The 229,781-nt window shown below is 65.3% G+C and carries 191 protein-coding genes, 3 tRNA genes, 1 pseudogene and 1 riboswitch (1 of these 196 running past the window's edge); of the genes and pseudogenes, 107 read left to right on the plus strand and 88 right to left on the minus strand.

Annotated elements, in window-relative coordinates:
* The first annotated feature begins 177 nt into the window (after positions 1 to 177).
* A complete protein-coding gene (locus tag AC3A6F_RS20435; protein ID WP_487684198.1) occupies positions 178 to 600 on the plus strand; it encodes a PaaI family thioesterase in 423 nt (140 codons plus the stop codon).
* 4 nt (positions 601 to 604) lie between these two features.
* On the opposite strand, the gene AC3A6F_RS20440 is transcribed toward AC3A6F_RS20435, so the two are convergent.
* From AC3A6F_RS20440 to AC3A6F_RS20460, 5 genes are all read right to left on the minus strand, one after another.
* On the minus strand, positions 605 to 1,132 hold the full coding sequence (locus AC3A6F_RS20440) for a TlpA disulfide reductase family protein (RefSeq protein ID WP_487684201.1): 528 nt from the start codon (positions 1,130 to 1,132) through the stop codon (positions 605 to 607).
* A 72-nt stretch (positions 1,133 to 1,204) separates the two neighbouring features.
* Positions 1,205 to 1,849, minus strand: a complete 645-nt coding sequence (locus AC3A6F_RS20445) for a BON domain-containing protein (RefSeq protein WP_123068421.1) — start codon at positions 1,847 to 1,849, stop codon at positions 1,205 to 1,207.
* The gene (locus AC3A6F_RS20450) at positions 1,842 to 2,438 is read right to left on the minus strand and encodes a phosphoheptose isomerase (protein WP_320474628.1); all 597 of its coding nucleotides are present in this window, start codon (positions 2,436 to 2,438) and stop codon (positions 1,842 to 1,844) included. The genes AC3A6F_RS20445 and AC3A6F_RS20450 overlap by 8 nt, the downstream gene beginning before the upstream one ends.
* A gap of 56 nt (positions 2,439 to 2,494) precedes the next feature.
* Entirely contained in the window at positions 2,495 to 2,854 is a 360-nt protein-coding gene (locus tag AC3A6F_RS20455) for a YraN family protein (protein WP_487684205.1), read from the minus strand.
* Position 2,855: 1 nt separating this feature from the next.
* Complete coding sequence (locus AC3A6F_RS20460) at positions 2,856 to 4,004, minus strand: penicillin-binding protein activator (RefSeq protein WP_487684208.1); 1,149 nt, start codon at positions 4,002 to 4,004, stop codon at positions 2,856 to 2,858.
* Positions 4,005 to 4,210: 206 nt separating this feature from the next.
* On the opposite strand from AC3A6F_RS20460, the gene rsmI reads away from it, so the two are divergent.
* Positions 4,211 to 5,116 (plus strand): 16S rRNA (cytidine(1402)-2'-O)-methyltransferase, encoded by a 906-nt coding sequence (gene rsmI / locus AC3A6F_RS20465; protein WP_487684211.1) that lies wholly within the window; start codon positions 4,211 to 4,213, stop codon positions 5,114 to 5,116.
* 4 nt (positions 5,117 to 5,120) lie between these two features.
* Here the strand turns inward: rsmI and AC3A6F_RS20470 are convergent, their stop codons facing one another.
* The gene (locus AC3A6F_RS20470; protein WP_487684214.1) at positions 5,121 to 5,723 is read right to left on the minus strand and encodes a hypothetical protein; all 603 of its coding nucleotides are present in this window, start codon (positions 5,721 to 5,723) and stop codon (positions 5,121 to 5,123) included.
* A 99-nt stretch (positions 5,724 to 5,822) separates the two neighbouring features.
* Between AC3A6F_RS20470 and AC3A6F_RS20475 the strand changes: the two genes are divergently transcribed.
* A tRNA-Pro gene (locus AC3A6F_RS20475) sits at positions 5,823 to 5,899 on the plus strand.
* A 71-nt stretch (positions 5,900 to 5,970) separates the two neighbouring features.
* On the opposite strand, the gene AC3A6F_RS20480 is transcribed toward AC3A6F_RS20475, so the two are convergent.
* From AC3A6F_RS20480 to AC3A6F_RS20535, 12 genes are all read right to left on the minus strand, one after another.
* Positions 5,971 to 6,891 carry a hydroxymethylglutaryl-CoA lyase gene (locus tag AC3A6F_RS20480; RefSeq protein ID WP_487684217.1) on the minus strand — a complete coding sequence of 307 codons (921 nt, stop codon included), beginning with the start codon at positions 6,889 to 6,891 and terminating at the stop codon, positions 5,971 to 5,973.
* 1 nt (position 6,892) lies between these two features.
* Positions 6,893 to 7,822 (minus strand): 2-hydroxyacid dehydrogenase, encoded by a 930-nt coding sequence (locus tag AC3A6F_RS20485; protein ID WP_487684220.1) that lies wholly within the window; start codon positions 7,820 to 7,822, stop codon positions 6,893 to 6,895.
* Positions 7,823 to 7,866: 44 nt separating this feature from the next.
* Positions 7,867 to 9,879: an acetyl/propionyl/methylcrotonyl-CoA carboxylase subunit alpha gene (locus AC3A6F_RS20490; RefSeq protein ID WP_487684223.1), complete on the minus strand. Its 2,013-nt coding sequence runs from the start codon at positions 9,877 to 9,879 to the stop codon at positions 7,867 to 7,869.
* Between the two features lie 199 nt (positions 9,880 to 10,078).
* Positions 10,079 to 11,104: a biotin synthase BioB gene (gene bioB, locus AC3A6F_RS20495; RefSeq protein ID WP_487684695.1), complete on the minus strand. Its 1,026-nt coding sequence runs from the start codon at positions 11,102 to 11,104 to the stop codon at positions 10,079 to 10,081.
* Positions 11,105 to 11,123: 19 nt separating this feature from the next.
* On the minus strand, positions 11,124 to 11,951 hold the full coding sequence (bioD, locus tag AC3A6F_RS20500; protein ID WP_487684226.1) for a dethiobiotin synthase: 828 nt from the start codon (positions 11,949 to 11,951) through the stop codon (positions 11,124 to 11,126).
* Positions 11,948 to 13,132: an 8-amino-7-oxononanoate synthase gene (bioF, locus tag AC3A6F_RS20505; protein WP_487684229.1), complete on the minus strand. Its 1,185-nt coding sequence runs from the start codon at positions 13,130 to 13,132 to the stop codon at positions 11,948 to 11,950. Before bioF ends, bioD begins: the two co-directional genes overlap by 4 nt.
* Entirely contained in the window at positions 13,129 to 14,469 is a 1,341-nt protein-coding gene (gene bioA / locus AC3A6F_RS20510) for an adenosylmethionine--8-amino-7-oxononanoate transaminase (protein WP_487684232.1), read from the minus strand. The genes bioF and bioA overlap by 4 nt, the downstream gene beginning before the upstream one ends.
* A gap of 18 nt (positions 14,470 to 14,487) precedes the next feature.
* Positions 14,488 to 15,276: an enoyl-CoA hydratase/isomerase family protein gene (locus AC3A6F_RS20515; protein WP_487684235.1), complete on the minus strand. Its 789-nt coding sequence runs from the start codon at positions 15,274 to 15,276 to the stop codon at positions 14,488 to 14,490.
* Between the two features lie 13 nt (positions 15,277 to 15,289).
* Positions 15,290 to 16,897, minus strand: coding sequence for a carboxyl transferase domain-containing protein (locus AC3A6F_RS20520; protein ID WP_487684238.1), 1,608 nt, complete (start codon positions 16,895 to 16,897; stop codon positions 15,290 to 15,292).
* Positions 16,898 to 16,942: 45 nt separating this feature from the next.
* Complete coding sequence (locus AC3A6F_RS20525; RefSeq protein WP_487684241.1) at positions 16,943 to 17,395, minus strand: YchJ family protein; 453 nt, start codon at positions 17,393 to 17,395, stop codon at positions 16,943 to 16,945.
* Positions 17,396 to 17,479: 84 nt separating this feature from the next.
* On the minus strand, positions 17,480 to 18,715 hold the full coding sequence (locus AC3A6F_RS20530; RefSeq protein ID WP_487684245.1) for a D-amino acid dehydrogenase: 1,236 nt from the start codon (positions 18,713 to 18,715) through the stop codon (positions 17,480 to 17,482).
* A gap of 116 nt (positions 18,716 to 18,831) precedes the next feature.
* Positions 18,832 to 20,130: a serine hydrolase domain-containing protein gene (locus AC3A6F_RS20535; protein ID WP_487684248.1), complete on the minus strand. Its 1,299-nt coding sequence runs from the start codon at positions 20,128 to 20,130 to the stop codon at positions 18,832 to 18,834.
* A 124-nt stretch (positions 20,131 to 20,254) separates the two neighbouring features.
* Between AC3A6F_RS20535 and AC3A6F_RS20540 the strand changes: the two genes are divergently transcribed.
* The 8 genes from AC3A6F_RS20540 (at position 20,255) to AC3A6F_RS20575 (ending at position 28,589) form a co-directional block, all read left to right on the plus strand.
* Complete coding sequence (locus tag AC3A6F_RS20540; protein ID WP_487684251.1) at positions 20,255 to 21,010, plus strand: GntR family transcriptional regulator; 756 nt, start codon at positions 20,255 to 20,257, stop codon at positions 21,008 to 21,010.
* A gap of 95 nt (positions 21,011 to 21,105) precedes the next feature.
* Positions 21,106 to 21,984 carry an N-acetylmuramic acid 6-phosphate etherase gene (gene murQ, locus AC3A6F_RS20545; protein WP_487684254.1) on the plus strand — a complete coding sequence of 293 codons (879 nt, stop codon included), beginning with the start codon at positions 21,106 to 21,108 and terminating at the stop codon, positions 21,982 to 21,984.
* Positions 21,985 to 22,026: 42 nt separating this feature from the next.
* Positions 22,027 to 23,292 (plus strand): MFS transporter, encoded by a 1,266-nt coding sequence (locus AC3A6F_RS20550; protein ID WP_487684257.1) that lies wholly within the window; start codon positions 22,027 to 22,029, stop codon positions 23,290 to 23,292.
* Between the two features lie 129 nt (positions 23,293 to 23,421).
* The gene (locus AC3A6F_RS20555) at positions 23,422 to 25,023 is read left to right on the plus strand and encodes a glycoside hydrolase family 10-like protein (RefSeq protein ID WP_487684260.1); all 1,602 of its coding nucleotides are present in this window, start codon (positions 23,422 to 23,424) and stop codon (positions 25,021 to 25,023) included.
* Positions 25,024 to 25,041: 18 nt separating this feature from the next.
* A complete protein-coding gene (locus AC3A6F_RS20560; RefSeq protein ID WP_487684263.1) occupies positions 25,042 to 25,959 on the plus strand; it encodes an N-acetylglucosamine kinase in 918 nt (305 codons plus the stop codon).
* Positions 25,960 to 25,988: 29 nt separating this feature from the next.
* Positions 25,989 to 26,987: an N-acetylmuramoyl-L-alanine amidase gene (locus tag AC3A6F_RS20565; protein WP_487684266.1), complete on the plus strand. Its 999-nt coding sequence runs from the start codon at positions 25,989 to 25,991 to the stop codon at positions 26,985 to 26,987.
* A gap of 87 nt (positions 26,988 to 27,074) precedes the next feature.
* The gene (locus tag AC3A6F_RS20570; protein WP_487684269.1) at positions 27,075 to 27,974 is read left to right on the plus strand and encodes a LysR family transcriptional regulator; all 900 of its coding nucleotides are present in this window, start codon (positions 27,075 to 27,077) and stop codon (positions 27,972 to 27,974) included.
* A 3-nt stretch (positions 27,975 to 27,977) separates the two neighbouring features.
* Positions 27,978 to 28,589: a M15 family metallopeptidase gene (locus AC3A6F_RS20575; RefSeq protein WP_487684272.1), complete on the plus strand. Its 612-nt coding sequence runs from the start codon at positions 27,978 to 27,980 to the stop codon at positions 28,587 to 28,589.
* Positions 28,590 to 28,592: 3 nt separating this feature from the next.
* On the opposite strand, the gene AC3A6F_RS20580 is transcribed toward AC3A6F_RS20575, so the two are convergent.
* From AC3A6F_RS20580 to AC3A6F_RS20590, 3 genes are all read right to left on the minus strand, one after another.
* A complete protein-coding gene (locus AC3A6F_RS20580) occupies positions 28,593 to 29,729 on the minus strand; it encodes a GGDEF domain-containing protein (protein WP_487684275.1) in 1,137 nt (378 codons plus the stop codon).
* A gap of 179 nt (positions 29,730 to 29,908) precedes the next feature.
* A complete protein-coding gene (gene dacB, locus AC3A6F_RS20585) occupies positions 29,909 to 31,381 on the minus strand; it encodes a D-alanyl-D-alanine carboxypeptidase/D-alanyl-D-alanine endopeptidase (protein WP_487684278.1) in 1,473 nt (490 codons plus the stop codon).
* Between the two features lie 8 nt (positions 31,382 to 31,389).
* The gene (locus AC3A6F_RS20590; RefSeq protein WP_487684281.1) at positions 31,390 to 32,628 is read right to left on the minus strand and encodes a nucleoside recognition domain-containing protein; all 1,239 of its coding nucleotides are present in this window, start codon (positions 32,626 to 32,628) and stop codon (positions 31,390 to 31,392) included.
* A 164-nt stretch (positions 32,629 to 32,792) separates the two neighbouring features.
* Between AC3A6F_RS20590 and AC3A6F_RS20595 the strand changes: the two genes are divergently transcribed.
* The 3 genes from AC3A6F_RS20595 (at position 32,793) to AC3A6F_RS20605 (ending at position 38,786) form a co-directional block, all read left to right on the plus strand.
* Complete coding sequence (locus AC3A6F_RS20595) at positions 32,793 to 34,532, plus strand: ABC transporter substrate-binding protein (RefSeq protein WP_487684284.1); 1,740 nt, start codon at positions 32,793 to 32,795, stop codon at positions 34,530 to 34,532.
* A gap of 217 nt (positions 34,533 to 34,749) precedes the next feature.
* Entirely contained in the window at positions 34,750 to 37,608 is a 2,859-nt protein-coding gene (locus AC3A6F_RS20600) for a TonB-dependent receptor domain-containing protein (RefSeq protein ID WP_487684287.1), read from the plus strand.
* Positions 37,609 to 37,733: 125 nt separating this feature from the next.
* Complete coding sequence (locus AC3A6F_RS20605) at positions 37,734 to 38,786, plus strand: S66 peptidase family protein (protein ID WP_487684290.1); 1,053 nt, start codon at positions 37,734 to 37,736, stop codon at positions 38,784 to 38,786.
* Here the strand turns inward: AC3A6F_RS20605 and AC3A6F_RS20610 are convergent.
* The 6 genes from AC3A6F_RS20610 to AC3A6F_RS20635 form a co-directional block, all read right to left on the minus strand.
* A complete protein-coding gene (locus AC3A6F_RS20610; RefSeq protein WP_487684293.1) occupies positions 38,779 to 39,330 on the minus strand; it encodes an N-acetyltransferase family protein in 552 nt (183 codons plus the stop codon). The two genes, AC3A6F_RS20605 and AC3A6F_RS20610, sit on opposite strands and share 8 nt — an antisense overlap.
* A complete protein-coding gene (locus tag AC3A6F_RS20615) occupies positions 39,327 to 40,454 on the minus strand; it encodes an acyl-CoA dehydrogenase family protein (protein WP_487684296.1) in 1,128 nt (375 codons plus the stop codon). Before AC3A6F_RS20615 ends, AC3A6F_RS20610 begins: the two co-directional genes overlap by 4 nt.
* Positions 40,455 to 40,488: 34 nt before the next feature.
* Positions 40,489 to 41,157: an SDR family oxidoreductase gene (locus AC3A6F_RS20620; protein ID WP_487684299.1), complete on the minus strand. Its 669-nt coding sequence runs from the start codon at positions 41,155 to 41,157 to the stop codon at positions 40,489 to 40,491.
* A 91-nt stretch (positions 41,158 to 41,248) separates the two neighbouring features.
* Entirely contained in the window at positions 41,249 to 42,448 is a 1,200-nt protein-coding gene (locus AC3A6F_RS20625) for an acetyl-CoA C-acyltransferase (RefSeq protein ID WP_487684302.1), read from the minus strand.
* A 176-nt stretch (positions 42,449 to 42,624) separates the two neighbouring features.
* Positions 42,625 to 43,809: an isovaleryl-CoA dehydrogenase gene (locus AC3A6F_RS20630; protein ID WP_487684305.1), complete on the minus strand. Its 1,185-nt coding sequence runs from the start codon at positions 43,807 to 43,809 to the stop codon at positions 42,625 to 42,627.
* Between the two features lie 921 nt (positions 43,810 to 44,730).
* On the minus strand, positions 44,731 to 45,135 hold the full coding sequence (locus tag AC3A6F_RS20635) for a MerR family transcriptional regulator (protein ID WP_123070192.1): 405 nt from the start codon (positions 45,133 to 45,135) through the stop codon (positions 44,731 to 44,733).
* A gap of 136 nt (positions 45,136 to 45,271) precedes the next feature.
* Between AC3A6F_RS20635 and AC3A6F_RS20640 the strand changes: the two genes are divergently transcribed.
* The 3 genes from AC3A6F_RS20640 to AC3A6F_RS20650 all read left to right on the plus strand — a co-directional run bounded on the left by AC3A6F_RS20640 (position 45,272) and on the right by AC3A6F_RS20650 (position 47,319).
* Positions 45,272 to 46,324, plus strand: coding sequence for an MBL fold metallo-hydrolase (locus AC3A6F_RS20640; protein ID WP_487684310.1), 1,053 nt, complete (start codon positions 45,272 to 45,274; stop codon positions 46,322 to 46,324).
* A gap of 277 nt (positions 46,325 to 46,601) precedes the next feature.
* Positions 46,602 to 47,021, plus strand: a complete 420-nt coding sequence (locus AC3A6F_RS20645; RefSeq protein WP_320474592.1) for a hypothetical protein — start codon at positions 46,602 to 46,604, stop codon at positions 47,019 to 47,021.
* Between the two features lie 127 nt (positions 47,022 to 47,148).
* On the plus strand, positions 47,149 to 47,319 hold the full coding sequence (locus tag AC3A6F_RS20650) for a hypothetical protein (RefSeq protein ID WP_320474591.1): 171 nt from the start codon (positions 47,149 to 47,151) through the stop codon (positions 47,317 to 47,319).
* 31 nt (positions 47,320 to 47,350) lie between these two features.
* Here AC3A6F_RS20650 and AC3A6F_RS20655 read toward each other — a convergent pair whose 3' ends face one another.
* Both AC3A6F_RS20655 and grxD read right to left on the minus strand, forming a co-directional pair.
* Positions 47,351 to 47,938 carry a UbiX family flavin prenyltransferase gene (locus tag AC3A6F_RS20655; RefSeq protein WP_487684315.1) on the minus strand — a complete coding sequence of 196 codons (588 nt, stop codon included), beginning with the start codon at positions 47,936 to 47,938 and terminating at the stop codon, positions 47,351 to 47,353.
* A gap of 4 nt (positions 47,939 to 47,942) precedes the next feature.
* A complete protein-coding gene (grxD, locus tag AC3A6F_RS20660) occupies positions 47,943 to 48,257 on the minus strand; it encodes a Grx4 family monothiol glutaredoxin (RefSeq protein WP_123070195.1) in 315 nt (104 codons plus the stop codon).
* A 131-nt stretch (positions 48,258 to 48,388) separates the two neighbouring features.
* Here grxD and AC3A6F_RS20665 point away from each other — a divergent pair, with 131 nt between their 5' ends.
* Positions 48,389 to 48,700: a hypothetical protein gene (locus AC3A6F_RS20665; protein WP_487684319.1), complete on the plus strand. Its 312-nt coding sequence runs from the start codon at positions 48,389 to 48,391 to the stop codon at positions 48,698 to 48,700.
* Positions 48,701 to 48,761: 61 nt separating this feature from the next.
* Positions 48,762 to 49,049 (plus strand): hypothetical protein, encoded by a 288-nt coding sequence (locus tag AC3A6F_RS20670; RefSeq protein WP_487684321.1) that lies wholly within the window; start codon positions 48,762 to 48,764, stop codon positions 49,047 to 49,049.
* Here the strand turns inward: AC3A6F_RS20670 and AC3A6F_RS20675 are convergent.
* Positions 49,030 to 49,491: a GNAT family N-acetyltransferase gene (locus AC3A6F_RS20675; RefSeq protein ID WP_487684324.1), complete on the minus strand. Its 462-nt coding sequence runs from the start codon at positions 49,489 to 49,491 to the stop codon at positions 49,030 to 49,032. The two genes, AC3A6F_RS20670 and AC3A6F_RS20675, sit on opposite strands and share 20 nt — an antisense overlap.
* A gap of 4 nt (positions 49,492 to 49,495) precedes the next feature.
* Positions 49,496 to 51,850, minus strand: coding sequence for a Tex family protein (locus AC3A6F_RS20680; protein WP_487684327.1), 2,355 nt, complete (start codon positions 51,848 to 51,850; stop codon positions 49,496 to 49,498).
* Between the two features lie 230 nt (positions 51,851 to 52,080).
* On the opposite strand from AC3A6F_RS20680, the gene AC3A6F_RS20685 reads away from it, so the two are divergent.
* Positions 52,081 to 55,194: a DEAD/DEAH box helicase gene (locus AC3A6F_RS20685; protein ID WP_487684330.1), complete on the plus strand. Its 3,114-nt coding sequence runs from the start codon at positions 52,081 to 52,083 to the stop codon at positions 55,192 to 55,194.
* Positions 55,195 to 55,300: 106 nt separating this feature from the next.
* On the opposite strand, the gene AC3A6F_RS20690 is transcribed toward AC3A6F_RS20685, so the two are convergent.
* Entirely contained in the window at positions 55,301 to 56,227 is a 927-nt protein-coding gene (locus AC3A6F_RS20690; RefSeq protein ID WP_487684333.1) for a LysR family transcriptional regulator, read from the minus strand.
* A gap of 100 nt (positions 56,228 to 56,327) precedes the next feature.
* Between AC3A6F_RS20690 and AC3A6F_RS20695 the strand changes: the two genes are divergently transcribed.
* Positions 56,328 to 57,074, plus strand: coding sequence for a sulfite exporter TauE/SafE family protein (locus tag AC3A6F_RS20695; RefSeq protein WP_487684336.1), 747 nt, complete (start codon positions 56,328 to 56,330; stop codon positions 57,072 to 57,074).
* Positions 57,075 to 57,137: 63 nt separating this feature from the next.
* On the opposite strand, the gene AC3A6F_RS20700 is transcribed toward AC3A6F_RS20695, so the two are convergent.
* Positions 57,138 to 57,386, minus strand: coding sequence for a DUF3297 family protein (locus AC3A6F_RS20700; RefSeq protein ID WP_123071180.1), 249 nt, complete (start codon positions 57,384 to 57,386; stop codon positions 57,138 to 57,140).
* 197 nt (positions 57,387 to 57,583) lie between these two features.
* On the opposite strand from AC3A6F_RS20700, the gene AC3A6F_RS20705 reads away from it, so the two are divergent.
* The 5 genes from AC3A6F_RS20705 (at position 57,584) to AC3A6F_RS20725 (ending at position 67,015) form a co-directional block, all read left to right on the plus strand.
* Complete coding sequence (locus tag AC3A6F_RS20705; RefSeq protein WP_487684340.1) at positions 57,584 to 58,678, plus strand: sensor histidine kinase; 1,095 nt, start codon at positions 57,584 to 57,586, stop codon at positions 58,676 to 58,678.
* A gap of 113 nt (positions 58,679 to 58,791) precedes the next feature.
* Complete coding sequence (locus AC3A6F_RS20710) at positions 58,792 to 59,472, plus strand: response regulator transcription factor (protein ID WP_123071179.1); 681 nt, start codon at positions 58,792 to 58,794, stop codon at positions 59,470 to 59,472.
* A gap of 255 nt (positions 59,473 to 59,727) precedes the next feature.
* Positions 59,728 to 60,438 (plus strand): transposase, encoded by a 711-nt coding sequence (locus tag AC3A6F_RS20715; RefSeq protein WP_487684342.1) that lies wholly within the window; start codon positions 59,728 to 59,730, stop codon positions 60,436 to 60,438.
* Positions 60,439 to 60,688: 250 nt separating this feature from the next.
* Positions 60,689 to 65,404 (plus strand): glutamate synthase-related protein, encoded by a 4,716-nt coding sequence (locus AC3A6F_RS20720; RefSeq protein ID WP_487684345.1) that lies wholly within the window; start codon positions 60,689 to 60,691, stop codon positions 65,402 to 65,404.
* A 147-nt stretch (positions 65,405 to 65,551) separates the two neighbouring features.
* Positions 65,552 to 67,015 carry a glutamate synthase subunit beta gene (locus tag AC3A6F_RS20725; RefSeq protein ID WP_487684348.1) on the plus strand — a complete coding sequence of 488 codons (1,464 nt, stop codon included), beginning with the start codon at positions 65,552 to 65,554 and terminating at the stop codon, positions 67,013 to 67,015.
* Between the two features lie 14 nt (positions 67,016 to 67,029).
* Here the strand turns inward: AC3A6F_RS20725 and pdxR are convergent, their stop codons facing one another.
* A complete protein-coding gene (gene pdxR / locus AC3A6F_RS20730) occupies positions 67,030 to 68,535 on the minus strand; it encodes a MocR-like pyridoxine biosynthesis transcription factor PdxR (RefSeq protein ID WP_487684351.1) in 1,506 nt (501 codons plus the stop codon).
* Between the two features lie 100 nt (positions 68,536 to 68,635).
* On the opposite strand from pdxR, the gene AC3A6F_RS20735 reads away from it, so the two are divergent.
* From AC3A6F_RS20735 to tatC, 27 genes are all read left to right on the plus strand, one after another.
* Positions 68,636 to 69,844: an NAD(P)/FAD-dependent oxidoreductase gene (locus tag AC3A6F_RS20735; RefSeq protein ID WP_487684354.1), complete on the plus strand. Its 1,209-nt coding sequence runs from the start codon at positions 68,636 to 68,638 to the stop codon at positions 69,842 to 69,844.
* Between the two features lie 11 nt (positions 69,845 to 69,855).
* Entirely contained in the window at positions 69,856 to 70,923 is a 1,068-nt protein-coding gene (locus tag AC3A6F_RS20740; RefSeq protein WP_487684357.1) for a hypothetical protein, read from the plus strand.
* 26 nt (positions 70,924 to 70,949) lie between these two features.
* Positions 70,950 to 71,576 carry an FMN-dependent NADH-azoreductase gene (locus AC3A6F_RS20745; RefSeq protein WP_487684360.1) on the plus strand — a complete coding sequence of 209 codons (627 nt, stop codon included), beginning with the start codon at positions 70,950 to 70,952 and terminating at the stop codon, positions 71,574 to 71,576.
* Between the two features lie 370 nt (positions 71,577 to 71,946).
* Positions 71,947 to 72,750: an ABC transporter ATP-binding protein gene (locus tag AC3A6F_RS20750; RefSeq protein WP_320474574.1), complete on the plus strand. Its 804-nt coding sequence runs from the start codon at positions 71,947 to 71,949 to the stop codon at positions 72,748 to 72,750.
* The gene (mlaE, locus tag AC3A6F_RS20755) at positions 72,747 to 73,529 is read left to right on the plus strand and encodes a lipid asymmetry maintenance ABC transporter permease subunit MlaE (protein WP_123070207.1); all 783 of its coding nucleotides are present in this window, start codon (positions 72,747 to 72,749) and stop codon (positions 73,527 to 73,529) included. The genes AC3A6F_RS20750 and mlaE overlap by 4 nt, the downstream gene beginning before the upstream one ends.
* Positions 73,530 to 73,570: 41 nt before the next feature.
* Entirely contained in the window at positions 73,571 to 74,044 is a 474-nt protein-coding gene (mlaD, locus tag AC3A6F_RS20760; RefSeq protein WP_005664375.1) for an outer membrane lipid asymmetry maintenance protein MlaD, read from the plus strand.
* Positions 74,041 to 74,763, plus strand: a complete 723-nt coding sequence (locus tag AC3A6F_RS20765; RefSeq protein ID WP_320474573.1) for an MlaA family lipoprotein — start codon at positions 74,041 to 74,043, stop codon at positions 74,761 to 74,763. The genes mlaD and AC3A6F_RS20765 overlap by 4 nt, the downstream gene beginning before the upstream one ends.
* Before the next feature lie 54 nt (positions 74,764 to 74,817).
* On the plus strand, positions 74,818 to 75,465 hold the full coding sequence (locus AC3A6F_RS20770) for an MlaC/ttg2D family ABC transporter substrate-binding protein (protein ID WP_123070210.1): 648 nt from the start codon (positions 74,818 to 74,820) through the stop codon (positions 75,463 to 75,465).
* A 9-nt stretch (positions 75,466 to 75,474) separates the two neighbouring features.
* A complete protein-coding gene (locus AC3A6F_RS20775; RefSeq protein WP_123070211.1) occupies positions 75,475 to 75,750 on the plus strand; it encodes an STAS domain-containing protein in 276 nt (91 codons plus the stop codon).
* A gap of 194 nt (positions 75,751 to 75,944) precedes the next feature.
* The gene (locus AC3A6F_RS20780; RefSeq protein WP_487684366.1) at positions 75,945 to 76,868 is read left to right on the plus strand and encodes an ABC transporter ATP-binding protein; all 924 of its coding nucleotides are present in this window, start codon (positions 75,945 to 75,947) and stop codon (positions 76,866 to 76,868) included.
* The gene (locus tag AC3A6F_RS20785; RefSeq protein ID WP_109345838.1) at positions 76,868 to 77,629 is read left to right on the plus strand and encodes an ABC transporter permease; all 762 of its coding nucleotides are present in this window, start codon (positions 76,868 to 76,870) and stop codon (positions 77,627 to 77,629) included. Before AC3A6F_RS20780 ends, AC3A6F_RS20785 begins: the two co-directional genes overlap by 1 nt.
* 26 nt (positions 77,630 to 77,655) lie before the next feature.
* The gene (locus AC3A6F_RS20790) at positions 77,656 to 77,892 is read left to right on the plus strand and encodes a BolA family protein (protein ID WP_109345839.1); all 237 of its coding nucleotides are present in this window, start codon (positions 77,656 to 77,658) and stop codon (positions 77,890 to 77,892) included.
* 2 nt (positions 77,893 to 77,894) lie between these two features.
* Positions 77,895 to 79,145 carry a UDP-N-acetylglucosamine 1-carboxyvinyltransferase gene (gene murA / locus AC3A6F_RS20795; RefSeq protein ID WP_487684370.1) on the plus strand — a complete coding sequence of 417 codons (1,251 nt, stop codon included), beginning with the start codon at positions 77,895 to 77,897 and terminating at the stop codon, positions 79,143 to 79,145.
* Between the two features lie 10 nt (positions 79,146 to 79,155).
* Positions 79,156 to 79,830, plus strand: a complete 675-nt coding sequence (hisG, locus tag AC3A6F_RS20800) for an ATP phosphoribosyltransferase (RefSeq protein WP_147933571.1) — start codon at positions 79,156 to 79,158, stop codon at positions 79,828 to 79,830.
* Between the two features lie 9 nt (positions 79,831 to 79,839).
* A complete protein-coding gene (hisD, locus tag AC3A6F_RS20805) occupies positions 79,840 to 81,177 on the plus strand; it encodes a histidinol dehydrogenase (RefSeq protein WP_487684374.1) in 1,338 nt (445 codons plus the stop codon).
* Positions 81,174 to 82,004, plus strand: a complete 831-nt coding sequence (locus tag AC3A6F_RS20810; protein ID WP_487684377.1) for a DNA-methyltransferase — start codon at positions 81,174 to 81,176, stop codon at positions 82,002 to 82,004. Before hisD ends, AC3A6F_RS20810 begins: the two co-directional genes overlap by 4 nt.
* On the plus strand, positions 82,001 to 83,104 hold the full coding sequence (gene hisC, locus AC3A6F_RS20815; RefSeq protein WP_487684379.1) for a histidinol-phosphate transaminase: 1,104 nt from the start codon (positions 82,001 to 82,003) through the stop codon (positions 83,102 to 83,104). The genes AC3A6F_RS20810 and hisC overlap by 4 nt, the downstream gene beginning before the upstream one ends.
* Before the next feature lie 77 nt (positions 83,105 to 83,181).
* Positions 83,182 to 83,772, plus strand: coding sequence for an imidazoleglycerol-phosphate dehydratase HisB (hisB, locus tag AC3A6F_RS20820; protein WP_109345845.1), 591 nt, complete (start codon positions 83,182 to 83,184; stop codon positions 83,770 to 83,772).
* A 2-nt stretch (positions 83,773 to 83,774) separates the two neighbouring features.
* Complete coding sequence (gene hisH, locus AC3A6F_RS20825) at positions 83,775 to 84,416, plus strand: imidazole glycerol phosphate synthase subunit HisH (protein WP_487684382.1); 642 nt, start codon at positions 83,775 to 83,777, stop codon at positions 84,414 to 84,416.
* Between the two features lie 43 nt (positions 84,417 to 84,459).
* Positions 84,460 to 85,236, plus strand: a complete 777-nt coding sequence (hisA, locus tag AC3A6F_RS20830; RefSeq protein ID WP_320474565.1) for a 1-(5-phosphoribosyl)-5-[(5-phosphoribosylamino)methylideneamino]imidazole-4-carboxamide isomerase — start codon at positions 84,460 to 84,462, stop codon at positions 85,234 to 85,236.
* 133 nt (positions 85,237 to 85,369) lie between these two features.
* Positions 85,370 to 86,131, plus strand: coding sequence for an imidazole glycerol phosphate synthase subunit HisF (gene hisF / locus AC3A6F_RS20835; protein ID WP_487684385.1), 762 nt, complete (start codon positions 85,370 to 85,372; stop codon positions 86,129 to 86,131).
* 9 nt (positions 86,132 to 86,140) lie between these two features.
* Complete coding sequence (hisI, locus tag AC3A6F_RS20840) at positions 86,141 to 86,554, plus strand: phosphoribosyl-AMP cyclohydrolase (RefSeq protein ID WP_314436239.1); 414 nt, start codon at positions 86,141 to 86,143, stop codon at positions 86,552 to 86,554.
* A complete protein-coding gene (locus AC3A6F_RS20845; protein ID WP_320474563.1) occupies positions 86,551 to 86,889 on the plus strand; it encodes a phosphoribosyl-ATP diphosphatase in 339 nt (112 codons plus the stop codon). The genes hisI and AC3A6F_RS20845 overlap by 4 nt, the downstream gene beginning before the upstream one ends.
* Positions 86,890 to 87,053: 164 nt before the next feature.
* Positions 87,054 to 87,428: a histidine triad nucleotide-binding protein gene (locus tag AC3A6F_RS20850; RefSeq protein WP_123068021.1), complete on the plus strand. Its 375-nt coding sequence runs from the start codon at positions 87,054 to 87,056 to the stop codon at positions 87,426 to 87,428.
* A gap of 117 nt (positions 87,429 to 87,545) precedes the next feature.
* On the plus strand, positions 87,546 to 87,791 hold the full coding sequence (gene tatA / locus AC3A6F_RS20855; RefSeq protein ID WP_320474561.1) for a Sec-independent protein translocase subunit TatA: 246 nt from the start codon (positions 87,546 to 87,548) through the stop codon (positions 87,789 to 87,791).
* Positions 87,792 to 87,803: 12 nt separating this feature from the next.
* Positions 87,804 to 88,325, plus strand: a complete 522-nt coding sequence (tatB, locus tag AC3A6F_RS20860) for a Sec-independent protein translocase protein TatB (protein WP_320474560.1) — start codon at positions 87,804 to 87,806, stop codon at positions 88,323 to 88,325.
* Positions 88,326 to 89,081, plus strand: a complete 756-nt coding sequence (gene tatC / locus AC3A6F_RS20865; protein ID WP_487684392.1) for a twin-arginine translocase subunit TatC — start codon at positions 88,326 to 88,328, stop codon at positions 89,079 to 89,081.
* Positions 89,082 to 89,108: 27 nt separating this feature from the next.
* Here tatC and AC3A6F_RS20870 read toward each other — a convergent pair whose 3' ends face one another.
* The 4 genes from AC3A6F_RS20870 to AC3A6F_RS20885 form a co-directional block, all read right to left on the minus strand.
* Complete coding sequence (locus tag AC3A6F_RS20870) at positions 89,109 to 90,605, minus strand: extracellular catalytic domain type 1 short-chain-length polyhydroxyalkanoate depolymerase (protein ID WP_487684395.1); 1,497 nt, start codon at positions 90,603 to 90,605, stop codon at positions 89,109 to 89,111.
* A gap of 154 nt (positions 90,606 to 90,759) precedes the next feature.
* The gene (locus AC3A6F_RS20875; RefSeq protein WP_487684397.1) at positions 90,760 to 92,646 is read right to left on the minus strand and encodes a DUF885 domain-containing protein; all 1,887 of its coding nucleotides are present in this window, start codon (positions 92,644 to 92,646) and stop codon (positions 90,760 to 90,762) included.
* 139 nt (positions 92,647 to 92,785) lie between these two features.
* Positions 92,786 to 96,925, minus strand: a complete 4,140-nt coding sequence (locus AC3A6F_RS20880) for a DEAD/DEAH box helicase (RefSeq protein WP_487684400.1) — start codon at positions 96,923 to 96,925, stop codon at positions 92,786 to 92,788.
* Positions 96,922 to 98,853 carry a dipeptidyl-peptidase 5 gene (locus tag AC3A6F_RS20885; protein ID WP_487684404.1) on the minus strand — a complete coding sequence of 644 codons (1,932 nt, stop codon included), beginning with the start codon at positions 98,851 to 98,853 and terminating at the stop codon, positions 96,922 to 96,924. Before AC3A6F_RS20885 ends, AC3A6F_RS20880 begins: the two co-directional genes overlap by 4 nt.
* A gap of 91 nt (positions 98,854 to 98,944) precedes the next feature.
* Here AC3A6F_RS20885 and hemE point away from each other — a divergent pair, with 91 nt between their 5' ends.
* From hemE to AC3A6F_RS20900, 3 genes are all read left to right on the plus strand, one after another.
* Positions 98,945 to 100,027, plus strand: coding sequence for a uroporphyrinogen decarboxylase (gene hemE, locus AC3A6F_RS20890; RefSeq protein WP_487684407.1), 1,083 nt, complete (start codon positions 98,945 to 98,947; stop codon positions 100,025 to 100,027).
* Positions 100,028 to 100,573: 546 nt separating this feature from the next.
* Complete coding sequence (locus AC3A6F_RS20895; RefSeq protein ID WP_487684410.1) at positions 100,574 to 102,598, plus strand: primosomal protein N'; 2,025 nt, start codon at positions 100,574 to 100,576, stop codon at positions 102,596 to 102,598.
* 20 nt (positions 102,599 to 102,618) lie between these two features.
* Complete coding sequence (locus AC3A6F_RS20900; protein WP_487684412.1) at positions 102,619 to 104,064, plus strand: dihydrolipoyl dehydrogenase; 1,446 nt, start codon at positions 102,619 to 102,621, stop codon at positions 104,062 to 104,064.
* Positions 104,065 to 104,067: 3 nt separating this feature from the next.
* On the opposite strand, the gene AC3A6F_RS20905 is transcribed toward AC3A6F_RS20900, so the two are convergent.
* Positions 104,068 to 104,553: an SRPBCC family protein gene (locus AC3A6F_RS20905; protein ID WP_147933553.1), complete on the minus strand. Its 486-nt coding sequence runs from the start codon at positions 104,551 to 104,553 to the stop codon at positions 104,068 to 104,070.
* Positions 104,554 to 104,771: 218 nt separating this feature from the next.
* Between AC3A6F_RS20905 and AC3A6F_RS20910 the strand changes: the two genes are divergently transcribed.
* The 10 genes from AC3A6F_RS20910 to AC3A6F_RS20955 all read left to right on the plus strand — a co-directional run bounded on the left by AC3A6F_RS20910 (position 104,772) and on the right by AC3A6F_RS20955 (position 120,270).
* The gene (locus AC3A6F_RS20910) at positions 104,772 to 106,841 is read left to right on the plus strand and encodes a UvrD-helicase domain-containing protein (RefSeq protein WP_487684415.1); all 2,070 of its coding nucleotides are present in this window, start codon (positions 104,772 to 104,774) and stop codon (positions 106,839 to 106,841) included.
* Positions 106,842 to 107,017: 176 nt separating this feature from the next.
* Positions 107,018 to 109,153, plus strand: coding sequence for a DUF4214 domain-containing protein (locus AC3A6F_RS20915; protein WP_487684418.1), 2,136 nt, complete (start codon positions 107,018 to 107,020; stop codon positions 109,151 to 109,153).
* Entirely contained in the window at positions 109,153 to 109,428 is a 276-nt protein-coding gene (locus AC3A6F_RS20920) for a SlyX family protein (RefSeq protein WP_487684421.1), read from the plus strand. Before AC3A6F_RS20915 ends, AC3A6F_RS20920 begins: the two co-directional genes overlap by 1 nt.
* A 175-nt stretch (positions 109,429 to 109,603) precedes the next feature.
* Entirely contained in the window at positions 109,604 to 111,739 is a 2,136-nt protein-coding gene (locus AC3A6F_RS20925; protein WP_487684424.1) for a M3 family metallopeptidase, read from the plus strand.
* A 91-nt stretch (positions 111,740 to 111,830) separates the two neighbouring features.
* A complete protein-coding gene (locus tag AC3A6F_RS20930; protein ID WP_487684427.1) occupies positions 111,831 to 113,954 on the plus strand; it encodes a M3 family metallopeptidase in 2,124 nt (707 codons plus the stop codon).
* Between the two features lie 29 nt (positions 113,955 to 113,983).
* On the plus strand, positions 113,984 to 116,143 hold the full coding sequence (locus AC3A6F_RS20935) for a M3 family metallopeptidase (RefSeq protein ID WP_487684430.1): 2,160 nt from the start codon (positions 113,984 to 113,986) through the stop codon (positions 116,141 to 116,143).
* Positions 116,144 to 116,350: 207 nt separating this feature from the next.
* Positions 116,351 to 116,635: a DUF4404 family protein gene (locus AC3A6F_RS20940; protein WP_109345866.1), complete on the plus strand. Its 285-nt coding sequence runs from the start codon at positions 116,351 to 116,353 to the stop codon at positions 116,633 to 116,635.
* 167 nt (positions 116,636 to 116,802) lie between these two features.
* The gene (locus tag AC3A6F_RS20945) at positions 116,803 to 119,013 is read left to right on the plus strand and encodes a YgiQ family radical SAM protein (RefSeq protein ID WP_487684434.1); all 2,211 of its coding nucleotides are present in this window, start codon (positions 116,803 to 116,805) and stop codon (positions 119,011 to 119,013) included.
* 214 nt (positions 119,014 to 119,227) lie between these two features.
* Positions 119,228 to 119,692: a helix-turn-helix domain-containing protein gene (locus AC3A6F_RS20950; protein WP_487684437.1), complete on the plus strand. Its 465-nt coding sequence runs from the start codon at positions 119,228 to 119,230 to the stop codon at positions 119,690 to 119,692.
* Entirely contained in the window at positions 119,692 to 120,270 is a 579-nt protein-coding gene (locus tag AC3A6F_RS20955) for a VapC50 family PIN domain-containing toxin (RefSeq protein ID WP_487684440.1), read from the plus strand. The genes AC3A6F_RS20950 and AC3A6F_RS20955 overlap by 1 nt, the downstream gene beginning before the upstream one ends.
* A 3-nt stretch (positions 120,271 to 120,273) precedes the next feature.
* On the opposite strand, the gene AC3A6F_RS20960 is transcribed toward AC3A6F_RS20955, so the two are convergent.
* Positions 120,274 to 121,458: an AI-2E family transporter gene (locus AC3A6F_RS20960; protein WP_487684443.1), complete on the minus strand. Its 1,185-nt coding sequence runs from the start codon at positions 121,456 to 121,458 to the stop codon at positions 120,274 to 120,276.
* Positions 121,455 to 121,940, minus strand: a complete 486-nt coding sequence (locus tag AC3A6F_RS20965) for a cyclic nucleotide-binding domain-containing protein (RefSeq protein WP_320474533.1) — start codon at positions 121,938 to 121,940, stop codon at positions 121,455 to 121,457. The genes AC3A6F_RS20960 and AC3A6F_RS20965 overlap by 4 nt, the downstream gene beginning before the upstream one ends.
* A 244-nt stretch (positions 121,941 to 122,184) precedes the next feature.
* On the opposite strand from AC3A6F_RS20965, the gene AC3A6F_RS20970 reads away from it, so the two are divergent.
* Positions 122,185 to 123,336, plus strand: a complete 1,152-nt coding sequence (locus tag AC3A6F_RS20970; RefSeq protein WP_487684446.1) for a GGDEF domain-containing protein — start codon at positions 122,185 to 122,187, stop codon at positions 123,334 to 123,336.
* A 78-nt stretch (positions 123,337 to 123,414) separates the two neighbouring features.
* Here AC3A6F_RS20970 and AC3A6F_RS20975 read toward each other — a convergent pair.
* Positions 123,415 to 123,491: transfer RNA gene (locus AC3A6F_RS20975), tRNA-Asp, on the minus strand.
* A gap of 40 nt (positions 123,492 to 123,531) precedes the next feature.
* Positions 123,532 to 123,607 (minus strand) — tRNA-Val (locus AC3A6F_RS20980).
* Positions 123,608 to 124,000: 393 nt separating this feature from the next.
* On the opposite strand from AC3A6F_RS20980, the gene AC3A6F_RS20985 reads away from it, so the two are divergent.
* Together AC3A6F_RS20985 and AC3A6F_RS20990 are read left to right on the plus strand one after the other, a co-directional pair.
* A complete protein-coding gene (locus tag AC3A6F_RS20985; protein ID WP_487684449.1) occupies positions 124,001 to 126,226 on the plus strand; it encodes a TonB-dependent receptor in 2,226 nt (741 codons plus the stop codon).
* Positions 126,227 to 126,614: 388 nt separating this feature from the next.
* Entirely contained in the window at positions 126,615 to 128,426 is a 1,812-nt protein-coding gene (locus AC3A6F_RS20990) for a S8 family peptidase (RefSeq protein ID WP_487684452.1), read from the plus strand.
* Between the two features lie 127 nt (positions 128,427 to 128,553).
* Here AC3A6F_RS20990 and AC3A6F_RS20995 read toward each other — a convergent pair whose 3' ends face one another.
* Positions 128,554 to 129,534 carry an AraC family transcriptional regulator gene (locus AC3A6F_RS20995; RefSeq protein WP_487684455.1) on the minus strand — a complete coding sequence of 327 codons (981 nt, stop codon included), beginning with the start codon at positions 129,532 to 129,534 and terminating at the stop codon, positions 128,554 to 128,556.
* 60 nt (positions 129,535 to 129,594) lie between these two features.
* On the opposite strand from AC3A6F_RS20995, the gene AC3A6F_RS21000 reads away from it, so the two are divergent.
* From AC3A6F_RS21000 to AC3A6F_RS21010, 3 genes are all read left to right on the plus strand, one after another.
* Positions 129,595 to 130,623 (plus strand): aldo/keto reductase, encoded by a 1,029-nt coding sequence (locus AC3A6F_RS21000; protein WP_487684458.1) that lies wholly within the window; start codon positions 129,595 to 129,597, stop codon positions 130,621 to 130,623.
* 77 nt (positions 130,624 to 130,700) lie between these two features.
* Entirely contained in the window at positions 130,701 to 131,789 is a 1,089-nt protein-coding gene (dinB, locus tag AC3A6F_RS21005) for a DNA polymerase IV (RefSeq protein ID WP_487684460.1), read from the plus strand.
* A 74-nt stretch (positions 131,790 to 131,863) separates the two neighbouring features.
* The gene (locus AC3A6F_RS21010) at positions 131,864 to 132,760 is read left to right on the plus strand and encodes a recombination-associated protein RdgC (RefSeq protein ID WP_123070554.1); all 897 of its coding nucleotides are present in this window, start codon (positions 131,864 to 131,866) and stop codon (positions 132,758 to 132,760) included.
* A 121-nt stretch (positions 132,761 to 132,881) separates the two neighbouring features.
* On the opposite strand, the gene AC3A6F_RS21015 is transcribed toward AC3A6F_RS21010, so the two are convergent.
* Positions 132,882 to 134,510 (minus strand): catalase, encoded by a 1,629-nt coding sequence (locus AC3A6F_RS21015; RefSeq protein WP_487684463.1) that lies wholly within the window; start codon positions 134,508 to 134,510, stop codon positions 132,882 to 132,884.
* A 115-nt stretch (positions 134,511 to 134,625) separates the two neighbouring features.
* Positions 134,626 to 135,111 carry an asparaginase domain-containing protein gene (locus AC3A6F_RS21020; RefSeq protein ID WP_147933538.1) on the minus strand — a complete coding sequence of 162 codons (486 nt, stop codon included), beginning with the start codon at positions 135,109 to 135,111 and terminating at the stop codon, positions 134,626 to 134,628.
* 136 nt (positions 135,112 to 135,247) lie between these two features.
* Between AC3A6F_RS21020 and AC3A6F_RS21025 the strand changes: the two genes are divergently transcribed.
* A complete protein-coding gene (locus tag AC3A6F_RS21025) occupies positions 135,248 to 136,003 on the plus strand; it encodes an L-asparaginase (RefSeq protein WP_487684466.1) in 756 nt (251 codons plus the stop codon).
* Here AC3A6F_RS21025 and AC3A6F_RS21030 read toward each other — a convergent pair whose 3' ends face one another.
* Positions 136,004 to 136,996, minus strand: coding sequence for a D-2-hydroxyacid dehydrogenase family protein (locus tag AC3A6F_RS21030; RefSeq protein ID WP_487684468.1), 993 nt, complete (start codon positions 136,994 to 136,996; stop codon positions 136,004 to 136,006).
* Between the two features lie 337 nt (positions 136,997 to 137,333).
* Between AC3A6F_RS21030 and AC3A6F_RS21035 the strand changes: the two genes are divergently transcribed.
* The gene (locus AC3A6F_RS21035) at positions 137,334 to 139,202 is read left to right on the plus strand and encodes a phosphoenolpyruvate carboxykinase (GTP) (RefSeq protein ID WP_487684470.1); all 1,869 of its coding nucleotides are present in this window, start codon (positions 137,334 to 137,336) and stop codon (positions 139,200 to 139,202) included.
* 104 nt (positions 139,203 to 139,306) lie between these two features.
* On the opposite strand, the gene uvrA is transcribed toward AC3A6F_RS21035, so the two are convergent.
* Entirely contained in the window at positions 139,307 to 142,156 is a 2,850-nt protein-coding gene (uvrA, locus tag AC3A6F_RS21040) for an excinuclease ABC subunit UvrA (protein WP_487684472.1), read from the minus strand.
* Between the two features lie 446 nt (positions 142,157 to 142,602).
* On the opposite strand from uvrA, the gene ssb reads away from it, so the two are divergent.
* The gene (gene ssb / locus AC3A6F_RS21045; protein ID WP_109345880.1) at positions 142,603 to 143,106 is read left to right on the plus strand and encodes a single-stranded DNA-binding protein; all 504 of its coding nucleotides are present in this window, start codon (positions 142,603 to 142,605) and stop codon (positions 143,104 to 143,106) included.
* A gap of 127 nt (positions 143,107 to 143,233) precedes the next feature.
* Here the strand turns inward: ssb and AC3A6F_RS21050 are convergent, their stop codons facing one another.
* Both AC3A6F_RS21050 and AC3A6F_RS21055 read right to left on the minus strand, forming a co-directional pair.
* Positions 143,234 to 143,617 carry a VOC family protein gene (locus AC3A6F_RS21050; RefSeq protein ID WP_487684475.1) on the minus strand — a complete coding sequence of 128 codons (384 nt, stop codon included), beginning with the start codon at positions 143,615 to 143,617 and terminating at the stop codon, positions 143,234 to 143,236.
* A 66-nt stretch (positions 143,618 to 143,683) separates the two neighbouring features.
* Positions 143,684 to 144,934 carry an ROK family transcriptional regulator gene (locus tag AC3A6F_RS21055; protein ID WP_487684478.1) on the minus strand — a complete coding sequence of 417 codons (1,251 nt, stop codon included), beginning with the start codon at positions 144,932 to 144,934 and terminating at the stop codon, positions 143,684 to 143,686.
* Positions 144,935 to 145,084: 150 nt separating this feature from the next.
* A riboswitch (cobalamin riboswitch) is annotated at positions 145,085 to 145,304 on the plus strand.
* A 184-nt stretch (positions 145,305 to 145,488) separates the two neighbouring features.
* Here AC3A6F_RS21055 and AC3A6F_RS21060 point away from each other — a divergent pair.
* From AC3A6F_RS21060 to AC3A6F_RS21085, 6 genes are all read left to right on the plus strand, one after another.
* On the plus strand, positions 145,489 to 149,838 hold the full coding sequence (locus AC3A6F_RS21060) for a cobaltochelatase subunit CobN (protein ID WP_487684481.1): 4,350 nt from the start codon (positions 145,489 to 145,491) through the stop codon (positions 149,836 to 149,838).
* Positions 149,835 to 150,278 (plus strand): MotA/TolQ/ExbB proton channel family protein, encoded by a 444-nt coding sequence (locus tag AC3A6F_RS21065; RefSeq protein ID WP_184240196.1) that lies wholly within the window; start codon positions 149,835 to 149,837, stop codon positions 150,276 to 150,278. Before AC3A6F_RS21060 ends, AC3A6F_RS21065 begins: the two co-directional genes overlap by 4 nt.
* Positions 150,275 to 150,592 (plus strand): DUF2149 domain-containing protein, encoded by a 318-nt coding sequence (locus tag AC3A6F_RS21070; RefSeq protein ID WP_320474501.1) that lies wholly within the window; start codon positions 150,275 to 150,277, stop codon positions 150,590 to 150,592. Before AC3A6F_RS21065 ends, AC3A6F_RS21070 begins: the two co-directional genes overlap by 4 nt.
* Positions 150,592 to 152,676, plus strand: a complete 2,085-nt coding sequence (locus AC3A6F_RS21075; protein WP_487684485.1) for a TonB-dependent receptor — start codon at positions 150,592 to 150,594, stop codon at positions 152,674 to 152,676. Before AC3A6F_RS21070 ends, AC3A6F_RS21075 begins: the two co-directional genes overlap by 1 nt.
* A complete protein-coding gene (locus AC3A6F_RS21080) occupies positions 152,677 to 154,113 on the plus strand; it encodes a PepSY domain-containing protein (RefSeq protein WP_487684488.1) in 1,437 nt (478 codons plus the stop codon). It begins immediately after the preceding gene.
* A 78-nt stretch (positions 154,114 to 154,191) separates the two neighbouring features.
* The gene (locus AC3A6F_RS21085) at positions 154,192 to 155,064 is read left to right on the plus strand and encodes an NYN domain-containing protein (RefSeq protein ID WP_487684491.1); all 873 of its coding nucleotides are present in this window, start codon (positions 154,192 to 154,194) and stop codon (positions 155,062 to 155,064) included.
* On the opposite strand, the gene AC3A6F_RS21090 is transcribed toward AC3A6F_RS21085, so the two are convergent.
* From AC3A6F_RS21090 to AC3A6F_RS21155, 14 genes are all read right to left on the minus strand, one after another.
* Positions 154,949 to 155,728 (minus strand): ThuA domain-containing protein, encoded by a 780-nt coding sequence (locus tag AC3A6F_RS21090; protein ID WP_487684494.1) that lies wholly within the window; start codon positions 155,726 to 155,728, stop codon positions 154,949 to 154,951. The two genes, AC3A6F_RS21085 and AC3A6F_RS21090, sit on opposite strands and share 116 nt — an antisense overlap.
* A 19-nt stretch (positions 155,729 to 155,747) precedes the next feature.
* A complete protein-coding gene (locus tag AC3A6F_RS21095) occupies positions 155,748 to 156,635 on the minus strand; it encodes an alpha/beta hydrolase (protein ID WP_487684497.1) in 888 nt (295 codons plus the stop codon).
* Entirely contained in the window at positions 156,635 to 159,670 is a 3,036-nt protein-coding gene (locus AC3A6F_RS21100; protein ID WP_487684500.1) for a glycosyl hydrolase family 28-related protein, read from the minus strand. Before AC3A6F_RS21100 ends, AC3A6F_RS21095 begins: the two co-directional genes overlap by 1 nt.
* 15 nt (positions 159,671 to 159,685) lie before the next feature.
* On the minus strand, positions 159,686 to 160,999 hold the full coding sequence (locus tag AC3A6F_RS21105) for a gluconate:H+ symporter (RefSeq protein ID WP_487684503.1): 1,314 nt from the start codon (positions 160,997 to 160,999) through the stop codon (positions 159,686 to 159,688).
* A 12-nt stretch (positions 161,000 to 161,011) separates the two neighbouring features.
* Positions 161,012 to 164,020, minus strand: coding sequence for a TonB-dependent receptor plug domain-containing protein (locus AC3A6F_RS21110; RefSeq protein WP_487684505.1), 3,009 nt, complete (start codon positions 164,018 to 164,020; stop codon positions 161,012 to 161,014).
* A gap of 145 nt (positions 164,021 to 164,165) precedes the next feature.
* On the minus strand, positions 164,166 to 164,699 hold the full coding sequence (locus AC3A6F_RS21115) for a gluconokinase (protein WP_487684508.1): 534 nt from the start codon (positions 164,697 to 164,699) through the stop codon (positions 164,166 to 164,168).
* A 319-nt stretch (positions 164,700 to 165,018) separates the two neighbouring features.
* Complete coding sequence (gene mnhG, locus AC3A6F_RS21120; protein WP_123068469.1) at positions 165,019 to 165,390, minus strand: monovalent cation/H(+) antiporter subunit G; 372 nt, start codon at positions 165,388 to 165,390, stop codon at positions 165,019 to 165,021.
* Positions 165,387 to 165,665: a K+/H+ antiporter subunit F gene (locus AC3A6F_RS21125; protein ID WP_123068470.1), complete on the minus strand. Its 279-nt coding sequence runs from the start codon at positions 165,663 to 165,665 to the stop codon at positions 165,387 to 165,389. Before AC3A6F_RS21125 ends, mnhG begins: the two co-directional genes overlap by 4 nt.
* Entirely contained in the window at positions 165,649 to 166,179 is a 531-nt protein-coding gene (locus tag AC3A6F_RS21130; protein ID WP_487684513.1) for a Na+/H+ antiporter subunit E, read from the minus strand. Before AC3A6F_RS21130 ends, AC3A6F_RS21125 begins: the two co-directional genes overlap by 17 nt.
* Positions 166,176 to 167,846, minus strand: a complete 1,671-nt coding sequence (locus AC3A6F_RS21135) for a monovalent cation/H+ antiporter subunit D (RefSeq protein WP_487684516.1) — start codon at positions 167,844 to 167,846, stop codon at positions 166,176 to 166,178. Before AC3A6F_RS21135 ends, AC3A6F_RS21130 begins: the two co-directional genes overlap by 4 nt.
* Complete coding sequence (locus AC3A6F_RS21140; protein WP_137171490.1) at positions 167,843 to 168,187, minus strand: Na+/H+ antiporter subunit C; 345 nt, start codon at positions 168,185 to 168,187, stop codon at positions 167,843 to 167,845. Before AC3A6F_RS21140 ends, AC3A6F_RS21135 begins: the two co-directional genes overlap by 4 nt.
* Positions 168,187 to 171,099 carry a monovalent cation/H+ antiporter subunit A gene (locus tag AC3A6F_RS21145; RefSeq protein WP_487684519.1) on the minus strand — a complete coding sequence of 971 codons (2,913 nt, stop codon included), beginning with the start codon at positions 171,097 to 171,099 and terminating at the stop codon, positions 168,187 to 168,189. The genes AC3A6F_RS21140 and AC3A6F_RS21145 overlap by 1 nt, the downstream gene beginning before the upstream one ends.
* A 60-nt stretch (positions 171,100 to 171,159) precedes the next feature.
* Positions 171,160 to 172,056: a universal stress protein gene (locus AC3A6F_RS21150; protein WP_487684522.1), complete on the minus strand. Its 897-nt coding sequence runs from the start codon at positions 172,054 to 172,056 to the stop codon at positions 171,160 to 171,162.
* A gap of 166 nt (positions 172,057 to 172,222) precedes the next feature.
* Positions 172,223 to 172,756: a hypothetical protein gene (locus tag AC3A6F_RS21155; RefSeq protein ID WP_487684525.1), complete on the minus strand. Its 534-nt coding sequence runs from the start codon at positions 172,754 to 172,756 to the stop codon at positions 172,223 to 172,225.
* 175 nt (positions 172,757 to 172,931) lie between these two features.
* Between AC3A6F_RS21155 and AC3A6F_RS21160 the strand changes: the two genes are divergently transcribed.
* The 3 genes from AC3A6F_RS21160 to AC3A6F_RS21170 all read left to right on the plus strand — a co-directional run bounded on the left by AC3A6F_RS21160 (position 172,932) and on the right by AC3A6F_RS21170 (position 177,356).
* Positions 172,932 to 174,035 (plus strand): porin, encoded by a 1,104-nt coding sequence (locus AC3A6F_RS21160; protein WP_487684528.1) that lies wholly within the window; start codon positions 172,932 to 172,934, stop codon positions 174,033 to 174,035.
* 91 nt (positions 174,036 to 174,126) lie between these two features.
* Positions 174,127 to 175,278, plus strand: a complete 1,152-nt coding sequence (locus AC3A6F_RS21165) for a serine hydrolase domain-containing protein (protein ID WP_487684531.1) — start codon at positions 174,127 to 174,129, stop codon at positions 175,276 to 175,278.
* Positions 175,279 to 175,343: 65 nt separating this feature from the next.
* A complete protein-coding gene (locus tag AC3A6F_RS21170) occupies positions 175,344 to 177,356 on the plus strand; it encodes a hybrid sensor histidine kinase/response regulator (RefSeq protein ID WP_487684534.1) in 2,013 nt (670 codons plus the stop codon).
* Here the strand turns inward: AC3A6F_RS21170 and AC3A6F_RS21175 are convergent.
* The 6 genes from AC3A6F_RS21175 to AC3A6F_RS21200 all read right to left on the minus strand — a co-directional run bounded on the left by AC3A6F_RS21175 (position 177,338) and on the right by AC3A6F_RS21200 (position 185,139).
* Positions 177,338 to 178,324: a Gfo/Idh/MocA family protein gene (locus AC3A6F_RS21175; RefSeq protein ID WP_487684537.1), complete on the minus strand. Its 987-nt coding sequence runs from the start codon at positions 178,322 to 178,324 to the stop codon at positions 177,338 to 177,340. The genes AC3A6F_RS21170 and AC3A6F_RS21175 overlap by 19 nt on opposite strands.
* Positions 178,321 to 178,890, minus strand: a complete 570-nt coding sequence (locus tag AC3A6F_RS21180; RefSeq protein WP_487684541.1) for a heme-degrading domain-containing protein — start codon at positions 178,888 to 178,890, stop codon at positions 178,321 to 178,323. The genes AC3A6F_RS21175 and AC3A6F_RS21180 overlap by 4 nt, the downstream gene beginning before the upstream one ends.
* Positions 178,887 to 180,227, minus strand: a complete 1,341-nt coding sequence (locus tag AC3A6F_RS21185; protein WP_487684544.1) for an MFS transporter — start codon at positions 180,225 to 180,227, stop codon at positions 178,887 to 178,889. Before AC3A6F_RS21185 ends, AC3A6F_RS21180 begins: the two co-directional genes overlap by 4 nt.
* The gene (locus AC3A6F_RS21190) at positions 180,220 to 181,248 is read right to left on the minus strand and encodes a glucokinase (RefSeq protein ID WP_487684547.1); all 1,029 of its coding nucleotides are present in this window, start codon (positions 181,246 to 181,248) and stop codon (positions 180,220 to 180,222) included. Before AC3A6F_RS21190 ends, AC3A6F_RS21185 begins: the two co-directional genes overlap by 8 nt.
* Before the next feature lie 31 nt (positions 181,249 to 181,279).
* A complete protein-coding gene (locus AC3A6F_RS21195) occupies positions 181,280 to 182,638 on the minus strand; it encodes a GH1 family beta-glucosidase (protein WP_487684550.1) in 1,359 nt (452 codons plus the stop codon).
* Between the two features lie 77 nt (positions 182,639 to 182,715).
* Positions 182,716 to 185,139 carry a TonB-dependent receptor gene (locus tag AC3A6F_RS21200; RefSeq protein ID WP_487684553.1) on the minus strand — a complete coding sequence of 808 codons (2,424 nt, stop codon included), beginning with the start codon at positions 185,137 to 185,139 and terminating at the stop codon, positions 182,716 to 182,718.
* Positions 185,140 to 185,426: 287 nt separating this feature from the next.
* On the opposite strand from AC3A6F_RS21200, the gene AC3A6F_RS21205 reads away from it, so the two are divergent.
* The 4 genes from AC3A6F_RS21205 (at position 185,427) to AC3A6F_RS21220 (ending at position 190,053) form a co-directional block, all read left to right on the plus strand.
* Complete coding sequence (locus AC3A6F_RS21205; RefSeq protein ID WP_487684556.1) at positions 185,427 to 186,443, plus strand: LacI family DNA-binding transcriptional regulator; 1,017 nt, start codon at positions 185,427 to 185,429, stop codon at positions 186,441 to 186,443.
* Between the two features lie 220 nt (positions 186,444 to 186,663).
* The gene (locus tag AC3A6F_RS21210) at positions 186,664 to 187,089 is read left to right on the plus strand and encodes an organic hydroperoxide resistance protein (protein WP_320474479.1); all 426 of its coding nucleotides are present in this window, start codon (positions 186,664 to 186,666) and stop codon (positions 187,087 to 187,089) included.
* 214 nt (positions 187,090 to 187,303) lie between these two features.
* Entirely contained in the window at positions 187,304 to 188,329 is a 1,026-nt protein-coding gene (locus AC3A6F_RS21215; RefSeq protein WP_487684560.1) for an alpha/beta hydrolase, read from the plus strand.
* A 563-nt stretch (positions 188,330 to 188,892) separates the two neighbouring features.
* On the plus strand, positions 188,893 to 190,053 hold the full coding sequence (locus AC3A6F_RS21220) for an MFS transporter (protein ID WP_487684563.1): 1,161 nt from the start codon (positions 188,893 to 188,895) through the stop codon (positions 190,051 to 190,053).
* 87 nt (positions 190,054 to 190,140) lie between these two features.
* On the opposite strand, the gene AC3A6F_RS21225 is transcribed toward AC3A6F_RS21220, so the two are convergent.
* The 3 genes from AC3A6F_RS21225 to AC3A6F_RS21235 all read right to left on the minus strand — a co-directional run bounded on the left by AC3A6F_RS21225 (position 190,141) and on the right by AC3A6F_RS21235 (position 194,134).
* Positions 190,141 to 190,965 carry an AraC family transcriptional regulator gene (locus AC3A6F_RS21225; RefSeq protein ID WP_487684566.1) on the minus strand — a complete coding sequence of 275 codons (825 nt, stop codon included), beginning with the start codon at positions 190,963 to 190,965 and terminating at the stop codon, positions 190,141 to 190,143.
* Between the two features lie 343 nt (positions 190,966 to 191,308).
* Entirely contained in the window at positions 191,309 to 192,361 is a 1,053-nt protein-coding gene (locus AC3A6F_RS21230) for a glycosyltransferase family 9 protein (RefSeq protein ID WP_487684569.1), read from the minus strand.
* Positions 192,362 to 192,523: 162 nt separating this feature from the next.
* Positions 192,524 to 194,134 carry a carbamoyltransferase C-terminal domain-containing protein gene (locus AC3A6F_RS21235; RefSeq protein WP_487684572.1) on the minus strand — a complete coding sequence of 537 codons (1,611 nt, stop codon included), beginning with the start codon at positions 194,132 to 194,134 and terminating at the stop codon, positions 192,524 to 192,526.
* Between the two features lie 315 nt (positions 194,135 to 194,449).
* Here AC3A6F_RS21235 and nudC point away from each other — a divergent pair, with 315 nt between their 5' ends.
* Positions 194,450 to 195,271 carry an NAD(+) diphosphatase gene (gene nudC, locus AC3A6F_RS21240; RefSeq protein ID WP_487684575.1) on the plus strand — a complete coding sequence of 274 codons (822 nt, stop codon included), beginning with the start codon at positions 194,450 to 194,452 and terminating at the stop codon, positions 195,269 to 195,271.
* Between the two features lie 34 nt (positions 195,272 to 195,305).
* On the opposite strand, the gene AC3A6F_RS21245 is transcribed toward nudC, so the two are convergent.
* Complete coding sequence (locus AC3A6F_RS21245) at positions 195,306 to 196,241, minus strand: hypothetical protein (protein WP_487684578.1); 936 nt, start codon at positions 196,239 to 196,241, stop codon at positions 195,306 to 195,308.
* A gap of 143 nt (positions 196,242 to 196,384) precedes the next feature.
* Here AC3A6F_RS21245 and folE point away from each other — a divergent pair, with 143 nt between their 5' ends.
* The 3 genes and pseudogenes from folE to AC3A6F_RS21260 all read left to right on the plus strand — a co-directional run bounded on the left by folE (position 196,385) and on the right by AC3A6F_RS21260 (position 198,083).
* Positions 196,385 to 196,951 (plus strand): GTP cyclohydrolase I FolE, encoded by a 567-nt coding sequence (gene folE / locus AC3A6F_RS21250; RefSeq protein WP_005664537.1) that lies wholly within the window; start codon positions 196,385 to 196,387, stop codon positions 196,949 to 196,951.
* Positions 196,952 to 197,031: 80 nt separating this feature from the next.
* A pseudogene (locus tag AC3A6F_RS21255) lies at positions 197,032 to 197,304 on the plus strand (transposase); the annotation flags it as partial.
* Positions 197,305 to 197,474: 170 nt separating this feature from the next.
* The gene (locus AC3A6F_RS21260; RefSeq protein ID WP_487684582.1) at positions 197,475 to 198,083 is read left to right on the plus strand and encodes a phosphatase PAP2 family protein; all 609 of its coding nucleotides are present in this window, start codon (positions 197,475 to 197,477) and stop codon (positions 198,081 to 198,083) included.
* 8 nt (positions 198,084 to 198,091) lie between these two features.
* Here AC3A6F_RS21260 and AC3A6F_RS21265 read toward each other — a convergent pair whose 3' ends face one another.
* A complete protein-coding gene (locus AC3A6F_RS21265; RefSeq protein WP_487684585.1) occupies positions 198,092 to 198,508 on the minus strand; it encodes a hypothetical protein in 417 nt (138 codons plus the stop codon).
* A 119-nt stretch (positions 198,509 to 198,627) separates the two neighbouring features.
* On the opposite strand from AC3A6F_RS21265, the gene AC3A6F_RS21270 reads away from it, so the two are divergent.
* On the plus strand, positions 198,628 to 199,866 hold the full coding sequence (locus AC3A6F_RS21270) for an RtcB family protein (protein WP_487684698.1): 1,239 nt from the start codon (positions 198,628 to 198,630) through the stop codon (positions 199,864 to 199,866).
* A 31-nt stretch (positions 199,867 to 199,897) separates the two neighbouring features.
* The gene (locus AC3A6F_RS21275) at positions 199,898 to 200,089 is read left to right on the plus strand and encodes a hypothetical protein (RefSeq protein ID WP_487684588.1); all 192 of its coding nucleotides are present in this window, start codon (positions 199,898 to 199,900) and stop codon (positions 200,087 to 200,089) included.
* A 9-nt stretch (positions 200,090 to 200,098) separates the two neighbouring features.
* On the opposite strand, the gene AC3A6F_RS21280 is transcribed toward AC3A6F_RS21275, so the two are convergent.
* Complete coding sequence (locus AC3A6F_RS21280; protein WP_487684591.1) at positions 200,099 to 200,734, minus strand: HAD hydrolase-like protein; 636 nt, start codon at positions 200,732 to 200,734, stop codon at positions 200,099 to 200,101.
* A 123-nt stretch (positions 200,735 to 200,857) separates the two neighbouring features.
* Here AC3A6F_RS21280 and AC3A6F_RS21285 point away from each other — a divergent pair, with 123 nt between their 5' ends.
* Positions 200,858 to 203,416, plus strand: coding sequence for a chemotaxis protein CheW (locus AC3A6F_RS21285; RefSeq protein ID WP_487684594.1), 2,559 nt, complete (start codon positions 200,858 to 200,860; stop codon positions 203,414 to 203,416).
* On the opposite strand, the gene AC3A6F_RS21290 is transcribed toward AC3A6F_RS21285, so the two are convergent.
* The 7 genes from AC3A6F_RS21290 to AC3A6F_RS21320 form a co-directional block, all read right to left on the minus strand.
* Positions 203,413 to 204,336, minus strand: a complete 924-nt coding sequence (locus tag AC3A6F_RS21290) for an AraC family transcriptional regulator (RefSeq protein WP_487684596.1) — start codon at positions 204,334 to 204,336, stop codon at positions 203,413 to 203,415. The genes AC3A6F_RS21285 and AC3A6F_RS21290 overlap by 4 nt on opposite strands.
* A 120-nt stretch (positions 204,337 to 204,456) precedes the next feature.
* Complete coding sequence (locus AC3A6F_RS21295) at positions 204,457 to 205,191, minus strand: SDR family oxidoreductase (protein WP_487684599.1); 735 nt, start codon at positions 205,189 to 205,191, stop codon at positions 204,457 to 204,459.
* A 101-nt stretch (positions 205,192 to 205,292) separates the two neighbouring features.
* Positions 205,293 to 205,781 (minus strand): MSHA biogenesis protein MshP, encoded by a 489-nt coding sequence (locus AC3A6F_RS21300; protein WP_487684601.1) that lies wholly within the window; start codon positions 205,779 to 205,781, stop codon positions 205,293 to 205,295.
* Positions 205,778 to 206,653 (minus strand): prepilin-type N-terminal cleavage/methylation domain-containing protein, encoded by an 876-nt coding sequence (locus AC3A6F_RS21305; RefSeq protein ID WP_487684604.1) that lies wholly within the window; start codon positions 206,651 to 206,653, stop codon positions 205,778 to 205,780. Before AC3A6F_RS21305 ends, AC3A6F_RS21300 begins: the two co-directional genes overlap by 4 nt.
* Positions 206,632 to 207,111: a type IV pilus modification PilV family protein gene (locus AC3A6F_RS21310; RefSeq protein ID WP_487684606.1), complete on the minus strand. Its 480-nt coding sequence runs from the start codon at positions 207,109 to 207,111 to the stop codon at positions 206,632 to 206,634. The genes AC3A6F_RS21305 and AC3A6F_RS21310 overlap by 22 nt, the downstream gene beginning before the upstream one ends.
* Positions 207,101 to 207,583, minus strand: a complete 483-nt coding sequence (locus tag AC3A6F_RS21315) for a GspH/FimT family pseudopilin (protein WP_487684609.1) — start codon at positions 207,581 to 207,583, stop codon at positions 207,101 to 207,103. The genes AC3A6F_RS21310 and AC3A6F_RS21315 overlap by 11 nt, the downstream gene beginning before the upstream one ends.
* Positions 207,580 to 210,699, minus strand: coding sequence for a DUF6701 domain-containing protein (locus AC3A6F_RS21320; protein ID WP_487684612.1), 3,120 nt, complete (start codon positions 210,697 to 210,699; stop codon positions 207,580 to 207,582). Before AC3A6F_RS21320 ends, AC3A6F_RS21315 begins: the two co-directional genes overlap by 4 nt.
* Positions 210,700 to 210,887: 188 nt before the next feature.
* Between AC3A6F_RS21320 and AC3A6F_RS21325 the strand changes: the two genes are divergently transcribed.
* The 3 genes from AC3A6F_RS21325 to infA all read left to right on the plus strand — a co-directional run bounded on the left by AC3A6F_RS21325 (position 210,888) and on the right by infA (position 213,512).
* Positions 210,888 to 212,537, plus strand: a complete 1,650-nt coding sequence (locus AC3A6F_RS21325; protein WP_487684615.1) for an ATP-binding domain-containing protein — start codon at positions 210,888 to 210,890, stop codon at positions 212,535 to 212,537.
* A gap of 73 nt (positions 212,538 to 212,610) precedes the next feature.
* A complete protein-coding gene (locus AC3A6F_RS21330) occupies positions 212,611 to 212,868 on the plus strand; it encodes a hypothetical protein (protein ID WP_487684618.1) in 258 nt (85 codons plus the stop codon).
* A gap of 377 nt (positions 212,869 to 213,245) precedes the next feature.
* Positions 213,246 to 213,512: a translation initiation factor IF-1 gene (gene infA / locus AC3A6F_RS21335; RefSeq protein ID WP_005664553.1), complete on the plus strand. Its 267-nt coding sequence runs from the start codon at positions 213,246 to 213,248 to the stop codon at positions 213,510 to 213,512.
* Between the two features lie 51 nt (positions 213,513 to 213,563).
* Here the strand turns inward: infA and leuA are convergent, their stop codons facing one another.
* Positions 213,564 to 215,246, minus strand: coding sequence for a 2-isopropylmalate synthase (gene leuA / locus AC3A6F_RS21340; RefSeq protein WP_487684701.1), 1,683 nt, complete (start codon positions 215,244 to 215,246; stop codon positions 213,564 to 213,566).
* 566 nt (positions 215,247 to 215,812) lie between these two features.
* Between leuA and AC3A6F_RS21345 the strand changes: the two genes are divergently transcribed.
* Together AC3A6F_RS21345 and AC3A6F_RS21350 are read left to right on the plus strand one after the other, a co-directional pair.
* Positions 215,813 to 216,931: an NHL repeat-containing protein gene (locus AC3A6F_RS21345; protein WP_487684621.1), complete on the plus strand. Its 1,119-nt coding sequence runs from the start codon at positions 215,813 to 215,815 to the stop codon at positions 216,929 to 216,931.
* Between the two features lie 140 nt (positions 216,932 to 217,071).
* Positions 217,072 to 217,596 carry a nuclear transport factor 2 family protein gene (locus AC3A6F_RS21350; RefSeq protein WP_487684624.1) on the plus strand — a complete coding sequence of 175 codons (525 nt, stop codon included), beginning with the start codon at positions 217,072 to 217,074 and terminating at the stop codon, positions 217,594 to 217,596.
* A 225-nt stretch (positions 217,597 to 217,821) separates the two neighbouring features.
* On the opposite strand, the gene AC3A6F_RS21355 is transcribed toward AC3A6F_RS21350, so the two are convergent.
* Positions 217,822 to 218,253, minus strand: coding sequence for a hypothetical protein (locus AC3A6F_RS21355; RefSeq protein ID WP_487684627.1), 432 nt, complete (start codon positions 218,251 to 218,253; stop codon positions 217,822 to 217,824).
* A gap of 248 nt (positions 218,254 to 218,501) precedes the next feature.
* Between AC3A6F_RS21355 and AC3A6F_RS21360 the strand changes: the two genes are divergently transcribed.
* Positions 218,502 to 219,788: an MFS transporter gene (locus AC3A6F_RS21360; protein WP_487684629.1), complete on the plus strand. Its 1,287-nt coding sequence runs from the start codon at positions 218,502 to 218,504 to the stop codon at positions 219,786 to 219,788.
* Between the two features lie 56 nt (positions 219,789 to 219,844).
* On the opposite strand, the gene gyrB is transcribed toward AC3A6F_RS21360, so the two are convergent.
* The 3 genes from gyrB to dnaA all read right to left on the minus strand — a co-directional run bounded on the left by gyrB (position 219,845) and on the right by dnaA (position 225,170).
* Positions 219,845 to 222,346, minus strand: a complete 2,502-nt coding sequence (gyrB, locus tag AC3A6F_RS21365) for a DNA topoisomerase (ATP-hydrolyzing) subunit B (protein ID WP_487684632.1) — start codon at positions 222,344 to 222,346, stop codon at positions 219,845 to 219,847.
* A gap of 199 nt (positions 222,347 to 222,545) precedes the next feature.
* Positions 222,546 to 223,652, minus strand: coding sequence for a DNA polymerase III subunit beta (dnaN, locus tag AC3A6F_RS21370; RefSeq protein WP_109345937.1), 1,107 nt, complete (start codon positions 223,650 to 223,652; stop codon positions 222,546 to 222,548).
* A 96-nt stretch (positions 223,653 to 223,748) separates the two neighbouring features.
* Positions 223,749 to 225,170, minus strand: coding sequence for a chromosomal replication initiator protein DnaA (dnaA, locus tag AC3A6F_RS21375; RefSeq protein ID WP_123067963.1), 1,422 nt, complete (start codon positions 225,168 to 225,170; stop codon positions 223,749 to 223,751).
* A 365-nt stretch (positions 225,171 to 225,535) separates the two neighbouring features.
* On the opposite strand from dnaA, the gene rpmH reads away from it, so the two are divergent.
* The 6 genes from rpmH to AC3A6F_RS21405 all read left to right on the plus strand — a co-directional run.
* Positions 225,536 to 225,670 carry a 50S ribosomal protein L34 gene (gene rpmH, locus AC3A6F_RS21380; RefSeq protein WP_040378179.1) on the plus strand — a complete coding sequence of 45 codons (135 nt, stop codon included), beginning with the start codon at positions 225,536 to 225,538 and terminating at the stop codon, positions 225,668 to 225,670.
* A gap of 31 nt (positions 225,671 to 225,701) precedes the next feature.
* Entirely contained in the window at positions 225,702 to 226,100 is a 399-nt protein-coding gene (gene rnpA / locus AC3A6F_RS21385) for a ribonuclease P protein component (protein WP_487684704.1), read from the plus strand.
* The gene (gene yidD, locus AC3A6F_RS21390; protein ID WP_123067961.1) at positions 226,097 to 226,360 is read left to right on the plus strand and encodes a membrane protein insertion efficiency factor YidD; all 264 of its coding nucleotides are present in this window, start codon (positions 226,097 to 226,099) and stop codon (positions 226,358 to 226,360) included. The genes rnpA and yidD overlap by 4 nt, the downstream gene beginning before the upstream one ends.
* 8 nt (positions 226,361 to 226,368) lie before the next feature.
* Entirely contained in the window at positions 226,369 to 228,051 is a 1,683-nt protein-coding gene (gene yidC / locus AC3A6F_RS21395) for a membrane protein insertase YidC (RefSeq protein WP_320474450.1), read from the plus strand.
* 233 nt (positions 228,052 to 228,284) lie between these two features.
* Positions 228,285 to 229,664 carry a tRNA uridine-5-carboxymethylaminomethyl(34) synthesis GTPase MnmE gene (gene mnmE, locus AC3A6F_RS21400; protein WP_487684641.1) on the plus strand — a complete coding sequence of 460 codons (1,380 nt, stop codon included), beginning with the start codon at positions 228,285 to 228,287 and terminating at the stop codon, positions 229,662 to 229,664.
* Positions 229,665 to 229,705: 41 nt separating this feature from the next.
* Positions 229,706 to 229,781, plus strand: partial view of a DUF1439 domain-containing protein gene (locus AC3A6F_RS21405; protein ID WP_487684644.1) — the start only. Its footprint extends 506 nt past the window's final position; only the first 76 of its 582 coding nucleotides appear in the window; it begins with the start codon at positions 229,706 to 229,708; its stop codon lies beyond the right edge, outside the window.

Genomic DNA, 229,781 nt, shown 5'->3' on the forward strand with positions numbered 1-229,781 from the left:
TTTGAACTGCTTCGTGCGTTTAACCATCTACCCCTCGAAAGTGGACAATAGCTGTCCGACTTTCTTGTGGCAGTTCAGCAGGCGGGAACCTAAGTTCGCAAGAATAGACGCTACACTCAAAACACACGCCCACTCCCGGTGTAGGATGCCGTTTTTTACAACAACATCGAGACACACGTGAATACCAAGTACACCCCGGAAGCCTTCAACGAGTTCGGCGCCAAGTTCTTCCCTGGCCACCTGGGCATCCGCATCACCGAAGTCAGCCCCGGCAAGCTGTCGGCCGAGATGAAGGTCGAGCCGCAGCTGCTGGCGCCCAATGGCTACCTGCACGCCGGCAGCGTGGTGACGCTGGCCGACACCTGCGCCGGCTATGGCTGCGTCAGCAACCTGCCGGAAGGCGCCCAGAACTTCACCACCATCGAACTGAAATCGAACCACCTGGGCACCGCACGCGAAGGCATGCTGGCCTGCACCGCCACCGCGGTGCACCTGGGCCGCACCACGCAGGTGTGGGATGCGACCGTCACCGACCAGGCCAGCGGCAAGACCATCGCCCTGTTCCGCTGCACCCAGATGATCCTCTACCCTAAAGCTTAAAGAATCAGCCCGCCAGTTCCTTCTCGATCAGCTTGTGGACGGCCGCGAAATCCGGCTCGCCCACATAGGTCTTGAGGATGCGACCCTCTTTGTCGATCAGGAAGGTGGTCGGGGTCAGGGTGACGTCGCCGAACTGGCGCGCGATGTCGCCGGCCGAATCCAGCGCCACCTTGAACGGCAGCTGGCGCTGCTCGGCGAAGTTCAGCACATAGTCGGGGCGGTCGTACTGCATCGCGACCGCGACGAATTCCAGGCCCTGGTCCTTGTACTTGTTATAGGTCGCGACCATCTCCGGCATCTCCTTGACGCAGGTGACGCAGGAAGTGGCCCAGAAGTTGACCATTACGACCTTGCCGCGCAAGGATTGGGTGCTGATCTTTTCACCGGCGATGCTGATGAAGGTGACGTCCGGCGCCTGTGTCGTGCTGCTGAACGAGGCGTAGCCGATGCCGGCCAGGGCGAGTACCACGGCGCCGATGGCGGCGGGCTTGAACCAGGAACGGGTAGCGGATGAATGCGTGGGAGCGGTCATGGTCGATCGATATAAAAAAACGGCAGGACCATTATAGTCCTGCCGCTTCTTGTGGGCTGATGACGGTCTTTTTTAGTCCAGCGAAGCCTGCGCGGGGCTGTTCTGACGCACGCGCGCATCTTCTTCGCTGATGTATTCAAAGATCTTCACCACGCGGGTCACGCCCGAGACACCCTTGGCGACATCCGCGGCGATATTGCCTTCGCGCGGAGTGACGAGGCCCATCAGGTAGACCACGCCGCGTTCGGTCGTGACCTTGAACGAGATCGCCGACACGGTCTTCATGTCGACCAGGCTGGTCTTGACCTTGGTGGTGATCAGGGCATCGTTGGAGCGCGAGGTATAGCTCGACGAACCAGAAACCTGCAGCTCGTTGATGACCGACACCACGTTGGCGATCGCGCGCACTTCGCGCTCGGCCGCCTGCTTCATCGCTTCGTCGCGCACCTCGCCGGTCAGCAGCACGCGGCGGTTGAAGCTGGTGACGTTGATGTTGCCGGCGCCGTTGGTGACCTTGCGCATTTCGAGCTCGGCCTTGACCGTGATCGACTTGTCCTCGGTCTGGGCGCCCAGGGTGCGGCGGTCGACCGTGGACACGGCGCCGGCCACGCCCGCGCCGACGATCAGGCCGAAGCAGCCCGACAGCGATGTCGCCAGGGCGGCGCCCATGACAACCTTGGTCAACAGCACGGCCATGGGCCGGCGGGTGTTACGCATTCTCGTCTCCTCCGAACAGCGCGACGTCGATGCCGTCGCAGATGCAGTGAATGGCGCACAGATGGACTTCCTGGATGCGCGCGGTGCGTGCATGCTGGACGTTGATGTGCACGTCGGCGTCGGTCAGCAGCTTAGCCAGAGCGCCGCCGTCCTTGCCGGTAAAGGCCACGATGCGCATCTCGCGCTCCAGGGCCGCCTCGACCGCGGCCAGCACATTGGCCGAGTTGCCCGAGGTCGAAATCGCCAGCAGGATGTCGCCCGCCTGGCCGAATGCCTGAACCTGCTTCGAGAAGATCTCCCTGAAGCTGTAGTCGTTGCCGACCGCGGTCAGGATCGAGGTGTCGGTGGTCAGGGCGATCGCCGGCAGCGGGAAGCGCTCGCGCTCGAAACGACCGACCAGCTCGGCCGCGAAGTGCTGGCAGTCGGCGGCCGAGCCGCCGTTGCCGCAGGCCAGGATCTTGTTGCCGTTGGAGAGGGCGCTGAACATGAGTTCTACCGCCGCAGAAATGGAAGGAGCCAGGGTGGCGGCCGACTTCATCTTCAGGTCGGCGCTCTCCTGGAAGTGAGCGAGGATGCGTTGAGTATTCATAGCCGAGGATTATAGTGCAGTGGCAACCCCGCCTGAGCAAGCGCAGTAAAAATTGCTTACACTTCAATGATGTTCCGCAACCATTCAATTTGCTCGCCATCGATGGCGACCAGGTCGAAACGGCAGGGCGGAGTGACGGGAAAACGCAACAGATAGACTTGTGCCGCACAGACCAGGCGGCGGATCTTGGCAGGGGTGATGCTGGCGGCGGCGCCGCCGTGGTCGCGGTCGGCGCGCTGGCGCACCTCGACGAACACCAGGGTTGCGCCATCGCGCATGATCAGGTCGATCTCGCCGCCTTTGCAGCGAAAATTCTCTTCGACCCGGGACAGTTTATGGCGTTTCAGGTAGTCGAGTGCGGCGCGTTCCCATTGCTGGCCCTGGGCCTGCCTTCTGGACAGGCGTAAGGGCCACATGTCATAAACCGGTCGCGACCGGTTCGAACACGCGGCGCGGTGGCGGGACGCTGTCGCCGCCGGCGTCGTCGGTGAGGATTTGTTCGGTCGGGCCGTTGTCGCGCACCACGACGCCGGTCTCGACGCGGCGGAAGGCCCTTTCTCCTTGGCCCATGTTCACCGCCAGGCGGCCGGTGGCGCCATCGAGCTCGAACGAGCCGGAGGGGCGCTGCGCCAGTTCGCGGGCGATGCGGTAGGCGTCGATGCCGAGCGCGTACAGGCGCTGCGGGTCGAGACCCTGGCTGCCGGCGCTCCAGCGCGGATAGCCGGCGACGGCCGGATGGTCGGGCTGCACGGTCCAGGGAAGGTCGAGGAAGCGCACGCCGACCAGCTCGGCCGGCACGCTGGACATGTCAAGGCCCGGGTTGACCGAGGCGGTGCCATAGGTCGGCAGCGAGGTGCCGATCGCCATGCGCACCTGGCGCAGGCCATTGGCGTCGAGCGCGGCGTAGACCAACTGCGGCGGTTCGCTCGACAAGCGGGCGCGCAGCTCGGCAAGCGCATTGCCGTCGACGTAGCCGCCTTCGGCCGGCAGTTCGACCGTGGCGTGCGTGCGGCCCAGTTCTGCCCAGCGCTGGCTGAAGGCGCCCGCCAGGCGTTGCTGCCAGGCGGCGCGGCCGGTGAGCACCAGGGCCTGGCCGCCTGCCTGTTCGCTGGCGGCCCAGTCGGCGACCTGGCGTGCCTCGTCTTCGAGCGACAGGCCGATGACCAGCATCTGGCGCGGCAGCGGGGAATTGACTTGCGGGTGGTTCAGGGCGATGGTCGGCTTGCTGACCGCGCCGCTGGTGGCCAGCGACGCCACGGCGGAACGCGCCAGCGGGCCGACCACGATATCGTTCTGTTCGGCCGCACTGCGGTAGGCGTCGAGCGCCGCCTGCGCCGAGTCGCCGGTGGGCACCAGGTTGACGGTGACGCCCTCGCGCTGCTGTTCATGGGCGGCCATGAAGCCGGCGCGTACCGCCTCGGCCGGCTGGGCCAGCGCCTGCGATTCGAGCGGCAGCAGCAGCGCCACGCGCACGGCCGGGCCGCTATAGGGCGCCGACGAAGGCGCGAGCGCCGCACGCGGGCTGCCGTCGGCGCTCGGTGGCAGTTCGACCGGATTGGTTTGCACACCACTTTCAGGACGCGGCGGCGGCGTGTAAGCTGGCGCCGGCGGCGGCGCATTTGTTACCGGTGTCCCGGCACTGCACACGCCGCCCGGCATGCCGCAACCGGTATCGGGAGGCAATGGCGTGCTGCCGCAGCCCGCTAATAGTGTAAGTACGGCGGCCGCGAGCAAGCCCGGTAGATTTTTTTTCTTCAGCATCGGAACCCTTTATGACAGATCAGCAGACCATCGACATCGCCCGACTTCCCGTCATGGGCGAGGCGGCCCAGCAGTCCTATCCTACCGCAACGCTGTACGTCGTGGCTACTCCGATCGGCAACGTCACTGACATCACCCTGCGTGCTTTACACCTGCTGGCGCTCGCCGACGTGGTCGCCTGCGAGGACACGCGCAAGACCGGCGCGCTGCTGCAGCGCTTCGGCCTCTCCCAGCCGACCATCGCCGCGCACCAGCACAACGAGCGCGAGGTGGCCGACAAGATCGTCGAGCGCCTGCGCGCCGGACAGCGCGTGGCGCTGGTGTCCGACGCCGGCACGCCGGGCGTGTCCGATCCCGGCGCGCGCATCGTCGACGCGGTGCGCACCGCCGGCCTGAACGTGGTGCCGTTGCCCGGCCCCTCGGCCGCGATCGCGGCGCTGTCGGCCAGCGGCCTGGTGAACGACCGCTTCCACTTCGTCGGCTTTTTGCCGGCCAAGGCCAAGGGCCGCGAGACGGCGCTGGCGCCGTTGGCGCGCGAGACCTCGACCCTCGTGTTCTATGAGGCGCCGCACCGCATCGTCGATTGCGTCGAGGCGCTGGCGGCGGCCTTCGAGCCGACCCGGCAGGTGGTGTTCGCCCGCGAGCTGAGCAAGATGTTCGAGGAAGTGCACCGCTGCGAATTGAAGGATGCGCTGGAGTGGGTCAAGGCCGACCAGCACCGGGAGCGCGGGGAGTTCGTGGTGCTGGTGGCGGGGGCGGTCGAGGCCAGCGATGCAGAGGATGCCGAGGCCGAGCGCATTTTGCAGATCCTGCTGAGCGAGTGCAGCGTCAAGCAGGCTGCGAATTTGACGGCGCAGATCACGGGGCGCAAGAAGAATGCCCTGTATGACCGGGCCTTGCAGATCAAAGGCGAATGACGGGTCACCACTTGCACCCCGAATCCTTTTTCTCCATCAATAAGTAAATCGGCGCCAGCAGTCCGCCAGGAATGCCGTCCTTGCAATCGGGCCGCTTGGCTTCGCGGATGCCGCGCGCCAGCTTCGATTCGGTCTGCAGCGCCGGCTCGGGGAATTGCGCCAGCGCCGTGCCTTCCTTCGACGGGTCGCGCAGGTGGGCATTCGCGCGCGCCGTCTCGCGCGCCGCGTTCATGTCGAACTTCGGCGCCGGATCAACGGTTTCTTCCTGTTGCACGACGAATGGATCGGGGGCGGCGTTTGCGCTTTCCGGGACTGCGATCACGGCTTGCGGTGGCGTTGGGCGGGTCGTGCGCGGCGCGGTCGGGGCGCTCGGGGCTGGCGCTGCGGGACGAGCGATTTCCTCGGGCGGTGGCGGCGCGGGAGGGGCGATCATGACGGAGAGCACCGTTGGCTCGGCCGGCCCGATCTCCATGGTCTTGAACGTCGTGTTCCGGTATGCCAGCAGGAATAATGCGTGCACCGCGATCGATACCGCAACACCGATGACGATGCGCCGGTTGCCTCGTTGCAGGCTGACCGGGTCGCCAAAGCTTAGAGCCATATGCATGACATACATACCTCAACTTAACTTTAGAAAACTACCCGATCGCTATTTTGCAACGGAAACTTGACGAGGTCACGCGAAACCGATATTATCTCGCTTCTTCGGAGTGTAGCGCAGCCCGGTAGCGCACCTGGTTTGGGACCAGGGGGTCCAAGGTTCGAATCCTTGTACTCCGACCAGCATTAAGAGAAAAGCCGACAACGTGAGTTGTCGGCTTTTTTCGTTGTGGGGTGTCGTCCACCCCGACGATTCATCCGGCGCGCTTGGCCGCGATCGCATTCCCGGCGCGACTGATGCTCTTGCGGCCCAGTTGCTGCGAAATGAACAGGCCGGCATCGACCACCTGGTCGAGATCGACGCCGGTCTCGATGCCCAGGCCCTGCATCAGGTACAGCACGTCCTCGGTCGCCACGTTGCCGGTTGCGCCCTTGGCATAGGGGCAGCCGCCCAGGCCGGCCACCGAGGAGTGGAAGATCGCCACGCCGACCTCCATCGCTGCATAGATGTTGGCCAGCGCCTGGCCGTAGGTGTCGTGGAAGTGGCCGGCCAGTTGCGCGATCGGGAACTCCCGCGCCGCGCGCAGCATTACGGCCTGCGTCTTGCGCGCGGTCGAGACGCCGATGGTGTCGGCGATGTCGATCTCGTCGCAGCCCAGGTCGCGCATGCGCGCCACCACGTCGCCGACGGCATCGAGCGGCACCTCGCCCTGGTAGGGGCAGCCGAAGGCCGTGCTGATCGAGCCGCGCAGGCGCAGGCCCTGTTCTTTCGCCGCGCGCGCCACCGGCTCGAAGCGGGCGATCGACTGGGCGATCGAGCAGTTGATGTTCTTTTGTGAGAAGGCTTCGGAGGCCGCGCCGAACACGACCACCTCGTCGGCCCCGCCGGCCAGCGCGGCCTCGAAGCCCTGCATATTCGGCACCAGCGCCGAATAGATGGTGCCGGGGCGGCGCTCGATGCGCGCCAGCACCTCGGCGCTGGTCGCCATCTGCGGCACCCATTTGGGCGAGACGAAGGCCGCCGCTTCCACGTTGACGAAGCCGGCGCGCGCCAGGCGCTCGACCAGGTCGACCTTCACGTCGGCGCTCAGCGCTTCCTTCTCGTTCTGCAGGCCGTCGCGCGGGCCGACTTCGACGATTTTTACTTTCGCAGGCAGGTCGGGCTGGTGGGTCATATCAATATCCAAGTTGGCGGTCGACCAGGTCGTCGACCCGTTGGCCGTCTTCCAGGGCGCCAATCTTGTCGGCGATCTGGCGCACGGCGTCGAGGCGCATGGTGAGCGCCGAGATGTGCGGGGTGAGGGCGATGCGCGGTTCGTTCCAGAACGGATGCGGGGCCGGCAGCGGCTCGTGGCGGAACACGTCGAGCGTGGCGCCGGCGATATGCCCCGAGCGGATCAGGGTCATCAGGTCGGGCTCGGCCAGGATGGCGCCGCGCGAGACGTTGATCAGGTAGGCGCCGGGCGCCAGCTTGCCCAGCCGGTGGCGGTCGAGCAGGTTGGTCGTGTCCGCAGTCAGCGGCAGCAGGCAGACCAGCACGCGCGTGCCATGCAAAAAGTCGTCGAGCTGCTCCATGCCGGCATAGGTCGGCACGCCGGGGATGTCCTTGGGGCTGCGGCTCCAGCCGCGCACCGGGAAGCCGAAATGGCGCATCGCCTCGACCACCGGCATGCCGAGCCTGCCCAGGCCCATGACGCCGATCGTGAACGTCTCTTTCGGATACTGGGGCAGCGGGTTCCAGGCGCCGTGGCGCGCCTGCTGTTCGTATTCGTCGAAGCGCCTGAAGTAGCGCAGCACGGCGTGCGCCACGTACTCGGCCATCTGCACGCCCATGCCGGCGTCGCCCAGGCGCACCAGCGGCACGCGCGGCAGCGTTTCGCCGAACTTGAGTACGGCGTCGACGCCGGCGCCCATCAGGAAGATCGCCTTGACCTCGTCCAGCTGCGCCAGCAGGCCGGGCGCAGGGTTCCACAATACCGCGTAATCGCAGGGGGCCAGCAACTGGCCCTCCTTCCAGGTGACCGTTTCGACGCCTGGCATCATGGCCGAGAACTCGCGCTCCCATGGCTCGATGACGCCATCGCCCCGGTACAGGACAATGCGCATATCTCCCCCTCGTTTTTGTCAGGGTGGTTCTTGTAGGTGTCTGTCTATGCCGCCTTGAAAGCCAGCAGCGGCGCGCCATCGGCCACCTGGTCGCCGACCTCGTACAGCACTTCTTCCACCAGGCCGTCGCTCGGCGCGGAAATCGTGTGTTCCATCTTCATCGCTTCCATGATCACCAGCGGCTCGCCCTTTTTCACGTCCTTGCCGGACTGGGCCAGCACCGCGACCACCTTGCCCGGCATGGGCGCCGTCAGGCGACCGCCGGCCGATTCAATCTCGCCGGCATGTGCCATCGGGTCATTGTACGTCAGGGTGTGATGGCGGCCACCTGTAAACACGTGGAACGCGTCGCCGTCGCGGCGCACACAGCCGTGCAGGGCGGTCTCGCCCAGGCGCAGGGCCAGCTCGGCATCGTTCTGCGATACTAATTCGATGCGTTGGCGCTGCTTATCAAGGTCAATTTCCCACCCACTATTGCGGTAAGTCAGACCGACACGGTACTCGCCGTACTCGTCGCTCAAGGAAAGCACGCGGCGGTAGTCGCCATTCATGCGCCAGCCGCGCGCCTGGCTCCATGGGTCGGCGTCGTTGGCGGCGCCGTGCACGGTTTCGGCCTCAAGGAGGGCGAGCGCGGCCAGCGCCAGCGCACCGAGCGGGGCCGGGGCCGCAGGCGGGAAAAGTGAGGATTGATTGCGTTCGATCAAACCAGTATCGAGATCGGCGCTCGAGAATGCCTCGCCTTCGACCAGGCGTTTCAGGAAGGCGATATTGGTGGCCAAGCCGACGATGCGGAACTCGGCAAGGGCCTGCGACATGCGCGCCAGCGCCTGGGTGCGATCAAAGCCCCAGACGATCAGCTTGGCGATCATCGGATCGTAGAATGGGGAGATCGCGTCCCCTTCGCGCACGCCGGAATCCACGCGCACGGCGGCAGGATTCATTCCATCCGCGCCGAGCTCGAACGCCACCGCCTGCGGCACGTCCATATGGCGCAAGGTGCCGATCGACGGCAGGAAACCCTTCTCTGGATTCTCGGCATATACGCGTGCCTCGATCGCGTGGCCGTGGATGGCCAGCTCATGCTGCTTCTTCGGCAGCGGCTCGCCAAAGGCGACGCGCAACTGCCATTCGACCAGGTCGGTCCCGGTGATCATCTCGGTCACCGGATGCTCGACCTGCAGGCGGGTGTTCATCTCCATGAAGTAGAACGAGCCGTCCTGGTTGGCGATGAATTCCACCGTGCCGGCGCCGACGTAGCCGACGGCGCGCGCGGCGTTCACCGCGGCTTCGCCCATCGCGGCTCGGCGGTCCGCCGGCATATTCGGCGCAGGCGCTTCTTCCAGCACTTTCTGGTGGCGGCGCTGCACCGAGCAGTCGCGCTCGTGCAGGTAGACGCAACCGCCCAGGCTGTCGGCGAAGACCTGGATCTCGATGTGGCGCGGGCGGATCAGGTACTTCTCGACCAGCACCTTGTCGTCGCCGAAGCTGGAGATCGCTTCGCGCTTGCACGAGGCCAGCGCGGCCTCGACATCTTCCGAGCGCTCGACCACGCGCATGCCCTTGCCGCCGCCGCCGGCGCTGGCCTTGAGCAGCACCGGGTAGCCGATGCGGTCGGCCTGCTGACGGAGAAAACCAGGATCCTGCTCGTCGCCATGGTAGCCCGGCACCAGCGGCACGTTGGCGCTCTCCATCAGCTGCTTGGCGGCCGACTTCGATCCCATCGCGCGCATCGAGGAGGCCGGCGGGCCGATGAACACGAGGCCGGCGGCCTGCACTGCATCCGCGAACTCGGCGTTCTCGGACAGGAAACCATAGCCCGGATGGATCGCCTGGGCGCCGGTGGCCTTGGCCACCTCGATGATCTTGCTGCCACGAAGATAGCTGTCCTTGGCGGCCGCGGGGCCGATCAGGACCGCCTCATCGCACACCGCGACGTGCTTGGCGCCGGCGTCGGCCTCGGAATACACGGCGACGGTACGAATACCCATGCGGCGCGCGGTGGCGGCGACACGGCAGGCGATTTCGCCACGGTTGGCGATGAGGATCTTGGTGAACATGCGCTTTATCTTTCGCTTATGGTTGTTCGGAGATTGCTGCGGCTGTGTCTCCCCAGCCGCTGTGCATCGTTACCGCTTGATCTCTCGTCGTTCCCGCGCGGGCGGGAACCCAAGTCAGTTGCGCGCCAGCCGTATCAAACGTAGCCGCTGCGCTGGCAAACTTGGGTTCCCGCCTGCGCGGGAACGACGTGGTGGTGCATCAGCACCCGCAAGCTTCCTTCTGCACCGAATCGAGCGTGGCGGCGCGGGTCTTGAGGCCCAGCTTTTCGAGCAGCACGCGGTCGTCGTCGGCTTCCGGGTTGTCGGTGGTGAGCAGCTTGTCGCCGTAGAAGATCGAGTTGGCGCCGGCCATGAAGCACATTGCCTGCACTGCCTCGCCCAGCTCGCGGCGGCCCGCCGACAGGCGCACGCGCGCTTGCGGCATGGTGATGCGCGCGACCGCAATGGTGCGCACGAATTCGATCGGGTCCAGCTTCTCCATGCCGTGCAGCGGCGTGCCCGCCACCTGCACCAGGTGGTTGACCGGCACCGATTCCGGATACGGATTCAGGTTGGCCAGCTGGGCGATCAGGCCGGCGCGCTGCTCGCGCGTCTCGCCCATGCCGACGATGCCGCCGCAGCAGACCTTCAGGCCCGCTTCGCGCACGCGGCCCAGCGTATCCAGGCGGTCCTGGTATTCGCGGGTCGAAATGACGTTGTTGTAGAAGTCCGGCGCGGTATCGATATTGTGGTTGTAGTAGTCCAGGCCCGCCTTCTTGAGCTGCTCGGCCTGGCCGGCTTCGAGCATGCCCAGCGTGGCGCAGGTCTCCATGCCCAGCGCCTTCACTTCGCGCACCATGGTCTCGACCTTTTCCATGTCGCGCTCTTTCGGGCTGCGCCATGCTGCACCCATGCAGAAGCGCGTCGCACCGCTGGCTTTCGCCGCGCGCGCCGCATCCAGCACGGTGTCGATGTCGAGGATCTTCTTGGCTTCGACGCCGGTGTCGTAGCGCGCCGCCTGCGGGCAGTAGCCGCAGTCTTCCTCGCAGCCGCCGGTCTTGATCGACAGCAGGGTCGCCAGTTCGACGTCGCCGTCCGGGAAGTATTCGCGATGCAGGGTCGAGGCCCGGTGCATCAGTTCGGGGAACGGCAGCTCGAACAGCGCCAGCACGTCGGCCAGCGGCCAGGTGGCATTTTCCGCAGGCTTGATGGCGGCCGTCGGGCGGTGCAGGGCGATGGTATTCATATCGGACATAGTGGTTCCTTCAGGACTTGCCCCGCGTGGACGGCCATCCTGGCAGTCCAGCGAGATCGATGAATTCGGCCGCCGCGGCGGCCGTCGGTGTTTGCAGGCGTGGCACGCGGCCCAGCAGCGGCGCCGGGATACGCTGTGCCAGCGCCTCGATGTTCTCTTGCTCGAAACTCATATCGGGATCGGCCGTGTTGGCGACCCAGCCGGCCAGCACCAGGCCGCGCGCCACGATCGCTTCGACCGTGAGCAGGGCGTGGCTGATGCAGCCCAGCCGCATGCCGACCACCAGGATCACCGGCAGGTTCAGTTGCGCAGCCAGGTCGGCGCTGTCGAAGTTGTCGTTGAACGGCACCCGGAAGCCGCCCACGCCCTCGACCACGACCGCGTCGGACGCGGCCTGGATCTCGGCGAAGGCGGCGATGATCGGCGCCGATTCGATGGTGACGTTCTCCAGCGCGGCGGCGATGTGCGGCGCCGCCGGTTCGCGCAGCATATACGGCGTGGTGATCGAGGCCGGCAGGTGCACGTTACCCGCTTTGAACAGCATGTCGGCGTCGTCGTTATGCAGTTCGCCATCGCGCAGTTCGGCGCCGGCCGCCACCGGCTTCATGCCGCAGGCGCGCACGCCGCTGGCGGTGAGCTTGTGCAGGATGGCGCTCGAGACCAGGGTCTTGCCGATCTCGGTGTCGGTGCCGGTGACGAAGCAGGCGAAGCGCGAAGGCAGGCCATCGATGGCGCGTGCCTCGAGCTCCGGCTCCAGCGTCGGTTCGTCGAGCTCGACCTCCGGCAGCACCGGCGGCGGTGCGGCGATCGGGTCGTCCGTCTCGTTCAGGTTTTTCATGAGGCCTTTTCCAGTCTGTTGAGCGCCTGCGCCAGTTGCGCGACGTCGTCGATGCCGTGGGCGGCCGACAGGGTCACACGCAGGCGCGCCGTGCCCGGCGCCACGGTTGGCGGGCGGATCGCCGGCACCCACAGGCCCTGTTCATGCAGGGCGGCGGAGGCGCGCAGCGCGTCGTCGTTGCTGCCGATGATGACGGGCTGGATCGCGGTGTGCGACTCGACCAGTTTCCAACGTTGGAAATCCAGCGATTCGCGCAATTGCTTGACCAGCCCTGCCAGGTGAGCGCGTCGTGTTTCGCCTTCGGCGCCGCCAATGATATCAAGGCTGGCGAGCAGGGCGTGCGCAAGAGCCGGCGGACAGGCCGTGGTGTAGATGTAGGGACGGGCGCGCTGCACCAGCAATTCGATCACGCTGGCGTGCGCGGCGACGAAGGCGCCGCCGACACCGGCCGCCTTGCCGAGCGTTCCCATATACACCAGGTTGGGCGAGCAGAGGCCAAAGTGTTCGAGCGCGCCGCGGCCGTTCGCCCCCAGCACGCCGAAGCCGTGGGCATCGTCGACCACCAGCCAGGCGCCGTGGCGTTCACAGGCGGCCAGCAAGCCAGGCAGCGGGGCCAGGTTGCCGTCCATGGAAAAGACGCTGTCGGTGACGACGATCTTGGTGGCGGCGCTGCTGGCCATCAGTTGCGCTTCGAGCGCCTCGACGTCGCCATGCGGATAGACCGTGACGCCGGCCTTGGCCAGGCGGGCGCCGTCGATCAGCGAGGCATGGTTCAGCTCTTCGGAAAAGATCGTCGCGTCGGCATCCAGGCCCAGCGCGGTCAGGATCGCCAGGTTGGCCATATAGCCGGTGCACAGCGTGAGCGCGCGCGCCTGTTCCAGGTGCGGCGCCATCCACTCGGCCAGGCGCTCTTCCAGCACGTGATGCGCGCGGCCGTGGCCCGACACCAGGTGCGAGGCGCCGCTACCCGCGCCATGCAGCGCCGCGCCCTCTTGCAGGGCCGCGATCACTTGCGGGTGCGCGGCCAGGCCGAGATAGTCGTTGCTGCAGAAGGCCAGCAGCTCGCGACCGTCGACGATCTGGCGCGGCGCGCAGGCGCCGTCGGTCACGCGGCGCTTGCGCACCAGGCTGTGGGCGGCGAGCGCGTCGAGCTTGCGGTCGATGGCGGCGATCAGGTTCATGGCCGAATCACCGACTCGAAGGTCTTGAGCGTGCGCGCGGCCAGGCCTGCGACGTCCTCGTCGTCCAGCACGTACGGCGGCATCAGGTAGACGGTGCGGCCGATCGGGCGCAGCAGCAGTTCGTGCTCGACCGCGGTGGAGAAGAAGCGGCGCGAGAAGGTCGAGGCGCGATCCTTGTCCGGTTCGATGGCGTCGAACGCGAAGATCATGCCGCGCTGGCGGAAATGGCGCGCGCGTTCATGTTCTGCCAGCGGCGCCAGCGCGATGGTCATTTTGGTCGCCAGTTCGCGGTTGCGGTTCAAGACATCGTCTTCCTCGAAGATATCGAGCGTGGCCAGCGCTGCGCGGCAGGCCAGCGGATTGCCGGTGTACGAGTGCGAGTGCAGGAAGCCGCGCGTGATGTCTTCGCTGTAGAAGGCCTGGTAGATGTCGTCGCGGGTGAGCACCAGCGACAGCGGCAGGTAGCCGCCGCTGATGCCTTTCGACAGGCACATGAAGTCGGGCCAGATCGACGCCTGTTCGCAGGCGAAGAAGGTGCCGGTGCGGCCGCAGCCGACCGCGATCTCGTCGGCGATCAGGTGCACATGGTGCTGGTCGCACAGGTCGCGCAGCAATTTGAGGTAGAGCGGGTCGTACATCGCCATGCCGGTCGCGCATTGCACCAGCGGTTCGACGATGATGGCGGCTATTCTTTCGCCGCGTTGCTCGAACAAGTCTTTTACTTCCAGGATCGCGCGGCGCGCCACGTCCTGGGCGGTTTCGCCTTCCGCCGCATTGCGCGCATCCGGTGCGCTCACCACGTGCGAAGCGCGCAGCAGCGGGCCATAGGCATCCTTGAACAGCGGGACGTCGGTGACCGACAGCGCGCCGATGGTCTCGCCGTGGTAGCTGCCCTGCAGGCAGACGAATTCCTGTTTGGCTTGCTTGCCGGCGTTGCGCCAGGCGTGGAAGCTCATCTTCATCGCGATCTCGACCGCGGAAGCGCCGTCCGAGGCGAAGGTGGCGTGGCCCAGCGCGTGGCCGGTCAGCTTCGACAGGCGCTCGGCCAGCTCGACGACCGGCGCATGCGTGAAACCTGCCAGCATCGCGTGTTCGAGCTTGTCCAGCTGGTCTTTCAGCGCGGCGTTGATGCGCGGGTTCGCATGGCCGAACATATTGACCCACCACGAGCTGATGCCATCCAGGTAGCGCTTGCCGTCATAGTCATACAGCCACGGACCCTTGCCATGGCTGACCGCGATCAGCGGCACCTCCTCGTGGTGCTGCATTTGCGTGCAGGGATGCCATACGCTGCGCAGGCTGCGCGCGATCCACTCGGAGGAGGTCGATTGAGTCACTTCAGGTTTCCAATATATCTACGATTGCAGCCATGTCGGCTTGCGTTTTTCAAGGAAGGAAGCCACGCCTTCCCGCCCTTCCAATGAGGCGCGGATGGCGGCGATGCGGCCGGCGGTGTCCGCCAGCAGCGCATCGTCGACCGGTTTGCCGACGATGTCGCGCACCAGCGCCTTGGCTTCCTTCACGGCGTTCGGGCTGTTGTTGACCAGGGCACGGGCGATGCCGGCGACGGTCGCGTCCAGCGCGTCGGCGGCCACGACTTCATGCGCGAAACCGATGCGGCGCGCTTCCGCCGCGTCGAAACGTTCGGCGGTCACGAAGTAGCGGCGCGAGGCTTGCTCGCCCATGGCCTTGATCACGTAAGGCGAGATGGTAGCCGGAATCAGGCCGAGCTTCACTTCGGACAGGCAAAAACCGGCGGTATCGACGGCGACGACGATGTCGCAGGCGGCCACCAGGCCCATGCCGCCGGCGTAGCAGTCGCCCTGCACCTTGGCGACCGTCGGCTTCGGACACAGGTAGATGGTACGCAGCATATCGGCCAGGCGCAGCGCGTCTTCCTGGTTTTCTTCATGCGAGTAGGCGGCCATCTTCTTCATCCAGTTCAGGTCCGCGCCGGCGCAGAAGGATGGGCCGTTCGCGGCCAGGACGATGGCGCGCACCGTGTCGCTCCCGCCCAGTTCATCGAAGGCCAGCGCCAGTTCGGCGATCGCGTGCTCGTTGAAGGCGTTGCGCAGCTCGGGGCGGTTCAGGGTGACGGTGGCGACCTTGTCGGCGATCGCGATGGTGAGGGTTTGATAGTCCATATTCATCGCTCCCTTACATGCGGAACACGCCGAACTTGGTGTCCTCGATCGGCTTGTTCATCGCTGCGGACAGGCCCAGGCCCAGCACCATGCGGGTGTCGCGCGGGTCGATCACGCCGTCGTCCCACAGGCGCGCGCTGGCGTAATACGGGTGGCCCTGGTGCTCGTACTGGTCCTTGATCGGCTGCTTGAACGCGGCTTCTTCTTCAGGCGACCACTGGCCGCCCTTGCCTTCAATGCCGTCGCGCTTGACGGTGGCCAGCACCGACGCCGCTTGATCTCCGCCCATCACCGAGATGCGCGCGTTCGGCCACATCCACAGGAAGCGCGGCGAGAAAGCGCGGCCGCACATGCCGTAGTTGCCGGCGCCGAAGGAGCCGCCGATGATGACGGTGAATTTCGGCACCGCGGCAGTGGCCACTGCGGTGACCATCTTGGCGCCGTTGCGGGCGATGCCCTCGTTTTCGTACTTGCGGCCGACCATGAAGCCGGTGATGTTTTGCAGGAAGACGAGCGGGATCTTGCGCTGGCAGCACAGTTCGATGAAGTGGGCGCCTTTCAAGGCGGACTCGGAGAACAGGATGCCGTTGTTGGCGATGATGCCGACCTTCATGCCGTAGATATGGGCGAAGCCGCACACCAGCGTGGTGCCATAACGGGCCTTGAACTCGTCGAACTCGCTGTTATCCACCACGCGCGCGATCACTTCGCGCACGTCGAACGGCTTGCGGGTATCGACCGGAATCACGCCATACAGCTCCTCGGGCGCATATTTCGGCTCGACGCTGTCACGCAGCGCGCCCTGCACCGGCTTGACCCGGTTCAGGTTCGAGACAATGGTGCGCGCCAGCGCCAGTGCGTGCGGATCGTTCTGGGCCAGGTGATCGGCCACGCCCGACAGGCGGGTGTGGACGTCGCCGCCGCCCAGGTCTTCGGCGCTGACCACTTCGCCGGTCGCGGCCTTCACCAGGGGAGGGCCGCCGAGGAAGATCGTGCCCTGTTCCTTGACGATGATCGACTCGTCGCTCATCGCCGGCACGTAGGCGCCGCCGGCGGTGCAGGAGCCCATCACCACGGCGATCTGGGGGATGCCCTTGGCCGACAGATTGGCCTGGTTATAGAAGATGCGGCCGAAGTGGTCGCGGTCGGGGAACACGTCGTCCTGGTTCGGCAGGTTGGCGCCGCCCGAGTCGACCAGATAGATGCAGGGCAGGTTGTTCTGCTCGGCGATCTCCTGCGCGCGCAGGTGCTTCTTGACCGTCATCGGGTAGTAGGTGCCGCCCTTGACGGTGGCATCGTTACAGACGATCACGCATTCCTGGCCGGCCACGCGGCCGATGCCGGTAATGATGCCGGCGCTGGGGGCGGCGCCGTCGTACATCTCATAGGCGGCCAGTTGCGAGAATTCGAGGAAGGGCGTGCCCGGATCGAGCAGGTGTTCGACGCGCTCGCGCGGCAGCAGCTTGCCGCGCGCAAGGTGCTTGGCGCAGGCGGCTTCACCACCGCCCTGGGCCAGTTGCGCAACGCGCGCGCGCAAGTCGTCCACCACTGCCTGCATCGCTGCGGCATTGGTCTTGAAGTCCTCGCCGCGCGGGTTCAGTTTGCTCTCGATCTGGGGCATGTGCCGTCCTCTGCTTTCGTCTCTTCTATCGTCCGCCTCGCGGCGCTACTTCTTGTCAGGGAAACTGCCGTCCAGGTAGAACCAGCGAAGCGCGCCATCCGGGCCGGGCTCGCGCACGAAGCGGCTGACTTCGTGCAGGCGGTGCGCACGGCCGCCGATCTTGAAGCGGGCGACGAATTCGACGGTGTCACGGTTCGGGTCTTGCTCTGGATCGTCCGGCAATTCTGCTTTACGTTGACGTAAACGTAAAGCAGTTTTTATCTCGAGTCCAAGCCAGCGCATGGGCTCGGACTCGTCGATGATCGCTTCCTGCGGGCGGGTGCTGGGATGCCAGGTGGCAACCAGATACGGCTCATCCTTGAGCGTGAATGCGGTATACCGCGAGCGCATCAGGGTTTCGGCGGTCGGCGGCAGGGCCGCGCCGGCCAGGTAAGGACTGCAGCATCGCTCGAACGCGGGGCCGCCGCAGGGGCAGGGAGAGGTGGGGCGGGTGGACATGGCGGCAATTATCCGCGATTTCTCTCACGCCGGTCATGCGGGGCGCATGAGGGTTCACCCCATTAGTGAAAAGGCAATCTGGCTTTATTGACGTAGCGTCAACCCATCCAACCCGAACGGCGGCGCCTTCCCCTGCACCAGGTCGGCCAGCACCGCCGCCGTCCCGCAGGCAAAGGTAAACCCCAGCGGGCCGTGCCCGACGTTCAGCCACAGATTGTCATACCGGGTCGCGCCGATGATCGGCGCGCTGCTCGGCGTCGCCGGCCGCAATCCCGCCCACACCGATACCTGCGAATAATCCGCCGCGCGCGGCATGGTCTCGCGCACCTGGCGCGTCAGGCCTTCGACCCGCTTCGGATCGTGGCGCAGGTCTTCGCCCACCATGTCGACCATGGCCGCCACCCGCAGCCGGTCGCCGATGCGCGCATACAGCACCTTGCGTTCGAAGTCGGTGACGCTGATCTCGGGCGCCACGTCGTCCTGGCGGATAGGGGCGGAGAGGCTGTAGCCCTTGAGCGGATACAGCGGCAGGTGGATGCCGATCGATTCGGCCAGGTCGCGGCTCTGGATCCCGGCCGCCAGCACGTAGGCGTCCGCCGTGAGCAGGCCGCCGTCCGTCTCGACGCCACGGATGCGTGCACGCTCGGCGTACAGTCCGGTCGCTTCGCCATGGACGAAGCCGCGAAAGCGCGGATGTGCGCGCAGGCGCTCGGCCAGGGCCAGGCAGAAGGCGTGGCAGTCGGCCACCGCCTCGCCGGCGTTGTAGATGCCGCCGGCCAGCAGGTGCTGGCTGGCCGCCAGCGCCGGTTCGCGCGCGCCGCATTCCTCGGGCGTCCAGACCTGGCCGGCGCCAGGTTTTTCTGTCGCCGCCGCGAACACCTCGCGCGAGCGGTAGACCACCAGCTTGCCGGCGTCGCGCCAGTGGAAGGATTCGGGCGGCACCGCCAGTTCGAGCTGCTGCATCGCGCGGCGCGAGCACTCTCCCAGCTCGAGCAGCTTGGCCGTGGTGCGGCGGTTGACGTCGGCGCGGCAGTGGGCCAGGAAGCTGGCCAGCCAGCGGTACTGGCGCAGGTCGGCCTCCGGCTTGAAGCGCAGCGGGCCGTCGGCCTGGAACAGCCATTTGACGGCCTTCTTCGGAATGCCTTCGTCGGCCAGCGGCGAGACGTAGCGGTAGCTGAGCTGGCCGCCATTGCCGTAGCTGGCGCCGCTGCCGACTTCCGGCGCGCGCTCGAGCAGGGTGACGCCGTAGCCAGCTTCCACCAGCCACCAGGCCGATGCCAGGCCGACGACGCCGCCGCCGATCACGATGATGTGCTGCATGCCAGACTCGTTTGTTCAAATAGGGTTGAAGAGCTTAGAGGCTGGTTGGACGGCCCGCCAATGAATGGTGGGCGAACAGTCATAACCGGCAGATATGCATGCATTTGCGGGGCCGTTCAGGCAGATTGGCCGAGGATGGCGCGCCGGTAGACAGCCGCCAGCACGCGCTCCTCGTAGCGCGCTAGCGACGAGTCGCGGCCAGGATCGGTCGCCGGATCGCGCGCGCTGCCGCCGGCCAGCAGCACGATGCCGTTGCTACTGGCGCGGTCCATGGCGAAGACCGAACGCAGGCCATAGGCGTCGCCCAGGTGGCCCACCGCGTCCAAGCCAGGCGTGAGCCACATCCCGGGACGGTCGGGATAATGGGCGTTGCCCAGGCCGCGCGGGCTGAGGATGCTGCCCAGCGGGTTGCCGTTGCCGCCGACGCCATCGTAGGCCCAGTGGCGCGCGAACATCCGCTCGATCGTCGCCGCGCGCAGCAGGCGCTTGCCATCATGGACGCCGCCCGCCATCAGCATGCGCATGATCACGCCAAGATCGCGCGCCGAGATGCGCAGGCCGCCGGTGGGGCTGAATGGCGTGGCGTTCGTGCCCGGCACGTAGCCGGCCAGGCCCGGCGGCGGCTGGATGCCGGGCGCGTCGACCTGCGCGACCCAGGGCCCGTCGGGATTCCAGGTGTCGCTGTCCACCGCGCGCTTGCGGTAGATGGTCGCCAGCCGGTCCTGCGCCGCCTGCGGCAGTTCGGACGGGTTGTAGCCGGCCTGCAGGCCGAGCGGCTGCAGCAGCAGGCGCGTCATCAGGCGGTCGAAGCGTTCGCCTGTCACGCGCTCCATGATTGTGCCGATCAGGCCGAAGCCCAGGTTGCAATAGGTGTAATAGGCGCCGTCGGGCCCGGCATGGCGCGACCAGGCGGGCCGCACGTCCTTCAGCGCCGTGGTGGCTGGCCAGAAGTAGCCGCTGTCGTCGCGCAGCGAGGAGGTATGCAGCAGCAGGTGGCGCAGGGTGATCGCCTGGGTGGCGAAATGCGGATTGCGCAAATCGAAACCGAGGTAGCCCGAGACGTCGGCATCGAGATCGAGCTTGCCGTCTTCCAGCAAGCGCATCAGGCCGAGCGTGGTGACCAGTTTCGAGATCGAGGCGATTCGGTACAAGGTGTCTGGCGTGGCCGGACGGTCGGGCAGGGCGCCGTTGCCGATGGTGCGGCGTCCGAACGCGCCTTCGTACACCGGCCGGCCCGCGCGCAGCGCCACCACCGACAGGCTGGCCAGCGGGAAGGAGGAGTCATTGACGATGGCGGCCAGCTCGGCGTCGAGCGAAGACGCTGCGCCGCCGGACGTCAGCGGCATCGCCGCGAATAGCGGTTCCATCGCGCCCAGCATGACCATGCCGAGCAGGGATCGCCTGCCGTGATTCATTTCATTCCCTTTTTATCGTGTTTGCCGGATCAGCATACGGACAGCCCGAAACCCTTGCCTAATGAATAGCCGTAGGGAAGTCATAACTCTTTTGTATTGGTCTCAAGTGGTATGCTTCCACGGTATGAACACCCCCGGTCCCGGATTCCAGGTCAACCTGGACGACAATTCCCCCCTTTACATGCAGCTGGCGCGCAAGCTGGCGCAGGACGTGCGCGACGGCCGCTACCAGGCCGACCAGGCGCTGCCCTCCGAACGCATGCTGTCCGAACAGCTCGATGTCTCGCGCGTCACCGCGCGCAAGGCGATCGACCAGCTGGTCGAGCAGGGCCTCGTGGTGCGCCGTCGCGGCTCGGGCAACTATATCGCCCCGCGCATCGAGCAGCCGCTGTCGAACCTGTCGAGCTTTTCGGAACAGCTGCAGCAGCGCGGCTATACCCCGCGCTCCGAGTGGTTGCGCCGCGAAGTGGTCCTGGCCGACGCCGACGAGCAGCTTTCGCTGGGCCTGTCGCCCGGCGCGCGGGTGGCGCGCCTGGAACGCCTGCGCCTGGCCGACGACATCGTGATGGCCTACGAAATCAGCGTGATTCCGGCCACGGTGCTGCCGCGTCCCGAGGGCGTGGCCGCTTCGCTCTACGCCCACCTGGGCAAGAGCGGCCACATGCCGGTGCGCGCGCTGCAGCACATCCGCGCCATGAACGCCGACGCCGAGCTGGCGGCGCGCCTGGACGTGCCGGAAGGCCGCGCGGTGCTGTTCATCACCCGCATCGGCTACCTGGAATCGGGCGAGCCGGTCGAGCTGACCCATTCCTATTGCCGCAGCGACCACTATGATTTCGTGGCCGAGCTAAGGCGCCCTACGCCGGGCGCCCCCGCATAACCTCGCGGCATGACGGCGTCCGATCCTTTCATGGGATGGCTTGCCGAATTGGTATTACACTGGTTTCATCACAATTCCATTCTCGAGACACGGCGATGCTTAATACCGAAACCCCTTCCCAGGCGCACGCCGCCCTCGACCAGTACCCGACCACCGAACTGGTGAACGTCTTCGTCGACGACCAGTTGCAGGCCGTCGAGGCGGTGCGCAAGGCCGCGCCGCGCATCGCCGCCGCCGTCACCGCCGCGCTGCCGCGCATGGAAGCAGGCGGCCGCCTGATCTACGTCGGCGCCGGCACCTCGGGCCGCCTGGGAGTGCTCGACAGCGTCGAGCTGTACCCGACCTTTTCGTGGCCACATGGACGCGTGGTGGCGCTGCTGGCCGGCGGCAGCGACGCCATGTTCGTCGCGGTCGAAGGGGCGGAAGACGATTTTGAGCAGGGCGCTGCCGACTTGCGCGGTGTGAACGTGGGACCGGACGACGTGGTGCTGGCGATCGCCGCATCGGGCGGCACGCCCTATGTGCTGGGCGCCATCCAGGCCGCGCGCGCGGTCGGCGCGCTGACGGTGGGCTTCGCCAACAACCCGGACGCGCCGGTCACGCAGGAAGCCGAGATCGGCGTCACGCTCGACACCGGCCCCGAAGTCGTCTCGGGCAGCACGCGCCTGAAGGCCGGCACCTCGCAAAAGATCGCGCTGAACACCTTTTCCAGCGCACTGATGGTGCGTTTGAACAAGGTCTACGGCAACCTGATGGTAGACTTGAAGGCTACCAATGCCAAACTGGTACGGCGCGCGATCCGCCTCACCAGCTTCGCCACCGGCGCCGACGAGGAAGCCGCGCGGGCGGTGCTGGAGCAATGCGGATTCCACGTCAAGACCGCCATCGTGGCCTTGTCCAAACAAACCAGTGTCGAGCAGGCGCAAGCGCTGCTGGAAGCGGCGCGCGGCAGCGTGCGCCAGGCGCTCGCGTAAGCGCGTTTCCGCAGCCTTGGCCTAGAGGCACAAGAAAGAGACATGCAGAAACCGCAAGCGAACCGCCCGTGGCTGTGGGTGCCATCCCTGTACTTCGCCCAGGCCATCCCCTATGTCGTGGTGATGAACCTGACCGTCATCATGTACAAGGACATGGGGATCTCGAATTCCGACATCGCCTTCTATACCAGCCTGCTGTACCTGCCATGGGTGATCAAGCCGCTGTGGTCGCCCATCGTCGACATGTTCGGCACCAAGCGCCGCTGGACCGTGCTGTTGCAGATTGTGGTCGGCGCTTCGCTGATCGCGGTCGGCACCGTATTGCACACACCCGCCTTCTTCGCCGTCAGCCTGGCCGTCATGTGGATCATGGCGTTCAGCTCGGCCACCCACGACATCTCGGCCGACGGCTTCTACATGCTGGGCCTGCGCCAGCAGCAGCAAGCCGCCTTCGTCGGCGTGCGCAGCACCTTCTATCGCCTCGCGACCCTGGTCGGACAAGGCCCGCTGGTGGTGCTGGCCGGCTACCTGGCGGTCAGCCTGGGCGACGTCAGGCAGGCGTGGGCAATCGTGTTCTACGTGCTGGCCGGGATCTTCTTCGCCGCCTTTGCCTGGCACCAGTTCGTGCTGCCGGTGCCCGAGGACGACCGTCCCGCCCCGACCACCAATCATCCGCTGCGCGACTTCTTCGGCACCTTCGCCGCCTTCTTCAGGAAGCGCGACATCTGGATGATCGTCGCCTTCATCCTCACCTTCCGCCTCGGCGAGGCCCAGCTGCTGAAACTCGTGGCGCCGTTTTTGAAGGACCCGGTCAGCGAAGGCGGCCTGGGCCTGACCACCGCCGAATACGGCATCGCCTACGGCACGGTCGGCATCATCGCACTCACCCTCGGCGGCCTGGCCGGCGGCTGGCTGATCTCGCGGCTGGGCCTCAAGCGCTGCCTGTGGCTGATGGTGTTCGCGATCCACCTGCCGGACCTGGTATTTGTGTACCTGTCGCAGACCCAGCCGACCGACCTGGCGACGGTGTCGGCTTTCCTGGCGCTCGAACAGTTCGGCTACGGCTTTGGCTTCACGGCGATGATGATGTACATGATCATGGTGGCCGACGGTCCCAATAAAACCGCGCACTACGCGATCTGCACCGGCCTGATGGCCCTCGGCATGATGGTGCCGGGCATGTGGAGCGGCGACCTGCAGGAATACCTGGGCTACAAGCACTTCTTCATCTGGACCTGCCTGGCGACCATCCCCGCATTCATCGTGGCGGCGCTGGTGAAGATCGATCCCGAATTCGGGAAAAAATAGCGGGGCCGGCGTCCTGCGACGCCTTGCGGCCGCGCCACAGCTTTCAATGACCGACTTTCACCATCGCCTGGCGCATGCAGCGCCGGCGCCGGTTCGTCAAAGTCTGAACCGAATCTACAAGGAGCCACTTTGCTTCCCAATCTGAACAAACGCGCTTTCACGCTCGGCATGGCCAGCGCCTTCGCCCTCGGCGGCCTGCTGGCCGGCTGCGGCACCAAGCCGCTTACCCACACCGGGCCGGTGGCCGAGACCAGCGGCGGCGACGATCCGCCCGCGGCGCCGCGCGAGCTGCGCGCCGCCTGGGTCTCGACCGTCGCCAATATCGACTGGCCCAGCAAACCCGGCCTGTCGTCCGCCGTGCAGCAGAAGGAAGCCATCGCCATCCTCGACCGCGCCAAGTCGCTGAACCTGAACGCGATCGTGCTGCAGGTGCGTCCGTCGGCCGATGCGATCTATCCGTCGCCGCTCGAGCCATGGACCGAGTACCTGAGCGGCGCGCAAGGCAAGGCGCCCATGCCGGCCTATGATCCGCTCAAATTCTGGATCGACCAGGCGCATGCGCGCGGTCTCGAGCTGCACGCCTGGTTCAACCCCTATCGCGCGCGCATGGACGCGGCGCGCTCGCAGTCGGCGCCGAACCACATCACCAACACCAATCCGGACATCGTCAAGCGTTACGGCAAGTTCATGTGGATGGACCCGGGCGAGCCGGCGGCCGTCAAGCAGACCATGGACGTGATCCTCGACGTCGTGCGCCGCTACGACATCGATGGCGTGCACATCGACGACTACTTCTATCCCTACCCGATCGAGGCCACGCCGGCCGTGGCCGGCAATGCCGCCGCGCTGGACGGCCGCGCGGCCAAGGGCGAACTGGACTTCCCCGACGATCCGGCCTGGCAGCGCTACCTGAAAAGCGGCGGCACCCTGGCGCGCGCCGACTGGCGCCGCGACAACGTCAACCGCCTGATCGAGGCCATGTACAAGGGCATCCATGCCGAAAAAAGCTGGGTGCGCTTCGGCATCAGCCCCTTCGGCCTGGGCCGCCCGGATCGCCGTCCGCCCGGCATCGTCGGCTTCTCGCAGTACGACAAGCTGTATGCCGACGCCGAACTGTGGCTGCAAGAAGGCTGGCTCGACTACTTCGTGCCGCAGCTGTACTGGCCGATCAAGCCGCCAAGCCAGGCCTACGACGTGCTGCTGGATTACTGGATCGGCCAGAACCCGCTGGGCCGCCATATCTGGCCGGGCCTGTTCACCAGCCGCATCGGCGCGCCGACCCGCGACTACGAGCCGGACGAAGTGCTGCAGCAGGTCAGCGTGACCCGTTCGCGTCCGCTGGCCACCGGCCACATTCACTTCAGCATGGTGGCCCTGATGCAGAACCGCAAGGGCGTCAGCGACCAGCTGCGCGCGAGCCGCTACACCGGCCAGGCGCTGGTGCCGGCCACGCCGTGGCTGGGCAGCACGCGTCCCGGTACGCCCGTGGTGAAGGCCGCGCGCGGCGCCCGCTCGGTCGACCTGAGCCTGAAGGCGGGCAAGGGCAATGCCCTGTATGCGATCTGGGCCCGCCACGGCAATGAATGGCGTTTCGCCGTGGCGCCGGCGGCGCGCGCGACCTGGACTGTTTCCGACGACGAACGCCTCGGCCCGGCCGAGATCGTGGTGGTGAGCGCGGTCGACCGCCTCGGCAACGAGGGCGAGCGCGTGCGTGTGTGGTCGAAACCATAATGCGGGTAGCATCACGGTATGCCGACTGATCAAGACAATCTGCGCGTAACAGGCCCCGGCCTGGGCATCGACGCCGGCGGCACCCAGACCCGCTGGGCGCTGGCCGCGCCCGGCGGCGCGATCCTGGCCGAGGGCACGGTCGCCGGTCTCTCGGCCCTGCAGATGGCCACGCCGCACGGCCGCGAGGCCGTGCGCGCCACCTTCGAACGGCTGGCTGCGGAGGTATTGCAGCATGCCCATCCGGTGCGGGTGCAGGCCGGCCTGACCGGCTTCGGCGGCGACGGCGAGTTGCTGCAGGGCTGGCTCGCTGCCCTGCTGGGCGTGGCCCCTGGCGCGGTCCTGCTTTGCAACGACATCGAGATCGCCTACCGCGCCAGCTTCGCGCCGGGCGAGGGCTACCTGGTCTATGCCGGCACCGGTTCGATCGGGGCCTTCATCGATGAAGGCGACGTGTTCCACCGCGCCGGCGGCCGGGGCGTGGTGCTGGACGATGGCGGCGGCGGCTTCTGGATCGCGCGCGAAGCGCTGCGCCATATCTGGCGCAATGAAGACGAACGTCCCGGCTGCTGGCAGGATTCGCCGATGGCGCATGCCGTGTTCGAACACGTCGGCGGATCGGACTGGGCCCAGTCGCGCCAGTTCATCTATCAAAGCGAGCGCGGGACGGTCGGCAAGCTGGCGCTGGCCGTCGCCGCCAGCGCGGAACACGATCCTGCCGCGCGCGCCATCCTGGTCGCAGCGGGCCATGAGCTGGCGCGTCTGGCATCTGCCTTGACCTCGCGCTTCGGCGCGCGCCCAGTGGCCTTGGCCGGGCGCGCCGCGGAACTGCATCCTGTCATTGCCGACACCATGCGCGCGACGCTGCCTTTGAATACCGTCTTCAGCCAGACTGCCCTGCGCGCCCACCACGCGGCGGCGCGCCTGGCGCTGGGCTGAACAACAAGAAAATCACCAAGGAGAACAATATGAAATCGATCGCCGCCTTGCTTGCCCTGACCGTACTGGCGGGCTGCTCCACCGTCCCGAGCTACGACACCACCTATAACGCCAAGGGCCAGTCGAGCCGGGCGCGCTTCCTGGTGCTGCATTACACGGTCGCCAACACGCCGAGCTCGATCAAGATCCTGACCGAGAAAGAAGTCAGCTCGCACTACCTGCTGACCGACGAGGCGACGCCGAAGATCTATCGCCTGGTCGACGAAAACCGCGCCGCCTGGCATGCCGGCAATTCGAGCTGGAAGAACTTCACCCAGCTGAACAACAGCTCGATCGGCATCGAGATCGTCAACGCCGGCTGGAAGGACACGCCGACCGGTCGCGTCTATGCGCCGTTCCCGCAAGCGCAGGTGGACGCCCTGATTCCGCTCGTGAAGGACATCGTCCAGCGCCACGGCATCGCGCCCGAGAACGTGCTGGGCCACAGCGACATCGCGCCGTTGCGCAAGCAGGATCCGGGTCCGCAATTCCCGTGGCAGCGCCTGGCGCAAGAGGGCCTGGTGCTGTGGCCGGACGCCGCCCGCGTGGCGGCCGTGCGCCCCGCCTTCGACGCCTTGCTGCCCGACGTCGGCTGGTACCAGCGAAAGCTGGCCATGCACGGTTTCGGTGTCAATCAGAGTGGCGTGTACGACGAAGCGACCCGCACCACGCTGGCGGCGTTCCAGATGAAATACCGTCCGCTCGATATCGCGGGCAATCCGGACGCCGAGACGGCGGCGCTGCTCGAAGTGCTGACCACGCCGGCCGGCACCCCGCCGCCGCCGATGCCGGTGATTCCGGCGCAGCCGCAGCCATGGCAGGCCGTGCCCGGCCAGCCGCTTCCAACGCCAACGCCGGCGCCGGCGCCAGTACCGCCATCGGCGCCTGCCCCGACCGCCGAGCCTCTCCCGGGCGCGCTCGAGAACGTGCCGCCGACCGCACCGGTGCCTGCGCCTGTGCCTGCAACGCCGCCAGTGAACACGCCGTGACCATCGCCGTACAGCAATTTTCGCTGTATCCTTCGCCCATCCACCCTGTGCGTATGCGGGGTGGGTTTTCTACTGAAGGGTGAAGCAATGCGTCTGCGTCATATCGAGGTGTTCCACGCCATCATGCAAGTCGGCACCATCAGCGGCGCCGCCCAGGTGCTGCATATCTCCCAGCCGGCGGTGACCAAGGTGCTGCAGCATGCCGAGCTGCAGCTGGGCATGCCGCTGTTCGAGCGCGTGCGCGGCAAGCTGTATCCCAAGCCCGAGGCGCACCGCCTGTTCGCCGAAACCGAGAAGCTGAACCGCGACCTGCAGGGCATCCGCCGCCTGGCCGCCAGCCTCAAGGGCCGCGCGGTCGAGACCGTGCGCCTGGTGTCGACGCCGACCATCGCGGTGAGCGTGCTGCCGGTCGGGATGACGGCCTGGCGCCGCGATTTCCCCGACACCCGTTGTGAACTTGCCACACATCACACGAGCGAGATCGTGAACGCGCTGCGCCTGGGCGAAGCCGACCTAGCCCTGTCGCTGCAGGATCCGCGCCATCCCGGCATCGTGGCCGAGCCGATCGCCCACGGCCTGCTGACGGTGGTGGCGCCCGCCGGCACCTGGACCGACGAAGAATGCAAGAAACCGGTCTCGGCCGAAGACCTGAGCGGCGAACTGATCGGCCTGGCCGACCGCGATCCGCTAGGTGAGATGGTCGTCGCCGCCTGCGAGGCGCAGGGCGTGCAGCCGGTATTCCGCACCGTGGTGCAGACCTACCAGATTGCGCGCTCGCTGGTCGAAGCCGGCGCCGGCACCGCGATCCTCGACCCGTTCACCGCCGCCTCGGCGGCGCCCAACAAGGTGCAGTGCCGCCAGTGGTCGCCGTCGATTCCGGTGCACCTGTACCTGCTCACCGCCAGCCATTCGCCCCTGTCGCACGGGGCGCGCGAGCTGGCCAACTGCATCGGCGCGACCGCGCGCGCCTGTCTTGAACAAAAATAGACCATGACGCTTACCCTCGCCAGCGAGGACATCGCCGGCAGCCCGGAATTTCGCCACCTGGACAGCATCGCCGGCATCGACGTCGACCTGCGCTACGCCACGAGCAATAACTTCGTCGGGCGCGACCTGTATTCGCCGTACGACTGCGCCTGGCTGCACGTCGAGGCGGCGGCCGCGCTGGAGCGGGCGGTGGCCTGGCTAGCCGTCCATGCGCCCGGCCTGCGTCCGCTAGTGCTGGACGCGCTGCGTCCGCAGCGCGTCCAGCAGCAGTTATGGGATGCGCTCGAGGGCACCGACCTGCGCCTGTACCTGGCCAACCCGGCGCGCGGCTCGATCCACTCGTATGGCATGGCGCTCGACATCACGCTGCTCGATGCCGATGGCGTCGAGCTGGACATGGGCACCAGCTTCGACGACATGACGGAGCTGTCGCATCCGGCGCTGGAAGAAGGCTTTCTACTCGCAGGCCAGCTCACCGAACATCAGCTGGCCAACCGCCGCCTGCTGCGCACCGCGATGCTGCAGGCCGGCTTCCTGGGCATCAATACCGAGTGGTGGCATTTCGATTGCGGCGACCGCGAGCTGGTGCGCGCCACCTTCCGCCGGGTGCTGTAAGGCTTATGCCGCCAGCTCGACCGACTCGACCCGGTTGCGGCCGTTGCGCTTGGCCGCGTACAGCTGCTTGTCGGCGGCCACGATCAGGTCGGGCAGGGTGACGCGCAAGTCCTTGCTCGAAAAATCGAAGGTGGCCACGCCGAAGCTGGCGCTGGTCGGCACCGGTTCGCCGTCGACCGTGAAGGTGCTGGCGGCGAAGGCGTCGCGCAGGCGATCGGCCAGGACGGCCGCTCCCGCCAGCCCGGTCACGGGCAGGATCAGCAGGAATTCCTCGCCGCCGTAACGCACCACCGCATCGACGCCCTGGCGCGTCATCCCCTGCAGCAGGGTGGCGAAGTTCTGGATCACGTTATCGCCCTGGTGGTGGCCGAAGGTGTCGTTGATGTGCTTGAAGTGATCGATATCGCACAGCACGACCGAGACCGCATGGCCGAAACGCCGCGCCCGCGCGAGCTCGGCGCCCAGCAGGTGGTCGTTCAGGTAGTGGCGGTTGTAGCAGCCGGTGAGCTGGTCGCGTTCGGCGAGCCGCTTCAATTGCGTCTGCAGGCGGAATTCCTCGCGTGCCACCCGGTTGAAGCGGCGCGCCGCCAGGATGCCGAAGGTATTGATCATCGCCAGCAGCATGCCCATCGTGAGCAGGTCGGCTACCGGCCGTGGCGGCAGCATGAAATGCACCAGCGCCAGGAAGACGATCACGCCCCCGCTCGCGATCGCGGTGGCGTAGGCCAGCCGGTTCGGGATGTACAGGTAGATCACGACCTGGATCACCACCATCGACAGCGCATGCCAGTGCACCTCGTTCGGACGCGCCAGCATGACCACCATGAAGCAGCCCAGCGACAGGATCTCGGCGCTCGACGCGGCCAGCCGCGTGGCGCGGATCGACAGGGGGCGGCGATAGGCCAGCCAGGCGCAGATGCCGGCATTGAGCGCGACGCCCAGGCGGGCAGGAAGGGTTTCCCGCAGCGCCGTCTCCAGGCCCAGTGCGGCAATGTCGGTCAGGAAGAACAACTGGAAAAACACGACGCAGAACAGCAGCGTGAAGCCGAGCAGGGAACGTGTGCGGGGCAGATGGCTCGTCAGGAATTCGGTCTCGTCCGCGGCGCGCGCGAATTCTCCGCTCAGGGGATGGAATTTCATGGATGATCAGGACAGCCCAACTTGACGGTCGGCAACGCGTCCTGCGGAGGCGGAAACCGGTAGCGCGAGACACGCGCCAGGCCGCTATTGTGTCAGCTTTTGCTATCGAAAACTAACGGATTATAGTAATTCGACAGTAACCTTGTGTCGAGAGCAATGTTTAGCTGTACATTCCCGGTTCAAGGCGTGCCGGAAAGCGGCGCACCCGAGCGCGCCACCCAGTCCGCAAGCAGGTCGAGCACGGCGCGTCCGCGGCCGTTGCTGCTTTGCTCGCTATTGATCATCGCCACGAACACGCACGGGATGCCGTTCGCGTCCGGCACGTAGCCGGCCAGCGCCGTGACGTTGCGCAGGGAGCCGGTCTTGAGGCGCGCGCGGCCGGCGGCGGGGCTATCCTGCAGGCGCCGGCGCATGGTGCCGTCGACCGCGCCGATCGGGATGCTGGCCTGGAATTCCGGCGCCCAGGGGCTATGCAGCCCGGCCTGCAGCAGCCGCGCCATCTGCTGCGCGCTGATGCGCTCGATGCGCGACAGGCCGGAGCCGTTGTCGATCACGAAGCCGGTGTCGTCGATCTGTTTTTCGCGCAGCCAGCCGCGCACGGCGGCGTCGGCGCGGGCGAAGGTCGATTCCTCGGCCAGCGGCAGCGCCAGGCTGCCCGCCACCGGGTCGGCCTGCAGGCTGCCCAGGCTCAGGAACAGGGTGCGCGCCAGTGCGTTGTCGGAAGGCTTGTTGATGTCGCGGACCAGTTCCGGCAGCTGGCGCGACACATGGGCGGCGAGCACACGGGCGTCGGGCGGCGTGGCGCCGGTGATGGTGCGGCCGCTCAGCACGCCCCCCTGGTCGCTCCAAATCTCCCGCACCAGGCGGCCGACGTAGTCGTCGCGGTCGAGCACGTTGACGCCGTAGCTACGGTTGCAGTTCTTCGGAAAAGTGCCGCGCAAGACCACCCTGATGCGGCCATCGGGCTGGCGCCGCGTCTCGGGCAGCTGCCAGCCGGCTTCCCACTTGGCGCAGTCGGCATCGACCAGGGTCATCTCGGACGTCACCGAGACCCGCTCCAGTTCCGGATGCATGCGCAGCTGCAGGGTTGACGCGGTCGAACGCATATCGAGCTGCAGCATGTTCTTGTTGACCAGCAGGGCGTCGGGGATCACGTTGTAATACGCTTCCGGCGACTCGTCGAAGGGCGGCAGGCCGACATCCGTGCGCGCCGGCTGGAACAAACCGCGGTCGAGCACCAGGTCGCCCTCGATGCGCTCGATGCCGTCGTAGCGCAGCGCGCGCAGCATGTCGGCAATGTGTTCGCCCGACAGGTCGGCATCGGCGCCGCCCTTGAGGTACAGGCTCCCGAGCAGCACGCCGTCCTCGACCTGGCCGGTGGTGCGCAGCTCGGTGCGGCCGCGGAAGGCGGGCCCCAGGCGTTCCAGGCCGACCAGGGTCGTCACCAGCTTCATGGTCGATGCCGGCTGCATCGGCAGGCCGGCCCGGTGTTCGAGCAAGGCGGCGTCGCCGCGCAGCACCAGCACCCCGATCTCGTCCTGCCCGATGCCGTTCTGCTGCAGCGCCTGGGCCACCGGTTGTGGCAGCTGGGCGTGGGCGAACGAGATGCTCGTGAAGAGCGCGGCGAGGGCGAAGACGGAGCGCTGGAGCATGCTGTTCCTTAACCAAAGAAGAGATAGGCGACGAAGATGGCCGCGATGATGCCGACCAGGTCGGCCAGCAGGCCGTAGCTGACCGCATAGCGGGTCTTGCGGATGCCGACCGAGCCGAAATACAGGGCGATGATGTAGAAGGTCGTGTCCGAGGCGCCCTGCAGCACGCTGGCCAGGCGGCCGACGAAGGAGTCGACGCCATAGGTGTTGATCGCATCGATCATCATGGCGCGCGCGCCGCTGCCCGACAGCGACTTCATGAGCGCGGTCGGCAGCGCGCCGACGAAATCGGTCTGCAGGCCGAGCGAGGCGAACACCCAGGCGAAGCCGTTCACGATCAGGCCCAGGATGCCGGAATTGCGCACCACGCTGATGGCGACGATCATGCCGACCAGGTAGGGGATGATCTTGATCGCGGTCTCGACGCCGCTCTTGGCGCCTTCGATGAAGGCCTCGAACACGTTCACCTTTTTCATCAGGGCCCCGGTCATGAAGGCGGCGATGACCGAGAACAGCACCAGGTTGGCGACCACGGTCGACACCAGCTGGATCTGCGATTTATCGAGGAAGTGGGTGAAGCTGAACACCATCGATGCGATCAGCGCGGCGGTGCCGCCAATCCAGGCGAACACCACCGGATCGAACATATTGATGCGCTGGCGGATGCCCACCGCGATGATGCTGAAGATGGTGGCGGTATAGGTCGCGATCAGGGTCGGGATGAAGATGTCGGCCGGATTGGCCGCGCCCAGCACCGCGCGCTGGGCCATGACGGCCAGCGGGATGATGGTCAGGCCCGAGGTCTGGATCACCAGGAACATCAGCTGGGCGTCGCTGGCCTCGTCCTTTTTTGGATTGATCGACTGCAGGCTCTCCATCGCCTTCAGGCCGAAGGGCGTGGCGGCGTTGTCCAGGCCCAGCATATTGGCCGAGAAGTTCATCACCATGTGGCCGTTGGCCGGATGGTCCCGTGGCACGCCGGGGAAGATGCGCGAGAAGAAGGGCGCGATCACGCGCGCGAACAGGTTGATGGCGCCGGCCTTTTCGCCGACGTTCATGATCCCGAGCCAGAAGGTCATCACGCCGGCCAGCGGCAGGGCGATGTCCATCACGGCCATCTTGGCCGAGTCGAAGGTGCCGTCGATGATGCGCTTGAAAATCTCTGTGTCGCCAAGGAACAGCCATTGGAACATCGCTGCGAGGAAGCCGACGAGGAAGAAGCCTGTCCAGATGTAATTGAGTGCCATGTAATGAGTCGCTGCTGGGTATCGCACGATTGTGCAGTGGACAGGGGCTGAGGGCAAGCCGCGTGGATGAAAGAATGCAGCCGCACCATGTTCAAAAGTTATGAGCGTTGCCTCGGGCAGGGCGCCGGCCTATGATACGCAACGCCCAACAGGACCTGCTTGTCATGACATTCCGCTACGCCGCTGCCCTTGTATTCACCCTGTCCTGCCTTGGTGCGCAGGCGGCGCAGGCCCAGTCACCGGCGCAGCCGGAGCAGAAAGTGCTGCGCATGTTCCTGTCCACCAGCGAAACAGGGCTCGACCCGGCGGCGGCGTCCGACAACGCCACCCTGTCGCTGCTGGAAAACCTGTTCGATCCGCTGCTGCGCTACGACTACCTGGCGCGGCCGGCGAAGCTGCGGCCGAACACGGCGACCGCGATGCCGCAAGTGAGCGCCGACGGCCTGACCTATACCTTCCGCATCCGTCCCGGAATCTATTTCACGCCCGACCCGGCCTTCAAGGGCGCCAAGCGCGAAGTCACCGCTGCCGACTATTTGTACAGCCTCGGGCGCCTGCGCGATCCGTCAATCAGGTCGCCCTGGTCGTATATGGTCGAAGGCAAGCAGGTGGAGGCGGTCGACCGCTACACCCTGCGCATCCGCCTCGCCGCGCCCGACAATAACTTCCTGTTCTATCTCGCCACCCCGGCCACCGGCGTCGTCGCGCGCGAAGTGATCGAGGCCTATCCGGGCCAGGCCGGCAACCATCCGGTCGGCACCGGTCCCTTCATGATCGGCGAGTGGAAGCGCAGCGACCGCATCGTCCTGCTGGCCAATCCGTATTCGACGGCCGTGTTCTCGGCCACGCCTGGCATTGAGCCGGAAGACCGGGCGATTGCCGCCGCCCTGGAGGGCAAGCGCTTGCCGCTGGTGGACCGGATCGACGTCAAGATCGCCGAGGAATTCCAGGGCCGCATGCTGGGCTTTTTGAATGGCGAATACGACTACCTGGAACAGATTCCCGAATCGATGACCGAGATGGTGGTGCGTGACGGCGAACTGAAACCCGAGCTGGCGGCGCGCGGCATCGTGTTGTCGCGCTTTCCGGTGCTGCAGACCTACTACATGTGGATGAACATGAACGACCCGGTGGTCGGCGGCTACGGCAAGGACAGGGTGGCGCTGCGGCGCGCGATCTCGATGTCGTACAACAGCCTTGAGGACATCGCGCTGCTCAAGAAGGGCTTCGCGATCAAGGCCGAATCGCCGCTGCCGCCGAACGTGCTCGGCTACGATCCGGATTACCGTAGCCCGGTGCCCTACAACCCGGCCCTGGCCAATGCGCTGCTGGACCGCCATGGCTATGACAAGCGCGATGCCGATGGCTTCAGGCGCGCGCCTGGCGGCAAGCCGCTAACGCTCACGATGCACAGCGAAGCCACCGTCGGAGGCCGCCTGCGCGACGAGTTGTGGAGAAAATGCCTGAACGCGATCGGCTTGCGCGTCGTGTTCAGGTCGGACAAGAAGACCGAGATCATCAAGGCTTCGCGCCTGGGCACGGTGCAGATGTTTGAGAGTAACTGGATCGCCGACTTCCCCGACGGCGACAATTTTTACCAGCTGCTGTACGGCCCGAATGCGGGCCGCGCCAACTACTCCCGCTTCGACCTGCCGGAGTACAACGTGCGCTACGAAAGAGCGCGCCTGCTCACCGATGGTGCGGAGCGCAACAAGCTGTATATCGAGATGAACCAGCTGCTGCACGCCTACAACCCATGGGTGCCATTGACCCATGTGCTGTCTGGCGACCTGCGCCATCCGTGGCTGAAAAACTACAAACGGCATCCGGTTGAATTCACGACCTGGCGTTACCTCGATGTCGATGTTGCGCGAAGAGCACGCGCCGCCAGAGCTAAGCGTTAGATTTCGTTAGTTTTTCCTAAATTAAATATTCCTGCTGGTTATACTGCCCTCCGGTTAATTCATTGGCACCTGCGAAATTTGTGGGCGTACTCTGAATTCACAACATAACGTAATGCTAAGAGCGAAATAGCCATTACGAACAGAGCAGGCCAGGCGTGTGCGATGCAGTGCACCAATCTGGCCCAAGACCGCCAAGGGAAACGTTAGGAGAAACACGGTGAAATTGAAAAAGCTGGCACAGTTGATGGCCCTCATGGGCATGGCCGCCCCGATCGTGGCACAGGCGCAGGCGCAAAGCGAGGCGTCGATGCAGCGGGTGGAAATCACCGGTTCGAGCATCAAGCGCATCGCCAAGGAAGGTGCGCTGCCGGTTGAAATCATTTCGCGCAAACAGCTGGAAGACCAGGGCATCGTGACGGCCGAGCAGCTGATCGCGACGCTGAACGTGAACGGCAACGGTTCCGACAACCTGGCGTCGAACGCCGACGTCACCTCGGGCGCCCAGCGCGGCAACAACGGCGCCTCGAGCGCCAACCTGCGCGGCCAGGGCGCCGACTCGACCCTGGTGCTGCTCAATGGCCGCCGCGTCGCGACCCACGGCATGAAGGGCTCGGCGGTCGACCTGAACTCGATCCCGATGGCGGCGGTCGAGCGCGTCGAAGTGCTGAAGGACGGCGCCTCGGCCGTCTACGGCACCGACGCGATCGGCGGCGTGATCAACTTCATCCTGCGCAAGAACTACAAGGGCCTGGAAGCCCAGGCCTTCACCGACGTCGCCGAAGAGAGCGGCGGCGAGATCGGCCGCGCCACCATCACCGGCGGCTGGGGCGACCTCGATACCCAGGGCTGGAACGTACTGGTGACGGCCGCGCACAGCGAGAACAAGGCGCTGCGCGGCAACCAGCGCGATTTCGTGAACACCTTCCAGCCGAACCGCGGCGTGTCGGTCGATACGCGCGGCACCCCGAGCGGCAACATCTTTGCCACGACCCTGGGTCCGTCCCTGCTGTCGCGCACCGGCACCGGCCCGACCACGCCGGGTGGCAATATCGCCTACAACGGCATCAGCCTGCTCGACCTGCCGGGCGGCCCGGGTTGCGACAGCATCGACGGCATGGGCGCCTACGACGAAAAACTGTGGGATTCGCCCGGCTCGGCCTATGGCTGCGCCTGGGATACCGGCCGCGCCGCCGTGCTGCAGCAGCCGGTCAAGAACACCAACGCGCTGGCGCGCGCCACCTTCCGCTCGGGCGAGCACGAGTTCTTCGCCGAAGCCGTCGCCTCGCGCGTCGAAGTGGCCAAGAGCTTCTCTCCGAACCAGGTCTCGCCATCGGCATCGACCTTTGGTACGTCCTCGTTCTATCCGAGCACCGGCGCCGCCTACGATGACGTCTACAACGCACTGGTCAAGGTCTTCCCGAGCATCTCGGCCAACTACGGCCTGCCGATCGCCTACCGCTGGCGCTGCATGGAGTGCGGCAACCGCGAAATCGAGACCGAGACCAAGGCCGGCCGCCTGCTGGTCGGTGCCGACGGCCCCTTGAACCTGTTCGGCAAGCGCTATGATTACCGCGTCGGCCTGTCGCAAGCGTACAGCGAGTCCGACTCGGTGCTTGGCAACGGCTACAACTACACGGCGGCGCTGTCCGATGTGCTCGGCTCGGGCATCGTGAACCCCTTCCTGTTGCCGGGGCAGAGCCAGAGCCAGGCAGCGATTGACGCGATCCGCGCCACTTCGGCGGCCGGCGTGGTGATGTACGGTGGTAAGACAACGCTGACCCAGTTCGACGCCGCGCTGTCCGGAGAGATATTCAAGCTGCCGGCCGGCCCGGTGATGATGGCGCTCGGCACCGACCTGCGCCGCGAGGAGTACAAGTTCAATGGCGACGCGCGCAATATCGCCGAGCGCCGCGCGATCCTGAACGCGCCATTCGATGACGTCAACGTCCTGCCCAAGGTCAGCCGCGACATCAAGGCGGTGTACGCCGAACTGCTGGTGCCGGTGACCGAGGCGCTGGAGCTGAACTTCGCCATCCGTCGCGACGATTACACCGGCTTTGGCGCGACCACCAATCCGAAGGTCTCGTTCCGCTACCAGCCGATCCCGCAACTGATGTTCCGCGGTTCGTACAACGAGGGCTTCCGCGCGCCGTCGTTCAACCAGCTGTTCAACGGCATCACCGAGTCGCCGTATGCCGGCAAGGACCTGGTCGATCCGGCCACCTGCCCGAGCGGCCGCGCCGACAGCACGGTCGCGGGCTGCCAGGCCCTCGACTCGAACACCGTCAACACCATCACCGGCGGAAAGGACACGCTGGGACCGGAAACGGCCAAGCAGGCCAGCCTGGGCGTGGTGTTCGAGCCGACCAACTACTTCTCGGCCAACGCCGACCTGTGGGAGATCCGCAAGGAAAACACGATCGACTCGTTCAACGTCGCTACCATGGTCCAGAACTACAACCTGTTCCAGGAGCAGTTCATCCGTGACGACGCGGGCAAGCTGGCGGTCATCGACCAGCGCTGGCTCAATGCCGGCGAGCGCATTACGCGCGGTGTCGAAGTCGGCGCCCGCCTGAACGGCAAGTTCAGCACCGGCGCCGTGTGGGGCGTCGGCATCGACGGTTCGCGCCTGCTCGAGAAGAAGTCGCGCGCCACCAGGAACGCCGAGTTCGGCGAGAGCGAAGTCGGCCGCTTCCTGTTCACCGGCGACCTGGGCCTGAAGTGGAAGCACAGCGCCTATGCGACCTACAAGTACGGCAACTGGAGCGGCATGCTGCAGAACATTTACCGTTCGGGCTATGACGACCAGGTGCTGCCGGGCGTGGCCAGCGGCCGTGTGACGCCATCGAACTACAGCAGCAAGGTCGACGAGTATTCGATCTTCAACCTGTCGGTGAACTACACGGGCTTCCAGAACCTGACCCTGACCGCGGGCGTCAAGAACATGTTCGATGAAGATCCGCCGTTCGCGATCACCTACGACAGCAACACCGGCGCCGGCAGCAGCTGGGAACCGCGCGTGGCCGATCCGCGCGGCCGCTCGTTCACCCTGATGGCCAACTACAAGTTCTTCTAATTGATCTACACTGAGGGCCCGCGCCATGGAGGTTTTCGGCCTCCCGGCGCGGGCTGTTTTTTTTCAGACCGTTCGCACGTAATCGGTAACCCGTAACCTTTGCACGACGTTGATTGAAGTAGCCTATGAAAATCAGCCGTCGCAGCTTCGGCGCCATCGCCGCCGCCTTGTCCCTGGCCTTGCCCGGCGTAGCCGCAGCGCGTACGCCTTCCTCACGTCCCATGAAAAAGCTTATCAAACCGCCCCGCCTGAAGCGCGGCGACACCGTCGGCCTGATCGCGCCCGGCGGCTACACCACCGACCGCGCCATCGAGAAGGCGGTGCGCAATATCGAGGCGCTGGGTTTCAAGGTCAAGACCGGCGCCTATCTGCGCGAGGTGTTCGGCAACTATGCGGGGTCAAGCCAGCAGCGCCTGGCCGACCTGCATGCGATGTTCCTCGACCCGGAAGTCAAAGCGATCTGGCCGATCCGCGGCGGCTCGGGCTGCATCTCGCTGGTATCAAGCCTCGACTACGACCTCATTCGCCGCAACCCCAAGGTCCTGGTCGGCTATTCCGACATCACGGCGCTGCACCTTGCGATCCTCAAGCAGACCGGCCTGGTGACCTTCCACGGCCCGGTGGCCTCGTCGACGATGACGCCGTACTCGCTTGACCACATGATGGCGGTGCTGACCGATCCGCAGGCCAGCTATACGATCCCGATGTCGCAGGAGAACGCGCAGCGCGCCGCGAGCGAGCCGCACTTCGGCGTTCACACCTTCACCCACGGCGTGGCGACCGGCCCGCTCATGGGCGGCAACCTGTCGCTGGTGGCGGCGCTGGCCGGCACGCCGTATGCGGCCGACATCAAGGACAGCATCCTGTTCCTGGAAGAGGTGAACGAAGCGCCATATCGGATCGACCGCTGGATGACCCAGCTCGACCTGGCCGGTGGATTCAAGAATGCGGCGGCGCTGGTGGTGGGCATCTGCGAGAACTGCGGGCCGGAGCACGAGGACATCTCGCTGACCCTGGAGCGCACGCTGGGGCTGCACCTGCATCCGCTGACGATTCCCGCGGTGTCGGGCTATTCGATCGGGCATATCCGCAACCAGTTCACGCTGCCGATGGGGATCCAGGCGCGCATCGATACGAAAGCGCAGACGATCACGCTGCTGGAGTCCGCCGTTACCTGACGCGCCGGCTCATCATGACCGAACCGTGCGACTGGCCATCGATGCGGTACAGGTCCGGCACGTCGCCGGTGACGGCGAAACCGGCGCGCTCGTACAGCCGGCGCGCCGCGTGATTCCCCGCCAGCACGTCGAGATCGACCCATTCCAGCGGTGGCGTGACGCCGGCCCAGGCCAGGGCTGTGTCGACCAGTTGCCGGCCCAGGCCAAAGCGCCGGTAGTCGCGGTGCACGCCCATGCCGAGCAGGGCCCGGTGAGCGGACTCCGGATCTGGCCGCGCCCGCAGGTCGACGTGGCCGGCGATCGCGCCGAGGCTGTCGAGCGCGATCCACATCTGGCGCCAGCCCGGCTGTCCGAATGGCACCGCAAAGCTGGCGGCGAACGAGGCCGCCTTCTCGGGCTTGAGCCGCGACTGCAGGCGCGATAGCGGCTGGAACAGCGGCATGCCATCGCGGCCGTTTTCCTGCAGCTGGTCGTCCAGGTAGATGAACAGCTGGGCCAGCCGTTCCGGCTCCAGCGGCGCAATGTGCAGGAGCGGCAGGCTCACAGCGCGCGCGCGATCAGGAGTTTCTGGATATCGCTGGTGCCTTCATAGATCTGGCACACGCGCACGTCGCGGTAGATGCGCTCGACCGGAAAGTCGGCCACGTAGCCGTAGCCGCCGAATACCTGCATCGCGCTCGACACCACGTTCTCGGCCATCTCGGAAGCGAACAGCTTGGCCATCGCCGCTTCCTTCAGGCAGGGCAGGCCCGCATCCTTCATCGCGGCGGCGTGCAGGATCAGCTGGCGCGCGGCCTCGATCTTCATCGCCATCTCGGCCAGGCGGAACTGCACCGCCTGGTGCTCGAAGATCGGCTTGCCGAAGCTCTCGCGCTCCTTCGCGTAGGCGAGGGCCGCCTCGTAGGCGGCGCGCGCCATGCCGACCGATTGCGAGGCGATGCCGATGCGGCCGCCCTCCAGCCCGGACAGGGCGATCTTGTAGCCCATGCCTTCCTCGCCGATCAGGTTCGCGGCCGGCACGCGGCAGTTATCGAACACGATCTGTGCGGTGTCCGACGAATGCTGGCCCATCTTGTGCTCGATGCCGGCCACGATGTAGCCCGGCGTATCGGTCGGCACCCAGAACGCGCTGATGCCCTTCTTGCCGGCAGCTTTATCGGTGACGGCCATGACGATGGCCACGTCGCCGTATTTGCCGCTGGTGATGAACTGCTTGGTGCCGTTGATGACGTAATGGTCGCCGTCGAGGGTAGCTGTGGTGCGCAGCGCCGCCGCATCGCTGCCGGTGTGCGGCTCGGTCAGGGCGAAGGCGCCCAGCAGCTCGCCCTGGGCCAGGGGACGCAGCCAGCGCTCCTTCTGTTCTTCGTTCGCATACATCATGGCGATGCTGCACACGGGGCAGTTGTTGACCGAGATGATGGTCGAGGTGCCGCCGTCGCCGGCCGCGATCTCCTCGAGCACCAGCGCCAGCGACACGTAGTCCAGGCCCGCGCCGCCATACTGCTCCGGCACTGCCACGCCGAAGGCGCCCAGGCCCGCCAGTTCCTTCAGTTCCTCTTTCGGGAAATGGTGTTCGCGGTCCCACCGCGCGGCGTTGGGGGCCAGGCGCTCCTGCGCAAAGCTGCGCAGGGCGTCGCGGATCATCTGGTGTTCTTCGCTCAGGATCATGGTGTCTCGTATGTTTTTTATGTGTGGGGATTGCCTACCAGGCGATGGCGGCGCCGTCGTGGTTCAGGAAGCTGCCGTTGGCGCTGGCGTCCACCCGGGCCAGGGTGGCGCGCATATCGCGCACGCTGTGCTCTGGCGTGAGGCTGGCGCCAGAGCCGCCCATATCGGTCTGGACCCAGCCCGGATGGAAGGCGACGCAGGTGACGCCTTGCGCGCCATAGGTGATCGACGCGTCCTTCAGCACCGAGTTGAGCGCTGCCTTGCTGGCGCGGTACAGCGTGCCTTCGGTGCCCGTGCGTTCGCCGATCGATCCCATGCGCGAGGAGACGACCGCCAGCTTGCCGCGCGTGTCGGCCAGCAGCGGTCCGATGACCGGGATCAGGCGCATCGCCGCGAGCACATTGGTGTGCATGACGGCGTCGAATTCGGGACCGGTCGGGAAGCTGCCGTGGGTCGGGCCGTAGACGCCGGCCACCAGCCAGGCGGCGTCGACCTGTTCATCGTCCAGGCGCCAGGCCAGCGCCGCGATCGAATCGGCCACCGTGACGTCGAGCTGGTGGGCCTCGGCGCCAAGATGGACCAGTTCATCGCAGTCTTCCTGCTTGCGCGCGGTGGCGATGACGCGCCAGCCCTCAAGCCGGTACTGGCGGACCATTTCGTGGCCGATGCCGCGCGAGGCGCCGATGATCAGTGCGGTTGGCATGATGAACTCCCTGTGAACGGTTGAATCCTCAATGTTCGCATGGTTTGTTCACCATGGTTGTTCAGCACTGCGGCGCACCGGTCGGACGGGATTACACCAGCTCGATCGCCATGGCGGTGGCTTCGCCGCCGCCGATGCACAGCGACGCCACGCCGCGCTTGCCGCCGTTGCGCTTCAACGCGCCGAGCAACGTGACGATGATGCGCGCGCCGGAAGCGCCGATCGGGTGGCCCAGCGCGCAGGCGCCGCCGTGGACGTTGACCTTGCTGTGCGGGATGTCGAGGTCGCGCATGGCGGCCATCGGCACCGCGGCGAAGGCTTCGTTGATCTCGAACAGGTCGACGTCGCCGGCCGTCCAGCCGGTCTTCTTGAACAGCTTGTGCATCGCGCCGATCGGGGCGGTGGTGAACAGGTTCGGCTCTTGCGCGTGGGTGGCGTGGCCCAGCACGCGCGCGATCGGGGTCAGGCCGAGTTCTTTCGCCTTCGATTCGCGCATCATCACCAATGCGGCGGCGCCGTCGTTGATCGACGACGACGAGGCGGCGGTCACGGTGCCATCCTTCTTGAATGCCGGCTTGAGCGTCGGGATCTTGTCGACCTTGGCCTTCTGCGGGCCTTCGTCCTTGTCGATCACGGTGTCGCCCGCGCGGCTGGCAACTAGGACCGGTGCGATTTCCCAGTCAAAGCCACCATCGGTGGCGGCGGCCTGGGCACGCTTGACCGAGGCGATCGCGAACGCGTCCTGTTCCTCGCGCGTGAACTGGTAGGTGGCCACGCACTCTTCGGCGAAAGTGCCCATCGAGCGGCCTTCGCCGGTTTTCTCGTTGCGCGAGTAGGCGTCTTCGAGGCCGTCGAGCATCATGTGGTCGAACATCGGCGCGTGGCCGATGCGATAGCCGCCGCGCGCCTTCGGGATCAGGTAGGGCGCACCCGTCATCGACTCCATGCCGCCGGCGACCACGATGTCGGCGCTGCCGGCCACCAGCTGGTCGTGGGCGAAGATGGCGGCCTGCATCGCCGAACCGCACATCTTGGACAGCGTGACGGCGCCGGTCGACATCGGCAGGCCGGCCTTGATCAGCGCCTGGCGCGCCGGGGCCTGGCCCTGGCCGGCCATCAGGCAGTTGCCGAAGTAGACGTGCTCGACCGCATCAGGGGCGACGCCGGCGCGCTCGACCGCCGCCTTGATCGCCACCGCGCCGAGGTCGCTCGCGGTCTTGGAAGAAAAATCGCCCTGGAAGGCGCCCATCGGGGTGCGCGCTGCGCCGACGATGACGACTGGATCGTTCATGATGTGTCTCCGAAAAGTGGTGGTGTTCGTTTAACCGGTAAACGATGCTCCGTCGTTCCCGCGGAGGCGGGAACCCAAGTTATTCGCGTCCTGGTAGCGTTTGATGTCGCTGGCCTGTTTGAGCACTTGGGTTCCCGCCTGCGCGGGAACGACGTACTGACGCTAACAAAAATAATTTACGCCGTCTCGCCAAACAGCTCGCGGCCGATCAGCATGCGGCGGATTTCGCTGGTGCCGGCGCCGATCTCGTACAGCTTGGCGTCGCGCCACAGGCGGCCGACCGGGTATTCATTGATGTAGCCGTTGCCGCCCAGGGTCTGGATCGCTTCGCCCGCCATCCAGGTGGCCTTTTCGGCGCTGTACAGGATGGCGCCGGCGGCGTCCTTGCGCAGGGCGCGCACCTGTTCTGGCATCGTGGCGCGGTCGCAGGCCTGGCCCACCGCATACACATACGCGCGGCAAGCCATCATGGTCGAATACATGTCGGCGATTTTGCCCTGCATCAGCTGGAACTCTCCGATCGCCTGGCCGAACTGCTTGCGGTCGTGGATATACGGCACCACGACGTCCATGCAGGCCGACATGATGCCCAGCGGGCCGCCGGACAGCACGGTGCGCTCGAAATCGAGGCCCGACATCAGAACGTTGACGCCCTTGCCGACGCCGCCCAGCACGTTTTCCACAGGCACTTCGCAATCCTGGAACACCAGTTCGCCGGTGTGCGAGCCGCGCATGCCCAGCTTGTCCAGTTTCTGGGCAACCGAGAATCCCTTGCATCCTTTTTCGATCAGGAAGGCGGTCATGCCGCGCGCACCTGCCTCGAGGTCGGTCTTGGCGTACACCACCAGGGTGTCGGCGTCCGGACCGTTGGTGATCCACATCTTGCTGCCGTTCAGCAAATAGCGGTCGCCCTTGAGGTCGGCGCGCAGCTTCATGCTGACCACGTCGGAACCGGCGTTCGGCTCGGACATCGCCAGCGCGCCGACGTGCTCGCCCGAGATCAGCTTGGGCAGGTATTTGCGCTTCTGTTCCTCGTTGCCGTTGCGCTTGATCTGGTTGACGCACAGGTTCGAGTGGGCGCCGTAGGACAGGCCGACCGAGGCCGAGGCGCGCGAGATTTCTTCCATCGCGACGATGTGGGCCAGGTAACCCATATTGGCGCCGCCGTATTCCTCGCTGACGGTGATGCCCAGCAGGCCCAGTTCGCCCATCTTCTTCCACAAGTCCATCGGGAACTGATCGCTGCGGTCGATTTCAGCCGCGCGCGGGGCGATTTCGCTCGCCGCGAACTGTTGGACTGCTTCGCGCAGCGCGGCGATGTCGTCGCCATGGTCAAAGGTCAAGCCTGGGAGATGCAGCATGTCGTCCTCACGGTGAACGGTGGTTGGGCAGGTGGAGCCAGTGAACGAATATCATACTCGCCTGTTACGTTAACGTAAACGTAAAGTGAGGTCGGCTACGACAGCCTCTTCAACCGGCGACAACGCTGCCGTATCAGGATAGACGTCATGCTGATGAGGATGACAATAAAAGCATGTCACCAAGCATAAACGTTTGATTATCGGCTGGTGAAGCAAATAGCGGTTCTACGATTCTTAAAAGGCATAAAAAGAATAGAATAGATTGATGTATGCTAAATGTTGTATTTGCACCATAAGCTAGCCACCAGCTGATCTTTGTTGTTATCCTCGGAAAACACACTTAGCCTCTGTCGTCGGGGATAAAAAAATAAAGATTTTCGCTGGAAATATTTAATTTGTTTTTCGGCGCTGGATTGGCGCCCAGGCGGATCGAAAGCAATGCGCGCAACAGGCCTTAGGCATGGTCCGAACCATGCCGCAGTCCGGGTGCCGAACAAGAGGAAATAACCGGAAGGAGGTCGAGGAAACTCTGTCGCATATAGATTCTGATAGTTGCCAACCATAGCTGGAGACAAACCATGAAAACGCTACTGCTTATACTATTGCTGTCAACGAGTGCCACCTTTGCGTTCGCCAGTACGGCACATTACGAATTAAAGGTTTGGCAGAGCAATAATCAGAATCTCAAGAGTATCGGGAAGTATGCGACATTGGGTCAATGCCGGACGGCGCTCGCCGAGTTCCGGAAGACCAATTCGGGATGGATGGGGGGATGCTTCAATATCTAGCCGGCGATATCGTTTCGGCCCCGCAATCGGGACCTGATCCAGGCATGCATTTAATCCGCATGGCGCCGATCGCCATTGCGGATTGAATGTCTTCGTGTCTGCAGGCCTTGCCACCGACATGGCAAGGCGAACTTCACGCCACGTCGCGCGCCGTCTCGTCCTCGCTCAGCAGGCGACGGCATTCTTCCTCATGGGCCGAAATCTCTTCCAGCGCCATCTCGATATCGGCGCGCTGCTGCTCCAGGGTCAGGCGCTGCTGGGCCAGCACGCCCAGGAAGCGGTTGATCTGGGCCACGGTATCCCGCGGCGACTCATACATGTCGACGATGCTCTTAATTTCGGACAGGGTCAGGCCGAGGCGCTTGCCGCGCAGGGTCAGTTTCAGGCGGGTGCGGTCGCGCGGGGTGTACACACGGTTGCGTCCGCCCACGCCCTCGCGCTTGGGGCTGAGCAGGCCCTGGTCTTCATAAAAACGGATCGCCCTTGCGGTGATATCGAATTCGCGAGCCAGTTCGGCGATGGTATAGGTAGTGGGCATGGGTGTCGAGGCGGTTGGGAAACGTTCGCGGGTATCGCTTGGAATCGAAAAATGATACTGTGATTGCCGTTTACGTTAACTGTCAGTTTCGCCACATTGTAGCGCGGTCCTCCGACCCGGAAAACGAAAGATTGCCATGAATGCCCTCGAAGCCCAGCTGGATTATCCATTTGGCGACACCATCCCCGCTCCCGGCGCCGTGCACGAGGTCGTGCCGGGCCTGCGCTGGGCGCGCATGCCGTTGCCGTTTGCGCTGGACCATATCAATGTGTGGCTGCTGGACGACGAACTCGAGGAACGGCGCGGCTGGAGCCTGGTCGATACCGGCGCCGGCACCGATGCCACCCGCGCCGCCTGGGAACAGGTCCTGGCGCAAGGCCTGGACGGTCAACCCCTGGTGCGCGTGATCGCGACCCATTGCCATCCCGACCACGTCGGCCTGGCCGGCTGGCTGAGCGCGCGCTCCGGGGCGCCGTTCTGGACTACCACCGGCGAGTTCGGCTTCATGCGCATGATGGCGGCGGCGCTGCCCGGCGTGGACGGGCCGTCGGCCATTCCCCATTTCGAGCGCCACGGCCTGGTCGATGCGGCGATGCTGGACCAGATGCGCAGCCGCCGCAATTACTATCCTTCGCTGGTGCCGTCGGTACCGGAAGCCTATACCCGGCTGCAGGACGGCCAGCTCGTCACGATCGGCGGCCAGGCGTGGCGCGTGATCACCGGCTTCGGCCACTCGCCGGAACACGCCTCGCTCTACTGCGCGGCGCTCAACGTACTGGTCTCGGGCGATATGGTGTTGCCGCGCATCTCGACCAATGTCTCGGTGTTCGCGGTCGAGCCCGAGGGCAATCCGCTCCAGCTGTATCTCGATTCGCTGTCGAAGTTCGCCGACCTGCCCGGGGACGTGCTGGTGCTGCCGTCGCACGGCAAGCCCTTCCGCGGCCTGCACACCCGTATCGCCCAGCTGCGCGAGCACCACGTGGCGCGCCTGGCCGAGGTGATCGAGGCCTGCGCCACGCCACGCTCGGCGACCGACATCGTGCCGATCATGTTCCGGCGGCCGCTCGACGCGCACCAGCTCAGTTTTGCGCTGGGCGAGGCTCTCGCCCACCTGCACAAGCTCTGGCGTGACGGTCATTTATGTCGGGTAATTACTAACGACGGCGTGGTGAGATTTCAACAAATCTAACACGCGATTTGTAACAATAGGATACAATTTTTTTGGCACGCTCATTCCAGTCATCCTGACTAAGTAATGGTGCGTACACTCATTCATTTCGAATAATAGAATATTTCGCGAGAATCCTACTTCGCTGGGTTGCTGTTGGGTATTAGTTGCAATGAGCGTAAAAACTCTTAAAAAACCACATCATTGTTACATTTTAGTTGTATGATTTGGACCCTATGGCTTCTCATCCACAAGGGAGAGGTAGCCGCCCGTCCAGTCTCAACAACCCAGTATCACGATGAATTCAACGAATGAACGGGAGAGCTTCAGTGAGCGACTGCAGCAGGCGCTGAAGAACGCACACTACTCTCCCGACAGCCCGACCCGCCTCGCCCGAGAATTTAATATCCGCTTCGAAGGCCGTCCGATCACGGTCCACGCCGCCCGCAAATGGCTGGTAGGCGAAGCCATCCCCACCCAGGAAAAGCTGCGCATGATCGCCCAATGGCTGGGCGTGCCGGCCGACTGGCTGCGCTTCGGCGGCGCCGAACAGGCCGCCAGCCTTGACGCCGCCAACGGTGGTGGCGCCCGCTTCGAATCGGCCGATGTCAAGCTGATCGCCGACCTGCAACGCCTGGATGAACATCACCGCCAGCTGGCGCGTGAGTTCATCCGCATGCTGGTGCGCATGAATCACCAGAAACCAGAAGCGAAGTAAGCCGGCTTCCCCCGGGCTTGCACTTTTCGTCATGCCGGGCCGCACAAACGGCCGCAGCTGGGTCATAATCTGTTCAGGTGGCAGCATGTTCGCCACCGCCCCAGGACCACCCAGGAGCAGCTGACGCATGCGAAACAACTACGCCAATACCGCCCAGCTCAAGGATTTGATGACGGCGCCGCCCATGACGGCAGCGCGTCATGCCGAGGTCATGCGAGAACGCAACGCCCGGCGACGAATGCTTGAAGAGGCGCGCGAGTTGAAGAAGTCCGAAGACAAATACGACGACAAACGCTGAACGCGTGCGCCGGCAGGACGCTGGCGCGCGTTCAGGCGTCTTGTTCGCCCTTCATGCCGCCCCAGCGGGCGGCTTGGGTATTCTCTATCCCTAATAAATCCACGACACGGTCCACCGTGTGCTCGACCATGTCCGCAATCGTCGCCGGCCGGTGATAGAAGCTTGGCAGGGGAGGGAAGATAATGCCGCCCATTTCGGTCACGGCCGTCATATTGCGCAAGTGGGCCAGGTTGAAGGGCGTTTCGCGCACCATCAGGACCAGGCGCCGGCGTTCCTTCAGGATCACGTCGGCCGCGCGTGTCACAAGGTTATCAGAAAAACCATGGGCCACCGCCGCCAGCGTCTTCATCGAACAGGGGGCGATCACCATGCCGTCGGTCTGGAACGAGCCGCTGGCGATCGAGGCGCCGACGTCGCGGTTGCGATGGACGACGTGGGCCAGCGCTTCGACGTCGCGCCGCTGCAGGCCGAGTTCCTGGTGCAGGGTGAGGGAAGCGGCGTCGGAAACGACCAGGTGGGTCTCGACGCCCGGGGTGGTGTGCAGCCGCCGCAGCAGCTGCACGCCATAGGCCGCGCCGGTCGCGCCGGTGATGGCGATGACGATCCGACGCGCGGCCATGCGATCAGCCGTTTTTCAGCAGGGCCTGCAGTTCGCCGGAGTCGTACATCTCGTTCATGATGTCGGTGCCGCCGATGAACTCGCCGTTCACGTACAGCTGTGGCACGGTTGGCCAGTTCGAGAAGTCCTTGATGCCCTGGCGCACTTCAGGGTCGTCCAGCACATTGACGGTGGCAACGTTGTCAACGCCGCAGGCCTTCAGGATCTGGATGGCGCGGCCCGAGAAGCCGCACTGCGGGAACTGGGCGGTGCCCTTCATGAACAGCACGACCGGGGTGGAGGTCACGGTTTCTTTGATCCAGGTTTGCACGTCGCTCATTTGATTCTGCCTTTGAAGAAAAGGAATAAGTAGATGGCGACATTCTATAAGAAATCGATGTGCGAAGCATGGCCGTCGGCAGCCGGTCGTCTGCGGTATCATCGACCAGTTCAAGATTACCAAGAAACACGATGAAGACGTTTGCTACCTTGCCCCCCGTGGCCATGTGGGCGTTCGCGGCCGTGCTCGGTCTGCCCGCCTTGTTCGATATCGCCACCGCCCTCTCTCGCGGCTGGTTCGCCGGTATCTTCTTCGCGCTAGGGCCCCTGATGATGGCGCTGTACCTGGCCTGGTGCGCGTTGCAGCGCCGGGCAGGCCGCGCGGCGCTGCTGGAGTCGCCGCGCGTCACCCTGATCGGCTACATCTGCTTCGGCGCCTTCGTCGGCAGCTTCCTGGTGAAGATCATGACCCAGGGCTCGACCCTGCGACTGCCCGGGATGTGACGGCATGCAGCCGGCATTGCGGTATGATCGTCCGGTTTGTCATTCGATAATTGGAGTAGAGATGCAGCAACCCCGCCCGCGCGTACCATCGCCGAACATGAACTTCGTGATCGCCGCCCTGCTGGGCATTCCCGGCCTGCTGAACATCTATAGTGGCATCACGCGCTCCAGCGTGGGTGACATCCTGTCCGGCCTGGCGGCCCTGGTGTATGCCGTGCTGCTGGTGCGCGACGCCCTGCACATCAAGAAGACCGGCCTGCCGGCCATCCCGCAGGCGCGCATGCTCCTGATCGGCTTCGGCTGCCTGACGGTCTACCTGATCGGCATGTTCATGAAGCACAGCGGATAAACGTTTTTCCCAGGCAGATCGAGACGGCGCGGCCGACGTAGCGGCCGTAGGGCGATACCTCGGCGTAGCCGTGCCGTTCGTAGAAGCCGACCGCGCGCAGGTTCACGCGCCGGGTCGACAGCCATAGCGCGCCATAACCGTAACTGGCGGCCAGCCGTTCCAGCTCAGCGAGGATAGCCGCGCCGGCCCCGCTGCCGGGGCGCGCATACATCCGCTTGATTTCACCCACCCCTTCTTCGAGCGGACGCAGCGCGCCGCAGCCGACCGCGGCGCCTTGCGTGTCATAGGCGATCACGAAGACCGCGCCGGCCCCCCGGCAATCCTGCGGATCGAACGACGAGGCGCCGCTGTCGCCCGTGATCGCTGCCAGCGTCGTATCGAGTTCCGCGACCAGTCGCCGTGCGTCAGGGTTGTCGGGATCGACGCTGGCCAGCCGCAGCATCCGCTTATTTTGCGCGCAGCTTGGCAAATGCGTCCGCCATCGCATTATTGGACTGCGGCGCCGAACGTTCCTGGCGCCCGTTCTGGGCCACGCGCTTGGCGTCCGTGCGGTCGGCGCGCTGTTCCGGCCGCGAACCGGCCTGCGGCGCGCTGTCCGACAGGCGCATGGTCAGCGCGATGCGCTTGCGCTTGGGATCCACTTCGAGCACCTTGACCTTGACCACCTGGCCGGCCTTGACCACCGTGTGCGGATCCTTCACGAAGGTGTTCGACAGCGCCGAGATGTGGACCAGCCCATCCTGGTGCACGCCGATGTCCACGAAGGCGCCGAAGGCCGCGACATTGGTCACGACGCCTTCCAGGATCATGTCCGGACGCAGGTCCGAGATCTCTTCCACGCCTTCCTTGAAGGTGGCGGTGGTGAATTCCGGACGCGGGTCGCGGCCCGGTTTTTCCAGTTCCTTCAGGATGTCGCTGACGGTCGGCACGCCGAATTTGTCGTCCGCGTACTTCGACGGATTCAAACCCTTGAGCAGCCCGGCGTCGCCGATCACGGCCTTCATGTCGCGCTTGACGTCGGCCAGGATTTTTTCGACCACCGGATACGATTCCGGGTGCACCGCCGATGCGTCCAGCGGATTGGCGCCGTTCACCACGCGCAAAAAGCCCGCCGCCTGCTCGAAGGTCTTGTCGCCCAACCGGGGAACCTTTTTCAGCGCCGCGCGCGAGGCGAAGGCGCCGTTGGCGTCGCGGTAGGCCACGATGCCCTGGGCCACCGTGTTCGACAGGCCCGAGACCCGCGCCAGCAGCGGCGCCGAGGCGGTGTTCACGTCCACGCCCACGGCATTCACGCAATCCTCGACCACCGCGTCGAGCGAGCGCGCGAGCTGGGTCTGCGACACGTCGTGCTGGTACTGGCCGACGCCGATCGACTTCGGATCGATCTTGACCAGTTCGGCCAGCGGATCCTGCAGGCGGCGCGCGATCGAGACCGCGCCGCGCAGCGACACGTCCATGTCGGGCAGTTCGCGCGAGGCGAACTCCGAGGCCGAATAGACCGAGGCGCCCGCCTCGGACACCACGATCTTGGTCAGCTTGAGTTCCTGGTTTTGCTTGATCAGGTCTTGCGCCAGCTTGTCGGTCTCGCGCGAGCCGGTGCCGTTGCCGATCGAGATCAGCGACACATTGTGCTTCGCTGCCAGCTGGCCCAGCGTGTGCAGCGCGCCATGCCAGTCGTTGCGCGGCTGGTGCGGATAGACGGTGGCGGTATCGACCACCTTGCCGGTGGCGTCGACCACGGCCACTTTCACGCCGGTGCGCAGGCCCGGATCGAGGCCCATGGTGGCGCGCTGGCCGGCCGGCGCCGCCAGCAGCAGTGCTTTCAGGTTGCGCGCGAAGACGCCGATCGCGTCCTGCTCCGCCTTGTCGCGCAGGGCGCCCATCAACTCGGTATCCAGGTGCATGAAGCTTTTTACGCGCCAGGTCCAGCGCGCGGTGTCCTGCAGCCACTTGTCGGCCGGGCGGCCTTGCGTCTTGATGCCGAAGCGCGCCGCGATGCGGCCCTCGCACGGGTTCAGCGGCGCATCCCACTTCGGCTTCTCGGGTTCCGAATCCAGGCGCAGGGAGACGTCCAGCACGCCCTCGCGGCGGCCGCGCAACAGGGCCAGCGCGCGGTGCGACGGCACGGCGGCGAGGGGCTCGTTGTAGTCGAAGTAGTCGGCGAATTTTTCGCCCTCGTCTTGTTTGCCGGCGACGACCTTCGATTCGACCACGCCGTGGTCCTGCACGTACTCGCGCAGCGATTGCAGCAGTTCGGCATCCTCGGCAAAACGCTCCATCAGGATCTGGCGCGCGCCGTCCAGGGCGGCCTTGGTGTCCGCCACGCCGGGATTGGCGCCGCCGTCGGCATTGGTGAATGCCTCGCGCAGGTATTCACCAGCGACTTGTTCCGGGTTCAGGGTTGGATCGGCCAGCAGGGCCTCGGCCAGCGGCGCCAGGCCGGCCTCGATCGCGATCTGGGCCTTGGTGCGGCGCTTCTGCTTGTAGGGCAGGTACAGGTCTTCGAGGCGGGTTTTGTCTTCCGCCATGGCGATGGCCTGCATCAGCTCGGGCGTCATCTTGTTCTGTTCCGTGATCGACGCGACGATTGCGGCGCGCCGGTCTTCGAGTTCGCGCAGGTAGCGCAGGCGTTCTTCGAGCAGGCGCAGCTGGATGTCGTCGAGGCCGCCCGTGGCCTCCTTGCGGTAGCGCGCGATGAAGGGCACGGTGGCGCCTTCGTCGAGCAAGGCGATGGCGGCGGCCACCTGGGCCGGGCGGGCGGCGAGTTCTTGGGCGAGGCGTTGTTCGATGGAGGGCAGCATGTCTGAATCGTTGTATCGGTGACCAAGCGGTCAATGATACGCCCTCATCGACGATGCGCCAGTCTTGACAGCGTGTCGCGGACATGAGAGAACAACCGGTTGACGTGTAAGCGTGCGCATTGCGCACGGATGAGATTTGTCCGCTACGTGCGATTCCGAACAAAACGGAAGTGTTCGTATGCGAGATAATGCCGTTTATTGCCTTTTTTGATACGCAGCCACGAGACCCAATGACCACAGTCGATTATCTTCGCGAGAAAGCCAGCGACGCACCTCCGGTCCGCGCCCCCGCACGTTCCCCGGCCCTTCCGGCGCCGGTGGTGAGCTGGCTGCAACGGGTCGAGGCCGCGGCCCACCCCCAGCCGAAGCTGACCGATGAAGTCGTCGACCCCAAGGCCGCGCAATACAAATTCGTCTACGTCATGGCGCCCACCAGCGGCGGCCGCCACGTCGCGCTATGCCTGTGCAAGGCGCGCCTGCGTCCGAACGGCGACGTGGCCGCGGCCAGCCCGGTCAGCGAAGTGTTCTCGCTGCTGTCGGCGCCCCCCAGCTACCTCGAAGGCGACGATGTCGACCTGGTGCGCTTCTTCATCGCCATGCGCAGCGGGTCGGCCCAGGGCACCAGCGCCACCGAACCCAAAGGCAAAGTGGGCGCGATCCTGCTGCAGATGCTGCTCGACCAGGGCAAGCTGCTGTGGGCGAACTCGTGGTCCGACATGGCCAGCGGCCTGGTCTACCCGCTGCAGGGCGGCCCGACCCGTCTGGCCAGCCTGGCCTGGCGCGACGAAGGCCGCGTGTCCAAGCTCGGATGGTCGGTGGAGCCGGTCGGTGGCGCCGCCACCCACAGCGCGGCCGACCAGATCGACTACATGCTGCCGACCGATCCGCCGTGGTACATCGACAACCTGTCCTGCGGGCCGCTCGAACTCAATCGCGGCGGCATCGACATCTCGCTGGCCGAACTGCAGGCCCTGGTGGCGCAAGCCCCGGCCCTGACCGGCACCGATAAAAAACGCGTCTCGCAGCTGCTGCTGGCCCACGGCCTGCAGGGGCTGATGCCATTGCCGCAGCCGCTCACCCAGCGCCTGCGCAATGATGTAAAACCGATTCCGCACCTGCTGCTCGATGCCGTGCAGCTGGCCGACGGCAACGTCACGCGCTGGCAAGACTTCGCCGTGCTGGCCTTCGACTACGACGGCCAGCGCGTCTCGTTCGACCCCTCGCAGCGCGTGGTGCGCCAGATCGGCGACCTTACCGAAATCATCGAACGCGACCCGAAGGCCGAGAGCGACGCCCTGGATAAGCTGGGCGAGATCGGCTTTCGCAAGCCGGCCACCGCCCCGTTCAACGCCATGGCCGGCGCGCTGCAGCTCGAAAGCCAGGCGCACTGGCTGCGCTTTGCCGAGAACGACGTCGACGCGCTGTCCGACGCTGGCTGGCACCTGCAGAAATCGAACAAGTACCGGTACGACGTCGTCCCGGTCGAAGACTGGTATGCCGATATCGACGAACCGGCCGAAGCAGGCAATGCCTGGTTCGAGCTGGAGCTGGGCATCGTGGTGGCGAAGAAGCGCGTGCCGCTGCTGCCGGTGCTGGTGCAGCTGATCCGCAGCGCGCCGCTCGAATTCGACCCGGCCGTGCTGGCCGCCCATGCCGAAGCCGACCAGATGCTGGCCGTCCTGCCTGACGGCGTGCGCGTGGCGTTGCCGTGGGGCCGCCTCAAGCCGATCCTCGCCACCCTGGGCGAGCTGTATTTCAACGACAAGATCAAGGGCAAGCTGCGCCTGTCCACGCTGGACGCGGCGCGCCTCGAAGAACTGGCGCGCGGCGTCGAGCTGCGCTGGACCGGCGGCGAACGCCTGCGCGAGACCGGCCGCAAGCTGAGCCAGTTCGGGGCCGTGAAGAAGGTCGAGGCGCCTGCCGGCTTGCAGGCCACCTTGCGCGACTACCAGCTCGACGGCCTGTCGTGGATGCAGTTCCTGCGCGAGTACGACCTGGGCGGCATCCTGGCCGACGACATGGGTCTCGGCAAGACGGTGCAGACGCTGGCCCACATCCTCACCGAGAAAGAAGCCGGCCGCCTCACCAGCCCGGCCCTGGTGATCGCCCCGACCAGCCTGATGGCCAACTGGTTCGACGAAGCCGCGCGCTTCGCGCCGAGCCTCAAGGTGCTGCTCCTGCAGGGCAAGGAGCGCATGGACCAGTTCGACCAGATCGACGGCGCCGACATCGTCCTGACCACCTATGCGCTGCTGCCGCGCGATGAAGAAGAACTGCGCAAGCACCACTACCACCTGGTGATCCTGGACGAATCGCACTACATCAAGAACACCCGCTCCAAGGCGGCGCAGACGGCCGGCTCGCTCGACGCCAGCCATCGCCTGTGCCTGTCGGGCACCCCGCTCGAGAACCACCTGGGCGAGCTGTGGTCGCAGTTCCACTTCCTGCTCCCGGGCCTCCTGGGCGACGAGAAGACCTTCAACACGCAGTTCCGCCATCCGATCGAGCGGCAAGATGACCCGGTGCGCCGCACGCTGCTGAACCGCCGCATCCGTCCCTTCCTGCTGCGCCGTACGAAAGACCACGTGGCCAAGGAACTGCCAGAGAAGACCGAGATGGTGCGCCGCATCGAGCTGTCCGGCCCGCAGCGCGACCTGTACGAGACCGTGCGCCTGGCGATGGACAAGAAGGTGCGCGACGAGATCGACCGCAAGGGCGTGGCGCGCAGCCAGATCGTCATCCTCGAGGCGCTGCTCAAGCTGCGCCAGGTCTGCTGCGATCCGCGCCTGGTCAAGTCGATGCCGTCCAAGAAGAACACGGCGGCGGTGTCGGCCAAGCTGACCGACTTGATGCAGATGGTCGAAGACCTGCTGGGCGAAGGCCGCAAGATCCTCGTGTTCTCGCAGTTCACCAGCATGCTCGGCCTGATCGAGGAAGAACTCGATGCGCGCAACATCCCGTACGCCATCCTCACCGGCGAGACGCGCGACCGCTCGGCCCAGGTGGCGGCCTTCCAGCAAGGTGCGGTGCCGATCTTCCTGATCAGCCTGAAAGCCGGCGGCGTGGGCCTCAATCTCACCGCGGCCGATACCGTGATCCACTACGACCCGTGGTGGAACCCGGCGGCCGAAAATCAAGCGACCGACCGCGCCTGGCGCATCGGGCAAGACAAGCCGGTATTCGTGTACAAGCTGATCGCGAAAGGCACGCTGGAAGAAAAAATCCAGCTGCTGCAGCAGAAGAAGTCCGAACTGGCGCAGTCGATCCTGTCCGAAGGCGAGTCGCAGAAGATGGCGCTGACGCAGGAAGACCTGCAAGCGATCTTCGCTCCGCTGGATGACTGATCCGCTACCCCTTCACCGTAACGCATGCACGTCGTTCCCGCGCAGGCGGGAACCCAAGTTTGCAGGCACTCCACTATATTCGAAGTAAGTGGCAATGCTAGGGAGCTTAGGTTCCCGCCTGCGCGGGAACGACGTGCTTATGCAGCAGGCGGCGTTCACCAAGGTGAGTGAACAGGCTGCGCATCGGCGACGACAAATCATCCCAGTCCTTCCAGCACAGGCATAGCTGGCGCCGCGCCCACGGTTCGTCGAGCGCGATCGTGCGCAAGCCGTGGCGGCGCCGGTTGCGGCTGGCCACGTTCTGCGGCACGATCCCGATGCCCACGCCATGCCCCACCATCTCGCATAATCCCGTGAACGTCGTCATTCGGATGCGCAGCGCCAGCGCGCGTCCGGCGTCCATGGCCTGGGCGTCGATATAGTCCTGCAAGGCGCTGCCATGCGTCAGCCCGACGAAGGCTTCATGCAGCACGTCCGCCAGGCGCAGCGCGTTCGCTGCCGCCAGCCGGTGAGTCGGCGCCATGATCAGCACCAGGTGGTCGCGTTCGACCGGCTGCAGGTGCAGGCCCGGCGCCTCGACCGCATCCGACACCACGCCCGCCTCGACCAGTCCGGCCGCGATCGCGCGCACGATGTCGGCACTGGTGCGCTCCTTCAGTTCGACGTGCAGGCGCGGCCGCTCGGCCAGCCAGGGCGCCAGCCGGCGCGGCAGGAATTCGGCCAGCGCGGCGGTATTGGCATGCAGGTGCAGCGTGCCCTGGGCGCCCAGCGCGAAGTCGCGCAGCTCGCCTTTGAGCAGCGCCTGCTGGCGCAGGATGAGGCGTGCGTGGTGGGCCAGCGCCTCGCCGGCCTGGGTGGCGACCACGCCACGCGGATGGCGTTCGAACAGCGTCACGCCGGCATCGAGTTCGATGCTGCGCAGCCGCTCGCTGGCCGACGCCAGCGCCAGGTTGGCGCGCGCGGCGCCGGCCGAGATGCTGCCGGCGTCGAGGATGCAAAGGAACAGCTGCAGGTCGGCCAGGTCGAGGCGCATGGGATGCCCTTCATAGTCTTTCGCTGCCTTCGGAGAGACCGAAGGCAACGACGTGAAAACCGCATTGTGCCGGGCCTGGCGCGCTGATTCAATACGCGTCATGAACGAATCTACCTTCCTGCTGGCCATCCTGGCCGCGACTTTCCTGGCCGCGGGCCTGGTCAAGGGCGTCACCGGCATGGGCCTGCCCACGGTCGCCATGGGCCTGCTGGGCATGGCCATGACGCCGGCCGCCGCCGCGGCGCTGCTGGTGCTGCCGTCCTTCGTGACCAACGTCCTGCAGATGAAGGCGGGACCGGGCGTTCTCCGGCTGGTGGCGCGCCTGTGGCCGATGCTGCTGGGGACCGTGGTCGGCACGGCCGGCGGCGTGGTGCTGCTGGCGCGGGTCGATCCGCAGACTGCGAGCCTGGCGCTGGGCCTGACCCTGATCCTGTACGCCGGCTATGCGCTGGCGGCGCCGAGCCCGGCGCTGCCGCCGCGGCATGAGACCTGGCTGGGGCCGGTGGTGGGCGTGGCGACGGGACTGGTCACCGGCGCCACCGGGGTGTTCGTGGTGCCGGCCGTGCCCTATCTGCAGGCGCTGCGGCTGGACAAGGATGAACTGGTGCAGGCGCTCGGCCTGTCGTTCACCGTATCGACCGTGGCGCTGGCCATCGGCCTGGCGACCCACGGCGCCTTCGCATTCGAGCAACTGGGCCTGTCGGCGCTGGCCATCGCGCCGGCGCTGCTGGGAATGTGGCTGGGGCAGGCGATCCGGGCGCGCATCAGCGCCAAACGCTTCAGGCAGTGCTTCCTGGCGTTCCTGATCGGACTGGGGCTGGAGCTGGCGTCGCGCTCGCTCGCCTGAGCGCTGGCGGGGAAGGGAAGCGGCGCGAGGCCGCGTGAAAAAGGGCCGCATGCGGCCCTTGAATCATTTGTAGAAAGCTTCGACCTTGCCCTTGAGCTTGATGAGCATCGGCTTGCCCTTGCGATCGAGGGTCTTGCCGGCGGCGACCTTGATCCAGCCTTCGCTGAGACAATATTCTTCGACGTCGTAACGATCCTTGTCGTTGAAGCGAATGCCGATCTCGTGCTGGAACACGTCGCGGTTATGGAAAGGGCTGCTCGGGTCGATCGACAGCCGGTCTGGGAGCGGGGGGAGGGTTGCGGTATCGTTCATGGTGCGCGAATTATCCCTCAACTACCATCTGCGTGGCGCATTTGTTTATAACCCGCTTAAGCTAACACCTGCTGTTCAATATCTATTCGCGCAGATCATGAAATGGATCTTGCCGATATAGTTCACAAATATTGTTGCACAGCTATATACTTGGCGGTAAACCTCGAACACTTGCCAGTTGGTTAAGAAAGATCCCGATGACGTCCAGTCCCGATACCGCCGCCCAGTCCTCCGTGCAGGGGCGCCAAGACGACGAGGCCTTGCCGGCGCGGCAGTACCGTGAGATCGCCGAACTGGGCGGCGACGTGGCCTTCGCCATTGCGCTGCCGGCGCGCCGCCTTGCGTACCTCAGTCCCGCCTTCGGCGCGCTGAGCGGCTTCGACCGCGCGGCGCTGCAGCGGGCGCTCGACGGCGACGGCGTCTCGCCCCTGGCGCCGCTCGCGGCCTGGCTGCGCGAGGCGGCCGGCGGCGAGCCCGGCGCGCGCAGCCAGCGCGAATTCGACCTGTTCGACGCCGAAGGCCGGCCGCTTGCGCTGGAAGGCCTGGCCACGGTGTCGGCCGATGCTGCACCGACCCTGGTCGGGCAGCTGCGCGACCTGTCGGCGCGGCGCGGCCATCAAAGCGAGCAGAAGCGCTTTGCCAGCATGCTCAACCACGAATTCCGCACCCCGCTGGCCACCATCGACGGCGCCATCCAGCGCCTCGAGGCGACGTCGAGCCACGCCGACGAGCCCACGCGCACGCGCTACCGCAAGATCGGCGCCGCGGTCGACCGCCTGATCGGGATGCTCGACGAATACCTGTCGCCGGACCGCATGACCGCGCTCGGCCGCGCGCGCCAGCCGAACACGATCACCGTGAGCGACCTGGTGGAAAGCGGCGCCACCCAGATCCGCGCGGCCGGCCGCGAAGCCGTGCTGCGGCTCGAGGAGCTTCCACTGACCCTGCGCGGGGAGCCGGAAGGCCTGCGGCTGGCGCTCAAGGTCTTGATCGACAATGCGCTGGCGTTTTCGCCGCCGTCGGCGCCCGTGATCCTGCGTGCGCGGCGCAGCGGCGGCGGGGTCGAACTGGCGGTGATCGACGGCGGCGCCGGCGTGCCGCCGGAAGACATGGCGCGGGTGTTCGACAAGGGCTACCGCGGCCGCAACGCCGCCGGCCTGCCCGGCAGCGGCCTCGGTTTGTACATGGCGCGCTCGATCGTCGAGGTGCATGGCGGCGTGCTGAGTCTGGCGCCGGGAGCGGAAGGCGCAGGCGCCGAATTCCGCCTGTGGATGCCTGCTTTGGCATTGTAGAGGAACAACTCCTTGCTTCAGGCAGCCTCAGCAACGATAATCGGACCGCGACCCGGCAAGGATAACGCTACCATTGGTATCATCATCGGGTTAAAGAATAATATGGCCAAGGCATGACGCAGATACTGATTGTTGAAGACAATGGCGAATACGCCGACGACATGGCCGAGTTCCTGAAGGAGCTCGACCACGACGTGACGATCGCCAGGACCGCCAGCGAAATGTGGGCGGCGCTGACGCGCACCCCGGCCGCGGTGGTCGTGCTCGACCTTGGCTTGCCGGACGAGGACGGTTTCAATGTGATTCCGCGCATGCGCCAGCTGTATCCCGAGATCGGCCTGCTGGTGCTGACGGGCCGGGTGGCGTTCGACCACCGCATCCTGGGTCTGCGCCTGGGCGCCGACCATTATTTGACCAAGCCGATCAAGTTCCCCGAACTGGCGGCCCACATCGAAGCCTTGGACCGCCGCGTGCGTCCACCCGATCCGGCCCCGACCCCGAGCAAGTGGACCCTGCGCGTGAGCGCGCGCCAGCTCGAGCTGATGGGCAAGGTGATTGACCTGACCGAAAAAGAGTGCAATTTCCTGCACCTGTTGACGATCAACACCCGCCCGGTGCCGCGCCACGTGATCGTGGCCGGGATGGGCGGCGAAGACCCGGACGCCAGCCGCCGGGTCGACATGCTGGTCTACCGCCTGCGCAAGAAAGCCCGTTCCGGCCTCGGCCAGGACCTCCCCCTGCGCAGCGCCTACGGCGAAGGCTATAGCCTCTCCGCCGGCTTCACCCTCTCATAATTAGGGTCAGTGTAGAATTGTTGGCCAATAGCCACTCAGACAATTAGGGTCAGAGTAGAATTATTGGCCAATTTCTTTGATGATCTTGCCATTTTTACTCAGATTTGCGCAAAATTGCTTGGCTTTTATTGCTCCGGACTTGTTTGTCCAATAAATGGGGACAGAGTCAGCATAGTTTTGCCGCGGCTTGCGATTAATTAGGGACAGAGTCGATTTCTATTGTAGAATCGCCTGCTCAACATTTGAGCAGACGCCATGGCACGCCAACCACGACTCATCGTCCCCGAGCAACCGCACCACGTCATCCAGCGCGGCAATAACCGTCAGGTGATCTTTCGCGAGGATGCCGACTACCAGCGCTTCCTGGTGTGGCTCAAGGAAGGCGCCAAGTTCTACGACGTGGCGATCCACTCCTACGTCCTGATGCCGAACCACCTGCATCTGCTGGCCACGCCCAGCGACGCCACCGGCCTGGCGCTGATGATGCAAAAGGTGGGCCGGCTCTACGTTCCCTGGTTCAATCACAAGTACGAGCGCAGCGGCGGCCTGTTCGAAGGGCGTTTTCGCACCTCGCTGATCGATTCGGACCGCTATTTCATGACCTGCAGCCGCTACATCGAGCTCAATCCGGTGCGCGCACAGCTCACGGTGGCGCCGGAGAACTATCCCTGGTCCAGCTACGCCCACCACGCCGGCATCCGCACCGACACCCTGGTCGCCGACCATCCGCTGTTCTGGGCACTGGGCAACACGCCGTTCCAGCGCGAGGCGGCCTATATCGACATGGTTCGGCAAGGCCTCAGCACGGAAGAGGTCGATTTCATCACGATCGCCATCCTCAAGAACCAGCCCCTCGGCTCGCTCACCTTCAAGACCGAGCTCGAACGTAAAACGCAACGGCAGATCTTGCCGGCCAAGCGCGGACGCCCCTTCAATCCACCACTTCCGCCGCTTTCAGCAGCCTGAATCGCACAATTGCTGACACAGCGGCACGGTTATTCGTGCCGTTTTTTTGCCAAAAAATCCCACAACATCAAGGACTTAAGGTCCAGCCAAGAGATATCGACCAGATCCAATTGACTCTGTCCCCAATTAATCGCCAAGACAAAAAGTTGTCAAACAATTCGACTCTGACCCTAATTATTCTGGTTGACGGGGCATTTTGCAGTGCACTATTCTCGACGTTCGACCCCCGAAAAGTTGTGGAGAATGCCTCATGATTGCCCAAGGTTTGTATGACCCAGCCAATGAACACGATGCCTGCGGGGTCGGTTTCATCGCCCATATCAAGGGCAACAAGAGTCATTCGATTATTGAACAGGGTCTGCAGATCCTGAAAAACCTCGACCACCGGGGCGCGGTGGGCGCCGATGCGCTGATGGGTGACGGGGCGGGTATCCTGATCCAGATCCCGGACCAGTACTTCCGCGACGAGATGGCCAAGCAGGGCGTCGAACTGCCGCCGCCCGGCGAATACGGCGTCGGCATGGTGTTCCTGCCGAAAGAGCACGCTTCGCGCATCGCCTGCGAACAGGAAATCGAGCGCGCCGTGCGCATCGAAGGCCAGGTCGTGCTGGGCTGGCGCAATGTGCCGGTCGACGAGACCATGCCGATGTCACCTTTTGTCCGCGCCAAGGAACCCGTCATCCGCCAGATCTTCATCGGCCGCGGCCCGGACATCATGGTCACCGATGCGCTGGAACGTAAGCTCTACGTCATCCGCAAATCGTCCGGCCACGCGATCCAGGCCCTCAAGCTCCTGCACGGCAAGGAGTTCTTCGTGCCTTCGATGTCGGCGCGCACCATCGTCTATAAAGGCCTGCTGCTGGCCGACCAGGTCGGCGTCTACTACAAGGACCTGCAAGACCCGCGCTGCATCTCGGCCCTGTCCCTGGTCCACCAGCGCTTCTCGACCAACACCTTCCCCGAGTGGCCGCTGGCCCACCCGTATCGCATGATCGCCCACAACGGCGAGATCAATACCGTCAAGGGCAACTTCAACTGGACCCGCGCGCGCGAAGGCATGCTCAAGTCGGCCGTGCTGGGCGAAGACCTGAACAAGCTGTTTCCGCTGATTTACGAAGGCCAGTCCGACACCGCCTGCTTCGACAATGCGCTCGAACTGCTGGTGATGGCCGGCTACCCGGTGGCCCAGGCGATGATGATGATGATCCCGGAAGCCTGGGAAAACCATACCGCGATGGACGACAACCGCCGCGCCTTCTACGAATACCACGCGGCGATGATGGAACCATGGGACGGCCCGGCCGCCATGGCCTTCACCGACGGCCGCCACATCGGCGGCACCCTGGACCGCAACGGCCTGCGTCCGGCGCGCTACGTCATCACCGAGGACGACCTGGTCGTGATGGCCTCCGAGTCGGGCGTGCTGCCGATCCCCGAGTCGCGCATCGTCAAGAAGTGGCGCCTCCAGCCGGGCAAGATGTTCCTGATCGACCTCGAAGCCGGCCGCATCATCGACGACAAGGAACTCAAGGACAGCTTCGCCAACGCCAAGCCCTACAAGGCCTGGATCAAGTCGGTGCGCATCAAGCTCAATGAAGTCAAGCTGTCCGAATCGCAGCTGGCCATCGGCCGCGCGAAGGATGCGCAAGGCGAAAAGCAGGCCCTGACCCTGCTCGACCGCCAGCAAGCCTTCGGCTACACGCAAGAAGACCTGAAATTCCTGATGGCGCCGATGGCCGTGCTGGGCGAGGAAGCCACCGGTTCGATGGGCAACGATTCGCCGCTGGCCGTCACCTCGAACAAGCTGAAACCGCTGTATAACTACTTCAAGCAGCTGTTCGCGCAAGTGACCAACCCGCCGATCGACCCGATCCGCGAAAGCATGGTGATGTCGCTGGTGTCCTTCATCGGCCCCAAGCCGAACATCCTCGACACCAATAACGTCAACCCGCCGATGCGCCTCGAAGTGGCGCAGCCGATCCTCGGCTTCGACGATATGGCGCGCCTGCGCGCCATCGGCCAGCACACCGGCAGCAAGTTCAAGGCCTATGAGCTGAACATCTGCTATCCGGTCGCCTGGGGCAAGGAAGGCATCGAAGCCTCGCTCGCCTCGCTGTGCGCTGAGGCAGTCGACGCCGTCAAGTCGGGCCACAACATCCTGATCGTGTCGGATCGCCGCCTGTCGCCCGACCTGGTTGCCATCCCCGCGCTGCTGGCCACCTCCAGCGTCCACCAGCACCTGGTGGCGAAAGGCCTGCGCGCCTCCACTGGCCTGGTGATCGAGACCGGCTCGGCGCGCGAGACTCATCACTTTGCCCTGCTGGCGGGCTACGGCGCCGAAGCGGTCCACCCCTACCTGGCGCTGGAAACCCTGGCCGAACTGGCACACAGCCTGCCGCACGAGATGTCGGCGGAGACCGCGAGCTACAACTACATCAAGGCGATCGGCAAGGGTCTGCTCAAGGTGATGTCGAAGATGGGCATCTCCACCTATATGTCCTATTGCGGCGCCCAGATCTTCGAGGCCGTGGGCCTGAACAAGTCGCTGGTCGACAAGTACTTCAAGGGCACCTCATCGAACGTGGAAGGCATTGGCCTGTTCGAAGTGGCCGAGGAAGCGCTGCGCCTGCACGCCCTGGCCTTCGGCAACGACCCGGTGCTGGCCAATGCGCTCGACGTCGGCGGCGAATACGCCTTCCGCGTGCGCGGCGAGGACCACCTGTGGACGCCGGACGCGATCGCCAAGCTTCAGCACTCGACCCGTTCCAACAACTTCTCGACCTATAAAGAGTACGCCCAGCTGATCAACGACCAGACGCGCCGTCACCTGACCCTGCGCGGCCTGTTCGAGTTCAGGATCGACCGCGACAAGGCGATCCCGATCGAGGAAGTCGAACCGGCGAAAGACATCGTCAAGCGCTTCGCCACCGGCGCGATGTCGCTCGGCTCGATCAGCACCGAAGCCCACGCCACGCTGGCGATCGCGATGAACCGCATCGGCGGCAAGAGCAATACCGGCGAAGGCGGCGAGGATCCGGCGCGCTACATGAACGAATTCAAGGGCATCGCCATCAAGAAGGGCGAGACCCTGGCCTCGCGCCTGGGCGCCGACCGCGTGATGGTCGACATCCCGCTGGAAGACGGCGATTCGCTGCGCTCGAAGATCAAGCAGGTGGCGTCGGGCCGCTTCGGCGTCACGGCCGAATACCTGAACGCTGCCGATCAAATCCAGATCAAGATGGCGCAGGGCGCCAAGCCGGGCGAGGGCGGCCAGCTGCCGGGCCATAAGGTGTCCGAGTACATCGCATCGCTGCGCTTTTCGGTGCCGGGTGTCGGCCTGATCTCGCCGCCGCCGCACCACGACATCTATTCGATCGAAGATCTGGCCCAGCTGATCCACGACCTGAAAAACGCCAACCCGCGTGCCTCGATCTCGGTCAAGCTGGTCTCGGAAGTCGGCATCGGCACCGTGGCCGCCGGCGTCTCGAAGGCCAAGGCCGACCACGTCGTGGTGGCGGGCCATGATGGCGGCACCGGCGCTTCGCCGCTGTCCTCGGTCAAGCACGCCGGCACGCCGTGGGAGCTCGGCCTGGCCGAGACCCAGCAGACGCTGGTGCTCAATGGCCTGCGCAGCCGCATCCGCGTGCAGGCGGATGGCCAGATGCGCACCGGCCGCGACGTCGTCATCGCCGCCATGCTGGGCGCCGACGAAGTGGGTTTTGCTACCGCGCCGCTGGTGGTCGAGGGTTGCATCATGATGCGCAAATGCCACCTGAATACCTGCCCGGTGGGCGTGGCCACGCAGGATCCGGTATTGCGCGCCAAGTTCCAGGGCAAACCCGAGCACGTCGTGAACTACTTCTTCTTCGTCGCCGAGGAAGCGCGCCAGATCATGGCCCAGCTGGGCATCCGCAGCTACGACGAGTTGATCGGCCGCGCCGACCTGCTCGACAAATCGAAGGCGATCGGGCACTGGAAGGCGCAGGGCCTGGACTTCTCGAACATCTTCTACCAGCCGCCGGTCGACTGCCGCACCTCGCTCTATCACACGGGCGAGCAGGACCACGGCCTCGATAAAGCACTGGACCACAAGCTGATCGCGCAAGCGAAAGCCGCGCTGGAGAAGGGCGAGCGCGTCTCGTTCATCTCGCCGGTGAAGAACCTGAACCGCACCGTCGGCGCCATGCTGTCGGGCGAAGTCGCCAAGCGCTATGGCCATGCCGGCCTGCCGGACGACACCATCCACATCCAGCTGCAGGGCACCGCGGGCCAGTCGGCGGCGGCCTTCCTGGCCGGCGGCATCACGATCGACCTGGTCGGCGAAGGCAACGACTACGTCGGCAAGGGCCTGTCGGGCGGCCGCATCATCGTGCGTCCGAACACCGAGTTCCGCGGCTGGGCAGTGGACAACATCATCGTCGGCAATACCGTGATGTATGGCGCGATCTCGGGCGAAGCCTTCTTCAACGGCGTGGCCGGCGAGCGCTTCGCGGTGCGTAACTCGGGCGCCATCGCGGTGGTCGAGGGCTGCGGCGACCACGGTTGCGAATACATGACCGGCGGGACCGTCGTGGTGCTGGGCGAGACCGGCCGCAACTTCGCGGCCGGCATGTCGGGCGGCGTGGCCTTCGTCTACGATCCGAAAGGCGAGTTCGCGGGCCGCTGCAATACCACGATGGTCAACCTGGAACCGGTGCTGTCGGCCAAGGAGCAGTGCGACCCGGCGGCCTGGCACAGCCAGACCCGCAATGGCGAGCGCGAATGCGACGAAGTCATCCTGCGCCGCCTGATCGAGCGTCACTTCAAGCACACCGGCAGCACGCGCGCGCGCAACCTGCTGGATGACTGGGCCAATAGCCGCGGCAAGTTCGTCAAGGTGTTCCCGACCGACTACAAGCGCGCCCTCGAGGAGATGCACAACTCGAGCATGGAAGAAGCGAACGACAAGATCGAACTGGCGGCGTAACAGCCAAACTATCCAACGTCGTCCCCGCGCAGGCGGGGACCCAAGTTTGCGTGTGTATCGACTACGAGAGAAAACTTAGGTCCCCGCCTTCGCGGGGATGACGTGTGGTGCTGATCGCGGCAGCGGAATCATTAAAAGGAAAACAACGTGGGCAAAATCACCGGCTTCATGGAATTCGCACGGCAGGAAGAGCAATACCTCGACCCGCCTGTCCGTCTCAAGAACTACAAGGAATTCGTCGTCACCCTGACCGATGGCCAGGCCAAGGTGCAGGGCGCGCGCTGCATGGATTGCGGCATCCCGTTCTGTAATACGGGCTGCCCGGTCAATAATATGATCCCGGACTGGAACGACCTGGTCTTCCATGGCAACTACCGCCATGCGCTGGACAATCTCCACTCCACCAATAACTTCCCCGAGTTCACCGGCCGCATCTGCCCGGCGCCGTGCGAATCGGCCTGTACCCTGGGCATCAACAATGACCCGGTCGGCATCAAGTCGATCGAGCGCAAGATCATCGACACCGGCTGGGAGCACGGCTGGGTGGTGCCGCAACCGCCGAGCGTCAAGACCGGCAAGAAGGTCGCCATCGTCGGCTCCGGTCCTGCCGGCCTGGCCGCGGCCCAGCAGCTGGCGCGCGCCGGCCACGACGTGACGGTGTTCGAAAAGAGCGACCGTATCGGCGGCCTGCTGCGCTACGGGATCCCCGACTTCAAGATGGAGAAGGGCCTGATCGACCGCCGGGTGGAACAGATGCAGGCCGAAGGCGTGATCTTCCGCACCAGTGTCCTGATCGGCAAGGACTTCCCGGCCACCGTTAGCAATATGGCGCGCGAGACCATCTTCCCGGAAGACCTGGAAAAAGACTTCGACGCCGTGATCCTGGCCGGCGGCGCCGAGCAGCCGCGCGACCTGCCGGTGCCGGGCCGCCAGCTGAAAGGCGTGCACTACGCGATGGACTTCCTGCCGCAGCAGAACCGGGTCAATGCCGGCGACAAGCTGAAGGACCAGATCAAGGCGACGGCTAAGCACGTGGTGGTGATCGGCGGCGGCGACACCGGTTCGGACTGCGTCGGCACCTCGAACCGCCACGGCGCCGCCTCCGTCACCCAGTTCGAACTGATGCCGCAGCCGCCGGAACAGGAAAACAAGCCGCTGGTCTGGCCATACTGGCCGACCCGCCTGCGCACCTCGTCGTCGCACGAGGAAGGCTGCGAGCGCGACTGGGCGGTGGCGACCAAGCGCCTGGAAGGCAAGGGCGGCAAGGTCGAGAAGCTGATCGCCTGCCGCGTCGAGTGGAAGGACGGCAAGATGGCGGAAGTGCCGGACAGCGAATTCGAACTCAAGGCCGACCTGGTGTTCCTGGCGATGGGCTTCGTCTCGCCGGTGCAGCAGGTGCTGGACGCCTTCGGCGTGCAGAAGGACCCGCGCGGCAACGCGCGCGCCAGCACCGAAGGCGAAGGCGCCTACCAGACCTCGAACCCGAAGCTGTTCGCGGCCGGCGACATGCGCCGTGGCCAGTCGCTGGTGGTGTGGGCGATCCGCGAAGGCCGCCAGTGCGCGCGCTCCGTCGACGAGTTCCTGATGGGCGTCTCGAGCCTGCCGCGCTAAGCGCTCGATACAACCTAAGTGCGGCCGCGCAATGCGGCCGCCACCGCTTTCGCTCCCGCATCGATCTGTGCCTCATCGAAGGCGGCAAAGCCCATCACCAGCGACGGCGCCAGCCGCGCCTGCGCGCAATAGCGCTCCAGTGGAAACGCCGTGAGGCCGGCCGCGTTCAGGCGCTGCCAGGCGTCGCGCTCCTCATGCGCCAGCAGCCGCGTCACCACGTCCAGCCCCGCCGTGACCGGCGGCACCGCGATCAATCCCTGCCAATGCGCGTGCGCCGCTGCTTCGAAGGCCGCGGCGCGGCCGGCGTACACGCGCCGCATGCGCCGCACGTGGCGGTCGAAGTGGCCATCGTCGATGAAATCGGCCAGCACCGCCTGCGAGAGGGCATTGGCATTGCGCGCGGCCAGCGAGGCGGCGCGGGTGAACGGGTCGACCAGTTGCCAGGGCAGGGCGACGAAGGCCAGCCGGATCGCCGGGAACAGCAGCTTGCTGAAGGTGCCGGCCAGGACCACGTGCGACTCCGCCCCTTCCATGCTGCGCAGCGCCGGGACGGGCTTGGCGGCGAAGCGGTATTCGCTGTCGTAGTCGTCCTCGAACACGATGGCGCCGCGCTCGCGCGCCCAGTGCAGCAGCGCCAGCCGGCGTTCCGGCGACAGCGCCATGCCCAGCGGCGCCTGGCGCGCCGGCGTCACATAGGCCAGGCGCGCCTCCGGCGCCGCCGCCAAAGCCTCGTGCACCCGCATGCCGTCCTCGTCGAGCGCGACGTCGACCACCCGCGCGCCGTGCGCATGCATGGCCTGGCGCGCGCCGGGATAGCCGGGATCTTCCATCCATACGGCGTCGCCCGGCGCCACCAGCAGCCGCAGGCAGATGTCGAGCGCCTGCTGCACGCTGCCCAGGATCACGATCTGGTCGGGCGAGACCGCCACCCCGCGCGCCAGGTCCAGGTGGCGCGCGATCGCGGCACGCAGCGGCGCCAGGCCGGCGGCCTCGTTCTCGGACAGGATCGCCAGTTTCGACGCGCGCAGGTGGCGTCCGTGCAGGCGCCGCCACAGGTCGATGGGAAAGCCGCGCACGTCGCAGCGGTGTGGATGGAAGGCGGGCGGCAGGCCGCTGCCGGGACGCAGTGGAAAGGCGGGGGCCTGGTCGCCGATGTTGCGCAGCCAGGGGCCGCCGGGCTGCAAGCGGTTCGGTTCTTCCAGCACGCGCACCGGGGCCGGGCCGGCCTGCAGGCTGGCGTCCGGCAGCACGCGGCTGACCCGGGTGCCGCTGCCGCGCAGCGCCTGCAGATAGCCCTCGGACAGCAGCTGGTCATAGGCCAGCTGCACGGTGCCGCGCGCCATCGCGTATTGCTGCGCCAGCGCGCGCGTGCCGGGCAGCAGGGCGCCTTCCCCGAGACGGCCATCGAGAATCGCCTGGCGCAGGCTGCGGTACAGCCAGCGCTGCAGCGTCTCTCCGGGCGCCGGTGCGCCGAGCGCCAGCGCGCGGCGGCCCGATCGTGTGGTGGGTGCCTCTGTCATGGGAAGTGGATCAATCGTTTGTGAGAGGACTGGTTCAATACATCAGTCCAGTCTACCCCCAGAATCCATGCATCGACAACCCACCTCCAAGGAGACCACCATGATCCAGAACGTCATCATCGCCGGCAACGGCTTCGCCGGCCTGTGGGCCGCCATCGCCGCCGCCCGCGCCGCCCACGTGGCCGGCAAGTCGGACGAGCTGGCCGTCACCGTGGTATCGCCAGTCGCCGAGCTGCACATCCGTCCGCGCCTGTACGAGGCCTCGCTGGACAATATGGCGCCCGAACTGGGCCCGCTGTTCACCGCCGTCGGCGTGCGCCACGTGGCCGGCCGCATCGAGAAAATCGATGCCCAGGCGCGCCAGGTCGCGGTGACGCTCAACGACGGCAGCCACACCACCTTGACCTACGACCGCTTCGTGCTGGCCACCGGCAGCCAGGTGGTCACGCCGAACGTGCCGGGCCTGGCCGAGTATGGCTTCAACGTCGACCAGCTGCAACAGGCCGAAAGGCTCGAACGGCACCTGCAAGGCCTGGCCGGCCAGCCGCAAAGCGAGGCGCGCGACACGGTGGTGGTGGTCGGCGCCGGCTTCACCGGCATCGAGACCGCGACCGAGATGCCGGAGCGTCTGCGCGCCATCCTGGGCCAGGACGCCAGGGTGCGGGTGCTGATGCTGGAACACGCGCCGGTGGTCGGCCCGGAACTGGGCGCCGGCCCGCGTCCGGTGATCGAGGAAGCGCTGCGCGAAGTCGGTGTCGAAACCATCACTTCGGCCGGCGTGGCCGCGATCGGCGCCGGCGGCGTGGTCACCTCGGACGGCCGCAGCTTCCCCGCCGCCACCGTAATCTGGACCGCCGGCATGCGCGCCAACCCGCTGGCCGAGCAACTGGGCGGAGAGGTCGACCGCTTCGGCCGCGTCCACGCCGATCCCTATCTGCGGGCGCCGGGCGCGGACGGCATCTACGTCACCGGCGACGTGGCGCGCGCCGCCACCGATGACGAAGGCAATGTGGCCGCGATGTCGTGCCAGCATGCGCTCAGCCTGGGCCGGGTGGCCGGCTACAACGCGGTGGCCGAACTGGTGGGATTGCCGCTGCACGCTTACAGCCAGCCGAAATACGTGACCTGCCTGGATCTGGGCCCGTGGGGCGCCTTGTATACGGAGGGCTGGGATCGCCAGGTGAAGCTGACGCGCGAGGAAGGCAAGGCGCTCAAGCGCGCCATCAACACCGAGTGGATCTATCCGCCGGCCCCGGACCGCGACGCCGCCTTTGCCCTGGCGCGTCCCGACCACGTGATCGTTCCCTGAAGGAGAGCACGATGACCGGCATCGACCTGCCCCGTCGCGGCGCCATCCCGACCTCAACCACCCTGCAGGCGCACTGGTTCGCGGCGCCGCTGGCAGCCAGCGTCTATCCCTGGCTGCTGGCCCTGTACCATGCCGCGGCGAAGGAGGTCGAGCGCGGCGCCGGCCCCGCGGCCCGGATCGGCGCCGGCCTGGCCCTGGCGGCGGCGCTGGCGATGCCGGCGATCGCCTTCGGCGTCGCGCTGCGCCTGGGCCGCATCCTCGAACCCAGCGCGGCCGAACTGGCGGCGCGCCGCACGGCGCTGCTGGCGGTGGCGGTGCCGCCGCTGTTCACGCTCACCGGAGTGGCGGCGCTGCTGCTTGGTCACCCAGGCTGGGACATCGGATTCCTGCTGCTGGTGTGGGCCGCGCTGGCGCTGCGCATCGCGACCGCAGACCGTACGCCGCGGCGCCGGGCGGCGTCCGACGCGGGTGGGGCCAGCGGCAGCTGGCGCAAGGCCCACGGCGTCGGCGCCGTGCTGGCCCTCCTGTTCCTGGCCTTCCACTTCAGTAACCACCTGGTCGGCCTGGTCGGGCCGGAAGCCCACATGGCGGTGATGAAGTTGCTGCGCGTCGTGTACCGCTCCCCCGTGATCGAGCCGCTCCTGATCGGCGTGTTCGCCTTCATGATCCTGACCGGCCTGCGCCTGGCCTGGCGCTGGAGCGCGCGGCCGATGGATGCGGCGCGCATCCTTCAGGTGGCCGGCGGCGTATTTCTGGTGTGGGCCGTGATCAGCCACGTGAACGCGGTGCTGTACCTGGCGCGCGTGCACTTCGGGATCGACACCGACTGGGGTTTTGCGGTCGGCGCCCCGGTCGGCATGCTGCTCGACCCGTGGAACATCCGCCTGCTGCCGTATTACCTGGGCGCGGTATTCTTCGTGGTGGCGCATGCCTTCTGCGGCCTGCGCATCGTGATGCTGGCGCACCACGCGCCGCGCGCCAGCGCCGACCGCGTGCTGGCGGGCGGCATCGTGTTCGCCGCGCTGCTGGCCACCACCATCATCCTTGCGATGTGCGGCCTGCGCCTGGACTTCGCCTGACGTTTTCAACCTTCTCTGGAGACCGCATGAACATCCTGCATATCAGCGCCAGCCCACGTGGCGCGCAAGCCGCCAGCCGCGAACTGTCCAACCACGTCGTCGAACGGCTGCTCGCGCGCCATCCCGGGGCCTCGGTCACGGTGCGCGAACTGGCCGGCGTGGAGGGCGCGGATGACGAACCGGCGCTGCCCCACATCGACGCCGGCTATGCGCTGGCCCTGTCGAGCGCCGCCAACGAGCCGGGCATCGACGGCGCGCAGCTGCGCTCCGACGGCCTGATCGAGGAACTGGTGCGCGCCGACATCGTGGTGATCGGCACCCCGATGCACAACCTCACCGTGCCCTCGACCCTGAAATCCTGGATCGACCACGTGGTGCGCATCAACCGCACCATGCGCCCGACGCCTGAAGGGAAGGTGGGCAACCTGTCCGACCGCCCGGTCTACCTGGCGCTGGCCAGCGGGGGCATCCGCAGCGGCGAGCGGGCGCGCCAGCCGGACTTCCTCGAACCCTACCTGCGCGCCATCCTGGCCATGATCGGCCTGAAGGACGTGACGGTGTTTTCGGCCGAAGGACTGGCGCTGGGCGCGGAGCGGGCGGCCGAGGGACGCGCGCGCGCCTGGGCCGAGATGGAGCGCCATTTCGGCGCCTGATCCGAGAGGACCTTGCGTTGACAAAATAGCGACAGAGTATTGCATATTCTGTCACTTGCTATTTCGTCACATCGGCCCCAGATTATGGTGCGGCGCAAAAAACGTGACTTACCGGGCCAGTAATTAGGAGGAGCTTAAACCGCCTCCTTCGGCCATTTTTGGATGCAGCTTATTGATACAATTCAATAATACCAATATTGTGAAACATACATATACCAACAAAAACAATGGCTTATGAGCGGAATTAGCTGACTCATTAGTTATTAGTGTTGTAATAGTACGTCGCCGCCTGGGGGTAAAATCGGGTCCCCCAAGCAGGTAAATAGCTTTCTGCACTACAATACCGGATTCCCCAAACATTAATTATGCTGTGTCGAACCTAGTCGAAATCCGCGATCTGCATTTTGCTTACGGTGAGCGTTCCATCCTATCGAATCTCCGTATGGACTTCCCACGCGGCAAGCTCATTGCCGTCATGGGCGGGTCGGGTTGCGGCAAGACCACGGTGCTGCGCCTGATCGGCGGCCAGATCCGTCCCCAGCGCGGCGAAGTCCGCATCGGCGGCGAGGTCGTGCACCAGCTCGATACCGAAGGCCTGTACCGCCTGCGCCGCCGCATGGGCATGTTGTTCCAGTTCGGCGCGCTGTTTACCGACCTGTCGGTATTCGACAACGTCGCCTTCCCGCTGCGCGAACACACCGACCTGCCCGAAGAGCTCATCCGCGACCTGGTCCTGATGAAGCTCAACGCCGTCGGCCTGCGCAACGCACACCGCCTGAAACCGGCCGAGATCTCGGGCGGCATGGCGCGCCGCGTGGCCGTGGCGCGCGCGGTGGCGCTGGACCCTGAACTGATCATGTACGACGAGCCGTTCGCCGGCCTCGATCCGATCTCGATGGGCGTGACCGCCAACCTGATCCGCAACCTGAACGACGCGCTGGGCTCGACTTCGATCCTCGTCTCGCACGACGTGCACGAGTGCTTCGCGATCGCCGACTACGTGTACTTCATGTCTGCCGGCAAGATCGTGGCCGAGGGCACGCCGGACGACCTGCGCGTTTCGGAAGACCCCTACGTGAAACAATTCGTCAATGCCGCCCCGGACGGTCCGGTGCCGTTCCACTATCCCGGCAAGTCGCTGGCCGACGACCTGGGCCTGGGAGTGCGCAAATGATCGCCCGCGTCCTCGGCCTGGTCGGCTGCACCGTGCGCGAAGGCTTCGCCGGCCTCGGCTTTGCAGTGCGCTCTTTCTTTAGTGTCTTGAAGGTATCGCCGGGCGCTTTCCGCCGCCCCGGGCTGATTTCCGAGCAGATCCATTTTATTGGCAACTACTCGCTCGTGATCATCGCCGTGTCCGGCCTGTTCGTCGGCATGGTGCTGGGCCTGCAGGGTTATTACACGCTGAACCAGTATGGCGCCGAGCAGATGCTGGGCCAGGTGGTGGCGCTGGCGCTGGTGCGCGAACTGGGCCCGGTCGTGACCGCGCTGCTGTTTGCCGGCCGCGCCGGCACCTCGCTGACCGCCCAGATTGGCCTCATGAAGGCCGGTGAACAGCTGTCGGCCATGGAAATGATGGCCATCAACCCGGTGCAGCGCGTGCTGGCGCCGCGCTTCTGGGCAGGCGTGATCGCCATGCCGGTCCTGGCCACCGTGTTTTCGGCGGTGGGCGTGCTCGGTGGCTACATCGTCGGCGTGAAACTGATCGGCGTGGATGAGGGTTCGTTCTGGGCGCAGATGCAGGCCGGCGTCGATGTGCGAGCTGACGTACTGAACGGCGTCATCAAAAGCTTTATATTTGGCATCGCAGTGACCTTTACCGCCCTGTTCCAGGGCTACCAGGCCCAGCCGACGCCAGAAGACGTGTCGCGCGCAACGACGCGCACGGTCGTGATTGCATCGCTGCTGGTCTGGGGGCTGAATTTCGTCATGACGGCCCTGATGTTCAATAAATAAGTTTGATAAACGGTTAAAACGGTTACTGTAGGGTATTCAAAATGCATCGCAAAACTATCGACGTCTGGGTCGGCCTGTTCGTCCTGCTGGGCTTGGCCGCGCTGCTGTTCCTGGCTTTCCAGGCAGGAAACATGAGGTCTCTGTCGTTCGGCCAGACGTATTCAATTACGGGCCGCTTCGACAATATCGGCGGGCTCAAGCCGCAGGCGCCCGTCAAGAGCGCCGGCGTGGTGGTCGGTCGCGTGGGTGAGATCACCTTCGACGACAAGAGCTTCCAGGCATCGGTGCGCCTCGATATGGAGTCTGAATATAAATTCCCTAAAGACAGCTCGCTGAAGATTTTGACTGCCGGCTTGTTGGGTGAACAATACATCGGCATCGAAGCCGGTGGCGATGAACAAAACCTGGCGGAGGGCGATCGCATCAATCGCACCCAGTCGGCGACGGTCCTGGAAGACTTGATTAATCAATTTATCTACAGCAAGGCTGCAGAAGGAAAGGAAGGTAGTGAATGAACTACGCCGTCACGCTCTCGCACTTGCGCCTCGGCGCCGCCGCAGCCGCCATCCTGGTCCTGACCGGATGTGCTTCCACCGCGAATAATCCCCAGGATCCGCTGGAAGGCTATAACCGCGCCATGTTCACCTTCAACGATGCGGTCGACCGCACCGTCCTGAAACCGGTGGCCACCGGCTACAAGAACGTCGTGCCGGGCTTTGCCCAGACCGGCGTCGGCAATTTCTTCGGCAATCTGTCGGATGCCTGGAGCTCGGTCAACAACCTGCTGCAGGGTAAACCCGAGCAGGCCGGCACCGATTTCGGCCGCGTCGCGCTGAACTCGACCTTCGGCATCTTCGGCCTGCTCGACATCGCTTCCGAAGCGGGCATGCAGAAGAGCGACGAAGATTTCGGCCAGACCCTGGGCAAATGGGGCGTGCCAAGCGGCCCCTACTTGATTTTGCCACTGCTGGGCCCATCTACCGTACGTGATACCGCGGCCTTGCCGGCCGATATCGGCGGTGACATCTGGAAGTACAAGGAGCCAGCCAACTGGCGCAATATCGGCGCCGGCATCCGCGTGATCGATACCCGCGCCAGCCTGCTCGACGCGTCCGGCCTGCTCGAAGACGCCGCCCTTGACCGTTACGAGTTTCTGCGCGACGGCTATCTGCAGCGCCGCCAGAGCCAGGTGTACGACGGCGACGTGCCGCGCCAGAGCGCCGACGAGCAGTAACAACAAGATCAACCGTGCGTGCGGCTGTCGCCGCCGCCAACCGAAAGGAAACCTATGAAGCCATTCATGCACCTGGTCGCCGCCGCCGCCACCGTGGCGTTCTCCACCGTCCTGGTCGCCGCCCCGGTGGCCGCCGCCGAGGCGCCGGACGCGCTCGTCAAGCGCATCAGCAATGAAGTGATCGACAGCGTCAAGGCCGACAAGGACATCCAGTCCGGCAACCGCAGCAAGATCATGGGCCTGGTCAACGAAAAAATCCTGCCCTACGTCGACGCCGAGAAGATGACCCAGCAGGCGGCCGGCCGCCACTGGCGCACGGCCACCCCGGAACAGAAGCAGAAGCTGACCAAGGAGTTCCGTGACCTGCTGGTGTACACCTACGCCGGCGCGCTGTCGACCATCAAGAACGAGACCGTCGAGTTCAAGCCGATGCGCGGCGCGCCGACCGACACCGACGTCGAAGTGCGTTCGCAGGTGAACGTCGCCCGCGGCGAACCGATTACCCTGAACTACCGCCTGAGCAATGAAAAAGGCAGCTGGAAGATCTATGACGTGAACGTGCTGGGCGCCTGGCTGGTCCAGACCTACACCAGCACCTTCAACAGCGAGATCAGCAAGAACGGCGTCGATGGCCTGATCAAGCGCCTGGCTGACCGCAACGCCCAGCTGGCCTCCAAGCCGCTGGCCGCGCCGGCGAAGTGATCCGTCAACATGGCTGAATCCAATCCGATGCTGTCGATCGACGCCCTGACCTTCCTGACCGCCCACCAGGCGCTGGAGCAGGGCGAGGCGGCGATCCGCGCCGGCGAGACCGTGTTCGATCTCGGCGGCGTGCAGGCGGCCGATTCGTCCGGCGTGGCCCTGCTGCTGGCCTGGCAGCGCCGCGCGCTGGATGCCGGCCACCGGCTCACCTTCGTGAACGTGCCGGACAATGTGCAAAAGCTGGCGGCCCTGTACGGGGTCGACACGCTGCTGCCGCAAGCCTGACGACATCGGCGGCCACTGGCCGCCGATTGTTTTTTTGCCTGCCTTTTTGCCTACTACCTGCGCACCCCGCGCAAATCCCCCCTCTGGCCGCTTGACGTGGCGATTTCACCTATAATGGACCGTTTCACCGCACGGTTCCCACGGTGCGCGTCGGGTCTCATCCCATTTTGCGCGCGCCGCGCCATCCAACAAGCATGACAGCAATCCAGATTGACAGCGTCGAGAAGAGCTACAAAGGCTTCAAGGCCCTGAAGGGCGTCTCCTTGGACATCGAGGAAGGCGAATTCTTTGGCCTCCTGGGCCCGAATGGCGCCGGCAAGACCACCCTGATTTCCACGATCGCGGGCCTGATCCGGCCCGATGCCGGCCACGTGCGCATCCACGGCCACGACGTCGTCTCGGACTTTCGCGAAGCGAGGAAGCGCCTGGGCGTGGTGCCGCAGGAGCTGGTGTTCGATCCCTTCTTCACGGTGCGCGAAACCTTGCGCCTGCAGTCGGGCTACTTCGGCATCCGCAACAACGACGCCTGGATCGACGAGGTGATGCACAACCTGGACCTGACCGACAAGGCCGACGTGAACATGCGCGCGCTGTCGGGCGGCATGAAGCGGCGCGTGCTGGTGGCGCAAGCCCTGGTGCACCGTCCGCCCGTGATCGTGCTCGACGAGCCGACCGCCGGCGTCGACGTCGAGCTGCGCCAGACCTTGTGGAAGTTCATCGCGCGCCTGAACCGCGAAGGCGGCCACACCGTGGTCCTCACTACGCACTACCTCGAAGAAGCGCAAGCCATGTGCCAGCGCGTGGCCATGCTCCGGCGCGGCAATGTGGTGGCGCTGGACACCATGAGCGCGCTGCTGCGCCGCGTGTCGGGCTCGCAGCTGGTGGTGCACCTGAAGTCGGGGGATTTGCCCGAGGGCCTGCGCCACCTGGTGTCGCACGATGAGCATACGAGCGGCAACGGCGGGGGCAACAAGTACACGCTGCGCGTGAATGACTACAGCGAGGTCGAGCCGATCCTGGCGCGGCTGCGCGAGAACGGCGCCGTCATCGACGAGATGCAGCTGGAGCAGGCCGATCTCGAGGATATCTTCATCCAGATCATGGAGGAAGGTAAGTAATGTTCTCGATCGGTTTCCGTACCCTGTTCTACAAGGAGTCGCTGCGCTTCTGGAAGGTCGCGACCCAGACCGTGGCCGCCCCGGTGGTCACCGCCATGCTCTACCTGCTGATCTTCGGCCACGTGCTCGACGGCCGGGTCGAGATGCTCGACGGCGTCGCCTACACCTCGTTCCTGATTCCCGGCCTGGTGATGATGAGCGTGCTGCAGAACGCCTTCGCCAATTCGTCCTCGTCGCTGATCCAGTCCAAGATCAGCGGCAACCTCGTCTTCATCCTGCTGCCGCCGCTGTCGCACGCCGAAATCCTGTCCGCCTACGTGCTGGCCTCGGTATTGCGCGGCCTCGTGGTCGGCGCCGGCGTGTTCATCGTCACCGCCTGGTTCGCCCACCTGGAGTTCGTGGCGCCGGTGTGGATCGTGGTGTTCGCCCTGCTGGGCGCGGCCATCCTCGGCACCATGGGCACGATCGCCGGCATCTGGGCCGAGAAGTTCGACCAGCTGGCGGCTTTCCAGAACTTTTTGATCATGCCGGCGACCTTCCTGGCCGGTGTGTTCTATTCCGTCCAAAAACTGCCGCCTTTCTGGCTGGCCGTCTCGCATTTCAACCCGTTCTTTTATATGATTGACGGGTTCCGCTATGGGTTCTTCGGCCAGTCCGACGTTTCGCCCTGGATCAGCCTGGCCGTCGTGACCGTGTTTTTCGCGGTGCTGACGGGCGTGGCGATCAATCTGCTCAAGCGCGGCTACAATCTGCGCCATTAATAGTACAAAGTTTAACTGGAGTTATCGTGGCGACCACACCCGAACTGATCCACGGCTATATCAGCGCCGGCCTCGAATGCACCCACCTCGACGTGAAGGGCGATGGCCATCACTTCGAGGCCGTGATCGTATCGCCTGCCTTCGCCGGCAAGCGTCCCATCCAGCGTCACCAGATCGTGTACGCGGCGCTGGGCGACCGCATGCGCGAGGAAATCCACGCGCTGTCGATGAAAACCCTGACCCCTGAAGAATTCAAAGGATAAGCATGGACAAGCTCCAGATCGTCGGCGGCAAACGCCTGCAAGGTGATATCTCGGTCTCTGGCGCCAAGAATGCGGCGCTGCCCATCCTGTGCGCGGGCCTCCTGACCGCCGGCGACCTGCATTTGTCGAACGTGCCGCGCCTGCACGACGTGCGCACCATGCTCAAGCTCCTGGAAAAGACCGGCCTGAAGGTCGTGCAGGACGATGAGAAGGTCACCATGAACGGCAGCGCCATCGACACGCTCGAGGCGCCGTACGAGCTGGTAAAGACCATGCGCGCCTCGATCCTGGTGCTGGGCCCCCTGCTGGCGCGTTTCGGCGAAGCCAAGGTCTCGCTGCCGGGCGGCTGCGCGATCGGCTCGCGTCCGGTCGACCAGCACATCAAAGGCCTGCGCGCGATGGGCGCCGAGATCACGATCGAGGGCGGCTACATCTACGCCAAGGCGAAAAAGCTCAAGGGCGCGCGCATCCACACCGACATGATCACCGTGACCGGCACCGAGAACCTGCTGATGGCCGCCACCCTGGCTGAAGGCGAAACGGTGCTCGAGAACGCCGCGCGCGAACCGGAAGTGACCGACCTGGCCAACCTGCTGGTGGCCATGGGCGCGAAGATCGAGGGCATCGGCACCGACCGCCTGGTGATCCAGGGCGTCGCTGAACTGCATGGCGCTACCCACGCCGTGATCTCGGACCGCATCGAGGCCGCTACTTTTCTCTGCGCAGTGGCGGCCACCGGCGGCGACATCGTGCTGACCAATACCCGCACCGACATCTTCGACGTCGCGCTCGAGAAGCTGCGCGAGATCGGCCTGCAGCTGACCGTGGGTGGCGACACCATCCGCGCGAAGATGGACGGCCGTCCGCGTCCGGTCTCGTTCCGCACCACCGAGTATCCGGGCTTCCCGACCGATATGCAGGCCCAGTTCATGGCCGTGAACACGATCGCCGACGGCCCGTCGAAAGTCACCGAGACGATCTTCGAGAACCGCTTCATGCACGTGCAGGAGATGAACCGCCTGGGCGCGCACATCTCGACCGAGGGCAATACCGCCTTCATCAAGGGCGTTGCGCGCCTGGTCGGCGCGCCGGTGATGGCGACCGACCTGCGCGCCTCGGCGTCGCTGGTGATCGCCGGCATGGCGGCCGAAGGCACGACCCTGATCGACCGCATCTACCACCTCGATCGCGGCTACGACCGGATGGAAGTGAAACTGTCTGCGGTTGGCGCCGATATCGTACGTATTAAATAAACTCAAGCAAATGACATTCAATGGCGTAAATGGAGAACCTCAGCTGATCCTGGCGCTCTCCAAGGGCCGCATCTTCGAAGACACCCTGCCGCTGCTGTCGGCGGCCGGGATCGAGGTGCTGGAAAACCCCGAGACTTCGCGTAAACTCATCCTCTCGACCAACGATCCGGGCGTGCGGGTGCTGATCGTGCGCGCCTCCGACGTGCCGACCTATGTCCAGCATGGCGCCGCCGATTTCGGCGTGGCCGGCAAGGACGTGCTGCTCGAGCATGGCGGCGAGGGGCTGTACCAGCCGATCGACCTGCGCATCGCCCAGTGCCGCATGTCGGTCGCGGTCAATGCCGGCTTCGACTACGACAAGGCCGTGCGCCAGGGCGCGCGCCTGCGGGTGGCGACCAAGTTCGTCAACACCGCGCGCGAGCACTTCGCCAGCAAGGGCGTGCACGTCGACCTGATCAAGCTGTATGGCTCGATGGAGCTGGCCCCGCTGGTCGGCCTGTCGGACGCCATCGTCGACGTGGTCTCTACCGGCGGCACGCTGCGCGCCAACAACCTGGTCGAAGTCGAAAAGATCATGGACATCTCCTCGCGCCTGGTAGTAAACCAGGCCGCGCTCAAGCTCAAGCGCGAGCGCCTGCAACCGATTCTCGAGGCGTTTGAACGCGCTTCGCAACAACAAGGCTGAAGCACAATCATGGCAGTACAGATCCGCAAGCTCGATTCCACCGCGCCCGACTTCAAGACGACCCTCGACGCCCTGCTGGCGTTCGAAGCGGAAACCGATGACGCCATCGAGACCGCGGTCGCGCATATCCTGCGCGACGTGAAGGCGCGCGGCGATGCGGCTGTGCTGGAATATACGAACAAGTTCGACCGCATTCCGAACGGCGGCGCGACCTCGATGGCGCAATTCGACATTGGCCAGGCCGAGCTGGAGCAAGCCCTGGCCGCGCTGCCGGAAGCCCAGCGCGCCGCATTGCAGGTGGCGGCGGATCGCGTGCGCGTGTTCCACGAGCGCCAGAAGGACGCCTCGACCGGCTTCACCTTCACCGAGCCCGATGGCACGGTGCTGGGCCAGCGCGTGACGCCGCTGGACCGGGTCGGCATCTATGTCCCGGGCGGCAAGGCGGCCTACCCGTCGTCGGTGCTGATGAACGCGATCCCGGCCCACGTCGCTGGCGTAAAAGAAATCATCATGGTCGTGCCGACCCCTGATGGCGTGAAGAACCAGATGGTCTTGGCCGCCGCCGCGATCGCCGGCGTGACGCGCGTGATCACCATCGGCGGCGCGCAAGCCGTCGGCGCGCTGGCCTACGGCACCGAGACCATCGACCCGGTCGACAAGATCGTCGGGCCCGGCAACGCCTATGTCGCCGCCGCCAAGCGCCGCGTGTTCGGCACGGTCGGCATTGACATGATCGCCGGTCCGTCCGAGATCCTGGTGCTGTGCGACGGCACCACCGATCCGGACTGGGTGGCGATGGACCTGTTCTCGCAGGCCGAGCACGACGAGCTGGCCCAGGCCATCCTGCTGTGCCCCGACGCCGATTACATCGCAAAAGTGGAGCAAAGCATCCACAGGCTGCTGCCGACGATGCCGCGTCAGGCCACCATCACGACGTCGATGACCGACCGCGGCGCCTTGATCCTCGTGCGCGACATGGATGAAGCCTGCGAGATCGCCAGTTCGATCGCCGCCGAGCACCTCGAAATCTCGGCCGTCGATCCGATGCAGTGGGCCGATAAGATCCGCCATGCCGGCGCCATGTTCCTCGGCCGTTTCTCGTCCGAATCGCTGGGCGACTACTGCTGCGGCCCGAACCACGTGCTGCCGACCTCGCGCACGGCGCGCTTCTCGTCGCCGCTGGGCGTCTACGACTTCCAGAAACGCTCGTCGATCATCCAGGTCAGCGAAGCGGGCGCCCAGACGCTGGGCAAGGTCGCCGCGACCCTCGCCTATGGCGAAGGCCTGCAGGCGCACGCGCGCAGCGCCGAGCTGCGTTTGAATCCAGTGCCGCCGCAGGCATCATGACGTCCTGGGTCAACCAGGTATTCTGCGAGGATGCGCTGGCCGGCCTGGCGCGCATCCCGGACGGGTCCATCGACCTGATCCTGACCGACCCGCCCTACAACCTGGGCAAGGACTACGGCAACGCGTCGGACCAGCAAAGCGTCGAAGCCTATCTCGCCTGGACCGAGCAGTGGATCGACGCGGTCGTCCCCAAGCTGAAAGCCAACGGCAGCCTGTACATCTTCCTCACCTGGCGCTTTGCGCCAGAGATCTTCGTGATGCTGAAAAAACGCATGACGATGATGAACGAGATCATCTGGGATCGCCGCGTGCCGTCGATGGGCGGCAGCGTGCGCAGCTTCTCGTCGGTGCACGACACCATCGGCTTCTTCGCCAACCGCAAGGATTACTATTTCGACCTGGACGCGGTGCGCATCCCGTATGACGCCGAGACCAAGAAGGCGCGTTCGCGCTCGATCTTCGTCGGCGCCAAATGGCTCGAAGTCGGCTACAACCCGAAGGACGTATGGAGCGTGTCGCGCCTGCACCGCGAGCATCCGGAGCGCGCCGACCATCCGACCCAGAAGCCGCTCGAGATCATCGAGCGCATGGTCAAGGCTTCCTGCCCGCCGGGCGGCGTCGTGCTCGACCCCTTCATGGGCAGCGGCACCACCGCCATCGCCGCCAAGCGCCTGGGCCGCCAGTACACCGGTTTCGAACTGAATCCCGACTACTGCGCCATCATCGCCGAACGGCTGGCCGCGCCCGAGGTGCCGGTCACCGGGGCGAAGGCAAAGAAACTGCGCAAGGCCGCCAAGGCCGTTATCACCACGGAAGAAACATCATGACCGACATCGCTAAACTGATCGAGAACACCATCCGCGCCGACGTGCGCGCCGTGGGCAGCTATCACGTGCCGGACTCGATCGGCTACGTCAAGCTCGACTCGATGGAAAACCCGTACCAGCTGCCGGACGCGTTGCGCGCCGAACTGGGCGCGCGCCTGGCCGAGGCGGCGCTGAACCGCTATCCGGTGCCGTCCTACCGCACGCTGAAAGACCGGATCTGCAGCAAGCTGGGCGTCCCGCAAGGCTATGACGTCCTGCTCGGCAACGGCTCGGACGAGCTGATCACGATCCTGGCGACCACGATCGCGCGCCAGGAGCGCGAGCCAGGCAGCCGCCGCGCCGTGGTGATGGCCCCGGTGCCCGCCTTCGTGATGTTCTCGCGCTCGGCCCAGTTCGCGGGCGCGGATTTCGTCGGCGTGCCGATCAAGTCCGACTTCTCGCTCGACCTGCCCGCCATGCTGGCGGCCATTGCCGAGCACAAGCCGTCGCTGGTGTTCCTGGCCTATCCGAACAACCCGACCGGCAACCTGTACGATGCCGGCGACATGGTCGCGATCATCGAGGCCGTGGGCGAGCACGGCATCGTGGTGGTCGACGAGGCCTATCAACCGTTCGCCCGGGTCAGCTTCATGGAGCGCCTGCCGCAATACCCGAACCTGGTCGTGATGCGCACCCTGTCCAAGCTGGGCCTGGCCGGCATCCGCCTCGGCTATATGTCGGCTGCGGCGCCGCTGCTGGCAGAGTTCGAGAAGGTGCGCCCGCCGTACAACGTCAATGTGCTCACGCAAGTGGCGGCCGAGTTCGCGCTGGACCACCTGGATGTGCTGGACCGCCAGGCGGGGCTGCTCAACGAGGAACGCACCCGCCTGGCGGCCGCATTGACGGCCTTGCCGGGCGTGGAAGTGTTCCCGTCGGCCGCCAATTTCATCTCGCTGCGCGTGCCCGATGCCGAGCGCGCCTGCGCGATTCTCCATGGCGAGAAGGTCTTGATCAAAAATTTGAGTAAAATGCATAAATTGCTGGCCAACTGCATCCGCGTCACGGTCAGCACCCCCGAAGAGAACGACCAGTTCCTGGCAGCCCTGAAGACGTCGCTGTAATCCAGCGCCCCTGACGGACACCATTTAATCCAGCCGGCCTCTCCCCAGCGAGAGACCGGCCACGAACGCCCTGAGCAATGACCCGCACCGCCGACATTACGCGCAATACCAACGAGACGCAGATCCGCGTCTCGATCAACCTCGACGGCACCGGCCGCCAGAAGCTCAATACCGGCGTCCCCTTCCTCGACCATATGCTCGACCAGATCGCGCGCCACGGCATGTTCGACCTCGAGGTCGAGGCCGTGGGCGACCTGCACATCGACGCCCACCACACGGTGGAAGACGTCGGCATCACGCTGGGCATGGCCGTGGCCAAGGCGATCGGCGACAAGAAGGGCATCGTGCGCTACGGCCACTCGTATGTGCCGCTGGACGAGGCGCTGTCGCGCGTGGTGATCGATTTCTCGGGCCGTCCTGGCCTGGAATTGCATGTGCCATGGACGCGCGCCATGATCGGCGCCTTCGACGTCGACCTGACGGGCGAATTCTTCCGCGGCTTCGTGAACCACGCGGCCGTCACCCTGCACATCGACAACCTGCGCGGTGTGAATGCCCACCACCAGTGCGAAACCGTGTTCAAGGCCTTCGGCCGCGCGCTGCGCATGGCCACCGAGCTGGACCCGCGTGCGGCCGGCATCATCCCGTCGACCAAGGGCAGCCTGTAATCATGGCCAACAAGATCGTCGTCGTCGATGGACTCGGTAACCTGCGCTCGGTGGCGCAGGCCCTGCGCGCCGCCGCGCCCGAGGCCGACGTCCTCATTTCCAGCTCGGCCGCGGATATCGACCGCGCCGACCGCATCGTGCTGCCGGGCCAGGGCGCCATGCGTGACTGCATGAACAGCCTGCGTGCATCCGGCCTCGAGGACGCGCTGCTGCGCGCCGCCAGGACCCGTCCGATCATGGGCGTGTGCGTGGGCGAGCAGATGCTGTTCGAGGAGAGCGAAGAAAACGAAGGCACGCCCGGCCTGGGCCTGTTGCCCGGCAAGGTGGTGCGGTTCCAGCTGGATGGAAAATTGCAGGCCGATGGCTCGCGCTTCAAGGTCCCGCAGATGGGCTGGAACCGAGTGCGCCAGGCGCGCCCCCACCCGCTGTGGGAAGGCGTCGAGGACGGCAGCTATTTCTACTTCGTGCATAGCTATTACGCAGCGCCGCAGAACCGTGACGACGTGATCGGCGAGACCGACTACGGCGCGCCGTTCTGCTGCGCCGTCGGCCGCGATAATATCGTCGCCACCCAGTTCCACCCCGAAAAGAGCGCCGCCGCCGGGCTGCGCCTGTACCGCAATTTCATCCACTGGAATCCTTGATTCCGCGTCTCCGATTTAACCCGTCAACCAACCGACAACGACCATGCTGCTGATCCCCGCCATCGACCTGAAAGACGGTCACTGCGTTCGCCTGAAACAAGGCGATATGGACCTCGCCACCGTGTTTTCCGAAGATCCCGCCGACATGGCGCTGCATTGGCTCAAGAAGGGCGCGCGGCGCCTGCACCTGGTCGACCTGAACGGCGCATTCGCGGGCAAACCGAAGAACGAGAGCGCCATCAAATCGATCCTGCAGGTAGTGCAGGAATACGCCGAAGACAACGGCCTGGACGAGATCCCGGTCCAGCTGGGCGGCGGCATCCGCGACCTCGACACCATCGAGCGCTACCTGGACGACGGCATCAGCTACATCATCGTCGGCACCGCCGCGGTCAAGAACCCGGGCTTCCTGCACGACGCCTGCGGCGCCTTCCCGGGCCACATCATCGTCGGCCTGGACGCCAAGGACGGCAAGGTCGCGACCGATGGCTGGAGCAAGATGTCGGGCCACGAAGTCATCGACCTGGCCAAGAAATTCGAAGGCTACGGCGTCGAATCGATCATCTACACCGACATCGGCCGCGACGGCATGATGGCCGGCGTGAACATCGAGGCGACCGTCAAGCTGGCGCGCGCGGTGAAGATTCCCGTGATCGCCTCGGGCGGCGTGCACGTGCTGGCCGACGTCGAAGCGCTGTGCGCGGTGCAGGACGAAGGCATCGAAGGCGTGATCTGCGGCCGTTCGATCTACGAAGGCACGCTCGACCTGGCCTCGGCCCAGGACCGCGCCGATGAACTGACGGAAGGGGCGCAGACCTGAACACGTCGTTCCCGCGCAGGCGGGAACCCAAGGTTGCATGCTGAGTGGTACTGAATGCATTTCCACTATGCGTAAAACTTGGGTCCCCGCCTTCGCGGGGATGACGGTTTTTGGGTCAACGCAGAGAACGACTATGCTAGCCAAACGCATCATCCCCTGCCTGGACGTCACCGGCGGCCGCGTGGTCAAGGGCGTCAATTTCACCGAGCTGCGCGATGCCGGCGACCCGGTCGAGATCGCGCGCCGCTACGACGGGCAGGGCGCCGACGAGATCACCTTCCTCGACATCACCGCCTCCAGCGACGGCCGCGACCTGATCCTGCCGATCATCGAAGCCGTCGCCTCGACCGTGTTCATCCCGCTCACCGTCGGTGGCGGCGTGCGCAAGGTCGAGGACGTGCGCCGCCTGCTCAATGCCGGCGCCGACAAGGTCAGCATGAACACCTCTGCCGTCACCAATCCGCAACTGGTGTTCGACGCCGCCAACAAGCATGGCTCGCAGTGCATCGTGGTGGCGATCGACGCCAAACAGACCAGTCCCGGCAAATGGCAGGTGTTCACCCATGGCGGCCGCAATGCCACCGGTCTCGACGCGGTGGAATGGGCGCGCAAGATGGAGAGCCTCGGCGCCGGTGAGTTGCTGCTCACTTCGATGGACCGCGACGGCACCAAGATCGGCTTCGACCTGGGCCTGACCCGCGCCGTCTCGGACGCCGTGGGCATCCCCGTCATCGCTTCCGGCGGCGTCGGCGGCCTGCAAGACCTGGCCGACGGCGTGCTCGAAGGGCATGCCGACGCGGTGCTGGCCGCCAGCATCTTCCACTACGGGCAGCACACGGTCGGCGAGGCCAAGCGCTTCATGGCTGACCGCGGCATCCCGATGCGCCTCGATTAAGGAAGCCACATGCCGACCAATGCCAAGTGGCTCAACAAGGTGCGCTGGGACGAGCACGGCCTGGTGCCGGTGATCGCCCAGGAAGCGGCGACCGGCGACATATTGATGTTCGCCTGGATGAACCGCGAAGCGCTCACGCGCACCGTCGAGACGGGCGAAGCCGTGTACTGGAGCCGCTCGCGCAAGAAGCTGTGGCACAAGGGCGAAGAGTCCGGCCACATCCAGAAGGTGAGCGAGATCCGCCTGGATTGCGACGAAGACGTGGTCTTGCTCAAGATCGAGCAGGTGGGCGGCATCGCCTGCCATACCGGCCGCCATTCCTGCTTCTTCCAGAAGTACGACAATGGCGACTGGCACAGCGTCGAACCGGTGCTGCAGGATCCCGACACCATTTATTCCCCGGACAAGAAGAAGACCCCATGAGCGTTACCCTGGCCCGTGTCGCGGCCGTGATCGAATCGCGCAAGCCCGAGCACGGCGGCGACCCTGCGACCTCGTATGTCGCCAAGCTGTTCGCCAAGGGCGACGATGCCATCCTCAAGAAGATCGGCGAGGAAGCCACCGAGCTGGTGATGGCGGCCAAGGACGCGCGCGTCGCGAACGATCCATCGAAGGTGCTGTATGAATGCGCCGACCTGTGGTTCCATTCGATGGTGTTGCTGGCCAAGTTCGACCTCACGCCGCAACAGGTGCTGGACGAGCTGGCGCGGCGCGAAGGCGTGTCCGGCATTGCCGAAAAAGCTGCACGCAAGGAATAATATGCCGGAGGCGTTGCAAGTGAGCACCTGCTCACTGTGCGTCACGCCCCTTCCGGTGTCATAATCGGTTTCTTGCCGTCATAGCGATGTCACGAGGCGCTGATACGATGCCTCGGCTTCATGGTCTGTAAGTCCTTGAAATGTTGTAATAATCTGGAGACAAGATGGATAACTGCATTTTTTGCAAGATCGTCGCCAAGCAGATTCCGGCCGCCGTCGTCTATGAAGACGAGGACGTGCTGGCATTCAAGGACATCAACCCGGCGGCGCCGGTGCACCTGCTGGTGATCCCGAAGCAGCACGTGTCCACCTTGTCCGATTGCACCGAGGAACACGCGTCGGTGCTGGGCAAGATGCTGGCGCTGGCGCCGAAGCTTGCAAAAGAAAATGGTATTGACGTCAAGACCGGCGCCGACGGCAAGCCGAACGGCGGCTTCAAGACGCTGATCAATACCGGTCCGGATGGCGGGCAGGAGGTGTATCACCTGCACCTGCATATGTACGGCGGCCCGCGTCCGTGGCGCGGTCTCGGACTGTGAAGCGGGCTCTAAGCCAGGACTAAGTTTCAAGGGGGCAGAGTGCCCCCGCATCGCGTATACTGAGGTAGACGCTTTCCCCGATTTTTTCAGGCGCATGCGCCTTGCTAGGAGAATAACATGGGTGGTTTGAGTATTTGGCACTGGGTCATCGTGCTGGTGGTCGTGATGCTGATCTTCGGCACCAAGAAGATCGGCAATATGGGTTCCGACCTCGGCAAGGCCGTCAAGGGCTTCAAGGACGGCGTGAAGGGCGACGAAGAGAAAGCTGCAGAAGCGAATCCGGCGGCGCCAGCCCAGCCGGCCCAGCAGGTGGCCGACAAGTCGACCATCGACGTGGAAGCCCGCGACAAGACCCGCCTGTAAGCCGCGAGTTCCATGATCGATCTTGGACTGTCGAAAATCGCGATCATCGGCGTGGTCGCCCTGATCGTGATCGGCCCTGAAAAGCTGCCCAAGGTGGCGCGCATGGCCGGGACGCTCTACGGCCGCGCCCAGCGTTACCTGCACGACGTGAAGTCCGAGGTCAGCCGCGAGATCGAGCTCGACGAGCTGCGCAACCTGCACAAGGAAGTGCAGGAGAAGGCGCAATCGTTCAAGAGCGAGGTCGAATCGGCCACCAGCGATTTTGAGTCGTCCGTCACCAGCCACGTCGACGAGGTCGAAGCCCTGTGGGATGGCCGCGCGTCCCACGACGCCGGCAACACGATCGCGCCGACCGTGGCCGACATCGACCGCAAGGCCAAGGACTTCCGCCGCAAGAAGCTGGTGCGCACCTCGAGCGTGCCGGCCTGGTACAAGAACCGCCATGGCACCAAGCGCCATGTGATGTCGGGCGCCGCCCGGGTGCGCAAGTTCCGCCCCGGCAGCGCCAGCAAATCCAATTCTTCTTTCTTCTAAATGACAGAGCAAGCCGCCGGCGAAGACACTTTCATCTCGCACCTGGTCGAGCTGCGTGACCGCCTGGTCAAGGCCTCGATCGGGATCGCGATCGTGTGCGCCGTGCTGATGGCGTGGCCGGGGCCGTCGCATATCTACGACCTGATCGCCGCGCCGATGATCGCCTCGATGCCGCCCGGCTCGACCATGATCGCCACCGGCGTCATCTCGCCGTTCCTGGTGCCGATGAAGGTCACCCTGCTGCTGTCCTTCATCCTGGCGCTGCCCTGGGTGTTCTACCAGGCCTGGGCCTTCATCGCGCCCGGCCTGTACGCCCACGAAAAGCGCCTGGTGCTGCCGCTGGTGATCTCGTCCTCGCTGCTGTTCATCGCCGGCGTGGCGTTCTGCTACTTCTTCGTGTTCGGCCGCGTGTTCCACTTCATCGGCGAATTCGCGCCGACCTCGATCGCGGTCATGCCCGATATCGAAAACTACCTCGATTTCGTGATGTCGATGTGCCTGGCCTTCGGCGCCTCGTTCGAGGTGCCGGTGGTGGTCGTGATCCTGGTGCGCATGGGCGTGGTCAGCCTCGAGAAGCTGCGCGCGGTCCGTTCCTACGTGATCGTCGGCGCCTTCGTCATCGCCGCCATCGTCACTCCACCGGACGTGGTCAGCCAGCTGGCCCTGGCCATCCCGATGTGCCTGCTCTATGAGCTGGGCCTGCTGGTAGCGCCGATGTTCGCGCGCGCCACCCGCGCGCCGGAAGAAACCGCATAACGATAGCGCCGGGCATCCGCCCCGGCGTTACGGACAATTCCCCACGACGTAATACCCCTGCGCCGTCTGCGCCAGCGTGCTGGTGAAGAAGGTGTTGTACAGGCCCATGTTCTGGTTCGAGCCGTTGGCGAGCGCATAGCCGCCGCTCGCGTGGGCTCGCCCCGCCTGCACGTGGGCGTAGTTGCTGGCCAGGCTGGTCGTGCAGGTGAACACCGGCGGCGGCGTGCCCGTGCCCACCTGGAAGGCGGGGATGGCGCAGGCATTCGACGTTTGTCCGTTATTGCCGATGGCCGTCACGCTGCCGCCGTAGCTGCCGTCGGCGCGGTTCGCATAGGCCTTGCTGAACGCCGCGCCGCTGCCGGCCGCAGCGTCGTCGACCGGCGACGGCCCATTGAGCAGCACCCGGTAGCCGGCGATCGACCCTTCGGCGAAACTGGCGGCGCCGTTCACCGTGACCGTCGACCCCGACACGCTGGCGCTGCACGAGGCCATCACGGGCGCCGGCGCCTGCGACACCCGCAGGTTCTTGTTGAACCAGAAATCCATGATGAAGGCCGGGTAGTTCACGCGGGTCGCATTCACGTAGTTGGCGTTCTGGCCGCCCGTGCCGGCCGGCCAGGCGTGGGCTAGCCCTGTTACCGTGATCTGCGACGTGCGCACCTTGCCGTTCGCGTCCGTGTATTCCACATTGCTGCCGCTGCCCGGCACGGTCACCGCCGGGCCCTGCGTCCAGGCGCCGCCATACACCTGGCGCATGGCGGCGGCGTCCAGTGGACCATAGGCTTGCGCCACCGTGTAGTCGCTCGTGCCCCAGATCACGCCGGTGACCTGGGTCGCGAAATGTCCGGATGCGCTGCCGGCCATGGCCGAACAGGCATTGGCGGCGGTGGTCGAGCTGTAGCCCGATGGGACCAGCGAGATCTGGCCGGTGGTCACTCCCGGCGGCGGCGCGGCAGAGAGGCCCAGGCCGGCGAACAGCTTGGGCGCGGTGCAGCCCAGCACCATGGCCTTGGCGCCGCCCGAGGACAGGCCGGCCACGTACACCTGTTTCGGATCGATCGCGTACTGCGGGTTGGAGAGGAAGCGGTTGATCAGGTCGAGCAGCACCGCGGTGTGACCATAGGAACGGCTGCGGTTGGTGGCGGCCCAGTCCCAGCAGTGGGTGCCGTAGACGTTGCCGGTGGCGTTCGGCGCCAGGATCACCGCGCCATATTGGTCCGCCACCGCCTTCCAGTTGTAGCCGGCGTCGCCGCTGCCGTTGATCACGTCGCCGCCGGCGGTCTGCGCGCAGCCGTGCAGCACCAGCACCAGCGCGCGCTTGTTGTCCAGGACCGGCGGCGTGGCCGGCCAGTAGTAGTAGCCGCTCAGGGCGCCGCCATGGGTGGTGTCGCTGGCCCAGACCTGGTTGGCGCTCCAGGCGCCGGGGCCGGCCTGGACCGGGGTTTGTGCGAGGGAAGAAGTGAACGGCGCGCAGAGCGCCAGGCAGATCGCGGCTTGCGCCGCTCGTTGGTGGAAGGGCTGCATGCGTGTCTCCGAATATGATTGTCGTGGGCTGGCCGGGGCCGGCCTGCCACATTCATCATAGTTCGGGAGACGGGGCGCACAAGCGGGCGCGCGAGCACGCCGCTTGTGCGTTTTTGCACGGCCATCATGGACAATGAGGGCCATGCAGAGAGGGTTACTGCATCAGTTCCGAGATCATCTTGACCGGCGCATTGCCGTAGCTGAGGAACTGGTCGTGGAATTGTTTCAGCTGGAAGCGCTCGCCCAGCTGCTGCTTGCGGCGCTCGCGCAATTCCATGATCTGGTGGTAGCCGCTGAAGTAGCTGGTCAGCTGCACCGAGGTCAGGGTCACGCGGCGCCATTTTTCGTCGGCTTCCTGGCGCGTCTGGAAGGCCTGGCGGGTAAGCAGGTCGATCGCCGCCTCTTGCCCCATGCCGTTCACGTGCACGCTGTAGTCGAGGATGGTGTTGGTCACGCTGCGCAGATTCCACTTCGAGTACATCAGCCACATCTCGGGCGCGTTGTCGCCGTAGCCCGATTCGAGCATCATGCGTTCGCCATACACGGCCCAGCCTTCGACCATGGCGCCATTGCCGAACAGCGACTTGATCAAGGAAGGCGAGCGGTTGGCGTGCACCAGTTGCGCGTAGTGGCCGGGGATCGCCTCGTGGATGTTCAGGATCTGCAGGATCCACTCGTTGTACTCGCGCAGGCTGCTCTCGGCCTGTTCCGGCGTGAGGTTGTCCATCGGCGTGACGTTGTAATACGTCTTGTCCTTGGAGCGGTAAGGGCCCGGTGCATCGATGCTGGCGCCGGCCACGCCGCGCTGGTACATCGGCGTTTCGCGCACCTCGAGCGGCTTGCTCGGGTCCAGGGTCAGCAGGTCGTGCTTGATCACCCAGTCCTGCAGCTGCGGGATCTGGCGCCGGATCTCGGCAAAGAAGTTCTCGCGCGCGACGTGGCGGGCCGAGAGCTTGTCGATCATCATGCCGATCTTCTGGAAGCGGTCCTGTGGCTTGTTGACGCCCGCCATATAGCGCGGCCACAGCTCGTCCGAGATGCGGTCCATATGCGACAGCAGTTCCTCGCGCGTGACCAGGGCCTTGCGGAAGGTCTCCTCGGCGCTGGAGGACGACTGGATGTCGAGCGCGAACTTCTGCTCGTACAGCGCCTTGCCGGCGCGGAAGGGACGCGCCTGGCCGCTGGCCGCCTGGCGCTTCTCGACACCGCTCAGGAAGTCGACGTAGCCCAGCACCGCGCTGCCGGCGTTGGCGATGCGCTGGGCGAAGATCGCCTTCTCTTGCGCCGTCAGGATCGATTCCTGGGCCGCACGGCCCAGGTCGGCCAACACGGCCATCGTGCCCGGCGCCTGGCCGATCGCGAGCTGGGTGTGCTCGCGCGTCGGGTTGGTGATGGAGGCCTGCGCCGCCGCGTAATAGGCCGGCACGTCGGCCAGGCGCTTGAGGATGGTGCGCAGGCGCTGCGGCTTGGCGGCGTAGTCGGTGTTCAGGATCAGGTCGAGCGGCGCGGCGACGTTGTACTGCGACGGATTCCACTCGTATTCGCGCCAGGTGGAGAGGCGCCAGCGGTCCTTCTCGAGCTTGTTGACCAGCAGGGCCAGGTCGGTGCGGTAGCGCGGCGACAGCTGTTTGGGATCGAGCTTGCCGAATTTTTCCAGCCACTCGTTGGCGAAGGCCAGCTGCTTGGCCCGCGTGTCGGCGTCCGGAATGGTGAGGTTGGCGGCGTTGTCGAACTTGCCGACATAGATGCCGCCCTCGGGATCCACACGCCACAGGGCGGTCAGGTATTGCATGCTCAGGGTCGACATGCGGCGGTCGAGGCGTGCTTCAGCGGCGTTCGCGCTGGCGGCACCAGCAGCGGCAGCGCCGGCGCCGACGGCAGCGGCGCCCACCAGGGCCTTCTTGCCCTTGCTGGAGGTCTTCTTCTTGACGACCTTCGAGGATTTGGCCTTGCCCTTGGCTGGCTTGGAGGTGGCGGCGATGGCCGGCGTCAGTGCGAAACACGCCAGCAAGGCCGCCAGCGCGATTTTCGTTTTCATCATCGTTATTCAGCCCTGTAACTAAGGAGATGTCTGGATGCGCGCAGGCGCGAAGGCGTGCAGATTAGCATCAAAACCATGCTTTGCGGACGGTTGAAACATTCCGACACGCATGAATGCCAACATTGACGAATCGACAAACTTAGCGTCCGAGCCCCGCCTTGAGCATCTCCAGCATATCCCCCGGCGACATGCGCGCCGCCATCTCGGTCCCTTCCAGCAGGCTGTCGGCCAGGTCGCGCTTGTGGCGGTGCAGGTCGACGATGCCTTCCTCGATCGTGCCGCGCGCCACCAGGCGGTAGATGGTCACCGGCCGCTGCTGGCCCATGCGGTGGGCGCGATCGGAGGCCTGGTCCTCGACCGCCGGGTTCCACCATGGGTCCATGTGGATCACGTAGTCGGCCGCCGTCAGGTTGATGCCGACGCCGCCCGCCTTCAGGCTGATGAGGAACAGGTCGCCCTCGCCGGCCTGGAAGGCATCCACGCGGCGCTTGCGTTCCTGGATCGGGGTCGATCCGTCCAGGTACTGGTAGGCGATGCCCTGCGCGTCGAGATACTGGCGGATCAGGGTCAGGTGGTCGACGAACTGGCTGAACACCAGCACCTTGTGCCGGTTCTCGAGCAGGTCGGTGGTCAGGCGCGCAAACGTCGCCAGCTTGCTGCTGGCGATGCCGGCGCCGGGCGCCACCAGCTCGGGATTGCAGCAGGCGCGGCGCAGCCGCATCATCTCGGCCAGGATCTCGATCGCCTTTTGCCCTTCCGGCGCTTCGAGCGCGGCCAGCTTGTCGAGCGCCTGGCGGCGCAGCGATTCATACAGCGCGTTCTCCTCTGCGCTCAGTTCCACCGGGACCACGATCTCGGTGCGCGGCGGCAGCTCGGACAGCACTTGCGCCTTGGTGCGGCGCAGGATGAAGGGCGCGGTCAGGCGCCGCAGGCGGGATCTAGCGCCGGCCTCAGCGCGTTTGTCTTGCGCCTTCTCGATCGGGCCGGCAAAGCGCAGCTGGAACTGGTCGGCGCTGCCCAGCAGGCCCGGATTGATGAAGCGGAACAGGTTCCACAATTCTCCCAGGTGGTTTTCCAGCGGCGTGCCGGTGGCCGCCATGCGGAAGTCCCCCTGCAGCGCCATCACCGCCTGCGAGCGCTTGGTGTGCATATTCTTGACCGCCTGCGCTTCGTCGAGCACGATGCTGCGCCAGCGCCGGCCCTTGAAGCGCGCCGCTTCCAGCTGCAGCAGGCCGTAGCTGACCACGACCACGTCGAATGGCCCCGCGTTGTCGATCGTCGCGGCGCGCTCGCCCGGACCGAACAGGTGCAGCTTCAAGGTCGGCGCGAAGCGGGCGGCCTCGTCGATCCAGTTCAGGCACACCGAGGTCGGCGCCACCACCAGCGCCGGGCCGTCCTTGGCGCGCGTCAGCAGCAGCGCCAGCGCCTGCAAGGTCTTGCCGAGACCCATATCGTCGGCCAGGCAGGCGCCCACGCCCCAGTGCGCCAGGCGCGCCAGCCACTGAAAGCCGTCGACCTGGTAATCGCGCAGCTCGGCCTGCAGGGTGGATGGCAGCTCGGGCAGGTACGCGGCATTGTCGGCCATGCGTTCCAGGTGCCCCTGCCAGGCCTTGTCGGCGTCGACGTGGCCGGCCTCACGCGCCAGCTCGTCCAGCGCGAAGCTGGCCAGCGCGTGGGTGCGGATGCCGTCGCCATGCAACTCTCCATAGGCGCCCAGCTCCGTCAGGCGCCGGTGCAGCTCGTCGGACAGGGCCAGGTATTCGTTCTCGCCCAGGGCCACGAAGCGGCTGCCGCTCTCCTGGATCTTTTCCAGCAGGGTGCGCAGGTTCATCACGCGGCCTTCGTCGATCACGACGTCGCCGCTGGCTGCGAACCAGTCGCGTTCGCGCCGGATCTGCACCCGCACCGATTTCGTCGTGGCCTTCCTGGTGACCCTGAATTTTTCGCCCTCGGGCCAGGCGACCACGATCGCTTCGCCATCCAGCGCGCGCAGCTGGTCGACCAGTTCCAATGCCAGGAGCGGCTGGCCGAGCAGCCATTCGCCGTGGTCCGGTTCCGCGTGTTCGAGCGCCTGGCATGTGCCGATCAGCTGGCGCTCGGCTTCGCGTTCGGCGTTCAGGTCGCGCTGCGCTTCGGTGCGGATGCCGTCGACGTCGGCGATCACATTGGCCGCGCCTTCGCCGGGGCCGTAATAAGCGCCGCCCGGCAGGGGACGCACCAGCAGCTGCATGCGCATGCCATGCTGGTAGGGACGCAACAGCACGTGCAGGCGCGGGTCGGCCGGCACGGTCTCGATATCGCTGCTGCTGGCGCCGATGTCCGACTGCACGGTGACGATCGACGACACCGCGCCGATCGCGCGCAGCACGCGGCGTTCGGCTTCCATCGGCACCGTCAAGCCTTCGCCGACGATGGCGGCGATGCGCCGGTGCTCGTCCCTGATGTGCACCAGGCGCAGGCGGGTCGGCGTCTCGCGCGTGACCACGACGTCGCCAACATTGTCTTCTACCGGCGGGTTCAGCACGATCGACACCTTGTCGCCCAGTTTCTTGACCAGCAATTCCGGCTCGCCCGGCAGCAGCTCGACCCGCGTGCCCGGCGCATCCATCCAGAACAGCAGCGGGTGGCCGACCAGGGCGGCCAGCGCCTTGTGCACCTCGAGCTCGAAACGGATGCCGCTGCCGGCGTAGTAGCGGCGGCCGGCGATCGCGTTCACGGCCTGCAGGTCTTGCGCGGTCAGGAAGTCGAGCCCGGCGCCTTCCTCGGCCAGGCGTTTCAGGCCCATGGCGCGGCCGCGGCTCCAGCCGCCTTGCGCATCGCGCTTCTGCTCGCGCGGCTCCAGCTCTTGCACGCCCAGGTGCGGGTCGTAGCGGATCAGCCAGACCAGCCTGGATTCGCGCACGTTCTCCACGTTCGCCGCCGGCTGCAGGTTGATCAGGGCATTGAGCTGGCGTTCCCACGGTTCCTCGCGCGCGAACCAGCCGGTCATGTCGGGCAGGCGGCGCTTGCGCCGCAGTTCGCTCGCACGTTGTTCATGCGCCAGGTGGCCGGCCTGGCCCATCTGCGCCAGCACACCGGCCAGCTGGGCCGACCACAGGTCGAAGCCGGCCGCCTCGGATTGCAGCAGCATGTCTTCCAGCCGCGCGCCTTGCGCGTTCAGTGAGGGCAGGGCCAGCCAGTGATGGATCAGGGCGCGGAACACGGTCGGTTCCAGCGACATCTCCCAGCTGCGCGTGCCGAACAGTGCCGCGTCGACGGTGCCGCGCTGGATCTCGTGCAGCATGCCGAGCTGGAACCACACCGCGTTGTCGGCCCGCTGTACCGCGCGCGTCTCGATCTCGAGCCAGGCGTCGGCCAGCTTGAGGTGGCCCGGGTCGCTGCTGCGCAGCAGGGCGGCCATCGCGATGTGCGCGCAGTGGCCGTCGAATACCGCCTTGCGCTTGCCGGTTTCGCGGCGCAGCTGCTTGATCGACGCATCGATGCCGGCCAGGCCCGCATCGCTATCGTCGCGCAGCACCTGCACCACGCTGCGCAGGAACAGGCCGGGCGAATCGCTCATCTCGTTCACCAGAGACAGGGCGTCGTCCAGGCGGCCGCACAGGATGTAATGTTCGCCGAGCGAACGGCGTAGCGGGCTTTCGGGGCTGCTGCGCGGTATCAGGCGTTCGGCGTACTCGCGCACGCCCGGCGCCAGCGCCGGTTCGCTGCGCGCATGCATGACCAGGATGTGCAGGATGCCTTCGCGCATGCGTGGATGGATGCGCTCCATCAGCGCCGGCGCGAACGGGCGCGCGCAGACGTCGACCAGCGGATGCAGGTAGCTCGACTCGTGGCAGCGCTGGCAGGCATCGAGCAGCGGGAATACGACGTCGTGCTCCTGCCCGGTGAGCAGGGCGATGCGCAGCAGGGCCAGGCCCTGGCGGTAGGTGCGCAGCATCAGGTTGCCCTGCCAGTCGCGGCGTACTGTCGACACCTGGGCATAGGCGCCGGCCACATTGTCGAACAGGCCATCGTCGAGGGCCGCATCCAGCACCGGCCAGGCCAGCTCGGGAGCGATGCCGACGCCGCGCTCGCTCATGTCGACCACCAGGCCGCGCTCGCGCAGGCGCGCCAGTTCTTCGGCCCATTGGGCGAGCGGCAGCGCTACGCCCAGCGCCCGCATATGTTCCAGGATGCGCTGGCGGCCCATCGGCTCGCCCGCGATCGCCAGCACGACCAGCAGCGCGCGTTCTTCCGCCGTGCAGGTGTCCAGGCGTGCAGTGACGTCTTCCACCATCATCCGAGGTTCTCGATCTCGATCGCAGGCAGGTCGGCCGGCACCGGGATGCCGAACACGCGCAGGTAGAAATACAACTCCGCTTCCAGCGTGCGCACCACGCTGGAAGCCTTGCGCAAGCCATGGCCTTCGCCTTCGAGCGTCAGGTAGGCCACCGGCAGCTTGCGCGCGCGCAGCGCCTCGACCATGCTCTCGGACTGCTGCGGCGGCACCACCTTGTCGTCCAGGCCCTGGAAGAAAATCATCGGCCGGCGCAGTTTATCGGTATGGTGGATCGGCGAGCGCTCACGGTACACCGCTGCGGCGGTTTCCGACGGCGCGATCAGGTACTGGTTGTAGTGCGACTCGAATTTGTGCGAATCGGCGTCCAGGCCGGCCAGGTCGGACACGCCGTAGTAGCTGGCGCCGGCCTTGAACACGTCGTGGAAGCTGAGTGCGGACAGCACGGTCAGGCCGCCGGCGCTGCTGCCGCGGATCAGCAGGCGTTCGGGATCGACGACGCCTTGCGCCGCCAGGTGGCGCGCGCCGGCCACGCAATCCTCGACGTCGACCACGCCCCACTGGTGCTTGAGCAGGTTGCGGTAGGCGCGGCCGAAGCCGGTGCTGCCTCCATAGTTCACGTCGAGCACGGCGAAGCCGCGGCTGGTCCAGTATTGGGTGGACAGCTTCAGGGTGCTGGCCGCCATGCCGGTCGGGCCGCCGTGGCCGATCACGATCAGCGGCGGCAGTTCGCCGGCCGGGGGCGCATGATCGACATTGGTCGGCGCATAGTAGAAAGCGTAGGCAGTGCGCCCGTTCTCACTTGGGTAGCCGATCGCCAGCGGCACTGACAGGTAGCCGGTGGCCGGCAGTTGCGGGATCGAGTGGGCCAGCACCTCGCTGGCGCCAGTCTCCAGGTCGATCCGCGCCAGCTCCGGCGCAATGGTCGGCGCGCCGCCCAGCAGGGCCACGACGTCGCCCTGCACCCGCAGCTCGCGGATCTCTTCATACGGCGACTCCAGCGGCAGCAGATTGCCGCCCGCCAGCCTTGCCAGATGGCTGACGCCTTGTTCGACGTAGGCGCACACGATCTCGTCCTCGGAGCGAAAGCCGTACAGCGCTCCGCCGAAGCTCCAGTGGGGGCCGGCGAATTCGGCATCAACCGGGCACAGCGCGTGCACGACGCCGTGGTCGTAGCGGTACAGGTTCCACCAGCCGCTGCGGTCCGACACGAAGTGCAGCACGCCGCCGGGCGACCATTCGGGCTGGCAGATCGATTCTTCAGGGCCGCCCGCGACCAGGCGGCCGTTCACCAGCGAACCGTCATCGGCCACGTCGGCCAGCCACAACTCCGTGCCTTCCCACGGCATGCGCGGATGGTCCCAGCACAGCCAGGCCAGCTGGCGGCCATCGGGCGACAGGCGCGGCGCCGCATAGAAGTCGTTGCCGTCCACGAGCACGGTCTCGGCGCCATCGAAGCCGATCGCGGCCAGCGTATTGACGGGATAGGTGGCGCCGGCCGAGTGATCCTCGCGCACCGAGATCAGGCGCCGGCGCGCGCCATCGAGCACGAAGTCGGCAAAGCGGTGGCCCGTACCCTCGGCGCTCACGGCGACCGGCTGGCCATCCGTGTCGACCCGGTACAGGCGGTTGTCCGCATGGTGCGAGAACCAGGCCGCGCCCCCGGCCAGCAGGCAGGCGCCGCCGCCGTATTCATGGACGCGGCTGCGCACATTGAAGGGCGCCGGGGTCAGCTCGCGCGTGCCGTTGGCGTCGTGGACCATGAGCGTCGTGCGTCCGCCCTCGCTGGCGCGGCCTTCGAGCCAGCCCATGCGCGGCCCGTCGAGCATCAGCTGGGCCAGCGGCACCGCGCCGGCGGCGACCACCGCGGCGCTGATCGGGGACGGCCAGGCGCCGCAGGGCAGGGGTTGTTTGCTGGTGGCAATCGTCATGATCTGGGCTCTTTCCTTGGTCGGACGAGCATTATAGTGTTTGCCCAAGAATGCGATAATAGCCGTTTCCTTACCAACGCCCTTGTCAGCCATGCCACAATTTGCCCCGCTCCAGAACGACACCTTCCTGCGTGCGCTGTTGCGCCAGCCGACCGACTACACCCCGGTGTGGCTGATGCGCCAGGCGGGCCGCTACCTGCCGGAATACCGCGCCACCCGCGCGCGCGCCGGTTCGTTCCTGGGGCTGGCGAAGAATCCCGATTACGCCACCGAAGTCACGCTGCAGCCGATCGACCGCTATCCGCTGGACGCGTCGATCCTGTTCTCGGACATCCTGACGGTGCCGGACGCGATGGGCCTGGGCCTGTATTTCGCCGATGGCGAAGGCCCGAAGTTCGAGCGTCCGCTGCGCCTTGAATCCGAAGTGAACGCGCTGGCGGTCCCGGACATGGATTCGCTCGACTATGTGTTCAAGGCCGTGACCTCGATCCGCACCGCGCTCAATGGCCGCGTGCCGCTGATCGGCTTCTCGGGCAGCCCGTGGACGCTGGCCTGCTATATGGTCGAAGGCGGCGGCTCGCGTGAATTCCACACGGTCAAGAAGATGCTGTACAGCCGTCCGGACCTGATGCACCGCATCCTGGACATCAATGCGCAGGCCGTGACCCAGTACCTGAACGCCCAGATCGACGCCGGCGCCCAGGCCGTGATGATCTTCGATTCCTGGGGCGGGGCGCTGGCCGACGGCGCCTACCAGGAATTCTCGCTGGATTACATGCGCAAGATCCTCGCCGGCTTGACCCGCGAACACGATGGCGTGCGCATCCCGGCCATCGTCTTCACCAAGGGCGGCGGCATCTGGCTGGACGAGATGGCCGACATCGGCGCGGACGCGCTGGGCCTGGACTGGACCGTCAACCTGGGCCGCGCGCGCGCGCTGGTGGGCGACCGCGTGGCGCTGCAGGGCAATCTCGATCCGGCCATCCTGTTCGCCGAGCCGGACCAGATCCGCGCCGAAGTCGAGCGCTCGCTGGCCGCCTATGGCGCGCCGTCGAGCGGCCATGGCCACGTGTTCAATCTGGGCCACGGCATCTCGCAATTCACGCCGCCGGAATCGGTCAGCGCCATGGTGGACGCCGTCCACAGCTTCAGCCGCAAGCAGCGCGCCGGCTGAATTTTCCCCTCTGAATGGCGGCCCTCTTGACAAGGCCGCCAGTCTTGCTCCTCACTTGTTCACAACTTCCTAAAAGCGGGTAAAAATTCCTGTGGACATCTCAGCATCTTCTTAGTCAGCGTAAATCGATGATTTATAAGCGTTTTTTGATTCGATCTAGTGCTGAGTGCGTCCTGCGCCACAAGGTTGTCCAGTAGAATTCAGCAAAATTCGGCTCTTGTTCACAAAGTTATCAACAGACGTTTTAATAATGGGGAAAAGTGCTTGGTTTACCGGCACTTAGCGCGCTTCTTCAAGTATTGCCTTAAGTTTGTGACGCAATGCAGCGAGTTTTCCACGCCGGATAGGCCAGTTATGCACAACGCGGAAAAAGCGCTCGAGCTTGTTAACAGGTCTGAGGACGAATATGCAAGCCATTGATTCATAAGCAAAAAATTGTCTTGAATTAGAGAATTATCGATTGCGACTTGATCTAACGTAAACCTTTGATGGGGTCAAGCCCCACGCTATTCACAAAGTTTTCCACAGATTTGCACAGGGCCCAGATTGTCAACCAGCACCGATAGCACGCATTGCTTCCTAGAAGTCGTGCTCGATACTCCGCTGAACAGCAGTTTCGACTACCGCTGGCCATGCCGGCCGGGCGAAGAACCGCTGCCCGGCCAGCTGGCGCTGGTGCCGTTTGCGCGCCGCGAAATCATGGCCCTGATCGTCGCGGTCAAGGACCGGACCGACGTCCCGTCCGAAAAACTGAAGGATGCGCTGGCCGTGCGCAGCCAGCTATCCCCGCTGCCGGAGCGCTGGATCGCCCTGGCGCGCTTCGCCGCCGACTACTACCAGCGTCCGCTGGGCGAGGTGGCGCTGCCCGGCCTGCCCAAGAACCTGCGGGTGCCCACCACGGTGGCGCTGGACCGCGCCCTGAAGAAACTGGCCAAGCTCGACCCCCAGCAGGATGCGACGGCGGTCGACATGCCGGTGCTGAACCCCGCCCAGCAGGAGGCGGCCGACGCGATCGGCGGCGCCGACGGCTTCACGCCGCTGCTGCTGTGGGGCGTGACGGGCAGCGGCAAGACCGAGGTCTACCTGCAGGCCTGCGCCCGGGTGCTGGCGCGCGACCCGCAGGCGCAGATCCTGATCATGGTCCCCGAGATCAACCTGACGCCCCAGCTGGAAGGGAATATCCGGGCCCGTTTCCCGGGCATGATGCTGGCCACCCTGCACAGCAGCCTGTCCGAGGGCGAGCGCATGCTGCACTGGCTGGCCGCGCACAGCGGCCAGGCGCGCATCGTGCTCGGCACCCGGCTGGCGATCCTGGCTTCGTTGCCGAACCTGCAACTGATCGTGATCGACGAAGAGCACGACCCTTCGTACAAGCAGCAGGAAGGCTTGCGCTATTCGGCGCGCGACCTGGCGGTGTGGCGCGCGCACCAGCTGGGGATCCCGATCGTGCTCGGTTCGGCCACGCCATCGCTCGAATCCTGGCATCACGCGCGCTCCGGCAGGTACAAGCGGCTGGACCTGCGCGAGCGCGCCGTGCGCGACGCCGTGCTGCCGAAAGTCAGGCTGGTGGACATGGAGCGCGACCGCGCGCGCGACGGGCTGACGAGCGAGGTGCTGGCGGCCCTGCGCGGGCGGCTGGAGCGCGGCGAGCAGTCGCTCCTGTTCCTGAACCGGCGCGGCTATGCCCCGGTGATCAGCTGCGACGCCTGCGGCTGGATCAGCAACTGCACCCGCTGCACCGCCTTCATGGTGCTGCACAAGCCCGAGCACCGGCTGCGCTGCCACCACTGCAGCCTCGAATTGCGCATCCCGCGCTCTTGCCCGACCTGCGGCAACGTGGACCTGCAGCCGCTGGGCCGCGGCACCCAGCGGGTAGAGGAGCATCTGCACGCCTTGTTCCCGGAGGCGCGCATCCTGCGCATCGACGCCGATTCCACGCGCCTGAAGGGCAGCGCGCAAGCCGCCTTCGACAGCGTGCACCGGGGCGAGGTGGACATCCTGATCGGCACGCAGATGGTCGCCAAGGGCCACGACTTCAAGAAGCTGACCCTGGTCGGCATCCTGAACCCCGACACCGCCCTGTTCTCGCAGGATTACCGCGCCAGCGAGCGCCTGTTCGCCCAGCTGATGCAGGTGGCGGGACGCGCCGGCCGCGGCGGCGCGCCGTCCGAGGTGCTGGTGCAGACGCGGTATGCGCAGCACCCGCTGTACGGCGCGGTGATGCGCCACGATTACGAACGCTTCGCCGGCCAGCTGCTCGAAGAGCGCAAGGAGGCCGGGCTGCCGCCCTATATGTACCAGGCCTTGCTGCGCGCCGAGGCGAAGGAGCTGCCGATCGCGATCGAATTCCTGGAAGCGGCGCGCGACTGCCTGCCGAGCGACGCCATCCTGATCAACGACCCGATCCCGATGACGATGACCCGGGTGCATAATGTGGATCGCGCCCAGCTGCTGGTAGAGTCCAGCTCGCGTCCCGCGCTGCAGGCCTTCCTGCGGCTCTGGGTAGAACAACTGCGGGCGATGAAATCCCGCGTAAAGTGGTCGCTGGAAGTCGATCCACTCGACATCTAGATGAGAAAGAGGGGAGCAGCATGAAACAATTGAACGTGGACGTCGCCATCATCGGCACCGGCACCGCCGGCATGACTGCCTATCGCGCCGCCAAGGCGCTGGGCGCCCGGACGGTGGCGATCGAGAGCGGGCAGTACGGCACCACCTGCGCCCGGGTCGGCTGCATGCCGAGCAAGCTCCTGATCGCGGCGGCCGAGGCGTCCCACGTGATCGACACCTGTGCGCCATTCGGCGTGCATGCCGGCGAAAAACGCATCGACGGACGCGCCGTGATGGAACGGGTCAAGCGCGAACGCGATCGCTTCGTCGGCTTCGTGCTCGAAGGCATCGAGGCGATGCCGGTGCAGGACCGCCTGCAGGGCCGCGCGCGCTTCACCGGCCCCTGCACGCTGGTGGTCGACGACCAGACCGAGATCCAGGCCGGCCGCATCGTGATCGCCACCGGCTCCACGCCGCTGCGCCTGCCGCAGCTCGAGAACGTCGGTCCCGGCATCGTCACCAGCGACGACGTGTTTTACTGGGACGACCTGCCGCGCTCGGTGGCCGTGATCGGCACCGGTGTGATCGGCCTCGAACTGGGCCAGGCCCTGGCCCGGCTGGGCGTGCGCGTGCGCTTCTATGCGCGCGGCGGCAGCATCGCCAACATCACCGATCCGGAAGTGCTGCGCTGCGCCGGACGGGTCTTGATGGAAGAACTCGACATCGCCTTCCAGACCGAGGTGGTCGGGGCGGTGCAAGAGAAGGAAGACGGCGACGTGGCGCTGACGGTGCGCGATGCGCTGGGCAAGGAAAGCACCGAGCACTTCCAGTATGTGCTGATGACGGCCGGCCGCACGCCGAATGTGCACGACCTGGGACTGGAGCACACGGGCCTGGAGCTGGGACCGGACGGCATTCCCCATTTCGACGCGCGCACCATGCAGTGCGGGACCAGCAATATCTTCATCGCGGGCGACGCCAACAACGAGCGGCCATTGCTGCACGACGCCGCCGACCACGGCAAGATCGCCGGCGACAACGCGGGCCGCTACCCGGACGTGCGTCCGGGCCTGCGCCGCGCGCCGATCGCGGTCGCCTTCACCGAGCCGAATATCGCCACCCTGGGCAAGAACTACAAAACCTTGTGCGCCGGCGGCCAGCGCAAGTTCGCGGTCGGCAGCGTGTCTTTCGCCAACCAGGGCCGCAGCCGGGTCATGTTGCAGAACAAGGGGATGTTGCGGGTGTATGCCGAGTATGGCACCCGGCTGTTCCTGGGCGCCGAGATGATCGCGCCGCGCGCCGAACACCTGGCGCATCTGCTGTCATGGGCATTCCAGATGCGGCTGACGGTCGACCAGATGCTCGAGATGCCGTTCTATCACCCGGTGATCGAAGAGGGCGTGCGCACCGCGCTGCGCGACCTGGCCACCAACCTGTCGAAGGGCGATAGCCAGACCGACCCGGCCGATACCGAGCCGGGGACTTGACGCTCAGTTCAGCAGCGTGGTGTTCAGCTTGCCTTCGCTGGCCAGCTTGCGCAGGATGCGTACCGTGTCGAGGTCGGCTTCTTCATAGGCCGACTTCTTGAACTCGTCATACATCGCGTTGGCCGGATCGGCGTGTTCGCCGGTGCCGTCGTCGTAGCAAAAACGCACCAGCAGCATGGCATTGGTCGGCGCCTCGATGATCATGCGCAGGCTCGAGGCCGCGATCTCGCCCTGGGCCGGCACCTCGTAGCGCACTTCCTGCAGCGGGGTCAGGAACACCTGGTCTTCGATCACCAGCTCGCCGAAGGTCAGGCGGCGGCGGAAAGCGCCCGCCTCGCGCTCGACGATCTCGCTGGCGTCCAGGTGTGGAATGAACATCTTCGGGTCTTCGGCGCGCAGGACCAGGCCATGCCATACCTGCTCGCGGGTGAGGGTATCGATCAGCGGGTTCATCGGGTCGTTGATTTCAACGAGATGTTCGAATTTCATAGGGCAAATGTCCAGAAAATTGGGGCCGCAGCGGCGCACGCCGCAAAGGACGCATGTTACTCGATTGCGCGCCGGCGCGCCCTGACTCTCCCGTTCGGCCGGCGCGGGCCGGTGTTGCAATCCGCAGTGTTGCAATCCAGTGCAGGCGGCGCGCGCCATCGCCCGCTGGGGCCGTCAGATTGTTACAATCGCTGCCTGTCCCTCCAGAAATAATTCCCATGTCCACTGCACCACGATTCGGCCTCAACGGGCCGCAGAGCGAAGCCGCGCTATATCTCGACGGCCCTTGCCTGGTGCTGGCCGGCGCCGGCTCGGGCAAGACCCGCGTGATCACGCAAAAGATCGCCTACATGATCGAGCATTGCGGCTACGATCCGCGCACCATCGCCGCCCTGACCTTCACCAACAAGGCGGCGCTCGAGATGCAGGAGCGTATCGGCAAGCTGCTCAAGCAGCCCAAGCAGGCCAAGCAATTGACCGTGTCTACTTTCCACTCGCTGGGCGTCAAGATCCTGCGCCAGGAAGCGGCCGGGGTGGGCCTGAAGGACAAGTTCTCGATCATGGATAGCGACGACTGCTACACCATCGTCTCCGACCTGGCGATGAGTACGGATAAACAGGAAATCCGCGGTATCCAGAACACGATTTCGCTGTGGAAGAACGGCCTGGTCGATCCGGAAGACGCGATCAAGGCGGCGCGCGACGAGGACGAGGTCATGGCCGGACGCGTCTACCGCAGCTATGTGGCGACCCTGCAGGCCTACCAGGCGGTCGACTTCGACGACCTGATCCGCCTGCCGGTGGAACTGTTCCGCAATAACGAACCGATCCGCGACCGCTGGCAGCGGCGCCTGCGCTATCTGCTGATGGACGAATACCAGGACACCAATACCTGCCAGTACGAGCTGGTCAAGCTGCTGGTGACGGGTGTGGGCAAGAAGCCGATGTTCACGGCCGTCGGCGACGACGACCAGGCGATCTATGCCTGGCGCGGCGCCTCGGTCGAGAACCTGAAAACGCTGGGCGACGACTTCCCTGACCTCAAGGTGATCAAGCTCGAGCAGAACTACCGCTCCACCACCCGCATCCTGCAGGCGGCCAACGCCGTCATCGGCAACAACCCGAAGCTGTTCGAGAAGTCGCTGTGGTCCGAGCACGGCCTGGGCGAGCCGATCAAGGTGCTGGGCATGCAGAACGACGATCAGGAAGCCGACCAGATCGCGATCATGATCTCGTCCGAACACTTCCAGCGCAAGAACAAATGGTCCGATTTCGCCATCCTGTACCGCGGCAACCACCAGGCGCGCGTGATGGAGCAGGCGCTGCGCAAGGAGCGCATCCCGTACACGATGTCGGGCGGCCAGAGCTTCTTCGACAAGGCCGAGATCAAGGACATCATCGCCTACCTGCGCCTGATCGCCAACCAGGACGACGACCCGGCCTTCATCCGTGCCGTCACGACCCCCAAGCGCGGGGTCGGCATGGCCACGCTGGAAGTGCTGGGCGAATTTTCCAAGCAGTGGAATTGCTCGCTGTACGAGGCGGCGCGCAAGGGCGGCATCGAAGCCAAGCTGGCCGACCGCCAGCTGGGTTCGCTGCGCGACTTTTGCCAGTTCATCGCCGAGCTGGAAGACCGCGCCACCCGCCCGGGACCGTCGGGCAGCGGCGACCATGCGGCGGAGGTGCTCGACGACATGATGAAGGAGATGAACTACGAGCATTATCTCTACGAGAATTTCGACGACCGCGCGGCCCAGGCCAAGTGGCAGAACGTGCTCGAGTTCAATAACTGGCTGAAGGAGCGCGGCCGTGGGGGACGCGACCGCGACGGCGAGGAAAAGAACCTGCTCGAGCTGACCCAGATGGTGGCCCTGATGTCGATGCTCGAAGGCCAGGACGAGGAAGAAGATGCGGTGCGCATGTCGACACTGCACGCTTCCAAGGGCCTGGAATATCCGCACGTCTACCTGGTCGGGGTGGAAGAGGGGATCTTGCCGCACAAGGGCGATCCGGACGCGTCGGTCGAGTCGATCGCGGCGCGCATCCAGGAAGAGCGGCGCCTGATGTATGTGGGCATCACGCGTGCCCAGCGCACCTTGCACGTGAGCTGGTGCAAGCGCAGGAAGCGCGCGGGCGAACTGGTGAACTGCGATCCTTCGCGCTTCATCAAGGAGATGGCGCTGGACGTCGGCGAAGCCGCGCCGATGGAGAGCGAAATCCTGAGCCCGAAAGAAAGATTGGCGAACCTGAAAGCCTTATTGGCAACACCACGGCCGGTTCCTGAGTAAATAGGAAACGGAACGTTGCGCGCAAGCCTTGGCGGATCGACAAGACCTGCGCACGATTGAAATCGCATTTGACTTCGACTGTCGAGCAAGAAATACTTGCCCGAATGCGAGTTTTTCGATAGCTAAAGTTTCACGGCAATTGCCGTGTGGCAAGCGCAACGTTTTCTTTCCGATCCATGGCCACCGTTTCCGACATCACCACCACCCCGCTCTCGGGCTTGAACCACATCGACGCCCTGCTGGACAAGGGGCCCGACTGGAATTACCTCAGCAATTCCAACGCCAACGTCCTGAACTACACCTTTTCGACGGAGTCGGGCAACGAGGCCGACAAAAGCGGCCAGGAAACGTTCAGCGTCTCCCAGCAGGCGGCGACCCGTACCGCCTTCACCTATCTGCAGCAGATCACCGGCATCGAATTCCGTGAAACGGGATCGGGGACGGCGGCCCAGATTCACCTGGCCAATATGGATCTCGAAGGACGGTACACGACCGGCTTGTGCAGCTGGCTGGCCGGCTACCGTTCGACCTCGAACGGCACGCTGACCGAGTACACGGCGAACGCCTATGTGTACCTCGACAATGCCGAGTGGGAGCACATTACCGGAAACCTGACATCGGGTACCCAGGGCTATGAAACCCTGCTGCACGAACTGGGGCACGCACTGGGCCTGAAGCACCCCTTCCTCGAGGGTTCGGAAGCGCAGATCGTCTTGCCCAGCAACGAAAACAATACCAGCAACACGCTGATGTCCTACGACTCGCTCGGCGGCTGGCACAGCACCTACCGTCCCTATGACATCGCCGCCTTCAATTGGCTGTACGGTGGCGACGGCCTGCGCGGAGCGCTCGGCATCAACGGCAGCGGCGGACGCTACATCACTGGCAGCCACAAGGACGACGTCCTGTTGGGCACCCAATTCAACGATACTTTGCAAGGTAATGGAGGCAACGATATGATCGACGGCGGAGCAGGAATCGATACGGTGGTCTATAACGGCAACCGCAATAGCTATACCTTCGGCACTGTGGGCGACGGCGCACTGGCGGTGTCGGGCGCGGAGGGGACGGATACCCTGAGCAATATCGACTGGCTGCAGTTCGCCGATATGACGGTCGAGCGCGCCAATGTACTGGCGGACACGGCGGCGCCAGCGGCGCCGGTGCTGGCCGTGACGCAAAACGGCAAGGGTTACGCGACCACCGGCAACATCCTGCTGTTGAACGGCAGCGCCGAGGCCAACTCGACGGTCAAGGTCTTTCTCGGCGACAAGCTGATCGCCACGGCCCAGGCCGATGGCAGCGGCCTGTGGAGCACCCGTTCGACAGATCCCTTTGTGGATAGCCGGGACTACCGGATCTTTGCCACCGCCACCGATGCAGCTGGCAATGTCTCACAGGCGAGTAACCAGGTGCTGTTCCACATCGATTCCACCGCGCCCGTGGTCCCGACGATGAACATCGCCCTGGCGGCAGGCAGCAACCGTCCGCTGTTCACGGGCACCGGCGAAGCCGGCACCACGATCGAACTGTACCGCGACGGCGACTTCGTCAAGATCGGTTCGACCACCGTCGCCGGTGACGGCAAGTGGGCGCTGGCCTCGCAGCCGCTGCCGAACGGCAGCTACAACGTTACCGTGGTCTCGCTCGACGATGCGGGCAATGCGCGCGCAGGCCAGCAGAGCATGCCGATGACGATCGGCCACAACGGCTTCCAGGGCGGCACCGCGGGCGCCGATACCATCACCGCCAATGCCGGCAGCAATGCCATCGATGGCGGCGCCGGTCTTGACGTCGCGGTCTACGGCGGCTCGCGCGACGCCTACGCGCTCAAGAAGGAAACCTGGGGCTATACGGTGACCGCGCCGAACGGCGAGGTCGACGGCCTGTTCAACGTCGAGCGCATCAAGTTCGACGACGGCTGGAAGGCGATCGACACTGTCTCGGCGCAGATCTTCCGCCTGTACGAGGCGGTGCTGGACCGTACTGCCGAGGAAACTGGGCTGGGTTACTGGAACTGGCGCATGGATAACGGCACCTCGCTGCACCAGGTGGCCACCGAGTTCATGATCCAGCCCGAGTTCAAGAAGCTGTATGGCGAGAACCCGACCGACCAGGAGTTCATCCACAAACTCTATCAAAACGTGCTGGACCGCGAACCGGACACCGGCGGCTTGCTGTACTGGTCGCAGATGATCGGCCAGAACGGTCGCGCCCAGATGCTGATCGACTTCGCCGAAAGCCCGGAAAACCAGGCCCTGGTGATCGACGTCGTCGGCAAGGGCCTCGATTTCGTGCCCTGGCAGGGCTGATGGCCGACATGCCGGGCCGCCCTGCGTGGCCCGGCTGGCATAATGCCGGTTTTACGCAGGATGCCGCCGCCATGACCCAGGAAGACCGTTTCATCAGTCTCGAAATCAAGCTCGCCCAGCAGGAAGACTTGCTGGATGAGCTGAACAAGACCATCTACCGCCAGGAACGCCGCATCGACGGGCTCGAGGCGATGGTCGCCAAGCTGGCCGACCATGTGCGCACCCTGCGCGACGCAGGCCAGTCTCCGCTCAACGAGCGTCCCCCGCATTATTGAGCCGTCGTTTCGACGTGCAGCGCTGTGTTTACGCCCGTAAACACAGGCGCTCTCCACTGATACATTGCAATACTTTTTAATTGTTACGGTGGCCTTGCAAGCCTGCTATGATCTTTAGCGCACTGCTGTCGAGCCAGCCCCGGCAGTACCTTCCCTAGTGTTCGCGAAAGACCTCATGATCCGTCCAAAACTGCTCATCGTGGCTGCCAGCGTCGCGCTGGCACATGCAGCCATTGCCGCTCCCGTCCTCGACGCCGCCAACCCCTTCGCCCAGCCCAGCAGCCTGCCGCTGAACTACCCCGCCTTCGACAAGATCAAGGACGCACACTTCCTGCCGGCCTTCAATGCCGGCATGCGCGAGGAACTGCGCGAAGTCGAGGCGATCGCGGGCGACAAGGCCGCGCCTACTTTCGAGAACACCATCGTGGCGCTGGAGCGCTCCGGCCAGCTGCTGGCGCGCGTGTATGCGACCTTCTCGAACCTGCAGGGCGCCAATACCAACGACACGCTGGACGCGGTCGACCGCGAGATGTCGCCCAAGCTGGCGGCGCATTCCGACGCGATCCACCTGAATCCAAAGTTGTTCGCGCGCGTAAAAGCGCTGCACGACAAGCGCGCGTCGCTGTCGCTGGACGCCGAGTCGGTCCACCTGCTCGAGCGCTACTACAAGGAATTCGTGCGCGCCGGCGCCAACCTGTCGAAGGCCGACCAGGCCAAGCTCAAGAAATTCAATGGCGAGATCGCCTCGCTGCAGTCGGACTTCCAGCAGCGCGTGCTGAAAGGCGCCAACGCCGCCGCCCTGATCGTGAACACCCGCGCCGAACTGGCCGGCATGAGCGATGCGCAGATCAGCGCCGCCGCCGACGAAGCCGCCAAGCGCGGCCAGAAGGGCAAGTTCGCGATCCCGATCGTGAACACCTCGAGCCAGCCGGCGCTGTCGTTCCTGACCGACCGCGCCACCCGCGAGCGCCTGATGAAGGCGTCGCTGGAGCGCGGCACCCATGGTGGCCAGTTCGACACCACCAAGCAGGTGCTGCGCCTGGCCAAGCTGCGCGCCGAGCGCGCCGTGCTGCTGGGTTACCCGAACTTCGCGGCCTATTCGCAGGAACTGGAAACCGCGCGCAACCCGGCCGCCGTCAACAAGCTGCTGGGCGACCTGGCCGCGCCGGCGGTCAACAACGCCAAGAAAGAAGCGGCCGAGATCCAGAAGGTCATCGACAAAGAGGGCGGCAAGTACCAGGTCGCCGCCTGGGACTGGCCGATGTACCAGGACAAGGTGCGCGCCGCGACCTTCAACTTCGACGAAAGCCAGCTGCGCCCTTACTTCGAATTGAACCGCGTGCTGGTCGACGGCGTGTTCTTCGCCGCCACCCGCGAATTCGGCATCACCTTCAAGCAGCGCAAGGACCTGCCAGTGTACAACCCGGACGTGACCGTGTACGACATCTTCGACGTCGACGGCAAGCCGCTGGCGATCTTCATCTTCGACCCCTATGCCCGCGGCAACAAGCAGGGCGGCGCCTGGATGAACGAATACGTCTCGCAGTCGCATCTGCTGGGTCACAAGCCGGTCATCGGCAACCACCTGAACATCCCCAAGCCAGCGGCCGGCGAGCCGACCCTGCTGACCTACGATGAAGTGGTCACCACCTTCCACGAGTTCGGCCACGCGCTGCACGGCATGTTCTCGAACGTGAAGTATCCGAAGTTCTCGGGCACCAACGTGCCGCGCGACTTCGTCGAGTATCCGTCGCAGGTCAACGAGATGTGGGTGACCTATCCCGAAGTGCTGGCCAATTACGCGAAGCACCACCAGACCGGCGCGCCGATGCCAAAAGAGCTGCTGGACAAGGTGGTCGCCTCGAAGAAGTTCGCCCAAGGCTACCGCACCACCGAGTACCTGGCCGCCGCGCTGCTCGACCAGCGCTGGCACCAGCTGACCCCGAGCCAGGTGCCGACCGACGTGCTGTCGTTCGAAGCCAAGGCGCTGCAGGATGCCGGCGTGGCCTATCCGCCAGTGCCGCCGCGCTACCGCACCGGCTACTTCTCGCACTCGATGGGCGGCGGCTATTCGGCCGGCTACTACGCCTATCTGTGGAGCGAGCGCCTCGACGCCGAAACCGTCAAGTGGTTCACCGAGAGCGGCGGCCTGACCCGCAAGAACGGCGACCACTTCCGCAAGACCCTGCTGTCGCGCGGCGGCACGGCCGAAGCGATGGACCTGTTCCGCGACTTCCGCGGCCGCGATCCGGAAATCGGACCGCTGCTCGAGCGCCGCGGCCTGGTCGAGACCAAGCCTGCCGCAAACTGATATCGCGCCGCCCTCATTCGCTGTCACGAGCAGCGGGTGAGGGCGGCGTGCTATTTGCAGTACTTCTTTCTCACAACGCACAAGAGACACTATGAACCGTCCCCAACTGCTGCTGATCGCAGCCAGCGTCGCCATGGCCACCTTCTCCTTCGCCCAACCGGCGGCTGCGGCCCTGGAGGCCTCGAATCCGTTCGCCAAGCCGAGCACCCTGCAATACGGCTACCCGGCCTTCGACAAGATCAAGAACGAGCACTTCGCGCCGGCCTTCGCCGAAGGCATGCGCCTGGAAGCGGCTGAAATCGTGAAGATCGCCAACAACAAGGCCGCGCCGACGTTCGACAATACGATCGTGGCGATGGAGCGTTCGGGCGCACTGCTGACGCGCGTGCGCGCGGCGTTCTACACGCTGACCGGTTCGTACACCAACGACACGCTGCAGGCGCTGCAAAAAGACCTGGCGCCGAAATTCGCGGCCCACGGCGATGCGATCCGTCTGAACCCGAAGCTGTTCGCGCGCATCAAGACCCTGCACGACAAGCGTGACACCTTGAAGCTGGACGCCGAATCGAAGTTCCTGCTCGAGCGCTACTACAAGGACTTCGTGCGTTCCGGCGCCAATTTGTCCGACGCCGACAAGGCCAAGCTGAAAGGCTATAACGCCCAGCTGGCGGCGCTGCAGACCCAATTCAGCCAGAACGTGCTCAAAGAAGTGAACGCGTCGGCGTTCGTGGTCGACACCCGCGAAGAGCTGGCCGGCCTGCCGGAGAAGGCGATCGAAGCGGCCGCCGCCGAGGCGAAGAAGCGCGGCCTGGACGGCAAGTTCGTGATCCCGGTGGTGAACACCACCCAGCAGGCGCCGCTGGCCGTGCTGACCAACCGTAACGTGCGCGAAAAACTGCTCACCACCTCGATGATCCGCGGCAGCCGCGGCGGCGAGTTCGATAACCGCAACGTCGTGCTGCAACTGGCCAAGCTGCGCGCCGAGCGCGCCGAACTGCTGGGCTACGAGAGCTATGCGGCCTATTCGCTCGAAGACCAGACCGCCAAGGACACCGCCTCGGTCAACAAACTGCTGGGCGACCTGACCGCGCCGGCCGTGCGCAACGCCAAGAAAGAAGCGGCCGAGATCCAGCAGGTGATCGACGCCGAAAAAGGTGGCTTCCAGCTGGCCGCCCAGGACTGGAGCATGTACAGCGACAAGGTGCGCACCGCCAAGTACGCCTTCGACGCCAACCAGCTCAAGCCTTACTTCGAGTTCAACAACGTGCTGGAGAAGGGCGCCTTCTTCGCCGCTACCCAGCTGTGGGGCATCACCTTCAAGCAACGCACCGACCTGCCGACCTACGATGCCGACGTGCGCGTGTACGACGTGTTCGAAGAGAACGGCGAGCACCTGGCGATCTTCATCATCGACCCGTATGCGCGTCCGAACAAGCGCGGCGGCGCCTGGATGAGCTCCCTGGTCGACCAGAGCTTCCTGCTGAACCAGAAGCCGGTCATCACCAACAACCTGAACCTGACCAAGCCGGCCGCCGGCGAACCGACCCTCTTGACCTGGGACGAAGTGCGCACCACCTTCCACGAGCTGGGCCACGCCACCCACGGCTGGTTCTCGAAGGTGAAGTATCCACGCTTCTCGGGCACCAATGTGCCGCGCGACTACGTCGAGCTGCCGTCGCAGGTCTACGAGATGTGGATGGCCTGGCCTGAAGTGCTGGCTAGCTACGCCAAGCATTACCAGACCGGCGCGCCGATGCCGAAAGAGCTGCTGGACAAGCTGCGCGCCGCCCAGCGCTTCAACGAAGGCTATCGCACCACCGAGTACCTGGCGGCCGCGGTGCTGGACCAGAAATGGCACCAGCTGGGCTCCAAGCAGATGCCGAGCGACGTGATCGCGTTCGAGAAGCAGGCACTGAAAGACGCCGGCCTGGACTTCGCGCCGGTGCCGCCGCGCTACCGCAGCACCTACTTCTCGCACGCCATGGGCGGCGGCTACTCGGCCGGCTACTACAGCTACCTGTGGGCCGAACGCCTGGACGCCGATGCCGGCGAGTGGTTCAAGGAAAACGGCGGCCTGCTGCGCAAGAACGGCGACGTGTTCCGCCAGAAGGTGCTGTCCAAGGGCGGCACCATGGACGCGGTCGACATGTACCGCGACTTCCGCGGCCGTGACCCGGTCATCGAGCCGCTGCTGGAACGCCGCGGCCTGAACTGAGACCATCTATACAACGAGAAGCAAACAATATGAAACGTACCCACTTCCTGCTGGCCGCCGCCGTGAGCGCCGCCGTCCTGAACATCGCCCACGCGGCGCCAGCGGCCCAAGCCGCGGCCCCTAGCGCCGCTTCCGCGAAATTCGACGCCTCGAACCCGTTCGCGAAAGAGAGCACCCTGCCGTTCAACTTCCCGGCCTGGGACAAGATCCGCAACGAGCACTTCGCCCCGGCCTATGCCGAGGGCATGCGCCAGCACGCTCTTGAAATCGAAAAGATCGCCAACAACAAGGCCGCGCCGACGTTCGAGAACACCATCGTCGCGATGGAACGCGCCGGCCGCATGCTGTCGCGCGTAAGCACCGCCTTCGGCACACTGTCGGGCTCCTATACCAACGACACCCTGATCGCCCTGGGCCGTGATATGGCGCCGAAGCTGTCGCAGCACAGCGACGCGATCCGCCTGAACGGCAAGCTGTACCAGCGCATCAACACCCTGTACAACAAGCGCGACAGCCTCAAGCTGGACGCCGAATCGGCCTACCTGCTGGACCGCTACAACAACGACTTCGAACGCGCCGGCGCCAAGCTGTCGGATGCGGACAAAGAGAAGCTGAAGGACTACAACAGCAAGCTGGCCGCCCTGCAGACCCAGTTCGCCCAGAACACGCTGAAGGAAGCCAACGCCTCGGCGCTGGTGGTCGACACCCGCGCAGAGCTGGCCGGCATGAGCGACAAGGCGATCGACGCCGCCGCCGCGGAAGGTAAAAAGCGCGGCCTGGACGGCAAGTTCGTGATCCCTGTCGTGAACACCACCCAGCAGGCCGCCCTGTCGGTGTTGACCAACCGCGACACCCGCGCCAAGCTGCTGTCGGCATCGATGGCGCGCGGCAGCCGCGGCGGCGAGTTCGACACCCGCCAGACCGTGCTGCAGATCGCCAAGCTGCGCGCCGAACGCGCCGTGCTGCTGGGCTACCCGAACCACGCCGCCTACAACCTGGAAGAGCAGACCGCGAAGACCACCGACGCCGTCAACAGCCTGCTGGCGGAGCTGGCCACGCCAGCCGTCAACAACGCCAAGAAAGAGGCGGCCGACATCCAGAAGGTGATCGACGCGGAAAAGGGTGGCTTCAAGGCCGCCGCGCATGACTGGGCCTTCTACAGCGACAAGGTGCGCGCCCAGCGCTACGCCTTCGACGCCGGCCAGCTGCGTCCTTACTTCGAGATCAATCGCGTGCTGGTGGACGGCGTGTTCTTCGCCGCCAACAAGGAATTCGGCCTGACCTTCAAGGAGCGCAAGGACCTGCCTGGCTATAACGAAGACGTGCGCATGTTCGACGTGTTCGACGTCGACGGCAAGCAGCTGGCGATCTTCACCTTCGATCCGTACGCGCGCTCGAACAAGCGCGGCGGCGCCTGGGCCAATGCCTGGGTCCCGCAGAGCAAGCTGCTGGGCACGAAGCCGGTCATCGCCAACAACCTGAACGTGGCCAAGCCGGCCGCCGGCGAGCCGACCCTCTTGACCTACGACGAAGTGCGCACCACCTTCCACGAGTTCGGCCACGCGCTGCACGGCATGTTCTCGGACGTGCAGTACCCACGCTTCGCGGGTTCGCGCGTGCCGCGCGACTACGTCGAGTTCCCGTCGCAGGTGAACGAGATGTGGATGGCCTGGCCCGAGGTCCTTTCCAACTACGCCAGGCACTACCAGACCGGCGAGCCGATGCCGAAGGAATTGCTGGACAAGGTCCAGGCTTCGTCGCAGTTCAACGAAGGCTTCCGCACCACCGAGTACCTGGCCGCGGCGCTGCTGGACCAGGCCTGGCACCAGCTGGCCCCGAACCAGATCCCGCAGGACGTGCTGGCCTTCGAGGCTGAAGCGCTCAAGAAAGCCGGCGTCGACTTCGCCCTGGTGCCGCCGCGTTACCGCAGCGCCTACTTCTCGCACACGTTCTCGGGCGGCTACTCGGCCGGCTACTACGGCTACCTGTGGGCCGAGAAGCTGGACGCCGACACCGTCGAATGGTTCAAGGCCAACGGCGGCCTGACCCGCAAGAATGGCGACCACTTCCGCAAGACCCTGCTGTCGCGCGGCGGCACGCTCGATGCGATGCAGATGTACCGCAACTTCCGCGGCAAGGATGCGGATATCAAGCCGCTGCTGGAGCGTCGTGGTTTGACTGGCGAGTAAGCTTTGCCGGGACCGGTCGTGGTGACGCGGCCGGTAGCTATCACCGCGTCGGCGGCAAAGCCGCCAACCCTACGGGTCATGATGGTAGGGTTGGCGGCTCTGCCGCCGACGCGTTCAACCTGCGGTCGATTTGCCGCATCCACTGCCGTGTTCTCCTTCCCGCCCCCCATGGCTTACAATGAAATCGAGCCAACACCGGAGACCACGATGCAACCCGAACACGATGCCGACCTGAAGGCACGCCTGAAAGCCCTGCACCGCGAACTGCAAGAAACGGGCGACACCGATGTCGAACTGGAAACCCTGCTGCGCCAGCTCGATGGCGACATCGAGAAAGTGCTGGAGCGCCGCGCCGAGCAGCAGCTCGACGCCAATACCTATGGCCTGGGTTCACGCACCCAGGAACTGGCGGCGCGCTTCGCCGCCCGCCACCCGCGCGTCGAGTCCGGCCTGCGCGAACTGGGACAAATCCTGTCGAACATGGGCATCTGACGTAGTCATTCACGCCACAAGTCATTGATTTTAAGCCATTTTTCGGGGCGCTACGCTGCCCCAAAAATGGTTTTCCGGTACAATGCCGGCCAATGAACTCCCCAGCCAATCTCTTTGCGACGGTCGCCAAGCGCTCCAGTCGCGGTGCTACTGCACCCTTTCTCCCGATGTCCCGCGCCGAAATGGACAAGTTGGGCTGGGATTCGTGCGACATCATCCTGGTAACGGGCGACGCCTACATCGACCACCCGAGCTTCGGCATGGCCCTGGTCGGCCGCCTGCTCGAGGCGCAAGGCTACCGCGTCGGCATCATCAGCCAGCCCGACTGGACCTCGGTCGAGCCGTTTCGCGCGCTGGGCAAGCCCAATCTGTACTGGGGCATTACCGCCGGCAATATGGACTCGATGGTCAACCGCTACACGGCCGACCGCAAGATCCGTTCCGACGATGCGTACACCCCCAACGCCGAGCCGAACAAGCGCCCCGACCGCGCCGTGACCGTGTATTGCCAGCGCGCCCGCGAAGCCTTCCCCGGCGTGCCGGTGATCGCCGGCAGCATCGAGGCCTCGCTGCGCCGCATCGCCCACTACGACTACTGGTCCGATAAAGTGCGCCGCTCGGTGCTGTTCGAGTCGAAGGCCGACCTGCTCATCTTCGGCAATGCCGAGCGGGCCTTGGTCGACCTCACCCGCCGCATCGCGGCCGGCGAGAACATCAAGACCATCCGCGACCTGCGCGGCACCGCCTTCCTGGTGCCACAGGGCTGGCTGCCGGACGAAGAGTGGTCGGTGCACAACTCCACCCGCGTGGACGTGCCGGGCCGCATCGACAAGCAGCCGAACCCGTACGCGATGGCGCTGGAAGATCCAAAAGCCTGCGCGCTCGATAACGCCGCGCCCGAGCCGGAAGTCAAACCGGTGGTCATCATGACGCGCGAGCAACGCCAGGCCGCGGCCCGCGAAAAGGCAGCCAAGACCGTGGTGCGCCTGCCGTCGTTCGAGACCGTCAGCGAGGATCCGGTGATGTATGCGCACACTTCGCGCGTGTTCCACCTGGAATCGAACCCGGGCAATGCGCGCGCACTGGTGCAGGGCCACGGCGACCGCGACGTCTGGCTCAACCCGCCGCCGCTGCCGCTGGCCATGGACGAGATGGACAACGTCTACGACCTGAACTACGCTCGCGCGCCGCACCCGAGCTATGGCAAGGCCCATATCCCGGCCTGGGAAATGATCCGTTATTCGGTCAATATCATGCGCGGCTGCTTCGGCGGCTGCACCTTCTGCTCGATCACCGAGCACGAAGGCCGCATCATCCAGAGCCGCTCGGAGCCGTCGATCCTGCGCGAGATCGAGCTGATCCGCGACACGACCAAGAACTTCGCCGGCACCATCACCGACCTGGGCGGCCCGACGGCGAATATGTACCGCCTGGCCTGCAAGGAAAAGAAGATCGAGGAAAGCTGCCGCCGCCTGTCGTGCGTGTACCCGACCATCTGCTCCAACCTGGGCACCGACCATAGCAAGCTGATTTCGCTGTACCGCAAGGCGCGCGCGATCCCCGGCATCAAGAAGATCCTGATCGGTTCCGGCCTGCGCTACGACCTGGCCGTGCGTTCGCCCGAGTACGTGAAAGAGCTGGTGACCCACCACGTGGGCGGCCTCCTGAAGATCGCGCCGGAACACACCGAAGCCGGCACCTTGTCGAAGATGATGAAGCCGGGCATCGGCGCCTATGACGAGTTCAAGCGCCTGTTCGACAAGTATTCGCTCGAAGCGGGCAAGAAGCAGTACCTGATTCCCTACTTCATCGCGGCCCACCCCGGCTCGACCGACGAAGACATGCTGAACCTGGCGCTGTGGCTCAAGAAGAACAACTTCAAGCTGGACCAGGTGCAGACCTTCACGCCGACGCCGATGGCGATGGCGACCACCATGTACCACTCGGGCAAGAACCCGCTGGCCAAGGTCACCGAGGATTCGGAGATCGTCGAAACCGCCAAGAGCGGCAAGACGCGCAAGCTGCACAAGGCTTTCCTGCGTTACTACGATCCGGAGAACTGGCCCATCCTGCGCGAGGGTCTCAAGCGCATGGGGCGTGGCGACTTGATCGGCAATGGCGAGCGGCATCTGATTCCGCCGCCGGGCGGCGAGTTGCCGGGTGCGGCGCGTGAGGAGCGTCGTCCGGCCGGTGCGCCGCCGAAGGGGCGCGTGATCGAGGTGGCGCCGAAGCGGCCTGCGGCTCCTGGTGGCCAGCGTAGTGAGCGTCGTAATGACCGCGCATCGGCGGGAACGCCCTTCATGGCGCCGCCGTCGAAGGTCAAGCCGTCGATCCTGTCGACCATCAAGTCCAAGCCGAAAGCGGCGGGGCGGAAATAACGCTACGATACCTATCGAAACCGGGACTGGCGTCCCGGTTTTTTTTCGTCCATGCAATACGGTCTCGATGAGCGTGTGAGGTATCAAGCCGCAATTGAGGGTTCAAGCACGTTGTTGCGTTTATTTCGTTTGTTTCGTAGAATTCGTTTACGATGGATTTGGGAGTAGCCTTGTACAGCAGAAACACCCTCTCTGAAAACACCAGGAGCAAATGATGTCTGAAATGATTGATCGCTTGGAAAGCAAGGAAGATGTCGAGCTTGCGAAAGCCGCACAACGTTGCATCATCAGTGCTCTTGACCACTCGCGGGTGGTTAACATCGCAATTTTGGAAGATGGGGTAGAGCGTATCGAAGACTCTCCCATTTTAAAATTGCCCCCGAAAGTGCTTCGCTTGTTTGCGGACATGCTGGGTTCACTTGCGCAAGGCAATGCAGTTGCTATCATGCCCAAGGAGCTTTATGTGACTACTCAAGAAGCGGCAATGTTCTTGAATGTATCTCGGCCTTATTTAGTCAAAATGTTGGATAACGGAAAAATTCCTCATCATAAGGTAGGAACGCATCGTCGCATCAAGTTTGAGGATGTGGTTGCATATAAAGAGCAACGCAAGAAAACCGCTGATTCAGCGCTTCAGGAGTTAGTCGATCAAGCACAAGAGTTGGATATGGGGTATTGATGGCAGGGAACTTCCGGTATACGGCTGTTTTAGACGCATGCGTTCTCTATCCTGCGCCCCTCAGGGATATCCTGATGACCCTGGGTGCCGAAGGGATTTACCGTGCGCGTTGGACAGTTGAGATACAGGATGAGTGGATTCGCAATTTGATCGGCAAACGTCCCGATTTGAACAAGGAAAAGCTGCTGCATACGGCGTCGCTCATGAATACAGCAGTCGAGGATGCCATTGTCCGGGACTACGAGTATCCGATTCCAACGCTAGAGTTGCCTGACAATGACGATCGACATGTCTTGGCGGCTGCGATCGTCGGCCATGCAGACGCTATCGTCACTTTCAATCTTAAAGATTTTCCTGAGGCGGTGGTTTCTCGACATGCAATCGAGATTTTGCATCCTGATGATTTTCTTGTTGCTCAATATGACTTGGACAAGATTGGCATCCTGAGCACCCTGAAGACATGTCGCATAAAATTAAGAAAGCCGCCGAAATCAGCTGAAGATTATATTGCGACGCTTGAACAGCAGGGTCTGCCTCAGATGTGCCAAATATTGCGCAATGCGATTGGTCTGATCTAGCGCTTATTGCTTGGAATTGGGCGTCGGCGCCCCGCGCCGCTCGCGCGCGATGTCGAGATCGACGCTGGCCTGCCTGGTCCGCAAGGCGCGCGCATACCGATGCCTTGCCCGCAGCCGCGGATTGGTCACCAGCGTCCCCAGCGTCTCTCCGATCACCATCACCACGCCCAGCAGCGGCAGCACCAGCATCAGCCCCACCACCCCCGCCAGCATGCCGCCAATAAAAATCATCAGCACCGTCACCAGCGGGTGGATGTGCAGGCTGCGGCCCAGCGTCAGCGGCATGAACAGGAAATCGTCCAGCAGCCGCACCAGCACGAACACCCCGATCGCTCCATAGGCCATCAGCGGATTGCCCGGCGCATCGGTCGAGGCGACGATCACCACCAGCACGCAGCCGGCGATCGAGCCGACGAACGGCACCCAGGCCAGCACGGCCGAGATCAGCCCCAGCAGCAGGGGCGACGACACACCGATCACCCACAGGCCCAGCGCCAGCACCAGCGTGTCGAGTACGGTCAGCTTGAGCAGGCCCTCGAAATAGCGGCGCGCGGTCTGGTCGACCTCGTGCAACAGATACAGCGCACGCTCGAAATAGGCATTCGGCACCGCCCGCGCCAAAAACTTCTTGAAGCGCACGCCGTCGCGCAGCAGGAAGAAGGTGAGGAAGGGCGCCAGCAGCAGGGAAGGCACCCAGGTCATGACGCCGACCACGATGTCGCCCAGGTGGTTCTGGGCGAAGTCGTTGGTATAGGTGGTGAACGCCATGTCGACGGTCGAGGTCAGCCGTATCTCGGCCAGGATCGGGAAGCGCGCCTCGAGCATGGCCAGCGAGGTGCGCACGAAGGCCACGCCGCCATCCAGGTACAGGCCGATGGTCGCTTCCCACGAGTCTTCTTCCGGCCCGTCGCTCCAGCTCAGGGCCAGCGCTAGCGCCAGTGCGGCCAGCGTGAAGAACAGGGTGCAGACCCAGACCGCGGCGGCGTTGCGGCTGAAACCCGAGCGCACCATGCGCTGCATCGGTCCCAGCAGGATGTAATAGAGCACGGTGCCGAAGATGAAGGGCAGAAATAGCCACAGCAGTTGCTGGACCACCAGCAGCAGCAGGCAGGTGGCGGCGACGATCCCGGTCCAGACCACGGGCCCGGCGCGCTCGGGGCCGTTGACGATGCCCGGCACCGGACTCATAGCGCTTCCAGTTGCGGCCGTCCGGTACCCATCCATTCGCGCAGGCGCAGGCCAATGTGGCGCGCCAGCGCCAGCGAGATCTTGTAGCCGAGCACGGCGTCGGTTTCCATCAGGCCCAGGAAGTCGGCGCGGAAGAACACCGCCACCTCGCAGGGTTCGAGCGCGCGCGCCTGGGCGTTGCGCGGCGAGTTGTCGAGCAGGGCCAGGTCGCCGAAGAAGCCGCCCGGCTCCAGCTCGGCCACCACCTGGGTCACGCCCTCGTGCAGGCGGCTGATGCGCATCCGGCCGCTCATCAGGAGATACAGGGCCTGGCCTTCCTCTCCTTCGTCGAAGACGATCTCATCCTTTAGATAGCGGCGTTCGTGCAGCAATCCATCGACAATCTTCAACTCCAGCGGCGTCAGCGCACTAAATAGGGAAGAACTCTTCAGCCGGTGCAGGCGCGGCGACATCCGAGGGGGCTTGAGGAAACGAAAAATCACTAGTGCTCCGGCGTGGTGCGATGTGTTGTCTGTTTGATTATCCGCGATTGGATGCTGCTACGCATCAAAAAGCGTCAGCCGCGCACAACAGTGTGGCATTTGTCCATACATCTACCAAACGTGCGCGCCGTGTTTTTGGAAAGCGTGTAACATAAATTCTTTAGGGCAACATTAGTTGCTGCGATGTTATGTGCTGCGCGGGCCGTCGCGCGTGGCCCGGCCAACGTTCCGAAGAGGACAGGCAGTGATCGATATACAGACTTTTCTTCTTGCGCTCGGGATCGGTAACGTCGGCTTTGCGATCCTGATGGCAGGATATACCCATGGCGCCGACCGCAATCCGGGTTTGCAGCTGTGGATGTGGGCGCGCCTGGGCATGGGCCTGAGCCAGCTGGCCGGCTGGGCTCGCCCCATGCTGGACCTGCCGTTCCTGGGCGGTCTGGAAGGCATCGGCTGGATCCTCGCCGTGTCGCTCGAGATGGCGGCCTACTGCGTCTTCTTCGGTTTCGCGCGCTGGGGACGGATCGTGTTGCCGGTTGCCGTGCTGTCGTCCACGGTGGTGATCGCGGCCGGTATCCACGGCGCCAGCCACGCCCAGCTCAGCGCCATGGTGGCGGGCGTGGTGGCGCTGTTCGCCGCCGCCATGGCCTGGGTCCTGCTGCGCCGGCGCCATGCGTCCCTGCTGCAGCGGATCATCGGCATCAACGATGCGCTGTTCGCCGTCGCGGTCGCGCTGTGGGCCGGCTCGGTCCTGCTGGGCAAGGGGCCGTTCGACCATGTGCTCGCGCGCGAAGCCGCCTATCTCGCTGGCTACCTGCTCATGATCGTCAACGGCTTCGGTTTCCTCTTGCTGTGCAAGCAGAAGGACGATGCGCGCATGGCCAGGCTGGCCTCGACCGACTGCCTGACCGGCCTGCCCAACCGCCATGCCTTTCTGGAGCGCGCCGAGCGCGCGCGCCTGGCGGCCCAGCGCCAGCGCCATCCGCTGGCCTTGATGATGATCGACATCGACCATTTCAAGCAGATCAACGACCGCTGGGGCCATGCCAGCGGCGACGACGCCCTTCAGGTATTGGCCCGCACCGCGCGCGAGGTGATGCGCGAGCACGAGAGCATCGGCCGCGTTGGCGGCGAGGAATTCGCGATGATGCTGCCCGGCGCCGACATCGACGCCGCAGTGCAGGCCGCCCAGCGCCTGCGCCAGGCGGTGCGCGCAGCCACCGTGATCACCAGCGGGCCACGCTACACGATGACGGTCAGTATCGGCGTGGTGGTGCTCGATCCGAACGAAGACCTGAGCGCGGCGCTGGCGCGCGCCGACCATGCGCTGTATGTGGCCAAGCGCGCGGGGCGCGATCGGGTGGAAGTCGGGGATCCGGTGCGGCGCCGCGCGTGAGGGGGGCCGTCGATAAAACGGAAACGGAAACGGAAAAAGAAAAAGGGCCCGACGAATCGGACCCTTCTTCCTTGATGCTGGCGGAGCGGACGGGGCTCGAACCCGCGACCCCCGGCGTGACAGGCCGGTATTCTAACCAACTGAACTACCGCTCCGTTTACTCTGATCATTACTTCGATCGACCATCGAGATGCTTGGTGGGCGCTGAGAGGCTCGAACTCCCGACCTAATCCTTGTAAGGGATCCGCTCTACCAACTGAGCTAAGCGCCCATCTCGGTGGTTTCTATCTGACGCTTGTCATTGCGTCCGAAGAGGCCCGAATTATAGAGGGTGGGTTTCAAGGTCTGCAAGGGTTTTTCGAAAAATATTCAAAAACCTTCTTTCAACCCATGACGGATGGGGCGGAAGGCGTAGCCCGAACCGGCACATCTGCATGTGTTGTAATCAAGGCGTAACGTTCGATATTTACTTGCCGTCGCACATACCCTTCACGGACAATACCGCCTTTGACAAGTCGGCAACCTTAGAAACATCGCAAAGATGTGCGCCTCAGATGCGCTGCCGAGGGCGGGTCATATCCGCTCGCGCACCCGGCGGGGGTAGCGTCCATAAGAAGAGGAACGGGGACATCGGTTCTTTTTTTAATCACCAGGAAAACATTCCATGACCAAGATGTCCAAGATGCACAAGCGCGTTATCCGCACGCATGGCGCAATGCTGGCGCTGTCCGCCGCGTTGCCGATCGCACCGGCGTTCGCCCAGACGACCGAGTCCAACCAGTCCCTCCAACTGCAATCCGTGACCGTGACGGCCCAGCGCCGCACCGAGAACATCCGCGACGTGCCGGTCTCCGTCACCGCGCTCAAGGGCGACAAGCTGGATGTGCTGGTCTCCGGCGGCGACGACATCCGCCTGCTGGCCGGCAAGGTGCCGAGCCTGAACGTCGAATCGTCGAACGGCCGTACCTTCCCGCGCTTCTACATCCGCGGCTACGGCAACACCGACTTCAACACCTTCGCCTCGCAGCCGGTCTCGCTCGTCTATGACGACATCGTGCAAGAGAACCCGATCCTCAAAGGCTTCCCGATCTTCGACCTGGCCAGCGTCGAAGTGCTGCGCGGCCCGCAGGGCACCCTGTTCGGCCGCAACACCCCGGCCGGCGTCGTGAAATTCGAATCCGAGAAGCCGAACCTCAAAAAGGTCGAGGGCTACTACAACCTGTCGGCCGCCTCGCACTACACGATGAACGCCGAAGGCGCCGTCAACGTGCCGCTGTCGACCAATGTGGCGATGCGCGTGTCGGCCGTCGGCCAGCACCGCGACGACTACGTCAACAACTTCAGCGATGTCGCCAAGACCCGCAAGACCGGTGAGCTGGACGGCTACAACGAACACGCCGAACGCGTGCAGTTCTTGTACAGCAAGGACGGCTTCAGCGGCCTCTTGGGCTTCCACCAGCGCCAGACCAACGGTAGCGCGCGCCTGTTCCGCGCCAACCTGATCAAGAAGGGCAGCAACACCTTCGCCGACGGCACCGACCTGGACGACATCGTCACCAACGCCCAGAACTTCCAGAGCCTGAAAACCAACGGCATCAACCTGCGCCTGCAGTGGGACCTGGGCAACTACAAGCTGCACTCGATCACCGGTTACGAGCACATCGTCGACTACTCGAGCCGCGGCGACATCGACGGCGGCACCCCGGCTGGTCCGGGCTTCATCCCGTTCCAGGTCGAGACCAACGGCTATATCGAAAACCTGGACCAGTACACCCAGGAATTCCGCCTCGAGTCGGCCTACGCCGGCCCGTTCAACTGGCAGACCGGCCTTTACTTCTTCGATGAAGACGTGACCGGCGGCAGCGACAACTTCAACAGCACTACCTATGCGCGCACCTCGCGCCTGCGTTCGAACCAGAAGAACGAAGCCTGGGCCGCCTTCGCATCGGCGAGCTACGACCTGACCCCGGACTGGACCGTCCGCGGCGGCCTGCGCTACACCAAGGACGAGAAGGACTTCCGCACCATCGAGGCGGACAACGTCGTCCAGATCGGCCCGTCGTCGGTGAAGGAAAACAAGGACAAGATCAGCTGGGACGTGTCGGCCACCTATAAAGTGACCCCGACCGTGAACGTTTATGGCCGCGCCGCCACCGGCTTCCGTGCGCCGAGCATCGCCGCCGCCTCGGCCGAAGTGCCGATCACCGTGGCCGATTCGGAAACCATCAAGTCGTTCGAGCTGGGCGTGAAAGCCGACCTGTTCGACCGCCGCGCACGCACCTCGTTCTCGATCTATGACTACACGATCGAAGACCAGCAGCTGACCGTGGTGGGTGGTAATTCGAACGTCAACCGCCTGATCAACGCCGACAAGACCAAGGGCAAGGGCGCCGAGTTCGACTTCGAAGCGGCTGTCAGCACCGCCCTGCGCGTGAGCGCCGGCGCCAGCTACAACTACACGCAGATCCGCGACGGCAGCCTGTCGGTGAACAAGTGCGCCCAGTGCACCATCACCAACCCGCTGAACGCCCTTGGCCGCGTCGTCATCGACGGCAACCCGCTGCCGCAGGCGCCGCGCTGGACCTTCAACGCGACTGCCCGCTACGGCGTGCCGTTCCGTGACGGCGAGCTGTACGTCTTCACCGACTGGTCGTACCGCAGCAAGATCAACTTCTTCCTGTACGAGGCCACCGAGTTCACCGGCGCCCCGCTGACCGAAGGCGGCGTGCGCGTCGGCTACATCTTCGGCAATGGCAAGTACGAAGTCGCTGCCTTCGGCCGCAACATCCTCGACCAGCGCCGCATCACCGGCGCCATCGACTTCAACAACCTGACCGGCTTCACCAACGAGCCGCGCCAGTGGGGTATGCAGTTCAAGGGCAATTTCTGATCGTTTAATATCAGTCAGCCTGAACCGAAGGCCGCGCATTGCGCGGCCTTTTTTTCGTTTTGGCGCACGATACGCGGCATAAAAACCAGAAGTGTGACATGAATATTTATCTGATAATTACCATATTCACCATGCATGCTTGTTCAGTATCTTTGCTGTGGCAATAAATATTCTGCATATTTACAGATTTTCCGAATAAATTATGTATTTGCTGAATATGCCGAGTTAACCGTTGTATGCACGCCGAAAACGATTGGAATTTCTTTCTGTCGGTTCTTTTCTTCAAGCTAAGCTGAGCTCGCCGCCTCGAGACGGCACCGGCACTGCCGGTCCTACAACGACACAAGCGAGCCATCGCTTGACGGAAAACCTTGAAGAAGGAAGAACCATGAAGCAAACGCATTCGATTCATCCGACCGTGTTGAAGATGTGTGCAGCGGGCGCGCTGGCGCTGGGAGCCGGATCCGCCCTCGCGGCCGCCGGCGAGGCCGGCAGCGGCGCGCCGCAGTTCGTCGTGGAGACAGACCGTATCATCGTGAAGTACCGCGACTCGAAGGCCGCCGCCAACGGCGCCATGGCCAAGGTCGCCAGCCTGAGCAGCGACCGCAAATCGAAGCTCGATCGCGCCGGCCAGCAGTTCGGCGTGGTGGTCAAGGAAAGCCATGCCATCTCGACCGGCGCCCAGGTGTTCAAGCTGGACCGCCGGCGCCACCTGAAGGAAGTCGAATCGCTGGCCGCCGAGATGATGGCGCGCGACCCGGCCATCGAATACGCGGAGCCGGACCGCATCATGACCCATATGGCGACGCCGACCGACCCGCGCTACACCGACCAGTGGCACTACTATGAAACCGCCGGCGGCCTGCGCCTGCCGACGGCCTGGGACAAGTCGACCGGCAGCGGCGTGGTGGTGGCGGTGATCGACACCGGCTACCGCCCGCACGCCGACCTGTCCGGCCAGCTGCTGGCCGGCTATGACTTCATCAGCACCGCCACCATCGGCAACGACGGCAATGGCCGCGACAGCGACGCCCTGGACCCGGGCGACGCCGTTGTGGCCGGCGAATGCGGCAATGGACAGCCGACGCGCGACCAGGGTTCGAGCTGGCACGGCACCCACGTCGCCGGCACGGTGGCGGCGCGCACCAACAACGGCGCCGGCGTGGCGGGCGTGGCCTACAACGCCAAGGTCGTCCCGGTGCGCGTGCTCGGCAAGTGCGGCGGCTACACCTCGGACATCGCCGACGCGATCACCTGGTCGTCGGGCGGCAGCGTGTCGGGTGTGCCGGCCAACGCCAACAAGGCGCGCGTGCTGAACCTGTCGCTGGGCGGCGGCGGCGCCTGCGGCGCGACCACCCAGAACGCCATCAACGGCGCCCGCTCACGCGGCGCGGTGGTGGTGGTCGCCGCCGGCAACGACGCCGTCAACGTCAGCAACGCCAGCCCCGCCAACTGCTCCGGCGTGATCGCGGTGGCGGCCACCGGCCGCACGGGCGGGCGCGCTTCGTACTCCAACTACGGCACCCTGGTCGACGTGGCGGCGCCGGGCGGCGACGGCGCCAACGGCGTGCTGTCGACGCTGAACACCGGCACTGGTGCGCCGGCATCGGACAGCTATGCGGCCTACCAGGGCACCTCGATGGCCACGCCGCACGTGGCGGGCGTGGCGGCGCTGATGCTGGCGCTGAACACCAACCTGACGCCGGACGACATCGAGTCGAAACTGAAATCGACGGCGCGCGCCTTCCCGGCCAGCTGCTCGGGTTGCGGCACCGGCATCGTGGACGCCACCGCGGCGGTCAATGCGGCCACCACCGGCGGCACGGCGGCCACCACCCAGGCCGAGGCGGAGTCGAACAACACCACCGCCAGCGCCAACCTGGTCACTTCGGGCAATACGACCGTCAACGGCAACCTCGGCTCGACCACCGACACGGATTACTTCCGCGTCGACCTGCCGGCCGGTAAGACGCTGAGCGCGGCGCTGACCCCGGGCCTGTCCAATGCCGATTACGACCTGTATGTGTACAACGCATCGGGCACGCAGCTGGGCACCAGCCAGAACGGCGTCGGCGCGGTGGACAGCGTCAGCGCCAGCAATACCGGCAGCAGCGCGTCGACCCGCTACGTGCGCGTGACCTACTACAGCGGCGGCACCGGCGCCACCAATGGCAAGTACTCGCTGAAGCTCAGCTGGTAATAAGAGTAGCCTCACGTCATCCCCGCGCAGGCGGGGACCCAAGTCTGCAAGCTCAGTGTCTACAAAATTTGTAGCGGCTGCGCTGAAACACTTGGGTCCCCGCCTGCGCGGGGACGACGTTTTTACGCTAACTGGCGAGACGCTGCACGCGCTGTTTCTGCCGGTACGCCCCCGGCGCGCTGCCGCTGCTGCGCTTGAACGCGGCGCTGAACGCGCTTTCGGACGCGTAGCCGAGGCGCCAGGCGATGGTGGCGAGCGGCGTGTCTTCTTCATGCAGCGCCTTTCTCGCCAGCCGCATGCGCCAGGCCTGCAGGTACTGCAGCGGCGCCATGCCGACCAGCTGGCGGAAGCGCAGCGCCAGCGCCGAGCGCGACATCGCGGTTTCGCGCGCCAGTTCCTCGATGCTCCAACGCCTTTCAGGTGCATTGTGCAGCAGGCGCAGCGCGGGGCCGATCCTGGGGTCGGCCAGGGCGGCCAGCCAGCCGTGCCGCGCGCCGCCCGGTTCGCGCAAGGCCTGCACCAGGGCGATGCGCGCCAGGCCGTCGGTCACCAGGCGTGCTCCGGCATCCGGCGCGTCCGCTTCCTTGCCATACAAATCCAGCAGCGCGCGCAGCGCCAGCGCGGCCTGTGAGCCGCGCGGGATGTGCAGCTCGGGCGGCACCATCTGTTCCAGCAGGTCGCGTTGAGAGACGTCGAATTCGAAGCGGCCTGCGATCATCTCCATCCCGTCGGCGGCGTCCGGATCGCCCCATGTGGCCGCGCCGCCGCGCAGCGCCGCGAAATGGGCCGGGCCATCCTGGGCCGGCAGCGTGAGATCGGTGGTCGCGATATAGGGCCGGCCGCTACGCATGAGAAGGCAGTCGCCGGCGTCAAGCCGGTAGGGATGCGCATCGCCCTCGACCTGCACGTACAGGGCGCCGCGCAGCTGGGCGATGAATTTCAGGTAGGGATACGCAGGAAAGCGCAGCGCCCACGGGCCGCCGGCCGTCATGCGCAGCGCGGCGCCGCTGCGCACCTGGAGCAGGGCCAGCACGTCGGAGAGCGGATCGGAAGGTGGGGCAGTGAGCAGGTCTGGACGGTCGCGCATGAACGGTGGAGGACGCAGCATGGTGGGCCGCGCCGCCCGATTCTACACTGGCCTCATCGATTTTTCTGAAAGGTCTCTCTCATGCAATACCGACGACTCGGCAACTCCGGCATCATCGTTTCCCGCCTGTGCCTGGGGGCCATGACTTTTGGTGGAGCGGCGACGCCGCCCTACGACAAGGTCGGCGGCCTGGACCTGGCCGCCACCGAGCGCCTGGTAGGAACGGCGCTGGACGCCGGCATCAACTTCATCGACACCGCTGACGTGTACGCCGACGGCGAATCCGAAAGCCTGCTGGGGCAAGCTCTGGCCCGTCGGCGCGAAGAGGTGGTGCTGGCCACCAAATTCCACGCGCCGATGGGGACGGGCCCGAACGACGCCGGCCAGTCGCGCCTGCACCTGACGCGCGCGCTCGAGGCCAGCCTGCGCCGCCTGAAGACAGACCACATCGACCTGTACCAGATCCATAACGTCGACGCACTCACGCCGATGGAAGAGACGCTGCGCGCGCTCGACGATGCGGTGCGCGCCGGGAAGATCCGCTACATCGGTTGCTCGAACTTATCAAGCTGGCAGACCGCCAAGGCGCTCGGCTTGTCCAGGCTGCACGGCTGGTCCTCGTACGTGTCGGTGCAGGCCTGCTATTCGCTGGCGGTGCGCGACGTCGAGCGCGAGATCCTGCCGCAGGTGCAGGACGCGCAGCTGGGCCTGATGGCCTGGAGCCCGCTGGCCGGCGGCCTGTTGTCCGGCAAATTCGACCGCGCCGGCAGCAGCGATCCGGATGCGCGCCGCATCCACATCGATTTCCCGCCGATCGCACCGGAGCACGGCTATACCGTGATCGATGCCGTCAAGCGGGTGGCCGCGCGGGTCGAGGCCACGCCGGCCCAGGTGGCGCTGGCCTGGCTGCTGGCGCGTCCCGGCGTGACCACCGCGATTGTCGGCGCTCGCCGTCCGGAGCAGCTGCAGGACAATCTGCGCGCGCTGGCCCTGGTGTTATCCGACGAAGACATGGCGGAACTCGATGCGGCCAGCAGCCTGCCGACGTGCTATCCGGCCTGGGTGCAGGCGATGACCAACGTGCACCGGGACGGCTTCCTGGCGCGCTAGCGGCTTGCGTCAAACAGGATTTCGGACGATACTGTATGCAATTACAGTAGTCCTCCCCGCACGGGGCGGCCTCCAGCGTGAACGCCCCGGTCCGAAAAATCATCCACTGCGATTGCGATTGCTTCTATGCGTCGGTCGAAATGCGCGACGATCCGTCGCTGCGCGGCCGTCCGCTCGCCGTGGGCGGCCGGCCCGACCAGCGCGGCGTGGTCGCCACCTGCAACTACGAGGCGCGCCGTTTCGGCATCCATTCGGCGATGGCCACCGCCACCGCCATCAAGCTGTGTCCCGATCTGCTGGTGATCCCGCCGGCGATGGAGAAGTACCGCATCGCCTCGCGCCAGATCATGGACATCTACCAGGACTACACCGAACTGGTAGAACCGCTTTCGCTCGATGAAGCCTACCTGGACGTCAGCGATTCTTCGCACTGCAAGGGCAGCGCGACCCTGATCGCGCAAGAGATCCGGCGCCGCATCTTCGAGACCGTCGGCATCACCGCCTCGGCCGGCGTGGCGCCGAACAAGTTCGTGGCCAAGATCGCCAGCGACTGGAACAAGCCGGACGGGCTGTTCCTGGTGCGGCCCGACGAAGTCGACGCCTTCGTCGCGGCGCTGCCGGTCAAGAAGCTCCACGGCGTGGGCAAGGTGACGGCAGAAAAAATGAACCGCCTGGGCCTGCAGACCTGCGCCGACCTGCGCGGCTGGAGCATGGACCAGCTGCAAGAACACTTCGGCAGCTTCGGCGCGCGCCTGTACGACCTGAGCCGCGGCGTCGATCACCGTGAAGTGAACATCTCGCGCGAGCGCAAGTCGATCAGCACCGAAGAGACCTATACGCCCGACGTGCCCGACCTGGCCGGCTGCCTCAAGTTGCTGCCGGACCTGTATGAGCACCTGCTGGGCCGCATCAAGCGCGCGAATGCCGAAAAATTCATCAACAAGCTGTTCGTGAAAATCAAATTCTCGGATTTCCAGCAGACGACGGTCGAGTGCGTGGGCTATGCGCCACATATTCCGACCTATGCGCGCCTGATGGAAACCGGCTGGGCCCGCGCCAGCCGCCCGGTGCGCCTGCTGGGCGTGGGCGTGCGGCTGGGCGAGTCCGAAACCGTCGAGCAACTGCGGCTGTTCGACGACGTTCTGGACGATTCGATAACGTCCTGAGCTTTTTGTGTGTAGTTGCCAATCGGCAGCGTAAAATATCGATCCCTCGAAATAGCGAAATTACCGGATAACCTATGTGGTTCAAGAATCTACAGATCTACCGTCTGCCGGCCCCTTGGGCCTACACCCCTGAACAACTGGAAAAAGCCCTCGAGCCGCAGGCTTTCGTGCCTGCAAGCAGCAATGAATTGCTGCGCCAGGGCTGGGACGCGCCGCGCCCGAACGGCGGCCTGGTCCACGTGGTCAACAAGCAGATGCTGATCATGCTGGGCACCGAGAAGAAGCTGCTGCCGGCGTCGGTCATCAACCAGGTGGCCAAGGCCAAGGCGGCCGAGCTGGAAGAGCAGCAGGGCTTCCCGCCTGGCAAAAAGGCAATGAAAGAACTGAAGGAACGCGTGGCCGACGAACTGCTGCCGCGCGCCTTCACCCTGCGCAGCAACGTCTGGACCTGGATCGACCCGGTCAATGGCTGGCTGGTGGTCGATGCGGCGAGCCCGGCGAAGGCCGACGACATCGTCAAGCTGCTGCTCAAGGCGGTCGACAAGATGCCGCTGGAATCGCTGCGCGTACAGAAGTCGCCCGTCGCCGTGATGACCGGCTGGCTGGAAGCCGATGAAGCGCCGTACGGCTTCACGATCGACCAGGACACCGAACTGCGCGCGACCGGCGAAAGCCGCGCCGCGGTGCGCTACGTGAAGCACACGCTGGAACCGGACGACATCCGCCGCCACATCGCCGCCGGCAAGCAGTGCACCCGCCTGGCCATGACCTGGAACGACCGCGTCAGCTTCGTGCTGACCGAATCGCTGGCGATCAAGGGCATCAAGCCGCTGGACGTGATCAAGGAAGGCGAAAGCCCGACCTATAACGACGATGAGCGTTTCGATAACGACATCATGTTGATGACGGGTGAGCTGGCCAAGTTGCTGACCGACGTGGTCGAGGCGCTGGGCGGCGAAGCCAAGGCGTAATTGACATCGGATTAACCCTCGTAGGGTTGGCGGCTCGGCCGCCGACGCGTTCAACCGGAATATGGATGACCGTGTGGCATGCAAATGTCGGTTGAACGCGTCGGCGGGAAACCCGCCAACCCTACTTCATTGCGACCTCTTCGCTCGTCGCCGGTTCCGTCTTCCCACCCGCACCACCGCCATTCTCCAGCTCCCCGCTGGTATACGTCGCCCCCTGCCGATCCTCGTGCGGCGCCGGACGGTTCGGCAACGGCGGCAGCGCCCTGGCCTTCTCCAGGTCGATCCCGGCGACTTCAGCCACGCGGCGACCGTAATCCTCGTCGCAGTGCCACAGATGCCACACCATGCGCAGCTGGATCGGCTCAGGGCATTGCTTCAGATCCCCCCCGACGTTGCCCACCAGGTCGTCACGTTCCCAGTCCTCGAAGGTACGATAGCGCGCGCCGGCCTGCTTGTAGTCGTCGCGCGTGGTCGTGGTCTGGTAGCGGCCCAGGTGGCCCTCCACCCACGGGTGATATTCATAGCCCGGCGTATCGGCTTCCTTGTAACCACCGATCAAACTCGGTTCGTAGTTGATGTGCTTGTTCTCGCCATCGCCATCCACATAGAACGTCATCTGGCCGTCGCGCTGGTTGGTTTGCGCCTTGGCCTTTTCTTGCGGTGCGTTGATCGGCAATTGCAGGTAGTTGGGTCCCACGCGGTAGCGCTGGGTGTCCGAATACGACAGGGTACGACCCTGCAGCATCTTGTCGTCCGAGAAATCGATGCCGTCGACCAGCACGCCAGTGCCGAAGGCTGACTGCTCAGTTTCTGCAAACACATTGTCCGGGTTCTTGTTCAGCACCATGCGGCCCACCGGCAGCAGCGGGAACTGGTCTTCCGGCCAGCGCTTGGTGTCGTCCAGCGGGTCGAAGTCCAGCTCGGGATGGTCGCCGTCGGCCATGATCTGGACGCAGAATTCCCATTCCGGGTAGTCACCGCGCTCGATCGCGTCATACAGGTCGCGCGTGGCGTGGTTGGTGTCGCGGCCCTGGATCTCGGCTGCCTGCTGGGCGGTGAGGTTGCGCACGCCCTGCCTGGGCTGCCAGTGGAATTTCACCAGGTGGGCAATACCCTTGTCATTGACCAGCTTGTAGGTGTTGACGCCCGAACCTTCCATCTCGCGGTAATTGGCGGGGATGCCCCATGGGCTCTTGACCCAGGTAACCATGTGCAGCGCTTCCGGATGGCTGCAGATAAAGTCGTAGAAGCGCCATGGCTCTTGCTGGTTGGTGACGGGATCGGGCTTGAAGGCGTGGATCATGTCCGGGAACTTGATCGCATCGCGGATGAAGAACACCTTCAGGTTATTGCCCACCAAATCCCAGTTGCCGTCGACGGTTTTCAACTTGACCGCGAAGCCACGCGGATCGCGTGCGGTTTCCGGCGATTCCTTGCCGCCGATCACAGTCGAGAAGCGCACGAATACCGGCGTCTGCACGCCCGTCTCGTTGAGCACGCGTGCCGTGGTATATGTGGCGGCGGGTTCGTCGCCGATCTTGCCGTAGGCTTCGAAAAAGCCATGGGCGCCGGTGCCGCGCGCATGCACGACGCGCTCGGGGATGCGCTCGCGGTCGAAGTGGGTGATCTTTTCGATGAACTGGTAGTTCTCGAGCGTGGCCGGGCCGCGTTCGCCGACCGAGCGCAGGGACTGGTTGTCGCGGACGGGATGACCCTGGCGCGTGGTCAGCGTGGGACGCTTCTCATTCATTGCCTTCTCCTTTGATGCGGGTGATCGAGAAAGGCAGTATAGGAAGTCGAACAGGAAGGCAGCGCGCGGCTGCCCTCGCTTTTAATCCCTGTCAAACAAGCGCAGGAACTATTGCTTACAGCTGCTGGAAGACGCCTTCGCTGCGGTTCTTGGTCACGTTATCCCACGGGAAAACCTGGCCATTCATGGCGACATACACGCCGGCCGGCAGTGTCTGCGCCACGCCGCAGGCAAAGCCCAGGTTGAACAGCGCATCCGAATTGGCGATGGAATACGGGATCATGGCGCCGGTCAGCACGATGGTCTGGTCGAGTTTGGCGGCGCCGAGCACGGCGGCCGTCTGGGGCATGGTGTCGGTGCCGTGCACGATCACGATCGCCTTCTCGCTGGCGGCCTGGCACGAGGCCAGCACGCGCTGGCGGTCGGCGTCCCCCATGTCGAGCGAATCGAGCAGCGGCAGCACGTCGAGCGCGACCGGCACCGTCATGCGGCTGCGCTTGATCACCTCTGGCAGATGGCTTTCAGCAAAGCCGAGTACGCCGTTCAGTTCGTTGTAATGCTTGTCGAAAGTGCCACCGGTGGCGATGAGTCGCAAAGTCATGTTGGTTTATCTACTCGCATAAAAAAGGTGCGTCATGATAGCCGCAAACCATAGTGTATCCGACTGTGACTGCGCTAGAATCGTCCGGATCGGATGAGTACACTCATTGTCTTTCTTCTCTACCTTTCCTCTGGCCATGAAAGCAGTTGCACCCGGCACCGTCATCTTCCACCGCCATCGCGGCTATGGCGTGATTACCCACGTCAACCTGCTCACTGGCTGGATCTCGGCGCGTTTCAACGACGAGGCGCGCGCCCTCGACCTGAACCTGTCGAGCGACGAAGTCCAGCACGCCGATGGCGAGCCCATCCTGTTCCGGCGCGCGCCGCCAGACCGCATGCCGCATGCGCGCCTGATGGCCGTGGTGCGCGCATTGCATGAAGCCGGCTACCAGAAGCTGTACCTGTACTCCTGGCCCAAGCCCTCGGGCCTGCACTGGCGCTGGCACCTGTTCACGGGGCCGCGCAACTGGATGCAGCGCACCTGGCGCGAAGGCTGGTATGGTTCGGGCGCCGACTACAACAACAATCCCGTCATGGGTTGGGGCGATGTGCCGGGCGCCACCACCGAAGAGCTGATCCACGCGCTGGCGAAGTTCGATCCGCAAGGGCTGGCGCAGGCGCTGGGCCGCGACGAAGACCACACCGCCTGGTTCGCGCAAGCCTGCGACCTGCTGCTGCCGGGATACATGTACAGTCTCAATATGGAACGTCCCGCGGGTGGCGGGCTGGTCGAGACGCCTGCGGTGCCGGTTGTGCCGGTACGGGCGGGCTTGAAAGGCTACAGCGGCCCCGACATCGGCTGGCCGCCAGGCTGGGCGGGACTCTGGACCGGCACCCACGTGATGCCGGCGCCAAAGATCAAGCTCACGGGCGAGCCCGAGCTGGGCTGATCAGCGCTTGCCCAGCGCTTCCGGATTGAGGATGTTCGCCGGCTCGCCTTGCGCGAATTTCACGATGTTCTCGAACGCCGCCTTGAAATAGATTTCGTAACTGTCTTTCTCGACATAGCCCAGGTGCGGCGTGGCCAGCACCGTCGGGATGCGCAGCAGCGGCGCATCCGGCGCCAGCGGTTCGCTGGTGAACACGTCCAGCGCCGCCGTGCCCGGACGCCCTTGCTTGAGGGCTCCCTCGAGTGCGCCCTCCGCCACCAGTTCGGCGCGGCTGGTGTTGACGAACAGCGCGTCCGGTTTCATGCGCGCCAGGTCGCTTGCCGTGACGGTGCCGCGCGTCGATTCCGCCAGCCGCAAATGCAGGCTCAGCACGTCGGCCTGCTCGAACAGCGCCTCGCGCGATGGCGCCGCCTCGAGGCCGTCGGCGATGGCCGCCGCGCGGCTGGCCTCGCTGCCCCAGACCAGCACCCGCATCCCGAAGGCGCGCGCATAGCCGGCCACGAGCTTGCCGATCTTGCCGTAACTCCAGAGGCCCAGGGTACGCCCGTGCAACACCCGTCCCACGCCATTGAGCGTCGGATTGATCGAGGCCGTCTGCCACAAGCCATCCTTCAGATTGTTTGCATACGGCACGATCTTGCGGCTGGCCGCCATGATCAGGGCCCAGGTCAGCTCGGCCGGCGCAAACGGCGAGCCGACGCCTTCGGCGATGGCGATGCCGTGCGCGGCTGCGGCGGCCACGTCGATATGGCCGCTGACCTTGCCGGTCTGCGAGATGAGCTTCAGGTTCGGCAGCTTCGCCAGCAAGGCCGGCGACAAGGCAGTGCGTTCGCGGATCAGCACCAGGGCGTCGAAAGGGGCCAGGCGGATCGCCAGCTGGCCCAGTCCACGAGTGGTATTACTGAAGACCTTGACCTCATGGCCATCGAGCAGTCGGAAGCAGTCAAGACCGCGTACAGCGTCTTGATAATCGTCAAGAATCGCGATTTTCATTGGTGTTATCAGAGTTATATCAGTTAAATGTAAACAAATAACAGGGTAGGGCATTTGCCCAAATAGCCTACTACATTACTAGGGAATTTCTCCTACTTTTTTGTAGTGAAAGGGCCCGTAAGACGGTTTTTGGGGTGTACAATCGGCGCAGAACTTACAGGAATGACACGTATCCAACGGTGCTCATGAGACGCACCGCTCAGCCTTGCCAGAGGCTGTCGACCCGACCGCTGACCCGACCGCTGTCCCACCGCGATCCTGACCAGGCCGCTTGCCCATGGACGATCCCGACCCAGCGATCCACCCGAATTCTTTATTGGCATTTGGAGGACTCCCCATGAACCAGCCCGTGATGGGCGGCGTTGCCGCACTGAACGTTCCAGCTTACCTCAAACATCAAAAGCTCATCAATTGGGTCGCGGAAATCGCCGCCCTGACCAAGCCTGACAGCATTTACTGGTGCGACGGTTCGGAAGAAGAATACGACCGCCTGTGCGCACAGATGGTCGAAGCGGGCACGATGAAGAAGCTCAACCCCGCCAAGCGCCCCAATTCCTACCTGGCCTGGTCCGATCCATCGGACGTGGCGCGCGTCGAAGACCGCACCTATATCTGCTCCGCCACCAAGGAGCAGGCCGGCCCGACCAACAACTGGATGGAGCCGGCCGAGATGCGCCGCACCCTGCACGGCCTGTTCGACGGCTGCATGGCCGGCCGCACCCTGTACGTGGTGCCGTTCTCGATGGGTCCGCTGGGCTCTCCAATCGCCCATATCGGCGTCGAACTGTCCGACTCGCCTTATGTCGCGGTCAATATGCGCATCATGACGCGCATGGGCAAGGCCGTCTACGACGTGCTGGGCCCGGACGGCGAGTTCGTTCCCTGCGTTCACTCGGTCGGCGCGCCGCTGGCTGCCGGCCAGAACGACGTCGCCTGGCCATGCAATGCCACCAAGTACATCGTGCACTACCCGGAAACCCGCGAGATCTGGTCCTTCGGCTCCGGCTATGGCGGCAACGCGCTGCTGGGCAAGAAATGCTTCGCCCTGCGCATCGCCTCGAACATGGGTTATCAAGAGGCGCAAGCCGGCGGCACCGGCTGGCTGGCCGAACACATGCTGATCCTGGGCGTCGAGTCGCCCAAGGGTGACAAACAATATGTCGCGGCAGCTTTCCCTTCGGCCTGCGGCAAAACCAACTTCGCGATGCTGATCCCACCGAAGACTTTCGACGGCTGGAAAGTGACGACCATCGGCGACGACATCGCCTGGATCAAGCCGGCGGCGGACGGCAAGCTGGTCGCGATCAACCCGGAAGCCGGCTACTTCGGCGTGGCGCCGGGCACCAATGAAAAGACCAATCCGAACTGCATGGCCTCGCTGCGCGAGAACGTGATCTTCACCAACGTGGCGCTGACCGACGACGGCGACGTGTGGTGGGAAGGCATGACGAAAGAAGCCCCGGCGCATCTGATCGACTGGCAGGGCAAGGACTGGACCCCGGCCTCCGGCAGCAAGGCGGCGCACCCGAATGCGCGCTTCACCGTGGCCGCAACCCAGAATCCGGTGATCGATCCGGCCTGGGACGATCCGGCCGGCGTGCCGATCTCGGCCTTCATCTTCGGCGGCCGCCGCTCGACCACGGTGCCGCTGGTGACCGAGGCCAATAACTGGGTGGATGGCGTTTACATGGCCGCGACCATGGGTTCCGAGACCACCGCCGCCGCCGCCGGCCAGATGGGCGTGGTGCGCCGCGATCCGTTCGCGATGCTGCCTTTCATCGGCTACAACATGAGCGACTATTTCCAGCACTGGCTGGATCTCGGCAAGAAAGTAGCCGCCATCAATCCAGCTGCGCTGCCGAAGATCTTCTGCGTCAACTGGTTCCGCACAGGCGAGGACGGCAGCTTTGTATGGCCGGGCTACGGCGACAATATGCGCGTGCTGAAATGGATACTCGACCGTACCGAGGGCAGCGCCGCCGCCGGCAACACGCACCTGTTCGGCACGTCGCCGTCGTATGGCGACCTGAACTGGGATGGCGTGGAGTTCACCGAAGCGCAGTTCACCCAGATCACGTCGATCGACAAGAACGCATGGGCCGAAGAACTGAAGCTGCACGGCGAATTGTTCGACAAGCTCGCCTACCGCCTGCCGCAAGAGCTGGTGGACACCAAGGCCCGCCTGGAGAAGCAACTGGCCGGCTGAGACCGGCCGAGTGGGGGAGAGGCCGCTATTCAAAGCGGCCATATAAAAAAGAACAGGGGCAACGCCAATGGCGTTGCCCCTGTTTTATTTGGATCGAACCGTTATCAAGCCTTGAGTAGCGGCTTCAGGTACTTGCCCGTCGGGCTGTCCTTGACCTTGGCCACTTGCTCCGGCGTGCCGCAGGCCACGATGGTGCCGCCGCCGGCGCCGCCTTCCGGCCCCAGGTCGACGATCCAGTCCGCGGTCTTGATCACGTCCAGGTTGTGCTCGATGATGGCGAGCGTATTGCCCTGGTCGCGCAGGCGGTGGATCACCTTCAGCAGCAGGTCGATGTCGGCGAAGTGCAGGCCGGTGGTCGGTTCATCCAGGATGTACAAGGTGCGACCGGTGTCGCGCTTGGACAGCTCGAGCGACAGCTTGACGCGCTGCGCCTCGCCGCCCGACAAGGTGGTCGCGCTCTGGCCCAGCTTGATGTAACCCAGGCCCACGTCCAGCAGGGTCTGGAGTTTACGCGCGATGACCGGCACCGGTTTGAAGAACTCGTGCGCATCCTCGACCGTCAAGTCCAGCACTTCGGTGATGTTCTTGCCCTTGTACTGCACTTCCAGCGTTTCGCGGTTGTAGCGCTTGCCATGGCAGACGTCGCACGGCACGTACACGTCCGGCAAGAAGTGCATCTCGACCTTGATCACGCCATCGCCCTGGCACGCTTCGCAGCGACCGCCCTTGACGTTGAACGAGAAGCGGCCGGCGCTGTAGCCGCGTTCCTTGGCGGTCGGCACGGTCGAGAACAGGTCGCGGATCGGCGTGAAGAGGCCCGTATAGGTCGCCGGGTTCGAACGCGGCGTGCGGCCGATCGGCGCCTGGTCGACCGAGATTACCTTGTCGAAGTGTTCCAGGCCGTGGATCGAGCTGTGCTCGGCCGGCTCGGTCTGCGAACCGTACAGGTGGCGCGACAGCGCCGGATACAGCGTGTCGTTGATCAGGGTCGACTTACCGGAACCCGAGACGCCCGTCACGCAAGTCATCAGGCCCACCGGCAAGGTCAGGGTCACATCCTTGAGGTTATTGCCTTTTGCGCCTGTGATCACCAGCTGGCGCGCCGGGTCGGCCTTGGTGCGCTTCTTCGGCACTTCGATCTTGCGCCGGCCGTCCAGGTACTGGGCGGTCACCGAATGCTCGTTGTTCATGATCTGCTCGAGCGTGCCTTCGGCAATGATCTGGCCGCCATGCACGCCCGCGCCCGGACCCATGTCGACGATGTAGTCGGCGGTGCGGATCGCGTCTTCGTCGTGCTCGACCACCAGCACGCTATTGCCGATGTCGCGCAAATGCTTCAGGGTGGCGATCAGGCGATCGTTGTCGCGCTGGTGCAGGCCGATCGACGGTTCATCGAGCACGTACATGACGCCGGTCAGGCCAGAGCCGATCTGCGAGGCCAGGCGGATACGCTGGGCTTCGCCGCCGGACAGGGTATCCGCGCTGCGATCGAGCGACAGGTAGTCCAGGCCAACATTGTTCAGGAACTTGAGGCGCGAAATGATCTCCTTGATCACGCGCTCGGCGATGTCCTTCTTGGCGCCAGTGAGTTCCAGGGTCTCGAAGAAATTCAGGGTTTCGCGCAAGGGGCGATCCGATACTTCGTAGATCGCGCGCTGCTGGGCGCCCTGGCCGATCTTGACGAACCGCGCTTCGGTGCGCAGGCGCGCGCCTTCGCAGGCCGGGCATTTCTTTTCATTGATGAACTTGGCCAGCTCTTCCTTGACCGCCATCGAATCGGTCTCGCGGTAGCGCCGCTGCAGGTTGTTGACCACGCCTTCGAAGGTATGCTCGCGGATCACGGTGCGGCCACGCTCGTTCACATAGCTGAACGGGATCGCGGTCTTGCCTGAGCCGAACAGCACGGCTTCCTGCGAAGTCTTCGGCAATTGCTCGAAAGGCTTGTCGAGGTCGAAATCGTAATGGGCCGCCAGGCTTTGCAGCATCTGGAAGTAGAACTGGTTGCGGCGGTCCCAGCCCTTGACGGCGCCGGAGGCCAGCGACAGGTGCGGGAAGGCCACGACCCGCTTCGGATCGAAGAACTCGATATGGCCCAGGCCATCGCATTCCTGGCAGGCGCCCATCGGGTTATTGAACGAGAACAGGCGCGGTTCCAGCTCTTGCAGCGAGTAGCCGCAAACATTACAGGCGAACTTGTTCGAGAAGACGGTTTCCTTCTCGGTATCCATCTCGTAGGCTACGGCGCGGCCATCGGCCAGGCGCAGGGCGGTCTCGAAGCTTTCGGCCAGGCGCTGCTTGATGTCCTGGTTCACCTTCACCCGGTCGATCACGACGTCGATGCTGTGCTTCTCGGTCTTCTTGAGCTTGGGCAGTTCATCGATTTCATAGATCTTGGCGGCATTGACGCCGCTGGCGATGCGGAAGCGCACGAAGCCCTGGGCCTGCATGGCCTGGAACAGGTCGCCGTGCTCGCCCTTGCGGCCGGCCACGACCGGCGCCAGGATCATCAGCTTGGTGCCTTCCGGCATGGCGAGCACGGCATCGACCATCTGCGACACGGTCTGGGCCGACAGCGGCTCATGCGGGTGCTGCGGGCAATACGGCGTGCCGACGCGCGCGTACAGCAGGCGCAGGTAGTCGTGGATCTCGGTGACGGTGCCGACGGTCGAGCGCGGATTGTGCGAGGTCGCCTTCTGCTCGATCGAGATCGCCGGCGACAGGCCTTCGATCAGGTCGACGTCCGGCTTTTCCATCAGCTGCAGGAACTGGCGCGCATAGGCCGACAGCGATTCGACGTAGCGGCGCTGGCCTTCGGCATACAGGGTGTCGAAGGCGAGCGACGACTTGCCCGAGCCCGACAGGCCGGTGATCACGATCAGCTTGTTGCGCGGCAGGTCGAGATTGATGTTCTTCAGATTGTGCGTGCGGGCACCACGAATGCGAATTTCTTCCATTAAGTTGGGCAGACTTTCTATCAGTTTTTGCGGGGCCGCAAACGCTACCAGCGCGGTAAGCGGGCCAATCGGGGAGAACCCGTAAGTGTAGCGCGTTTTTGTTTCGGCTGTACATCTATCCAGTAGTTGCTGTACCAGGGGTGCCAAATTGGCATACCACTTTGACAAGCGCAGGAAGGCCGGGTCTATGCTATGTGGGCCGATCCCCGGGCGCTTCAATGACAAAGCGTTCAGAACTGGAAAATAATTTTTCAGGGCAGTTATTTATCTGAATTAATCGACAACGAAACAGCCGATTCGATGGTGCGTCCGGACTGATGCCAGCCAACGAAAAGGATTGCTGAAATCGGGTGGCGGACCGCATAATAGTCAGCTGCAACACACCGTTCCCTGACGCCTAGAAATACGCAGAGTCAGGGCTTACCATACCCAGCAGGAGTAACACCATGGCATCAGTCAACAAGGTCATCATCGTCGGCAACCTCGGCCGCGATCCGGAAATTCGCTACATGCCGAGCGGCGACGCCATCGCGAACATCGCGGTCGCCACCTCGTATAAATCCAAAGACCGCAACACCGGCGAGCAGAAAGAGCTGACCGAGTGGCACCGTATTTCCTTCTTCGGCCGCCTGGCCGAAATCGTGGGCCAGTACCTCAAGAAGGGTTCGTCGGTCTACGTCGAAGGCCGCCTGCAGACCCGCAAGTACACCGACAAGGACGGCATCGAGCGCTACGCCACCGATATCATCGCTGAAAACATGCAGATGCTGGGCGGTCGCCAGGGCATGGGCGGCGACAGCATGGGTGGCGGCATGGGCGGCGGCATGGACGACGACTACTCGGCCCCGCAGCGTCCGGCTCCGCGCCAGGCGCCACCGGCCCCGGCCGCGCGTCCGCAGCCGAAACCGGCGCCGAACTTCTCGGATATGGATGACGACATTCCGTTCTAAGTCGTATTGGGCGAGATCAATCGTCGCTGCTTGACGAACCAGTAAAAAACCCCGCAAGCGATTGCGGGGTTTTTTCTTTAGCCGGGGTGCCCGGGCTGCCTGAGCCGATCCTGCACCTTTCAGCGCATCAGGCGCTATTGATGCTCAGGATATTTCCGTCAGGGTCTTTGAGCCACACGATCTTCAACTGGCCAGCAACATGGACGTCGCCCTCGCGCCGCAAGCCGCCCATGTCGTAATGCTCGAAGCGGGCGCCCTTGGCCTGCAGTGCGGCGACGATGTCGTCGAACCTGTCGCCCACATCCCAGGTGATGGCGGTCGCCTGGTTCGTGCCGGCATACTCCGAGCGGTAGACGAACACCCGTGCGTTGCCGCTCCGGTAGAGCGCCATATCGTCATCGCCGCCATCGCTGTCGACCTGCTTCAATCCCAGCACATTGCCGTAGAACTCTCTTGCCGCAGCCATATCGCGTACGCCGACTGTTGCGGCCGCATCCATATTCGCCAACATGATCGCCTCCATGGTGATGGTGGCGAATACTCTAGCGCGAACAGGTCCGGTACCGCGCACGCCTTGCTAGCGCCGGGCCGCCTTCAGGAACAATCCATGCGCCGGCGCGAAGTTCGCATGCAGCGGCAGGTAGGCCGCGCCGATGACCTTGGCCGTCATCCCGATCGTCCCCGCCATCACCAGCGGCCGCTCGGTGCCCTGCCAGCTGTAGCGCGTCATCTGCTCCTGCATCGCGGCGATCAGGCGTTCGAGCAGGGCGCGGCTGACGGCGCCGTCGACGATCACGCCATCCAGGTCGAGGAGGCAAGCCGCGCCGGTGACGCCGAAGGTGATCGCATTGGCGGCTTCCTCGATCCATTGCCGGGTCACGGCTTCCCATGGCCCGCTCAACAGGCGTTCGTCGCCGAACGCCAGCAGTTCCAGGCCGGCCTGGGCATGCATCTCTTCCAGCCGCACCAGCGAAGCCGCGCCGAGCAGCTGCGGCGCCACGCCGCGTTCGTCCGTGCCGGCCAGGCCCAGGGGCATCGAACCGATCGCGCCGGCATTGCCGAACTGGCCGCTGTGCGGCTCGCCGTCGATCACCAGGCCGCCGCCGACCAGGGTGTCGACGAACACGTACAGATAGCTTTTCAGCTTGCGTCCGCGGCCGGCCACCAGTTCGGCCACGCAGGCTGCGATCGTGTCCTTGGCGAAGTCGACGCGCAGCGGCGTCATGGCCTGCAGGCGCACGCGCACGTCGACCCGGCGCCAGGCTTTTGCCTCTTGCGGCAACAGGCTCTCCAGGCCGTGCCAGGTGCCCAGTGTGAGCGGGGCGGCCAGGCCGATGCCGGTCAGGCGAGGCGCCAGTTCCGGGCCGAGGAAGTCGTCCACCTCGCGCAGCCTCGCGTCGATGGCGGCGAACACCTGTTCCACCTCGGGGCTGGCGTAGGGCGTCGACGACTGCCAGCGCAGCGCGCCCGTGAAATCGAGCAGGACCACGTCCAGCGCGCGCCGGCCGATCTGGATCCCGATCGAGAACGCGCCTTCCGGATTCAGGGCGATCGGCTGCGACGGCTGGCCGACCTTGCCGCGCACCGCGTCGCGCTTGACCACCAGTTGCTCGTCCAGCAGGCGGTTGATGATCACCGAGGCGGTTTGGGTACTGAGCTTGGTCAGGCGCGCGACTTCGGCCTTGGGCAGGCTGCCATGGGTGCGGATCGCCTGTAGCACGACCCGCTCGTTGTACTCGCGCATGCCGACCTGGTTCGAGCCGACGCTGCGCAGCAGCGGCATGGTGGCGGGATCAAAGGCGGTAGGCGGTGCGTTATCGGGCGGCATGGCGCGGGCGTTCAAGGGGAGGGACGGCTGGAAGCCGCCAGTATAAATCCATTCCCGGTAAATAAACCCGTGCGATTTATTTTTCAGGGCAATCTCGATTGCGGAAGAAAAATAATGCGGTGACAACTGGTCGAACTTGGCGGTAGAATCGCGCCCAATCAAGTGAATGGTGCCTTCCTGCTCGTCTGCAGGGAGGTGAAACGGGAAGCCGGTGACGTGCGCGATAGCCATCGCGCGCCAGTCCGGCGCAGCCCCCGCTGCTGTAAGCCTGACGACTCCGATCGAACGCCACTGTGCCCTGTGCACGGGAAGGCAGGACCGGGGAAGGAAGACGGCGAGCCAGAAGACCGGCCATCCACGATGCATTCGTACGTCCCGGGGTGAGGGCGTGCCTGTTGGTTGTTCGCTGTTCCTTCTTTTGCTGCTCGTGCTATTCGCCTATGCGGTCGTGCGCCCTCGTGGCGTGCGCGCACGCGTCCCTGTTCATCGCGGAAGGATGGCGGCTGCCTGTTGTCATGCGCGCTTTGGCGCGCAGCTAAAAGGTCGACGTTCACATGAACACGCTTTTCCTTGTCCGCATCTGCGCCGCATTGGCGTTCCTGCTCGCCTGCGCTTCCAGCAGCGCCGCGACCCTGTTCGCCGTGGTCACCGAGCGCGCCGCGCCGGGCGCCATCGAGGCCGCTCACCGCCACCTGGCCAGCCATCCGCAAGACCGCATCCTGCTGCGTACCCCGGCCCAGCTGATGGCGGCCAGTGAGCGCGACGTGGCAAAGTGGATCGCCGGCGCCGACAGCATCCTGGCGGTATCGCTGTTCGGCGACCCGGCGCGCCGCATGAAGGATGCTCTGGCGCGGCACGCCAGGCCGGACACCGCGGTGCTGGCGCTGAACGGCGAGGCGACCCTGAACCTCATGACGCGCTCGCGTAACGGCAGCCTTGCCGGCTTCTCGCCCGAGCTGCTGCGCCAGCTGGCGGGCGAGGCGCCGCCGCCGGCCGCGTTGCAGGCGGCCGAGGCCGATCCCGCCGCCCGCCACTGGCTGGCCGCGCGCCGCGTGTGGCAGGCGGGCGGCGTCGACAACACCACGGAGCTGATGCGGCACCTGCTCGCGCCAGGCACGCCCCTGGCTGCTCCGCAGCCCGAGCCCACCCTGCGCCTGCGCGCGGGACAGCGCGAGCTGCAGGACGCCGCCGCCTGGGGCAATGCCTCGAAACTCGGCCTGCAGGACCGGCCGACCGTGGTCGTGCTCGACCTGGCGAATATGGATGGCGTGGTGCCCGCGGCGCTGTGCCGCCGCATCGAGGAGCTCGGCCAGCCCTGCGTGCAGCTGCTCACACGCTGGGGCGGCGCCTCGCGCGAAGCGCTCGAGCGCCTGCCGCAGCTGGTCGCGCCGGCCAAGCCTGCGGCGCTGGTGGTGCTGCAGGACTTCGTGGTTGGCGCCGCAGAGGGCCGTGCGGCGGTGGACGAAGCCTTCAAGCGCCTGGACATCCCGGTGTTCAAGGCGATCCGCCTGTCGGACCGCACAGCGATGCAGTGGCAGCTGTCGCCCGACGGCCTGCCGCCCGATTCGGTCCAGTACCGCGTGGCCCTGCCCGAGCTGCAGGGCATCAGCCAGCCAATGGTGGTGGCGGCCCTGGGCCAGCCCCAGCGCGACCGCCAGACCGGCATCGAGAACCGCCCGCCAGTACTGCTGCCGGCCGAAGTCGACCGCCTGTCGGGGCGCGTGGCGCGATGGCTCGCGCTGCGCGCCAAACCGAATGCCGACAAGAAGGTCGCGATGGTCTACTACAACCATCCGCCGGGCCGCCAGAACATCGGCGCCGACAACCTCAATGTGCCGGACTCGCTGTTCGAGATGCTGCATGCCCTCAAGGCCGCCGGCTACACGGTCGGCGAGCTGCCGGCCTCGCCCGAGGCGCTACTCGACATGATCATGGCGCGCGGCGTCAACCTGCCGGAAGACCGCGCCGCCCTGCGCGAGATGGCCGGCACCGTCAATGGCGTCACGGCGCAGGATTACGCGCGCTGGTTCGCGACCCTGTCGCCGCGGGTGCGGGGCGAGATGCAGGACGGCCTGCTGGGGCGCCTGCATGCCGACGTGCTGGCGGCCGAAAAGGCCGGCGAACGCGCGCTGGGCCGCAAGCAGGCCGAGACCGTGATCGAGGAGCTGCTGCACCTGGTCGAGGGCGTCGACCATCCGCAACGCGTCCAGGCCACGCGCGACCTGCATGCGCTGGAAGAGGGTTACTTTGCCTGCCTGGACGACGTCAAGCCACGTCCATGCCAGTCGCTTGCTCCCCTTTATCGACGCCTGATCGCCTACGGCATCGAAGGCATGCGCGGCTGGGGCCCTGCGCCGGGCAGGGTAATGGTCGATGGCGGCAAGATGCTGGTGCCGGGCCTGGTGTTCGGCAACGTCTTCATCGGCCCGCAGCCGCCGCGCGGCTGGGAAGTGGACGAGGAACTGCTGCACGCAAACACCAGCATCACGCCGCCGCACCAGTTCCTGGGCTTTTATCACTGGATCCGCGACCGCTTCAAGGCCGACGCCGTAGTGCACGTGGGCCGCCACTCTACCTATGAATTCATGCCGGGCAAGGCCGTCGGCCTGTCGAGCGACGACTATCCGAGCCTGATCGCGAGCGACCTGCCGGGCATCTACCCGTATATCGTCGACGGCGTCGGCGAAGGCACGCAGGCCAAGCGCCGCGGCCTGGCCATCATCGTCGACCACCTGACGCCGCCGCTGGCGACCACGCCGCTGTACGACGAGCTGCTGTCGCTGCGCCAGATCGTCGAGAGTTTCGAAGCCGCGTCGTCCGAATCGCTCAAGACCCAGGCCGCGCAACTGATGCGCGAGCGCGTCGTGGCCCTGAACCTGCGCGCCGAGCTCGAAGCGTCGATGTCCGACGTATTGGAGGTGCGCGGCATCGGCTTCGACGCCGCCGATGACGACCTGCTTGCGCACGAGATCGGCCACTATCTGACCAAGCTGCAAGAGAAATTCATGCCCCACGGCCTGCACGTGTTCGGCCGTCCATGGAGCCGCGAATCGCTCGACCTGATGCTCGATTCGATGAAGAAGAGCGGCATCAACGATCCCGACGTCGCGCACAAGCTGCGCGACTCGCCGCGGCGCGAGATGGCGGCGCTGCTGGCCGGCCTGGATGGCCGCTACATCGAGCCGGGCAAGGGCAACGATCCGCTGCGCTCGCCCGAGGCGCTGCCGACGGGCCGCAACTTCCACGCGGTCGACGGCGACATCCTGCCGACCCGCCTGGGGTTTGGCCTCGGCCTGCAGATGGCGGGGAAAGCCGCAGAAAGAGACAAAGTAGGCGAGGGCAGCGAAGGCATCATCCTGTGGGCGTCCGACGCCGTGCGCGACGAAGGCGTGATGGTCGGCTTCGCGCTGGCGATGATGGGCGCCGAACCGGTGTGGAATGCGCGCGGCATCGTCACCGACGTGAAACTCACACCGGGCGCCGTCCGGCGCGATGCGGTGGTCACCACTTCCGGCCTGTTCCGCGACCTGTACCCGAACCTGATCCGCCTGATCGACCGCGCCGGCCGGCTGGCGCTGGCGGCGTCGGCGCAGGCGCTGGTCGAGCAGGATCCATCGCTGCGCGAGGGCCTGCAGGCGGCGCTGGCGCCGATCGAAGGGGCTGTGTGGGGCAGCGAACCGGCCACGAGCAATCGCGTGGCGCGCGAATGGCTGACCCGCCAGCGCGCGCTGGCGGCGGGCGGCATGGCGGCGGGCGAAGCCGGGCAGGCGGCCGCGCTGCGCGTGTTCGGCGATGCGCCGGGCGCCTACGGCACTGGCGTGAACCGCCTGGCCGAGCGCTCCGGCGCCTGGCGCGAGCGCGAGGAGATCGGGCGCGCCTACCGCAACCGCATGGGCCATGCCTATGGCCTGGATGCCGAGGGCGCCTCGAGCCATCGCGCTTTCGACGTGGCGCTGGACGGCATCCACCGCACCTACCACGGCCGCGCCAGCAACCTGTACGGCCTGCTCGACAACAACGACGCCTTCGACTATCTGGGCGGCCTGTCGCTGGCGGTCGAGACGCGCACCGGGCGCGTGCCGGACGCGCTGATCCTGCAGCATGCGCAGCCGGGCCAGGCCGACGTCGAGCCACTCGCCAGCGCCTTGCTGGGCGAGCTGCGCGGACGCTTCCTGAACCCGGCCTGGCTGCGCCCGCTGATGGACAACGGTTATTCCGGCGCGCGCACCATGGGCCAGGAATTCATCGAGAACCTGTGGGGCTGGCAGGTGACGCGGCCCGACCTGGTCAAGAACTGGGCCTGGGACGAAGTCAAGGCCGTCTACTTCGACGACCGGCACCAGCTCGGCTTGCCCGAATTCCTGGGCCAGCGCCACAACGCGCACGTGAAGGCGCACATGCTGGCGGTGTTCATGGTGGCTGCCGAAAAAGGATTCTGGAAGACCGATCCCGAGACCATCCGCCGCATGGGTGGCGAACTGGCGCGCCTGGTGGCGGCCAACGGTCTGCCGGGTAGCGGCCATACGGCGCCCGATCACCCGATGTGGGGCTGGCTCGCGCCGCAACTGGATGGCGCGGATGCGCAAAAGCTCGGCGTGACGCTTGCCAAGGCGCGGGGCGAGCTGCTGCCGGCAGTGGCCACGTCCGTCCCTGCCGCCGCCGCCCCGGCGCAGCAAGCTGCAGTGCCTGACGCTGGTGAAGCGAGCGAACCGGCGCCACCTGCGCCTGCGCTGTTGCCTGAACCAATGCGTGTCTATGAACTGAAGCAGCAACCCGAACCCGCGCAGCCTCCTGCTTTGCGCATCGTGCAGGTGCTGGCCATCCTGGCCGCCTGCCTCGCCCTGTTCTCGCTCGGCCTGTGGCGCGGCCGGCATCTCCCTCAACCTCTCAGGAGTCATCCATGATCGAAACCCTCTCTTACGCCTGGCTGCACGACGCCGTCAGCTGGCTGCTCGCGCCATCCCTGGTGGCGTTGCTGGCCGGCTGTGCGATCGCATTGGTCGAATCCGGCATCGCCGTCGGCGAACGCTTCCACGGCCTGGCCAGGTTGCGCGACAGCGGCGATGTCGAGGCGGTGCAGCGCATTGCGCGCCACCGCCTGGAGCGCGCCGACCTGCTGGCGCGTATCCCCCCAATGCTGGGCCTGATGGCCACCATCATCCCGCTCGGACCGGGCCTGGCGGCGCTGGGCGAAGGCGATCCCGCCAAGCTGGCCAGCGCCGTCACCGTCGCCTTCGACGCCACCGTGCTGGGCCTGGTGGCCGGCATCGGCGGCCTGGTGATCGGCAAGCTGCGCCGCCGCTGGTACGAAGAGACGCTGGACGCGATGGAGCCGCAGCCATGAGTGGGCGCGGCAGACTGCGTCTCTACCGCCACCTCGACGCGCGCTTCGACCAGAGCGACGAAGACCCACGCGCCAGCCTCGTCAACCTGGTCGACGTGATGCTGGTGTTTGCCTGCGGCCTGATCGCCGCCATCGCCGGCACGCAAGGGAGCCTGAAAACCCCGCAGCCGGTGGAGAAGGGCCGCCAGATCGAGCGGCCCGCCAGCGGCGTGACCCAGGACGGCAGCGGCTATGACCGCGTCGGCGAGGTATTCCGCGATCCCAAGACCGGCCAGCTGATGCTGATCGAACCTGCACAGACCAAGAACAAATAATGAACGCCATTTTCCAAGCCCGCCCGCTTGCCGCGGCCATCGCCCTGCTGTGCGCTGCCAGCGTCTTCGCACAAGACCTTCCCACTGTGACGATTCGCGGTGCGGCTGGTGACGAAGGCCTGGCGCTCGACCGCCAGAACAGCACCGGCAGCCGCCTGGACATCAGCGCGCTCGACCTGCCAGCCAGCGCCGAGAGCCTGAGCGCCGCCACCATCGCCGCGCGTGGCGACCTGCTGGTCAAGGATGCGGTGACCCGCACCACTGGCCTGACCGACAGCAGCTCGCCCGGCAGCGGCATCAGCTATTCGGCGCGCGGCTTCAACGGCAACAACTCGATCGCGATGCTGGAGAACGGCCAGCACCTGCTGGTCGGTTCCACCACCGCGACCTATCCGGCCGATCCCTGGGGCTACGAGACGATCGAAGTGCTGCGCGGCCCCGGTTCGGTGGTCCACGGCAGCGGCACCACCGGCGCCATCATCAATGCCGTGCGCAAGGCGCCGCGTCGCGAATCCTCGCTCGAGATCCTGGGCGGCATCGGCGGAGGTGAATCTCTGCGCGCCGGCATCGGCGCCACCGGTGCGCTGGGCGAGCAGGGCGCCTTCCGCGTCGACGCCTATGCCGGCCGCAGCGACGGCTTCATCGACCGCGGCGAGTCCCGCCATGGCAAGATCCTGACCAGCATGACGACCACGCTGGCGCCTGGCGTAACCCTGTACGCCCAGCTCGATCATGCCGAACAAGATCCGATCCGCTACTTCGGCACGCCGCTGGTGAACGGCGGCCTGGCCGAACGGCTGCGCGACGAGAATTACAATGCCGGCGATGCCGTGCTGCGTTTCGTCGACGACAAGGCCGTCGCGCGCCTGAACTGGCAAGTGACGCCGAACCTCGACATCAGCAACGAACTGGCTTACTTCAAGTCGCGCCGTGACTGGCGCAATATCGAATCGTATGCCTACGATCCGGTGCGCGACGTGGTGGACCGCAGCGACTACATCGGCATCCGTCACGACCAGGAGCAAACCGCGAACCGCCTGGAGGCGCGCTGGAAAACCGGCGCCAACCAGGTCGTGGCGGGCTGGGAAGCCTCGACCATCAACTTCAAGCACACCAACAACTCGCCCTATGGCGGCGCATCGACGGTGGCGCCGAGCGGCTTCGACCCGGGCAGCTTCTGGGACACCCCGGACCCGTTCCGCCCGAACTTCGCGACCGACACCACCACCCATGCCTTCTATCTCGAGGATGCCTGGCGCGTGGACGAGCGCCTGCTCCTGACGGCGGGCGCGCGCCATGACCGCTACAAGATCGACCGCCGCAACCTGCTGGCCGACAGCGGCCACTTCGGCACCACGCTGCGCGCCAATTCGGTCCGCCTTGGCGCGAGCTGGAAGCTGGCGCCGGATACCTCGCTCTACGGCCAGGTCAGCACCGGCAGCGATCCGCTGACGAGCCTCTTGTCGATGACCCTGGCCAACAGCAAGTTCAAGCTGACCGACGCGCGCCAGGTCGAGGCGGGCGTCAAGCAGATGCTGGCCGGCGGCCGCGCCGAGTGGACGGCGGCGCTGTACCGGATCAGGAAGGACGACATCATCACACGCGACCCGGACAATCCAGCGCTGTCGGTGCAGGGCGGCTCGCAGACCTCGCAGGGCGCGGAAGTGAGCGCCAGTGTGAGCCTGGCCCCTGGCTGGCGCATGGATGCCAATGTGGCCTATACGGATGCCGAGTTCGACGAGCTGCTGGAGGCGGGCAACGTCTCGCGCGCGGGCAATCGCCCGGCCAACGTGCCGAAGGTCTCCTCGAACCTGTGGCTGACGCACCGCGCCGGCGACTGGCGCACCAGCGCCGGCCTGCGCTACGTGGGTGAGCGCTTCATCAGCAATGCCAATACCCAGGCCTTGCCGGCCTATACCACGCTGGACGCCTCGATCGGCTGGGCCCTGAGCCGCAACGTGCAGCTGCAGCTCAACCTACGCAACCTGACCGACAAGCTGTATGCGATCACCTCGTATGGTTCTTCGCAATACCTGCTGGGCGACGAGCGTCATGCCGAGCTGACCGTCCACTGGCGTTACTAAGTGTCCTGGAAGCGCCAGCTCTACTGGTGGCACCGCTGGCTGGGCATCGCGATCGGCCTCTTGGTGCTGCTGTGGTTCGGTTCCGGCATCGTCATGATGTACGTGCCCTATCCGGAGCTGACGGAACAGGAGCGCATGGGCTGGCTGGCGCCGCTCGACCCGGACCTTGTGCAGGTAACGGCCGGTCAAGCATGGACCGGAGGTGGGACTAAAAGCGCGGCCCCGGATGCGGTGCGCGTCAATACCGTGGCGGGCCGCCCGGCGTGGCACTTCCAGCACGAACGCAACTGGCATTCGGTATGGGCCGACAGTGGGGCGCCGCTGGAAGTGAACTACCTGATCGTCTCGAGCAGCGCGCGCAGCGCGGCGCCCGATGCGCGTTCGCTGGCAGTCGACAAGATCGAACTCGATCAATGGACCTTCGGCGCCGTGCGCGCGCACCGGCCCCTGTACCGCGTTGCCGCTGCCGATGATGCCGGCAGCGTCCTGTACGTGTCCGGCCGCACCGGGGAGCTGGTGCGCGACACGACCCGCAGCGAGCGGGCCTGGAACTGGGTCGGCTCCGTCATCCATTGGGTATACGTGACGCCGCTGCGCAAGCACAACGAAGCCTGGCGCCAGGCCGTGATGTGGACTTCCGGCGTGGCCATGGTGCTGGCCGTGACAGGCATGGTGATCAGCATCCTGCGCCTGCGTGTGCGGCGCCGTTACGCGGGAGGCCGAATGTCGCCCTATACGGGCTGGAAGGCCTGGCACCACTGGCTGGGTCTCTGTATCGGAGCGCTGGTCATCACCTGGCTGTTCAGCGGCTGGTTGTCGGTCGGTCCGTTCGGCTTTCCGTCAGGCGGCGGCGTCACCGCGCACGACCGGCAGGCATTCGCCGGCGGTGCGCTCGACAGCGACGACTTGGCGCTGGATGCGGCCGCGCTGCTGCGCGCGCATCCCGGCACCCTGGAACTGGAATGGCGCCGCGTGGGCGGCAAGCTGTATCTGAGTGCGCTCGGCCGCCAAGGACGCAATCTGGTCGATACACGCGACAGCGCCGCCGTGCCTGGCGTGCCGCACGAGGCGCTGCTGCATGCCGCGCAGGCGATCCGCCCCGGGGCGCCGATGCAGGCGGAACTGCTCACCCGTCCCGACGACTATTACTACAGCCATCACCGCGAAGCGGCCTTCCCGGTCTTGCGCGCACGCTTCGACCTGCCTGAAGCGCCGGTGTTCTACATCGACCCGGCCCAGGGCCGCCTGGCCGGCTACGTCGACCGCGACAAGCGCTGGGACCGTTGGCTGTTCAACGGCTTGCACCAGCTCGACTTCGCCTTCCTGCGCACAAGGCCGCTATGGGATGTGGTCGTGATCGTCCTGTGCGTGCTGGGCTTTGCCCTGACTTTCAGCGGCCTGGTGCTGGGCTGGCGGCGCTTGCGGAAGGCAAGATAAGATATTTACGGAGGCGAGATTTTTCTGCTCAAATCTGATACACTCTTCTTAACAACTAATCCGCGACGCCGGTGTGGCTTGACCATCTGGGGCGCGGGGGAAGAAGCCGGCGCAAGCCGGTTTTTTCATTTCTACGGAGCGAAAATGGCAGGAGTACAGGTCATAGTTCCAGTGCCGTTGCGCACCCGCATCTATATCGATGGCTACAATCTCTATTATGGCTGCCTGAAGAGTACGCCATATAAATGGCTGGATCTGATGACGCTCTTTGAGCAATATATTCTTCCCGCCAGCGCGCCCGCTGAAAGCGTGCTATTGCCTCTAAGTATCAAGTTCTTCACCGCCAAGATATTGGAAAAGGCTGCTAAGGCGCTTGATTCGGTGTCGTCACAAGCGCGATACCATACGGCGCTGCGCAAACTTTACAGCGAAAAGATTGAACTTATCGAAGGCTACTACTCGTTGATTGAGTCAAAAGCCAAGCTCGTGAATCCGGCAGCCCCGGAAGCCTGGCCGCGCGATTGCCAGGAAACGCTGGTATGGAAGCTTGAGGAAAAACAGTCTGACGTTAATCTCGCGCTGCAGGCTTACCACGATGCGATAACAGGTGAGGTCGATCAGGTCGTGATCGTAACCAACGATACCGACATTGCTCCCGCATTGCACTTGATCCGTGCCCACACGAGGGTAAAGATAGGACTCGTGGTCCCATCTCGGAGTCAGCAAAGGATTCCCAACAGCGAACTGGCTGAACTCGCACACTGGGTACGCACGCATATCACTCTGAATGCCTGGAACGATAACTTGACGAGCTGCAGCGCAGGCATTCAGCTATTTAACGGCTTTCGCTGGTTCGCCCCAATCCAGTCGCGGCCCAGTAGATCCCGCCCAGCAGATGTCCCAGGTATTGCGGGTCGCGGTACATCTCGCCGTTGTGTCCGAGCGTGGTGACGAACACGCGGCCCTTCTCGTGCTGGTGGTGCCAGGCGATCGGGTGGTCCTTGCCCATGCCCTTCACCGTCTGGCCCGGCCAGATCAGGGTCGGGTCGTAGCTCGACTCGTCCACGTTCAGCACCGGGTTGATCGTTACGTTGTAGGGATTGGTGAAGGTGTAGAACTCGTCGCTCCAGACCCAGCGCCCGGGCAGGCCGAAGGTGGCGGGGAAATTCTTGTCGACGACGGTCACCACTCCGGTCTGCAGCTTTGGATGCAGGCCGATCGTGCGGCCCACCATCTTCTCGAACCAGACCCAATCGTTCGGCTTGGCGATCGCCGCGCGGTGCACCACGACGGCATTGCCGCCGCCGCGCATATAGTTCTCGAAGTTGGCGCGCTGCGCCGGGTTCAGCTCCTCGCCCGGCGTGTTCAGGAACATCACGGCCGCATACTGTTTCAGGTCGCCTTCGAATACCTGGGTCTTGCTGGTGTAGGTGAGTCCGAACGAATGCAGCTTGGCCAGGCGCTCCAGGTTGTCCCGCGCGATCGGGATGTATTCGTAGTGGTACTTGCCGGGCGTGGCCAGGACCAGCAGCTTGAACTGGTCTTCGGCCAGGCTGTCCGGTACGAGGATCGCCATCATGGCCAGGCCTGCGGCCAGGGATGTCATTGGTTTCATCGAGTCTCCTTGTCTGTTCTTATGGCGCCGGCACGCCTTCGGGCCGGCGTCCGGCGCGCGGCACCAGCCAGCCGCCGTCGGACAGCCAGTCGGCCAGCCGGTCCGGCCAGTGCTGCAGCGAGACGCGCTCGCCGCGCTGGCCCATATTGAAGGCGTGGTCGGTATCGGCATACAGGTGCAGTTCGGCCGAGACGCTGGCCGCCACCAGTTGCTGGTACAGCGCGATCGTGGGCGGCATGCAGCAGGCGTCGCTTGAACCGGCGATCAGGAAGGCCGGTGGGGCGTTCTTGGCATCGGTGGCGGGCGTGCCTAGCGGTCCGGGATAGACCAGCACCTGGAAGTCGGGCCGGGCCGACTGGCAGTCCAGCGCATCGCCGCCAGACGCGAGTACCGGCGCCGGATGATTGGCCACCAGCGCCGCCAGTTCGCCGCCGGCCGAAAAGCCCATCACGCCGATGCGTTCGGGATCGACGCCGTAGTGCGCCGCATTGGCGCGCACCCAACGCACCGCGCGCCGCAGGTCGCTGGCGGCATCGTCCTCGATGCTATAGCCCGAGTTTCCATCGCGCGCCAGCCGGTACTTGAGCACGAAGGCGGTGACGCCGATCCGGTTCAGGGTCCTGGCCGCCACCATGCCCTCGTTCTGGAACACCAGCATGCGGTGCCCGCCGCCAGGGACCACGATCACGGCGGCGCCGTTGGCATGGCGGCGGTCGGCCTGCGCCACCGTCAGCGACGGCGCATGCACATTGCTGAAGTAGACGCCGTCCTTGACCGTCTCGGGTTCGTGCTGGCGGCCCTGGGATCCGGGCGCGCCGTTGGGCCAGAGCTGGATCACGGAGGGCTGCTGCGCGATGGCGCTGCCGGACACCAGCAGCGCCGCGCACAAGATGCGGATCGCGCGCATCAATCCTTGACCCGGGTCGAATACAGCGAGTGGTGAGTCAGGATGAACAGCGTACGCTTGTCAAGACCGCCGAAGATCAGCTGCAGCGGACGCTCCGGCACGTCGATGCGGCCCTTCTGCTTGCCGTCCTTGTCATAGATGAAGACCTGGCCGTTGGCCACATAGAGGTCGCCGTTAGGACCGACCGCCGCGCTCTCGCCGCCGCGGTTGGCCAGCAGCTTGAGGTCGGTGATGCCGCCGCCCGCGTTGACGGTGCCGCTGAAGGTGCGGTTCTCGGAGCCGTTGGTGAACACCACGCGCTGGCCCACCGGCGCCGTGACGAGGCCGAAAGCCTGCAGCGAATCGGCCCAGCGCCAGCCCAGGTGGTCCGCCGCACCCTGGCGCAGCACGCGGTAGGCGGGCAGCACCAGGCTGCCGTCTGGCGACACGTATTCTTCCTTCTTCGGCAGGGCGACGTCGCGTGCGAACATCTCGGCCAGGGTCGTGAATTCGAAGGTGTCGTAGTTGAGCTGGTCCTTGAATTCGCCGTTCTGCCAGAAGTTGACCGGCACCGCGACCCGCGCGCCCTGGCGCGGTGCGACCGGGGTCGGCTTGATCATCGTGATCTCCGTTCCCGGCGTGCCCGGCTTGAAGGCGTAGACGCTGGCCTGCGGGCCGTAGTTCGAGATCACCATCAGGTTGCCGCTATTGTCGATGGCCAGGTTGACCGGATCGAGCGGGGCGTCGCGCACCACCACCAGGCCCTCACCCTGGGTGTAGCTGTAGATGCGCTTCCAGTGGCGGTCCACGAAGTACAGCTTGCCCTTGGGATCGACGGTGGCGCCGGCGATCGAATAGAAACCGCCTTCCAGCTTGTCGACCTTGCCCAGCGGGGCGGGCGCCTTGCGCTGCTTGCCGGTGTAGTCGAACACGGCGAACTCGCGCTCGCGCACCTCGAGCTTGTTGGAGACGTCGCGGATCGCGTTCTCGTAGGCGAACTTGCTGGCGCGCAGATAGGTGGTGCAGCCATTGTCGTCGCAGGTGGCAAAGCCGCTCTCGCCGTTCACGTGCACATTGCGAAAGCGGATGTCGCTGGAATTGGTGATCAGGATCGCCGCCGGCATCGGTTTATAGGAACGCGTCACGCGGTAGCCGTGGTAGTTCGCGAACAGCAAATTTCTAGAATTGCGAATCTCCAGCGACACCGCATCGGCGCCATCGCGGATTTCCTCCTCGGTCTGCGGCGCCAGGAATTCCCAGTTCTCCACATTGTCCAGCACGATCTCGGCGCGGATATGGTGTTCGGCCGACAGCTCATAGACCTTGCCCGGCGTTTTGGTATTACTCACGTAGAAGCCGGCCTGGGCATAGCCGCTGGGCGACCAGATGCCGGAGAAGGTGCCGCCGCCGCCGTCCGTCACCCACACGCTCGGATACTGGCGGTCCCAATGCGCGGTGGTGTCGAATTTGGCGTCCTTCTGGTACGGGTCGGCGCGCCGGCCGTCATACAGGCGGGTGCCATGGCCGCCCTGGATGCGCACGTCGTCCACCAGCGAGTGTTCGCCGGCGCGCCACAGCAGCGCCACCGCGCGGTTGTTGATCTCGCCGGTCGCCAGGCCAATGCCGGACACGATGCCTTCGCCGCCACGCGCGCTTTCCAGCAGCGCCTTGGGGCTGTCGACGCCCTGGAACCTGGGCGAGCCGTTCGGGATCAGGAGCTGGGTCAGGCCCGGGTGCAGGGCGATGATCACGGTGTCCGGCCGCATGCGGATGGTGTCGTTGACGACATAGAAGCCCAGCGGCAGGTAGACCACGCGGTTGCTGTCGATCGCCTTCTGGATCGCCGCCGTGTCGTCGGTCTTGCCGTCGCCTTTGGCGCCATAGGTGTGCACATTGGCCCATTCCTTCGACGCCGGCAGCGGGCGCAGGGCGCGGGTTGGCGCCTTCACCGAAGTTGGCAGCGCCGCCGTCTTGTAATTGGTCGAGAATGTGCCCGGCTCGCCCATCTGCTTGATGAACAGGCCGTAGTTGAATTCGCTGACGGTATAGTCGCGGCCCTTGCCGGCCAGCGTCTTGCCGCTGTCGCGGAAGCGCACGAACGTTGGCACATTGCGCGCGATGGCATTCTCCATGCCGACCTGGGTGTACACATTGTCTTCGTTGCTGACGATGAGCGCGGCCTTGCTGACGTTCTCGAAGCGCACCTCCTTGCCCCACAGCCAGTCGCCATAGCCGCGGTTGATCTCGACGCCGACCGGGGTGTCCTTGATTTCCGTGTTGATCATCGTGAGGCTGGCTTCATGCTCGCGGATCGCTGCGTCGCGCTGGCCCTCGAACGTCGAATCCATCAGCGTGAACTGCCAGGCGGGCGAGGTCTTTTCGCTCAGGATGCCGTAGCGGCCGCCGTAGAAGCGCAGGTTGTAGGCCACGTTGCCGACCTGGTAGACGCCGGCCAGGCCGGAGCCCAGGTGGAAGTCGATGTGGCTCAGGTTCGAGTGCTGGGCCGTGTGCATGCGCACCGCGGCGGCGGCCGGATTGCCGTCCCTGATCTCGAAGTCGACGTTCGACAGCGCCGAATAGAAGGTCGAGGAGTTCGCGTTACGCACCGCCTTGCCTTCATCAAAGCTGAACGGCACCGCGCTCGGCACCGGCATCGGCACCTTGCCGACGCTGTACTGGTCGCCGCCGGTGAAGATGATCATATTGGCCACGCCCTTCTGGAAGCCGGGCGTGTTCTCGGCCAGCACGAACACGGGACGGGTTGGGCCGACGCCGTACAGGCGCACGGCCAGCGGGATCAGCAGCGAGCGGGTGATGCGATAGCGGCCCGAGGGCAGGAACACCACGCCGCCCTGGCCCTTGTTGGCGGCGGCATCCAGCGCCTGCTGGATCGCGGCCGTGTCGTCGGCCTGGCCGTCGCCTTTCGCACGCACCACCACGGCGCGCGGGTCTTCGGGCATGGCCTGGTAGGCCGAGATGGATGCGGCGTTCGCGGCGCCGGCCAGCAGGAGCGACAGCGCCAGTGCGCGCTGAAGTACGGATAGTGTCGTCATCATCGATCTTTTCCTCAGCTATTGTAGAAACAGCGACAGAAGCATCACGAACAGCAGGCCGAACACGCCCACCAGGGTCTCCATCAGGGTCCAGGAGCGGAAGGTACCCTTCAGGGACAAGCCAAAATATTCCTTGAACATCCAGAAGCCGGAATCGTTGACATGGCTGCACATCAGGCTTCCCGCGCCGATGGCCAGCACCATCAAATTCGGGTCGACGCCCGAGCTGTGCACCAGCGGCGCCACGATCCCGCCGGCCGTCACGCCGGCCACCGTGGCCGATCCGAGGCAGATGCGGATCACCGTGGCGACCGACCAGCCCAATACCAGCGGCGGTACCGGAAGGCTGGACAACAGCGCGCCGAGATCCGCGCTGACGCCCGACTCCACCAGCACCTGCTTGAGCGCGCCGGCGCCGGCAATGATCAACAGGATCGGCGCGATCTCGCGCATCGCCTCCGCCGGCCCCTGCATCACGGCGGAAAAGCGCCGCCCCTGCGCCAGCCCCAGCGTCCAGATCGCGACCACGTACGACACCAGCATCACCACCAGCGGGTTGGCGAGGAAGGACAGGCTGCCGCTCAGGTCCGGCCGCGCCATCGTGAGCACCGTCGTCGCCCCCAGCAGCAGCACCGGCAGCAGGGCGGTGGCGAAGCTGTTGAAGACGCCCGGCAGTTCGCCCTCCTGCAGCGCGCGGCCGTCCTGGAACATGGCGGCCGGTTGCGCCTCGACGCGGCGTAGCGACATGGCGAACACCGGACCGGCGATGATCAAGGTCGGTATCGCCACCACGATCCCGTACAGCAGCGTGGTGCCCATGTCGGCGTGGATCGCCGCGACCAGCGCCACCGGCGAAGGATGCGGCGGCAGGAAGCCGTGGGCGATCGACAGCCCGGCCAGCAACGGAATGGCCAGCGCCACCGCCGGCCGCCCCGAGCTGTATACGAGCGAGAAGATCAGCGGCACCAGCAGCACGAAGCCGACGTTGTAGTACAGCGGGATGCCGACCACGAAGCCGGTGACGGTCAACGCCACCGGGATCCGCGACGGTCCCAGTGCGTCGACCAGGCAGGTGGCGATGCGGCGCGCGGCACCGCTGTCGGCGATCAGCTTGCCGAACACGGCGCCCAGGCAGATGATCACCACCAGGGAGCCGAGCAGGTCGCCGATGCCCTTTTCGATCGCGCCCGGGATCTTCGACGGCGGCACCCCGAGCAGCAGGGCCGCCGCGATCGATGCCGCCACGAAGGCCAGCAGGGGCTGGACCTTGCCCCAGGCGATCAACAGCGTCAGCAGGCCGACCGCCAGCAGTACGGAAGCGATGTTCCACACGGCCGGCTCCCGTCAGAAACCGTAGCGCAGGCCGACCCGGTAGGTGCGTCCGACCACGTCGTACAGCGCCGGATTGATGCCATAGCTGGCATTGGTCTGCGGCGCCGCTTCCGGCGCGCGGTCGGTGACGTTGTCGATCTTGACGTAGGCCTGCAGCTGCTTCGACAGGTTGTAGCTGGCGCCGATGTCGAGATAGGCCGCACCCTTCATCTTGTTGTCGTAGATGGTCGGGTGGATCAGGGTCGACATCGGGCAATTGGTCTGGCACTCGATGAAGTCGTTGCGGTAGGTGCCGTCGCTGATCCAGCGCTCGGTCAGCGTGAGGCTCAGCTTGTCGTTCTCCCAGGTCTGCTGCGCCAGCACCTTCCACTTCGGCGTATTGCCCATGTTCGAGCCGGCCGAATCCACCGCGATGGTGCCGACCACGCCCGACTCGGTGATGTAGTGCAGGTTGCGGGTGGCCAGCGCGCGGAAGGTGAAGCGCCCCGGCAGGGCAAAGCGTTCGAGGCCGGTCCTGTAGGCAGTCTCGAGGTCGAAGCCCTTGACCTTGAGCGAGGCCAGGTTGAAGTTCTGCACCGTGACGTAGTTGTTGCCCGGGCTATTGAGCACCATCGCCTGGCAGATCTCTTGGTTGCCGGCCACGCACAGGTCGACTTCCTGCTGGATGGTCAGCGCCGAGATCACGCCCTTGACTTCGATGTCGAAGTAGTCGGCCGAGATGGAAAAGCCCGGCGCCCACTTGGGCTGGCTCAGGACGATGCCGAAGGTGTTGTTGCGCGCGATCTCGGGGCGCAGGCCGGTGTTGCCGACGGTGCGTTCCTGGACGCTGATGGTATTGCCCTGGTACTGGACCACGTTGTTGACCACCACCGGCGCCGCGAACAGCTCCGACAGGTTGGGCGCGCGCACGTCCTTCGAGGTCACGCCGCGCAGGCGCAGGCCGTCGATCGGCGTCTGCCAGGTGGCGCCCAGCTTCCAGCTGCCCACGCTGCCGGCGGTGCTGTACTTGGTCTCGCGGTCGGCCAGGTTCAGGTTGGCCTCGCCCCAGGTCTCGGACTTGAACACCGGGATGTTCAGTTCCACATAGGCTTCGCGCACGTTGTAGCTGCCTTCGCCGTTGTGGAAGTTACCGGCGTACCAGTTGTTGCCGACGGTGGTGTTGAGCAGCGGGTCGGCCGGGTACATCGCGTTGTTCGGCGAATCCGGGGTCACGCCGTTGCCGTAGGCGTCGCCGCGCACGCGGTATTTCTCGCGCCGGTATTCGGCGCCAGTCGCCAGCGAGATCGGGCCGGCCCAGCCTTCGAACAGTTCGCCGTTGATGTTGAAGCTGCCCACGTCCTGGCTTTGCGTGGTGCGCTGGCGCGGGCCGTTGGCCGGCGCGATATAGGCCCAGGCGGCCGGATCGATCGGGTTGTCGCCGATGATATTGAGCGGCACGCAGCCGGATGCCGCGGCCACCGGATTGCGGCAGACGATGCGGCCGTCCGGCGCGCGCACCGCGTCGATCGCATTGTTGTAGCGCGCGTTGAGCGTCATGTTGAAGGCGTCGAGATTGGTCTTGTTCTCGCCGTGGGTCACATAGGCGTCGTACGACCAGTCCTTGCCGAACAGGGCGAACTTGCCCTCGGCGCCGAGCACGAAGCGGCGCTGGGTACGGGTCGGCTGGACGTCGATGTTCTCGGGGAAGACCGCGTTCGCGGTGCCGTACTGGAAGCTGGTGATGTTGTTGCGCGCGCAGGCATCGACGATCGACGCCGGCAGGAAGGGGTTCGAGCACTGGATGTTCAGGTTGGCGTTCTTGGCCGCGCCCGGGTTGGGCGAGAAGCGCGAGGCCACCTGGCCATAGTTGGCGGTGAAGTAGAGCTGATGGTCGGGATTGATGTCGAACGACATGCGGGTATAGGCCACCTGGCGCTTGAAGTTCATCGCCAGGTTGGTGCCCGAGCCCACGCTGCCGCTCAAGTCGCCGCCGATGCAGAACGGATTGACGCAACCGGTGACGGCGCCGGTGCCGGTCGGCCGGCCGTTGGACCCATACTGGAACTGGTAAGGCACGCCGCCCGCGCCGAAGGCCGTTCCCTGCAGCGGGCCGCTGGTGATCAGGCCGTACTTGGCGTACTGGTATTGCTGCGCCTGTTCGATCACGCGGTATTGCGGCAGTCCGTCGCCGGTCTGGTTCAGCGGACGCACCGAGTAGGCCGGGTTCTGGTACCAGGTGCGGCCGTTCGGGCCCTTGCCGCCGAAGCCGGGCGATTCGATGCCGTTTTCCTTCGTGAACTCGGCGCTGGCCGTCACGTGGAAGCGATCGTTCAGGAAGGCCTTGCCCCAGGCCGCCTGCACGCTGCCGCCGCGGTCGTCGTCGTACTTGGTCTGGCCGCCCTGGACGTGGGCCTTGAAGCCGGTGAATTTTTTATCGGTGACGAAGTTGACCACACCGCCCACCGCGTCCGAACCATACGATGCCGATGCGCCGCCGGTCACCACGTCGACACGCTTGACCAGCAACTGCGGGAACTGGCTGACGTCGGTCACGCCGGTGACGTTGGCGCCGACCACGCGCTGGCCGTCGAGCAGGGTCAGGGTCCGGATCGTGCCCAGGCCGCGCAGGCTCAGGGAAGACAGGCCCTGGATGCCGCTGCTGGTGCTGTTGGTGCTGGTGGTGCGGCCGGTGCTGCCCTGCAGGGCCGGCAGTTCGGCCAGGGTGTTGAACAGGTTCGGCTTGGCCGATTTCTCGAGGTCGGCGCTGGTGAGGCTGGTGGTCGGCGTCGGCATCGTGAAGCCGCGCGCGGCGATGCGCGAACCCGAGATGCGCACGACGGTGGTGGCGCTGCCGTCTGCCGCAGCGGGGGCCGGCGCCAGGGCGTCGGCCGCTTGTGCGGCGTCGGCCGGCACGGTCTGTTCCGCGCTGTCGGCGGCGGGCGTCGGCTCGGGCTGCACTTGCTGGGCGTGGGCGATGCCGACGTTCCAGCAGGCGCTGGCCACGGCCAGGCTGATGAGAGTCCGTTGAACTGGTGTACGCATGATGTCTCCTCGATGCTTGTTGTATGGGAGCGCGCCGTCTCTATGGTCGGCTGCGCAACAGCTTGCAACTGGCTGCTTGCGATGAATCTCGCCCAACCCCGGTGCCAGGGCCGTGGTTCAGGCGTCGTAATTCGGGCGTCGTGGGTCAGGCGCTTCTGGTGATGCGTTCCACCAGCGCCGACGGCGCCAGGGTGATGTCCAGGGTGAGGCCGGCTTCGTCGGTCTGGAGCGGTTCCAGAATGCTCAGCTGCGAATCGAGCAGCGAGGGCGGCATGTAGTGGCCGGGGCGGCCGTGCATGCGCGCGGCGATCAGCTCGCGCGGTCCGGCCAGGTGCACGAAGCGCAGCGCCGGATCGGCCATGCGCAGCAGGTCGCGGTAGCGTCGCTTGAGGGCCGAGCAGGACAGCACCAGGCCTTCGCCCCGGCTGCGGGCCTGGCCGATCTCGCCCGCCAGCGCGTCCAGCCAGCCGGCGCGGTCCTCGTCGTCGAGCGGGATCCCGGCCGTCATCTTGCTGACGTTGTCGGCCGGGTGGTAGGCGTCGCCTTCGAGGAAGGGGACGGCGAAGTGGCTGGCCAGGGCGGCGCCGATCGTGCTCTTGCCCGATCCGCTGACGCCCATGACGACCCAGCGCAGGGCGCCGGTAGCTGCGGACGGGGTGTTGACGCTGGATGCTGACATCGTTTCTCCTCGAAGACCGTTAGCGCTAACATCGCGGTTTTCGAAGTGTTGTTCAGCTAATTTTTTTTGTAAACACGTTATCGATGTTGCAATGCAATGTGATCCGCGGCTGGTTTTGCCGCTTTGCGGTGGGCGCAACTGGGGGCGCGGATGGTTTTTCACTCAGCAAGCGTCATGAAAACTTGATAGCGCTAACATTGTTGCGGCGCGCAATCTATTTTTCGCGATGTTGTATTTACTCGACGTTGAGGTGCACGAGGCGACGAAAAAAAACGGCCTGGAGTATTTCCAGGCCGAGTTCAAGACCGGTGCCGGTGTCCTACTCGCGCGAGATGGTATAGACCTCGCCCGCGGTCGCGCCCGCGTCGCCCTTCTTGGCGCGCAGGTCGCGGTAGACGGCGGCGCGCATGATCATCATCGCCACCACCGGCGCGGTCAGGAGCACGAACACGGTGATGATGATCTCGTGCACGACCACGCGCGATTGCGCCACCGTGAAGTAGAGCATCGAGGCGATCAGGAGGCTGCCGGCGCCCAGCGTGACCGTGATCGCGGGGCCGTGGATGCGCTGGTAGAAGCTGCGCAGGCGTATCAGGCCGAGCGCGCCGATCAGGATGATGCTCGAGCCCAGGATCAGCAGCAGAGAGACCAGCAGGGCGGCCCAGTCGGGCAGGTGTTCGATGCCGGTCATTCGATGATCTCCCCGCGCATCAGGAACTTCGCCATCGCGATGGTCGAGACGAAGCCGACCAGCGCGATCAGCATCGCCACTTCAAAATAGATCTGGGTGCCGAAGCGGATGCCCAGCACCAGGGCCAGCAGCATGCCGCACATCCAGAGGGTGTCGAGGGCCAGCACGCGGTCGTGGGCCGAGGGGCCGATCAGCAGGCGGGCGGCGCACAGCGCCATTGCCGCCAGCACGCACACGAGGGCGTAGCCGATCGAGAGTTCAAGCAGGGTCGCCATGGCGGGCCTCCGTGTCGAAGATTTGAATGAGGGGCTGTTCGTAGCGGGTTTTGATGGTGTCGACCCACCACGCGGCGTCGTGCAGGTCGAACACGTGCAGCACCAGCTCATGTTTGTCGGGATCGCTCCCGGGCTGCAGCTCGGTCCACACCGTGCCCGGCGTCATATTGATCAGGCAGGACAGCGCCGCCAGGCCGTAGGGATCGCGCATGTCGAGCGGCACGCGGATGAACTGCGAGTTCAGGCTGGCATAGTCGGCGAACAGGATCACGCGGCTCACGTTGAGGCACGAGCGCACCACCTCGACCGAGGCAAAGCCCAGCAGGCGCAGCGCGACGATGGGTTTGTGCAGGCGCGGGTAGCCCAGCGGGTTGAGGTGGCGGGTCAGGATCGGACCGGCGATGCCCAGCAGCGCGCCGAGCAGGATGTGGCCCGGATACAGGGTCTGGTTCAGCAGCAGCCACAGGCCGCACAGCGCCAGCGACACGAACGGGTAGGGAAGCCAGCGCATCATGGCGCCTCCTTGGGCGAGAGGGTCGCGGGCGCGAGGCCAGGCGCGGAGCCGGATCCCGGCACGGTCGGTTCGGACAGCACGCGGCCGATGTAGTTGCCCGGACGGTGGATGTCGTCGCTGGCGCGGGTCAGGTAGCCGAACAGCGGATTGGCCTGCACGGTCATCAGGACCGACAGCGCCAGCAGGAACAGGATCGGCGCCACTTCGGAGCGGTGCACCTTAGGGGGCTCGGTGGCGCCGCTGGCCCAGAAGGTGCGCACGCCGAAGCGCATCATCGAGATCACGGCGATCAGGCCCGAGAGGATGATCAGGGTCATCAGGACCCAGCCGGACGTGGAGATCGTGGCCACGCCCGACACCGCGTCGACCTGCGGATTGAGCAGCGCATGGAACATGCTGAACTTGGCCACGAAGCCCGACAGCGGCGGCAGGCCGGCGATCATCAGCGCGCAGGCGGCGAAGGCCAGCGACAGGAAGGCCATCGCGGCCGGCACGCCGCGGCCGGTCGGTTCGTCCGGCGCATCCTCGACCGCGAACGCTTCCATGGTCAGCGCCAGCATCGCCGAGCGCGGGGTGCGGATGCGGTCGATCAGCTCGATCAGCAGCAGGAAGGCGGCCACCGCGATGGTGGAGCCGATCAGGTAGTAGATGCCGGCCGTGACCAGGGCCGGCTGGCCGTAGCCGATCACCGCCAGCAGGGTGCCGGACGAGACGATCGCGCCATAGCCCGCCATGCGGCCGGCGGTGTCGGTCGACAGCATGCCGGCGGCGCCGAACACGATGGTCGCCATGCCGGCATACAGCAGCGCATCGCCGCCGAAGCCGGCGGCGGCGCCCGCGTTGTCCGAGAAGATGAGCAGCCACAGGCGCAGCACCACATAGGCGCCGACCTTGGTCATCAGGACCAGCATCACCGCCACCGGCGGCGAGGCCGCTGCATAGGTGGTGGGCAGCCAGAAGCCCAGCGGCCACATGGCGCCCTTGGTCAGGAAGGCCAGCGCCAGCACGCTCGCGCCCACCTTGAACAGCGCCAGTTCCTCGCCTGACAGCAGCGGCACGCGCGCGGCCAGGTCGGCCATGTTCAGGGTGCCGGTGGTGGCGTAGATCAGTGCGGTGCCGAGCAGGAACATCAGGGCGGCGGCCAGGTTGATCGCGATGTACTGCATGCTGGCGCGGATGCGCTCGGCGTTATACCCGTGCAGCACCAGACCATACGACGCGGCCAGCATCACTTCGAAGAACACGAACAGGTTGAACAGGTCGTGGGTCAGGAAGGCGCCGTTGATCCCCATGAGCAGGAACTGGAACAGCGTGTGGTAATGCACGCCGATCCGGCCCCAGCGGGTGCGGGTGAAGTGCAGCGAGGCCAGGCCGAGCACTGCGGTGAGCAGCAGCATCAGGGCGGAGAGGCGGTCGGCCAGCAGGGCGATGCCGAACGGCGCGCTCCAGTTGGCGGCCAGGTAGATGCCCATGCCGTCCTGCCAATGGCCGCCGTCGGTCATGAAGATCAGCGCCAGCGACGTCGCAAGAAGGCCTAGCAGCGAGGCGTAGCTGAGCCAGTACTTCAGGCGGTGCCAGCCTTGCGTCAGCGGGGCCAGGGCGGCGCCTGCCAGCAGCGGCAGCAATACCGGCACCAGGATCAGGTGCTGGGTCCAGTGCAAACTCATAATTCAGGCTCCTTGCCATCCACGTGGTCGGTGCCGGTCAGGCCGCGCGAACCGATCATCACCACCAGGTATAGCGCGGTGGTGGCAAAGCCGATGACGATGGCCGTGAGCACCAGGGCTTGCGGCAGCGGGTCGGCCAGGACGGCCGGGTTGGGCGTCGTGCCGGCGGGCGTGAGCGGCGGGGCGTCGACCCACAGGCGGCCCATCACGAAGATGAACAGGTTGACGGCGTAGGACATCAGCATCAGGCCGGCCAGCACCTGGAAGCTGCGCGGACGCAGGATCAGCCAGATGCCGGAGCCGAACACGATGCCGATGGCGAGCGAAATGACGAGCTCCATCAGAAGATCTCCTTGGCAGGTGGCATGGTGGCGCGCGTGGCGTCGGCCGCCGCGCGGTGGCTGCGCAGCGACTGGTGGGCCAGCGCGACCAGGGTCAGCATGGTGGAACCGACCACCACCAGGAACACGCCCAGGTCGAACATGAAGGCGCTCGGGACGTGGATCTCGTCCAGGATCGGCAGCGTGACGTGGGCGGTATGGCTGGTCAGGAACGGGTAGCCGAGGAACCAGGCGCCGATGCCGGTGAAGGCGGCGCACGTCAGGCCCCAGGCGATCCAGCGGTGCGGCCGCAGGCGCAGGTGCGATTCGACCCAGTCGGTGCCGGCCACCATGTACTGCACGATCAGCGCGGTGGCGAAGATCAGGCCGGCGACGAAGCCGCCGCCCGGCAGGTTATGGCCGCGCATGAAGAAGTAGGCCGCCATCACGCCCATCACCGGCAGCAGCAGGCGCAGGTACACGGCCGGCACCATCAGGTAGCCGGTGCTGGCCTGCTCGGCCGGTGTCTGGGTGACGGCCGGATCGACGTCGCTGGCCTGCTGCACCGGGATCGCGATCGATTCGGTGGCGGGGCGGAAGCGGCGCAGCAGGGCATACACCGTCAAGGCCACGGCCGACAGCACGGTGATTTCACCCATGGTGTCGAAGCCGCGGAAGTCGACCAGCAGCACGTTGACCACGTTCGAGCCGCCGCCTTCGGTAAGCGCGCGCAGCACGAAGAATTCGCCGATCGAGGGCGGCGGGGACAGGCTCAGGACCGCATAGCTGGCGGCGGCGATGCCCAGGCCGCCGGCGACGGCGATGGAGCTGTCGCGCCCGCGCCGGAACCAGGTGCTGACCGGCGCCCTTTGCTTGAGACCGGCCGGCGCGAAGCGCGGCGGCAGCCAGCGCAGGCCGAGCAGGATCAGCACCGTGGTCACGGTTTCCACCATCAGCTGGGTCAGCGCGAGGTCGGGCGCCGACAGCCAGACGAAGGTAATCGCGGTGACGATGCCGGTGCCGCCGACCAGGGCCAGCGCCACCAGGCGGTGGTATTTGGCGCTGTAGGCCGCGCCCACTGCGCAGCCGGCGCCGATGATCCACAGCACCGCGAACAGCGGGTCGAGCGCATGCACGCTCAGGGTCGGAATGGTGGGCAGCGGATCGACCAGCAGCAGCGGCGTGGCTACCATGATGGCCATCAGCACCAGCATTTGCGGTTGCAGGCGGCGGGTGCCGGTCCAGCGGATCAGCGCGCTGGCGCCGGTCGACAGCGCCAGCATGGTGTTCTCGTAGGCTTGCGCGCCCTTCAGGCGGTGCAGCATCGGCACCTGGGTGCGCTCGCGCAGGTCGTGGCGGCGCAGCAGGACCCAGTACAACAGGGCGCCCAGCAGCAGCGCGGCGCCGCTCATCATGAGCGCCAGGTTGAAGCCGTGCCAGATCGCCAGGTCGTATTCCGGCATGGCGCTGCCCAGGATCGAGCCGGACGCGACGGCCAGCACGTCGCCGACCACGCGCTCGGGCATCACGCCGACCGCAATGCACAGCACCACCAGGCACTCGACCGGGAAGCGCATCCAGCGCGCCGGCTCGTGCGGCTCTTGCGGCAGGTCCTTGGACAGGCGGCCGAAGAACACGCTGATGAAGCGCAGCGAGTAGGCGACGCTGAAGATGCCCATCGCCACCGCCACGTACGACAGGGTCCAGTCTTCGCTGCCGCCCACGTGTGCGGTCTCGGCGAAGAACATCTCCTTCGACAGGAAGCCGTTCAGCAGCGGCACGCCGGCCATCGAGGCCGAGGCCACGATCGCCAGCGCGGCCGTCACCGGCATCGCACGGCGCAATCCGCGCAGCACGCGCATGTCGCGGGTGCCGGTCTCGTGGTCGACGATGCCGACCGCCATGAACAGCGAGGCCTTGAAGATCGCGTGGTTCATGATGTGGAACACCGCCGCCACCACCGACAGCGGGGTGCCGATGCCCAGCAGGCAGGTGATCAGGCCGAGGTGGCTGATGGTCGAGTAGGCCAGCAGCCCCTTCATGTCGTTCTGGAAGATCGCGAAGAACGAGGCCAGCACCAGGGTGGTGGCGCCGGCGCCGAGGATGAGCCAGGTCCATTCCGGGGTGCCGCCGAGGGCCGGGTACAGGCGCGCGAGCAGGAACACCCCGGCCTTGACCATGGTGGCCGAGTGCAGATAGGCCGACACCGGGGTCGGCGCCGACATCGCATGCGGCAGCCAGAAGTGGAACGGGAACTGCGCGCTCTTGGTCAGCGCGCCGAGGGCGATCAGCACCAGCGCCGGCAGGTAGAGCGCATGGGCGCGGATCTGGTCGCCGGCCGCCAGCACCGCCTCGAGCTCGTAGCTGCCGACAATGTGGCCGAGGGTGAGCACGCCGGCCAGCAGGCACAGGCCGCCGGCGGTGGTGACGGTGAAGGCCATGCGCGCGCCGCGGCGGGCGTCGATACTGTCTTGCCAGTAGCCGATCAGGAGGAAGGACGTCAGGCTGGTGAGTTCCCAGAACACCACCAGCTGGATCAGGTTGCCCGACAGGACCACGCCCATCATCGAGCCCATGAAGGCCAGCATGTAGGCGTAGAAGCGCGCCACGGGGTCGCGCTTGGACATGTAATAGCGCGCGTACAGGATCACCAGCAGGCCAATGCCGAGCACCATGATCGAGAACAGCCAGGCCAGGCCGTCCATGCGGATGATGATGTCCAGGCCGAACATCGGCAGCCAGCTGTGGCGTGATTGCAGCACCTCGCCGGCATCGAGGGCGGGGAACTGGGCAATGGCGAAGATGAGGGCCGTCAGGGTAAACGCGCCGGCCGCGATGGCGGGACGGTTGCGTGACCCATTGGGCAGGCAGGCGGAGACGAAGGCGCCGGCGAAAGGAAGAAGGACGAGCAGGATCAGTGGCAGTGAGGTCATCGACATCATCCTTCGGGGCAGTGCGACATATAGCGGCGCGCGCAGAGGCGCAGGGCGATTTTAGGTTTTCTCATTCTCATCATATTCTCCAGGGCGCACAGGGGGACGTACAAGCAGCGTGTCGCACACGACTGCCTGCAGCAGGTATTCACTGCGGCTACCGGTCAGGAGGCGCATCAGCGCCGATTCTTCATGCAGGCCGAGCACGACCAGATCGATACTATTATCCACTACATGGCGCGCAAGCTGGGAGGCGGGTTCGCCTTCGCCGATCACCGGATCGAGCAGGTCACGCGCGCCGGGCGGCAGCGCGCAGCCGTCCAGGAAGCGGATCAGCTCCGCATGCGGCGGCGCATCCGGCGCCAAGGTGTCGGCTACCCGCATGTCGGCGCCATGGGCATGGAACACGGTGATCCGGCGTCCGGGGAACAGGCGGGCCGCCGTTTCCAGCGCCAGGGCGGCGGCCGGGGTGAAGTCGGTGGCCACCATGATGCGGCGGTAGGGACCGCGCACGCGCTGGCGCACCACCAGCAGCGGCTGCGCCAGGCCGCGCGCCAGTTTTTCGACGGTCGATCCGAGCAGCAGGTCGCCCAGGCTGTCGTGCTGCGAGGCGCCGGCGACCACGATGGCGCCGGGCAGGGTGGCCGCGCTGTCGAGGATGGCGGCGGGGGCCGCACCGGTGGCGAAACGCTGGGCGACCTGCAGGGGTGAGCCGGCGAACTCGCGCGCGAACTCCTCGCGCGCCGCGCGTTCCTGGTGGGCGCGGCCGGCGTCGCCGTCGAGCCATTGGAGAACGTCGCCGGGCGCCTGGGGTGCGTCGTGCACCGTCAGGACCACCAGCGGTATTGAAAATTCGTCGGCCAGCTGCTTGGCGCGTTCGAGCGGCCGGTCGCAGCGGGCGCTCAGGTCCGTCGCAAGCAACAATCCGGGGGGCGTAGTCGGGCTAGGGTCTGGCATGCGCCGCCTCATGGAAAGTCTTCTCGGAAGGCGACACTCTACCGTAGTTGACTACCTGACTACAACGCGTTTCTTCAGTTATTTTGAATTTACTTCGTATAACTCCGGGTGCAGTGCAGCATTCTCGCGCATCGTCGACCCGCGAACCCGATCCCGGATCCTGGCGTCAGGCGGTAACGTCGAGCGCGGGCGCGGCGGCTTCAATCTGTCCATACGCGATGCGCACCTCTGCCTGTTTTTCGTTTTGCTCGCGTAGCCTGGCCTCGTAGGCGGCGCGTTCCTCGTCGCTGACCGTCTTGTCCGAATTGGTGTCGGCTTCGGCGATGTAGTCGGTGTCGGCGGTCTCCGAGGATGCCGCAGCGCCCCCGGCGCCGCCCGCCGGCGCAGGGGGCGCCGCGGCCGGGGCCTGGGCGGTCCCGGTGTCCTCGACCGCCTCGCTGTCCTCGCTCGACGCCGTGGCCGATGCCGGCGATGCGTCCACGGCGCGCTGCACGCGCGCGGCGTCGGCCTGGGCATTCAATTCGTCGCCCAGGCGCGCCGTGGCCGCCGACTCGGCGCTTTGGGCTGGCGTCGCTGGCGCCGCGTCGGCGTCCGGTGGCGTGACCGTAGTGGCGGGGCTGATCGCCGCCTCGTCGTTCTTCTTCGGGCTTGGGGCATATGCCGCCTGTGCGGCGCTGGCGCCGCCGATGCTGTCGATCATGGTCGTTTCCTGTTACGGGGTTCGTCCATGATTAACGGCCGGGCGGACCGCGCGGCGCAGGGTGCGAAATGTAAAGCGGCGTAAAACCAACACGTTTGGGGGGATGGATTTCCCCTCGATTGGGGATAGGCCGGGATGGGTCCCGTGGCCGACAATTCTGGCAAGGAGAGTCTCGATGAGTAAATACTTGCGCCGCAGTGCGCTGGCGTTCGCGGCCTGCGCCGCCGCCCAGGCCCAGGCCCAGACCCAGGTCCAGCTCTATGGCCGCCTGAACGCTTCGGCCGAATACGTGAAGGCATCCGCCACTGCCGACGGCCCGCGCCTGAGCCAGCAACGGGTATCGAACAACCGCTCGGTGCTCGGTTTTCGCGGCAGCGAAGACCTGGGCGGCGGGGTCAGCGCCATCTTCCAGGTCGAGGGCACGCTCTCGCTGGATACCGGCGCGGGTGAGCTAGCGCGCCGCGATACCCGGGTCGGCATCGATGGCGGCTTCGGCACGCTGTTCGCCGGTCACTGGGTCACCGCCTACAACGGCGCGACGTCGAGCCTCGACCCTTTCTACCCGACTACCGCCGGCTATATGAGCATCATCGGCAACGGCGCCGGGGCGGCGGTCGACAACGTGAACAATCTGTCTTCCTTCGACCGGCGCCAGGCCAACTCCATCCATTACTGGAGCCGGCCCTGGAAGGGTATCGGCCTGCGCCTGACGCACGGCCTGGCGGAGGAACGCCCGGCCAGCGGCGCCAAGCCATCCCTGACCTCGGCCGCAATGGTCTATGAGCAGGGGCCATGGTATGCGACGCTGGCCCACGAGCGGCACCACGAATACCAGGGGCCGGGATTGCGCGACAGCGGCACCAAGCTGGCCGTGGCGCGGCGCTTCGGCGATACCCGGGTGGCGCTGCTGGCCGAACGCCTCGAGTACGAGACGCCTGCGGGCGGCCTGGATCGCAACGCCTGGTATGTCTCGGTCACCCACCAACTCGGCGCGCACGGCCTGCGCCTCGGGCTAGCGCAGGCTGGTGATGGAAAGGGCGACGGCAAGGGCGCCGGCGGCAACCGGGTCGGCTTCATTCGTGGCGGCGCACAGACCGGCGCCACCCACGTCACGCTCGGCTACGAGTACACGCTGTCGAAGCGCACCGCGCTGCATGCCTACGTCACCCACCTCGACAACGAGGAAAATGGCGCCTACGACTTCGCGATCAACAGCCTGGGCGCGGCGCCCGGCGCCACCCTGAAAGGCGCCACGCTCGGGCTGCGCCACAGCTTCTGATCCACCCGGCATAGCGATTGTCCGGCGTCCGGCTCGGCGCTACACTTGGTTGTCCCGTCGTCCGTACGGGAACTCAACCAGGGAGAAGCCGATGAGAGCACTGTTCGTGGCGGTCGTGTCGCTGTTGGTTGTCAGCTGTTCGAGCGCATCGCGCGGGCTTGACCCGGGCTTCACGGACGGCGACATCGAGGCCCTGATGGCGCGCGCAAAAGTGGTGGGGCTGGCGCTGGCGGTGATCGACGAGGGCCAGGTGGTCAAGGTCGCGGCCTACGGCAAGCGCAATCTGGAACGCGACCTTCCGCTGCAGCCCGATACCGTCATGTACGGCGCCTCGCTGACCAAGACTGCCTTCGCCTACATGCTGCTGCAGCTGGCCAGCGAAGGCCGGCTCGACCTCGATGCCCCGCTCACGCGGCTACTGCCCAGGCCCTTGCCCGACTACCGGCTTGGCGAGCGCCGGGATTTCAGCGACCTGGCCGGTGACGAACGCTGGCGCCAACTGACGCCGCGCATCCTGCTCACGCATGCGGGCGGCTTCGCCAACTTCCGCTGGCTCGAGCCGGACGAAAAGCTGCGCTTTCACTTCGACCCCGGCGCGCGCTATGCCTATTCGGCCGAAGGCATGTACATCCTGCAGCTGATCGTCGAGCAGGGCCTGGGGCTCGATGCCGGCCGCGAGATGCAGGTGCGCGTGTTCGACCGCCTCGGCATGCCCAATACCGCGATGCGCTGGCGGCCGGACTTCGCCGCCAACCTGGCCGACGGCTACACCATGGAGGGCAAGATGGAGCCGCACGACCAGCGCAGCGCCGTCACCGCCGCCGGCTCGATGGACACCACGATCGCCGACCAGGCCCGCATGTGGGCAGCGCTCGTGCGCGGCGACGCACTGAGCGCCAAGCTGCGCGCCGAGATGGTCCGCCCGCAGCTGCCGATCCTGAGCGCCGGCCAGTTCCCGACCCTGGCGTCGCGGCCCGGCGCGCAAGTAGCGGGGCTGGCGGCCGGCCTGGGCGTGGTCACTTTCCACGATCGCAGCGGCACCGGATGGTTCAAGGGTGGGCACAACGACAGCACCGGCAATATGGCGATCTGCCTCGAGGCGCGCCGGCGCTGCCTGGTGATGCTGTCCAACGATGTGCGCGCCGAGCGCATCTTCCCCGAGATCGCGCGCCTGGCGCTGGGCGAGAACGATATGCCGTGGCGCTGGGAATACGGCTGGTATGCCGATATGCCCGAGCCCTGACGAGGCTTGCCGGCCGGCACCCGTGCCCGGTCGATCGGCTGGCGCTGGTACGATGGCGCCAGCCCATGAACACGTTATCAACCAAACATGCCGTTCCGGCAGGCGCCGCCATTGCCTGCCTGCTGCTCGCCATCGCCACGCTGGCAGGCTGGGGGCTGCACTCGCCGTTGATGATCGGCGCCGGCATCGGCGCCCCGCAGATGTATCCACTCAGCGCGGTCGGCTTCATATGCGCCGGCGCCAGCGTGCTGCTGCAATTGCATCCGGTGCGTCCGATCGCGCGCGCCGGCCGCGTCCCCGCCCTGCTGCTCGTGGCGATCGGGCTTGGCGGCGCGGCGATGCGTCTCTCCGGCTCCGCGCCGGCGCCGCTGTCGCTCGGCCTGGGCGCCGCGTCCAGCGCATGGAGCCTGCCGGCGCCGCTTACCTCCGGCCTGCTCGTCGTGCTCGGCGCCAGCCTGGCCCTGGTGGGCGTGCGGCGCACGGTCGGCATCGCCCAGGCGCTGGCCGCCAGCGTCCTGCTGTTCGCGCTGTTGACCATCGCCGGCTTCGCCGCCGAGGACACTTTCCTGTACCAGCTGCTGCCGGGACGCGGCACCTCGCTGCGCACCGCGCTGGCCTTCATGCTGGCCGCTACCGGCGTGCTGGCGCTGCGTCCGGACCGGGGCATGATGGTGGCGCTGTCCAGTTCCACGCCCAGTAGCCGCACGTTGCGCCGGTTGATAGTGCCGCTGGTGCTGGCCCCGATCGCGCTGGGCATGGTCGCCACCGCCGCGGTGCGCACGGCCGACCCGGCCATCGACCTGACCACCATGATCTGGCTGTTCGTGTGGGGCCTGCTGGTGATCCTGATCGCCGTGGTGTGGCGCTTCGCCTACCAGCTGTACCGCCAGGACCTGACGCGAGGCATGGCCGAGCGCGAACGCAACGAGGCGCTGCAGGCGCTGCGCCTGGCGGACGAGCGCAAGAACGAATTCCTGGCCATGCTGGCGCACGAGCTGAGAAATCCGCTGGCGCCGATCAGCACTGCCGCAGGCCTGCTCAGGAGCGTGTATGCGAGCGACCCGGGCGCGGTGCGGCGCACCAGCGAGATCATCGCGCGACAGGTCGACCACATGGTGCACCTGGTGGACGACCTGCTGGACGTGTCGCGCGTCACGCGCGGCATGATCGAACTGAAACGCGAACGGGTCGACCTGCGCCAGGTCGTCACCGCCGCGCTGGAGCAGGTGCAGCCCCTGCTGGAGATGAAGCGCCACCGCCTGCGCACCGTGCTGCCGGATGCCAGGGTGCTGGTCGAGGGCGACGCCAAGCGCCTGATCCAGGTGCTGGCCAACCTGGTCAACAATGCCGCGAAATACACGCCGGACGAAGGCAGCGTGCTGGTCACGGTGCGCACCGAGGGCAGCGAGGCGGTGCTGGCGGTGCAGGACGACGGCATCGGCATCGCGCCCGAACTGCTGCCCGACGTGTTCGGCCTGTTCACCCAGGCGCGGCGCACGCCGGACCGGGCCCAGGGCGGCCTGGGCCTGGGCTTGGCGCTGGTGAAGAACCTGGTCGAGCTGCATGGCGGCCGGGTGCGCGTCGACAGCGCCGGATTGGGCCACGGCAGCACCTTCAGCGTGACCTTGCCGCGCCTGGGAGAGATGTCCGCGCCCATGGCCGACACCGCGACACCGGCCGCACGGGTGCGTGGCGACGAGGCGGGGCGGGGGCGGGTGCTGGTGGTGGACGACAATGTCGATGCGGCGACTTCGCTGGCGCTGCTGCTGGAGGCCCAAGGCTATCGGGTGGACGTCGAACACGCCCCGGCGCCTGCCTTGCGGCGCGCGCTGGAAGAAACCCCGGACGCCTGCATCCTCGACATCGGCCTGCCCGATATGGACGGCCGCCAACTGGCGCGCCGCATCCGCGCCGGGCTGGGAGAACGCACGCCGCTGCTGATCGCGCTGACCGGCTACGGCAGCGACGCCGATCGCCAGGCCGCGCTGGACGCCGGCTTCGATCATTACCTGGTCAAGCCAGCCAATATCCAGCAGCTCGAAGCGCTGCTGGCCAGCTCTCAGGCGTCGCTCGGATAGTGCAGCCCGATCTGCCTGCGGATCGTGTCGAGCAGGCCCATGATCGCCAGCGTATCGTCGTGGGTCATGTCGGGATGCTCGAGCAGGCCGTCGCGCAGGCACTGTCCGGCGGCGATTGCCTCGTGGGTGTAGCCGTTGCCGAGCCAGGGCGTCGAAATCGTGCGCGAGGGGCCGTCCAGCAGGTCGACCGTGACGTTTTCGGTCATGTGGAACATGCGATGCATGCGCACGCTGCCGCGCGTGCCGGACACCACCAGCTCGCTCGGCGCGCGCGCCCGCAGCGAGCAGCTGCAGATCGACAGGGTGCCGCCCGCGTGGCGCATGGTGAAGGCGGTGGTGAGATCGACGCCGGTCTCGCCCATGACGGCCTGCGCCTGCACCGCCTCGACCCGGCCCAGCAGGGCGCAGGCGATCGACAGCGGATAGATCCCCAGGTCGAGCAGGGCGCCGCCGCCCAGGGTCGGATCGTTGACGCGGTGGCTTGGCTCGGGCGTGGCCGAGAAACCGAAGTCGGCGTGCAGCTGGGTCACGGCGCCGATCTCGCCGGAGGCGATGATGCGCTTCACCTCCGCCAGGGCCGGCATGAAGCGGGTCCACATCGCTTCCATCAGGAACAGTTTTTTTGCCCGCGCCAGCGCCACGACCTCGCCCGCCTCGCGCCGGTTCATCGCGAATGGCTTTTCGCACAGCACCGCCTTGCCGCCGCGCAGGGCGAGCAGGGCGTTGGCGGCGTGCATCGGGTGCGGCGTGGCGATATAGACGATGTCAACATCGGGCGAGTCGGCCAGCTCCTCGTAGCTGTTGAACGCGAGGGGCACGTCAAACTGCTGTGCGAAAGCCTGCGCGCCTTCGCTGCTGCGCGAGGCGACCGCGGCCAGCACGGCGTCGGGCGTGGCGCGCAGGCCGGCCGCGAAGTCGCGGGCGATGCGCCCGGTGCCGAGGATGCCCCAGCGGATGATGCGGGTCATGGCTGCTCTCCGATATGCAGATGGTCTTTCAGCGCGGCCACCACCAGCGCGTGGTCGTCCGCGCCGGGCAGGCCCGACGCCGTGACCGTGCCGACCGCGCCGCGGCCGCGCACGACGATCGGGTAGGCGCCGCCGTGGGCCGCGTAGTCGCGCATGTCGAGGCCCGGCAGCTTGTCGTGGTCGCCGCCGGCCTGGCGCACTTCGTTGTGGGTGTAGAAGGAGCTGTGGCCGGTGCGCCTGACCAGGTTGTTCTTGCGCCGGATCCAGTCCGCATGGTCGGGCGAGGCGCCCGGCATCGCATGCGCGAACAGGACCGTGTCGCCTTGCTTTATCTCGAGCGTCACCGGGCGGCTGGCGCTGCGCGCTCGCGCCACCAGCGCAGCGCCGAGGGCGGCGGCGGTGTCCTTGTCGAAGCGGTCGAACTGGAGCTGTCGTTCTTCCTGCAGCAGGGCGTCGAGCGAGATGGTGGCGATGTCGGTCATGGCGGATGGTGGTGGCGCTTGCTGCGCCGCGGCCACGGCCACGGACAGCAGCAGGCAGGAAGCAAAACCGGCATGGCGCATCATGCCGGCACCGTCTTGCCCTCGGCATCGCGGTCCGGCTCCGCCTTCGGCTGGCTGCCGTCGTCGTGGTAGAACGGCGCGAACCAGGTGGCCAGGAAGGAGGGAATGGTGGCGACCATCACCAGCACGAAGTAGCCGACGTAACCCATCATCTCTTGCAGGTGGCCGCTGATCACGCCGGTGACCATGCCGCACAGGCCCATCAGGCCGGTGCCGAAGGCATAGTGGGTGGTGGTGTACTTGCCCGGCGCGAGCTGCTGCATCAGGTAGATCATGAAGCCGACGGCCCCGAAGCCGAAGAAGAATTTTTCGATCGCGACGCCGAGCGTGATCAGGACCAGGCTCGATGGCATGGTGAGCGCCAGCACCAGGAAGGCCACGTTCGGGATGTTGATCGCGCAGCACAGCACGAACAGCGTCGCCTTCAGGCCGCGTTTGGCGACGTACAGGCCGCCGAGCAGCGAACCGACCAGCACCGCGGCCAGGCCGTAGGTGCCGTAGATCAGGCCCAGCATTTCGTTCGACAGGCCCAGGCCGCCCTTCGAGGCGGGATCGACCATGAAGAAGGGGCCGATCTTTTCCAGCAGGCCCACGCTGAAGCGGAACAGGAAGGCGAAGGCGATCATGCGCCACACGCCGCGCTTCTGGAACAGGGTGACGAAGGCGTCGAGCAGGATGCGGCCGGCGTCCTTCACCGAGGACGGCGTGTCGGCCGCGCGCGCGCCTTGCGGCATGGTGCGCCAGTGCCACAGCGCCATCAAGAGGGTCAGGCCGCCGACCAGCAGGAAGATGATGCGCCAGGCATCGATCCAGTCCGGCCCGAACACGGTGGGGTCGTGGCCGAAGACGTGGGTGTGCAGGTAGCCGGAGAGGTAGACCATGCCGCCGGCGGCCACGATCGGGCCGATATTCCAGGACAGGCTCTGGATGCCGCAGTACAGCGACTGCGCGCGGGCGTCGAGCGAGGTCACGTAGACGCCGTCGCTGGCGATGTCTTGCGTCGCGCCGATGAACGACAGGGCAAAGAAGATCGCCATCAGGAAGGTCATGTAGCCGGGCAGCTCCATCAGCAGCGCGACCCCGGCGAAGCCGGCGCCGATCGCCACCTGCGCGCACAGCACGAAGAACTTCTTGGTGCGGTACATCTCGACGAACGGCGCGAACAGCGGCTTGACCGTATACGCCAGGATCAGCAGGCTCGAGTACTGGGCGGCGCGGCCGTTGTCCATGCCCAGGTTCTTGAACATGATGGCGGTGACGCTGGTGAGCATCACGTAGCCGAGCGCCATCGTGAAGTATCCGGTCGGCACCCACAGCAGCGGCGAGGCGATCTTACGCATGGGTGGTCTCCGTGCTCGTGCTCGTGCGTGGCGCTGTCGCATGGGTCCAGGCCAGGTGGTCCGACAGGATCGCGGAGGCGCCCTGCAGGGCCGGATAGGGCGCCGTGATCAGCCAGGTGGGGATGCGCGCGGTGAACTCGCTGAAGCGGCCCTTGCGCTCGAAGCGCGGGCGGAATGGCGAGGCGACGAAATAGGCGCCCAGGCGCGGCACGACGCCGCCGCCGATATAGATGCCGCCGCGCGCGCCGAGGGTCACCGCCAGGTTGGCCGCCACCGTGCCCAGCATGCCGCAGAAGCAGTCGATCGCTTCCAGCGACAGGGCGTCGCCGCCGGACAGGCCGCGCGTGACGATGTCGGACGGCGACAAGTCCCTGTCCGGCGCCATGCCGCGGCTCATGGCCAGCGCCTCGCGGATCAGCACCAGGCCCGGCCCGGAGACGAAGCGCTCGGCCGAGACGTGGTCGTAGCGCTGCCAGGCATGGCGCAGCACGGTCACCTCGCGCTCGTCGAGCGGAGAAAAGGCAACGTGGCCGCCTTCGCTATTGAGGGGAAGCCAGCGCTCGCCGCTCGGGACCAGTCCCGAGACACCGAGGCCGGTGCCGGCGCCGACCAGGCCGATGGCGCTGCCTGCCAGTGGGGCGCCACCGCCGACCTGGGCCAGGTCGCCCGGCTGCAGGGCCGGCAGCGACATGGCCAGCGCCGTGAAATCGTTCACCACCAGCAGCGTCTCCAGGCCCAGCGCACCGCGCGCCGCCTCGATCGAGAATGCCCAGTGGTGGTTCGTCATGCGGATGGCGTCGCCCTCCACCGGATTGGCGATTGCGATCACTGCGTGGCTTACCTTCGCATTGGCGCCCGCCAGGTAGAAGCGCAGCGCGTCTTCGAAGCGGGCGTGGTCGGCGCAGGCCAGTGTTTGCACGGCCTGGATCGCGCCCGGCGCCAGCTCGAGGGCGAAGCGCGCGTTGGTGCCGCCGATGTCGGCCAGCAGGCGCGGGCCGTCGGGGTAGGTGTTCGTTTGCATGTCTCCTCCTTGTCGCTCTTTTTCGTGGCGATCAAGTCTCGATGCGGTTTGCCCTGTTACGGGCCGCAATGAATTCGCGATACCACAGCGCGCTGTCCTTCAGGGTGCGCTGCTGCGTCGCATAATCCACGTGCACGATGCCGAAGCGCTTGGCGTAGCCCGAATTCCACTCGAAGTTGTCGAGCAGGCTCCAGAGGAAGTAGCCACGCACGTCGACGCCGGCATCCATCGCCTCCTTGAGCGCGGCCAGGTGGCTGCGCACGTAGGCGATGCGTGCCGGATCGTGGACACGGCCGTTCTCGACCACGTCGGGATTGGCCATGCCGTTCTCGGTAATGTACACCGGCGGCAGGTCGGGGTACTCGGCTTTCAGTTTGATCAGTAATTCCGGCAGGCCTTCCGGGAAGATCTCCCAACCCATGTCGGTCACGCCGTGGCGCGCCGGCGGCGGCACCGGCGGCGTGGCGGCGCTGCACCAGCTGCGGAAATAATAGTTCGAGCCGAGGAAGTCGATCTTCTGTTTGATGATGTCGAAGTCGCCGTCGCGGACCTGCGGCGCGTTGGCGCCATGGCCGCGCAGGGCCAGTTCCGGATAGTGGCCCTTGAAGATCGGGTCCATGAACCACTGCACCGAGCGCGCATACTCGAATTCGGCCATGGCGCGGTCGGCCTCGGAAGCCGAGGCGGCATCGGCGGTCCACTGATTGAGCACGATGCCCAGTTGCGCCGTGCCGCCTACGTCGCGCATGGCGCGCATGGCCAGGCCGTGCGACAGCAGCAGGTGGTGCGAGACCTGGATCGACTGCTTCAGGTCGACCACGCCCGGCGCAAACTGGGCGTTGCCGTAGCCGAGGTTGGCCGTGCACCAGGGTTCGTTGTGGGTGGCGATCGCCTCGATGCGGTTGCCGAAGCGGCGCGCCACTTCATGCGCATAGTCGGCGAAGCGGTACGCGGTGTCGCGATCGAGCCAGCCGCCGTCGTCCTGCAAGCCTTGCGGCAGGTCCCAGTGGTACAGCGTGGCGTGCGGGCGGATGCCCCTGTCGAGCAGCTCGTCGAGCAGGCGGTCGTAGAAGCCGAAGCCGGCTTCGTTCCAGGCGCCACGGCCAGTAGGCTGGACGCGGGCCCAGGCCATCGAGAAGCGGTAGGCATCCACGCCCAGCGAGGCCATGATCTCGACGTCTTCGCGGTAGCGGTGGTAGTGGTCGCAGGCGACGGTGCCGTCGCTGCCATCCTTGATGTTCGCCTTGTTCTTGCAGAAGGTGTCCCAGATCGACGGGCCCTTGCCGTCGACGTCGTGCGCGCCTTCGATCTGGAAGGAACTGGTGGCCACGCCCCAGGTGAAGTCGGATGGGAAGTCGTTGTTGAAGTCGAAGTTGGGGCTCTTGGTCATGGAACTCTCGAATCTGGAACAAATCCACGTGAAAAACAAAAAGGCAGGCCCGGTGAACGGGCCTGCCGTGCTGCGGCTTAGAAATCGAAGCCGGTGTTGATGCCGACGGTGCGCGGCGGCTTGTACTGCGCCAGCCACGGACCGAAGCCGTTGAAGGCGCTGGTCTTGATCTTCTTGTCGCTCACGTTGCGCACGAAGGCGTCGACCCACCATTTGTCCTGCTGGTAGCGCAGGCCGACGTCGGCGCTGGCATAGGCCTTCTGGCGGTCTTCCGCGCCGAGATCGAACACGCTCAGGCGCACTTCATCCTCGTAGCGCGCGGTGATGCGCGGTATCAGGCTGCCGCCGTTGGCCAGGCGGAAGGTGTGCTGATACTGGACCGTGGTCGAGAACTTCGGCGCGTGCGGCAGCTCGTGGCCGGTGACGTCGAGGCAGGTCGAGATGCGCGGATCGACCGTGCACGGCGGCAGCGCATAGTCGTTCGAGCCGGCGATCAGGTGACCGAGCTTGGTGTCGAGGACGGCCAGCGAGATCGACAGGCGGCCATCCTTGGCGATGCGGGCGGCGATCTCGGTTTCCAGGCCGTACACCTCGGCGCCGTCGGCGTTCTCGATGGCCAGACCGCGGCTGCCGTCCGGGAAGCTGACCGGCGAATTGAACTGGAAGTCCTTGAAGTCCATGTAGAACAGCGCGTTGTTGATGCGCAGGGCGCCGTCCAGGAAAGTGCTCTTCGAACCGATCTCGTAGTTGGTGAGGGTCTCTGGCTGGTAGGGCAGGCCGCGATCCTGCACGCCGCCCGACTTGTAGCCGGTCGACACGCTGGCATAGACCATATTGTTGCGGTCGATGTCGTAGTTCAGGCGCACCAGGCCGGTGGCCTTGTTGTCGCTGTAGCGGCCGTCGTTCGGCACGCCCTCGACGTAGCCGTTGGCCGGGTCGCGCGGGTCGATGTGCGGGTTGAGCGGCAGCTGCGGCGAGGCTGGGTCATAGCCCCAGGTGTAGCCGCGTCCGCCGATGTGCACGCGCTTGTCGTGGGTGTAGCGCACGCCGCCGGTCAGGTGCCAGGCGTCGGTGATGTTCCAGGTGGCCTGGCCGAACACGGCCGAGGTGTCCACGGTCTGCTTCGGCTGGATGAACGAACCCTGCCAGTTCACGGCGCCGTCCGGGGTGCCTTTCATGCCGGCGATGTCGAAGCGGATGTCGTTCTTCTCGTTGCCATAATAGGCGCCGACCTGCCAGTCGACCGTGCGCGTGCCGGTCGACTGCAGCAGCAGTTCGTGGCTGTGGCTTTTGTAGTTGGAATCGACCGTGGTGTGTTCCTGGAAGATGCCGCCGGTGGTGATCGAGGTCGGGACGACCGTGCCGCCGTCCTGGTCGAAGCGCATGTCGCCGCTGTACTTGGACCAGCCGGCCACGTATTGCAGCGCCATGTCGGGGCTGATGTCCCAGCTCAGGCGGCTGCGCACATTGTGGCTGTCGCGGTTGATCCACGGGGCGCTGTCGGACAGGGTCGACCAGTGCTTCTCGCCGGCGCGCGGGACCTGCATCAGGTTGGCGCTCGGGGTGCCGCGGTCGATGAATTTTTCGTAGGCGATATCCCAGCGCACGTTGGGCGCCAGTTGCCACAGCAGCGACAGGCGCGCCGCGCTCTGGTCCTGGGCGCTGTACTTGTCGCCGCCCGAGACGAACTGGTTCGGATTGATCGGACGGAAACCGGCCGGGTCGGCGCCCGAGGCCAGGTAGGCGGCGCGCTGCGACTCGACCGACGGGTTCTTGAAGCGCTGGTAGTCGACATAGCCGTCGTGGCGCTCGTGCACCACGGCGAAGCGCAGCGCGGCATTCTCGGAGACCGGGATGTTGACCGCGCCGCGCACGCCCAGGCGGTTGTAGTCGCCGATGCCGCCCTCGAGATAGCCGGCGCGGCTGTTCAGTTCCGGCTTGACGGTCTGGATGTTGACCGCGCCGACGGTGGAGTTGCGGCCCCACAGCGTGCCTTGCGGGCCGCGCAGCACCTCGATGCCCTCGACGTCGAACAGCAGCGCGGTGGCGCCTTCGGCGCGCGGCGAATAGACGTTGTCGACGAAGGACGCGACTTCGGGGTCGGCGTACTCGGTCTTGGCGCTGTCGTTGCCGATGCCGCGCAGGGTCATGGTGGTAACGCCATGGTCGCCCTGCGACGTGGCCTGGAAGCCCGGCACCAGCGCCACCACGTCGAGCATGGTCTGCACGTGGTTGTCCTGCAGGGTGGCGGCATTGAGCGCGGTGACCGCGATCGGGGTGCGCTGCAGCGAGGTCGAACGCTTGGTGGCGGTGACCTTCACCTCGGCGATCTGGCCGTTGTCGACGACGGCGGGCGGCGTGGCGGCGGCAGGGGATGCCGGGTCGGACGCGGTCTGGGCCTGGGCGCTGCCGATGCCGGCCAGCAGGGTCAGGATGGCGAGGCGGATGGGGGTGGACGACGAGGTGCGTACTGCGGCCCCCACGGGCGTAGTCTTGGTCATTGCTTGTCTCCGAGTATTGTTTTATGGGGTAAATCGAGGCGCTGAGAGCGCTAACACACGAACTGACGAGAAATCGATTTCATCAATTCTGAAAACGGTTTCATAGTAGTTTCGTCCGTAAAAAAATGTCAATTAGAATTTGTGAACATGCTTGTCGGGTTTGTTGCATCTCAACGACGGCCGCCTTATGAAAGATTTTCATGATGTCGCGCTTTCTATCCTTTCCGGGTGAGTATCGGTGATATACTTCAAGCAACTATCTGCCTTGAATGGGTCCGGAACGCTTCATGAAAAACGTCGAGAGCAGCACCAGCACCAGCACCCTGTACCAGGTCGCCAGCGCTGCCGGCGTCTCTCCCGCCACGGTCTCGCGCTTCCTGAACGGCACCGCCAAGGTGTCCGAAGACAAGCGGCGCACCATCGAGCGCGTGATCGATGAACTGAACTACCGGCCGAACCGCCTGGCGCAAAGCCTCAAGATCGGCAGCACCCGCACCATCGGCGTGCTGACCCAGTCGCTCGAGAGCGGCTACTTCAACCGCGCCATGGTCGGCATCGAGGATGCGATGAAGGCGGCCGGCTATGCGCTCCTGATCATGAGCGGTCACTGGCACGCGGACGAAGAAGCCGAGCGGGTCGAACTCCTGATCGGGCGCCGCGTCGACGGCGTGGCCATCCTGACCGGCAATATGAGCGACCAGCAGATTCTCGATTTCTCGAAGCGGGTGCCGATCGTCGCCTTCGGCCGCGACGTGCAGGGCGCGCGCACCCACGGCTTTTGCCTCGATAACTACCGCGGCGCCTGCGAGGCGGTGGAATACCTGATCGCGCAAGGCCATCGCCGCATCGCCCACATCACCGGACCGGACGACCACCGCGACGCGCGGGCGCGCCTGGCCGGCTACCACGACACCCTGGCCAAGCACCGGATCGAGGCCGATCCGCGGTTGGTGGTCGCGGGCGACTTCAGCGAGTCCGGCGGCTTGCTGGCGCTGAACGGGCTGCTGGCCGCCAACCTGCGCTTCACCGCGATCTTCGCGGCCAACGACCTGACGGCGTATGGCGCGCGGCTGGCCCTGTACCGGCGCAATATCCGGGTGCCGGAAGATATCTCCCTGGTCGGCTTCGACGACCTTGAAAGCTCGATGTATACGACGCCGCCCCTGACCACGGTGCGCCAGCCGCTGTACGACGCCGGGATCGGCATCGGACGCCGCATGCTGGCAATGCTGGCGCACGAGGAACCGGAAGGCGAGGTGCCGCAGCTGAGCCTGATCGTCAGGGAATCCGTCAGGTTGCTGTGAGCCCATGCAGGCGCGCAGTTACATCTGGTAACAAGTTGACGGAATAAATCGTTTGCAATTAAATCGCGAGCTATGTAATATGCTTTCCATGGCAGCGCCGAACGGACAGATAAACGGGTCGGCGGGCCAAGGCAGCAAACCGTTTAAATAGTGCGCTATTAAATAGCGATTTAATTAAATCGGGCGGCAAGCGCCGCCGACCAAGACAAGGAGTCTCATCATGGCAATCGAACAAGTCCTCTACCGTGCAAGCGCCAAAGCCACCGGCGGCCGCGAAGGTCGCGCCGTTTCCTCAGATGGCGTGCTGGACGTGAAACTGACCACCCCGAAAGAACTGGGCGGCGCTGGCCTGGAAGGCACGAACCCCGAACAGCTGTTCGCAGCCGGCTACTCGGCCTGCTTCCTGGGCGCCATGAAATTCGTCGCGGCCCGTGACAAGCTGAAAATCTCCCCGGACGTGTCGGTGGAAGGCAGCGTCGGCATCGGCGCGATCCCGACCGGTTTCGGTATCGAAGTCACCCTGAAGATCAGCCTGCCAGGCGTGCCGGCCGATGAAGCGCAAACCCTGGTCGACCGCGCCCACATCGTCTGCCCGTACTCGAATGCGACCCGCGGCAATATCGACGTGACCCTGCAATTGGTGTGATGCGCCGCTCCCCCGGGTCACCGGGGGACACGGAAGCCTGCCATACGCAAGTAGCCAGAATGAATAGGTAGTGTGCGATTTAATCGTGAATATAATCACTAGTCGACCGCTACCATCGAATGATCCGTTTATGCAATGAAGGCCCGCGGCGTGCTGCTAATGTGGCAGACGGCCCCCGCCCGATCCAATCGAACCCAACAAGAAAGGAAGCACCATGAATACCCTGAGCAAAGCCCTCGTCGCCGCCTCCCTGGCCCTGACCTACGGCGCCGCCGCAGCCGCCGATATCCAGCCTACCGTGGAACGCCGTACCGCCGAATTCCTGAAGGCGCTCAACTCCGGTGGCGGCAAGCCGATCGAGCAACTGTCGCCGGCGGACGCCCGCAAGGTACTGGAAGGCGCGCAAAAAAGCGTCAAGGTGAACCTGCCGGCGGCCGACGTCTCTGACAAGGTGATTACCGTCGACGGCAAGCAGATCAAGCTGAAGATCGTGCGTCCGGCCGGCGTCAAGGGTGTGCTTCCCGCCTTCATGTTCGTCCACGGCGGCGGCTGGGTGCTGGGCGACTATCCGACCCACGAACGCCTGGTGCGCGATGTGGTCGAGAGCTCGGGTGCGGTGGCGGTCTTCGTCGACTATACCCGCTCGCCGGAAGCCGGCTACGGCGTGGCGATCAATGAGATCTATGCCGCGACCAAGTGGGTGGCGGAACATGGCCAGGAATTGAATATCGACGGCAGCCGCCTGGCAGTGGCGGGCAATAGCGTCGGCGGCAATATGGCGGCCGCGCTGACCCTGATGGCCAAGGACAAGGGCGGCCCGAAACTGCGCTACCAGGTGCTGATGTGGCCGGTGACCGACGCCAACTTCGAGACCGGTTCGTACAAGCAGTTTGCGGATGGTCACTTCTTGAGCCGCAATATGATGAAGTGGTTCTGGGACAGCTATACGAAGGATGCCGCCAAGCGCAAGGAAATCTATGCCTCGCCGCTGCAAGCCACCCTGCCGCAACTGAAGGGCCTGCCGCCGGCGCTGATCCAGGTCGCCGAGAACGATGTGCTGCGTGACGAAGGCGAGGCTTATGGCCGCAAGCTGGACCAGGCCGGCGTCGACGTGACCGTCACCCGCTATAACGGCATGATCCACGACTTCGGCCTGCTCAACCCGCTGGCCACCGTGCCGGGCGTGCGTTCGCAAGTGCTGCAGGCCGGTACTGAACTGAAGAAACACCTGGCCAAGTAAAGATTGCTGCTTCCTGTTTGGGCCGCCTGAGGGCGGCCCTTTTTTATGGGCGCCGCTATCGATCGGTGTCATCGGTGCGCATTGATTTAACAATTGAGGGAATGGTTTCGTGGCTGGCGCAGGCGAATGAAAAGTGCTGGCAAATCATGAATATGGTCTGGTCTCGGCGGCGCTTGACTTGATCCGACGACATGTCACGGTGCCCAAAAAACAGGCCATTTTTGAAAGAAACTGCTGCTTTGCAGCAATTTGGCGGATCGGCCAAGTGTCGATAGGCTCAGCAATAAATGGTTACATCTGCCGCTAAATTCCAACTTCTCCCTCGGTAAATCATGCTGAGCTGACATGAGTTCGTATGTGTCCAGCAAGTAAGTTGTCATATTTGCGTCAGCGCAATACAACGACGTGAAATATTTTTCCGCACGGAAAACAAAAGCGAAAAAAGGTGTTTAGAATTGCCGTCCATCAGATTCCTGACGTAAATATTTTAGACGCGTCCGGACTGTAAAAAGCACTCTAGCAATTACTTTACACCTCAAGAAATTTAACAATTCGCGTCTTCCATGCAAACCACTGTTGCTGTTCCACGTCGTTCTTCTCTCGTACTCGTACAAGCCCAGCTGTTCTCGCTGCCGGTCGTGTTCGCCCTGTTCGGTCTGATCATGGGCTCGTGGGCCGGCCGCATCCCGGCCCTGGCCGCCGGCGTCAACATCTCGCACGCGGCGCTGTCGATGGTGCTGCTGTGCGGCGGCCTCGGCGCCGTGGTCTCGTACCCGATCTCGTCCTTCCTGATGGCCCGCTTCGGCGCGCGCAAGACCATCATGATCGCGGGCCTGGCCCTGCTGTGCGTGCTGGTGTCGATCGGCATGGCGCCGGACGTGTCGCGCCTCATGATGGCGGTCCTGATGCTGGGCATCACGGCCAGCACCTTCGACGTCGCCATGAACTCGGCGGCCGCCCGCCGGGAAAAAGAGAGTGGCAAGTCGGAAATGTCGCGCCTGCACGGCCTGTGCTGTGCCGGCGGCCTGGTCGGCGCCACGCTTGGCAGCCTGATGGCCAGCATGAAGATCGCCCCGGCCACCCACTTCCTGATGCTGGCCGGTCCGCTGGCCGTGGTGCTATGGCTCGCCGTCAACATGCTTGAGGCGGATGAAGTCGGCGAGAAGGTCGAAAAGAAGAAGTTCGCACTGCCGCGCGGTCCGCTGGTCCTGCTGGGTCTGCTGGGCTTCTTCGGCTCGATGGCCGAAGGCAGCATCGCCGACTGGAGCGGCGTGTTCCTGAAAGAGCATTTCGGTGCGTCGGATGGCCTGGCGCCGCTGGCACTGTCGGCGTTCTCGATGATGATGCTGATGTCGCGCATGGTCGGCGACAAGATGAAGGAACGCTACGGCGCCAAGCGCCTGGTGACCCTGGGCGCGCTGGTCGCCGCATCGGGCCTGTTCTTCGCGGTCCTGGCGCCGAACGCCTACGTCGCCCTGGGCGGCTTCGCGATCGCCGGCGTCGGCCTGGCCCTGGTGTTCCCGTTCGTGTTCAGCGCCGCCGGCGCGCAGGGCCCGGCTGCCCTGGCAGCGGTGGCCAGCATGGCCTACAGCGGTAGCCTGATGGGTCCGCCGGCAATCGGCGCCGTCGCGCACTTCATCGGTATGCAGGCAGCCATCGCCTATGTCGGCGGCCTGTCCCTGGTGATCGCCATGGTGGCGTGCCGTACCCGCCTGCTGAAGTAAGCGAGATGGCGGCCTCGACGGCCGCCGCGTAGTAGTTCTCAGGAATCATCACGCAGACGCATCCGCAAGGAGCGTCTGCGTTTTTTATTAGCCGGCCGCCTGCTTGAGCCACTCGCGCGGCGAGGCGCCCATCATCGTGGTGAAGGCGCGGGTGAACGTGGAGGGGCTGGTGTAGCCGGTGCGGCTGCTGACCTGCTTGACCGGCATGCCCTGGCGCAGCAGGCGGCTGCCGACGCCGATGCGCCAGCGTGTGAGGTATTCGCCCGGCGGGATGCCCATCACGTCGCGGAAGCGTTCGGTGAAGGCGGCGCGCGACATGCAGGCGACCTGGGCCAGCGACTGCAGGCTCCAGGGTTCATGGGGCCGTTCGTGGATGGCGGCCAGGGCCAGCGACAACTGGCGGTCGGACAGCCCGGCCAGCAAGCCCACCGACAGCCTGCCACTATCGAACTCGCGGCGGATAACCTGGATCAGGAGGACGTCGCACAGGCGGTCCAGGATCACTTCGCGTCCCGGTTCGCTGCGGGCGGATTCGTCGAAGAGCAGGTCGAGCGTCGATTGCAGTCCGGCGATCTCGCGCAGCGGCAGCACCAGGCATTGCGGCAGGATGCGCGCCAGCGGATTGCTCATCCCATCCTGGAACACGATGTGCGCGCACAGCAGGCTGGCGCTGTGGCCGGCCTGCACCTGTAGCCGGTGGCTGGTGCCACGCGGATAGAACAACAGGCTGGGCTCGGTAACGCTGATCACCGTGCCATCGTCATGGATGAAGTCGACCGGGCCGGCCTGCACCACGTGCAGCTGGCCGGATACCCCATCTTCTGCGAAGTGGTTGGCATCGCAAAACGTTCCGTTGAAGAATATGCGTGCATTGAACGAGTGGCGGCCGACCAGTAATGACAGTTTGTCCATGACGATAAGGATGTCGAATTGATCCAGGTATTCTGGACGAAAAAATAGTTTGCCGCGTGGGAATTGGTGAGATTTATGGTGCGGCTACAACGCTTTGTGACATCCCGGGCATGTCGCAGAGATTTCGGCAAAGGAAGAACTTGGCTAATGTCGGCTCCGTCACGGGGGCGCTCGAGTGCGCGCAAACCTTGCATTCGCCGCAACATACCTTGGAAAGCCGGTTCGTGGTGACGACTAGCTGTACATTATCGGTTCATAGCCAGTTCACCGCCGTCGATGACCTGTCACGGCGGCCGGCCGATGACGGCGGCAGCTTTCTTGCGGATGCGCGGGTCGCGGTCGCTCACCAATAAGGCCACATCCCTGCGGCCCGCTGCCTGCTGGGTTCGGCGCCAGTGAGCAAGGTGCGCGCATGCTGCAGCACGACGGTGGCGCGCTCGGCGCCGGGATCCCAGATGCAGCGGTGGCGCACGCGGTCGAGCGGCGCCCAGCGCGCGATGTCGGCCTTGCTGAAGATGACCACGCTGTTCAGCCCCAGCCCGGCAGCGATATGCGACACCCCGGTGTCGTTGCAGATCAGCAGGCGCGCGCGGCTCATCAGGGCCGCCATGGCGCCGATCGAGATCGGGGCGGCGGCAAGGATGGCGGGCGCGTGCATGCGATCGGCGACCGCCTGCGCGAGCGGCGCCTCGTCCGCCGATCCGGTCAGGACGATGCGCATGCCGAACTCGTCGGCAAGCCGGTCGGCCACCCTGGCGAAGCGTTCCGGCGGCCAGCAGGTGTCGCGCTGGCGCGCTCCTGGGTGCACGCAGATATAGCTGCCCGGCTCGAGCCCTGCCGCCAGGCCGCTGGCGGCAAGCTCGTCCTCGTCTTCGCGCAGGATCGGGAACTCGAGCTGCGTGCTGGCCGCCGGCGCCCCGAGCTGGCCGACCAGGTGCAGCAGGCGTTCTGGTTCGGCGCCCGTCTCGGGGTAGGGGACGAGGACGGTCTTTTCGGTAGTCAATGGCTTGCCGCGGCAGTGGCCCACCATCGCGGCAGCCCCGAAGCCGGAAACGATGTGATTCGCGATGTCGCCGCTGCCGTGCAGCTGAACGGCCAGGGTGAATTCGCGCGCGCACACTGTGGCATAGAACGGGGGCAGGTCGTCATGGTGCACGGTTTGCTCGGGCAGCAGGGGGTGGCCCGGAAACGGCAGGAATTCATCGAGGTAGGCGCCGAAACGGTGGACGAATTGCGCCGCCCAGGGCAGGCCGACCAGTGCAATATGGGCCTTGGGCAAGGCAGTGCGCAGGGCGCGCAAGGCCGGAACCGCACACAGCATGTCGCTCAGGTGCAGGGCGCGGAACACCACGACGGACTGGACCGGGAGACGATGCAGCAAAGGTCGCCGGAGCATGGTTTTCTCCTCTCACTATCGTTTTTCATCGTCGCGAATTCTTGTCGTTCGCCGATGTTCCATCTTGTTGCGCTACCTACGCCGGCCCATGCCGCTCGTGCGAAGGAAGGTCTTGCCAGTGGCGGTCGAGGTGACAGGCCGCCAGCACCTGGTAGCCGCGGATCATGCCGGCAGCCCGGGCTCGTGGCGCTTCATGACGAGGTAGGGCGGCATGGCCAGGCCGTGCAGGGGCAGGCGCCGGAAGGTGGCGACGGCCTCTTGCGGCGTCTCGACCAGGGGCTCGTGCCTGCCGCACAACGAGGCGCCCAGCAGCACCGGCACCCCGGTGCGCACTTCGAAGCCGGCCAGCAGGGCGCGCAGCACCGGATCGTCGCTGGGGCCCACCGTTTGCAGGCGCGCGCTGCCGTCGACGTGGGTGACCGCCGCCAGCAGCGGCATCACGCTGCTGCGAACCGGGACGGAGAATTGCATGAAGGGCGATGGCGCCTGCAGGTCGAAATACTGGGACGCGCGCTCTTCGGCCACCATGGGGGCGAAGGGGCGGAACCACTCGCGTTCCTTGACCCGGACATTGATCCAGTCGCGCATGCGCTCGCGGCGCGGATCGGCCAGGATGCTGCGGTGGCCCAGCCCGCGCGGGCCGAATTCGCTGCGGCCCTGGTACAGGCCGACGACCCGCCCCGAACACAGCAGGTCGAGCATGCGTGCGCACAGGGCGTCGCGCCCGCGCGGATGTTCGACGATCAGGTCGCTCGCGCCATCGAGCGCCGCCTCGATGTCGGCCAGCTGGGGCGCCGGACCGAGATAGTCGTGGGTCCAGCGGAAGTCGGCGCTGCGGCTGGCCAGCTCGAGCAGGCCGTAGATGGCGCAGCCGAGGGCGGCGCCGGCCGCGCCCGGCGCCGGCGGCACGAACACGCGCCGGAACGGGCCTTCGCGCAGCAGGCGCGCATTGGCCGCGCCATTGAGGGCGGCGCCGCCGGTGAGGCACAGGTCGTCCAGGCCGGTGCGTCCGTGCAGCCAGCGGGCCAGCGCCAGCAGCGCTTCTTCGAAAGCGCGCTGGCCGGCCGCCGCCAGGTTGGCGCAATCGATGAAGCTGGCCTTGGGCGATCCGAAACGGAAACGCTCGGCGTCTTCGAGCAGCACTGGCCAGGCGTGCGGGATGGCGACCTGCATCCCTTCGACCCCGAGGGGCGGCAGGCCGAGCGCGTGCGGATCGCCGTAGGGCGCCAGGTCGGTCACCTTGCCTTCGTTTCCCTGGCCCGGGAACAGCGCCTGGGTGAGTCTGGCGTAGAACATGCCGAGCCCGGCGGCGTGCCGGTCGCCATCACCCCTCAGTTGCCGGCCGATGCAGGCGATGCGTTCGCGGTCGACGCGATGGCAGGAAGCGACTTCGCGCCGCCCGTCGGCCGCCATGCTGCCCTGGCCGCCCACGACCATCACCGCCGCCTCGCGGAAGGGAGACGGGTGGAAGGCGCCAACCACGTGCGCCTGGTGCTGCGGGATGCGGGCGCGCTGCGCGCCGCGGGCGAAGACGAGCGCGCGGTCGCCGTCGCTGCCTGCCACCTCGCTGGCAATTGCGCTGGCCCCCTCGCTGGCCAGCTCGTTGGGAATTCCGCCGGACGCATGGCATTCGACCAGCACGTCGAGCGGCCGTTCGAGCCCGGACAGACGGGGCAAATAGAACGCGTCCATATCGCCCGGTTCTCCCGGGCGGTGCTTGTGGCGCGCGAGGCGCTCTTTCTGGATGGCCCATTGCACGTGTGACCCGTGCATGAGGCAGATGCTCGCATGCCCGTCGCGGTTTATGCCGAGCACAACGGGGGTATCGTCCATCGTCTTCTCCTGGTTAGCGCAGCGGCAGATCAGTGGGTTGAACACCGGGGCGAAAGCCGGTGTTGTATGCCGGATTGAAAGCAGCGGGCAGCATGCAACGGTCAACATGCGGTGGTCAGCCATTCTTTGAGCGCGACCGTTCAGGATTAGTTCGCGGCCACGCGGCGAATTCGGCCAACCGCGCCGGGCCGGCGCCTGTACGTTGCCGGGAAAGGCGGTATCATCATTGGATCCCGGCCACCATCCCTCCCGATCATGCTCCAGACGCCCGCCTCATTCACGCCGCTGTTCGCGCCGCATCCCGACCCGGAACCCTTGAACTTCATTTTCCACAAGGGACAGCTCCTGGTGCGCGAAGACGGGCCGGCATTGCCGGACGCGGCGGCCCTGGAGCGCATGGGCGTGGCGCCCGACACGCTGCAGCCGCTGGGCTTGCTGGACGGGCGGTATTGCCAGGCCGGCTGGTTCGACCTGGAGCCCGCGCTGCCGCCGGGCCATGCCTGGCGCGGCCTGCGTGCGCTGTTCGGGGCGATCGACGAGGCGCTGGTGGGCGTCGCGGGACGCGCGGCGCAAGTGGCCGAGTGGGCGCGCACCCACCGCTTCTGCGGCGTATGCGGCAGCGGCACCGTGCTGGCTGTCGGCGAGCGCTGCTTCAAGTGCGTCAATTGCGGCCATATGGCCTATCCGCGCATCTCGCCGGCCATGATGGTGCTGATCCGCAAGGGCGACTCGGTGCTGCTGGCCAAGCACCTGCAACATGCGACGCAGCGCTTCGTGCCGCTGGCCGGTTTCCTGGAAGCGGGCGAGTCGATCGAGGAAGCGATCCACCGCGAGGTGTTCGAAGAGGTGGGACTGCGCGTGCACAATCTGCGCTACTTCGCCAGCCAGTCGTGGCCGTTCCCGCATTCGCTGATGCTGGCCTTCACGGCCGACTATCTCGACGGGGAGATCCGGGTCGACACCAGCGAGATCGCCGAGGCGCGCTGGTTCGGGCCAGATGACGAATGGCCGGAGCGGGTGCCGCAGATGTCGATCTCGAGCGTCCTGGTGGACGCCCATCGCCCGCCCGGCCGTTAAAGACCAAGCAGGGGACGCGTCCGGGGCAGCACGCTCAGGGCCGCGCCGGCGCCACTGTCGGCGCCACTGCCGGGGCTACCACCACGGTCACGCCATCCGGCGCGCGTGCGGCGGCCGGCGCCGGCGTGGGCGCAATGGCCTGTTCGACATTGAGTGGGGCCGGCTTGGCGCCCGTGCTGCGCAGGTTGATCGCGCGCTGCAGGATGTCGAACCAGAACGGCGCGCCGAACAGGGTGGTGCTGGCGGTGACCAGCCAGCCCGAGGCCTGCAGCGCGAAGTCGGCGTTGAGCAGCGGCGGAAAGGCTTGCCAGCCGATCGGCAGCACCCACAGCTGCGCCACCACCTCGGCGTCCAGCCCGTCGGGCACGGCGGCGATGTGGGCCGCCATGGCGGGATGCTGCCACAGGGTCTGGAACAGGTGGATGCTGTCGATGTTGAACAGGATCGTCAGCAGTAGCGAGACCAGGAACGAGATCAGCAGCTGGCGCCGCTTGTAGACGCCGGACAGGCGTTCCATGGCGGTGTCGAACCAGCCGGCAAGGGCCGCCTGGAAGCGCTGCAGGTCGCCGTCGGCCTGCCGGTACAGGGTCTGCAGGGTGCGCCGCAGCTGGGGATCGGGAACGGCCGCGATGTCGGCCTCGAGCGAGCCCTGGCTGCCGCGGATGGCGTCGATCAGCGCGATCGCGAAGTTTGCCGGTTCGATGTAGGATGGCCGGAGCCTGGCGGGCAGGCGTGCGCCGGGATCGAGCCCACCGGCGCGCGGGTTGACCAGCGGATGCGCGTACAGCACCCGCGCCGTGGCGTCGAAGCGGGGATCGTTGAGCATGCGCTTGACGGCATCTTGCAGCATGCCGGCGCGCAGCTGGAAGCTTGCTGCCAGCGCTTCTTGCAAAGTGGTGACGACCAGCGCCAGGGTGCCGTAGCAAAATGCCAGGCCGATGGCGACTTCCAGAACCGTGCTGCCGAACATAGCGCTCTCCCAGGCTGGAACCACGCTCAACGCTAAGTCAAATGTGTCATATCGGATTTAATTTTCCTCAAGAATAGGGTGGCCGCCAGCCGGTGACAGTGCTTCCCTATATACTTGCGGCAATCGTTTTTTTAAGGTGCACCATGTCTGACAAAGAAGCTTTCACCGAACACGACTGGCGTCGTCTCCTGACCAGCCTGGGCGAAAATCCGGAACGTCCGGGCCTGGTCGAAACGCCGGCGCGCGTCGCGAAAGCCTGGAAACACTGGACCTCGGGCTACAACCAGGATCCGGTGGAAGTGCTCAAGGCGTTCGAGGACGGCGCCGAGGAATACAATGAACTGATCGTGGTGCGCGGCATCCCGGTCTACAGCCACTGCGAACACCACTTGGCGCCGTTCTTCGGCAAGGCCACCGTCGGCTACCTGCCGAACGGGAAGATCGTGGGCCTGTCCAAGCTGACCCGCCTGGTCGACATCTTCTCCAAGCGGCTGCAGGTGCAGGAACGCATGACGATGCAGATCGCCAATGCGCTGATGGAAGTGCTGGAACCGAAGGCCGTCGGCGTCGTCGTCAAGTGCCGCCATATGTGCATGGAAAGCCGTGGCATCCGCGCCATCGGCGAAGAAACCATCACCTCGACCCTGCTGGGCGAGCTGCAACCGAACCTGGCGCTGCGCACCGAGTTCCTCGCATTGGCGCGCGACTGAGATTCCGGGAATAGGTTACGTTGTAAATACAACGGGAACCTGTTCCGGATCAGGACCTCCAAGTTGTTTTGGAGGTCAGTATGGATCGTCCAGCTTATCCCAGCGATATTCCCCGCGAACAGTTCGAGGCGATACGCGCCATGCTCGAGGCAGCCCGGCGCAAGACGCGTCCGCGCAAGCATGATTTGTACGATGTGTTCTGCGCCGTGCTGTACTTCCTGCACACCGGCACCACCTGGCGTGCGATGCCGCCCGGCTATCCGCCTTGGCGCACCGTGCACGAGTATTTCACCCAGTGGACCATGCAGCGCGAGAACGGACAGTCGCTGCTAGAAAGTGTGCTGGAGAAAGCGGAGAGGCAGCCTGAACTCGCCCAACTACGCTCCTTGCTGCACAAGCGCTAGGCAGTGCCGCGTCCTGTCACTTTCTTGTCACATTCTGTTGCACTTTGCCAAAGGTGCGCAGGAATGGATGGGCTAAGCTATGGAAAAAGTTATCAATTTTTCATCAATAGCCCCGCGCCATGATCGAGCACGTCAATCTCATCCTGTTTTCCGTCCTGAATGCCCACGATGGCCTGACTGGCTGGCGGTTGCTAGGGGCTATGTTTGCGGCCGAATGGCTGATTTTCCTGGTGCCGTTTTCCCTGGTGCTGTTGTGGGCCAGCGGGACGGGTCCGCGGCGCGAGGTGGCGCTGCGCGCCTTCCTGGCGGCGGCCTGTGCGCTGACCCTGAACGCCATGATCGGCCACTTGTGGTACAGCCCGCGTCCCTTCGTGGCAGAGATAGGCCATACCTTCCTGCTGCATGCCCCCGATAGTTCTTTCCCCAGCGACCACGCGACCAGCATCTTCTCGGTAGCGCTGGTGCTGGCCTTCAGCCGCGTGCCACTGGCGCGCAGCCTGGGACTGGTGATGCTGCCGCTGTCGCTGATCGTAGCCTGGTCGCGCGTCTATCTGGGCGTGCATTGGCCGAAAGACATGATCGGCGCGCTGCTGGTGTCGGGCGGCTTCGCGCTGCTGGCCTATACGCCGCTGGCCCAGGCCGCCTGCGCACGGGCGCTGCCGGCGCTGGAGCTGGTCTATCACCGGCTGCTGGCGCTGCCGATCGGGCGTGGCTGGCTGCGGCCCTGATTCCGTGATTATTCGGTCGATGCTTCCGGCTTTTCGAAGGTCAGCTTGTCGTCGCTGCCGAGTTCAAAAATCCCCAGCGGCAGGCCGGTGATGGCGTCGGCGTCCGGCGCTTCGTGCCCGCTGCAGTCCGTGGTGTCGATCTGCCAAGCCTGGTCGTCGGCGCGCAAGGTATAGACGTTGTTGCCGTTGCCGAACAACTCGACCTGCAAACCCGACAGCCATACCGACCCCAGCTCGAGCTGGCGCTGGCATTCCGGCAGGCGCGACATGATCACGCGTAGCGTTCCTTCCTTGGCCCAGAAGGTGTCTTTTTCGATCCTGACCGTGATCGCGTGATCGGTATTGGGATCGATGGAATAGGTGGCCGTCTCGATGAAGCAGCCGGTCAGCAGCAGCGGAGCCAGGAGGATGGGGAGTAGACGCATCGGCAGTGTCATTGTTCATTCATGCAACAGTGTAGTGTGCCGAGTATAGCAATAGCGATAAGGAGCGGGCCAATTCAGGCGGGCAGCATGGATTGTCGTTTTGCGCCATCATGCGTCGCATGGAACAGAACGACTACGACGTGCTCGGCCCTGGCCAGGGCGATCGCCCCATCAAGATGTGGACCCGGGGCGTGCCGGTCGAGCCAGAAGCGAAGGAACAATTGTCGAAACTGGCGCAACTGCCGTTCGTCTTCCACCACATCGCCGTCATGCCCGACGTCCATGTTGGCAAGGGATCGACGATCGGCAGCGTGATCCCGACCCTGGGGGCGGTGATCCCGGCTGCGGTCGGCGTCGACATCGGTTGCGGCATGATGGCTGCCAAGACTACCTTGCGCGCCGACGACTTGCCCGACAACCTGGGCAAGCTGCGCAGCGCCATCGAGCAGGCGGTGCCGCATGGCATGTCGCCCAAGACACGCAATGCCAGGGGCCGCGACGTCGGTTCCTGGGACAAGCCGCCGGCGGCCGTCGATGCCGGCTGGATCAGGCTCAAGGATGAGTTCGACGAGATCTGCCGCAAGTACCCAAAGCTGCGTCATGCGAACCACTACAAGCACCTGGGCACACTGGGCAGCGGCAACCACTTCGTCGAGGTCTGTCTGGACGAGGAAAACTTCGTCTGGCTGATGCTGCATTCCGGCTCGCGCGGCGTGGGCAATGCGATCGGCACCCATTTCATCGAGCTGGCGCGCCAGGACATGCGGCGCCACATGGTCAACCTGCCGGATCAGGACCTGGCCTACCTCGAAGAAGGCACCCGGCATTACGACGACTACGTCGAGGCGGTCGGCTGGGCCCAGAAGTTCGCGCGCATCAACCGCGAAGTGATGATGCAGAACCTGATCGGCGCCGTCCGCAGCGTGATCAGGACGCCGTTCGAGACGCATGTGGAAGCAGTCAATTGCCACCATAACTATGTGCAGCGCGAGCGCCACTTCGGTAAGGACGTCCTGATCACGCGCAAGGGGGCGGTGTCGGCGCGCGAAGGCGAGCTGGGCATCATTCCCGGTTCGATGGGCGCGCGCAGCTTCATCGTGCGCGGCAAGGGCAATCCAGAAAGTTTCAACAGCTGCAGCCATGGCGCGGGTCGCGTGATGAGCCGCACCGAAGCCAAGCGCCGCTTCACGGTGGCCGACCAGGAGCGCGCCACGCGCGGGGTCGAATGCCGCAAGGACGAAGGCGTGATCGATGAAATCCCGATGGCCTACAAGGACATCGACGCCGTCATGCACGCCCAGCGCGAGCTGGTCGACGTGGTCCACACCCTCAAGCAGGTGGTGTGCGTGAAGGGATGAGCGCCTTATCTTCCACCAAGCCAGCCTGTCCATGAATGAAGACCAAAGCCTGACCGCCCGTCCCGGCAACGCGCCGGTAGCGCCACGCGCCGAGGTGTGCAATCCGACGCGCACCTCGGCCCCATGCACGCCGCCCGACAACCTGTGCCGCGCCGGCAGCTATGCCGGCCTCGTCACGGCGGTACGCAAAGCGGTCGAGCGCAAGGCCGACTTCGGCAGCTGAAGCCTGGCGCTACCGCCGCGCCAGCGACAGCAGGTCGGCCGGCGCGCCGAACTCGCGCTCCGGCGCCACCCGGCGCAGCATCTCGATCGGCGCATAGCCCCAGCTGACCGCGCCGAAGCCGATGCCGGCGCGGCGTGCGGCGTCGGCGTCGGTGGTCTGGTCGCCCACGTACAGCGCCTGCGAGGGCGGCGTGCTCGCCAGCCGCACCACCTTGCGGATGCGCGCGGCCTTGCCGAAGATCGACATGCCGCATTCGTACTGCCCCATCAGGGCCCCCAGCTCGGGCCCGAGCACGGCGCGCACGTTTTCCTCGGCATTGGAGGACACCACCGCCAGCCGCACGCCGGCGCGGTCGAGCGCGTGCAGGGTCGGGCCGATGCCGTCGAACAGCGGGATGCGGCCCGAGCCGGTGACGGCGCGCATGCGGTCGATGAAGGAGCGCGAGGCGAACGGCAGCTTCCAGGCCGGCATGCCGACGTGGCGCATGACGTCGCGCGGACCATAGTGGCGCAGCCGCTCGGCCTGCTCGGCGTCGACGCGCCGGAAGCCATGCTGGTCGGCGATATCGTTGAACACGCTCAGGAAGAAGGGCCAGGAATCGGCCAGCGTGCCGTCGAAGTCGAAGATCGCCAGGCGGTAGCTCATGCGGGCAGCCGGAAAAGGATGGTCATGGCGCGATTATAGGAGACGGTGGCCATGGGATGACGCAAGCGAAACCGAATGGCATGCGTCTTGCTTAACGGGAAGTAGATTTAACCCCTTCATCCCATGAACCAAGAACCCGATATCGATCTGGTGGAGAACTTCCTGCCATACATGCAGGATGTCGTGAAGCGCCAGGCGGCGCTGCATGAGCTGCACCAGACATGGCGCCTGATCGAGGCGTCCGCGAAGATGAATTGCCCCCTCGAAGCGCGCCTGCTGTTGCCGGCCGTGCTGGCCACGCGCACCGGCCTGGTGCAGCTGGAGCGCGACCTGGTCGCCAATATGGTGTCCGAAAAAGTGCGTCAGGTGATGCGCGAGGCCGCGACGCGCGCCCAGTACGCGCTCGACCTGTTGGTGCGCAACCTGTTCGAACGCACCGCCGACGTGGGCTTCCTGGCAGCCGACCTCGACCTGTGCCGCTTCCTGGCGCGCCTGGCCGCCGGTGAGGCTCCGGACCGCGAGGCGGCGCGCCGGCGCCTGGTGGCCTACCGCGACAAGTACACGGTGTACGACGACATCGTGCTGCTGGCGCCGGATGGCGCGGTGCTGTTGCGGGCCGATGCCGGCGCCACGCTAACGGTTAGCTGCGACCCGCTGGTGGAGGCCACCCTGGCGGCCCCGGGCTATGTTGAAACCTTCCGCGCCAGCGACCTGCGTCCCGGTGCGCCGCATGCATTGCTGTACTCGCAGGCCATGCGCGATCCGTACAGCGGCGCCATCCTCGGCGTGCTGTGCCTGAGTTTTTCTTTCGAACACGAGCTGGATGCGATCTTCAAGGCCTATGGCGGCGCCGACCGGCGCGCCAATATGCTGCTGCTCGACGCCGGCGACCGCGTCGTCAAGAGCCTCGATCCGCTGTGGATCGCGCCCGGCGTGCGGGTGCCGGTCAATCTGGATGGCGACCCGGCTCCGTGCCTGTTCGCCGGCCGCGAATACCTGGTCGCCACCGGCATCTCGCAAGGCTACCAGGGCTATCCCGGCCCGCCCGGCTGGAAGACGCAAGTGATGGTGCCGCTCGAGCTGGCGTTCCGCGGCGCGCACCCGGACGCGGCGGCGCAGCTGGCGCCGCGCATGCTGCAGGGACTGCTGTCGCACGCCCACACCTTCAGCCCGGCGCTGCATGCGCTGATGTCGTCGGTGCTTGGCGCCACCCAGGCGATCAAGCGCATCGTCTGGAACGGCAAGGTGACCAGCAGCGGCGCCGCTGCAGGCATTAGCAACGGCCGCCTGGATCCGGTGCTCGACCAGATCACCGAAACGGGCGAGCGTAGCGACGCGGCGTTCTCGCAGTCGATCCAGGGCCTGTACCAGACCGTGCTGGCGTCGAGCCTGCAGGAGGCCGGCGCCACCGCCCAGCTGCTGGTCGACATGCTGGACCGCAGCCTGTACGAGCGCGCCAACGACTGCCGCTGGTGGGCCTTGGCCGGCCAGCTGCGCCAGGCGCTGGCCGACGGCGACGACCCGCGGCAGGCCGAGACGATCGGCGCGCTGCTGGGCCACATCAACAGCCTGTACACGGTCTATAGCCGCCTGTTCGTGTACGACCGCAGCGGCCGCATCGTGGCGGCCACCGGGTCGCAGGAGGTGGTGGGCAGCCACCTCGCCAGCGATACCCTGGGCGCCGTGTGCGGCCTGCGCAGCGAAATGGACCACTATGCCGAGCCGTTCGGCGCATCGGCGCTGTACGACGACCGACCGACCTTCGTCTATCACGCGGCGATCCGCCATCCGGAGCGCGAAGCGGCGGTGGTGGGCGGTATCGGCATCGTGTTCGACAGCGCGGTAGAACTGCGCAATATGCTCGACAGCGGCGTCGCCGGCCGCGCCGACATGCAGGCCTTCCTGGTCAGCCCCGACGGCCGCGTACTGTGCGGCACCGATCCGGACCGGCCGGCGGGGACGCAACTGGCGCTCGACCGTTCATTGCTGGACGCGGCGGCGCGGCACGGCGCCGCGCGCCGCATCGTGGAGCATGCCGGCCACTACTGCGTGGCGGCCTGCGCGCGCGCCGCGGGCTACCGTGAGTTTCGCGCAGGCGCCAGCCGCGAGGAACCGGTGCTGTCGGTGCTGCTGCAATCCTTCGGCCCGGTGCGCGAGGACGCCGAGCTGGCGGCGCTGGCCGGCGCCGAACGCGTTCGCTCGGAGCACGAGCATGGGCGCGACTATGCATTGTTCCAGGTGGCCGGCGCCCTGATGGCGCTGGACGCCGGGGCCGTGATCGAGGCGCTGCCCTTCGCCCGGGTCAAGCGCACGCCGCCGTCCGATAGCGCGCGCATCGGCATGCTGGACGTCGACGCCGAACTTGGGCAGCCCGCGGGCCGGCGCGGCTTCGTCTGGGTGTTCGACCTGGCGCGCCTGGTCTCCGGCCGAGCGCATGCGCCGCGCGCGGACGGGCAGGTGATCCTGGTGCGCCACGGCGCCACCACGGTCGGCCTGCTGGTGGACGACGTGCATTCGGTGCAGCGCTTCGATCCGGCGGCGTCGACTCCGATCGGACTGGCGGGCGACGATGCCGCGCTGGCAGCCAGCCTGATCAAGGCGAACGGCGGCGCGCTGCTGATCCAGGAACTCAGCGCACAGCGCATCCTGGAACGGGTCTGCGGCGTGCCGGTGGCCGCCTAGCGCATCGCCTGCAGCAGGCTGGTAACTCCGAGCGACTGGCGCAGCCGCGTCGAGTCGCGCCCCGGCGACAGGCCGAAGAAGCGCGCGTACTCGCGCGAGAACTGCGAGCTGCTCTCGTAGCCGACCGCATGGCCGGCGCGCGCCGCGTCCTTGGCGCCGGTGAGCATCAGGCGCCGCGCTTCCTGCAGGCGCAGCTGCTTCTGGTATTGCAGGGGGCTCATCGAGGTCACCGACTTGAAGTGCTCGTGCAGGGTCGATGAACTCATGCCCACGTCGCCGGCCAGGCGCTCCACGCTCAGCGGGCGGTTGAAGTTGTCCTTGATCCAGCAGATCGCGCGCGTGACCTGGGCCATGCGGCCTTCGCCGCGCGCGATGTGGCGCACCACGTCGGCGTGTTCGCCGGTGAGCAGGCGGTAGTGCAGCTCCTTCTGCAGCAGCGGGGCCAGGACCGGGATGTCGTCCGGGTTCTCGAGCAGGCGCACCAGGCGCGCCGCGACGTCGGCCAGGCCGGGCGTGGTCTGGCTCAGGAACAGGCCGCGCGCTGACGCCGCGCCGCGTGCGCGCGGAACGGGACGCCCCGGCAGTTCGAGGTCGATCGCGGCCAGCATGTGTGGATCGAGGTCGACCCGCAGGCACAGATAGGGTTCTTCTTCGCTGGCCTGGGTGACGCAGCCGGTCACCGGCAGGTCGACCGACACCACCAGGAACTTGGCCGGGTCGTAATGAAAATCGCTGCCGGCCAGCGACACCAGCTTGGCGCCCTGGGCGATGATGCAGACCGCCGGGGCATGCACCACCTGCAGCGGCTCGGTGGTGCGGTCGCTGCGGATCAGCCACATGCCCGGCACTCGGCTCCGGTGCATGCCTTCGTCAGGCGCATGGCGGGCAATCAGGTCGGCGAGGTCACGGATCGCTTGCATTGTCGGCCTCCTCTTGGCGTGATGTGGTGTGGTGATTGGTGCCCCTATTACACCTCAATAACCGGGTACGATGCTCCGCAAGACTTGCCCAATCCTCCGGCGAAGGCTCCGGCGATGGCGCTAGACCACGCCGCCGTTGGCGCGCAAGACCTGGCCGTTGACCCAGCCGGCATCTAGGCCGGCCAGGAAGGACACGACGCGCGCGATATCCTCCGGCTCGCCCAGGCGTTCCAGCGGCGGCAGCCCGGCGAAATGGGCGATCTGCTCGGGCGTCTTCCCGTCGAAGAACAGCTCGGTCGCCACCGGACCCGGCGCCACCACGTTGACGCGGATGCGGCGGCCGCGCAGCTCCTTGGCGAAGATCTGGCTCATCGTCTCGACGGCCGCCTTGGTGGCGCCGTAGATCGCGTAGCCGGGCGGCTTGAGGCCGACCACGCTGGTCGAGAAGTTGACGATGCTGCCGCCTTCGTTCAGGCGGGTGGCCGCTTCGCGCATGGTGTTGAAGCTGCCTTGCACATTGATGGCGAAGGTGCGCGCGAACAGCTCGTCGGAGGTGTCGGCCAGCGGCGCGGTCTTGAGGATGCCGGCATTGTTGACCAGGACGTCGACCTTGCCCAGCTCACGCTCGACCGTGTCGAACAGCGCGCGCACCTGGTCGGGCAGCGCGACGTCGGCCTGCACCGCGATGGCCGTGTGGCCGGCGGCGCGCAGGGCGGCGACCGTGCGCTCGGCTTCCTCGGTATTGCTGGCGTAGTTGATGGCGATGCGGTAGCCGTCTTCGGCCAGGCGGCGGGCGACGGCGGCGCCGATGCCGCGCGAGGCGCCGGTAACGATGGCAACTTTGGGTGGGGTCATGGAATGCTCCTCGGGTTGGTTGAGGAATCCATGATGCGCTGTTATCGCAAGAAGATCATTCCTGCAAAACCGAGATCATTGTTTCGGTACGGCTAACAATATCAGTAGCAGAACTCGTTGTTGGCGGTCATGCAGACGGTAGCGACCCGTTTGCGTTCCACGTAGTCGGGCCGTGGGACGCTGGCGTCGTCCGGGCAGGCGCCAGCGCCATTGCGATTGCAGGCGACCGACTGGATCGTATAGATGTGCTTGACGGTCGCTGCCGGCTCACCGCTGGCGCCGGGATGTTCGCCTTCGCGAAAGACGCGGTAGGAGCAGGTGACCCTGACCCGGAAACCGGTGTCGCTGACGAAATCGCCGAGGTCCGTGATGCTGCCCGTTGGTGCGCAACGGCTGCCGAGGTCCTGATAGACCCATTCGATGCCGCCCCGCGCGGCCAGGCCGGCGCGGGCGCCGAGCAGGGCCTGGTTGACCGTGGTTTGCTGGGTATTGGTCAGCTGCAGCAGGGCGACCGCGATCCCGGCGACCACCACCAGGAACACGATCGCCGCGATATAGGCGAAGCCCGATTGTGGGCGCGGTTGGCTCATGGCACGTTGTCCACGTGGGCGCCGATGGTGAGCGGGACCGACTCGCCCTTGTCGCTCAGGGTCAGCTGTAGCTGGACGAAGCCGCTTTCCTGGGTCGCGCCCTGGTTGGGGGAATAGATGAAGGCGCAATGCGATACCTTGTCCGCGACCAGCGCGGCGCCGGCCGGTGCCGCGGTCGGGCAGGTAGGGTTGAGATGGAAGGTCGCGTCGGCGAGGCGATACAGCTTGCCGGTGCCGGTGCCGGTGTTCAGCTGCGCGTCCACGCACAGGTAGGTGACGACTTTTTCGTCCTTCGGCACGACCACGAAGCGTCCGCCGTCGTAGCCCGGCGGGATCTGGATGGCGGCGTCGAGGGTGATGCTGGACACGCCGGTGGCGGGGTTCGTGGGGGCGCCTGATTCCTTGACGAAGCCGACGTTCACTTTTTTGTAGACGTCGTCCGTGTTCTGGTTGCCGATCACGATGGCATCGCCCGGCACGGGCGCATTGACGGAGTCGGTCAGCACGTCGAACCGGTTCTTGGTCTCGGTGTCGTCGAGGAAGTCGCCGGCCACAGTGTCGCCGTCGATGTGGGGACCCATGCGGTAGCGGCCGCCATCCTTGGTCGGCACCAGTTCCATGCACGTGGAAGATCCGAGCCGCAGCGAATTGGGCACCGCGCTGCGCACTTCGCCGACGATCTTGCGCAGGGCGGTGTCGGCCTGGTTGGTCAGCGCCGCGCGCTGCCCGACCAGCAGGTAGCTGCGGATCGCCGGCAGCAGTTGCAGGACCAACACGCCGCCGATGATGCCGATCAGGACGATGACGACGATCAGCTCGACCAGCGTGAAGCCACGCGCAGGCAGGCGCTTCATGGTGTTGTTGGCTGCCATGGCCTGGTCCTCCATCCGGTGAGCTGCAATTGCTGGCCGCCGCGTTCCGTCACCACCACCTGGATGCGCCGGGCATCAGCGGCATCGGCGATGTTGGTCAGCGTTGTCGGGGTGACGCTGACCGCGACGTCGTAGCGGTCCAGGCCCGCGACTGCGCTGCCGTCCACGGCCACGATGCCGCCGGCGGTCGCATACTTGTTGTAGTGGTCGATCTCGGTATAGTCGGCGCGATCTGCGGGCTGTGCGGCGCTGCCACCGTCCGTCGGATAGGGCTTGAGCATGACCTCTTCCATCATGGTCTCGGCGATCGCCAGCATCTGCTGGGTGATCAGCGGGTCGGCGCTGGCGACGTTGGCGCGGTTGTAGACCGCGACCAGGCCGGCCAGCGCCGTGCCCACGATCACGATGGCGATGATCAGTTCGACCAGGGTCATCCCGGCCATGCGCTTAATTGACAAGGCCGGTCCTCCCGTCGACGTGGATCGTGCGCCGTACGCCACTGGAATCGCTGACCGTGATGTCGAAGCCCGTGAGCGGTGCGTCGGCCGCTGCAGCGGCGATGGTGCCGTCGGGACGGAAGAACAGGGCGGGCTGCGGGTTGTTCATGCTGACCTTGTCATCGTTGCTGTCGAAGGTGCCGTCGCCGGCGCCGTCGAGCTGCAGGTTGCAACCGGCCGTGCCGGCCGTCGTGCTGATGCGCAGTTGAATGCGCCGCTCGAAAGTCGTCACGCACACGATGCGGCGCTTGGCCACCGCGCTCTTCTGGGCGGTGCGCAATGCGCTGGCCACCTGGTCGCCGAAGACGACGGCCTTGATGCTGTTCTCGCCCATCAGCCGCGGAATGCCGATCGCCGCCAGCACGCCGATCAGCACCATCACCGTGATCAGTTCGACCATCGTGAAGCCGTCCTGCGGCCTGGCGTGCTTCAATTGAACACCTCGCGCATGTGGATGATGCGGCGGCTCTCGGGCGCGAAGATGCCGAAGGTGGCGCGGCCGGATGGGTCGGTGCAGCCGCTGAGCGATTGCAGCCAGGGCAGGTTGGCGGACGATGTTTGTGGATGCAAACTCAGGCAGGATTGGTCCGATCCAAGGCCAGCGCCGGCGCCGAGGTTGAAGGCGATGTCGATCCAGCCCGCCGTATCGCCCTGGACTGGCAGTTTGGCCTTGCCACCCTTGATGTGCAGGTCGGAAAAGACCTGGGTCTTGGGCTTGGCGCCGCTGCCGTTGGGGTGGGCATGGGCGTGGGGCGTCTGCGCGATCGCCGCCGCGGAGATGACGGTGAAATCGTCCTTGCTGTTGAACAGCCAGCTGTTGCCGCTCCAGTATTCCGCCGTCACCGGCAGATCGAGCGTGGAGCCCGCGCGGCCGAACAGCGTGGCGATGCGCAGGCGGCCGCTGCGGATTTCCGGCTGCACTTTTTCATGACTATCGTCGCCGCCCGAGCCGACCGTATTGTCGGCGTCCTGCGCGCGCAGGCGCATCACGCCGGGCGCGAGTGGCAGTCGCTTGCCATTGGCGTCGGCTGGAGAGGAATAGGTGGGATCGGCGCGCGCTACGCCCTTGGCAAACGCGCTCGCCGCGATCGTCGCGGATCCCAGGACACCGCTGTTCGGGTTCGCTGTCTTGCCGTCCTTGTCGTAGGCACTGAGCGTGACACTCTGGCTGACGATGCCGTCCGAATAGTTTTCGGTCGCCTGGCCCGCGGCGTTCATTGCCGTGACCTTGACGGGAATCGGCTCGCCCGCATAGAAGAAATCGAGTAGCTTGCGTGGCTCGTTCAGTTGCTCGACCAGGAAGTACTTTGGAATGACCGGTCCGACGCTGGCGCAGGCGTCGGTTCCTTCTGCTCCCTGCGTGCTGCCTGTGGTCGTCAAGCCGGTGTCCAGGAATGCATTCGCCGTCGTCGCCGTCAGCTGCATGCCGCCGACTTCGTTCCACGACACCGGCGCGGTCGCCTCGCCCTTGCCGAATTCGAATGCGTGCGACTCGAGTTGACCGGTCCTTGCGCCGGCAGGACGCACGCAGGCCAGGGAAAGCTTCGTCGAAGTCGTGTTCGATGGCAGCATCGTCTTGTCGAAGCCCTTGGTGACCTTGTTGTTCTTGCTGAGCGCCGACACTGCAACATTGAACGTATCGCCTGCCCGGATGGGCGCTGCCGGCGCTGCCAGGCTGAACTTGTACGGTGCGACGCCGAAGGTGGCATCGCCTTTCACTTCGCCGGATTTTGCTTTCAGGCTCAGTTCGCCCGCGTCTTCGTAGGTCAGCGTCACGGTGGCATCGCCATGCTCGTTGAACCTGGTCGCAAGCGTTTTCGTTGTGCCGGTAGCGCAGGCCAGGGCAATGTTGCTTTCCCTGGTCACGTTCAGGGGTTCGCTGCCACTACTCGGCCGCAGGTAGGCACAGCTGTATTCGACATTGATGGTTTCGCCCTTGAATTTGGCCACGCAGGCATTGTTGTTCGCGTCCTTTTCTCTGGCCTTGATGACTGCTGTAATACTTTCACCTGCCCTGGCCTGTGGTTGGGACTCCAACTTGATCTCGAAACCGGCGCCGGCAAAGCTCATGTCGCAGCTGGCCGTGCTTTCCTCGCCTGGAACGCTGCGGATGCAGCGTAGCGGCGTGGTGCCACCGGACGTCAGGCGCAGCGCCTCGGTGCCCACGGTGTTGCTCGAAACGGTCGCCTTGACCGTGCCGGTGCTGCCGATGACCGCGCTCACGTTGCCGGGGAATAGCTTGACCTGCGCGCCGCCTGCGAACTTGCTGCTGCAATCGGCATTGGCGCAGGCGGCGACCGTCACCGATTCCGGCGCGCATACGGAACCGCTGCCATCGTGCGAAATCAGGAAATGATCGAGCGCCCCGGCCGGAGGCTTGGCGCCCTCGCAGCGCGGCCCGTTGGCGGTATTGACCGGGTTGCCGCTCTGGTTGTCGACGCAGTCGCAGTAGCCGGGCCGGGTGCCTGCCTTGCACACGATGGGCTGGGTGACGCGCCCATTCCAGTACAACGTGGCGAAGTTGACCTTGGCGATGCCTTCGATCATGGCATTGGAGGCATACATCGTCAGCGTCCCGGTATCGACCGTCCCCTTGACCTTGACCGAGTCGCCCATCGTCAGGAGCTTGCTGGCGGTGATGTTGCCGGTGATATTGCTCTGTGAGGCATACAGTTCGACTTCCGGCGCGACGATATTGCCGCTGACCGTGCTGCCGGAGCCGAGGGTGAACCTGCTGGTGGCGGTGATGTCGCCCTTGAGCGTGACCGGGGAATCGGCGGTGATGACCGTGCCCTTGACCGCACCGCCGATGTTGGCGTGCGAGCCGATCTGGACCGGTCCCTGCGAGGTTACCGTGCTGCTGAGCGTGGCCGGGGAATTGATCGTGATCGAGGTCGTGCCGCTGACCGGCCCGTCGATGACGGCGCCCGAGGCGATCAGCAGCGTGTCGCTGGCCTTGACCTCGCCGGTGATCTTGAAAGGCGAATTGGTCATGATCGACGTGCCGCTCACCGGCCCGATGATGGTGGCGTACGAGGCTACCGACACCGCGCCACGCGACACCATCTTGCCCGTGATCTGGATCTCGGTCCCGGTGCCCAGCGAGAGCGTGCCGGCGGTGACGTCTGCCTTGAACGGCGTCGGGCCCGCGACCGAGAAGGTCCCGCCCGCCTCGATCGAGCCTCCGTTGACGACCAGGCTGCCCGGCGCGAGGCCGGTCAGGTTGATGCTGCCGGTGCTGGTCAGGCGCGCCGTGCCGGACATCCTGAGGCCGTGGTTCCACCCGAAGCCGACGTCGGCGTTGACGTCGACGGTGTAGCCGTCGCCGATGACCATCTTGTCGTCCCACTCGGGCAACTGGAGGGTGGGGCAGGTATAGACCTTCGCCTTGTTGCTGCAGTTGAGCACCTTGCCGCCATCGAAGCTATAGGTTTTGCCGGCATGGGCTGCGTCCATGAGGCACAGGCCCAGGACGAGGAGCAGGCACGACCACAGGCGCCGCAGCGGGGCGCGTGTCGATACGGTCGAAAGAACGGGGGCAAAATGCACGAGGGATCCTGCAAAGCGTAATGGACGAAAGTGTGCATTAGTTAGACGCCATACGACAATGAATTTTTCGCTATGACAATGACTAGCTCCTTATTTACACGCAGATGTGCGTTCCCCGTACAACGGTGTGTGACTATCATGGAAACAGACTTACAATAGTTTCCACCTTACTAACGCTTGCGGACACCATGGCCCATATCCAACCTGCCGGCTGGCGCGAGATGGCCGTCACCGGCGCCGCCGCGCGCGAGATCGAAACCCTGAGCTACCTCGAGCAGCGCCTGGCCGACACGCCCTACGTGATCTACCACGGCGTGCACTGGACGAATGTCGAGCAGGGCTACTCGGTGTATGGCGACGTCGACTTCATCGTGCTCGCCCCGAACGGCCGCATGCTGGTGATCGAGCAGGTCGCCGGTTTCCTCAACGAGACCCCGGAAGGCCTCGTGAAAAGCTACCAAGGCAAGCCGCGCAAGATCCGCAGCCAGATCCTGACCACCATCGAGGGCCTGACCAGGCGCTACCACGGCACGCTGTCGGTCGACTATCTGCTGTACTGTCCCGACTACATCGTGCGCGACCAGCAGCTGGCGGGAATCGACCCGGACCACATCATCGACGCCACCAACAAGCCCAAGCTGGCGCGGGTGATCCGCGAGTCGCTGCCGGTCACCGACCGCACCGACGACTTCGACAAGGTCACGCGCTTCTTGGGCGACACGCTGAACCTGCGGCCCGACCCCAGCGCCATGATCGGCAACGCGGTAAAAATGGTGACGCGGCTGTCGGGCGGCCTGGCCACCTGGGCGCGGCGGCTGGAGTTCTCGCCGTTCCGCCTGCATGTGATCGGCACCGCCGGCAGCGGCAAGACCCAGCTGGCGCTGGCCGAATACACGGCCGCGCTCGACGCCGGCCTGCGTCCGCTCTACGTCTGCTTCAACCGGCCGCTGGCCGACCACATCGAACGGCTGGTGCCGGCCGGCGGTCGCGTCGCCACCTTCCACATGCTGTCCGATGCCTGGCTGCGCGCGCAGGACGTCACGCCCGACTACGGCGCGGCCGACGTCTGGGACCGCATCGAACACTCGATGACGGACGTCGAGCTGCCCGAGACCTGGCAGTTCGACGTGGTGATCGTCGACGAGGGCCAGGACTTCTCGGTGGCCTGGCGCGACATCGTGCTGCGCATGCTCAAGCCGAATGGGCGCGCGATCTGGATGGAAGATCCGGACCAGAACCTGTACGGCCGCGCGATGGTGCCGCTGCCGGGCTGGGTCACCCTGCATTCGCACACCAACTACCGCAGCCCGCGCCAGATCGTCGCCATGCTGACGGAGCTCGGCGCCGCGCGCCAGCCGGTGGAGGCGGGCAGCCCGTTCAAGGGGGCCGACATCGAGGAGCTGACCTATCCTGAAGGGGACGAGGAAGCGATGCTGGCCCAGACGCGGCGCGCCGTGACTTCCTGCCTGGCGGCCGGCTTCGGGCGCCAGGACATCGCGATCTGCGCGTTTCGCGGACGCGAGAAATCGGCGATCCTGAAGCTCGACCGCCTGAGCGATGCGCACACGCTGCGCTCGTTCACCGGCGCCTATGACTTGTTCGGCAACCCGGTGTTTCGCGAAGGCGGATTGCTGGCGGAATCGGTGTACCGCTTCAAGGGCCAGTCGGCGCCGGCGCTGATCTTCACCGAGATCGATTTCGAGGAACTGGACGAACGCGCGCTGCGCAAACTTTTCGTGGGCATGACGCGTGCGCGCCTGAAGCTGGTGCTGGTGATGAGCGAGCGCGCCTCGCTGCAGATGCTGGACCGGATGAGCGGGCCGGGCGCCGCGGCGTGAAGCGCGCGCCGCATGGCGCGCGCCGGCGTATAGTCGGTGCATCCGGCCACATCGGCAGGGAACAGGAGGCAGCATGCACGAAGCGACCCCGGGCACCACGTTCCACGGCCTGCCATTGACCGCCGAACAGCATAGCGAGATCCAGCACTACATCCACTGCCGGCAGCGCGCCGGCAAGGACTGGGACACGCCGGAACTGCAGGCCATGCTGGCCGACATGCTCGATCCCCCTGAAGCAGCATTCGATTCCCGCCTCGACGACGATGCATCGACCGCCACCGAACGTTTCACTGCCGGCCGCGACGACAGCGAAGAGCCGATGCCGCATTGAGACAATACGAACATTATTTTGTGCGCCGCACAAAAATGCTGTTATACTCGGCCGCTCGATCAGGCAACGCCTGTTCGACAGTCCTCCGATCCGTGACCGCGCCTGTGCAGTGCGCGACTTTCCGGGGGACGTGTTTTCGGTATGTCAGTCAGCCTGTACAGCGGACGCACCACGCAGATAGCGCGGGCGCCCACAGCTCCGGCACCACGCAGATAGCATGGGCGGGAGCGGCGATAAATCGGTAATGCTTTGAAACGAAGCCCGCAGGATGCGGGCTTTTTTTTCATCCCTCTCCTGGCGTTGCATGCCGGGCCCCAACGATCCCCCGCATCCACGACGCCCGGCGCCTGCCGGCGCCGCACCCCAGGAGAACCCGCATGGCAAAAGAAGAACTGATCGAAATGAACGGCCTCGTGTCCGAAGTGCTGCCCGAACTGCGTTTTCGCGTCGAGCTGGAAAACGGCCACAAGATGATCGCCTATACGGCCGGCCGCATGAAGAAGAACCATATCCGCATCCTGATGGGCGACCGCGTCACGCTGGAGCTCTCGCCCTACGACCTGACCAAAGGCCGCATCGTGTTCCGCCATCTCGAGTCGCGCGGACCTGCCGGCCCGCGCCGCGCGCCGCAGCGCCGCCGCTGATCGATCGGCGGAGCGTCAGGGCGTCCCGCGCCCCGCCGCACGCTCCGAACCTCAGGCCGCCAGCGCGGCCGAATTCTCTCCGCCCGCCGCCATGTGACGGTTCACCGCCGACAGCACCGACTTGAACGAGGCGGTCACGATATTGCTGTCGATGCCCACGCCGAACAAAGTCGGTCCATTCCCCACGCGCAGTTCGACATAGCAGGCCGCGCGCGCATCGGCGCCCGAGCCGATCGCGTGCTCGTGGTAATCCATCAGGCGGATGTCCAAGCCCAGCGCCGTCACGAAGGCGTCGATCGGACCGTTGCCGGTGCCACTGAAGGCTTGCTGCGCATGGTGGCGCGTCACCGTCACGTCCAGCTGCACGTCATGCTCGCTGTCCTCGACCATGCGGTGCGAGACGTAGTGATACGGCTCGTCCTGCTCCAGGTATTCGCGCGCGAACAGCGCGTGCAGGTCGCCCGCGTTGATCTCGCGGCCGCTCTCGTCGGCCACGCGCTGCACGGCGCGCGAAAATTCAATCTGCAGGCGCCGTGGCAGCTGCAGGCCGAACTCCTGTTCCAGCAGGTAGGCCATGCCGCCCTTGCCCGACTGGCTGTTGACGCGGATGACAGCGTCGTAGCTGCGGCCCAGGTCGGCCGGGTCGATCGGCAGGTACGGCACTTCCCAGATCGCGTCGGGCTGCTGCTTGGCGAAGCCCTTCTTGATCGCGTCCTGGTGCGAGCCCGAGAAGGCGGTGAACACCAGGTCGCCCGCATACGGATGACGCGGATGCACTGGCAACTGGTTGCAGTCCTCCACCAGCTGGCGCACGGCGTCGATGTCCGAGAAGTCCAGGCCTGGGTTGACGCCCTGCGTATACAGGTTCATCGCCAGGGTGACCAGGTCGACGTTGCCGGTGCGTTCGCCATTGCCGAACAGGCAGCCTTCGACGCGGTCGGCGCCGGCCATCACCGCCAGCTCTGCGGCGGCAACGGCGGTGCCGCGGTCATTGTGCGGGTGGACGCTGATGACGAGCGATTCGCGGTTGTTCAGGTTGCGGCACATCCATTCGATCTGGTCGGCATAGACGTTCGGCGTGGCCGCCTCCACTGTCGACGGCAGGTTGACGATCATCTTGTTATCCTGCGTCGGTTGCCACACGGCGCTGACCGCATCGGTGATCTGCTTCGAGAAATCGAGTTCGGTGGTCGAGAACGATTCCGGCGAATACTCCAGGCCCCACTGGGTCTGCGGGTGCTGCGCCACCAGTTCCTTGATCAGCTGGACGCCCTTGACGGCGATCTGCACGATCTCGTCGCGCTCCATATTGAACACCACGCGGCGGAACACCGGGGCCACCGAGTTGTAGACGTGGACGATGGCGCGCTTGGCGCCGACAGCCGATTCCACCGTGCGGCGGATCAGTTCATCGCGCGACTGGGTCAGCACGATGATGGTGACGTCGTCCGGAATGTGCTTGTCTTCCACCAGCATGCGCACGAAGTCGAAGTCGGTCTGCGAGGCGGACGGGAAGCCGACCTCGATCTCCTTGATGCCGATCTTGACCAGCATCTTGAAGAAGCGCAGCTTCTTCTCGACGCTCATCGGCTCGATCAATGCCTGGTTACCGTCGCGCAGGTCGGTGCTCATCCAGATCGGCGGCGTGGTGATGCTGCGGCTCGGCCACTGGCGGTCGGCCAGGGGGACGGCGGGGAAGGGACGGTATTTGGTGGCGGGGTTGTTCAGCATGATCGGGGCTCCTGATGGGGTGGTCACTGGGCGACCTTATGGGTCTGAGGGGTGGCGACAGGCTGCCGGGCGGGCCACGAAAACGCTAGGCCCGGCAACCGATCGGTAGCTTTAGCAGCAGGCGAATGCCTGCGCGCGAGCCAGTCGCCAGGACGAACCCGGTGAGGAAAATCGATGGTGTGAAAAATGGCGTGGTAGACATCGGTGCGAATCCTACTGCTGTTGGGGCCGGCGGAGCCGGGACGTACGGCGGAATTTACGCGCGTAGTAGCAGGGCAGCCAGCGATAGCGCGCCGGCGGCTGGTAGGGTGGTCGACAGATGCAGGGTGAAAGACATAATTTCGACTTTAAGGAACTCTTGGCCGTATGTCAAGCGGGCAATTGGCAATTGTGGGAAAGAAAGTACGGGAAATTCGTCGTGTTTCTTAGGCGAATTGCTCAGCGAAAGTGTCACTTCGACGCCGTAGTGGCGCCGCGGCGATGCAGTTTATGCAGCTACCATGGCTGAGAACAGGGGCAGGTAGTTGGCTGCGTGATAGCATCGAAGACGGACCTTTCTGGAGAGATTCATGACCCGCCGTTCCGTGACCGACACCGCCCTCGATACCGCCCGACTTCGCCTCAAGCTGTGCGGCGCCGCCGCCGTGATGCTGCTGTGCTCCGCCTGCGGCGACGGCATCCCGAAGGACCAGGACGACGAGGACGGCGGCGATCCCCCGCCGGCACCGGTGGCAGCGCTGTCGATCCTGGCGGGCGATCCGACGATCGAAGGCACGATGGATGGCAGCGGTACGGCTGCGCGCTTCAAATCGCCGAGAGGCATTGCGATCGATGCCGATGACAATCTGTATGTCGCCGACACCGGCAACTACGTCATTCGCAAGATCACGCCGGCAGGCGTGGTCACGACGGTGGCGGGGGCGTCCGGCACCAGCGCCTTTGCCGATGGCGATGCGGGCAATGCGCGCTTCGACAATCCGGTGGCCGTGGCGGTGAACCGGCGCGGGACAATTTATGTGGCCGATAATTTGCGCATCCGGAGCATTACTACCGCTGGGCGCGTCAGCACGACAACCTCGATCCCCATCGGAAGCAATGTCGCCGCGGGCCGCGTGGCCTCGGTAGTGCCTGGCGCGATCGCGGTCGATGCCAACGATAACCTGTTCATCACCAATAGCTACAGTACACGCAGGATTTCGGGGGGCGACACGCTGATGCTGGAAGGCCAATCCGTCGTGAACGGTCTGACCGGCGTGAGCCTGTTCGAACCGCGCGGCGTGGCGCTGGACAACAACAATAACTTGTTCGTGTTCGACCTGGATCGCGAGATCAGCCGCTGGAATCCGAATGGCTTTATCGGCGTCAACAATATGATTACGCTGGCCGGCGCGCCGAATGCCCGGGGATCGTCCAATGGCGTCGGCAACGCCGCGCGCTTCGAGCAGGTGGTGGCGCTGACGGTCGACCCGCGCGGCAATGTGTACGCGGCCGATGCGATCAATAACCTGGTGCGCAAGATCACGCCGGAAGGCGTGGTCACGACGGTCGCGGGATCGACGCGATCGACCACCTTGCGCACCGGTGACCTGCCGGGCAGCCTGGCCGACGTGCGCGGCATCGTCACGGACGGCAAGGGCAATCTGTATGTCACGTCCGGCAATGCGGTGGTCAAGATCAGGCTGCCGTAGGCGCTGAACCGCATCTTCGGATGATCGTGCAAGCTTCCCGGATGATCGAGCTAACGTGCGCCAGCGCGTGCGCTGCACACTAGCCGGAAGCGGAAGAGCCGGGATGGCCTTCCCATTCAACGATCATCAAGGAGTGCGATATGGAATTCTCTCGATCCGGTTCGGGTGCTGCGTTACGCTGGACGGCTGCCTGGGTGTTGATGGCTGCGCTGGTCTGGTCGGCGTCCCCGGCGCGTGCCGACAGCGGCTCGGCGCAGGCGCAAGGCAACAAGGAAGCGGTCGGCAAGGCATTCGCCGCCTGGGCCGCCGGCGGGCGCACCTTCTTTGACGACATGCTGGCGCCCAATGTGGTCTGGACCATCAAGGGCAGCAGCCCGACCGCCCGCGTTCTTCGCGGCAAGCAGGAGTTGATCGACGGTGCGGTCACACCGCTGTCGACCCGCCTGCAACGCCAGATCCGGCCCACGATCCGCAACCTGTGGGCCGATGGCGATTACGTCATCATCGAATGGGACGGCGAAGCGGTGGCGAAGGACGGCAAGCCCTATCGCAACAGCTATCTGTGGATTTTCCGCATGCAAGGCGGCCGCGCGACCGAGGTGACGGCTTATCTCGATCTGGCGCCGTATGACGACGTGTTGCGGCGGGTGCCGGCTTCGCAATGAACCCAGTCAGGCTGTAATGACGTCAAATTAAGGCAAATTTCTTCTCGAGTTAGCATCAAAACGTCGTTACTGCCACTGGCAGTAACGACTCCCCACGCAGGTGGGGACCTAAGTTGCAAGCGTTTCGACGACGTTTGCAGCACTTGGGTCCCCGCCTGCGCGGGGACGACGTGCGGTTAGCTCAGCAGCTAACTTGATGGCATCACACTCAGCCTGGCATTACATTCAGCTTGGCATCACGACAGCCTGCTTCCCATACTCGACCATCCGCCCGCCGTGTTCACGTTGCCATGCCGCGGCGGTGGACTGGTCCGCAAACCAGATCTGCTCATGGTCGGCGAACGCGCCAAGATCGAGCCGGAAGCGGTCCAGCACTTCCGGCGAACGGCGGTCGATGTCGCGCTTGCAGGCATCCCAGGTCGCGTAACCCAGTTCCGCCGCCAGTGTGCGGAACATGTGCTTGAGCTGCAGTGCCGTGCGTGCGTGGTAGAGCTGCGTAACGCGCGCGTCGGCCGTCTTTCCAGCCGCGTGCACACGGCGCACGATGGGCAAGGCTTTGCTGGGCTGGTCCGAATGGACGCTGCGCAGCATGCCGCGGGCGTAGCGGCGCAGGAAATCGGTATTGGTATCGGGAGGGGTGTTTCGGTGGAGGCGCATGCCAAGTCCTTTTCACATGGTATTGGCCGCTCTCGCTACGGCATCAGTGAATGAACAGGGGATGAACTCCTGAAAAACGGTCACGTCGTGGACGTTGGCAGGTGCGCTGGCTTTCGCGAGAGTGGGCGTCCTGCACAGCCCGGAGCGGATGGTAGCACGAGTTTTATGTCTTGTTGTCGCTGTGTTGCAAACATGCCATGGCAAAAAAGGCGTAACCAGTCAGTGATCGTGTTTGATACCATCCCGAAATGAACGTTACCCCTACTCACCTGGTCGCGACTTCGCGCATCCGCTACCGCCAGAATCTGGCCCTGACGCTGCTGGTCGTCACTGGCGTCATCAATTACCTGGACCGCGCCACGCTGGCCGTCGCCAATGAATTCATCCGCGCCGACCTCGGCCTCTCGCTCGGCGAGATGGGCGTGCTGTTGTCTGCCTTCTCGTGGAGCTATGCGCTGTGCCAGCTGCCGGTTGGCGCCCTGGTCGACAAGATCGGGCCGCGCTGGCTGCTTGGTGCGGGACTGGTGATCTGGTCGTTGGCCCAGGCCGCGGGAGGCCTGGTCTCCACCTTCGGCTGGTTCGTGCTCGCGCGCGTCGTGCTGGGCATCGGCGAGGCGCCGCAATTCCCGGCTGCGGCGCGGGTGGTGAGCAACTGGTTTCCGTTGCGCGCGCGCGGCACGCCGACCGGCATCTATAACTCGGCCTCGCCGCTGGGTTTCGCGCTGGCGCCTTTGTGCCTGTCGCCGCTGATCGCCGCGACCAGCTGGCACTGGGCTTTCTTCATCACCGGCGCGCTGGGCATCGTCGCGGCCATCGTCTGGGTCATGCTGTATCGCGACCCGGTGCGCGAAGAGTTGACCGATGCCGAGCGGGCCTATCTGGATGAAGGGCAGAGCATGGAGGCCGCGCCTGCGACCGGCTTTGCGTCATGGCGCGCGCTGTTCCGCCAGCGCGCCACCTGGGGCATGCTGCTCGGCTTCTTCGGATCGGTCTATTTGAACTGGGTTTTCCTTACCTGGCTGCCGGGATATCTGCGCACGGAACGTCAGATGGACGTGGCCTATGTCGGTGTGGCGGCGACGATTCCCTTCCTGTGTGGTTTCCTGGGTGCGCTGTCGGCCGGTTGGGCGTCGGACCAGATCACCCGCCGCGCAAAATCGGTCGTTGCGGGGCGTCGGACGGCGGTGGTGCTGTCGATGCTGGGGATGGTGGCGTTCACGATTCCTGCCGCACTGGTCGAGAGCAATACCGCGGCCATTGCCTGCATCTCGGTCGTGATCTTCCTGGCCAATGCGGCCTCGGCCTGTTCGTGGTCGCTGGTGACGGCGGTGGCGCCGCGCAGCCGCATTGCCTCGCTGGGTGCGATCCAGAATTTTGGCGGCTTTATTGGCGGCGCACTGGCGCCGATCTTTACCGGCTATATCGCTCAGAGCTGGTCGTTCGTGCCGGCCTTGCTGACGGGCGCCGGCATTGCCTTTCTTGGCGCGATGTCGTATCAGTTCCTGGTGGTTCGGCCGATACCCGAGCAGGATTGAGCAGCAATAAAAAACGGCCTCACGAAGAGGCCGTTTTGACTTGAAGCGCAATACGATCAGACGTCGATATTGCCCGCCCGCAGAGCATTAGCCTCAATGAAGTTCCTCCGCGGCTCCACCTCATCCCCCATCAGCGTCGTAAAGATCTGATCCGCCGCAATGGCATCCTCGATCTGCACTTTCAACAAACGACGCACGGTCGGATCCATCGTGGTCTCCCACAGCTGCTCCGGATTCATCTCGCCCAGACCTTTGTAACGCTGCTTGGACACGCCACGTTCGGCTTCTTCACGCAACCACTCCATCGCTTGATGGAAATCGCGCACCGCGAATTCCTTCATGCGCTCGCCTTCGCCGCGGCGCACGATGGCGCCTTCGCCCATCAGGCCCTGGAAGGTCGCGGCCGAATCGGCCAGCAGCGCGTAATCGGCGCCCGCGACGAAGTCGGCGTCGATCGACGTCACCTGCACGTTGCCGTGGTAGATGCGTTCGATACGCAGCGCATGCTTCTCGGACAGCTCGTCCGAACGCACCTTGACCTGCACCGCCTTGTCGCCGATCGCGCTTTCCATGGCCTTGGCCGAAGCCTCGGCGCTCTCGAGCGTCGTCAGGTCCAGCGCCACGCCGCCGCTGAAGATCGCGGTCAGCGCAGCGCGGTCGATCACCCGCGCCAGGCGCAGCATGATGGCGTTGGCCAGGTTGTACTTGCGTGCCAGCTCGCCCAGTGCTTCGCCATTCACAGGCTCCGCACCATCTCTTGGAATCAGGGACGCTGTGTTCAGCGCGAACGTCATCATGTAGCTGGCCTCTTCGACGTCATCTTTGAGGTAACGCTCGTCGCGGCCGGCCTTGACCTTGTACAGCGGCGGTTGCGCGATATAGATGTGGCCGCGCTCGACCAGCTGCGGCATCTGGCGGTAGAACAGGGTCAGCAGCAGGGTACGGATGTGGGCGCCGTCGACGTCCGCATCGGTCATGATGATGATGCGGTGGTAGCGCAGCTTGTCGACGTTGAACTCGTCCGGGCCGATCGAGGTGCCGAGGGTCGCGATCAGGGTCGTGATCTGTTCCGACGACAGCATCTTCTCGAAGCGCGCTTTTTCCACGTTCAGCACCTTGCCGCGCAGCGGCAGGATGGCCTGGAACTTGCGGTCGCGGCCCTGCTTGGCCGAACCACCTGCCGAGTCACCCTCGACGATGTACAGCTCGGCCAGCGCCGGGTCGCGTTCCTGGCAGTCGGCCAGCTTCGACGACAGGCCCAGACCGTCCATGATGCCCTTGCGGCGGGTCAGGTCGCGCGCCTTGCGCGCCGCTTCGCGGGCGCGGGCGGCTTCGACGATCTTGCCGCAGATGATTTTGGCGTCGTTCGGCTTTTCCATCAGGAAGTCGGTCAGCGTCTTGGCGACGATTTCCTCGACCGGGCCGCGCACCTCCGAGGACACCAGCTTGTCCTTGGTCTGCGACGAGAATTTAGGTTCAGGCACTTTGACGGACAGCACGCAGGTCAGGCCTTCGCGCATATCGTCGCCCGAGATCTCGACCTTGGCCTTCTTGGCGAAGTCGTGCTCGTCGATGTACTTGTTGATCACGCGCGTCATCGCCGCACGCAGGCCGGTCAGGTGGCTGCCGCCATCGCGTTGCGGGATGTTGTTGGTGAAGCACAGCACCTGTTCGTTGAACGAATCGTTCCACTGCATCGAGACGTCGACCGAGATATTCGTGTTCTGGTCCGACAAGCGGTCGCCCGTTGCCTGGAACACGCTCGGGTGCAGCACGGTCTTGGCCTTGTTGATGTACTCCACGAAGCCGCGGGTGCCGCCTTCGAAGGCGAACAGTTCTTCCTTGCCGGTGCGCTGGTCGGTCAGCTTGATGCTGACGCCATTGTTCAGGAACGATAGTTCGCGGATACGCTTGGACAGGATTTCGTAATGGAACTCCACCAGCGTGAAGATCGTTTCGTCGGCCCAGAAATGCACCTCGGTGCCGCGCTTGTCGGTCTCGCCGGTCACCTTCATCGGGGAGACTTCGAAGCCGTCGCGGATCTCGATCAGGCGATCGACCGGGACGCCGCGCGTGAATTCCATCTGGTGCACCTTGCCGTTCTGGCGCACGGTCACGCGCAGCAGCTTCGACAGTGCGTTCACGCAGGACACGCCGACGCCGTGCAGGCCGCCCGACACCTTATAGGAGTTCTGGTTGAACTTGCCGCCGGCGTGCAGTTCGGTCAGGGCGATCTCGGTTGCCGAGCGTTTTGGCTCGTGCTTGTCGTCCATCTTGACGCCGGTCGGGATGCCGCGGCCGTTGTCGGCGATCGAAATCGAGTTGTCGGAGTGGATGGTGACGTGGATCTCGGTGCAGAAACCTGCCAGCGCTTCGTCGATCGAGTTGTCGAGGACCTCGAACACCAGGTGGTGCAGGCCGGTGCCGTCCGAGGTGTCGCCGATATACATGCCCGGGCGCTTGCGCACCGCTTCGAGGCCTTCCAGGATCTGGATGGAAGACGCGCCGTAATCATCCGCGCTTGGGGCGGGCTGTTCTGCTGGGATATTCTCGGACATGGACTGCTTTCTATAAAACGGGTGGATCCGATGTATGCAGTCCGTCACGTCAGCTTCGGCCTGCAGCTCGGAAACGTCGTTCCCGCGCAGGCGGGAACCCAAGTTCGTTGGCGTTCAAGCAAACTTGGGTCCCCGCCTGCGCGGGGACGACGGTCTTGAGGCTAACTGTTGTTGGCGCGCCGTCTGCCTGCCAACCTTCTTAAATGCGCATCGGCATGACGACATACTTGAAGTCGCCATTGTCGGGAATCGAGATCAGCGCCGACGAGTTCGAGTCGCCCAGGGCGATGTTCACCTGGTCGCATTTCAGGTTGTTGAGCACGTCGAGCAGGTAGGTGACGTTGAAACCGATGTCGATCGAATCGCCGCCGTAGTCGATCTCGAGTTCTTCGACCGCTTCTTCCTGGTCGGCATTGGTCGAGCTGATCTTCATGACGCCCGGCTCGATGATGCAGCGCACGCCCTTGAACTTGTCGCTGGTCATGATCGCGGCGCGCTGCAGCGAACGCAGCAGTTCATCGCGGCTGATCGTGAAGTCGTTCTTGTAACCCTTCGGGATCACGCGGGTGTAGTCAGGGAACTTGCCCTCAACCAGTTTCGAGACCAGCTCGATGTCGGCGAAGGTGAGCTTGACCTGCGAGGCCGCGATGTCCAGGCGCACGGTTTCATCGCTTTCTTCCAGCAGGCGCTGCAGCTCGATGATGGTCTTGCGCGGGATGATGACTTCCTGGCGCTCGAACTGCTGCTCGGTCTCCACCTGGCAGAAGGCCAGGCGGTGGCCGTCCGTTGCCACGGCGATGATATTGCTGCCGTCGAGCACTAGCAGCAGGCCGTTCAGGTAGTAACGGATGTCCTGCTGGGCCATCGAGAAGTACACCATATTGAACAGGTGCTTCAGCGTTTTCTGCGGCAGGGTCACCGAGGCGTTGTAGCTGTCTGCCACCGAGACGGTCGGGAATTCCTCGGCCGCCAGGGTCTGCAGCGCGAAGCGCGACTTGCCGCTCTGGACCGCCAGGCGCTTGTTCTGCAGCGTCATCGTGACGTCGCCCGATTCCGGCAGCGCGCGCAGGATGTCGAGCAGCTTGCGTGCGGCTACCGTGGTGCCGGTCACGTCGTCGCCCGAGCCGATATTGGCGTGCGTGGTGATCTGCACTTCGGTGTCGGTCGACAGGAAGGACACGCTCTCGCCGGTCTTGCGAATGAGGATATTGGCCAGAATCGGCATAGTGTGCCGACGCTCGACAATACCACTCACGATCTGCAGTGGCCGGAGAAGCGTATCTCGGGTGGTTTTGACCAATTGCATAGTTATCCTCAGTACGTTTGAAAGGTGATGTATTACTAAAGCGATATTGTGCCATTGCCTGAGGCAAACACAAAAAAACTGCTCAAAGACAGGCGATCAGCCCTTGAGCGTCTGTTCCAGCACGTGCAGCTCGTGGTTGCATTCCGGATTCTTCTGGCGGTCGCCGGCGATCTTGCGCACCGCGTGCAGCACGGTCGTGTGGTCGCGGCCGCCGAACAGTTCGCCGATTTCCGGCAGACTCTTTTGCGTGAGCTCTTTTGCCAGGTACATGGCGATCTGGCGCGGACGGGCGATATTCGCCGGCCGGCGCTTCGAATACATGTCCGCGACCTTGATGTTGAAGAAGTCAGCCACCGTCTTCTGGATGTTTTCCACCGAGATCTGGCGGTTCTGCACCGACAGCAAATCCTTCAGGGCTTCCTTGACCACGTCGATGGTGATGTCCTTGCCGTGGAAGCGCGAGTAGGCCAGGATCTTGCGCAGCGCGCCTTCGAGTTCGCGCACGTTGGAGCGCAGGTGCTTGGCCACGAAGAAGGCGACGTCGTCCGACAGGGTCACGTCTTCGGATTGCGCTTTTTTCAGTAGGATCGCCACGCGCATTTCGAGCTCGGGCGGCTCGATCGCCACCGTCAGGCCGGAATCGAAGCGCGAGATCAGGCGGTCGTCCATGCCCGTGATTTCTTTTGGATACGTATCCGACGTGATGATGATCTGCTTCTTGGCCGCGATCAGCGCTTCGAATGCATAGAAGAACTCTTCCTGCGTCCGGCTTTTGCCACCGAAGAATTGAATATCATCGATGAGCAGCATGTCGAGCGAATGATAGTAATGCTTGAAATCGTCGAAGCCCTTGCGCTGATAGGCGGTGACGACGTCGCGCACGTACTGCTCGGCGTGGATGTAGCGGATGCGCGCGTTCGGCTGGTCGGCCATCACCTGGTTGCCGATCGCATGGATCAGGTGGGTCTTACCAAGGCCGACGCCGCCGTAGAAGAACAGCGGGTTGTACGACACGCCCGGGTTGTTGGCGACCTGGATTGCGGCGGCGCGCGCCAGCTGGTTGGCCTTACCGGTCACGAAGCTATCAAAAGTAAGCTCGGTGTTGATTCGGCTTTGCTCGCGCTTGGGCGAGTTGGCGATGTTCAGGTTCTGGGTTGGGCTCGGGCCGGCAGACGGATGCGGGTTCTCGGCGCCAGGCGCAGGGCGCGGCGCATTGAAATCGACGGTCGCCGAGTTGCCGGATGCGCTCGAGTCGCTCGCTTTGCGGGCAGGATGGTTCTTCGGGTCGAGCACGAACTGCACCTCGACCGGCGCTTCCCAGTATTGGGCGGCCAGTTCGGTGATGCGCGTGGCGAACTGCGTCTTGACCCAGTCGAGCTTGAAGCGGTTGGGCGCAGCAATGCGCAGCTTGCCGTCTTCGTAGTCGAGGGCGACCAGCGGTTTGATCCACGCGCTGAATTGCTGCGGCGTGAGCTCAAGCTCAAGCTGCGCGGATGCTGACTGCCAAAAATTTTCCATACTTCGCTTTTGATACGTAACACGCTATTTTACCTGTCTCGGCCGAAGTTATCCACAGGCGCTGCACATATTTTCCACCGAAATGGCGAGCCGGGCCGACCCCTTGCCAAGCTGGAAACGCGTACGGGCGCCGCTTGGTGAAACAACACCCGCCTTGACATGGAGGTGCGAAGTAGAGTCTAATTCAGGGTTCCCCGTCCATGCGCCATGCCAGGCTGTGATTTTTCAGCGGCTGGTGGTTGGGCGACGAAAGACTTGCTGTGGCATGACGCTGGTTTAACCTTGAGCGAAACTGTCATCGGCGCCGAATCTGACACGACGTCAGACCCGATTTTGCATCTTATTTTGCTTTAAGCGAGACCACCATGAAACGTACTTACCAACCTTCCGTCGTTCGTCGCAAGCGCACGCACGGCTTCCGCGCACGTATGGCTACCCGTGGTGGCCGTCAAGTCCTGAACGCTCGCCGCGCCAAGGGCCGCAAGCGTCTGGCTGTCTAAGTCACGCACCGCAGATCGATTGCGGTCGGTGATGACAGGCGAAGGTTCGCACGACTTCGCGCGCGCTCGGCGCATCGTTAAAACGGATGAATTTTCATCCGTTTTTCGTTTGCGGCCGACGCAAAAAACGGCGCATTTCGTGCTCTATACGCGTCCGAACGACCTGCCGCATGCGCGGCTGGGCGTCGTTGCGGCCAAGCGTTTCGCGCCGCGTGCGGTGACCCGCAATACGATCAAGCGCATGACGCGCGAGCTGTTCCGTACGAGCAGCCTGGCGCAGGTCGATTGCATCGTCCGCCTGTCGCGTCCCGTCAACGCCAAGGATGGCCCGGCCACCACGCGCGCCCTCAAGGCCGCGCTGAAGGTGGAACTGGCGCGCCTGTTCGCGTCGCAACAGCGGCCGCGTACTACCACGGCCAGCACGCCATGAAGACGCTGCTCGTCTGGTTGCTTCGCGGCTACCAGCTGCTGCTGTCCCCCATGCTCGGGCCGCGTTGCCGGTTCTATCCCAGCTGTTCCAATTACGCAATCGAAGCGCTGCGCGTCCATGGCGCCGCACGCGGCTCCTGGCTGGCCGCGCGCCGCGTGGGCCGCTGCCATCCGTGGAACGCGGGTGGCGTCGACCCGGTGCCGCCGAAAGACGGCCCCAAGGAATCCCATTCAGCCGCTTGCGGTTGCAACCACTCCTGAAGACTCCAATGGAATTCAATAAACGTACTGTCCTGTGGATCGTGTTCGCCATCTCCCTGATTGTTCTCTGGAACAATTGGATGGTGGCTAACGGCAAGCAGTCGCTGTTCTCGGCGCAACCGCCGGCGCAAGTCGCGCAGCAGAATAAACCGTCGGACGTGCCGGCTGCCGCGCAGCCGGGCAGCGCCGCCGTGCCGGGTGCTCCTGCGGCCGCCGCTACCGCCGTGCCGGGTGCGCCGGTTGCGCCAGCCGCGCCAGCGAGCCAGATCGTCACCGTCACCACCGACGTGGTGAAAGTCGACATCGACTCGGTCGGCGGCGTCATCAAGCGCCTCGAGCTGCTGCACTATCCGGATCACTTCGACAAGACCAAGAACCAGGTCCTGTTCAATGTGAACGGCCCGAACGTCTATCTGGGCCAGACCGGCCTGATCGGCACCAGCGCCGCCGGCGTGCTGCCGAACCACACCACGCCGTTCACCGTCAAGTCGGCGCAGACCACGCTGGGCGGCAACAACCAGGCGCAGGTCGTGCTGGAAGCCGAACAGGGCGGCGTGCGCCTGACCAAGACGCTGACCTTCCGCAAGGGCGATTACCTGGTCGGCGTGCGTCATGACGTCACCAATATCGGCACCGCACCGGTCCAGCCTTCGCTGTACCTGCAGCTGCAGCACGACGGCACCAAGCCGGCGACCGATTCCTGGTTCATGCCGAGCTACACCGGCCCGACCCTGTACACCGACGCCGACAAGTACCAGAAGCTGACCTTCGAGGAAATCGAAAAAGGCAAGGCGGACCACTCGACCAAGGCCGACAACGGCTGGGTCGCGATCTCGCAGCACTTCTTCGTCTCGGCCTTCATCCCGGCCGACAAGTCGCCGCGCGACATCTTCACCAAGAAGATCGCCAACAACCTGTACGCGATCGGCACCGTGCAGTCGCTGGGCACCGTGGCGCCTGGCGCGACCGTGTCGAACGACACCCGCCTGTATTCGGGTCCGCAGGACGAGCAGATCCTGGAAACCATCACCCCGGGCCTGGAGCTGGTGAAGGACTACGGCATGCTGACCGTGATCGCCAAGCCGATCTTCTGGGTGATGACCCAGCTGCACTCGATGCTGGGTAACTGGGGCTGGACCATCGTCGCCCTGACCATCCTGATCAAGCTGGCCTTCTTCCCGCTGTCGGCGGCCGGCTACCGCAGCATGGCCAAGATGCGCGTCGTGACGCCGAAGATGCAGGCGATCCGCGAACGCTACAAGAGCGATCCGGCCAAGATGCAGCAGGCCACCATGGAGCTGTACAAGACCGAGAAAATCAACCCGCTGGGCGGCTGCCTGCCGATCCTGGTGCAGATGCCGGTGTTCTTCGCCCTGTACTGGGTGCTGCAGGCATCGGTCGAGATGCGCGGCGCGCCATGGATCCTGTGGATCCAGGATCTGACCCAGCCCGACCCGTTCTACATCCTGCCGGTGATCTACGCGGTGTCGATGTACATCACGACCAAGCTCAATCCGCAGCCGACCGATCCGGTGCAGGCCAAGATGATGCTGTTCATGCCGATCGCGTTCTCGGTGGTGTTCTTCTTCTTCCCGTCCGGCCTGGTGCTGTACTGGGTGGTCAACAACATCCTGTCGATTGCCCAGCAATGGGTTATCACCCGCAAGTTCGAGACCGCCGCGGCGAAATAAGCTGCGTGGTTCTTCGCAAAAGCCCGCGCCGTGTGCGCGGGTTTTTTTTGCGTATGCGGTACGCGCAGTACTTGGGTTCCCGCCTTCGCGGGAACGACGTGCGTCGGGAGCGGGCCAAGGCATCTGCCATAGTCCGCTACCGCGAAACCGTCGTTCCCGCGAAGGCGGGAATCTAAGTTTGCCGGCAAGCCAGTAGCCCCCGCCAGGACAGTGAATCCCTTACAATCCCCCCCATGAAACTCGACACATCCTCCATCGCCGCAATCGCCACCGCCCCGGGCCGCGGCGGCATCGGCGTCGTGCGCGCCTCCGGCAAGTCGCTGGCCTTCCTGGTCGACGCCCTGTTCCCCGGCGTGACCCTGGCGCCGCGCCACGCGACCTACATCCCGTTCAAGGCCGCCAATGGCGACATCATCGACGAGGGTCTGGCCCTGTACTTCAGGGGGCCGCATTCCTATACCGGCGAGGACGTGCTCGAACTGCAGGGCCACGGCGGCCCGGTGGTGCTGCAGATGCTGCTCGCGCGGGTGCTGGAAGCCGGCGCGGCGTCCGGCCTGCGCCTGGCCGAACCGGGCGAGTTTACGCGCCGCGCTTTTCTGAACGATAAACTCGACCTGGCCCAGGCCGAGGCGGTGGCCGACCTGATCGACGCCTCCACCGAGGCTGCCGCCAAGTCGGCGTCGCAATCGCTGTCGGGTGCCTTCTCGCAAGTGGTGCACAAGCTGGTCGACGGCACGATCAATCTGCGCATGCTGGTCGAGGCCACGCTCGACTTCCCGGAAGAAGAAATCGACTTCCTGGAAAAGTCGAACGCCCGTGGCCAGCTGGCCGGCATCATCGAATCGCTCGAGAATGTGTTCCGTCAGGCGGCGCAGGGCGCGCTGCTGCGCGAAGGGCTGAACGTGGTGCTGGTCGGGCAGCCCAACGTTGGCAAGTCCTCACTCCTGAACGCGCTGGCCGGGGCCGAGGTGGCGATCGTCACGCCGATCGCCGGCACCACGCGCGACAAGGTGAGCGAGACGATCCAGATCGAGGGCATCCCGCTGAACATCATCGACACCGCGGGCATCCGCGCAGTGAGCGAAGAGATCGACGTGGTCGAGCGCATCGGCATCGAGCGCACCTGGGGAGAGGTCGGCAAGGCCGACGTGATCCTGCACCTGCTGGACGCGAATCTCGGACCGAGCGCCGCCGACGAAGCGATCGTCGCGGCCTTTCCATCGAACGTGCCGGTGGTGCGCATCTGGAACAAGATCGATCTGTCGGGGCACAAGCCATCGAAGGACGAGAGTTCGGACGCCGTTCACCTGTACCTGTCGGCGCACGAAAAGCTCGGCATCGATCTGCTGCGCGCCGAACTGCTGCGCATCGCCGGCTGGCAGCAGACCGGCGAATCGCTGTACCTGGCGCGCGAGCGTCACCTGATTGCGCTGCGCGCCGCGCGCGAACACCTGGAGCTGGCGCGCCAGCATGCGATGCAGGATGATCAGTCGCTCGACCTGTTCGCCGAGGAACTGCGCCTGGCGCAGGACCGGTTGTCGAGCATCACCGGGCAGTTTACGCCGGACGATTTGCTGGGGGTGATCTTCAGCCGCTTCTGTATCGGCAAGTAACCGTCAACAAGCGTTCAGCCAGCTCGTGCTAGGCTTTGAATATGGATAAATACACGCCACCTCATTCCTCCACGCCGATGCGGCGTACGGTCGTCAGGCTGGCCGCCATCGCGGTCG

This window comes from Massilia sp. Soil_C_3 (assembly GCF_057657035.1).

Excerpts from the sequence above, each read along its gene's own strand:
- AC3A6F_RS21175 (WP_487684537.1), bottom strand. The coding sequence starts at position 178,324 with ATGACCCGCATCATCCGCTGGGGCATCCTCGGCACCGGGCGCATCGCC.
- AC3A6F_RS20455 (WP_487684205.1), bottom strand. The coding sequence starts at position 2,854 with ATGTGGCCCTTACGCCTGTCCAGAAGGCAGGCCCAGGGCCAGCAATGG.
- AC3A6F_RS20565 (WP_487684266.1), top strand. The coding sequence starts at position 25,989 with ATGAAATCGATCGCCGCCTTGCTTGCCCTGACCGTACTGGCGGGCTGC.
- AC3A6F_RS20720 (WP_487684345.1), top strand. The coding sequence starts at position 60,689 with ATGATTGCCCAAGGTTTGTATGACCCAGCCAATGAACACGATGCCTGC.
- AC3A6F_RS20745 (WP_487684360.1), top strand. The coding sequence starts at position 70,950 with ATGAACATCCTGCATATCAGCGCCAGCCCACGTGGCGCGCAAGCCGCC.
- AC3A6F_RS20910 (WP_487684415.1), top strand. The coding sequence starts at position 104,772 with ATGTCCACTGCACCACGATTCGGCCTCAACGGGCCGCAGAGCGAAGCC.
- AC3A6F_RS21065 (WP_184240196.1), top strand. The coding sequence starts at position 149,835 with ATGATCGAAACCCTCTCTTACGCCTGGCTGCACGACGCCGTCAGCTGG.
- AC3A6F_RS20930 (WP_487684427.1), top strand. The coding sequence starts at position 111,831 with ATGAACCGTCCCCAACTGCTGCTGATCGCAGCCAGCGTCGCCATGGCC.
- AC3A6F_RS20710 (WP_123071179.1), top strand. The coding sequence starts at position 58,792 with ATGACGCAGATACTGATTGTTGAAGACAATGGCGAATACGCCGACGAC.
- AC3A6F_RS21195 (WP_487684550.1), bottom strand. The coding sequence starts at position 182,638 with ATGACCAAGAGCCCCAACTTCGACTTCAACAACGACTTCCCATCCGAC.
- AC3A6F_RS21155 (WP_487684525.1), bottom strand. The coding sequence starts at position 172,756 with ATGATCGACAGCATCGGCGGCGCCAGCGCCGCACAGGCGGCATATGCC.
- nudC (WP_487684575.1), top strand. The coding sequence starts at position 194,450 with ATGCTCCAGACGCCCGCCTCATTCACGCCGCTGTTCGCGCCGCATCCC.
- uvrA (WP_487684472.1), bottom strand. The coding sequence starts at position 142,156 with ATGGAAGAAATTCGCATTCGTGGTGCCCGCACGCACAATCTGAAGAAC.
- AC3A6F_RS21060 (WP_487684481.1), top strand. The coding sequence starts at position 145,489 with ATGAACACGCTTTTCCTTGTCCGCATCTGCGCCGCATTGGCGTTCCTG.
- hisH (WP_487684382.1), top strand. The coding sequence starts at position 83,775 with ATGGCCAACAAGATCGTCGTCGTCGATGGACTCGGTAACCTGCGCTCG.
- bioF (WP_487684229.1), bottom strand. The coding sequence starts at position 13,132 with ATGAACCTGATCGCCGCCATCGACCGCAAGCTCGACGCGCTCGCCGCC.
- AC3A6F_RS21030 (WP_487684468.1), bottom strand. The coding sequence starts at position 136,996 with ATGAAAATCGCGATTCTTGACGATTATCAAGACGCTGTACGCGGTCTT.
- AC3A6F_RS20480 (WP_487684217.1), bottom strand. The coding sequence starts at position 6,891 with ATGACCCACCAGCCCGACCTGCCTGCGAAAGTAAAAATCGTCGAAGTC.
- AC3A6F_RS21035 (WP_487684470.1), top strand. The coding sequence starts at position 137,334 with ATGAACCAGCCCGTGATGGGCGGCGTTGCCGCACTGAACGTTCCAGCT.
- AC3A6F_RS20560 (WP_487684263.1), top strand. The coding sequence starts at position 25,042 with ATGCCGACTGATCAAGACAATCTGCGCGTAACAGGCCCCGGCCTGGGC.
- AC3A6F_RS21360 (WP_487684629.1), top strand. The coding sequence starts at position 218,502 with ATGAACGTTACCCCTACTCACCTGGTCGCGACTTCGCGCATCCGCTAC.
- AC3A6F_RS21125 (WP_123068470.1), bottom strand. The coding sequence starts at position 165,665 with ATGGCGACCCTGCTTGAACTCTCGATCGGCTACGCCCTCGTGTGCGTG.
- tatC (WP_487684392.1), top strand. The coding sequence starts at position 88,326 with ATGACAGAGCAAGCCGCCGGCGAAGACACTTTCATCTCGCACCTGGTC.
- AC3A6F_RS20450 (WP_320474628.1), bottom strand. The coding sequence starts at position 2,438 with ATGAATACTCAACGCATCCTCGCTCACTTCCAGGAGAGCGCCGACCTG.
- folE (WP_005664537.1), top strand. The coding sequence starts at position 196,385 with ATGTCTGACAAAGAAGCTTTCACCGAACACGACTGGCGTCGTCTCCTG.
- AC3A6F_RS20700 (WP_123071180.1), bottom strand. The coding sequence starts at position 57,386 with ATGAACGATACCGCAACCCTCCCCCCGCTCCCAGACCGGCTGTCGATC.
- AC3A6F_RS20470 (WP_487684214.1), bottom strand. The coding sequence starts at position 5,723 with ATGCATATGGCTCTAAGCTTTGGCGACCCGGTCAGCCTGCAACGAGGC.
- hisA (WP_320474565.1), top strand. The coding sequence starts at position 84,460 with ATGCTGCTGATCCCCGCCATCGACCTGAAAGACGGTCACTGCGTTCGC.
- AC3A6F_RS21145 (WP_487684519.1), bottom strand. The coding sequence starts at position 171,099 with ATGACCTCACTGCCACTGATCCTGCTCGTCCTTCTTCCTTTCGCCGGC.
- AC3A6F_RS20630 (WP_487684305.1), bottom strand. The coding sequence starts at position 43,809 with ATGCTGCATCTCCCAGGCTTGACCTTTGACCATGGCGACGACATCGCC.
- AC3A6F_RS21225 (WP_487684566.1), bottom strand. The coding sequence starts at position 190,965 with ATGGACAAACTGTCATTACTGGTCGGCCGCCACTCGTTCAATGCACGC.
- AC3A6F_RS21140 (WP_137171490.1), bottom strand. The coding sequence starts at position 168,187 with ATGGAGCTCGTCATTTCGCTCGCCATCGGCATCGTGTTCGGCTCCGGC.
- AC3A6F_RS20845 (WP_320474563.1), top strand. The coding sequence starts at position 86,551 with ATGAGCGTTACCCTGGCCCGTGTCGCGGCCGTGATCGAATCGCGCAAG.
- hisF (WP_487684385.1), top strand. The coding sequence starts at position 85,370 with ATGCTAGCCAAACGCATCATCCCCTGCCTGGACGTCACCGGCGGCCGC.
- mnmE (WP_487684641.1), top strand. The coding sequence starts at position 228,285 with ATGAAACTCGACACATCCTCCATCGCCGCAATCGCCACCGCCCCGGGC.
- AC3A6F_RS20950 (WP_487684437.1), top strand. The coding sequence starts at position 119,228 with ATGTCTGAAATGATTGATCGCTTGGAAAGCAAGGAAGATGTCGAGCTT.
- AC3A6F_RS21070 (WP_320474501.1), top strand. The coding sequence starts at position 150,275 with ATGAGTGGGCGCGGCAGACTGCGTCTCTACCGCCACCTCGACGCGCGC.
- AC3A6F_RS21280 (WP_487684591.1), bottom strand. The coding sequence starts at position 200,734 with ATGAGCTACCGCCTGGCGATCTTCGACTTCGACGGCACGCTGGCCGAT.
- AC3A6F_RS20665 (WP_487684319.1), top strand. The coding sequence starts at position 48,389 with ATGAAGACGTTTGCTACCTTGCCCCCCGTGGCCATGTGGGCGTTCGCG.
- AC3A6F_RS21055 (WP_487684478.1), bottom strand. The coding sequence starts at position 144,934 with ATGCCGCCCGATAACGCACCGCCTACCGCCTTTGATCCCGCCACCATG.
- AC3A6F_RS20850 (WP_123068021.1), top strand. The coding sequence starts at position 87,054 with ATGGATAACTGCATTTTTTGCAAGATCGTCGCCAAGCAGATTCCGGCC.
- AC3A6F_RS21095 (WP_487684497.1), bottom strand. The coding sequence starts at position 156,635 with ATGCGCGCGATCCGCATCTTGTGCGCGGCGCTGCTGGTGTCCGGCAGC.
- AC3A6F_RS21345 (WP_487684621.1), top strand. The coding sequence starts at position 215,813 with ATGACCCGCCGTTCCGTGACCGACACCGCCCTCGATACCGCCCGACTT.
- gyrB (WP_487684632.1), bottom strand. The coding sequence starts at position 222,346 with ATGTCCGAGAATATCCCAGCAGAACAGCCCGCCCCAAGCGCGGATGAT.
- AC3A6F_RS20695 (WP_487684336.1), top strand. The coding sequence starts at position 56,328 with ATGAACGAATCTACCTTCCTGCTGGCCATCCTGGCCGCGACTTTCCTG.
- AC3A6F_RS20875 (WP_487684397.1), bottom strand. The coding sequence starts at position 92,646 with ATGATGAAAACGAAAATCGCGCTGGCGGCCTTGCTGGCGTGTTTCGCA.
- AC3A6F_RS20735 (WP_487684354.1), top strand. The coding sequence starts at position 68,636 with ATGATCCAGAACGTCATCATCGCCGGCAACGGCTTCGCCGGCCTGTGG.
- AC3A6F_RS20595 (WP_487684284.1), top strand. The coding sequence starts at position 32,793 with ATGACATTCCGCTACGCCGCTGCCCTTGTATTCACCCTGTCCTGCCTT.
- AC3A6F_RS21265 (WP_487684585.1), bottom strand. The coding sequence starts at position 198,508 with ATGCGTCTACTCCCCATCCTCCTGGCTCCGCTGCTGCTGACCGGCTGC.
- AC3A6F_RS20525 (WP_487684241.1), bottom strand. The coding sequence starts at position 17,395 with ATGTCCACCCGCCCCACCTCTCCCTGCCCCTGCGGCGGCCCCGCGTTC.
- AC3A6F_RS20645 (WP_320474592.1), top strand. The coding sequence starts at position 46,602 with ATGAATTCAACGAATGAACGGGAGAGCTTCAGTGAGCGACTGCAGCAG.
- AC3A6F_RS21050 (WP_487684475.1), bottom strand. The coding sequence starts at position 143,617 with ATGTTGGCGAATATGGATGCGGCCGCAACAGTCGGCGTACGCGATATG.
- AC3A6F_RS20520 (WP_487684238.1), bottom strand. The coding sequence starts at position 16,897 with ATGCCCCAGATCGAGAGCAAACTGAACCCGCGCGGCGAGGACTTCAAG.
- AC3A6F_RS21350 (WP_487684624.1), top strand. The coding sequence starts at position 217,072 with ATGGAATTCTCTCGATCCGGTTCGGGTGCTGCGTTACGCTGGACGGCT.
- AC3A6F_RS21305 (WP_487684604.1), bottom strand. The coding sequence starts at position 206,653 with ATGGCAGCCAACAACACCATGAAGCGCCTGCCTGCGCGTGGCTTCACG.
- AC3A6F_RS20715 (WP_487684342.1), top strand. The coding sequence starts at position 59,728 with ATGGCACGCCAACCACGACTCATCGTCCCCGAGCAACCGCACCACGTC.
- mlaE (WP_123070207.1), top strand. The coding sequence starts at position 72,747 with ATGATCGCCCGCGTCCTCGGCCTGGTCGGCTGCACCGTGCGCGAAGGC.
- AC3A6F_RS20620 (WP_487684299.1), bottom strand. The coding sequence starts at position 41,157 with ATGCCAACCGCACTGATCATCGGCGCCTCGCGCGGCATCGGCCACGAA.
- dnaA (WP_123067963.1), bottom strand. The coding sequence starts at position 225,170 with ATGGAAAATTTTTGGCAGTCAGCATCCGCGCAGCTTGAGCTTGAGCTC.
- AC3A6F_RS20690 (WP_487684333.1), bottom strand. The coding sequence starts at position 56,227 with ATGCGCCTCGACCTGGCCGACCTGCAGCTGTTCCTTTGCATCCTCGAC.
- AC3A6F_RS21275 (WP_487684588.1), top strand. The coding sequence starts at position 199,898 with ATGAATGAAGACCAAAGCCTGACCGCCCGTCCCGGCAACGCGCCGGTA.
- AC3A6F_RS21295 (WP_487684599.1), bottom strand. The coding sequence starts at position 205,191 with ATGACCCCACCCAAAGTTGCCATCGTTACCGGCGCCTCGCGCGGCATC.
- AC3A6F_RS21215 (WP_487684560.1), top strand. The coding sequence starts at position 187,304 with ATGAATACCCTGAGCAAAGCCCTCGTCGCCGCCTCCCTGGCCCTGACC.
- bioD (WP_487684226.1), bottom strand. The coding sequence starts at position 11,951 with ATGAAAAACCTGAACGAGACGGACGACCCGATCGCCGCACCGCCGCCG.
- tatA (WP_320474561.1), top strand. The coding sequence starts at position 87,546 with ATGGGTGGTTTGAGTATTTGGCACTGGGTCATCGTGCTGGTGGTCGTG.
- AC3A6F_RS20675 (WP_487684324.1), bottom strand. The coding sequence starts at position 49,491 with ATGCTGCGGCTGGCCAGCGTCGATCCCGACAACCCTGACGCACGGCGA.
- AC3A6F_RS21245 (WP_487684578.1), bottom strand. The coding sequence starts at position 196,241 with ATGTTCGGCAGCACGGTTCTGGAAGTCGCCATCGGCCTGGCATTTTGC.
- AC3A6F_RS20515 (WP_487684235.1), bottom strand. The coding sequence starts at position 15,276 with ATGGACTATCAAACCCTCACCATCGCGATCGCCGACAAGGTCGCCACC.
- AC3A6F_RS20920 (WP_487684421.1), top strand. The coding sequence starts at position 109,153 with ATGGCCGACATGCCGGGCCGCCCTGCGTGGCCCGGCTGGCATAATGCC.
- AC3A6F_RS20680 (WP_487684327.1), bottom strand. The coding sequence starts at position 51,850 with ATGCTGCCCTCCATCGAACAACGCCTCGCCCAAGAACTCGCCGCCCGC.
- AC3A6F_RS20550 (WP_487684257.1), top strand. The coding sequence starts at position 22,027 with ATGCAGAAACCGCAAGCGAACCGCCCGTGGCTGTGGGTGCCATCCCTG.
- AC3A6F_RS20635 (WP_123070192.1), bottom strand. The coding sequence starts at position 45,135 with ATGCCCACTACCTATACCATCGCCGAACTGGCTCGCGAATTCGATATC.
- AC3A6F_RS21220 (WP_487684563.1), top strand. The coding sequence starts at position 188,893 with ATGCAAACCACTGTTGCTGTTCCACGTCGTTCTTCTCTCGTACTCGTA.
- AC3A6F_RS21180 (WP_487684541.1), bottom strand. The coding sequence starts at position 178,890 with ATGATGCGCCATGCCGGTTTTGCTTCCTGCCTGCTGCTGTCCGTGGCC.
- AC3A6F_RS20905 (WP_147933553.1), bottom strand. The coding sequence starts at position 104,553 with ATGAAATTCGAACATCTCGTTGAAATCAACGACCCGATGAACCCGCTG.
- AC3A6F_RS21300 (WP_487684601.1), bottom strand. The coding sequence starts at position 205,781 with ATGAGCCAACCGCGCCCACAATCGGGCTTCGCCTATATCGCGGCGATC.
- AC3A6F_RS20625 (WP_487684302.1), bottom strand. The coding sequence starts at position 42,448 with ATGAACGATCCAGTCGTCATCGTCGGCGCAGCGCGCACCCCGATGGGC.
- AC3A6F_RS21020 (WP_147933538.1), bottom strand. The coding sequence starts at position 135,111 with ATGACTTTGCGACTCATCGCCACCGGTGGCACTTTCGACAAGCATTAC.
- AC3A6F_RS20880 (WP_487684400.1), bottom strand. The coding sequence starts at position 96,925 with ATGATGGTGGAAGACGTCACTGCACGCCTGGACACCTGCACGGCGGAA.
- AC3A6F_RS20445 (WP_123068421.1), bottom strand. The coding sequence starts at position 1,849 with ATGCGTAACACCCGCCGGCCCATGGCCGTGCTGTTGACCAAGGTTGTC.
- mlaD (WP_005664375.1), top strand. The coding sequence starts at position 73,571 with ATGCATCGCAAAACTATCGACGTCTGGGTCGGCCTGTTCGTCCTGCTG.
- AC3A6F_RS21185 (WP_487684544.1), bottom strand. The coding sequence starts at position 180,227 with ATGCGTAAGATCGCCTCGCCGCTGCTGTGGGTGCCGACCGGATACTTC.
- AC3A6F_RS21200 (WP_487684553.1), bottom strand. The coding sequence starts at position 185,139 with ATGACCAAGACTACGCCCGTGGGGGCCGCAGTACGCACCTCGTCGTCC.
- AC3A6F_RS21115 (WP_487684508.1), bottom strand. The coding sequence starts at position 164,699 with ATGTCAGCATCCAGCGTCAACACCCCGTCCGCAGCTACCGGCGCCCTG.
- AC3A6F_RS21075 (WP_487684485.1), top strand. The coding sequence starts at position 150,592 with ATGAACGCCATTTTCCAAGCCCGCCCGCTTGCCGCGGCCATCGCCCTG.
- infA (WP_005664553.1), top strand. The coding sequence starts at position 213,246 with ATGGCAAAAGAAGAACTGATCGAAATGAACGGCCTCGTGTCCGAAGTG.
- rsmI (WP_487684211.1), top strand. The coding sequence starts at position 4,211 with ATGACAGATCAGCAGACCATCGACATCGCCCGACTTCCCGTCATGGGC.
- AC3A6F_RS21330 (WP_487684618.1), top strand. The coding sequence starts at position 212,611 with ATGCACGAAGCGACCCCGGGCACCACGTTCCACGGCCTGCCATTGACC.
- AC3A6F_RS20570 (WP_487684269.1), top strand. The coding sequence starts at position 27,075 with ATGCGTCTGCGTCATATCGAGGTGTTCCACGCCATCATGCAAGTCGGC.
- AC3A6F_RS21205 (WP_487684556.1), top strand. The coding sequence starts at position 185,427 with ATGAAAAACGTCGAGAGCAGCACCAGCACCAGCACCCTGTACCAGGTC.
- murA (WP_487684370.1), top strand. The coding sequence starts at position 77,895 with ATGGACAAGCTCCAGATCGTCGGCGGCAAACGCCTGCAAGGTGATATC.
- AC3A6F_RS21010 (WP_123070554.1), top strand. The coding sequence starts at position 131,864 with ATGTGGTTCAAGAATCTACAGATCTACCGTCTGCCGGCCCCTTGGGCC.
- AC3A6F_RS20740 (WP_487684357.1), top strand. The coding sequence starts at position 69,856 with ATGACCGGCATCGACCTGCCCCGTCGCGGCGCCATCCCGACCTCAACC.
- AC3A6F_RS20940 (WP_109345866.1), top strand. The coding sequence starts at position 116,351 with ATGCAACCCGAACACGATGCCGACCTGAAGGCACGCCTGAAAGCCCTG.
- AC3A6F_RS20655 (WP_487684315.1), bottom strand. The coding sequence starts at position 47,938 with ATGGCCGCGCGTCGGATCGTCATCGCCATCACCGGCGCGACCGGCGCG.
- AC3A6F_RS21100 (WP_487684500.1), bottom strand. The coding sequence starts at position 159,670 with ATGATGACGACACTATCCGTACTTCAGCGCGCACTGGCGCTGTCGCTC.
- AC3A6F_RS20955 (WP_487684440.1), top strand. The coding sequence starts at position 119,692 with ATGGCAGGGAACTTCCGGTATACGGCTGTTTTAGACGCATGCGTTCTC.
- AC3A6F_RS21135 (WP_487684516.1), bottom strand. The coding sequence starts at position 167,846 with ATGAGTTTGCACTGGACCCAGCACCTGATCCTGGTGCCGGTATTGCTG.
- AC3A6F_RS20935 (WP_487684430.1), top strand. The coding sequence starts at position 113,984 with ATGAAACGTACCCACTTCCTGCTGGCCGCCGCCGTGAGCGCCGCCGTC.
- AC3A6F_RS20945 (WP_487684434.1), top strand. The coding sequence starts at position 116,803 with ATGTCCCGCGCCGAAATGGACAAGTTGGGCTGGGATTCGTGCGACATC.
- hisD (WP_487684374.1), top strand. The coding sequence starts at position 79,840 with ATGGCAGTACAGATCCGCAAGCTCGATTCCACCGCGCCCGACTTCAAG.
- pdxR (WP_487684351.1), bottom strand. The coding sequence starts at position 68,535 with ATGACAGAGGCACCCACCACACGATCGGGCCGCCGCGCGCTGGCGCTC.
- dacB (WP_487684278.1), bottom strand. The coding sequence starts at position 31,381 with ATGCTCCAGCGCTCCGTCTTCGCCCTCGCCGCGCTCTTCACGAGCATC.
- AC3A6F_RS21355 (WP_487684627.1), bottom strand. The coding sequence starts at position 218,253 with ATGCGCCTCCACCGAAACACCCCTCCCGATACCAATACCGATTTCCTG.
- AC3A6F_RS20870 (WP_487684395.1), bottom strand. The coding sequence starts at position 90,605 with ATGCAGCCCTTCCACCAACGAGCGGCGCAAGCCGCGATCTGCCTGGCG.
- AC3A6F_RS21150 (WP_487684522.1), bottom strand. The coding sequence starts at position 172,056 with ATGCCAGACCCTAGCCCGACTACGCCCCCCGGATTGTTGCTTGCGACG.
- AC3A6F_RS20985 (WP_487684449.1), top strand. The coding sequence starts at position 124,001 with ATGACCAAGATGTCCAAGATGCACAAGCGCGTTATCCGCACGCATGGC.
- AC3A6F_RS21165 (WP_487684531.1), top strand. The coding sequence starts at position 174,127 with ATGAGAGCACTGTTCGTGGCGGTCGTGTCGCTGTTGGTTGTCAGCTGT.
- AC3A6F_RS20490 (WP_487684223.1), bottom strand. The coding sequence starts at position 9,879 with ATGTTCACCAAGATCCTCATCGCCAACCGTGGCGAAATCGCCTGCCGT.
- AC3A6F_RS20785 (WP_109345838.1), top strand. The coding sequence starts at position 76,868 with ATGTTCTCGATCGGTTTCCGTACCCTGTTCTACAAGGAGTCGCTGCGC.
- mnhG (WP_123068469.1), bottom strand. The coding sequence starts at position 165,390 with ATGACCGGCATCGAACACCTGCCCGACTGGGCCGCCCTGCTGGTCTCT.
- AC3A6F_RS20900 (WP_487684412.1), top strand. The coding sequence starts at position 102,619 with ATGAAACAATTGAACGTGGACGTCGCCATCATCGGCACCGGCACCGCC.
- hisI (WP_314436239.1), top strand. The coding sequence starts at position 86,141 with ATGCCGACCAATGCCAAGTGGCTCAACAAGGTGCGCTGGGACGAGCAC.
- AC3A6F_RS20540 (WP_487684251.1), top strand. The coding sequence starts at position 20,255 with ATGAACACCCCCGGTCCCGGATTCCAGGTCAACCTGGACGACAATTCC.
- AC3A6F_RS21260 (WP_487684582.1), top strand. The coding sequence starts at position 197,475 with ATGATCGAGCACGTCAATCTCATCCTGTTTTCCGTCCTGAATGCCCAC.
- AC3A6F_RS21325 (WP_487684615.1), top strand. The coding sequence starts at position 210,888 with ATGGCCCATATCCAACCTGCCGGCTGGCGCGAGATGGCCGTCACCGGC.
- ssb (WP_109345880.1), top strand. The coding sequence starts at position 142,603 with ATGGCATCAGTCAACAAGGTCATCATCGTCGGCAACCTCGGCCGCGAT.
- rpmH (WP_040378179.1), top strand. The coding sequence starts at position 225,536 with ATGAAACGTACTTACCAACCTTCCGTCGTTCGTCGCAAGCGCACGCAC.
- grxD (WP_123070195.1), bottom strand. The coding sequence starts at position 48,257 with ATGAGCGACGTGCAAACCTGGATCAAAGAAACCGTGACCTCCACCCCG.
- hisB (WP_109345845.1), top strand. The coding sequence starts at position 83,182 with ATGACCCGCACCGCCGACATTACGCGCAATACCAACGAGACGCAGATC.
- hisG (WP_147933571.1), top strand. The coding sequence starts at position 79,156 with ATGACATTCAATGGCGTAAATGGAGAACCTCAGCTGATCCTGGCGCTC.
- AC3A6F_RS21090 (WP_487684494.1), bottom strand. The coding sequence starts at position 155,728 with ATGAAACCAATGACATCCCTGGCCGCAGGCCTGGCCATGATGGCGATC.
- yidC (WP_320474450.1), top strand. The coding sequence starts at position 226,369 with ATGGAATTCAATAAACGTACTGTCCTGTGGATCGTGTTCGCCATCTCC.
- AC3A6F_RS20990 (WP_487684452.1), top strand. The coding sequence starts at position 126,615 with ATGAAGCAAACGCATTCGATTCATCCGACCGTGTTGAAGATGTGTGCA.
- AC3A6F_RS21290 (WP_487684596.1), bottom strand. The coding sequence starts at position 204,336 with ATGCAAGCGATCCGTGACCTCGCCGACCTGATTGCCCGCCATGCGCCT.
- AC3A6F_RS21000 (WP_487684458.1), top strand. The coding sequence starts at position 129,595 with ATGCAATACCGACGACTCGGCAACTCCGGCATCATCGTTTCCCGCCTG.
- AC3A6F_RS21270 (WP_487684698.1), top strand. The coding sequence starts at position 198,628 with ATGGAACAGAACGACTACGACGTGCTCGGCCCTGGCCAGGGCGATCGC.
- tatB (WP_320474560.1), top strand. The coding sequence starts at position 87,804 with ATGATCGATCTTGGACTGTCGAAAATCGCGATCATCGGCGTGGTCGCC.
- AC3A6F_RS20615 (WP_487684296.1), bottom strand. The coding sequence starts at position 40,454 with ATGATCCTGAGCGAAGAACACCAGATGATCCGCGACGCCCTGCGCAGC.
- AC3A6F_RS21190 (WP_487684547.1), bottom strand. The coding sequence starts at position 181,248 with ATGCAAACGAACACCTACCCCGACGGCCCGCGCCTGCTGGCCGACATC.
- hisC (WP_487684379.1), top strand. The coding sequence starts at position 82,001 with ATGACCGACATCGCTAAACTGATCGAGAACACCATCCGCGCCGACGTG.
- AC3A6F_RS20780 (WP_487684366.1), top strand. The coding sequence starts at position 75,945 with ATGACAGCAATCCAGATTGACAGCGTCGAGAAGAGCTACAAAGGCTTC.
- AC3A6F_RS21210 (WP_320474479.1), top strand. The coding sequence starts at position 186,664 with ATGGCAATCGAACAAGTCCTCTACCGTGCAAGCGCCAAAGCCACCGGC.
- AC3A6F_RS20995 (WP_487684455.1), bottom strand. The coding sequence starts at position 129,534 with ATGCTGCGTCCTCCACCGTTCATGCGCGACCGTCCAGACCTGCTCACT.
- AC3A6F_RS20705 (WP_487684340.1), top strand. The coding sequence starts at position 57,584 with ATGACGTCCAGTCCCGATACCGCCGCCCAGTCCTCCGTGCAGGGGCGC.
- AC3A6F_RS20580 (WP_487684275.1), bottom strand. The coding sequence starts at position 29,729 with ATGAAATTCCATCCCCTGAGCGGAGAATTCGCGCGCGCCGCGGACGAG.
- hemE (WP_487684407.1), top strand. The coding sequence starts at position 98,945 with ATGCCACAATTTGCCCCGCTCCAGAACGACACCTTCCTGCGTGCGCTG.
- AC3A6F_RS21025 (WP_487684466.1), top strand. The coding sequence starts at position 135,248 with ATGAAAGCAGTTGCACCCGGCACCGTCATCTTCCACCGCCATCGCGGC.
- dnaN (WP_109345937.1), bottom strand. The coding sequence starts at position 223,652 with ATGCAATTGGTCAAAACCACCCGAGATACGCTTCTCCGGCCACTGCAG.
- AC3A6F_RS21160 (WP_487684528.1), top strand. The coding sequence starts at position 172,932 with ATGAGTAAATACTTGCGCCGCAGTGCGCTGGCGTTCGCGGCCTGCGCC.
- AC3A6F_RS20765 (WP_320474573.1), top strand. The coding sequence starts at position 74,041 with ATGAACTACGCCGTCACGCTCTCGCACTTGCGCCTCGGCGCCGCCGCA.
- AC3A6F_RS20960 (WP_487684443.1), bottom strand. The coding sequence starts at position 121,458 with ATGAGTCCGGTGCCGGGCATCGTCAACGGCCCCGAGCGCGCCGGGCCC.
- AC3A6F_RS20485 (WP_487684220.1), bottom strand. The coding sequence starts at position 7,822 with ATGCGCATTGTCCTGTACCGGGGCGATGGCGTCATCGAGCCATGGGAG.
- rnpA (WP_487684704.1), top strand. The coding sequence starts at position 225,702 with ATGACAGGCGAAGGTTCGCACGACTTCGCGCGCGCTCGGCGCATCGTT.
- AC3A6F_RS20575 (WP_487684272.1), top strand. The coding sequence starts at position 27,978 with ATGACGCTTACCCTCGCCAGCGAGGACATCGCCGGCAGCCCGGAATTT.
- yidD (WP_123067961.1), top strand. The coding sequence starts at position 226,097 with ATGAAGACGCTGCTCGTCTGGTTGCTTCGCGGCTACCAGCTGCTGCTG.
- AC3A6F_RS21230 (WP_487684569.1), bottom strand. The coding sequence starts at position 192,361 with ATGCTCCGGCGACCTTTGCTGCATCGTCTCCCGGTCCAGTCCGTCGTG.
- AC3A6F_RS20640 (WP_487684310.1), top strand. The coding sequence starts at position 45,272 with ATGAATGCCCTCGAAGCCCAGCTGGATTATCCATTTGGCGACACCATC.
- AC3A6F_RS20530 (WP_487684245.1), bottom strand. The coding sequence starts at position 18,715 with ATGCAGCACATCATCGTGATCGGCGGCGGCGTCGTCGGCCTGGCATCG.
- AC3A6F_RS20670 (WP_487684321.1), top strand. The coding sequence starts at position 48,762 with ATGCAGCAACCCCGCCCGCGCGTACCATCGCCGAACATGAACTTCGTG.
- AC3A6F_RS20810 (WP_487684377.1), top strand. The coding sequence starts at position 81,174 with ATGACGTCCTGGGTCAACCAGGTATTCTGCGAGGATGCGCTGGCCGGC.
- AC3A6F_RS21015 (WP_487684463.1), bottom strand. The coding sequence starts at position 134,510 with ATGAATGAGAAGCGTCCCACGCTGACCACGCGCCAGGGTCATCCCGTC.
- AC3A6F_RS21170 (WP_487684534.1), top strand. The coding sequence starts at position 175,344 with ATGAACACGTTATCAACCAAACATGCCGTTCCGGCAGGCGCCGCCATT.
- bioB (WP_487684695.1), bottom strand. The coding sequence starts at position 11,104 with ATGAATACCATCGCCCTGCACCGCCCGACGGCCGCCATCAAGCCTGCG.
- AC3A6F_RS20590 (WP_487684281.1), bottom strand. The coding sequence starts at position 32,628 with ATGGCACTCAATTACATCTGGACAGGCTTCTTCCTCGTCGGCTTCCTC.
- AC3A6F_RS21285 (WP_487684594.1), top strand. The coding sequence starts at position 200,858 with ATGAACCAAGAACCCGATATCGATCTGGTGGAGAACTTCCTGCCATAC.
- AC3A6F_RS20775 (WP_123070211.1), top strand. The coding sequence starts at position 75,475 with ATGGCTGAATCCAATCCGATGCTGTCGATCGACGCCCTGACCTTCCTG.
- AC3A6F_RS20770 (WP_123070210.1), top strand. The coding sequence starts at position 74,818 with ATGAAGCCATTCATGCACCTGGTCGCCGCCGCCGCCACCGTGGCGTTC.
- AC3A6F_RS20440 (WP_487684201.1), bottom strand. The coding sequence starts at position 1,132 with ATGACCGCTCCCACGCATTCATCCGCTACCCGTTCCTGGTTCAAGCCC.
- murQ (WP_487684254.1), top strand. The coding sequence starts at position 21,106 with ATGCTTAATACCGAAACCCCTTCCCAGGCGCACGCCGCCCTCGACCAG.
- AC3A6F_RS20605 (WP_487684290.1), top strand. The coding sequence starts at position 37,734 with ATGAAAATCAGCCGTCGCAGCTTCGGCGCCATCGCCGCCGCCTTGTCC.
- AC3A6F_RS21110 (WP_487684505.1), bottom strand. The coding sequence starts at position 164,020 with ATGCGTACACCAGTTCAACGGACTCTCATCAGCCTGGCCGTGGCCAGC.
- AC3A6F_RS20915 (WP_487684418.1), top strand. The coding sequence starts at position 107,018 with ATGGCCACCGTTTCCGACATCACCACCACCCCGCTCTCGGGCTTGAAC.
- AC3A6F_RS20650 (WP_320474591.1), top strand. The coding sequence starts at position 47,149 with ATGCGAAACAACTACGCCAATACCGCCCAGCTCAAGGATTTGATGACG.
- AC3A6F_RS20685 (WP_487684330.1), top strand. The coding sequence starts at position 52,081 with ATGACCACAGTCGATTATCTTCGCGAGAAAGCCAGCGACGCACCTCCG.
- AC3A6F_RS21235 (WP_487684572.1), bottom strand. The coding sequence starts at position 194,134 with ATGCACGGGTCACACGTGCAATGGGCCATCCAGAAAGAGCGCCTCGCG.
- AC3A6F_RS20535 (WP_487684248.1), bottom strand. The coding sequence starts at position 20,130 with ATGAATCACGGCAGGCGATCCCTGCTCGGCATGGTCATGCTGGGCGCG.
- AC3A6F_RS21130 (WP_487684513.1), bottom strand. The coding sequence starts at position 166,179 with ATGATGCGCTGGCTTCCCTACCCGTTCGTGTCGCTGGCGCTGTGCGGC.
- AC3A6F_RS20885 (WP_487684404.1), bottom strand. The coding sequence starts at position 98,853 with ATGACGATTGCCACCAGCAAACAACCCCTGCCCTGCGGCGCCTGGCCG.
- AC3A6F_RS20925 (WP_487684424.1), top strand. The coding sequence starts at position 109,604 with ATGATCCGTCCAAAACTGCTCATCGTGGCTGCCAGCGTCGCGCTGGCA.